Consider the following 183354-nt stretch of genomic DNA (forward strand, 5'->3'; position numbering starts at 1 on the left):
TACCCCTGGGGTAGGGGTGAAATCCTATAATCCCAGGGGGACCGCCAGTGGCGAAGGCGCCCGGCTGGAACGGGTCCGACGGTGAGGGACGAAGGCCAGGGGAGCGAACCGGATTAGATACCCGGGTAGTCCTGGCTGTAAAGGATGCGGGCTAGGTGTCGGGCGAGCTTCGAGCTCGCCCGGTGCCGGAGGGAAGCCGTTAAGCCCGCCGCCTGGGGAGTACGGCCGCAAGGCTGAAACTTAAAGGAATTGGCGGGGGAGCACTACAAGGGGTGGAGCGTGCGGTTTAATTGGATTCAACGCCGGGAACCTCACCGGGGGCGACGGCAGGATGAAGGCCAGGCTGAAGGTCTTGCCGGACGCGCCGAGAGGAGGTGCATGGCCGCCGTCAGCTCGTACCGTGAGGCGTCCACTTAAGTGTGGTAACGAGCGAGACCCGCGCCCCCAGTTGCCAGTCCTCCCCGCTGGGGAGGAGGCACTCTGGGGGGACCGCCGGCGATAAGCCGGAGGAAGGAGCGGGCGACGGTAGGTCAGTATGCCCCGAAACCCCCGGGCTACACGCGCGCTACAATGGGCGGGACAATGGGAACCGACCCCGAAAGGGGAAGGGAATCCCCTAAACCCGCCCTCAGTTCGGATCGCGGGCTGCAACTCGCCCGCGTGAAGCTGGAATCCCTAGTACCCGCGTGTCATCATCGCGCGGCGAATACGTCCCTGCTCCTTGCACACACCGCCCGTCACTCCACCCGAGCGGGGTCCGGGTGAGGCCTGGTCTCCCTTCGGGGAGGCCGGGTCGAGCCTGGGCTCCGTGAGGGGGGAGAAGTCGTAACAAGGTAGCCGTAGGGGAACCTACGGCTCGATCACCTCCTATCGCCGGAAACCCGTCCGGGGGGGTTTAAGGGGTGCCGGGCCTGCCAACGTGGGCCGGTAGCTCAGCCTGGGAGAGCGCCGGCTTTGCAAGCCGGAGGCCCCGGGTTCGAATCCCGGCCGGTCCACCACGAAGAGGTGCACATCCCGAGCTCGGCTCGGGGTGGAAGGGCCTGAGACCCCGAACAGGGGTCACGATGAGGGCCGTGCATAGGCGAGCTGGTCCAGAAAACGCCCCGCCCGGTGGCAACTAAGCCGCCTGGTGGATGGCTCGGCTCGGGGCGCCGACGAAGGGCGTGGCAAGCTGCGATAAGCCCCGGCGAGGCGCAGGCAGCCGTCGAACCGGGGATGCCCGAATGGGACCTCCCGCGGCTTTGCCGCACTCCCAGTCGGGAGGGGGAACGCGGGGAATTGAAACATCTTAGTACCCGCAGGAAAAGAAAGCAAAAGCGATGCCGTGAGTAGGGGCGACCGAAAGCGGCACAGGGCAAACTGAACCCCGGGCCGAAAGGTTCGGGGGATGTGGTGTTGTAGGGCCCCCGAAGGAGCCCTGGGGGCGAAGCCGAAGTCCGCTGGAACGCGGCGCCGTAGAGGGTGAAAGCCCCGTAGGCGTAAGCCCCCGAGCTCCTGGGGTGTCCCTGAGTACCGTCGGTCGGATATCCGGCGGGAAGCTGGGAGGCATCGGCTCCCAACCCTAAATACGTCCCGAGACCGATAGCGAACTAGTACCGTGAGGGAAAGCTGAAAAGCACCCCTGGCGGGGGGTGAAAAGAGCCTGAAACCAGGCGGCGATAGGAGGGTGCGGCCCGAAAGGGTTGACCCTCCCCGAAGGAAACACGGGCGACCGTGGAGTACGAGGGGAGGTGACCGGGGTTGCACCGTCCGTCTTGGATCACGGGGCAGGGAGTTCACCCGAGCGGCGAGGTTAAGGGGGTCAGCCCCGAAGCCGCAGGGAAACCGACAGGTCCGCAGCCCGTAAGGGCGAGGGACGGGGTGTGAAAGCGCCCGGAGTCGCTCGGGTGAGACCCGAAGCCGGTCGATCTAGCCCGGGGCAGGGTGAAGTCCCTCAACAGAGGGATGGAGGCCCGATAGGGGTGCTGACGTGCAATTCGCTCCCGTGACCCCGGGCTAGGGGTGAAAGGCCAATCGAGGCCGGCGATAGCTGGTTCCCGCCGAATTATCCCCCAGGATAGCCCGGCCGGAGGTAGGCGGTGGGGTAGAGCACTGATTGGGGGTTTAGGGGGAGAAATCCCCCGGCCCCCTGTCAAACTCCGAACCCACCGCCGCCGTAGATGGCCGGAGTAGGGGGGCGGTGTAAGCCGTCACCCGAGAGGGGAACAACCCAGACCGGGGTTAAGGCCCCAAAGTGCCGGCTAAGTGTTACTCCAAAGGGTGTCCCTGGCCTTAGACAGCGGGGAGGTAGGCTTAGAAGCAGCCATCCTTTAAAGAGTGCGTAACAGCTCACCCGTCGAGGTCAGGGGCCCCGAAAATGGACGGGGCTTAAGCCGGCCGCCGAGACCCCGGCGCACGGACCGATTGGTCCGTGATCGGGTAGGCGGGCGTGCCGATGGGGTGGAAGCCGGGCCGTAAGGTCCGGTGGACCCGTCGGTATTGCGGATCCTGCCGGGAGTAGCAGCATAGCCGGGTGAGAATCCCGGCCGCCGTAGGGGCCAGGGTTCCACGGCAATGTTCGTCAGCCGTGGGTTAGTCGGTCCTAACCCGACCCGTAACTCGGCGTCGGGGAAAGGGAAACGGGTTTATATTCCCGTACCGCGGTGGTAGGCGCGGCAACGCAAGCCCGAGGGGTGACGCCTCGGGGTAGGCGGACCGGCCCACAAGGCCGGCTAAGCGTATAAGTCCGGGGAGTGCCGTAATGGCGAGAACCGGATGAAAGCGCGAATGGCCTCCCGTAAGGGGGGTTCCGCCGATCCCTGGGGCCCGTGAAAAGCCCCTCGGGAACGATCCACCGCGACCGTACCGAGAACCGACACTGGTGCCCCTGGGTGAGAAGCCTAAGGCGTGTCGGGGGAAACCCAGCCGAGGGAACTCGGCAAATTGGCCCCGTAACTTCGGGAGAAGGGGTGCCTGCGGGTGCGTAACCCGCAGGTCGCAGTGACTAGGGGGGCCCGACTGTTTAGTAAAAACACAGGTCCCAGCTAGCCCGAAAGGGTTTGTACTGGGGCCGACGCCTGCCCAGTGCCGGTATGTGAAGCCCGGGTACAACCGGGTGAAGCACCGGTAAACGGCGGGGGTAACTATAACCCTCTTAAGGTAGCGAAATTCCTTGTCGGTTAAATGCCGACCTGCATGAATGGCGTAACGAGGTCCCCACTGTCCCCGGCTGGGGCCCGGCGAAACCTCTGCCAGGCGCATATGCCTGGGACCCCCGGTGGGAAGCGAAGACCCCATGGAGCTTTACTGCAGCCTGCCGTTGCCGTACGGCGGGGGGTGCGCAGCGTAGGCGGGAGGCGTCGAAGCCCGCCCTCCGGGGCGGGTGGAGCCGTTCATGAGACACCGCCCACCCTCTGCCGTACGGCTAACCCCCGGAAGGGGGGACAGCGGTAGGTGGGCAGTTTGGCTGGGGCGGCACACCCTCGAAAAGGTATCGAGGGTGCCCTAAGGTCGGCTCAGGCGGGTCAGGAATCCGCCGTAGAGTGCAAGGGCAAAAGCCGGCCTGACTGGACCCGTAACAGAGGCGGGTCCAGCCGCGAAAGCGTGGCCTAGCGAACCCCTGTGCCTCCCCGGTGGGGGCCAGGGATGACAGAAAAGCTACCCTGGGGATAACAGAGTCGTCTCGGGCGAGAGCCCATATCGACCCCGAGGCTTGCTACCTCGCTGTCGGCTCTTCCCATCCTGGCCCTGCAGCAGGGGCCAAGGGTGGGGGTGTTCACCCATTAAAGGGGAACGTGAGCTGGGTTTAGACCGTCGTGAGACAGGTCGGATGCTATCTACCGGGGGTGCTGGCCGCCTGAGGGGAAGGCTCCCCCAGTACGAGAGGAACAGGGAGCCGCGGCCTCTGGTCTACCGGTTGTCCTACAGGGCATAGCCGGGCAGCTACGCCGCGTCCGATAAGGCCTGAAAGCATCTAAGGCCGAAGCGGTCCCCGAAAATAGGCGGCCATTCCTGGGCGTTTGGGCCTGGGCGACCGGTCCGTTGCCCAGGACGAGGGCTCGGGAAGAAGACCCGTTTGATGGGGCGGGGGTGTAAGCGGGAAGGGAAACCGACCCGTTCAGCCTGCCGCTCCCAACAGCCCGAGTGCCCCGGGCGGGGCGTCTGAGAGACCAGCTCGCCTATGCACGGCCCTCATCATGACTTAACTTAACTCGACTCTTCTGCAAGAATCAATCCGCAAAAATTAAAATTCTCTGTGATACCTTCTCCCGGTGATTCCGATGAGACTGCTCGTTCTCGATTTGGACGGCACCCTCTGGGACCACGAGGACGCTTCTGCTTTGGTTCCTCCTTACGAGTTTAGCGGTGAGTGTTTAACCGATTCCCTCGGCCAGAAACTCTGTCTTTTTCCCGGCGTCCGCGAGTTCCTCGAATGGGCGAGCGAAAGGTTCATTCTAAGCATCGCGAGCTGGAACATCGAGGAGAGGGTAAGGCCGATTCTTGAGGGCTTTGGTCTATGGGACTACTTTATCTTCCCAAAAATCGAGGGCCATCCTGACAAGGGTGACATGATTCGAAGAACTATCGAGGAGCTTCGCTCCATCGGCTATGATATCGACGACGTCATTTACATTGACGACCGGGTGATTCACATCGATGGCGTCAAAATGGCCGTTCCCGGCGTTGATTTCATTCACATGTGGGTGGATGTAAAGAGTTTTGAGGAGCTTAAACAACTACTCCAAAAGCTGGGGTGATATCATGGAGTTGCTAGTCGTTAAAGACAAACGCATAGACTACGACGGCTCCGCGATAGGAAGCCACTGGGCCTACAGGAACTTCGGAATCCTCGGAAACTCGCTCGTCGTCTTCCGTGGAAAGTGCGACGTCAAAGTCGAGGAGATGATTGACATAGAGGACCTCCGCGCGAGCAAGGAAATCAAGAGCGACGACATGGTGCACTACATCATCGAGGTCTTTGATTTGGTCAACACGCTCTTCGCCTCGACTCTCCAGAAGCTCTTCATAGCCAAGCTCTGCGAGGTTCTCAACGACTACGGGGTGAAGACCGAGAGAAAGGGCGACGATATCTACGTTAACGGAAAGAAACTAAGCATCTCGATAGCAACCGTTTCCCCAGTGAGCGTCAAAATCCATATCGGAATAAACGTCGAGGCGAAAGGGATTCCTGAGGGAGTGGAGGCAATAGGCCTCAAGGAAGTTGGCATCACCGACGTTGAGGGGTTCATGGAGAGAACCGGAAGGGCACTCGTTGAGGAGTTCAAAAAGGTGAAGAAGGACAGCCTGAAGGTCAGGTGGGCTCAGTAGAGAAGGAACAGCAGGCTTCCCACTAGCGGAACGGCCAAGTTGTCGTCGAGCCAGGGCTGGTACTCCGCTAAGGCCAGTATCACTGCCCACATCACTTTTCTTATTGTATCCGCGTCGAGGTAAATGAGTGCTATTACAACGGCCGTTGCCAAGTATGCCAGGCTTCCCGTCCAGTGCTTCTTGAGCTTCACGTTGAAGCCGTGCCTTCTAAAGTAGTAGTGTCTCACGACTCCTGTAACGCCATCACTGATTGCCATCGCGAGCAAAAGGGCAGTCGCGTACTCCCTCGGCAAAACAAGGGGTATTATCGATGCCGAAAACGCGAAGAAGACCTCCCCGTAGTTGTGCTCTATCTGGTACCAGGAGAACTCCCGCTTTTTGATGTGGGGCCACAGCTGGAACAGGGCAAAGGCGAAAGCTGCCGCGCTGAAAACCTCCGCGGGAATTTTTCTGTAGTAGAACATCAGAACCGCCGGAACGATGTTGAAGTGAATTATCTTCCTGTTTATCCACGCCCATTCCTCGCCCAGCTTCCTCGTGAAGCCGATTGCAAGCAGTATGAGCAGGGCTGCTAAACCCGCGTAGGGCAACCACTCGAACATTGATTCCACCAAAAATGAAAGGGGGTTGGGGCTAATAACTTTATCCGAACGTCCTTCCAACGGTTTCAAGGGCGGTGATGAAGTCGGAAGCGTGAACCACGATGTACCAGTCGTCCGTTCTCGTCAGTTCTCCCCTCGACTTCCCAACCAGCTCGCCGTAGAGGCCCTGAATTCTGACCCTCGGCTCCGTTGTCGAGAGCTTTAGGGTAACTTCAACGGGAGTTCCGTTCTCCCAGACTATTCCGACCCTGAGGCCGGCCTTGGTTTCCTTCCTCTTCCTCAGGCCGAGCTTGAGGTAGCGGAGCCTCTCCTCGGGGACGCCGTGTTCTTCCGCCTTTTCCCTCAGGTACTCCTCCGCCAGGGTTAGGCCGTGGAGCCCAAAGGAGTAGCCGAAAACAGGAATTCCGAGGTCCTTCCTAGTCCTCCCCTTGTAGGCGTAGACCTCAATCCTTCCCCTTGAGCCTTTTGAAGCTGTGTAGAAGCCCCGGTTCTCCCCTTTAAACTCTTCCAGCTCTGAGAGGAGCGCATCGTAAGCTGAGAAGGGCAGTGAGAAGCTCGCCCACGTCCCCCAGAGCCTCGGCGGAACCGAGAGAAAGCCGAGCTCCTCGAGGTGGTACTCCAGTGGCTTAGGCCTTATCACTAGGAAGCCCTTCTCAGTGACTTCGAACTCGATGAGAGCCCTCTCCTCGGGAATCACCGCGAACTTATCTTTCATTTCAACATCTTTGGCCTTCAGCAGTCTTCCCCGTCTCAGCTTTCGTCCTTCCATTGAGCTCGAGACCACTGGAACGGGAGTTTTTCTCCCGGTTTCCTTGTCGTACGGCACTTTAAAGCCGGCCTTGAGCAGCTCCTCCTGAAGCTCCAGCGACGCTGGGAAGAAGACGTTCATTCTCATTAGTTCGAACTCCATGGCGTTCACCTTTTACATTGTTCGGTAGTTTTTACTTTTTGCACTTATAAATGTTTCTCTTTGAAAGTTGTTCAAATGGAAGCTAACCTTAAAAGCCCTTTCGAGGAGCTAAGCGCGGTGGTGAGAATGGTTCACTGGGCTGACTACATGGCAGAAAAGATAATCCGCGAAAGGGGCGACAAGGAGGAGTACGTGGTCGAGAGCGGAATCACGCCGAGCGGTTACGTTCACATAGGCAATTTTAGAGAGTTCTTCACGGCCTACATAGTGGGCCACGCCCTGAGGGACAGGGGAAAGAAGGTCAGGCACATCCACATGTGGGACGACTACGACAGGTTTAGGAAGGTCCCCAAGAACGTCCCGCAGGAGTGGAAGGAGCACCTCACGAAGCCAGTCAGGGAAGTTCCCGACCCCTGGGGCTGTCACGACAGCTACGCGGAGCACTTCATGGAGAAGTTTGAGGAAGAGATAAAGAAGCTCGGCATCGAGGCCGACTTCCTCTACGCGAGCGAGCTGTACAAGTCCGGCGAGTACGCCCATGAGATAAGGCTCGCCCTCGAAAAGCGCGACGAAATCAAAGCGATTCTCGACAAGTACCGTGAGAGGGCTAAACAGCCGCCCCTCGAGGATGACTGGCAACCTGTTATGGTCTACTGCCCGAAGTGCAGGCGCGAGGCGAAGTTCGTCTCGTGGGACGGCGGGTGGAAGGTTAAATATCGCTGTGAGCACTGCGGAAGCGAGGGGGAGACCGACATAAGGGAGGGCAACGTTAAGCTCCGCTGGCGCGTCGACTGGCCGATGCGCTGGGCGCACTTCAGGGTGGACTTCGAGCCAGCTGGAAAAGACCACCTCGCCGCCGGAAGCTCCTACGACACAGGAAGGGAGATTTCCGAGAAGGTCTTCGGCTGGAAGGCACCGATAGACCTCATGTACGAGTTCGTTGGAATCAAGGGGCAGAAGGGCAAGATGAGTGGCTCTAAGGGCAACGTTATCCTCCTCAGCGACCTCTACGAGGTGCTCGAGCCGGGAATAATCCGCTTCATCTACGCCAAGGCGAGGCCCAATAAGGAGCTCAAGATAGACCTAGGCCTCGGCCTGCTCAACCTCTACGACGAGTTCGACAAGGTCGAGAGGATTTACTTCGGCCTTGAGCACGCAAAGAACCCGGAGGAGGAAGAGGAACTCAAGAGAACCTACGAGCTCTCGATGCCGAAGGTTCCGGAGAGGCTTATCGCTCAGGCCCCCTTCCGCTTCCTCGTCACTCTCGTCCAGATGCCCCACCTTGACGAGGAGGGAATAATCAGGGTTCTCCAGGAGCAGGGTCACGTTCCCGAGAACCTGAGCGACGAGGACATTGAGAGAATAAGGCTCCGCATCAGGCTCGCCAAGAACTGGGTCGAGAAGTACGCTCCTGAGAACGTCAAGTTCAGCCTTCTCGAAGAACTTCCCCAGCTCGAATTCAAGCCCGAAATCAGGGAGGCGATGAGAGAGCTCGCCGACTGGATTGAGGCCAATACCTTCACCGTTGACGAGCTCAACAACGCAATCTTCGACGTTGCCAAGAAGCGCGGAATCCCGAGCAAGGAGTGGTTCAAAGCACTCTACAACCTCTTCATAGGAAAGGACCGCGGGCCGAGGCTGGCCCCGTTCTTGGCTTCCCTCGATAAGGAGTTCGTGGTCAAAAGGCTTCGCTTCGAGGCCTGATTCATTTTTTCGGTGTGTAAACCTGGAGGTAGGTGTGCTCGTTTATCTTTTCTTCCCCGACCTTCCGGAAGTAGAGCTTCGCTAAGAGTTCTACTGCCGTCTTTCCCCAGACGTTGAAGCGAACCCTGAAGGACTTCTCCTCGCTCTGGAACTCTATCAGGACGGTTTTTTCGTCCTTATCCGGCAAAACCTTGCTAATCCAGTATTCAGCGCCGATTACCTGTCCGTTCATGAGAACCGGAAGGAGTGCCCTAAGGTCAGTGAACTGGAGGATTAGCTTTCCTCCCGGCTTCAGAACCCTCGCCATCTCGCGGAACGCCTTTCCGAGGTCGAGGGGTTCGAAGTGGACGAGGTTGTCGATGAAGAGGACGTAGTCAAAGGTGTTATCTTCGAAGGGTAACTCCCTCGCATCTGCCTTGATGAACTCCACCCTCGAGCCCTTCTCTCTGGCAAAACCCTTCGCGAGGGAGAGCATGTAGTCGCTGTTGTCAACGCCAACGACAGTGAAGCCCAAATCCTCAAGCAGGAACGAGAAGCCCCCCGCCCCACAGCCGAGGTCGAGAACTTTCCCCTTTTCCTTCATGAACTTCATCAGGAGCGGTTCAAGGTTCTCAATCCTCTTCCTGTACTCGTCGGAATAGATGTCGCTGTAGGCTTTGAAGGCCGAATAGTACTCCTCGAACGTCATGTTTTTGAGTCCTCACGAGTCCTTAAATAGGTATCCGAAGTTCCCGGTGATGGACATGGTGGTGAGGATTAGCGCGCCAGCTCATCTGCACACTGGAAACCCCGACCTGAGCGGGGACATGGGACGGCTCTACGGAACGGTTGGCTTCGCCATAGAAAAGCCACGCCTCGAAATAGAGGTCAGAGAAGCTGAAAAGGACCGCTCCAACGACGAAGACGCGTTGAAGTTTCTTGCAAGGCTCCGCGAGCGCTACGACTTCCCGCCCGTCGAGGTTACGGTGAGGAGCTACATCCCGAAGTGGGTTGGAATAGGCTTTCATACCACCCTCGCCCTGAGCATAGGAAGGGCCGTGAGCGAGCTCTACAACCTGAACCTCTCGCTTGAGGAGGTGGCGTTGGCTGTAAGGCGCGGTCTCATAACTGCCCTCGGCTTCTACGCCCTTAAAGTCGGCGGTTTCATCTACGAGGGTGGCTTCCCGATGGACAAGCGCGAGAAGGTCGTTCCACCGCTGATTTTCAGGGGCGACTTTCCGGGCGACTGGCTCTTCGTCGTGGCAATCCCCGAGACTCCAAGAAAGGCCCTCGCCGAAATCAGGAAGCGCGAGGACGAGATACTCGGAAATCTCAAGAAGATGCCACCGGAGCTGGCTGACAGGCTGTCGAGGATAGTGCTTATGAAAATCCTGCCCGCGTTCGTCGAGCGGGACATAAAGACCTTCGGAGAGGGCCTCTACCAGTTCAACCACCTTCTCGGCGAGTTCTGGAGCGACTACCAGGAGAACGTTTACTGTTGCGAAATCGTGAACGAGGGGATAAGGCTGATGCTGAACGAAGCCTACTGCGCCTGCCAGACGAGCTGGGGGCCGACCTTCTACGGCCTCGTCAAAGGTCAGGCTCAGGCGGAAAGGCTAAAATCCATCGTTGAGGATTTCCTCCGCGAGAACGGCGACGGCGGAGAGGTCTTCGTTACGGGCGTTGACAACAGGGGGATGGTGGTGGAGCGTGGTTAAGGCAGTTGGTATAGACTCCGGGACGAAGAGCATGGATTTGTTCGGCTTCGACGACGAGACCGGGGAGGTGATAGTCGACGTCTCCGTGGACAGGAACAGGGTAACCGAGAACCCAGCTATAATCGTTGAACTCCTCCGCGAGGTTCAGGAGGAGCACGGGAAGATTGATGCCATCGTCGGTCCCTGTGGCTACGGGATACCGCTCAAACCCGCGAGGGAAGCCACCGATGCCGAGATAGCTTTAGCTACGTTCATAACCGAGGCCGATGTGAGGAGAAGGCTCAAGATAGTCGGTTTGAGGGAGCTCATGCTCCTCCTCAGGGAAGCCGAGGATTTGAACGTTTACTTCACCCCCGGCGTCATACACCTCCCGACCGTCCCGGAGTGGCGGAAGGCCAACAGGATAGACCTCGGAACGGCCGACAAGGTCTTCACCGTTGCCCTCGCGATGGTGAGGGAAGCCGAGAGGAAGGGAATCCCCTACTCCGAGACGAACCTCATAGCGGTCGAAGTCGGCTTCGCCTACACCTCCGCGATGGCCGTCAAGAACGGCCAAATCGTTGATGCCATGGCCGGAACGGCAGGCTTCCCCGGCTACCTCGGAATGGGCTTCATGGACGGTGAATTAGCCTACGCGTTGGCCAACGCCCTCGATGACTTCGGAAAGCTTGTCCTCTTCCAGGGTGGCGCGTCCTACGTTGCCGGAATAGACCCGTTCTCGGTTTCGCCTGAGGACTTCGTAAAGCTTGCGAAGGAGGACGATAGGGTCGCGAAGGGCTACAGCGCCATGATAGAGGCCATCGTCAAGGACGTCTTCTCACTGCTTCCCTCTGTTAAACCCGAGAGCATCTACATCAGCGGTCGCTTCTCGCGGATTCCCGAGTTCTTCAGCGACGTCAAGGATGCCCTCGAAGATGCCTTCGGGCGCTACGGCTTCTCGGTCGAGGTTCTCAAGCTCCAGAGCAGGGCGAAGGCCAAAGAAGCGGCCGAGGGAAGCGCGATAATAGCCAACGGCATAGCCGGTGGAATCTACAAAGAACTCGTTGAGAGCCTAAGGCTGAGGGAGAGCAGTGGCTCAATCTTTGACTGGGTAAACCTGAAGGGCCGTGAAAAGCTCAGAATTTTCGAGGAGCTAATCCTCTGAGCGAATTTTTTTGAGCTTAGCTTTTTATTCTCCCTCTCCAACTCCCCAAGGTGGTGCTCATGGAGTTCAACCTCATCATTACCGGAGTCGGCGGTCAGGGAGGCCTTACCCTTTCGAGAATCGTTGGAAACTCTGCCATGGTCGAGGGCTACAACGTCCGCATCGGCGAGACCCTCGGAATGAGCCAGCGCTACGGTAGCGTTCTCAGCTACCTCCGCTTTGGAGAGGAAGTTTATTCGCCCCTCATCGAGGAGGGCAAAGCCAACCTCATGCTCGCCCTTGAGCCTGCTGAGGCGTTAAGGAACGCGCGCTTTCTCGGAAAGGACAGCGTTGCCATAGTGAACGCCTACCCCATCCACACGGCCACGACCCTCGTCGGGAAGGAGCGCTACCCGGAGCTCGATGAAATCGAAAAAGCCCTCGGAAGAATCTGCCCCGTCCACATGATGAACTTCCAGCGCGAGGCAGACAGGATAAACCCGAGAACTTTGGGCGTTCTGATGCTCGGCTACGCCTACGGAAAGGGCCTGATACCCCTCAAGCGTGAGAGCCTTCTTGAGGGAATAAGGCTGACCCTCCGCGAGAAGCTCTGGGAAATGAACTTTAAAGCTTTTGAGCGCGGTGAGGAGCTGGCCAAAGCTTGATTTCTGGTTTTTTCCGCCCGGTTTTCTCATTCTTCGTTGTGCTTTATGAAGAAGGCGTAGAACAGTCCGGTCGCGAGGGCGTAGAGGAGTGCGGTGGCGTAGAAAGGATAGGCCAATGAAACCGCGAAGAGTGTTCCACCGATGGAGTTACCCACCCCGCGCATGAAGGTCGAGAAGGCCTGCCTTATGCCATTGGCTGTTGCTTTTTCCTCAGTCCTGAAAAAGCCCATCATGAAGGAGTCGTTTATTGGCCAGATGATGTTCATGAGTATGGCCCTGAGGACGTAGACCGCCCCCGCGAGTGCAAACGTCTCTATCGAGGGAAACACCGCGAAGAGGAAGGTGGCGAGTCCTTGAAATGACGTTATGACCTTTACTGGGCCCCACCTCCTTACGAGTTCCGGTAATCCAAAGGAGCCGAGGCCCATCGCCAGTTGCTGGAAGAAGAAAATCCAGCTTATCGCCTGAAGCGTTTCCCCAAAGCGGAGCTTGAAGTAGATGCTCATGAAGGGTATCGTTATTCCCGCGCCGAGGCCTATGAGCGCGCTCGGGAGCGAGAACTTGAGGATTTTGAGGACTAAGCTTCTCTCCCACTTTATCCGCTTCTCCCTGACCTTAACGTCCCTCACGAGGAGCAGAGCCGGAACGACGAAGACGAACTGGAGTATCGAGAGTGAGAAGGTTATCCTGTAGGCTGTCTCCTCCGCCAGCGACAGCCCCATGAGGTAGCCCGGCAGAAAGCCCGCCAAGAGAACGCCGAGGGAGTTGAAGAGCGTCCCCAGTCCAAAGCTCTTGGAAAACGCCTCGTGCCTCCTCTCATCCGGAACCAGCTCGCTTAGGTAGGCGTTGTAGTTCGGCTGTCTCAGCCCCATGTTGACTCCCACCAGGACGAAGCCGAGGAAGAGGACCGTTGCGTTCAAAGCGAGCACCTGGAGGAGCCTTCCGATGAGTCCGATGAGTGCGCTCAGGAGCAGGGTCTTTCGGTAGCCGAGGCGGAGCGAAAGGTAGCCCGCCAGGAGAAAGAAGAGGCCACCGACTATCGTCTGGGCCGAGAAGAAGGCTCCCATCGCCTTCATGTCGTAACCGAGGGCCTTGAGGTAGAAGGGCATTATGAAGAACGAGAACCAGAGGAAAGTTTGACCTAAGGCGTTGGCCGTAATGAGTATCTTCGCGTCCCTGCCGTACTCTGAGAGCATGATGAAACGTCCCTCATAGCGTTTATAAGTCTATCGAAGTGAAGCCTTTAACGCCTACCACTATATAGCGTTCGGTGCTGGCTATGGAGTTCAGGAAGATACAGTTTACAGGGCGGAGCTCATACATAATTTCCCTCCCAAAGAAATGGGTCAAGGAGCACAACCTCAAGCAGGGCGACACAATACCGCTGACTATAAACCCCGACGGCAGTATAACCATCTTCCCCAGCGAGCCCAGAGATGTGAGCGAGAAGAAGATACTGCGCCTCTCCAGGGAGTTCTCGCCGGACATGGCCATAAGGCTCGTTATTTCCGCCTACATTCAGGGCTACGACGTCCTTGAGATTCACTTCACGGAGGAGATGCCCATCTACAAGGTCAAGATAAGGAAGGTCCTCCAGAGCCTCCCTGGCGTTGAGATAATCCTCGACGAGCCCAGCAGGATAGTGGCGAAGAGCCTCCTCGACGAGGACGAGGTGAACCTTGTTGAGCTTCTCAGGCGGATTCACTCCCTTGTGGTCTCGATGCTCGGCGACCTCGAACTGCTCATTCAGGGCGAGGACGGCGAGATAAGGCGCGACATCAACGACCTCGAAAACGAGCTCGACAGGTTTTACTTCCTCATCGTCAGGACCGTTAACAGGCTTCTCAGCAAGCACACGGTTACCGAGGAGAGCGGAATCGTCAAGAGGACCTTTGACCTCATGGGAATCCTCTTCATAGCGAGGGAAATCGAGAGGATAGGCGACCACATCATCAGGATAGCCGAGAACCCCGGCGAGGTTGACGTGCCCTACCTGAGGGAGAAGTTTGAAGCGATGGTGGCCCAGATAGAGAAGCGCGACCTCAAGGCGATAGACAAGCTCATGCTCGAACTCCGCGCCACGATTAAGGCAACCGACTACAGGCAGTCAATAGCCAAGGAGAGCTTCCGGAGAATCCTCGAGTACATCGAGAACATCGGTGAGACGATAATCAACATGGCCCTCAGCTGATTTCTTCTCGTTTCCACAACCCTTTTAACCCTTCGAGGGAACTTTTTTCGGTGGTTTTCATGGCCGCGATAATAGTTCACGGGGGAGCGGGCACGATAAGGAAGGAGGAGAGGATTCCAAAGGTCATCGAGGGCGTTAGAGAGGCTGTTTTAGCGGGCTGGCGCGAGCTGAAGAGGGGCTCCGCTCTCGATGCAGTTGAAGAGGCCGTTAAAGCCCTTGAGGACAACCCGATTTTTAACGCCGGAACCGGGAGCGTTTTAACCCTCGACGGCAGGGTCGAGATGGATGCCGCCATAATGCGCGGGAAGACCCTTGAAGCGGGAGCCGTTGCCGGAATCTGGGGAGTCAAGAACCCGATAAGCGTCGCGAGGAAGGTCATGGAGAAGACTGACCACGTTCTTTTAATCGGGGAGGGTGCCGTGAAGTTTGCTCGCCTTCTCGGCTTCGAGGAGTACGACCCGGTAACGGAGGAGAGGCTCAAGCAGTGGGAAGAGCTGAGGAAGAAGCTCATCGAGAAGGGCGAAACGAGGCACTGGAAGAAGCTCAACGAGCTCATCAAGGAGTACCCCGAGGTTTTAAGGAGCACCGTTGGAGCGGTTGCCTTCGACGGTGAGGAGGTCGTTGCCGGAACGTCAACCGGTGGGGTCTTCCTCAAGATGTTCGGTCGCGTTGGTGACACGCCTATAATCGGTGGCGGAACCTACGCCAACGAAGTGGCTGGAGCTTCCTGCACCGGCCTCGGAGAGGTTGCCATAAAGCTCGCCCTCGCTAAAAGCGCCACCGACCTCGTCAGGCTCGGCCTCGATGCCCAGTCGGCGAGCGAAGCCGCGATAAGTCTCGCCACGAAGTACTTTGGCAGAGACACCATGGGCATAATCATGGTTGACGCAAGGGGCAACGTGGGCTTCGCCAAGAACACCAAGCACATGAGCTACGCCTTCATGAAGGACGGCATGGACGAGCCGGAGGCTGGTGTTTAGTGGCCTCGATGAGGAACGTCTGGCTCCTCAACATCTCGACCTTCTTTTTCTTCCTCGGGATAAGCGTCGTTACCCCTGTCGTTTCCCCGTTCCTCGTCAGCCTTCACGCCGAGCCCTTTCTCGTCGGCCTCGTCGCCGGCGTTACCTCTTTCCTCGCCCTCGTCTCCAAGCCCATAGGAGGTGCAGTCGGCGACAGAGGTTATCGCTTCCACGCCCTCGTCGGCGGGAACCTGCTCGGCTTAATCGCTGGAGTTCTCTACGTGGTCTCGGCAATAAGTGCCAACGTTTACCTCTTCGCCTTCGCAAGGGCCATTCACGGCTTCTCGATGGGCCTCTTCTTCCCTTCAAGCCTCTCAACGGCCGTTGATTTGGCCCCAGCAGGTAGGGTTGGCGAGACCCTCGGCTGGCGTGGCATGATGTTCTCCCTCGGCAACATAATCGGGCCGGCCATAGGTGGCTACGCCTCCGACGTAATAGGCTTCGCCGGAGCTTTCGCTCTCACCGCTCTCTTCTCCGGAGTTGGAGCACTCTTCGCGCTCACAGCTTGGCGCGAGGCAGGTGAAGTCGTCAAGCCGAGGGAGCACGAGAAGGCCAGTTACCGCGAGCTGTTAAGGGTAACCTTCGTTTCCGCTTCCCTGACGCTCTTCCTCTTCTCTATGAGCTACGCGGGGGTTACCACCTACCTCCCCGCCCTCTACAAGTCCCTCTCCCTTCCCCAGAGCCTCTTCGGCTACTACATGATGGTCATCGGCCTCTTCTCCTTCATGACGCGCGTTGTTGGCGGTAAGAGCGCCGACAGGCGCGGGCCTCTTCCAGTGATATCCCTCGGCCTCTCCCTGCTCCTCCTCGGCTACGTCCTGCTCAACCTTTACACCCTCCCGCCCCGCTCCTACGTCAGCGCCGCCCTAATCGGGGCCGGCTTTGGCTTGGCGGTTCCGGCGATGCAGCTGATGGCCCTCGGCAACCTTCCGCGGAGAATCAGGACAATGGGTTCGGGAATCTACACGATGTTCTTTGACCTTGGAACGCTCGCCGGCCAGGTAAGCCTTGGCTACGTCGCCCAGCTCTACGGTTATGCCGGCGTCTTCCCGCTCCTTCCTCTCATCCTGGGGGTCGGGTTTATAACCCTCTACGCGCCCGTCATCTGGGGGAAGGTCAATGCTCGTTAGGGTCTCCTACGGAACGGCGATAGCGATGGGCTTAATCAGGGCAAAGCTCCTGGCCAGGCCGACGACCGCGTATCTGATGACCTACTGGCCCGGCAAGTGCGCCAACGACTGCGCCTTCTGCGCCCAGGCGCGCTCCAGCAGGGCAAACCTCGACAGGCTCTCCCGCGTCATCTGGCCGGCCTTCGAGCTCGAAAAAGTCGTTCAAGCCCTTCCCAACGGCCGTTTCGGGAGGATATGCCTCCAGACGATAGACTACCCTGGAATGCTCGACGACGTTCTGGCACTTCTGAGGGTGTTCAAGCCCCTCGGCTTGCCGGTCTCGGTCTCGATAACGCCCGTTTCGAGGGAAACGCTTGAGGAGTTCAAAGGGCTCGGCGTCGATTACGTTGGAGTTGGCCTTGACGTTGCGAGCGAGAGACTCTTTGGCAAAATAAAGCCCGACTTTGAGTGGGGCGAGATGTGGGACTTTGCGGAGAGGGTGGTTGACGTCCTTGGTCCGGGAAAAGCTCTGATTCACGTTATAGTCGGCCTCGGCGAAACCGACAGGGAGCTGGTAGATGTCTTCAAAAGGGCTTACTCGATTGGGGCTGATGTTTCGCTCTTCGCCTTCACCCCCCTGAAGGGAACGGGGCTTGAGAACCTCGAACCGCCGAGCATCGAGCGCTACCGTAAAGTCCAGCTGGCGAGGTGGCTCGTTGAGAAGGGCTTGGGCAACAGGATAATCTTCGACGGGGACTCGATAGAGGGCTTCGATTTAGCTGGCATCGAGGTTCCGCCGGCGGTTTTCGCAACGCACGGCTGTCCTGCCTGCAACAGGCCTTACTACAACGAGAGACCAAAGAAAGAGCCCTACAACTTCCCCTTTCCGCCGGAAAAAGAGTACGTAAGGGAGTTCCTCACTCGATTAGGCTCTCGAAGACCTCGTTGAACTCGGGCAGGATGAACTTCTCCCTCACCCTTTCTCCCCTCGCGAGCTTCACGAGGGCGAGCGTAAAGCGGTGTAGCTCCTCGTCCTCCTCGATGAGCCTGAGCGTCGCGTCCATGTTCTCGGCCAGCTCCCCCAGGCGGTTCTCCTTCTTGATTATCGCGAGTATGTCTCCTAACCTCTTCACGCCGAGCCTGTAGTGGTCCTCGCTCGGTGCCCTTAGAATGGCCCTCAGGGCGCACTTGACGGCTCCCCGGTAGTTGTCCTCCTGGAGGAAGATGTCTGCCAGGCGGAAGCAGGCCTCGAAGTAGAACTCCGGCTCAACGTCGAGGCTCTCGTGAAGTATCTCGTCGAGCTTTCTCTTCGCGGTTTCGAGGTCCTTCCTGTTCTCGGCCTCGATTGCCTCGCGGAAGAGCTTAACAATCCTCTCGCGCCTGTTAAGGGGCTCGTACTTAATCGTCATACCCCTCCCCCCTGCTCTCGTGCCAGGCCCTCTCGAAGGCCGGCCAGATTTCATCAAAGCTCCTCTCAACCCGCCACCTCCGCTTGAAGGCGTTGATTATGACCGTTAAATCCCTCTTCAACAGCTCGTAGCTCTCCGGATGGGCGGTGGTCAGGTGCTGGGCCCAGTCTATTATCAAGATGTCGTCGCCCGTTAAAACGACGTTGAACTCACTTAAATCCGAGTGGACTATACCAAAGCGCACTATCTTGAGGTACTCCTCGAGGATTCTGTCAAGGACGTTCTCTGCCTCTTCCCTCGTCAGCTCGTCGTCCCTCAGCTCCGCCAGCTCGGTTCCCTCAACGAACTCCATGACGAGGACGTGCCTGTTCCAGGCTATCGGCTTAGGAACCCTCGCAATCGGACTGAGCAGAACCAGAGCGTCGTATTCCTTCTTCGCGATGAGCCTTGAGACGTAGAGCCAGCTCGTGTGGTGCTTATCGGCGAAGACGTGGGAGTGGTAGGTAGCCCTCCGCGAAGCCGTTCTGCCACCTATCCTGTTGAACTTAACGGCAACTTTCTCGCCGGCTGGCGTTATTCCGACGTAAACGTCCGCGTCCTTTCCAACGCCAATCTGCGTCGTGCTTATCGCCTCTACGACGCCTTTCCTCGCGAGGGCCCTTATGGCTAAAACGTCGTAGCCGTGTATCGTGAGCTGGTAGCCGATGTAGCCTATGTCGCTCCTCCGCCTGACGAGGGACATGTCATCGAGCTTGCCGAGCCTGAACGATGCGGTCTCAACGTCCACCCTGGCGAAGCGCGCTACCTCCTCTAACGGCACCCACTTGTGGTGCCTCATGTTGAGCTCTACTCCCCTGAGGATTCTGAAGTCCAGGTCGCGGAGGCTCGGATAAGCCTCGAGCGCCAACAGCTTGCTGACCATTCGCTCTCTCCTCCCCCGTTACTACCGCTCGGATTCTTATAAACTTTCGTCGGCCACCTTTGTCCAACAAACTTTTAAGCGCTCAATTCCTCATCGAAACATGCTCGTTCCGCTTATCCTGATAACCCTCGGCTGGATATTCAACTACGCCCACAGGATGGCCGTTTCCCCGCTTCTTCCAATGATAAAGGCCGAGTTCCATCTGAGCAACGCCCAGGCGGGACTTCTCATGACTGCCCTTCTCCTCCCCTACGCGCTCATTCAGGTTCCGGCCGGCTACCTCGGCGACCGCTTCGGGAGGAAGAGGCTCCTCGCGTTGAGCATATTCGGCTACTCAATCTCCTCCGCGATGCTCTTCTTCGCTTCCCAGTACTGGGAAGTTCTGGCCTTCAGAGCACTCTACGGCTTCTTCTCCGGCCTCTACTATGCCCCTGCGACAGCACTGATAGCGGAAACCTACGGAGCGAGGAAGGGTTCCGCCCTCGGCGTCTTCATGCTCGGCCCGCCCGTCGGTTCCGGGATAGTTCCCCTCCTCGTCGTGCCTGTTGCTTTGAACCTCGGCTGGCGCTATGCCTTCCCGATTCTGGCCGTTATGAGCTCGGTCGTTGGAGTCCTGCTCGTTATCTCCCTCAGAACTCTTGAGGAAAGAAGGGGTAAGGCGAGGCTCTCAATCGAGGTCGGCTCGGTGAACTTAGCGATTGCGAACTTCCTCGCCCTGATGGCCTTCTTCGGCGTTCTGACATTCCTCGTCGCCTTCCTGACCTCGACGGGAATGGGTGTTGAAAAGGCTTCTTACCTCTTCTCCCTCCTCTCGCTGGTTGGCATCGCGGGTTCCCTCACCGGCGGGGTTCTCTACGACAGACTCGGAAGAAAGGCCCTTGAGCTCGCCTTCCTTTCAAACGCGCTCCTAATCGTTCTCCTCGTCTTGAAGCCCGGCTTCTTCTCTGCCCTCGTCCTCGGCCTGACCTTCTACTCGGTTGGCCCGATGGTTACGGCTTTCACCGCCGAAACTGCAAGAAAGGACACCCTTGGACCGGTTATGGGCTTCGTTAACATGGTGGGCTTCTTCGGGGCAACTGTCGGGCCCTACTTCACTGGCTGGCTTATAGACAGGCTTGGCTACAGGGAAGCCTTCTTCGCCATAGCGGTTCTCTACGCCCTGGCGTGGGCGGTAATAAAGGGGACGAAGAGGGCAGAAAAGGTCAGCCGTACATGACCTCGTGCATCGCTATTGCCTGGGCGAGCCTCTTCTCAGCTCCAAGAACCTTCTCCACGGCCCTGAGGAAGTCGTCCTGTGTAACGTATTCACGCCTGTCCCTGATGGCGAACATTCCAGCCTCGGTCGCTATGGCCTTCAAGTCAGCTCCGCTCGCGCCCTCGGTGAGTTCCGCTATGATGCGCAGGTCAACGTCCCTCAGGTTCATCTTCCTCGTGTGGACCTTGAGTATCTCGAGCCTTCCACGGAAGTCCGGGAGCGGGACTTCAATCAGCCTGTCGAACCTTCCCGGCCTCAGCAGGGCCGGGTCGAGTATGTCGGGCCTGTTCGTTGCAGCTATGACCTTGACGTTTCCGCGCGGGTCGAAGCCGTCCATCTCCGCTAGGAGCTGCATCAGGGTCCTGTTGACTTCCCTCTCGCCACCGGTCGTCTCGTCCATCCTCTTTGCTCCAATCGCGTCAATCTCGTCGATGAAGATTATCGTTGGGGCCTTCTCCTTGGCGAGCTCGAAGAGCTCGTGGACCAAGCGGGCGCCCTCGCCGATGAACTTCCTGACCAGTTCGCTTCCAACGACGCGAATGAAGGTTGCGTTGACCTCTCTCGCTAGGGCCTTCGCCATGAGGGTCTTTCCACAGCCAGGTGGCCCGTAGAGGAGGACTCCCTTCGGAGGCTCGATTCCAACCTTCTCGAAGAGCTCGGGGTGCTTGAGGGGGAGCTCTATGGCCTCGCGGAGCTCCTGCAACTGCTTGTCGAGACCGCCGATGTCCTTGTAGGTAACGTTGGGCCTCTCTATGACCTCGAAGCCGAGGACGCTCGGGTCCTTCTCCGTTGGAAGGAGCTCGACTATCGCCATCGTCCTCTGGTCCAGGGCGACCCTTGAGCCGGGCTTCAGCTTGTCCCTCTCTATCCACGGGGCGATTCTGACGACGAAGCGCGGTCCGTTGTAGTTCTGAACTATGGCTCTCTCGTCGTCGAGAACTTCTATAACGTTGCCCGCGAAGGCCGGGGGCTGGCGAAGCCTCGACATCTCCATTCTGAGCCTCGAGAGTTCCCTCTCAAGCCTCTCCTTATCGGCCTCGAGCGTCCTCACCTGGAGCTCGAGTTGCCTTATGCGCCTCTTCAAGAAGGTGATGTAATCATCGTAACCTTCGTGAATGTTTGCATCCTCAATGCTCATGCTCTCTCACCTCTCCACTGTGTCATTATCACCGGAGTCCTTTTTAACCTTGTTGGGTCGTCTGTTGTCTCTGCTGGTGTTACTTGATATTCAACATCCATTGCTGACTCTTTAGAGTTGTAACTGAATCGACGTTTGACATGCGAAATTCTTATTAACCTTGAGTTCCAATTCTTCCTGGTTGAAACCGGGGTGGGGTGGAATGAGAATCGAAATCAAGCTGAGACCCGCTGAGGAAGGAACGATACTGCCCTTCAACTACAACTACGAGGTCTACACACAGATTTTAGAGAAGATATACCTCGTTTCTCCAGAGCTGGCCCACGAAGTAGAAACAAGTCACGCGGACCACTTCACGTTCTCCCGTATTATGGTTCGTAAGAGAGAGCTTCTTCCAGAGGCCGGCATTAAGGTTCTCTCGGACGACGTTTCCCTCTACGTCTCGTCCCACTCCGGGGAGCTCATCAAGGCCATCGCCGAGGGCTTCCTCGACGACCCTCTCCTCAAGATTGGGGACGCGACGTTCATAGCGGACAACGTTAAGGTCCTCAAAGAGCCCGAGCTCAAGGACGAGGTTCTGTTCTCCACACTCAGTCCGATAATGGTCAGGACTGTCAAGTTCGTCAACGGAAGAATGAAGATATGGGACCTGTATCCCGGCGACGAGATGTTCTTTGACAAGCTCCGCAAGGTAATGCTGATGCGCTACTCGGCCATTTACGGCCACATGCCGGAGGACAAGGAGTTCAAGCTTGAGGTTCTCAAGTTCAAGCCGGTGAGGATTCTTGTTAGGGACACCTACTTCAGGAGTTCCCTTATGGTGTTTCGCTACACCGGCTCGCGGGAGCTCGCGAAGTTCGGCTACGAGACCGGCTTTGGAGAAAAAACGAGGTATGGCTTTGGAATGGTCAAAGTAATTGACTCAGAGCCCAGGCGAGAAGACCGAGTGTGAACTCTATTCCCCACACGATTGCCACGAGCTTCGGCTCCGTTACCCTGACCCTTCTCATTATTGTTCCCAGGAAGCTTGGATAGGGTGGGGCCTTCAGAGTCCCGTCCGGCATTACCTCCGTTCTCCCGTGCCTTCTCACACCAAAGCGGACGCTCAGGGCCTTTATCGTGAAGTCGAGGAAGTGCGGAATCAGCAGGATGGCGGTATAGACCTCAACCTTGCCGAGGATTCCGACGAGGCCTATCAAAGCTCCGAGGCTGAGCGTCCCAGTGTCGCCGGGGAAGACCCTGGCTGGATACCTGTTCCACCAGAGGAAGCCGAGGGAAGCTCCGAGCCCTATCAACGCGAGCTCTCTTGCCGTTCCGTCCGTCATCAGCGCGAGGAAGCCGAGTGCGATGGCGCTCGTGCCCACCTCAAGTCCGTTGAACCCGGCCAGCATGTTCACGAGGTTCGCCGAGCCTGTGACGAACAGAACCGCGAAAACCGGATATAGGATTCCGAGGTTGAGGTTGTAGCCGAAGATGTCAACGCTCCTCCCCACGTCCAGGAACGCCACCGGAATCGAGACAAGGAGTGAGAGGACTACCTTGTGGGACTGCCTGAGGGCAGTTAGGTCGTCTATGACGCCGACGAGGCCAAAGAGCAGGAAAACTGGGAGGACGTCGGGCTTCACCAGCGCTCCGAGGACTCCAACGGTCAGGACTATAGCAATTCCCCCCATCTCGGGAACTTCCGGCCTTTCCGGCTTGTGGATGTCCCTGCCAACGATTCCCGCTTTCCTCATGAGCTCCCTGACGTATCCAGTGAGGACGAGCGAAAGGATTAAAGCTATAAGCGCGAGGAACGTTATCATCTCTGACACCGGCTTCCCTACGCGGGAGCGAAAATAAACCCTTCGGTGGTAGCATGGACATCAGGGCGGTCCTTTTCGACCTCGATGGAACCCTCGTGGGTGCGGAAAAACCCTTCAGCGAGATAAAGTCAGAGCTCAGGGAGAGGCTAATCTCCCTCGGAATCCCTGAGGAGCTCATAGGCGACCTAACGCCGATGTACGAGGGCCTTATAGAGCTGTCTAAAAAGACGGGTAGGCCCTTCGAGGAGCTCTACTCGATTCTCGTCGAGCTTGAAACCGAGAGAATGAACGAGAGCTTCGTCTTTGAGGGTGCGAGGGAGCTCCTTGACTTTCTCAGGAATCGGGGGATAAAGCTCGCCCTGATGACGAGGAGTTCAAGGAAGGCCACTATGAAGGCCCTCGAGCTTCACGGCCTCAAAGACTACTTCGACATAATCTCGACGCGGGACGACGTTCCTCCGGAGGAGCTGAAGCCAAACTCCGGCCAGCTCGGGAGAATCCTCGACGAACTCAACGTCCCGCCTGAGAAAGCGGTTGTCGTTGGAGACCACGGCTACGACATCATACCCGCCAGGGAGCTCGGCGCGCTCAGCGTTCTCGTCACCGGCCATGACGCGGGCAGGATGAGCTTTCAGGTGGAGGCCAAGCCCAACTTCGAGGTTGAGAACCTCCTTCACCTTAAGGAGCTCTTTGAAAGGCTGTTCTCGAGCTACGTCGTCGTTCCGGCGTACAACGAGGAGAAGACAATCGGCGCGGTCATTGAGGACCTCCTCCGCTACTTCAGGCGGGACGAGATAATCGTCGTGAACGACGGCTCCCGCGACAGGACGGAGGAGATAGCACGTTCCTACGGCGTTCACGTTTTAACGCACCTCGTCAACAGGGGACTCGGCGGTGCCCTCGGAACGGGTTTCGCCTACGCCGTCAGGAGGAACGCAAAGCTAGTCCTGACCTTCGATGCCGACGGTCAGCATCTCCTAAGTGACGCGCTCCGCGTCATGAAGCCGGTCGCTGAAGGAAAGGTGGACTTCGCCGTCGGTTCGAGGCTTAAGGGGGACACGAGCGAGATGCCCTTCGTGAAGAAGTTCGGCAACTTCGTTCTCGACGCGGTGACCGCTGTTTTTGCCCGGAAGTACGTCAGCGACAGCCAGAGCGGGCTGAGGTGCCTCAGCGGGGACTGCGTGAGGAAGATAAGGATAACCTGCGACCGCTACGCCGTGTCGAGCGAGATTATAATTGAGGCCTCCAAGAACGGATGTAGAATCGTCGAGGTTCCGATTAAGGCCGTTTACACTGAGTACTCGATGAGGAAAGGAACCAACGTTTTGGAGGGTGTTAAGATAGCGCTCAACCTTCTCTTCGACAAGCTGAGGTGATGGGAATGTACGTCGTTCAGATGATTACACTTGTAATCGTGCTTGCCCTTATGGTCTATGTCCTCGGTAAGTACAGGAGGGGCGATTTTGAGTGGGGGGACTTTCTGTTTTGGGAAGTTCTTCTTCTGGGTTTGCTCCTAGTTGCCCTGTTTCCCCTTAGAATCGCCCTTGAAATTAAGGATATCCTAGGTCTCGGCAGGGGACTCGATGCCCTCTTCGTCGTGGCGATTGGAGCGGCATACCTGATAATCTTCAAGGTCTACCTCGCGGTGGACAAGACCGAGCGCGAGATAACCGAGCTGACGAGGAAAGTTGCCATAGAACTCGAGGAAATAAACAGAAGGCTGGAGGAGATTGAGAAAAAGCTCAAATGAACTCCCCGAAGAGCTCCTCGAGGAACGCCCTAACGCGTTCCTTCGGCAGTTTGAACTGCCTTATCTTCACTATCCCCTTCTCCTGGGCTTCCTTAAGCAGTATCTCGGTGGCCTCGTTGGGGTACATTTCTTCGTAGACTATCTCCTTGATTCCCGCGTTGATGACGAGCTTGAAGCAGGTGTCGCAGGGGAAGTGCGTGACGTAGAGGGTAGCGCCTTCGAGGCTTATCCCCTTCCGAGCGGCCATCGCTATGACGTTCTGCTCCGCGTGAACCGCCCTGTGGCAGTGGCCGTCAACTATGAGACAGCCCACGTCAATGCAGTGGTCCATTCCCCTCGGTGCGCCGTTGTAGCCGGTGGCGAGTATGTAGCCGTCCTTCACAGCCACTGCTCCGACCCTGAGCCTCGGACAGGTTGCCCTGAGCGAGACGAGCTTCGCTATGAGCATGAAGTACTCGTCCTTTGTTGGCCTGATTCGCCTTATCCTCTCGGCTTTCTCTGGGTCGAGGAAAATCTCAACCGTCATATCACTGCACCTGCTTCATCCTCATCAGGTTGTTCATCTCAAACGTTATCCTAAGGATTCTTTCCTCGTAGCTTGGGTGGGTTTCGGTGAAGAACGCGAAACGCTTTTCCCTCTCTATGCCCGGCTCTATGCTCGGAACCGCGTTGACCTTGACGTTCATCCTGAGGTCTTCGTAGTACTTGAGCTCCTCAAGGGCCCTCTTGAGACTCATGGGTATGGTGAGCAATCTGAGGGCCGTTTCATCTGCCAGGAATTCCCTCTTCTTCATAAAGTCGCTCCTTGCAAGCTCGTACGCTATGTAGAGGACAGTTGCAGCCCCCTTGACCGGGATGCTTCCTGCTATGAGGAGTGCCAGCGTTGTTATCATCATGAGGCACCTTCCGTAGGTTACCATCGGGAACCACTTGGTGTCGCGGTTCTTTATGTGACCCAGCTCGTGTGCGGCGACGGCGATTATCTCATCCTCGTCGAGCACTTCAAAGAGACCCAGGGAGAGGACTATCGTGTTGCCGAAGGAATACGCGTTGGGTATGTAATCATCGAGCAGGTAGACCTTGGGCATTGGGACTTTGGCTTTCTCGGCGAGCTCAGCTATGCCGTCGTAGAGCCAGGGCATTTCCTCCCTCTCGAGGGGAATTAGGTTCTCTCCGAACTTGTGTCTCGTTGCCCAGATGTAGAGTGCACCAAGGAACGCCATTGCGCCGCCGGCCATCGCAACCCCGAGGTCTCCGAGGGCTTCAACGACTAGGAGAACCTCAAGGGCGAGTATCACGTAGAGCATCGCCCATCACTTCTTTATCCTTGACAGGTAGGCGTAGGTTGCCTCCCTGAAGTTCGTCATCAGAGCGTCGAGGATGCTCTGGACGACCTTCTGTTCGAACTCCTCTCTCGTCGTCGTTATTGAGTAGACATACCTCATACCGCCCCTGCCTTTCTCAACACTTCTCTGGAGGAGCCCTTTCTCGCAGAGGCGGTTCATCAGGATGCTTATCGTAGAGCGCCTTATCTCGGGGTGCTTCTCCTTCATGTACTCGTAAACCTGGCCTGCCGTTGCCACTTTTACCTTCCACATGTGCTCCATTATCTCGGCTTCGAGGGGCGGGAGAACGGCTTTGATGCCCTCTTCGGTGAGCTTGAATTCGTGGGGCTCCATGACGTTCACCTAGTTTATTCTTCTCGCGAACTCTAAAAAGCTTTATCCCGGGTTAAGATTTTTAAGTCCCGGCCTGTATTTATCCCGGGGTGGGCCGGTGGCTTAGCCTGGATAGAGCGTCGGCCTCCGGAGCCGAAGGTCGCGGGTTCAAATCCCGCCCGGCCCGCCATAGAAACTTTGCTGGGCAAAGTTTCATCAAAGTTGGTAGCTCCTTCTGGAAAGCTATTTTGAGTGATTTTCTTATTGAATGGCCACTTTGAGAGTGAGAACTTTTCAAATTGCCTCTTGCTTATGGGTTTACATTTAAAATCGACGCCCGAAGGGCGTCAAGAAGAGAGCAAACCCTCTTTTGTAGGTGTTCTTTGGATGTGTTCTCTATTGAGGATGCGCGATTTTGTGAGCAAAATCTGCTCTACTTGAGCCCTCGATCAGGAGCTACTAACTTTTGGTGAAGCTTTTTTCAAAAGCTTCCTGCGCAAGCGCTGGCGGAAGATGAGGTGCCTTTTTAAGAGTGCAGGTTTTGAAGGGGTTTCTATTGGATTTGCTCCTTTTTGTGAGGATTTTCTCTCTTTGAAGGCGTCCGAAGGACGCCGATAGGAATTTGAAACAATCTCAAGGAGTTTTGGTGTTAAACCCTGTATGAACTTGCTCTTCGTTAGTGCACGACTGACTTTTTGCCCTTTGGTGAGAAGGGCGTTCCTTTCGCCAGCCTTTCTCAAAGGCTGTAGGCAAAGTTTCCTTGGTCACGCTTTCTCAAAGGCCGTTGTGAATCTTGCCCGGGGAAAAGCTTATAAATCGGCCGGGCAACGCTCACCAGAGATTTAAAAACCACCTTTCTTGGAGGTGTTCGCAGTGGAGATGAAGTTCGAGATACCCGTATGCACCTCATGCGGAAAGGAGATAACCCCAAGGGAGCACGCCACTCACTTCGTCTGCCCGAACTGTGGCGAGGCGATAATCTGGCGCTGCGAATCCTGCAGGGTCCTCAGCGTTCCCTACAAGTGCCCCAAGTGCGGATGGGAGGGGCCGTGAACTAGGAGGTGAAAAAGATGAGCGACTACAATATGGTTGCGGTTGTTAAGGTCATGCCGACCGACCCCGAGGTCAACCTCGACGAGCTCGAGGCCAAGCTCAAGGAGGCTCTCCCCGAGAAGTTCGGTCTTGCCAAGGTCGAGCGCGAGCCCATAGCGTTCGGTCTCGTCGCCCTCAAGTTCTACGTCCTGGCCAAGGACGAAGAAGGTTACGACCTCGACCAGGTTCTCGAGGCCTTTAGGAACGTCGAGAACGTCGAGAGCGCCGAGGTCGAGACCGTTTCGAGGATTTGAATTCCCTCTATTTCTTATTGAGTAACATTTTTGAGCTCTTTTTGTGATTTGCTCGTTATGAAGATTAGATACGACCCCAAGGCCGATATTCTCTACATTCTCCTCAAGGAGGGTCCGGTAGCGGATACCGATGAGGTAAATGAGGACATCTAGTTCGAGTACGATGAGCAGGGAAACGTAATTGGGATAGAGATTTGGAACGCCGGCGAGAACGTAATTCGGAGGAGTCTCCTTGAGATAGAGCGTTATGCAAAGGGATTGAAAGAAGAGGCAAAAACTTAAAGCCCCAAACTCAGGCTCAGCTTCGGCCTCTTCCACTCGTCGAGTATCGAACGAAGCTCCTCGTTTTCCACCTTCGCGTAAAGCTCGTCGAAGCGCTTCTTTGCTTCCTCGTCCCCAGCGCGCCAGCGCGCCAGCTCTGCTATTGCCCTGAAGAAATGCCTTGTGTCGTCCTCGAAGAGCTCGGCAAAGGTCTCCATGTTCCTCGCTATCGTGTCGTAGGCGTTCTCGTTGAACAGCCCCTCGATGAAGTCAACCAGCGTGTCGAAAACGACGCCGAATATATCGTCGCTCACGTTGATTGCCTTCAGCAGGGCCTCGCGAAGGGCCTTGAAAGCCCTGTCGTAGTCTTCCCTGCCCGCGTGAATCTCGGCCTCGACAAGCTTGGCGTTTATCTCAATCTCGTCGTCGCGCGGGTTCCTTAAGACTTCCTTAATCAGCGCCTCTGCTGTGTCGTAGTCCCCGAGCTCGTAGTGGAAGTGCGCCAGGTCGAGCAGGCTTATGAGCCTGTTCTTCTCGTCGTTTATGCGCTCGAATATTTCTCTCGCACGCTCCATCAGCTCTATGGCCTTCTCCGTTTCGCCGAGCTCGTCGTAGTTCACCGCGAGGTTCGCTAACGTCAGCGCTATCTCCTTGTCGTTCTTCAGGACGTTCTCCTCGTGCTCAAGGAGTTTCTGGTACGTCTCTATCGCCTTCTCCGGCATTCCGAAGTGCTCGTAGGCATCGGCAAGGTAGTAGAGCGCCGTCGCGTACTCCTCGGGGTCGTCCTTCTTCTCAACGACCCGCTTGTAGAGCTTTATCGCGCTCTCGACGTCGTCGAGGTGAGCGTAAACGTGCCCAATCTCGTGGAGCAGGTCGTAGGGGTCGTTGCACTGAACAGCAACTTCTCCAAGCCTCTTGAGCTCTTCCCTGAGCTCCTCCTCGGTCTCTATTGAGTCGATGTAATCGTCAAAGAGCTCGAGCAGTTTCTCGCAGTCCTTCTCGCTCAAAGCTTTCTCCCACTCTTTCTTGATGTCCATTTCACATCACCGCCCTTCGGTTGGCCGAACCCGTTAAAAAGCTATGGTATCCATAAAACCAAAAAAGTTCGGTAAAATTGTCGGGCTAATTTTGGATATTCGACAAGTTACCGTCGCATTCAATCCCTCAACCCGACCGGATTGTCATTTTGTTCGTCGTCTGTTCATTGATTTTTTACTCAGTTCATCGTTTCACCGCACTTCTTCCCGGGTAATGGATATTATGTCCAGGTATCCAAAGGGAAGGGTTATAGGCCGTGGCCACAATTCAAGAACCTGGACAATTTATCCAGGTGGTCGAGATGGAGGCAGTAAAGAAGGACATCATTCAGGAGTACGCGGGCTGGAGCAGTCTGGACGTTCTGGAGAACGCCAACCGATACCCTGGCCCGACGGGTTTCTTCGCCTACGTGATGGAGGAGGCCTTAAAGGAGAGCATCTTACTGGTCCCGAAGGAGGGCAGGGAGGCGCACTTCTCTGGCGATATATACATTCACAAGCTCCCCTACAGCCTCTACATCCCCTACTGCACTGGCCACAGCACCGCGAGGCTCCTCGAAAAGGGTCTCAAGACTCCGACCATAGTCTCAAGACCTGCCAGGCACTTCGACACCTACGTCGACCACATAGCGAACTACCTCATAACGATGCAGCACTACTTCAGCGGTGCCCAGGCTTTGAGCTCGGTCGAGTGGTACGCTGGGCCCTTCATCAGAAAAGAGGGCTTAGACAGGCGTAAAATCAGACAGCAGATTCAAAGGCTGGTTTACAACCTCAACTACCCGAGCAGGGTGGGGATGCAGACTCCATTCACTAACTTCACCGTAACGCTTGACGCTCCCAAAAAGATGCTCGAGGGCGACCACGCGGTTTACGCTGGAGAGAAGGCCGAACCCCTCGGCGAGTATGAGAGGGAAGCCAAAGAGTTCTTCATAGCCCTAACTGAGGTCCTCCGCGAGGGAGACGCGCTCGGCCAGCCCTTCACCTTCCCGATTCCGACGCTGATGGTCACTGCCAAGATGCTCTGGGACGACCCCGAAATATTTGAGGCGGTCTTTGGAACGGCGTCGAAGCGCGGGAGCTTCTACTGGCTGAACACGAACGTCGTTGACCCGGACGCGAGCTACGCGATGTGCTGCAGGATTGCCATCGACAAGACGGAGATGGCCTTTGCCTTCGGCGTCTCCGGGAAGAGCGCCGAGGAGGAAGCGCTGGAGAGGCTTGAGAGGGGGCGCTTTGGCGGACTCTGGGCGATGCCCGACGTCACCGGCTCGGTGAACGTTACGACCGTAAACCTCCCGAGGCTCGCCCTTAAGGCTAGAGGAGACGACGATAAGTTCTGGGAAGAGTATGAGAGGGTTCTCGAAGTCGTGAGGAGAACAACGGACTGGTTCAGGGAGCGCTACGTGAGGCTTATCACCTCCTACCGGCATATGTACAGCATGATTCACCTCTACCTTGAAGAGTTTCCGAGCAGTCACTTCAACACCGTCGGAATCCTCGGCCTTCCGGAGGCGGCCTCGATTTACCTCAACGAGCCGAAGCTCTGGGAAGAGGGAACGAGAAAGGACTGGCTGAAAGCTGCGGAGCTGATGAAGGAGATGGTGGAGTTCGCGACTGCCAAAGCGAGGGAGTGGATGAAGGAAACCGGAACGCCCTGGAACGTGGAAGAGGTTCCCGGTGAGAGCGCCGCGGCGAAGCTCGCCATAAAGGACCTCCGCGAGTTCTCGGAGCTGAAAGAGTACCTCAGCGACCCGGAGAACCCCATTTACTCGACCAGCGTGGCGCCCTACTACGGTTCCCTGGAGCTGGCCGACAGAATACGGATTGAGGAGAAGGTCCAGAGGAGCTTCACAGGTGGGGTGATGATGCACATCTTCCTCGGCGAAGAGCCGGACCCCGAAGCCCTTGCGAAGCTCACTAAGAGGCTCATGAGAACGGAGCTCGTCTACTGGAGCTACACTCCCGCAATAACCGTCTGCAACGCCTGCGGTTACTCAACTACCGGCCTGCACACCCACTGCCCGCGCTGCGGGAGCGAGAACGTCGAGATATGGAGCAGAATAATCGGCTACTACAGACCGCTCAAGAACTGGAACCCCTTCAGGAAGAAGGAGTTCTGGACGAGGAGGCACTACTCTCCCTGATTTCTTTTCTGGGGGTGTTTCTATGCTCACGAGCGGGTGGAAGAGCGTCAGCATGGTCGACGTTCACGGGAAGGTTACCTTCACGCTCTGGCTCTGCGGATGCAACCTCAGGTGCCCCTTCTGCCACAACTGGCGCATAGCGGAAGGCCTCGACTGCTTCCCCCTCGATAGAAAAGCCCTCCTCGACGAGCTCGAGGCGAGCGCGTTTCTCGTTGACTACTTCCACGTCACCGGGGGCGAACCGCTGATGCAGTGGAGGGAGCTAAGCTCGCTCTTCGCGGAGGTTAAGCTTCTGGACGTCCCAGTAAGCCTCAACACGAACCTAACCCTCGTTGGACCCCTTGAAAAGCTCCTGAAGGCTGACCTGGTGGAGCACATAGCAACCGACCTCAAGGCTCCTCCGGCACTATACGGTCTCCCCGAAAAGCCCGCGGAAAAGCTCTGGAGGCTCTTCCTGAGGGGTCTTGAGGTCGTTTCGGACTACGGAATCCCTCTCGAACTCAGAATTCCTGTGGCGAAGGGCTTTGACGCGTGGCCTTACATTGAAGAGGGTCTTAGGAGTGTGAAGACTGACTTCTACGTTGTCCTGAATCCACTCGTTGGAAGGCCTTTAACGAACCCCAGGGACGAGGACTGGTGCTCGGAACACTGCTGGCCGGGGAGAGAGGTTGAGGAACTGCGGGAGAGGCTTGAGGAACTTGGCATTGCCGTTCATGTTAACCAGTTTATGGAGGGTTCCCCTGGACAGGCCCTTAGCAGTTCCGTGTAGCGCTCCACAACGCGCGCTTTCAGCTTTTCGTAGTCTTTTTCTCCCCGATACACGATTTCTATCTCGACCCTGACGGTGCTTGTGCTGAAGTTGAAGTAGTCAGGGTACCTTGAGGTTATCACTGCCTTCTTCAGCCTCCCGTCCGAGACTGTTAAGTTGGCCCTAATCCAGTCGTTCACTGGGATTTGCAACGTCTGAGGGCCGTATTTGGTGTCATTTATTGTGACGTTCTCGTAAGGTGGAACTCCGGGTTTTCTGACGAGTGTGACCTCAATCGGGTTCCCCCAAGTGACGTTCCTGTCGTAGAGTGGACTTCCGTTGAGGACCGGAAGGAGGTAGTTCATAAAGACAACCGGCCCCAGAATCTCTTGGGTTCCGTTGTTCTGGCCGCCCCTGCCGCATATCGTCCACCTGACTGTCTTCCCGGTCCCGTTGAACAGGCTCCATATTCCCGATGCGTCGGGTTCTTCAACCACGAGATAGTGATTTCCCTCTTTGAGGACGAGGGTCGTGAAGTTGTATACTCTGACGACGGCTACGTAGTCGAGGTTTTGGTTGATGTCCTCAAGGTATTTTTCCAGCCCGCCAGCTTGAAATTGGCTATACGCTACCAATGCCACGGCGAGGGTGAGTACCACAATTGGGATTAGCTTCCTCATGCTCATGATTACTCTTTCTAGTAGGGATTTATAAGTCTTGTCTGACAGTTCACCGAAAAGCTTATAAATAGGCCAAAGGAATGATAACGCGGAGGCACTTAAGGTTACTAAAAAACCTCATCCCGTAAAAAAGAAAAAGGGAGGGGGTGAGGGGAGATGGCCCAGCTCGCTGGACAGCCGGTCGTTATTCTGCCCGAGGGAACCCAGAGGTACGTCGGAAGGGACGCCCAGAGGCTTAACATTCTCGCCGCTAGAATCGTTGCCGAGACTATAAGGACCACCCTTGGCCCGAAGGGTATGGACAAGATGCTGGTTGACAGCCTTGGCGACATCGTCATCACCAACGACGGTGCCACCATCCTTGACGAGATGGACATCCAGCACCCGGCCGCGAAGATGATGGTTGAGGTTGCCAAGACTCAGGACAAGGAGGCTGGTGATGGTACCACCACTGCCGTCGTCATTGCTGGCGAGCTCCTCAAGAAGGCTGAGGAGCTCCTTGACCAGAACATTCACCCGAGCATAATCATCAAGGGTTACGCCCTTGCCGCCGAGAAGGCCCAGGAGATTCTTGAGGGCATCGCCAAGGAGGTCAGCCCGGACGACGTTGAGACCCTCAAGAAGGCCGCTGTGACTTCAATCACCGGAAAGGCCGCCGAGGAGGAGCGCGAGTACCTCGCCGAGATTGCCGTTGAGGCCGTCAGGCAGGTCGCCGAGAAGGTCGGCGACAAGTACAAGGTTGACCTCGACAACATCAAGTTCGAGAAGAAGGAGGGTGCCTCCGTTAGGGAGACCCAGCTCATCCGCGGTGTCGTCATCGACAAGGAGGTCGTTCACCCCGGCATGCCCAAGAGGGTTGAGAACGCCAAGATTGCGCTCATCAACGACGCCCTCGAGGTCAAGGAGACCGAGACCGATGCGGAGATAAGGATTACCAGCCCAGAGCAGCTCCAGGCCTTCCTCGAGCAGGAGGAGCGCATGCTCAAGGAGATGGTTGACAAGATTAAGGAGGTCGGAGCGAACGTCGTCTTCGTCCAGAAGGGCATTGACGACCTGGCTCAGCACTACCTCGCCAAGTACGGCATAATGGCTGTCAGGCGCGTCAAGAAGAGCGACATGGAGAAGCTCGCCAAGGCCACCGGCGCCAAGATTGTGACCAACGTCCGCGACCTCACCCCGGAGGACCTCGGTGAGGCTGAGCTTGTCGAGCAGAGGAAGGTTGCCGGCGAGAACATGATATTCGTCGAGGGCTGCAAGAACCCGAAGGCCGTCACCATACTCATTCGCGGTGGAACCGAGCACGTCGTTGACGAGGTCGAGAGGGCCCTCGAGGACGCCGTCAAGGTCGTCAAGGACATCGTTGAGGACGGCAAGATACTCCCGGCCGGCGGTGCCCCGGAGATTGAGCTCGCCATCAAGCTCGACGAGTACGCCAAGGAGGTCGGCGGCAAGGAGCAGCTCGCCATCGAGGCCTTCGCTGAGGCCCTTAAGGTCATCCCGAGAACCCTCGCCGAGAACGCCGGACTCGACCCGGTCGAGACCCTCGTCAAGGTCATCGCCGCCCACAAGGAGAAGGGTCCGACCATCGGTGTCGACGTCTTCGAGGGCGAGCCGGCCGACATGATGGAGAAGGGCGTCATCGCTCCGCTCCGCGTTCCGAAGCAAGCCATCAAGAGCGCCAGCGAGGCGGCAATAATGATACTCAGAATCGACGACGTCATCGCCGCCAGCAAGCTCGAGAAGGACAAGGAGGACAAGGGCGGAAGCAACGACTTCGGTAGCGACCTCGACTGAAGGCTTTGATTCTTCTCCCCTTTAACTTCCAAAATCCTTTTTAGTTCCGCGAGAACTCTTCTCGTATGTTCGCCGTTGAGGTTCAAGGCCTTTCGAAGTTCTACGGCCCAAAGGTGGCCCTCGACCGCGTTTCCTTTTCCATCGAGGAAGGCGAGATAGTCGGCGTAATCGGGCCGAATGGTGCTGGAAAGACGACGCTGATACGAATTCTGACGTGCCTCCTGAAGCCCGACTCCGGAGAGGTTAGAGTTTTTGGAAGGAACCCCTGCGAGGCGAAAGAACTCTTCGTCCTCCTTCCGCAGGACGTCAAAGCCCACTTCTACACGCTCACGCCGAGGGATTACGTCTATTACTATCTCAGAATGCGCGGCGTTGGGAGAAAAGAGGCTCGAATAAGGGTTAAAAGGGCGCTCGAGGAGTTTGAAATAAGCTACGCGGACGAGGCCGTCTCAACGCTCTCCGGCGGTATAATGAGAAAGGTTCTCCTCGCGATGGTGCTATCTACCGATGCCGGGCTGTACTTCCTCGACGAGCCGACCGTTGGCCTTGACGTGGAGAGCAGGCTCAAGCTCTGGGAAGTTCTCCGCGAGAGAGCTAAGGGAGCGACTATAGTTCTCACCAGCCACTACCTCAACGAGATATCCAGCGTCTGCGACCGCGTTCTTCTCCTAAGGGAGGGAAGGGTTGAGGCCTTCGGAAGGCCGGAGAGGATTGCGGGTGAATACCTCAGGGGGCTTCATTCAAAGGTCGTCGTCTTCGGCGAGGTCCGTCTTGATGGCTTCCTGACGAGGAGGGCCGGGAGGAATACCTACGTCTACATCCGCTCGAAGGCTGAGGAGAGAGAAGCCGTTGAGGTCCTTGAAAGGGCCGGCGTGCCCTTTAAGGTCGAGGAACTCACCATAGAGGACGTTTTCATTGCGGGTGGTCTCGATGATGGCAATCATTGAGTACTACGCCAGGGCACTCACGAGGGGCAGGTTCTCGCTCCTCAGCTTCGCACTCCAGCCCCTTTCCTTCATCTTCATAGTCTACGTCGTCAGCGGGGGAAAGTTCCTGAACACCGCTTTAGCTGGTGCGCTGGTGAGCTTCGTCGTTGGAGTTGGTATAGCGGACCTTGCGATAGAGCTTGTCGGGATGAAGACCCGCTCGCGGTTCTACGACATAATCATGAGCCTACCTGGAAGCAACTGGAGAAAGGCCCTTGGTATTTCCCTCGGGATGAGTGTTCCGGCTTTGCCCTACGTCGTCCTGTTAACGGCGATACTCGTCTGGAGACTCGGAGTTGATGCCTTCTCGAGAATGCTCGCGGCGATAGCGGCGCTGTGGCTCTGGAGTGCCGGAATTGGCTTCCTCCTGGGTGTTAAGGGAAAGGAGCCGATTAGGGTGATGAGGCTCTCGAACCTTCTCGTTACCGGACTAACGGTCTTTCCACCGGTTTACTATCCGGCGAGCGTTCTTCCGGGGTGGCTTGCAAAAATCTTGGTATTCCTCCCGACCGTGAGTGCCTCCCAGGTTCTCTCTGGGACGGGAGGAAGGGCATCCCTCATAACAACGTTCCTCTGGGGAGTTCTTGGTCTGGCATTCCTACTCAGGTTCGCGGGGATTGAGGAGTGAAAACGGCTTTAAAACCGCTTTTCCAATTGAAGTTTGGAGGTGTGTGGATGTCCGTGCCGGATTTCAAGGATATATCCACGGGAGACCCCAAATGGTTTGGTCTTTCCAAAAGGTACTGGCGGATTATCCTGATTGAACTTGTTATTTCGCTCGTTCTCTCGGTGCTCTCCTCGGGTAAGCCGCACTTCCCGTTTATCAACCTGAACCTAGACACTCCCTACGGTCCTATTCTCGTCACAATCCTCGGAATTATAATCTTCTCCAAGCCCGCAATCAACCTCATTGAGACTCTGGAGCACTGGAAGAATGAAGATTCACGTTCTAGAGGGGCTAATCGAGACGTTAAGCTCTTGGGTATTCCTAACGAACGTTTAAAAACATGGGAGTACCATGATAAAATTGTCCTGGGTTCGGTACTCGTAATGATTGGGGTTATCCTTCTTGACATCCTTCGTTTAGGTCTCAGCGGCTGGGTAGACTTCCTTGGTTACCTTTCCCCGTACGTTAAGACCCACGCCCCTTGGGCATTTTATCTTCGTGTTATCCTAAGTCTAACCTACTACGCCCTTTTGGTGTGGATATACGCATACTGGGCCTCATTTATGGCGTATTTTGTTGGTTATCTCTCCGTTATACGGTCTCTGAACTCGACAAAGGTTTCACCCGTTGTGGAACTCGGTAAGCTTGCTGATTCAAAGAAAAGCCCCTGTTTGATGACTCCCACCAACTGTATCAAGCCTTTGACGAATATCGCCGAGAGTTTTGTTGAGCTTGGAAGGCAGATTAAAATGCTGTTTGGACCAGGACTTTCGGTGGCTTCCGCTCTGCTCGCCGTTTCAGTACTCTCGGCTGTTTACGTGGTGGTTACAAAGTATACGAGCATACCCCAAAACGATGCAGGACTAATCTCCGGTTGGGGCTTTTTATTGGGTTCTTTAGTGCTCTTTGGGGTGCTAATGCACATGGCGTCGAGTTTTGTCTCAGCGATAAAAGAAGAGACCATTACTTACCTTCACAAAATCAGGATTGGCTTAATAAACTCCGGTGGGAACGAGAAGGCCTACGAACTGCTCGACGAAATCGAGAGGGCTCTTGAAACGATAAGGGCAATTCCCCTGCGCTCCGATGAGCTGCTGGAACTCGTTTCGATAGCGATAAGCGTAATAATGGCCCTTCTTACTGGCTCTGGCTGAGCTTTCCAACCTCTTCCTCTAGCCTCCTCAGCTTTCCCTTAAACCTCCTCAGCTGGTCGTTCGCTATGCCCACAATTCTCCTGATGTAGTCCTCGCTCACCCACAGCTCGCCGTCCGCGCCGAGCGGGACGTCCATTCTCTCGGTCGAGCGAATCTCGACGAGGAGCTTCCTGTGGCTCACGCTCTTGATGTTGCTGTACTTGAAGCCCAGCCCTATCGCGAGGTTAAGCAACTTAACGGCGTCCTCCAGAGTTCTCGCCCCAACGTGGAGGATAGGACTCCGGACAAGAAACCAGAGCTGGCCGGACTTGTGCTTTCCAATCGCTTCAAAAACCTCTTCGATGGTAACTTCCCTGTGCCACTTGCCGAGCCAGACGGAATTGACCTTGTCGCCGAAGTGGGGCATCTCCATGACCGAAATCCTGCCCGAGCAGGAGGAGGTTGTGAAGTAGTTCTCAAGCGCGTTGATTTTCTCGAGCAGGGTTATTATGTCCTCGTCAACCTTGCCCTCTCTCAAGGCCTGCATGAGGCCCTCCATCGCCTTCGCCTTCTGCTCTTCGAAGTTCTTCGTGTAGAGGAACATGGTTTCGAGTTATGGAAGAAGTTTAAAGGCTTAACGTTTGAGGAGAATCAATTTCAGAGAAGAGACTTTCGCTATCTCTTCAAAGTCGGAATCGTATGTTATCAGCTCTTCGCCCCGATTAATACATATAGCCGCTATGAGCAAATCTGCAAAGCCTTGAGGACTGCCTCGCTTGAGGAGTTTTTCCTGAAGCTCATGAGCGAGAAGATAATCGTCAAGGTTTGGAAACAGAACGTCCCCTTTAAAGCGTGAGTACCTCACAATCCTCGGAAACTCAACGAATGTAACCCCGGTTATGTTCTCGTGGATTTTCTCTCCCCTTCTGAGACGCTCTATGGCAACGTTTGTGTCTATGACAGCCATTTAACCCGCTCCCGGTCCTTTTTTCTTAAATTCTCAACCCCTTCAGGAACTTCGATTTCGTCTTCGGTCTCTTTAATCCCGAGTAACTTTCTCAGCTCCTCCCCGTTCATTCTCTCGGGGGTACTCTCAAGTAACGCCCTCATAAAGGCCTCCCTGAACTTCTTCTCATCAACCCAGTCTGGAACGGAGAGAGTTATGATTTTCCCCATCTCAACACCCATAACAACTTTGCTCTATTTGATTTTAACTTTTCCTATTAACCTTTTGGCATCAACCACCGTCTCCCTCTCCCTCACGAACTCCACCAGCCTCCTGTAGGTCGGGTGCGAGCTCAGCGTCGAGGAGTCGCCTATCAGAATCAGCTTTCTCTTCGCCCTCGTCAGCGAGACGTTCAACCTCCTCAAATCCTTCAAAAAGCCCAGCTCACCCTTCCTGTTCGAGCGGACGAAGGAGAGAACTATGACTTCCTTCTCTCTGCCCTGATAGCCGTCCACCGTCTTGACCTCTATTTCTTCAGGCAAAAGCGAGCTTATCAAATCGCGCTGGTCGTCGTAAGGCGTTATGACGCCAATCCATTCAGCCTTAACACCGAGTCTCAGGAGACCCTCAACGGTTTCCTTCACGAGCCTCGCCTCGAGCGGGTTCTCACGGCTCTCGCTTCCATAGCGTTGTCTCTCGAAGCGGTCTTCTCTTCTGGCAGTATCTATGAAGACGAGCACGTTCTCTGGTTTAAGCACCTCAGCCCATGCATCTCCATCTTCCGGCGATTTCACTCCCAAATCGGCTAGCGTTATTCTCCTGATGCTCTCGTCCGCCTCGATTCTACCGTCGTAAAATTCCCTGCTGGGAAACTCCATTAGGCGTTCGTTCATTCTGTACTGGACGGTCAGCATCTCACTCTTTCCGGGATAACGCTCGATTAAGCCCTCGAAGAGAGTCTTGCTCAGCTCCTTTGCCTTCTCGCTGAGTATCGTGGGGGGCAATTGCCTGTGGTCGCCAGCTAAAACAAAGCGCCCCGCGCGGTTGATTGGGATGAGCACGCTCGGTATCGTCGCCTGCGTGGCCTCGTCTATTATCGCAACGTCATAGGAGCCGTAGTCAACCACTTCCAGCCCGGCCGAAGAGTTTGTCGTCAGAACGACGTCGGCTTCCCTTATTATCTCCCTCGCTATCCTCTCCTCCAGCTTCCTCGCATCGTCGAAGGTCTTCTGCACCTGCTCGTTGATTTTAAGCCACTGGGCCATCTCGCGGATTAAGCGAGCTGGAACGCCCCTCGTTCCTATGCCCTTCTCGGCCAGGCGGAGAATCTGCCTGTCGGTCAGCCCGCGCCTGTACTTCGGAGCGGGTTTCGTGAAGGTGTCGCGCTTTTCCTTCAGGTTCTTCCCGATTACGCGAAGCTCCCTCAGCTCGCCGTAGAGCTCGTGCCGGGTCATGAGGTAGGCCAAAGTCGTCTCGTGGAGCTTTTTGGAGACCCTGCTCGGGTGTCCGACGCGGACGACCTTCAGACCGGAATCAACCAGCCTCTCGACGAGGTTGTCAACGGCCACGTTGCTCTCGGCAGTTGCTAAAACCCTGTTCCCCCTCGCCACCTCTTGCCGTATCAGCTCGACGAGTGTCCTCGTCTTTCCAGTCCCGAACGGCCCGTGAATCAGGAAGAAGTCCGGGCTTCCAAGGGCCTTCGCTATTGCCCTCCTCTGGCTCGCGTTCAAACTCTTGTCAAAGGGCGTGGACTCGACTTCCTCACCCCCTTCAGGCTCCCTCAGGCCGAGGTAGAGCTCTAAAGCCCTTCTCCCGCTCTCCCGGAGGTTTTCAAGGTTCTCAAGCCAGCGCTTGAAGGTTATGTCGTTGGCGTAGAGGTCTATCCTAACGCTTTTCAGCGCCCACTCCGGGACGGTCTCTAAAGCCACTGTTATGAACCGCTTCCCCTTCTCGACGACGGTTCCAACCAAATCGCTCTTCAGCGGGTCTCGTTTGCTTATCACGACCAAGTCGCCGACGCTTATCTCCGTCTTGATTTCCCTCTCGCGCCCGTATCTGACGAGGAAGTAGCCGAGCTCCTCGCCGATTACCTTTCCGTTGAGGCCGAGAACAGCCCTTCCAACCTTCTCCCTCTCGCGACCGCTGAGCCGTCTCATCTCGGCTCTCATGGCCTCTATCTCAGCCTTCCGCTCCATCTCGATGAGAACCTTGAGCTTGGCGATGAACTTCGAAAGCTTCTCGTTTTCGTTCATTTTTCTTCCCGGCTACGACTAACAACTCTCCTTTTAAAAGGTTGGGAAAACCCTTATATTTTGTCCGACAAATGGGGACATAGGTGAACGAAGTGACGACGACTGTTAAAGTCTCGGCCCGAATCCCAAAGGGTCTCGCGGAGAGGATGGACAGGCTCGTTGAAGAGGGCCTGTACTCAAGCAGAAGCGAGGTAATTAAAGATGCCCTCCGCCGCTTTCTTCTCGACGAGCGTTTAGATGAAGAACTTGAGAGGAGGGCCTATCTGAAGGCCGTTGAGAAGATTCTCAGAGAGGACTGGGAGAGCGAGGCCGACGAGTACTGGGACGAGGTTGGAGGAATTCCATATGAGCCCGAGGAATGAGCTCCGCCAGTGGGAGGTAGTTCTCGTTGAGTTCCCTTTCATTGATTTAGTTGGGAGGAAGCTTCGGCCCGCGTTAATCGTTTCGAACGAAGAACTTAACGGGGTTTCAAACGCCGTCATAGCCCTCCAGATAACGTCGAACCTCGGGAGCGGTTTTGCCGAGTACAACGTTTTAATAACCGACCGGGACGTTGCCCGCTATCCCGGAACGAGACCGATAAAGCCGAGCATCGTGAAGCCTTACGTGGTCTTCACCCTCGATAAAAAGCTCGTGAGAAAGCGCCTCGGCGTCCTGAAGGAAGAAAAGATTGCTGAAGTTAAAGAAGGCCTCAGGAGAACCTTTGGCCTTTGAGGTCAGCCCATGCGAGTTTCCTCACCGCTCGGACGAAACTTCCCTCATCATCCCTGAGAGGGTAGAAGGAAGGGGTTAAAAAGCTAAGCCCCGTCCGTCTCTATCACCGAGACGATGTCCCTGTGGAAGGACTTGATTGCCCTGACGTGCCTTTCCTCAACCCTGCCACAGCAGGCGACGCGCTCGTAGAACCTCTCAAGCTCGTCGAGAAGCCACTCGAGCTGTCTCTTGGAGCTCTCACTGAATCCGTTGCCCAGCAACTTCCCCCTCAGAAACGGCATGACCTCCGACGGTTTCCCGAGGGCGGCCCAGAAGAGACCTTCCTTTAGAATCTCGAAAAGCAACTCCTCAGACCTTGCGCTAACGAATGGTTTGGCCCTCCCCCCTGAGCTTTTCTGAAGCCCTCCTTTGAATTTCGTAACCCCTCCTCATGGCAATCACCGTAGAGCGGACTACAATGTTCTATATTGGCTTTTCGGGAGCTTTTTTGTACACTAGACGGAATCTTCACCGAAAATCCTACCCCCTTTGTCATAATGTCACATTACTGCGGTTAGACGTGACGAATTTACAGGCCATCACTCGCTCGAAACCCTTAAAAATGCCCTCCAAGTTCATGTTAAAAAGGACGCGGAGGTCCGAGAGGAATGGGGAAGTTTGAACACAAACTTGTTAATGCTATTAAGGGCTACACCTTCGACGACGTTCTTCTCATACCCCAGCCGACCGAGGTCGAGCCGAAGGACGTTGACGTCTCGACGAGAATCACGCCGAGGATAAGGCTTAATATTCCAATTCTCAGCGCCGCGATGGACACTGTGACGGAGTGGGAGATGGCCGTCGCGATGGCGAGGGAAGGTGGACTAGGAGTAATCCACAGGAACATGAGCATAAGCGAACAGGTCGAGCAGGTCAGGAAGGTCAAGCGCGCCGAGCGCTTCATCGTCGAGGACGTCATCTCGATTTCACCCGACGAGACGATTGACTACGCCCTCTTCCTGATGGAGAAAAACGACATCGACGGCCTGCCGGTTGTCGAGGACGGAAAAGTTGTCGGCGTTATAAGCAAGAAGGACATTGCCGTCAAGCCGGGAAAGCTTGTGAGGGAAGTAATGACCGGCGAGCCGATAACGGTTCCAGAGAGCGTAACGGCAGAGGAAGCCCTCAACCTGATGTTCGAGCACAGGATTGACAGGCTTCCTGTTGTGAACTCTGAAGGGAAGCTCGTTGGCATAATCACGATGAGCGATTTGGCGAGGAGAAGAAAGTACAAGAACGCCGTCAGGGACGAGAACGGCGATTTGGTGGTTGCGGCGGCGGTTGGTCCATTTGACCTTGAAAGAGCGAAGGCCCTTGATAGGGCTGGGGTTGACGTCATCGTCATCGATACCGCTCACGCCCACAACCTCAAGGCTATCAAAGCCATGAAGGAGATAAGGAAAGCGGTCGATGCAGACCTTATCGTTGGAAACATCGCCAACCCGAAGGCCGTCGATGATTTAACCTTCGCCGACGCTGTCAAGGTTGGAATCGGGCCCGGAAGTATATGCACCACCCGCGTCGTGGCCGGTGTTGGCGTCCCGCAGGTTACAGCGATAGCGCTCGTAGCGGACAGAGCGAGCGAGTACGGGCTTCACGTTATAGCAGATGGTGGAATCCGCTACTCCGGCGACATAGTCAAGGCCATAGCGGCCGGGGCAGACGCGGTCATGCTGGGCTCCCTCTTAGCTGGAACCAAGGAGGCGCCGGGCAAGGAGGTCGTAATCAACGGACGGCGCTACAAGCAGTACCGCGGAATGGGCTCGCTCGGGGCCATGATGAAGGGCGGGGCCGAGAGGTACTACCAGAAGGGCCACATGAAGACCAGGAAGTTCGTCCCGGAGGGCGTTGAGGGCGTCGTTCCCTACAAGGGAAGCGTGAGCGACGTTCTCTACCAGCTCGTCGGCGGCCTGCGCTCGGGAATGGGCTACGTCGGGGCGAGAAACATCGAGGAGCTGAAGGAGAAGGGCGAGTTCGTCATCATAACGCAGGCGGGAGTTAAGGAGAGCCACCCGCACGACATACTCATCACAAACGAGGCCCCGAACTATCCGCTTGGGAAGTGATTCTCAATCCCTCTTTGTTCCACTTCTTTTCTCTGGAAGTCTTAAAAGATTAAAAGAAAAACAATTCAAGAATCATGGGCATGCTAAGAAATTCAAACGCCAGAGAGGAGGAATGAGAGTGCCCCGGGCCAAACACGTGCTCGTCCCCCTGTCTCTGCTTGCGCTCCTCTTCGCCTTTTACCTTGCCCAATCGCACGTTCCACCGAAGCCGGACTTTCAGCTCAACCTCTCCCCGGTTTCCGAGTGCTCCGGCAACGTCTGTGTCGAGGTGAACCCCTACACCGAGCTGACAAACGTTGTTTTCCACCTCGCTGGCTGGAACTCCAACAACGCTACTCCCTACTCCCGGGAGGCTGGGTCTTACTTTTCCCCCTACGGAAATCACAGGGCGGTGCTCCTCGCTAAAAAAGCCCTGAGGGAGGGTTTGGGGTACGACGCCATTCCCAAGTTTGCAATGGAGCTGAACTCCACGGAGTGGAGTGCATACCTAGTGAGAAGAGTTCACGGGGATAAAAAGCTCCTCAACGAACTCGCCACAGCCATAAAAGATTTCGCCCAGGACTCGAACTTTTCAGCCTTCTACGAGAGCCACAAAGAGTTTTACAGGGAGCAGATAGGGCTGTTCCTTAAGGAGAATCCGGACGTTTTCAGCCTCCCCCGCTTCGAGGAGAATTTCTTTAGGGAGAAAAAGAGCCGCTGGATTTTTGTCCTTCAGCCTCTGGAAGTGTACTACAGCTACGGCGGGTGGACGAACAATACCGTTTACGCGTTCCTCGGCGTCTGCTCGTTCTCCAACGGGACTTATTCCTACTGCAGTGCTTCCACCCACGAGCTTGCCCACAGCTTCGTCAATCCCGCGGTGGGGAGACACTACCGGGAGTTTAAGGAGTATGAGGAAATGTTCTCGCCGGTGAAAGACGTCATGACTTCTATGGGATACGCCAGCTGGAAGACCTACCTTGATGAGACCTTTGTCCGGGCGTTTGAAGCTTACTACATCCTCAAAACGGAGGGAAACCAGAGCGCTGAGAGGTTCATAAAGGGCCAGGAAGCCCTTGGGTTCTACCTCGTTGGGAGGGTTTATCGGGCGTACCTAACGGAATACATACCCAATAAAGAAAAATACCCCACCTTCGAGAGCTTCATGCCCGAGCTCGCGAGATTGATGGGCAACTGGTATAAGGAGGGCTTCTGGAAGAACGTTTCCCCGGAACCGACCATTAGAATGGCCTTCATGGCGTTTAAAACGGAGGGCGTTAAGCTGTACGTTGCCGGAAATCTCTCGAACAGCGAATACGTTAAAAGCTACGTTGAGACCCTCAAAAAGGCTGGTTTTAAGGTAACCTTCACGAAGGGGCTCGAAAGCGGCAACGTTATTGTCATCGCACCGCTGAACTCCCCCGCTGTCAGCAAGCTCAAGGGATACATGGAGATACGGGGTAATTCTGTCGTTCTCGATGGGGTTGAATATTCTAAAGGAGTTTTCCTCGTTGAGGCCCTGAGGAACCCGAGGGGAGGGAGTTATATCCTGCTGATAACCGGGACGCCTGATGTTTTCAACAGAAAGCCCTCGGGAAACAGCGGCGAGGACCTGATGAACTACCACTACTTCGTCTATCTAACAAGCCTAAAGAGGGCCGTCGCGTTCGGGTGAAAAAAGGGAAGCGAACACACAAGAAACGCAATTCTTATAAGTAATCCTATCCAACTCCCAGTCTGACATCTTTGGAACCCCCAGAGGTGGGCGGAGTGTCCAGCGAGCCTGCGGTCCTCGTGAAAAACCTCGAAAAGGCCTACGGGCGCGTGTGGGCCCTGAAGGGTGTGAGCTTCTCCATCGGCGAGGGCGAGATATTCGGCCTCATCGGGCCGAACGGAGCAGGGAAGAGCACCACACTGAAAATTCTCGCCACGCTTCTCCCGCCGGACAGGGGAAAAGCTGAAGTGATGGGGCACGACGTCGTTAAGGAGCCCGAGAAGGTCAGGAAGCTGATAAGCTACCTGCCGGAGGAGGCGGGAGCCTACAGGAGCATGACGGGGCTTGAATACCTCCGCTTCATGGCCGGGCTGTACTCCCAGGCGACAGGAAAAGACGCCGATGAGATGCTCGAGCTCGGAATCGAGATAGCGGGCCTCGGAGCGAGGCTCTACGACAGGGTCGCGACGTACTCGAAGGGAATGGTGAGGAAGCTCCTCCTCGCGCGGGCTTTAATGGTCAAACCGGAGCTGGCCATCCTCGACGAGCCGACGAGCGGCCTCGACGTGGCAAACGCCTATGAAATCAGGAAGCGTATAAAGGAGTTCTCCAATGAAGAAGGCGTTTCAGTCCTCGTTTCGAGCCACAACATGCTCGAGGTCGAGTTCCTATGCGACAGGGTGGCGATAATACACAGGGGGCTGATTGTGGAAGCCGGGACGCCGGAGGAGCTGAGGGAGAGGCACAACGCCGAAAACCTCGAAGAGGTCTTCATGAGGGTCTCCGGGGGTGTTGTCAGTGGGTGAGCTGTGGCTCATGTTCCGGAAGGAGCTCATGGACATCCTCCGGGACAGGCGTCTCGTCACGGCTGTAATCCTCCCCCTAATCCTCCTACCAGCTATGTTTGGGGTTTTCCAGTCTTCCTCGCATTCATCTCGGCTTGCAGTTAGCGTTATCAACGAGGACTCCGGGAAGTACTCAACGGCCCTCGTCGCGTTCCTCGAAAGGAACGGAATCGCTATCGATGAGAACTCGCCGGTTACGCTCGTAATCCCCGCGGGCTTCTCCGAGGCGATTGAAGAAGGTCGCTCCCCGCACCTGCTCATAAGGACGAGGCTCTCGTCCGTTTTTGATTTCAAGACTGTCAAGCTCGCCGGCACGCTGAAGGCGCTGGTTCTGCGCTTTGGGGAGGGCGTTCTGCCATCGATACGGCCCGAGTTCAGGCTCTACGTCGGAAACGACGTCCTCAGCATAGAGCCCTCGCGCTACGTCTCGGCCCTCCTCAGGGGCGCCCTCGCGGTCCCCTTCGTGCTCTTTGTCATTGGAATCTACGCCGCCCAGGCGATAGCGGCCTCGGTCGCGATGGAGAAGGAGGGCAAGACCCTCGAAACCCTTCTCACGCTCCCGGTCTTGCGCAGGTCAATAATCCTTGGAAAAATCCTCGCCTCTGTGGTTTTTAGCCTGCTCGTGCTCGCTTCCTTATCAGCTTCGTTCTGTCTGGCCTCGCTGTTTTCAAAGCATTCTTCAGGGCACTCCGCCGGCGTTTCGGTCGGGACAGTTCCTCTAATCTTCCTCTCCGCCGGGACCTTCCTGCTCTTCGTCCTGATGCTCCTGACGAGCCTCTTAGTTTCCCTCTTCACCCTCGACGTCAGGAGCGCCCTCAGCGTGGCCGGGCTCGTCGAGGTGCTCTATCTCATCCCCCTCTTTGTCATCTTCATGGGGCTCGACGTTTCTGGTGTGGCCGCTCTGCTCGTGAAGGCCGACCCCGGCTACGCCCCGATACTTGCGTTCCTGAGCGCAACGAGTGGCAACTACATAACGGCCCTCGGGGCGCTCATCTACCTCCTCCTGTGGAACGCGGTGGTGCTCAGGCTCGCGGTGTGGGTCTTCGAGAGCGGCGCGCTGATGACGAAGAGCATAGACGCGGGCAAGCTCAGGTGGCTGGTAAGGGTGAAGATTTGATGTTCCGGAGGAATTATGCATAAAAGAAGCTTCATATCATAAATCTTATCTGTGGTGATGACCGGTGAAGGGGTGGAGGTGTTTCCTTGTACTTTCACTCGTTCTGGTGCTCTCTCAATTTCAGTTTGTTTCCTTACCTGGAGTTTTGTCTTCGGAGGAGAGTTCCCAGAGTTCCAGCGGATGCTATGTGGCCCCCTCCATTGAAATCAACCCCAATCTTGAGCTCTTCGCCGTCCTTTACATTCTTGCCTTCAACGGAAGCGACTACTTCATAACGGCGCCAAAAGACTACATCAGCGATGTTTTGACATATTTCGCGCCTTACAGGGACGACCCGGCCGTTAAGTACATCCGCGAGGTCTTCAACAGCTCCCTGCCACTCTATGCTAGAGATAATGGAATCATGGAATTCAGTAGCAGGCTGGCCCTGCTGGGTTACCTGCCGAACGAGACCAACCTTGGTGAACTGGAACTGCTGGCGAATTTTGCCCGGAAAAGCGATTTCATGACCTTTTACAGCGCCCACAGGAGTGAGTATGAGGAAATAACCCGCCCTCTGGTGGGATACCTGGAATGTGTCCCCGAGGAATACGAAAGGCTCTTTGGCCACACCTACGAATCCTTCAGGGTTGAGGCCTCGTATTCGCTTCACATACATCCTCACGTCGTTTTTGAGAACGAGACGGTGTACTACGTTGGAGGGCTGTACTACACGAACAATGTCACGATGCTTTCGTATGTCGTGGCGACACTCCACGAGTTCACCCATCCGTTTGTTCGAGACTTTCTCGACCGGAACTTCAGGACCTTTGAGAACATGAGCTACTACCTCCAGGAAGTGCGGAACGAACTCCCGACTACCACGACCTACGACCCGGGTCACTACAGTTCCTTTCACACGTACCTCAACGAGCTCTTCACAGAGAGCATCGCGGAGTACATTGCCCTGAGGTGTGGAGTGCCAGGGGATTACGTTCTTTTTAGGGCTAAGGCAATGTCGGCCATGTTCCTGCCCTTCTGGAACCTGTTCGATGAGTACAGAAAGGCGGAAGAACTCAATGAGACCCTCTACCAGTACGCACCAACTCTGGCCCGGCACATGGGTGAGTGGGCAACTTCCGAGAACGTGAGCGCATTTTACAGGAAGGTTGCTCCCGTTGTGGAGCCCAGCGTACTGGACAGGGCAAGTTACCTTGGAAAGCTTGTCATCGTCTACGGGACGCAGAACCCCGATGAGAGCGGGAACGAGTACGACAGGGAGACGGCTTACTCCCTCGCCGACCGCCTCAGGGAAACCTACATGAAGCTCTACGGTGGGGCCCATTCAATCGTGGTCAAGGCGGACGGAAATTTGACCGATGAGGATTTGAGGGGCAACCTTATACTCATCGGCGGTCCCGTTGCCAACGCCATAACCGCCCGGCTCAACGAAAACCTGCCCGTGCGCTTCGCCTTCAACGGCTCCTGGCTCCTGAGGAGGAACCCGAACGCGGTGGAGAACTTCACGGCCTTTCGGGTAACCGAGAACAACATAAGCGTAATCCCACCCAACTCGTCAGTTCCTTTGGGGGTCTTTGGAGTTATTGAGACGATTCGGAACCCCTGGAACTCGAAAGAATACGTACTCATTATTGCGGGCCTCGACCGCTACGGAACCAGGGAGATGACCAAGTGGATACAATGGCAAAGCTATATGATTAGAGGGGAAACTTATTGGGAAGTTGGGTTCTACTCGATGGGCTGAGCTTGGCCGTTCCTCCGAGAATCAGAAAACCGTTTAAGCACCTCTCCTCTTCTTTCCCCGGGTGGTGAGATGAAAATTGGAATCGTCGGCGATGGAATAGCTGGCTTAACCTCCGCCATAGCGCTCGCCAAGAGGGGTTTTGAGGTCACTCTCATCGGCCCCGGAATCAGGAGGAGCAACTCATACCTCGCTCAGGCCGGGATAGCCTTTCCGGTTCTCGAAGGCGATTCGCTTGAAGCTCATGTTCTCGATACAATCAAAGCCGGAAAGTATATCAACGACCGCGAGGTCGTTTGGAACGTAATCTCGAAGGGGAGCGAGGCCTACGACTTCCTGCTCTCCCTCGGCCTGAAGTTCGAGGCGAGCGAGACCGAAGGTGGCCACTCGTTCGGCAGGGTCTTCACGATTAGGAACGAGACCGGCAAGCACATCACAAAGCTCCTCCACCTCCGCGCCAGGGAGCTCGGTGTTCACTTCGTCAGGGGAAAGGCTAATGAGCTCGTGATAAAGAGGGGAAAGGCCTACGGCGTCTTCGTCGAGGGTGAGTTCCTCCGCTTCGACGCGACTGTTATAGCTTCCGGCGGTTTCTCGGGGCTCTTCAAGTTTACAGCGGGCTCCCCGGAGAACACCGGCCTTCTCATCGGCGACGCGCTCATGAAAGGCGTCCCCGCTCGCGATTTGGAGTTCGTCCAGTTCCACCCAACCGGGTACATCGGAAAGAACGGCGTCTTCCTGATAAGCGAGGCCGTTAGGGGAGCCGGTGCCAAGCTCGTAACGGACGAGGGAGAGCGCTTCGTGAACGAATTGGCGACGAGGGACATCGTGGCGAGGGCAATCTACCGCCAGATGCAAGAGGGGAAGAAAGTCTTCCTCGACGCGACCGGGATAGAGAACTTCAAGAAGCGCTTCCCGCAGATATACGCTTTCCTGCGGAGGGACGGGATAGACCCCTCTAAGGACCCAATACCCGTCTCACCGATAGCCCACTACACGATGGGGGGAATAGCGGTTGACCTCTGGTATAGAACGCCCGTGAGGAACCTCTACGCGATAGGCGAGGCCATGAGCAACGGCTTCCACGGGGCAAACAGATTAGCGAGCAACTCCCTCCTCGAGTGCCTTGTTTCTGGCCTTGAAGTTGCAAGGACGATAGCGAGGGAAAGGCCGAGGTGCAGGGAGGTTAAGGAGCCGGCATATCACGGCTACGAGGCCGGGGACGTTGACTCACTTCGGGAGCTTCTCTGGGAAAAAGCCGGAATCGTCAGGAGCGCGAAAACCCTCAGGGATGGCCTCAGGGAACTTGAGGGAATCGAGGCCGACCCGAGGCTGAAACTGCTCGCGAGGGGCGTTCTCGAGTGTGCACTCGCGAGGGAAGAAAGCAGGGGAAGCCACTACCGCGAGGACTTTCCGGCTATGAGAAAGGCCTTCGAGAGGCCGAGCTTTTTCGATGGGAAGTGCAGGCTCTGACCATTCACCTTTTAAATTCTCAAGTCGAAGTTTCGATGGTGAGAAAATGCCTAAGGTGATTGAGGCCGTTTATGAGAACGGTGTTATAAAGCCCCTCAAACCCCTCTCGCTTCCATCAAAGCGAATAGTGATTTACATTGAAGAGAAAAGGTTCTCTGAGCTTATTGATGAGCTGGAGCTTGAGGCTAAGGAGAACGTTGATGAAACCATTGATTCTGTGAGGGGTAGAGATGAGGGTGATTCTTGACACCAGTGTCTTGGCAAAAGCTCTGTTACTCCCTCGGAAAGGTCTGCCTGAGGATATTTATCAAAGAGAGCTGGAAACACACAGAAAGGCAAAACTCGTTGTTAAACTGTGCGATAATCACGAGGTCTCTCTTCCAAGAGCCGGGCTTGTGGAAATTGCCAGCGTGCTCAGGAGAAACGGCCACAGAGACGTCATTCCTCAAGTTGTTGAATCCCTTTCGATTTCTTACTCAGTAATTGGAGAAGATGAGATTTTTGAGGAAGCCCTCGATGTTGCCTCCCTTACTGGAGCTTCTGGATTCGATACATACTTCATTGCACTTGCAAAGCTAATGGGTGGCCTTCTGATAACCGATGACGTTAAGATGGCAAGACACGCGGAAAGCATTGGGGTCACTCCACTGCTCCTGAGGGAGACCACAGAAGAACATCTCAGGGATGTCCTGAGTCCCCCATAACCAAAGGTGTCCAAAAACCCTTTTAATTCCCCTCTTCTACCCCCGCTGAGGGGTGTGAAATGGACAAGGAGAGGCTGATTGCCGAGATTGAGAGGCTTAAGGAGGAGCGCAACGCGATAATCATGGCCCACAACTACCAGCTTCCCGAGGTTCAGGACGTGGCGGATTTCCTTGGGGACAGCCTCGAACTCGCGAGGAAGGCCATAAACGTTGATGCCGATGTCATAGTCTTCGCGGGCGTTGACTTCATGGCCGAGACCGCTAAAATCCTCAACCCCGAAAAGACCGTTCTCCTGCCCGAGAGAAGGGCCACCTGCGCGATGGCCAACATGCTCAAGGTCGAGCACATACTTGAAGCTAAGAGGCAGTATCCTAACGCTCCCGTCGTCCTCTACGTGAACACAACCGCCGAGGCAAAGGCCTACGCCGACGTAACCGTTACCTCCGCCAACGCTGTCAAAATCGTCGAAAAGCTCGATTCCGACGTCGTCATCTTCGGTCCGGACAAGAACTTAGGAAGCTACGTCGCGAGGATGACCGGGAAGAAGGTAATCCCAGTCCCTTCCAACGGCCACTGCTACGTCCACAGGAAGTTCACGGTTGAAGACGTTGAGCGCGCGAGGAAGCTTCACCCGGAGGCAAAGCTCATGGTTCACCCCGAGTGCGAGCCGGAGGTTCAGGAAAGGGCCGACATAATAGTCTCCACCGGCGGAATGATACGGCACGCGCCGGAGTGGGGCGAGTGGGTCGTCTTCACCGAGAGGGAGATGGTTTACAGGCTGAGCAAGCTCTACCCGAATATAAAGTTCTATCCCGCGAGGGAGGACGCCGTCTGCGTTGGAATGAAGGCGATAACGCTCCAGAGCGTTTACGAGTCGCTCAGGGACATGAAATACCGCGTGGAAGTGCCAGATGAGATAGCCGAGAAGGCCAGGAAGGCCATCGAGAAAATGCTTGAGATGAGCTGAGGTGTTAAGTTGGGAGTGCAAGATTTCGGGATTTTTGTTAAGTTGGGAGGGAAACTTTTTAAGGATTTTTACCTTTTCACTTAACATGAGTCGTGAGGAAGTCATAGCACAAGTAGTAATGGACTATCTCAATCTCAGCGTCGATGGCATCGAACGTGAACTCAATGTCCCCGATGACCTGGCGGTGAACAAGGCAGTAACTATAATCGGGCCGAGGAGGGCCGGAAAGACATTCTACATCCTACAGAAGTTCTCCAGGCTGAGGAGTGAAGGTAAGGCGGCCATTTTCTTCCCCCTCGACGACGACAGGATATATCCGCCGAGCCTTGACGACCTCCAGACTCTCGTAAAGGTCTTCTATGAGCTCTTCCCCGATGCCGAGGAGAAGTACCTCTTCCTTGATGAGGTCCAGGAGGTTGAAAACTGGGAGCTCTTCGTCAAGAGAGCCCTTGAGAGGGACGGCTTCAGGGTCTATCTGACGGGTTCTTCTTCAAAGCTCCTGAGCAGGGAAGTCGCATCAGCACTGCGAGGAAGAACGCTCACCTTCGAGATGTTTCCCTTCTCTTTTCGTGAGTTCCTGAGGGCGAAGGGCTTTACCCCGAGCAGATACATCTCCACGAGAGACGAGGCAAGGATAAAGGCCTTCCTGAGGGAGTACCTTGAGTTTGGTGGCTTTCCCGAGGTCGTTCTGCTCGATGACTCCTTCCTAAAGAGGAAGACCCTATCTGAGTACATTGACGTGATGCTCTACCGCGACGTGGTCGAGAGGCACAACGTGAAGAACCTGAAGGCAATTCGACTGTTTTTAAAGCTCCTCATGGCATCCTTTGCCAAGGAGTTTTCGGTAAACAAAACGGCCAGATACATGAAGGGAATGGGGGTCGAGGTGAGCAGAAACACCCTCTACAGCTACTTCGAGTACTTTGAAGAGGCCTATCTCGTTTTCCCGCTCAGGAAGTTCTCCCACAACCTTAGGGAGATTGAGAAAAGCCTCCCAAAGGTTTACATCATTGACTCCGGTTTGATAAACGCCTACTCCCCCCGTTCGGGAGGGAGCATCGGCAGACTTATGGAGAACGCCGTTTTCCTTGAACTCAGGAGGCGGGAGAGGGAGCTTTACTACTTCAAGGACGAGCGGGGCAGGGAAGTTGATTTTGTCGTGGTTGAGGACGGCATTGTTTCCGGGCTGATACAGGTGAGCTATTCCATTGACGAACCCGAAACGTTTGAGCGGGAGGTTTCGGCGCTTATGAGCGCCTCTGAGAAGCTCGACTGTGACAGCCTAGCGATAATAAACTGGGAGCGAGACGATACCATCGAGGTGGAGGGGAAGAAGGTTCGGCTCTTGCCCCTCTGGAAGTTCCTGCTGGGAGGTGAATGGGAATGATGCCGGTTTCATACCTGCTCAGATTTCTTGAGGAAGATGCCCCCTTTGGAGACGTCACGAGCGAGGCTGTGATTCCTGAGGGAACCAGAGCCAAAGCGGTAATCATCGCAAAGCAGAACGGCGTTATAGCGGGCGTTGAAGAAGCTAAAGCCCTCTTCGAGCACTTTGGCGTCAAGGTTTCGGTCAGAAAACGCGACGGCGAGGACGTGAGGAGGGGAGACGTAATCCTCGAGCTTGAGGGAGACGCGAGGGCCATTCTGCTCGTCGAGAGGACGGCTCTCAACATCATGGGCAGGATGAGCGGTATCGCGACCGAGGTCAGGCGGCTCGTCGAGAAAGTTAAGGCGGTAAACCCGAAGGTTCGGATAGCCGGCACGAGGAAGAGCCTTCTCAGGCCGATAGACAAGAGGGCCATACTCATCGGCGGTGGAGAACCTCACCGCTTCTCGCTGAGCGACGCGATACTCATCAAGGACAACCATCTGGCTTTAGTCCCCCTGGAAGAAGCAATAAGGCGCGCTAAAGCCTTCAGCGTTTACAAGGTCGTGGAGGTCGAGGTCGAGAGCCTTGAAGATGCTCTCAAAGCGGCAAGGGCCGGGGCGGACGTGATAATGCTCGACAACATGAGTCCAGCCGAGATAGCCGAGACGATTGAGGCTCTAAAGCGCGAAGGCCTGCGCGATAGGGTGAAAATCGAGGTCTCTGGGGGCATAACGCCGGAGAACATTGAGGAGTATGCAGGGCTCGACATCGACGTCATAAGCCTTGGCTACCTCACCCACTCGGTTAAGAACTTCGACGTGAGCCTTGAGATTCTGTCAAAACTTGAGTGAACCTTTTCGGCTTTTCGTGCCATTTTTTGAACATTTTTAAAAGCCTCGCCCTTTAGGGTGAGGATGCTGTAAACCACCCGACAAGCCATAAAGCAGGAAAGCAACACTCTTTTAAAGCCCAAACTCCATACCATACTTTGAAATGAAGAGAACAGTAACAGTAAAACTTCAACCATCAAAAGAACAAGCAAAAATCCTCCACCAGTTAGCTGACCTTGGAGTAAAAGTCTGGAACAGGGTAAACTACCTGAGAAGGCAACAATTCTTCAAAGAGCAAATCGTGGACTTTAATTCAACCGAGAAGACTATTTACAGAGAATTCAAGCGGGAAATCGGTTCTGCAACCATCCAACAAATCTGTCGTAAAAATGCGGAAGCTTGGCGAAGCTTCTTTTCGCTCCTCCGGAAGAATAGGAACGGGGAACTCCCTAACTGGCTCAAACCAAAACCACCAAACTACCTGAGAGAAGACGGGAAGAGAAAACCCTTAATCATTCTCAGAAACGACCAGTACAAGATTGAAGGAAACAAGCTCATTCTAAAAGGCCTTGGGAAGTTCAGACGCCTCGAAATTCAATTCAAGGGCAGAATACACTTGAAGGGTAAGCAAGGGCGGTTGGAAATAACCTTTGACCCCATAAAGCGAAAATGGTATGCTCACGTGAGCCTCACCGTTGAGGAAAAACTTGAGGACGAGGAATGGGTTAGTGTTCCAAGGCAACCTAAAGGAAGCCTCTCAGCAGGAATTGACTTGGGCGTGAACAATCTCATGGCCGTTTATGTGGAGAACGGACAAAGCTTTCTGGTCAATGGAAGACCGCTTAAAAGCATTGACTTCTACTGGCGGAGAAAAATCGCTGAGTATCAGTCAAAACTCAACAAGTCTGGGGCTAAAACGAGTAGGAAACTCAAGAAAATGCATGAGAAGGCCAAACTTCAGGCTAAACACTACATCAACACGGCGGTGAGGCAAACGGTTAAGAAGCTCTATGATTTAGGCGTTTCTAAGATTGTCGTCGGCTATCCGAAAGGAATAGCGAGGAATTCTGATAGAGGCAAGAGGCAGAATTTTCTCCTTTCCCACGTTTGGCGGTTCAATACGGTTATCAAACGCCTTACAAAGGTTGCTGAGGAGTATGGTATTCGTGTTGTGATTGTTGGTGAGGCCTTCACTTCGAAAACCTGCCCTGTTTGCGGGAAGCCTCATGAGGGGGCGAGGTTTGTTAGGGGATTATTTAAGTGTCCCGCAATGGGGCTTGTTTTTAACGCGGATTTAGTTGGAGCGTTTAACATTTTGAAGAAGGTTGTGGAAACCATAACCCCGAATCTGAGCGGGCTTTACGCTCAGAGGAGGGGTAATTGGCCGAAGGCCCGGCCAGAGGGGTTCGAAGAACCCGTTCCAACGGGTTCCTTAATGAGAACCCCTCAAACCTCCCCGCCGTTGGCGAGGGGTTGAGCTGAACCTCGCCTTGGCAGGGGAGGAGGTCAGGAAAATCCGTCATTGCTGGTGGCAAGGCTTATAATCCACTAAAACGTTCATCTGAATGAGGTGGTGAGGATGGACAAGCTGAAGGTTATCGAGGCCAAGGGAACGGAGAGGCTCAAGAGGGGCTTCGCCAAGATGGTCAAGGGCGGAGTCATCATGGACGTTACCAACGCCGAGCAGGCGAGGATTGCGGAAGAGGCGGGAGCCGTTTCCGTTATGGCCCTCCACCGCGTCCCGGCCGACATTAGAAAGGCCGGCGGAGTCGCGAGGATGGCGCCTATTGAGAAGATTCAGGAGATAATGGACGCTGTTACGATTCCTGTCATGGCAAAGGTCAGAATCGGCCACGTCGCCGAGGCAAAGATACTCGAGGCTTTGGGAGTTGACATGATTGACGAGAGCGAGGTTCTCACTCCTTCCGACCCGTTCTTCCACATCGACAAGCGCGAGTTCACCGTTCCCTTCGTCTGCGGTGCCAGGAACCTCGGTGAGGCCGTGAGGAGGATATGGGAAGGGGCCGCAATGATTAGAACCAAGGGCGAGGCAGGAACCGGCAACATCGTCGAGGCCGTCAGGCACGTCCGCCTCGTCGCGGAGGGAATAAGGCAGATTCAGGCCATGACCGATGAGCAGGTCTACGGCGTTGCCGAAAAGTTCGCCGAGCCCTACCTCAGGCTCGCCCTCAACGTCAAGGAGATAGCCGGGCTTCCGGCAAGGGTTCTCGAGAACGAGCCGATTTACGGACACTACACCTACCGCGAAATCGTTGACGGCCTCTACAAGGTTCTCCTTGAGATAAAGAAGCTCGGTCGCCTTCCGGTCGTTAACTTCGCGGCCGGCGGAGTTGCAACTCCAGCTGACGCGGCTCTGATGATGCAGATGGGCATGGACGGCGTCTTCGTCGGCTCTGGTATCTTCAAGAGCTCCAACCCCGAGAAGATGGCCAGGGCCATAGTCGAGGCCGTCAACCACTGGGACGAGCCCGACGTTCTCGTTGAGATAAGCAAGGAAATCGGCGAGCCCATGAAGGGTCAGGACATCGAGGAGCTTGAAGTTCGCCTCGAGGAGAGGGGCGTCTGACTCTTCTCCTTTTTCCACACGGGAGGGATTGAAATGGTCAAGGTAGGCGTTATAGGCCTTCAGGGCGACGTCAGCGAGCACATCGAGGCGAGCAAAAGGGCCCTTGAGAACCTCGGCGTCACCGGTGAAGTAATCTGGCTCAGAAAGCCGGAACAGCTTGAAGGAATATCGGCAATCATAATTCCCGGTGGGGAGAGCACGACGATATCGAGGCTCATGGTCAAGACCGGGCTTCTTGAGCCCGTTAAGAAGCTTGGCGAAGAAGGTCTGCCTATAATGGGAACGTGCGCCGGCCTCATAATGCTCTCCAAAGACGTCATCGGGGCAACGCCGGAGCAGAGGTTCCTTGAGCTCCTCGACGTTAAAGTGAACAGAAACGCCTATGGAAGGCAGGTGGACAGCTTTGAGGCGCCGATAAAGCTTGCCTTCAGCGACGAGCCGTTTCCGGGAGTTTTTATACGCGCCCCGAGGATAGTAGAGCTCCTCAGCGATAAGGTGAAGCCCATCGCGTGGCTCGGCGACAGGGTTGTCGGCGTCGAGCAGGACAACTTAATTGGCCTCGAATTCCATCCGGAGCTGACGGATGACACGAGGGTTCACGAGTACTTTCTGAAAAAGGCGCTTTGATTTTTAACAAATTCTACTCAATTTTGGCCAGAAAACTTTTTAATTTTGACTTTTTCTTGCCAATACGGTGGTAGCGTGAAGACGGTTGTGTGTCCCTACTGCGGCTTTGGGTGCAGGCTCATCATAGACAGGGACGGGTGGAAGGTAAAGCCGTATCCTGGCGAACCCAACAGGGGAAAGCTCTGCCCGAAGGGGCTGTACGCGCTTGAATTCGTTCGTTCGAAGGACAGGTTGAAAAGGCCTCTGAAGCGCGAGGGAAGCTCCCTTCGCCCGCTCAGCTGGGGACAGGCGATTGGCGAGATAGCGAATGAACTTCTCGAGATAAGGGAGCTCTACGGCCCGGACGCGGTGGCGTTCATAGCGTCTTCGAAAATCAGCAACGAGGAGAACTACCTCCTCCAGAAGATTGCACGCCTCTTCGGCACGAACAACATAGACAACTGCGCAAGGCTGTGCCACGAGGCGAGCGTTCACGCGCTCAAGCTCGCCGTCGGAACCGGCGCGCAGACGAACCCCTACGAGGACATAGAGAACTTCAACGCCGTCCTGATATGGGGCTACAATCCGGCCGAGACGCATCCAGTCGTCATGGACTACATCCTGAAGGCCAAACGAAGGGGGGCTAAAATAATCGTCGTGGACGTCAGGGAAACGCGGACGATGGCCTTTGCGGATTACAAACTCATAATAAAGCCCGGGACGGACATAGTCCTGGCCAACGCAATTGCCCACGTTATAATCGGGGAAGAGCTCTACGACGAGGAGTTCGTGAAGGGCAGGACGAAGGGCTTCTCCGAGGTCAGGATGGCTGTTATGAAGTACACCCCCGAGTACGCGGAGAGCGTAACCGGAATTCCCGCGGAGACGATACGGGAGGTCGCGAGGGCCTTCGCGCTGGCCGGAAGCGGGGCCATAATGTGGGGAATGGGCCTAACCCAGCACGTCTCTGGCGTTGAAAACGTTCTGGCGGTGATAAACCTCGCACTGCTCCTCGGCTACATCGGGGAAAAGGGCGGCCTCTACCCTATGCGCGGGCAGAACAACGTTCAGGGAGCGGCATATATGGGTGCGCTGAGCGAGTTCCTGCCCGGCTACGTCCCTCTCACCGACGAACGCTTTAGAAAGCGCGTTGCCTCGCTCTGGGGCGTTGACGACCTGCCGACCGAGAGGGGGCTCTACCTGACGGAGCTGTGGGAGGCCATCGAAAGGGGTGACCTAAAGGCCCTCTACATCGTCGGTGAGAACCCCGCGGTGAGCGAGGCCGACTTTACGCGCGTGAGACGGGCGTTGAGAAAGCTCGACCTCCTCGTCGTCCAGGACATCTTCATGACGAGAACCGCCCGCTACGCCCACTACATCCTCCCTGCCTCGGCTTTCTGCGAAAAGGAGGGCTCATACATGAACAGCGAGCGGAGAATCCAGTGGAGCCACAAGGTCTGCGAGCCCTACGCCGACTCAAAGCCCGACTGGGAGATTTTAGCGATGCTCGGCCGGGCGCTCGGGCTTCCGGGCTTCACCTACGCGGGCGTTGAGGAGATAACGGCAGAATACTTCCGCCTTTTCCCGGAGCTTGAGGAGAGGAGCGTTGATGAGCTGAAGAACGGCGGGGGAATATTCCTGCCGAGGAAGAGGCTGCACACGTGGGAGTTCGCGACGCCCGACGGAAAGGCGAGGCTCGTCGCGGTCGAGAGGATTTCACCCTGGGAGGGGCCGAACGAGGAGTTTCCGCTGGTTCTAACGACCGTCAGATTGATGAGCCACTACAACACGGGGGAGATGACGCTGAGAAGTCCCTCGCTCGTGAAGCTCATGGGGGAGCCGAGGGCTTTAATCAATGAGCGCGACGCGGAAAGACTTGGAATCCGCGACGGCGACTGGGTGGAGATAGAGACGCGGCGCGGGAGAATAAGAATGCGCGCGAAGGTCGGCGGTGTCCCTGAGGGGGTCGTTGCAATCCCCTTCCACTTCAAGGCGAACAGGATTACCAGTCCGGCCCTGAACAAGGCCGGAACGCCCGAGTTCAAGTTCTCGGCGTGCAGGGTTAGAAAAATGAATACCCCATGATATGCTCAGCGCTTCTTTTGTTATCATGACAACATTCCAATGGTTTTCTTTCTTAATTGTTATCATGTAAACCTCAAAGCTTATATATGAGTCTTTCGTTATCATGATAACGAGGGATAGACATGGTAAACCTCGATGAACTCAAGGCCAACGCTCAGGAATACCTTGAGGATGCTGACTACCTCTACAACAAAGGCCACTACAACTCGGCCCTCAACCTCTACTTCAAAGCCCTCGTGGCAATCTGCGACTACATAATCCTTCGCGACACGGGTAAACTCCCGAGAAACCACAGTGAACGCTTCAGAATCCTCGAAGAGAAGTATCCGGACATCTACGACATCGTGGACTTCCACTTTAACAACTACCGCAAAGCCTACCTCATGAGGGCCACAAAAGAATGGGTGGAGGTGTTGAAAAATGACGTCCGCAACCTCTACTCTCAGCTTTGAATTCTCTCAATTTTTTACCCCACCAGAAGCACTTCATGAAACCGTCAAAAGGTTCGTGGAAAGCCATGAAGAAGTATTCGACGTCGTCCTCTATGGTTCGACAGTCCTCGGGAAAGAAAACCCCAAAGACTTCGACCTCATGATATTGACGAAGACAAAACTTTCAGCCTTGGAGCTTAGGAATCTCATCTTTGAACTCAAAAGAGAGCTCTCCAAAATACTCCCAAAGGCCAAACTCGACATCAGAGCCATGAGCCTTGAAGAGCTCTTCGACCCCAACAATCTTGCAAGCCTGGGAGTGATAATAGAAGGATTTTCCCTCACAAAGAACGAACCAATGGCTGAGCTCATGAACGGAAAAGCATATACTCTCTTCCGCTTCACCCTTGAGGGCCTTCCGCGAAAGGACAGGGTTCGCTTTCAGTACGCACTCAAGGGCAGGGACATGAAGAGTGGCCTCCTCAAGGAGCTGAACGGTGAACAGTGGGGGGCTTGGGTAGTTGTCGTTCCAATAGAGCACACTTACCGCTTCAGGGACTTCTTGGAGCTTTGGGGTGTAAAATATGAAGCCTTCACAATCCTGAAGGGAGCCGACTTGTTCTACAAGTTTTGACATCGATTAAAACCTGAACGCCCACTCGGGATACTCGCCGGTGAGGCAGGCCGTGCAGAGGTCTTCCCTGCCGACGGCCCTCTTCAGGCCCTCAACGCTGAGGTAAGCCAGGCTGTCGGCCCCTATCGCTTCCCTGACCTTTTCCACCCCCCTGAAGGCCGCTATGAGTTCGTGCCTCGTGGGGATGTCGATGCCCATGTAGCAGGGGTACCTTATCGGCGGTGAGGCTATTCTGACGTGGACTTCCCTCGCGCCGGCCTTCCTGAGCATCGCGACGATTCTCTTCATCGTCGTGCCCCTGACTATGGAATCGTCAACTAAGACGACCCTCTTCCCGGCCACAACTTCCTTAACAGGCGAGAGCTTGAGCTTGACCTTCAGCTCGCGGTTGAACTGGCCCGGCGTTATGAAGGTCCTCCCGATGTAGCGGTTCTTTATCAGGCCTTCGGCGTAGGGAATTCCGCTCTCCTGCGAGAAGCCCAGAGCGGCGGCCCTTCCAGAGTCGGGAACCGCTATGACGACGTCTCCCTCAGCCGGGCTCTCCCTCGCCAGCTCCTGTCCCATTCTGACCCTCGCGCTGTAAACGTTTGTCCCATCAAGGACGCTGTCCGGCCTCGCGAAGTAGATGTACTCGAAAACGCAGTGGTGGTGGCTTTCCCTGGCGAGAACCCTGCTCTCGACGCCGTTTTCCGAGAGGAGGAAGACCTCTCCCGGCCTCACGTCCCTCGTCTCCTCCACGAAGAGCCTCAATGCCGAATCCTCGCTCGCGAAGTAGTGGCCATCCCCTGTCCCGTAGCTCAGGGGCCTGAAGCCAACGGGGTCTCTCGCCACGAGGATTTTGCCGTCGAAGAGGAGTGCAACGGAGTAAGCGCCTTTAACCTCGTTAAAGACGGCCTTCATGGCCTCGAATTCGTCCCCGGTCTCGCGGAGATGCCAGAGGAAGGAAATCCCGAGCAGTTCGGAGTCAACCGAGTGGCGGAACCTGACGCCGAGCTTTTCATACCCCTCGCGGAGGGGCCTGAAGTTGGTGAGCGTCCCGTTGTGCGCCACCGCGATTCTCATTCCACAGCACTCCGTTTCCAAGGGTTGGGTCTCGTTGAGCGAGCCTGACGTCGAGTAGCGGACGTGGGCTATTGCGAGGTTCGAGCGGAGCTTTGCGAGCTCCTTTCCCCTGAAGACGTCGGTGACGAGACCGAGGCCTGAAACCGTTCTTATCTTGCCCCGCCAGACGCTTATTCCCGCGCTCTCCTGTCCGCGGTGCTGGAGGGCGAGCAGGGCGTAGTAGGCCTTCTTTGCGGAGTTCTCTGAGAGCGTTGCAAAGATTCCGCACTTCTCTCGCATCGCCACCACCGGTTGACGCGTGAAAGTTAATGGCGTTCCGTTAAGCCGGTCGAATTTAGTCATCCGTGTTTAAAAGCTTTGCCCATGTTTTGACATTAAAATGGCAAAAAAATCCTTAAAAGTGAGCTAGTTTTACATGGAACTGGTGATTCGAGTGGAGGTCTACGAGGGTAAGGCCAAGAAGGTAATCCCGCTCGACGATGGGAAGGCGATAATGGAGTTCAAAGACGATGCCACCGCCTTCGACGGCAAGAAGAAGGCCCAGTTCAAGGGTAAGGGCTGGCTCAACGCCCAGATTAGCGCGGTTCTCTTCAAGGTTCTTGAGGAGAACGGAATCAAGACCCACTTCATAGGCGTCGCCGGCGACAACAGGCTCATCGTTGAGAGGCTCAAGATGTACCCCCTCGAGGTTGTCGTCAGGAACGTCGTCGCCGGGAGCCTGAAGAAGCGCCTCCCCCTTGAGGAGGGCACGGAGCTTCCGGAGCCGATAGTTGAGCTCTACTACAAGGACGACAGCCTCGGCGACCCGATGATTAATCACTACCACGCCAAGGTCTTGGGGGTAAGTGAGGAGGAAGTCAGGGAGATGGAGAGAATAGCCCTCAAGGTTAACGAGGTTCTCAGGAAGTACTTCGCCGAGCGCGGAATAATTCTCGTGGACTTCAAGCTCGAGTTCGGGAAGAACGAGAGGGGAGAGATAGTCCTCGGGGATGAGATTAGCCCGGACACCTGCCGCTTCTGGGACGCAGAGACGAAGGAGAGCCTTGACAAGGACGTCTTCCGCTTTGACAAGGGTGACCTGATTTCGGCCTACGAGAAGCTCTACGAGAGGCTTATCGGTGAATCTCCGACTCATAGCTGATTAAAACCGTGTAGCAGCCCTTCTCGTCTTCCTCTATTTCTATCCTTCTCAGCCGGATTCCGTAAGTTTCAACGGCCTCTTCAACGACCGCAGGGAGTTCCTCCAGAAAGGCTTTCCTTCTTACTGTTAGCATCATTTGCCTTCACCCACGTTGAGAACCTGCCTGAGGGTTTTAAGCTGCCTCTCGTCGAAGCTCTTCTCATCGAGAACTAAGACCAGCATTCCACCGTAGAGGGCTATGTAGTCAGCGAGCGTCGCGAGGAACTTAAGGACGGAGCGGAAGTCGTTGTACATCATCAGATACTCCAGCCCTTCGATGACGACCACTCCCGTCACGTTCTCGCGGTGGGCCTCCGCCAGATAGGAGCGGGTTCTCTCGATTATTCTGTGGAGCTGGGTCGGCCCGATGTTGCCCGGCCCCTCAACGGTCGTCAGCAGGTGAACCTCCCACCTCTCCGGGAAGTCACTCCTCCTCGCGAAGGCCAGAACCGGGAAGTCGGAGAGCGCCTCGACGTACGCCCTGAACCTGTCCGGGGACACGATGAAGACACCTTTTTTCACGACCTCCGGTTTCTCGGCCTCAACGATGTTCCTGAACCTCTCGGAGAGGACGACGTGGATGAAGGCTACAACCTCAAGGGCGTTCAGCGTTGCCCCGAGGGTGAACCCGATGGGCGCGAACCACTCGACGGGCCTGAGGAATGGGTAGTCCATCTTGTGAATTCCGTGAAGGGTTATTATGGCACTCAGGAGCGTTCCAGAGCGGGGATAGAACCTCCTAACACCCCAGAGGACAACTCCTGCAAAGGCGTAGAAGATTCCTGCTACACCGTAGGACAGGTATATTGGCTTTGGGTCCGGCACCACTTTGGCGTATAGGACGATATAGACGGAAACCAGAAACGGCAACGTTAGCGCCGTGAGCCTGAGGGAGTGTATGGGGAACCCAACGGCCTCCTCATCGAGGAGGGAAACAACGCCTCCTGCCAGGAACGAAACGCCGATTGCCTGGAAAAGGGGAACCCCTAGATTGAAGCCAAGGAGCTCTGAGACTATTGAGAGAGATGAACTCAGGAAGAAGAGCGACCAGAGGAGGAGTGAGTTCCTCCGGTATCGCCTCCAGCCTGCAAGCAGGACTAACCCCGCCGTCACCTTGAGGGAAAAACTGAAGAGCTGGCCCGCGAGCAGGAGGTTCATTCCACCACCTGGTCTCTTTTGGTTTGCCTAAATTAAAGTCTTACGCCGAAGTTCTCGACCCTTATTCCAGGCCCCTCCGTAACCCTTCCGAGCTCAAAGCTCTCATAATGCTTGTTGAGAATCTCCAGGGCCTCTTCCTTCTCCTCCTGGGGAACAATCGCGACGAAGCCCACACCCATGTTGAAGACCCTGAACATCTCCTCCAGCGGAACGCCGTTCTCGTGGATGAGCTTGAATATCCCCTCAATCGGGGGCATCTCAAGGGAGAAGCCGTAGTTCGTGAGGCGCTTGAGGTTCGTAAGCCCGCCGCCGGTTATGTGGGCCAGACCGTGGACTTCCACCCTTTCGAGCAGTTCAAGAACCGCCCTCACGTAAATCCTCGTCGGCTCAAGGAGCCACTCCCAGAGCTTTCTTCCCTCGTATTCGTAGTCGAGGCCGTACTTCGGAATGAGGAGCTTCCTCGCGAGAGTTAATCCGTTTGAGTGGATTCCCGAGCTCGAAATTCCTATTACGGCATCTCTGGGCTTTATCTTTTCGCCGGTGATTACCTTCCCCTTCTCGACTGTTCCGATTGCCGTTCCGGCCAAATCGAAGCCGTTCATGAGGTCCGGCATCACAGCCGTTTCCCCGCCCACTATCGCTATCCCCGCCTGCTCCGCTCCAGCGTAGAGGCCCTTCGCTATCTCGGCAAAGATTTTCTCGTCCGGCTGCTTCACCGCGAGGTAGTCAACGAGGGCTATAGGCTCAGCCCCAACGCAGAGCAGGTCGTTCACGTTCATCGCTATCATGTCTATCCCTATCGTGTCGAACTTTCCAACCGCTTCCGCGACGAGAACCTTCGTTCCGACGCCGTCTGTCGTCATGGCGAGGTAAAAGTTTCCGAAGTCGAGCAGGGCCGAGTAGTGGCCTAGGTTTTCCGCGGGCTCCCCGGGCTTTCCCCTCCTGAACCTGAACGTCTCCCTCGCGAGACCTATGATGCTTCTCAAAGCTTTAGCAGTTTTCTCGTCATCAACTCCGGCCTGGGCGTAGGTCAGCATGAGCACCACCGGTGGGAGTTCCACCGGGGGCTTAAAAGGTTTGCCGTTTTTGTGGTAAAAAACCCTTAAATATACGAAGCTTTTAACATTAAAACGTCAAACACTGTGACGTTTGAGGTGGTGCGGATGATTAAGCCCCGCGATGAGCTCGGAACCGCTATGACCGACTCAGCTCAGAAGATACTCCTCCTCGGGAGCGGTGAGCTCGGGAAGGAGATAGCGATTGAGGCTCAGAGGCTCGGCGTGGAGGTTGTAGCCGTTGACCGCTACGCCAACGCTCCAGCTATGCAGGTCGCCCACCGCTCCTACGTGGGAGACATGAGGAACGCGGACTTTCTATTCTCGGTCGTCGAGAGGGAGAAGCCCGACGCGATAATCCCTGAGATTGAGGCGATTAACCTTGATGCCCTCTTCGAGCTTGAGAAGGACGGCTACTTCGTGGTCCCGAACGCGAAGGCGACCTGGATTGCCATGCACCGCGAGAGGACGAGGGAAACCCTTGCGAAGGAAGCTAAGGTTCCAACCTCACGCTACGCCTACGCGACTACTCTCGACGAACTCTACGAGGCCTGCGAAAAGATAGGCTACCCCTGCCACACAAAGGCGATAATGAGCTCCTCGGGCAAGGGTTCATACTTCGTTAAAGGCCCGGAAGATATCCCCAAGGCATGGGAGGAGGCGAAGAAGAAAGCCCGCGGTAGCGCCGACAAGATAATCGTTGAGGAGCACATAGAGTTCGACGTAGAGATTACCGAGCTGGCCGTGAGGCACTACGATGAGAACGGCGAGATAGTTACCACCTTCCCGAAGCCTGTCGGCCACTACCAGATTGACGGCGACTACCACTCCAGCTGGCAGCCGGCTGAAATCTCGGAGAAGGCGGAGCGCGAGGTTTACAGGATAGCGAAGCGCATAACAGACGTCCTCGGCGGTCTCGGACTGTTTGGCGTCGAGATGTTCGTGAAGGGCGATAAGGTCTGGGCCAACGAGGTCTCGCCGAGGCCCCACGATACCGGAATGGTGACGTTAGCTTCCCATCCGACCGGCTTCTCCGAGTTCGGGCTTCACCTCAGGGCCGTCCTTGGCCTCCCGATTCCGGGCGAGTGGGTAAACGGCTATCGTCTGTTCCCGCTCCTGACTCCAGCGGCAACCCACGTCATCAAGGCCAACGTCTCCGGCTACTCTCCGAGGTTCCGCGGATTGGCCAAGGCTTTAAGCGTCCCTAACGCCACGGTGAGGCTCTTCGGCAAGCCCGAGGCCTACCCGGGGAGGCGTTTGGGCGTCGCTATAGCCTGGGACAAGAACGTTGCGGAGGCTAAGAGGAAGGCTGAGATGGTTGCCCACATGATAGAGCTCAGAACGCGCTCCTCTGACTGGCATGGACAGGATTACGAGAAGAGGAAGCACCTCCTCTGACCTTTTGTTTTCATTTGTTCATTATGTTAAATTCCGTACATTGAACACATGTACGGATTTGGTCTAATCCATTGGAAGATATCCGAAAAATTTAAAAAATCTTATGGCCATCAATATGGCGTGAACCCTTGGGATGAAATCAGGCCTGAGGGTTGAGAATAAGGAAGTTGTAATCGAGGAGAGGGCTCGAATAAAGAAGGGGTGGAATTAAGAATCGGGGGGTCTTCCCTTCATCCCCCGTTTTGAATCAGTCCTTTTTGTCGGTTTAAAATAAGAGGGTATGAAAATTGAAATGGGTGTTATTGAGAATCAGCTTCTCATTTTCTCCCTGTACTCTTCGAGCTTCCGCCTGAGTTCGTCATCCTTCAGTGCGAGAATTTCTATTGCCAAGAGGGCCGCGTTTTTGCCGTTGTCTATTCCTACCGTCGCCACTGGAACTCCCGGTGGAAGCTGCGCGATGCTGAGAAGGGCATCCAGGCCACCGAGCTTGGCCGAAACCGGAACGCCGATAACGGGTTTAACCGTGTGGGCGGCAATGACGCCGGGCAGAGCGGCACTGAGGCCTGCTATGGCTATGAAGACGTCGTAGTCCTTCTTTGCCAGCTCTTCAACTTTTTTCGGGTTTCTGTGTGCTGATGCAACCTCGACGTCGTAGTCAACACCAAACTCGTCGAGGACTGTGGTTACCTTCTCTGCGATGTGGCTGTCGCTCTTGCTTCCCATAACGACCAGAACCTTCACGGCCATCACCGTTGACATAAAAAAGTTAAAACTTTAAAAATTTTCCGGGAAAATTTAGCAAATTTACGTCAAATCATTTCCAGGACGGGAACGCCGTTCTCAAAGTGGTACGTGAATCGTTCCATCTCCGTGCCCATTCCTGGGGCCTTGAGAACCTCAAGGTACCTCACAACTTTGCTCCCGCTGAGCTCGCTCCTCACGCGCAGAACGTAAGTGGCGCGTCTGTAAACGGACGCCAGCACCTGCGGGCTTCCCTTCCTTCCCCAAAGCCAGAAGTTCGTCCCCTTTGGGTACGCCCTGTAGGCCCTCGCGTTGGCCCTCAGCTCGGCCGAAATCTCGAGGTAGCGCAGGGTCTCGGACTCTCCACCGAGCATGTCTATGTAGTCCGATACGTCCATCGCGAACCCGTAGAGTTCCCTTCCTTCGAACATTCCGCGTTCTGCCCATGCCCTCTTGTGAGCCTCAACGACCTCCACGTACTTGGCGGGGAGGACGTCTGCCGAGAGGGAGCCTTTGAGGTACCAGACACCTTCGATATCGCTGACTATATCGTAGAAGCTCCCGAAGGTGTCTATTATCGCCAGGTTCCCTTCACTCAGGTGTTTCCTCACGTCTATTCCTGAGACCTCGAAGGCCTTCATGAGGACGTGTATGGGGTAGGATATGTTGAAGTATCCCACGAGGTCCCCCCGTCTGAGCTTTTCCCTGAGGATGTGAAAGAGAACCTCCTTGCCCCTGGCCCTCGGGTCTGCCTCGTGAATCAGGACGAAAGAGTGCTTTTTGAGCCCGCCCAGAGCCTCGTCAAGCTCGGGGATTTCCCATGACAGCATTCAATCACCCCCGAAGAGCTCAAGCACCTCGCCCTCGTTTGGCCCCTTAGTAACTACGCCAACCCGCCTTCCGTTGGCCACGTGGGTCTCGATGACCACGTCTGAAGTGACGTAGGCAAGGTCGCTTATATCCGGGCACTCCGGCTCTGACAGCGTTAGGACGGTTCCCCTGTTGCCGGCGCTGTTGAGCAGAAGCTCCCTCATGGCCCAAATCATCCTGTAAACGAGGTAGGGCCTCCTGAAGAGCTTGCACACGCCCGTTGAGTTGTATGTGAAAATCCACAGGTCACTCCACCCGCCGGATTCGAGGGTCTTAACGGCCCACTCCCTCAGCTTTATTATGAACACAGAGTCGTCGAGGTAGCCCGAGAGCTGGTGGATTCCCTCCTCCTCGCGGGGGATGTGGTAGACACTGCCGAACGCGTCGAATATGTGGAGGTTGTCACCGAGGTGCTCCCTAACGTCGAGCTCCACATTCCTCGCGTTGTTCTCGAAGACCCTGAATGGTTCGTACAGAAACACGAACACTGTTTCTTCGCGTTCGAGGAGCTTTTTGAGCATCAGAAGGGAGAAGAGTTCTCCTCCCGATTCAAGGGCCACCTGAATCAGCGATAGCACGCCGCCCCAGGGAAGCATTCGAAGAACCCTCTCGGTCCCGTCCATGACAATCCCCTCGTCGATATACACCTTTGGATTATAAATGCCTTTCCGGTCTTCTGATGTCCAACAATAAACATCACATTTATTGACATAAGAAGCTAAAAACAAATCTTAAAAAGCCAAGTTTTTGACATATAAGTGGTGAAGCTCATGAGGGTTCTGCTCGTTGGCGGAGGAGGAAGGGAGCACGCGATTGGAGAGGCCCTCGTAAGGGGAGGTGCCGAGCTCTACGTCGTCTCGAAGCACAAAAACCCCGGCCTCGCGAGGCTCGCGAAGGGCTACGGCCTGGCGAAGGAGACGGACATCGAAAAGGTTCTTGAGTACACCGAAAAATTCGGCGTCGAGCTGGCGTTCATCGGCCCCGAGGCGCCCTTGGAGAGGGGCATCGTTGATGTCCTTGAGGAAAACGGCATCCCCGCGGTTGGGCCGAGCAGGGAAGCCGCCAAGCTCGAAACCGACAAGGCCTTCGCGAGGGCCTTCATGGAGCGCAACGAAATCCCCGGAAGAAAGGTCTTCCGCGTTTTTACCGACGTTTCGGAGATGCGCTCGTGGGTTGATGAGTTTGGAAGGCCCGTCGTTGTTAAGCCCATCGGCCTGACCGGCGGGAAGGGCGTTAAGGTCGTCGGCTACCAGCTGAGAAACAACGAGGAAGCCAAGGCCTACGCCGAGGAGCTAATCAGGCGCGACGGAAGGGTTCTCATCGAAGAACGCACAGACGGCGTCGAGTTCACGTTGCAGGTCTTCAGCGACGGGAAGAGAATCCTCCCCATGCCCCTCGTCCAAGACTACCCCCACGCCTACGAGGGTGATGAAGGTCCGATAACCGGTGGGATGGGGAGCTACTCCTGTTCCAACGGCCTGCTTCCTTTTGTGACGCGGGAAGACTATGAGAAGGCCCTTGAGACGCTTAAAGCCACAGTCGAGGCCATGAGAAAGGAGGGGACGCCCTACAAGGGAATCCTCTACGGTCAGTTCATGCTCAGCAAGGACGGGCCTGTTCTCATAGAGTACAACGCCCGCTTCGGCGACCCCGAGGCGATAAACGTCCTCCCGCTCCTCAGGACGGGCCTCCTCGAAATAGCCGAGGGAATAGTTGACGGCAACCTTCGGAAGGCGGAGTTCGAGGGCAAAGCGACGGTCGTCAAGTACCTCGCGCCGAAGGGTTATCCAACGAACCCCGTCAAGGGTGTGAAGGTAGAGGTCAACGAGAAGGCCGTTGAAGAGGCCGGTGCGAGGCTCTACTACGCTTCAATTGATGAGAACCTCACTCTACTCGGTTCGAGGGCCATAGCGGTCGTTGGAATTGGGGAGAGCCTTGAGGAGGCCGAGAGGATAGCTCAAAGAGCGATTCCCCACGTAAAGGGTGAGCTGTTCTACAGGCGCGACGTTGGAACCAGGGAGAGTGTTGAGAAGAGGATTGAGCTGATGAAGGAGTTTGGAAAGGAGTTCGAGCCGAACCCGTGCTGAGGTGATGGGAATGATAAGCCGCGATGAAATTTTGGGAATACTCGAGAGGTACGACCCCGAGAAGATAACAGTCGGCGTCCTTGGAAGTCATTCAGCTCTTGACATAGCCGACGGTGCTAAGGAGGAAGGTTTGCCCGTCCTCGTCGTCGCCCAGAGGGGCAGACACAGAACTTACGCCGAATACTTCAGGCGGAGGAAGACGAAGGACGGCCTGACCAAGGGCTTCATCGACGAGGTCATCGTCCTTGAAAAGTTCGCCCAGATAATAGACGTCCAGGATGAGTTGGTAAAGAGGAACGTTATCTTCGTCCCAAACCGCTCCTTCGTGGTCTACACCGGCATAGACAGGGTGGAGAACGACTTTAAGGTTCCGCTCTTCGGGAGCAGGAACCTGCTCAGGAGCGAGGAGAGGAGCGAGGAGAAGAGCTACTACTGGCTCCTTGAGAAGGCTGGACTCCCCTATCCGGAGCCCGTCAAGCCGGAGGAGATTGATGAGGTCGGCCTCGTCATAGTCAAGCTTCCGCACGCCAAGAAGAGGCTTGAGAGGGGATTCTTCACGGCCGCGAGCTACAAGGAGTTCCGCGAGAAGGCTGAGAAGCTCATTAAACTCGGCGTAATCACGGAAGAGGACCTCGCTAAAGCCAGAATCGAGCGCTACATCATCGGCCCGGTGTTCAACTTCGACTTCTTCTACTCGCCGATTGACGGGGAGATTGAGCTTCTGGGAATAGATTGGCGCTTCGAAACGAGCTTGGACGGCCATGTAAGGCTTCCAGCGGCCCAGCAGTTGACCCTTCCTGAGTGGCAGTTCGAGCCGGAATACACCGTAACGGGCCACGCGTCCTCAACCCTCCGCGAGTCGCTTTTGGAGAAGGTCTTCGACATGGCCGAGAAGTACGTTAAGGCGACGCAGGAGTATTACGAGCCTGGAATAATCGGGCCGTTCACGCTCCAGACGGCGGTGGACAAAGACCTGAACTTCTACATCTACGACGTCGCCCCGAGAACCGGCGGCGGAACGAACATCCACATGGCGATGGGGCACCCCTACGGCAACGCCCTCTGGAGGAAGCCCATGAGCACCGGACGGAGGGTCGCCCTCGAGATAAAGCGCGCAATCGAGCTCGACGAGCTTGAGAAGGTGGTAACCTGATGGTTCAGATAGCAATAGCAGGTTCCGGCGACCCGGAACTCATCCCTGAGGCCGAGGGGAAGGCGAGGGCCTTTGCCAGGGCGCTTCCCCTCGATGTCATACTCTTAACCGGCGGGAAGGGCGGAATAATGGAGGTCGTCTCCGAGGAGTTCAGGAAGCGCGGTGGAACGGTCGTCGGAGTCCTTCCGGGGGACGAGGAGGGGAACCCGTACAGCTCCGTCAGGGTAAAGACCGGCCTCAGTCCCGTTGGGAGGAGCGTCGTCCTCGTAACATCGGCCGACGTCCTCGTCGTCCTCGGCGGCGGCTCTGGAACGATGGTCGAGGCTCTTATGGCCTACAACCTCGGGATTCCGGTAGTTGTCCTTACCGGAACCGGCTACAGGAGCGACGAGCTTAGGGCCCTCGCGAAGGACGGCTTCTTCGACCACAGGAAGCGCGCAAAGGTGGCCTTCACAGAGAGTCCCGAAGAGGCCGCTGAGCTGGCGCTGGGGCTCGCACGTTCTTGACATTTTTCTGTCAAAATAATCCTTAAAAACTCTCAATTTTTACACTTTTCTGGCAAGGGTGGTCGCTATGAAGTGGAAGGTTACCGTCACCGTTCGCCTCAAGGAGGGACTCAACGACCCCGAAGGGAGGGTCATAGGGAAGGCCCTTAGAAACCTCGGCTACGCGGTTGAAGGCCTGCGTGTCCCGAAGTGCTTCGAGTTCGAGCTTGAGAGCGAGAGACCTGAGGAAGAGGTAGAGGAGATGTGTAGAAAGCTCCTCGCCAACCCTCTCATCCACAGCTGGGAGTACAGGATAGAGCCGGTGAGCTGAGATGGTGCGCTTTGCCGTGGTGGTGTTCCCGGGAACAAACTGCGACTTCGAGACGGAGAGGGTCATAAGGAAGGCCGGAGCCGAGGCGGAGCGCGTCTGGTATAAAACGAGCCTCAAGGACTTCGACGGCGTGGTTTTGCCGGGTGGCTTCAGCTACGCCGATTACCTTCGCGCCGGTGCGATAGCCGCCCGTCAGGAGATAATGGAGGAAGTGAAGGAGTTCGCCGAGGAGGGACGGCCAGTCCTAGGGATATGCAACGGCTTTCAAATCCTCACCGAGGCGGGTCTTCTGCCCGGGGCTTTGAGGCCCAACAGGGTTCCGCGCTTCCTCTGCAGGTGGGTTCACCTCCGCGTGAACGACACGGAAACGCCGTTTACTTCCCTCTACGAGCTGGGGGAGGTCATAAGAATGCCGATTGCCCACGCGGAGGGCAACTACTACACAGACAACCCTTCAAAGGTCAGAATCGTTTTCCAGTACAGCGACGAAAAGGGAAACGTGAGCGAAGAAGCCAACCACAACGGCTCGGTTCTGAACATAGCGGCGATAGCCAACGAGAAGGGAAACGTTCTCGGGACGATGCCGCATCCGGAGCGCGCGAGCGACCGCTTTCTGGGGAGTGAAGACGGCCTGAGGCTGTTCAGGAGCATGGTTGAGTGGGCGAGGAGGTGAGGAAATGTTCCCGCACGAGGAGAAGCTCATCCGCGAGCGCCTGAGGAGAGAGCCGAACGAGCTCGAGTGGGCGATGCTTGAGGTCATGTGGAGCGAACACGCCTCATACAAATCGAGCAGACCCTGGCTCAAGCTCCTCCCGACGGAGAACGAGCACGTGATTTTAGGCCCCGGCGAGGACGCCGGAATAGTGAAGTTCGACGACGAGACGTGGATAGTCGTTGGAATCGAGAGCCACAATCATCCGAGCGCGGTCGAACCCTACGGAGGCGCCGCTACCGGAGTCGGCGGAATTGTGAGGGACATACTCTGCATGGGCGCGAGGCCAATTGCTTTGCTCGACCCCATACGCTTCGGCCCGCTGGAGAAAGAGAGAAACCGCTACCTCTTCGAGGGGGTCGTTAAGGGCATAGCCGACTACGGCAACAGAATAGGCGTTCCCACCGTTGGGGGCGAGACCGAGTTCGACGAGAGCCTCGATAACTACACTCTCGTCAACGTCGCCTGCGTTGGCGTCATGAGGCCCGAGCACCTCGTCCACAGCTACGTAACCGAACCTGGCCTCAAGCTCATCCTCGTCGGCAACCGGACCGGCAGGGACGGGATTCACGGCGTAACCTTTGCGAGCGAAGAGCTGAGCGAGAACGCGGAGGAGGAAGACCGCTCGGCCGTTCAGATTCCCGACCCCTTCACGGAGAAGCTCCTCATCGAGGCCACCCTCGAGGCCGTTTACACCGGCAAAGTTAAGGCGCTCAAGGATTTGGGGGGCGGGGGACTGACCTGCGCCGCCTCCGAAATGGCTGGCAAGAAGGGCTTCGGGGCAGTAATATACGCCGACAGGGTTCCTCTCCGCGAGCCGGGCATGACTCCGACCGAGGTCATGATTTCAGAGAGCCAGGAGAGGATGCTCTTCGCGGTTAGGCCAGAGGACGTCGAGGAAATAGGCAGAATTTTCGACAAGTACGAGCTCGAGTGGACCGTCGTCGGCGAGACGATTGAGGAGCCACGCTTCGTCGTCTACTGGAGGGGCGAGAAAGTTGCGGATTTGCCAATAGAGCTCTTAACTGACGTTCCAACGATAGAGTGGGAGCTGAAACCTTACAGCGCCGAGAGACCGGTCGAGACGCCGGACGTTTCTTTTGGAGAAGCCTTCGACCTCGTCTGGGGCAGTCCGAACATCCTGAGCAAGCGCTGGGTCTGGGAGCAGTACGACCACGAGGTTCAGGGGAGAACCGTTCTTAAACCGGGCAGGGACGCGGCGGTTCTTAAGATAAACGACGAGTACGGTTTGGCTTTCGTCGCCGACGGGAATCCGAACCACAGCTACCTGAACCCCTACCATGGCGCGATGGGGGCCGTTGCAGAGGTGGTGAGGAACCTCGTCAGCGTTGGGGCCGAGCCTCTGGCCCTGGTTGACAACCTCAACTTCGCCTCGCCCGAGAGGCCCGAGGTCTACTGGAGCTTCGCTGAGACCGTCAGGGGCCTGGCGGATGCGGCGAGGGCCTTTGGCCTGGCGTACGTCAGCGGGAACGTGAGCTTCTACAACGAGGTCGTTGACAGGCCGATAAAGCCGACTCCCGTTGTAGCTGGCCTCGGGAAGGTGAAGCTTGAGGATATTCCGTCCGGGGCTTTCGAGGAGGGCCTCCTTATCGGTGTAGTTGGCCTCACGAAGCCCGAACTCGGCGGTTCTGAGCTCTTCGCGAGGCTGGGCGTTGAAGGTGGCCTCGCGCCTCGCGTGGACCTTGAGGAGGAGCGCCTGAACGCGGGCGGAGTCCTTGAGGCGATAAGGAGGGGCCTCGTCAAAGCGGTTCACGACGTGGGCAGAGGTGGCCTCGCGGTCGCTTTGACGGAGATGGCCGTTGCCGGGAACACTGGCTTCACCGTAGACCTCTCGAAGGTTCCCTCCGAAACCACTAACCCAATCGAGGTCGCCTTCAGCGAGAGCCACTCAAGATACATCGTGGCCTTCCCGGAGGAAAACCTTGAGGAGCTTAAGGGTCTCTTCAAGCACTTTGCCATCATCGGGAGAACAGAGGGGAGCGACGCGGTCTTCCTCTGGAACGGGCGGGAACTCCTCAGAAAACCCGTTTCGGAGCTCAGAGCCGTTCACGAGTCCCTACCAAGGCTTTTGGGTGAGGAGGAATGAGGGTAGCAACGTATGCCTCCCACTCGGCCCTTCAGATTTTGAAGGGGGCGAAGCAGGAAGGCTTTGAGACGGTAGCCTTTGGAAAGGCCCGGGTTAGACCGCTCTACACGAAGTACTTTCCGGTTGCCGATTACTTCATCGAGGGGAGCTATCCCGAGGAAGAACTGCTCAGGCTTGACGCTGTGGTCATTCCCACCGGTTCCTTTGTGGCGCACCTCGGCGTTGAGCTCGTCGAGAAGATGCGCGTTCCCTACTACGGCAACAAAGGAGTGCTGAGGTGGGAGAGCGACCGCTCGCTTGAGAGGAAGTGGCTCGAAGAGGCGAAGCTACGCCTTCCGAGGGTCTACGACGACCCCGATGACATAGACCGGCCGGTAATCGTCAAACCCTTCGGAGCCAAGGGGGGAAGGGGATACTTTTTGGCCAAGAATCCAGAGGACTTCTGGAGGAAGGCCGAGAGGCTTGGCATAAGAGATAAGGAAGACCTGGGCGGAATCCAGATTCAGGAGTACGTAATCGGAGTTCCGGTTTATCCGCACTACTTCTACTCAAAGCTGAACCGCGAGCTCGAGCTGATGAGCATCGACCGTCGTTATGAGTCGAACGCCGACGCGATAGGCAGGATTCCAGCGAAAGAGCAACTGGACATCGAGGTAAACACGAACTACACCGTCATCGGCAACATTCCAATCGTCCTGCGCGAGAGCCTGCTCATGGACGTCATTGAGGCCGGTGAAAGGGTAGTAAAGACCGCCGAAAAGCTCATGGGCGGTCTCTGGGGCCCGTTCTGCCTTGAGGGCGTATTCACCGAGGAGCTGGAGTTCGTCGTCTTCGAGATTTCGGCGAGGATAGTTGCCGGAACGAACCCCTTCGTCCACGGCTCCCCCTACAGCTGGCTCCGCTATGATTTCCCGGTGAGCACCGGCAGGAGGATAGCGATGGAGCTGAGGCAGGGGCTTGAGGAGGACAGGCTTGACGAGATTTTGACGTGAAAGTGTTTAAGCGGGTTAGGTTTATAAAGCGGATTCCAAAGCGGGTGTAAAAGGTGGTGCTCATGTGGGAGAACTTCATCAGGGAGAAGGTTGAGGAGATTAGGAAGACCGTCGGCGACGGGAAGGCGATAATAGCGCTCAGCGGTGGCGTTGACAGCTCAACTGCCGCGATACTCGCTCACAAGGCAATAGAGGACAGGCTTCACGCCGTCTTTGTCAACACGGGCTTCATGAGGAAAGGCGAGCCGGAGTTCGTGGTGAAGACCTTCCGCGACGAGTTCGGCCTTAATCTCCACTACGTTGACGCGAGCGAGCGCTTTTTCAGGGAGCTTAAGGGCGTTACCGACCCGGAGGAGAAGAGGAAGATAATCGGTCGAGTTTTCATCGAGGTCTTTGAGGAAATAGCCAAGGAAATCAACGCCGACTTCCTGATTCAGGGGACCATCGCCCCGGACTGGATTGAGAGCCAGGGGAAAATCAAGAGCCACCACAACGTTGGAGGCCTGCCGGAGAGGCTCAACCTCAAGCTCATAGAACCCCTTAGAGACCTCTACAAGGACGAGGTTCGGGAGCTGGCGAAGGAGCTCGGCCTTCCGGAGAAGATTTACAACAGAATGCCCTTCCCGGGACCGGGGCTGGCAGTCAGGGTTCTCGGGGAGGTCACGCCGGAGAAGATAGCGATAGTCAGGGAAGCCAATGCGATAGTCGAGGAGGAAATCGAGAAGGCTGGGCTTAGGCCCTGGCAGGCCTTCGCGGTTCTGCTCGGCGTTAAAACCGTCGGCGTTCAGGGCGACATAAGGGCCTACAAGGAAACGATAGCGGTTAGGGTCGTCGAGAGCCTCGACGGAATGACGGCAAACGCCATGAACGTTCCCTTCGACGTCCTTCAGAGGATAGCATTCCGCATAACCAGCGAGATTCCCGAGGTCGGAAGGGTTCTCTACGACATCACCAACAAGCCCCCGGCAACGATTGAGTTCGAGTGAAGGCTTATTTACCTTCGTTTCCAACTTTAAGCGGTGGGAGCATGGGCGAGATTATCGAGGTGATTTACGAGAACGGCGTGCTGAAGCCCCTCAAACCTCTCAAGCTGAAGGAGGGGCAGAGGCTCAGGGTGAGGATTTACCACGAGGACTTCCTTGAGCTGGCGAGGGAGATGAGGAAGCAGGTAACGCCCGAAAAGTTCAGGGAAGACCCGACGGACTATCTCCTTCGCTTAAGGGAGGAGGAAACATGAGGGTCGTAGTTGATACCTCCGTTGTTTTCCACCTGTTTTCCAGCTTCTATCCTGAAAGGGCAGAAGTCGCCGAAAGAATCATAGAGTATGCACAGTTGGGCTCGCTTGAGCTTTACGCTCCCCGCTTGGGGGAAGTTGAGTTCGTTGCTGTTCTCTCAAGGTATTTTGAGCGAGAGCAGGTTGAAAAGGCGCTAACCTACTACAGCGAAATAGTTGCGTGGGTTCCTGAGGAACTGCTCATCGAGGAGCTTCGGGAAGTGGCCTTTCAGACGCATCACAAGGCTTCTGATATCTATTTCATCGCGACCGCCCGTTACCTTGACGCGGTTCTTGTTACTAACGACAGGAAGATGGCCGGGCTGGCCAAGTCCCTCGGTTTGGGGGCATTTTATCTCGTTGAGGAATCAGATGCCTTCTTCAAACTCCTGGAGGTGGGCTCATGATAGTTATAATGGACAACGGGGGCCAATACGTCCACAGGATTTGGAGAACGCTCCGCTATTTGGGTGTTGAGGCGAAGATAATCCCCAACACCACCCCGCTTGAGGAAATCAAGGCGATGGAGCCGAAAGGAATAATCTTCTCAGGTGGTCCAGACATAAACAAGACGGGCAACTGCGAGGCCATTCTGGAGCACTACGACGAGTTCAACGTCCCAATCCTCGGAATATGCCTCGGCCACCAGCTCATAGCGAGGCACTTCGGCGGAAAGGTCGGCAGGGGCGAGAAGGCCGAGTACAGCCTTGTCGAGATTGAAATAATCGAGGAAAACGACCTCTTCGCCGGCTTTCCGAGGAAACTGAAGGTGTGGGAGAGCCACATGGATGAGGTGAAGGAGCTCCCGCCGGGCTTCAAACTGCTCGCGAGGAGCGAGACCTGCCCGGTTGAAGCTATGAAGCACGAAAGCTTGCCAATCTACGGCGTCCAGTTCCATCCGGAGGTGGCGCACACCGAGCGCGGGGCCGAGGTCTACAGGAACTTCGCGAGGCTCTGCGGGGAGCTCTAGCTCAGCTAGTCGGTCCTCTCTTCACCTTTCCGCAACGGATTTACTCATCATCGCCTCATCATCGCCCCGCACTATCTCGAGGGAGTACGTCAGCTCGGCACCGCTCAGCTTGACCTGGGCCGAGGCGGAGCAGTACTTGTCCTGACTCAGCTCTATGGCTCTTCTCGCCTTTTCCTCCTTAACGTTTCCGTAAATCCTGTAGTGAACATGAACCTTGGTGTAGACCTTCGGGTATTCCTCCCTTCTCTCGCCGGAAATCTCAACTTCGAGGCCTTCAATCGGCTCGCGCATCTTCTTGAGAATCATAACCACATCGTAGGCGGTGCAACCGGCGACGCTGAGGAGAAGGAGCCTCATTGGGCTTATTCCACCGTCCCCCAGGATTATCGAGCACCCACCGTCCTCCATCGAGCCGACGAACTGCATTCCATCAACCCACTTGACACGACCCTTCACGCTCATGCTATCACCGTAGTCCCTACCGCGTGAGTTTTAAAGCCCTTTCCTCAACCTCTGGTTATGTACATTCGACCCTTCGACCCCTGGAAGGCGAAGCTCTGCACGTGCCCATTCAAGTACACGCTGAACGTTTACACCGGTTGCGACCACGCCTGCGTTTACTGCTACATAACGAGCTATATCCCAAACGCCTTCCGCGTGAGGACGAAGGAGGGTCTCTTACCAAAGCTGGAGAGGGAGCTCAGAAAGTTCGACAGGCGCTACATCATAGCCCTCTCCTACTCCTCCGACCCCTATCCGACGGTAGAACGCGAGCTCGGGATAACGCGGAAGGTTCTTGAGCTATTCAGACGCTACGACGTCCGCTGTCTTCTCCTCACCAAGTCAGACATCTTCGAGCGCGACATAGACCTTCTGAGCGAGCTCCGCTGTGCCGTCGGGATAACCGTAACTACGGTTGACGAGCGGAAAGCCAAACTTCTCGAGCCCAACGCCCCATCGCCGAAGGCGAGGATACGGGCTCTTAAAAAGGCCAAGAAAGCAGGGATTCCTGTTTACGCGAGGATAGACCCGATAATTCCGTTCTACACCTGGGAGGATTTTGACGAGACTCTCGACGCTCTAAGCTTTGTGAGCCACATCACAGTTTCAACCCTCAAGCTGAGGTCGGACTCCAAGAGGAGGATGTTCGCGAAGTTTCCGGAGCTTATGGAAAAGCTGTGGCCACTCTACGAGAGGGGCGAGAGGATTGGTGGTTACTATTACCTCCCAATGGAGATACGCTTCCAGATTCTGCGCGAAGCTGAGAAAAAGATAACCGGGAGGGGCATCACGTTTGGTTCGTGTCGGGAGGGTTATCGCTCGTTTCCGAGCTGTGACGGCTCTCATCTTGTTCCTTAGCGAGCTCCTCGCGGATTTCAGCCTCGATTGCCCTTCTCTTCATTTCGTCACTTTCCTCATGCCTCTTTAATGAGGCCTCAACCAGGGCCCTGTACAGGGGAAGCATCTCGGGCAGGTGCTCCGGCTGCCACTGGACGCCGAGGATGAAGCCTTCCTTGCCCTCAATTGCCTCTATCAGACCGTCAACGGCGAAGGCAACCTGCCTAATTCCCTCTCCGACCCTCTTCACGGCCTGGTGGTGGAAGCTGTTTACCCACGCCCATCCCTCGTTGGTTCCCTCGATGTTCAGGCTCTCGCGCAGGATGGAGTAGAGGGTCGAGTCCGCCTTTATTCTGATGGTGTGAAGCCTCTGCTCCGGCCTCGTGCTTCCAAAGCTCCAGTCGTGCTTTATCGCCTTGGGGATGTCGTAGATGTCCTGGTAGAGCGTTCCGCCGAGGGCGACGTTGATTACGTGCATTCCCCTTCCTACCCCGAGGATTGGAATTCCTGCCTCGACGGCGAGCTTTACCAGCTCAATTTCGAACTCGTCTCGAAGAACGTCAACTTCCCTGAGGCTCGGCGAGGGGTCCTCCCCGTAGAAGCGCGGGTGGACGTCGGGTCCTTCAATGAGCAGTATCCCGTCGGCAACTTCTATGATGTCCTCGGGCTCGATTTCGGGACTGAAAACTGCTGGAAGTCCGCCGGCCTCTATAACGCGCTTTATGTGTGCCCTGCCGGCTGAAAGGGACTCGCTCCAGGGAGAACCTATGATTGCTATCAGGGGTTTCATGCCACCACCGATGGAAATCTGGGAAAGAAAAGGGTAAAAAGCTTTTCCTCACTTCTTGAGGGCCTTGATTTCTTCCTCAATGACCTCCGCCAGGCGCTTAACGCCCTCTCTGATGGTGTCCTCGGGAACGTAGGTGAAGTTCAGCCTGAGGGTGTTCTTGACGTCGCGGTGGGCGAAGAAGGCCTCACCGGGGACGTAGGCGACGCCCTTGGCGACGGCCTTCTCCATCATGAGCTTGGTGTCTATTCCCTCCGGCAGGGTGACCCAGACGAACATTCCTCCGTCGGGCTTGGTCCACTCAACGCCTTCGGGCATGAACTCTTCAAGCGCCTCAAGCATTGCATCGCGCCTCGGCTTGTAGAACTCGATTATCTTCGGGATGTGCTCGTCGAGGTAGCCGGCCTCAACGTACTTCCACGCTATAACCTGGGCGAGGGTGTTGGCGCAGAGGTCAACGGCCTGCTTTGCTATCTCCATCTTCCTTATGAAGTGCGGGTGTGCCGAAACCCATCCCAAGCGGAATCCTGGGGCGAGTATCTTCGAGAACGTTCCGAGGTAGATGACCCTGCCCTCATCGTCGAAGTGCTTTATCGGCGGAATCGGTTCACCAGAGTAGCGGAGCTCGCTGTAGGGGCTGTCCTCCACGATGAGGAAGTCGTACTCCTTGGCGAGCTCTATGAGCCTCTTCCTCCTGTCGAGGCTCATGGTGACGCCCATCGGGTTCTGGAAGGTCGAGACGGTGTAGACGAACTTAACGCGCTTTCCTTCCCTCTTCAGCTCCTCAAGCTTCTCCTCGAGGAGGTCAATCCTCATTCCGTCGTGGTCCATTGGAATGCTCACGAACTCGGGCTCGTAGTACTTGAAGGCGTTTAGAGCTGCGAGGTAGGTGGGTGCCTCAACGACGACGACGTCGCCGGGGTTTATGAAGACCCTTCCGATGAGGTCGAGGGCCTGCTGTGAGCCGGCAACCATCATTATCTCGACCTTGCTCATCGGGATGCCGTAGCGCTTTTCCATCCACTTCGCGAGGGCGAGGCGGAGCGGGGTGAATCCCTTGGTCGTTCCGTACTGCAGGGCCTTGTCGGCGTGCTCCGTGAGAACCTCCTGGGCAATCTTCTTGATAATCTCGACCGGGAAGGTCTCTGGGGCGGGCAAACCGCCGGCCAAGCTGATAACATCGCTTGTCTCGACGAGCTTAAGGAGCTCCCTAATCTCCGAGGCCTTCATCTGAAGGGCCTTCTCAGAGAAGAATGACTCGAAGTTGAGGGGCTCGGATGCGAGTTTTCCCATCAGTTTTTCTTCCATAGCCACCACCTCAATGAACATGCCTGAGCACGTCACCAAATCTATACACTAAGAACTTCGGGTCTTTCGTTATAAACCTTTCCCAACGCCCAGATTTGGCCTTTACAAAGGTAAACACGGCTTCCTTCGGCAATTTAAGGACACCGAAGGACTTTTGGTGACATTGATGCACTAAAAACACCCCAAAGCCCCTTCGGGTTCTTGCGCCTTTTCAGAAAAAATATAAACCCTGTCTCCTAAACCTGAGTTTACCGGGAGGTGATAGCGATGCCAGTGGTGAAGGAAGTCCTTGAAATAGCGGAGAAGATAAGGAACATGGAGATACGCGGTGCAGGGAAGATAGCCCGTTCAGCTGCCTACGCGCTCCAGGTACAGGCCGAGAAGAGCCAGGCCAAGACCGTCGATGAGTTCTGGAATGAGATGAAGCAGGCCGCGAAGATACTCTACGAGACGAGGCCAACCGCGGTTTCCCTGCCCAACGCCCTCCGTTACGTCATGCACAGGGGCAAAATTGCCTACTCAAGCGGCGCCGACCTTGAACAGCTCCGCTTCATCGTCATCAACGCCGCCAAGGAGTTCATACACAACTCCGAGAACGCGGTCAAGAGGATAGGAGAGATAGGGGCGAAGCGCATCGAGGACGGCGACGTCATAATGACCCACTGCCACAGCAAGGCCGCGATAAGTGTCATGAAGACCGCCTGGGAGCAGGGCAAGGAGATTAAGGTCATCGTGACCGAGACGAGGCCCAAGTGGCAGGGCAAGATTACCGCCAAGGAGCTGGCTTCCTACGGAATTCCGGTTATATACGTCGTCGATTCAGCGGCGAGGCACTACATGAAGATGACTGATAAGGTCGTCATGGGGGCCGACAGCATAACTGTCAACGGCGCGGTGATAAACAAGATTGGAACGGCCCTGATAGCGCTTACCGCCAAGGAGCACAGGGTCTGGACGATGATTGCCGCTGAAACCTACAAGTTCCACCCCGAGACGATGCTCGGCCAGCTCGTCGAGATTGAGATGCGCGACCCAACGGAGGTCATTCCCGAGGAAGAACTCAAGACCTGGCCGAAGAACATCGAGGTCTGGAATCCGGCGTTCGACGTTACGCCTCCAGAGTACGTTGATGTCATTATCACCGAGCGCGGGGTCATTCCGCCGAGCGCCGCCATAGACATCCTCAAGGAGGAGTTTGGCTGGGCGCTCAAGTACCGCGAGCCCTGGGAGGACTGACTTTTCCCTCTTTTTCCACCGATACCGTTTAAAACTCCTCGCCCTTCTATACCTGAGGAAAGAAAGGAAGGTGATGCTCATGAAGGTTTACATTGCCGAGAACGTCAGGGGCATTTACGCCTTCGACGAGAGCGGGAAGCTCATCGCGAGCAAACCCTTCAGCGGGAAGCCGGAGGTAAGCCTCGACAGGCTTTTGAAGGGCGAACCGAGCGACGAGCTTTTAGTTCTCCTCGACGAGCTGGGCGGAGAGGGCTACGAAGAGTTCATCGTTGAGGATACCGAGCTGAGCAGGAAGCTCAAGGAGCTCGGCTACAACGCCACTGCCGAGTTCCCGAACCTTGCCGGAGAAAAGCTCCGCTCAAGCCCGGAGGAGTTCCTCGGCGAGAACTGGTTCGACGAGTACTATACCGTCGGCGTCGCTCTGACGAGGCTCCGCATACAGGAGCAGAGCGGTGCGCGCGACAAGATGATTATACAGGCGATAGAGGCGCTCGATGACATTGACAAGGTCATTAACCTGCTCGTTTCGAGGCTGAGGGAGTGGTACGGCCTCCACTTCCCCGAGCTGGACGAAATCCTGCCCAAGCACCCGCAGTATGTAGCATTTGTCAAGGAAATCGGCCCGAGGGAGAACGTGAGCAGGGAGAAGCTTGAAAAGCTCGGCTTCTCCGAGGGCAAGGTTGAGAAGATTCTCAAGGCGGCCGAGAAGTCAATGGGAGCACCGCTCGGCAAGTTCGACAGCGAAATCATAAGGAAGCTCGCCAGCGAGATTTCCGACCTCTACAAGCTGAGGGAGCAGATTGAGGACTACCTTGAGACCGCGGTTGGTGAAGTTGCTCCGAACCTGAAGGCTCTCGTCGGTGCGAAGCTCGCCGCAAGGCTCATGAGCCTCGCGGGAGGCCTTAAGGAGCTCGCCATGATGCCGGCATCGACGATACAGGTTCTTGGCGCTGAAAAGGCCCTCTTCAGGCACTTAAGAACTGGTGCCAAGCCACCCAAGCACGGCGTCATCTTCCAGTATCCTGCAATAAACCGCTCGCCCTGGTGGCAGAGGGGTAAGATTGCGAGGGCATTAGCTGGAAAGCTGGCCATAGCTGCGAGGGTTGACTACTTCTCGGGCGAATACATCGGCGAGGAGCTCAAGAAGGAGCTTGAGCAGAGAATCAAGGAAATCAAGGAGAAGTATCCGAACCCGCCCAAGAGGAAGGCCAAGCCCGAGAAGAAGAAAAAGAAGAAGTTCAAGGGCAAGGACAAGAAGGGCAAGAAGCACGAGAAGGGCAGGAAGGAGAAGAAGGGTAAGGGCAAGCCCGATAAGAAGGGTAAGAAGAAAAAGAAGGGCAAGAGGTGAGGTAGATGAAGGTTAAGAAGCACAGGTTCCCGGGCGTTTACATCGTCATCGATGACGACGGGAGCGAGAAGATTGCAACCAAGAACCTCGTTCCCGGCCAGAGGGTTTACGGGGAGAGGGTCATCAAGTTCGAGGGCGAGGAGTACAGGATTTGGAACCCGAGCCGTTCAAAGCTTGGCGCGGCCATACTCAACGGCCTCAAGAACTTCCCGATTAAGCCCGGCTCAACCGTTCTTTACCTCGGAATAGCGAGCGGAACCACCGCTTCCCACGTCAGCGACATCGTCGGCTGGGAGGGCAAGATATTCGGCGTCGAGTTCTCGCCGAGAGTTCTCAGGGAGCTCGTTCCGATAGTCGAGGAGAGGAGGAACATCGTTCCGATACTCGGCGACGCAACGAAGCCCGAAGGCTACCGCGCCCTCGTCCCGAAGGTTGACGTCATCTTCGAGGACGTCGCCCAGCCGACGCAGGCGAAAATCCTCATCGACAACGCAAAGGTCTTCCTCAAGAGCGGCGGCTACGGCATGATTTCGGTCAAGAGCAGGAGCATCGACGTCACCAAGGAGCCGGAGGAGGTCTTCAAGGAGGTCGAGAGGGAGCTTTCCGAGTACTTCGAGGTCGTCGAGCGCCTTAGTTTGGAGCCCTACGAGAAGGACCACGCGCTCTTCGTTGTGAGGAAGCCCTGAGCTTTCCTCGTCAATCGTCTAAACTCTTTTTCACTTTTACCGAAAGGCTTTTATAAGGCCCGTTCCAACCCCCGGCAGTCAGTTCTCAAGGTGATGCCCATGAGGAAGCTACTGAAGCCGAAGAGGGAAGTGGGCATCGTCGGCTACGGTGCCTACGTTCCGATGTATAGAATCAAGGCCGAGGAGATAGGAAGGGTCTGGGGCGTTTCGAGCTTTCCAATAGAGGAGAAGGCCGTTCCCGGTCTCGACGAGGACGCGCTCACCATAGGGCTTGAAGCTGCCAGAAACGCGCTCAAGAGGGCCGGAATTGACCCCAAGCTCATAAGGGCGGTCTGGTTCGGCTCGGAGAGCAAGCCCTACGCGGTTAAACCCACAGGCACGGTCATAGCCGAGGCAATCGGCGCAACTCCCGACGTCAGCACGGCCGACTTCGAGTTCGCCTGTAAGGCCGGAACCGAGGCTCTGCAAACAGCTATCGGCTTCGTTGGCTCGGAGATGGCCGACTACGCGATGGCCATCGGAGCCGATACCGCCCAGGGAAGGCCCGGCGACCACCTCGAGTTCACTGCAGGAGCAGGAGGAGCGGCCTTCATAGTTGGCCCCAAGAGCTCCGAGACCGTTGCCTACTTCGAGGGAAGCTACTCCTACGTTACCGATACTCCGGACTTCTGGAGGCGCCAGCACGAGCACTACCCGAGGCACGGAAACCGCTTTACCGGTGAGCCGGCCTACTTCCATCACATAATCAACGCGGCAAAAACGCTGATGGAGGAGCTGGGTCTTACCGTCAACGACTTCGACTACGCGGTCTTCCACCAGCCCAACGTCAAGTTCCCGCTCACCGCTGCCAAAATCCTCGGAATCCCGAAGGAGAAGGTCCTCCCGGGACTTCTCACCGGCAAGATTGGAAACACCTACAGCGGTGCAACGATGGTCGGCGTTTCAGCGGTTCTCGACATAGCCAAGCCCGGCGACAGGATTCTGTGGGTTTCCTTCGGTTCCGGAGCCGGAAGCGACGCCTTCAGCATCGTTGTTCAGGACGCCATAGAAGAGAAGAGAGACCTCGCGCCGAAGGTTAAGGACTACGTTGAGAGGAAGAAATACATAGACTACGCCCTCTACGCGAAGGCGAGGAGGAAGTACATCCTGTGAGGTGGTGGGGATGAGGAAGGCGGTCATAATCGGAGCGGGCATGACGCCCGTTGGCGAGCACTGGAAGCTCTCACTTAGGGATTTGGCCGTTGAGGCCCTTCTCAAGGCGATGGAAGACGCTGGCGTCGATAAGGTTGACTCCCTCTACGTCGGCAACATGGTTTCGGGCCCCTTCGTCGAGCAGGAGAACCTCGGCGCGCTCATAGCGGACTGGGCAGGTCTCGGGAACATTCCCGCGGTTAAAATTGAGGCGGCGTGTGCCTCCGGAGGTGCCGCCGTTCAGGAGGGCGTCAAGGCCGTTCTCAGCGGGCTTGAGGACGTTGTTGCCGTCGTCGGCGTCGAGAAGATGACCGACGCCTGGCCGAGCGACGCGACCCGCTACCTGGCCTACGCGGCAGACGCCGAGTGGGAGCTCTTCCACGGGGCCAGCTTCGTGGCTTTGAACGCGCTCATAATGAGGCACTACATGAAGACCTACGGCTACACCGAGGAGGATTTGGCCCTCTTCGCTGTCAACGCCCACGCCAACGGCGCCAAGAACCCCTACGCGATGTTCAAGAGGCCCATCAAGGTTGAGACCGTCCTGAAGAGCCCCTACATAGCCGACCCGCTCAAGCTCTTCGATGCTTCCCCGGTCTGCGACGGTGCCGCCGCCGTGATAATAACCACCCCCGAGAAGGCCAAGGAGCTCGGCGTTCCGAAGGAGAAGTGGGTTGAGGTCGCTGGAATGGCGCGCGCCATAGACACCATAAACCTCGCCAACAGGGAAGATTTGCTCACCCTCAAGGCGGCGAAGATAGCCGCCGAGAAAGCCTACAAGATGGCGGGAGTTGAGCCTAAGGACATCGACTTCTTCGAGGTTCACGACGCCTTCACGGTCATGGCCGCGCTGAGCTTGGAAGCCCTCGGCGTCGCAAAGAAAGGAGAAGGAGCGAAGCTCGCCAGGGAGGGCCAGATAGCGATTGACGCAGATTATCCGATACAGACTATGGGCGGACTCAAAGCGAGAGGCCACCCCGTTGGAGCTACCGGCGTTTACCAGACGGTCGAGGCGGTTCTCCAGCTCCGCGGTGAGGCGCCGAACCAGGTTCCCGACGCCGAGGTCGGCCTGACCCAGAACATCGGTGGAACCGGTTCGAACATAACCGTTAGCATCTTCAGGAGGGTGTGAAGATGGCCCGTCCGATGCAGGTTTCCCGCTACTGGAGGCACTTCCGCGAGAAGTACAGGCTCATAGGCGGAAAGTGCGAGAACGGCCACGTCTTCTTCCCATACAGGCAGGTTTGCCCCGTCTGCGGTTCAAAGAACGTCGAGGAGTACGAGTTCAGCGGAAAGGGCAAGGTGCTCACCTGGACGATAGTGAGGAACCCGCCGAGCGGGTTTGAGTACTACAAGCCCTATCCCTTGGCCCTGGTTCAGCTTGAGGAAGGGCCCGTCGTTCTGGCCCAGCTGACGGACGTTGACCCGGAGGAAATCCACGAGGGCATGGAAGTTGAAGCCGTGACCAGAAAAGTCAGGGAGTTCGAGGAGGACGGTATAATCCTCTACGGCTACAAGTTCAGGCCCGTTTTGAAGTGATGGAAATTTTTATCCCTCTTTCTTCCCAATTCTCGTTTGGGTGAGGACATGGCCATAGAGGTTAAAGTCCCGATTAACGGGGAGGAACTGAGGAGACTCCTTGAAGGAAGGGAGAAGAAAAAGAACTGGGACAAACTCTTTGGGATAGCCAAAGGGCTTCCTGAGTTCAGGGAAGAAGACCGGGTGGACGTGAGGATATGATAGTTATCCTCGACATTTCGCCCTCGTGGAACTTATTAGGGGCACCGAGAAGGGAAAAGCTGTTCTTGAGATTCTCAACTAATCTGAGCTGGTGATTATTCCGACGCTTGTCCTGGCAGAGCTTAGTAGTTTCTTGGAGAGAAACGGGGTTGATTTGAGCATAGTGGAGACGATAGCCGACATGGGTTTGGTCGTTCCCTTGGATAAAGAAGTGGCAATCAACGCGGGGAAACTGCACGCGGAAATACGCAGGAAGAACAAAAACAAGCACGTTTCACTCGCAGATTGCATTATCTCCAAAACTGCCAAGAGGTATGGAGCGCTCGTAGTTACGACCGACCATCACTTTCAGCTTCTGGGAGATGCTTTAATCATTGAAGGGTAGGTTGCCTTTTCTATCCCCCTCGAAGCGTTAGGCTTATAACCTGAGTGTACCTTTCCTATACCATGAACGTAACACTTGGAGTGATACTGGCGCTTTCGGCGGCCTTCGTCTGGGCCCTAGCATCGGTGCTCTCAAAGGTCTCGATGAGAGAAGTCAACCCCCTCTCGCTTAACGTTATCAGACTGCTCCTCAGCGCACTCTTCTACGTTCCCCTCGTTCTTTATATCGGCGTCCCGGGCTTCTCGGCCCTTCAATGGGGCATCCTCGCGGTTTCTGGAGTTCTCGGTTTCACGCTCGCCGACTGGTTCTTCCTCGAGGGTATGAACCTCCTCGGTGTGTCGCGGGCGGCAATCCTCGTGACGGCCCATCCGATAATAACGATGTTCGTGGCCCACTACACCCTCGGCAGACCCCTCACGCTGGGCCTCCTCCTCGGCGCGTTCTTCATAGTGATGGCGGTTCTCGTAATCGCTTCCGAGGGCTCACGTGGCGGTGGGATAAACTGGAAGGGCCTCGCCTACGTCTTCTCGGCCCAGCTCCTCTGGACCTTCGCCGTAATCGTGACGGACTGGCTCGTGGTGGGTGAGAGCGCCTTCGCGGTCATCGGCCTGAGAATAGGCTTCGGCGCTTTGGCGTCGCTTGCCTTCCTTCCAAGAATAGGAGACGACGTTAGAAAGCTAAACGCGCGTGGCTGGGGGCTGGTGTTTATCATAACGCTCCTGGGCACGATACTCGGCCAGTACTTCTTCGCCTTGGCCCTGAAGTTTGCTGGCTCAAGCATCGCGACCCCGGTAACTGAGTCGAGCCCCATAATGGCGTCAATAATGGCGGTGCTCTTCCTAAAAGAGAGGTTCACGGGGCGGCTTGCCCTTGCCCTCGTCCTGGCGACCCTGGGTGTTCTTCTGATAGGCCTCTACGCCTAAGCCCTCTCAATTCTCATCCTGTCCCCGCTCTCGAACTCAAGCTCGAGCTTCCCCTTCTCCATCCTGACCTTCACTCCGTCAACCACTGCCTCTATCTTCCCGTCCTTCGCTTCGACGCCGAGCATCTCGGCAACTTCCTCGACGCTCTTCAGCCTTCCGCTCATCGTAGTTTCGAGGGTCTCGCTCCCCTCTATCGTGACCTTGAGCTTTCCCTTTCCTTCCCTTATGAAGCTCTCCTCTTTCATGTTCCTCACCTTGTCCGGGCTTGGAGGCTGAATGCAGGGCATTGCAACCACCAATGAAGCTACTTCTCGTCCGCGCTTATCACCTTTTCGGCAGGCTTAACCATCCTCACCCAGATACCATGCTTTCCAGCCTCTCTGAAACCGTACTCCTCGTAAAACCTCTTTGCCCGCTCGTTCTTTTCGCCGACCCAGAGCTCTATCCTTTTTCCCTTCAGGTACTCGAGGCACTTCTCCATGAGCTTCCGCCCTATTCCATGCCCCTGATACCTCCTGTCCACGGCGAATTCGTGGATTGCCCCCACGGTTTCCCCTTCGTACTTGCTGTACCAGTTGTCGTCGCAGACGATGAAGCCGACTATCTCGTCGCCGATTTTTGCAACGAAGAAGCCGTCCTTGGCCTTGCTCCAGCACCACCGCAGGTAGCGCTTCGCGTAGCTCTCGCCCTCCCCGCCGTACTCTCGCATTCCCTCGTAGGCGTTCATGTAAATCTCTATCAGCCTCTCAAGCGTTTCCTGGTCGAGCTTTTGGAGTTTCTCTATCTTCACTTCCGTCATCATTGATACCCTCATCGTCGGGTTTAAAAAGCCTGACTCCGAGCTTTGAGCGGTAGAGAAGGTGGTAGCTATGAGCAAGGCCAAGCCACGCTACTGCGAGATTTGTGGTGCGCCCATTAGGGGCCCGGGCCACAGGATAAGGCTCGAAGGTGCCGAGGTTCTCGTCTGCGACCGCTGTTACGAGAAGTACGGCCGAAAGAAGTCCGGCTTCAGCATAATGCCCACTGGAAGGGAGCCGAGGAGAAGGCCCGTCTCAGCTCCGAGGCCGAAGAGGGAACCGAAGCCCTACCGCGAGAGACCGCTCTACACCGAGGAAATCGTTGAGGACTTCGCCGAGAGGGTTTACAAAGCTATACAGAGGAGCGGTAAAAGCTACGAGGAGCTGTCCCACGAGATTGGGCTTTCGGTGAACGATTTGAGGGCCATAGCGCACGGCTACCGCGAGCCAACCATCAAGGAAGCCAAAAAGCTCGAACGCTACTTCAAGATTACGCTCATCGAGCGCGTCGAGGAGGAGGTAAAGGAGAAGAAGACTATTCCAAAGGACTACGAGCCAACCCTCGGCGACATCGCCAACATCAGGATACGGAAGAGGAAGAAGTGAAGTTTAAATTCCTTTAGTTCTATTTACTTTGGTGGTTTCAGTGGGCGAGATAGTTGTGAAGGTGCCCTCTGGAATGGAGCGCCTCATTGAACGGAAGATAAAAATTATACTTGAGCGGGAGATGGGGAAAGGGCTGAGCAGAGCTGTTCTTTCCAAGTACCTTGGCAAGTTCAAGGGGGATGTCAATGAAGAAGACTGGTACCTCCAGTGATTTGGGGAGAAAGAAGGACTAACGTCCTTCCCTAAACCTCCTCGAACTCCCACTCTTCCTTCTCTCTCCTCTTCTCGGCCTTCCGCCGGGCTTCTTCGGCCTTCGTCCTCTTCGGGGGGTGGAAGCCGCGGAGCTTCTCAAAGCTTCCCCAGAGGCGCATTAACTCCTCCCAGACCTCTGAATCCGGCGGGATTACAAGGATATGGGCCGGGGGGTGAATGTCCATCAGCCTTCCTATGGCCTTCCTCGGCGGAAGGTCAATCTGGGCAACGACGTGGGCCTTAAAGCGCTTTCTCGGCTTCTCGCCACTTATCTTTTCGAAAGCCCAGTCCGAAAGTGCCGGCGGGATTATCCTCGGGTCACCGCGAATCCTCATGCCCCCGTATCTCACGAGGTCGGCCAACGCGACGCTCGCCTTCTGAAAGTTGTCGGTTCTAACTAAGACAATCGTGTTTCTCATGTTCTCACCACCCCTCACTCAACCGGTTGTCTTTTAAACCTTCGCCGATTTTAGTTACCGAAAGTTTTAAAAACTTTGCGTTTCTAAAAATGTCGGAGGCTTTTTAAGCATCAAAACGGAAGTGGGGGGGTGATAACATGTATCTGAAGAAGAGGCACCTTGAGATACTCAGGGAAATGAAGAAGACCGAGAGCCAGGCCGAGATTGAGGCCAAACTGCCGGAGGAGTTCCAGATAAGGGCAATCGAGCTCTACATTATCGGGTTTGCCGAGCTTGATGGTGGAAAGATTAAGCTTACCGATGCCGGAAGGAAGCTCCTCGAGATAAGCGACTCCCTGAACCTCGACGAGCTTCCCGACCTCATAGCCGATACCGAAATAATGAAGATGCTTGAGCTCCTCGAGGAGACCGGAAAGGTCCCCGAGAGCTGGCTCGAGAAGCTGAAGGAGAGGAAGCTCGCCGATGAGAACGGCCTCACCGAGTTCGGAAAGGCGCTTCTTGCGCTTTACCGCGAGACCCACCCCGTCGTTTACCTGACCCCGGAGATAGTCTCGTTCCTCAGGGGAATGCCGAAAATCGGAACCCTCGATGAACTTGTAACCTACAAGAACTCCAAGCTCTACGGCGACAACATCGTGAACGCCCTTCAGGCCATGCGTTTGCTCCTGATTTCACCGCCGACCGAGAATGGAAGGGCCTTCGCAACCACTCCCGCGGCGAAGCTCGCCCTCAAAGCCGTCAGCATGATTCCGGTATTTGCGAGGGCGATAGTCCTCAGGAAGGAGGACTTTGAGGCCCTGAAGGCCGGAAGGAGCAACGCCGAGCTTGAGAGCATGGGGCTCACCGACGAGAAGGGAACCACAGAGTTCGGAAAGGCCGTGATGGAGACCTACGAGGCGATGGGCAGGGTTGAGGAGAAGGTTCTCCCGATTTACCTGCTCGACGATGAGCTTGCAGTCCTCAGGGCCATCAAGGAGATTGAGGAGAAGTACGAGACCAACCCAGATATACTGCCCACCGAGAAGGAAATAGCCAAACGCGTTGAGGTCGAGGACCTTGGAGCCATACTGCACCTCCTCGAGAGCAAGGAGCTGGTTGAGAGGAGGCTCGTCAAGAACAGAGACACCTACTGGCTCACCGAGTGGGGTAAAGAGGCCATAAACTTCGGAACCGTCAGTCCCGATGCCATGAAGGCGGTAACCTACGCCGAGAGCGGTGACGTGCCAATAGCCGAGTGGGTCATCAGGGCCCAGGAGGAGGGCGTTGTCAAGGCCGGCGTCACCGACAAGGGCAGGTTCTACCTCAAGCTCAGCAGGAGCATAAAGAGGAAGCCGTTCCTCACAAGATACGACGCCGCTATACTCGCCAAGACCCCGAGGAAGAAGTACATCCACAGGGATGAGCTGGTTGAGCTGGTCAAGGACTACGTTGGCGGAGACGAGAAGGAAATCATCAGGGCAATCGGCGAGGCGGAAGCGAAGGGCTTCGTCGTTGAGCTCCAGAACGGCATGGTCAAACTGACCGAACTCGGAGATAAGGTTAAGACCGCCCTCGAGAACGCCAAGCTCCAGGAGATAGTCAAGGTCAAGTTCAGCGTCACGCCGACCCTCTACAACGTGCTTAAGGTAATCTACGACAACATCGAGACCTTCAACAGAATCTGGAAGGAGAAGGGCGAGGTCAAGGGCTACAAGATGGAGGAAGTGGACGTCATCAGGAAGCACCTCAGCCTCAGCGACGACGAGATAAAGAAAGCTTTAACGATGCTCCGCCAGCTCGGCTTCCTCGGAAGCAAGAGCCTGACCGAAGCTGGAAAGGTCCTCGTTGAGGCCTACCTTTGAACTTTTTCTTCTTCGATGTTCCCTTTTGAGCATAAAGCTTTAAAAAGCGACGGCCCTCATTTATAAAGGGGTTTTTAAACCCACCATCCGGAGGTGTAAACCTTGGTGGACATGAGCAATGTAAAGCTCAGGATTGAGAACATCGTCGCTTCTGTTGACCTCTTTACGGAGCTGAACCTTGAGAAGGTTATTGAAATATGCCCCAACTCGAAGTACAACCCGGAGGAGTTCCCCGGAATCATCTGTCGCTTCGATGAGCCAAAGGTTGCCCTGCTTATATTCAGTTCCGGGAAGCTCGTTGTTACAGGTGCTAAAAGCGTCGAGGACATCGAGAGGGCCGTCAACAAGCTCATCCAGATGCTCAAGAAAATCGGCGCCAAGTTCCACCGCGCTCCCCAGATTGACATACAGAACATGGTCTTCAGCGGTGACATCGGCATGGAGTTCAACCTCGACGCAGTCGCTTTGAGCCTGCCCAACTGTGAGTATGAACCGGAGCAGTTCCCAGGCGTCATCTACCGTGTGAAGGAGCCGAGGGCTGTCATACTGCTCTTCTCCTCCGGTAAAATCGTCTGCTCTGGAGCCAAAAGCGAGCACGACGCCTGGGAGGCCGTTAGGAAGCTCCTCCGCGAGCTTGAGAAGTACGGTCTAATCGAGGAAGAGGAGGAGTGGTGAGGGGGCTTGGCCTTCTCCGTTATCTATTCTCCCGTTTTTCTTGAGCACAGACCCGAGAACTATCACCCTGAAAACCCAGACCGGTTGTTGAGGGCAGTAAAGGCCCTCCAGCGGTTGAACCTGTGGAAGCCCATCGAGCCGGTTCCCGTTCCGGAGGAAGAACTCCTGAAGGTCCACTCAAGGGACTACGTTGAGCTCGTCCGCGAGAGCAGCAGAACCTTCTCGTACCTCGACCCGGACACCTACGTCTCCCCCGGCACGTGGGAGGCCTCGCTCCTCGCCTTCGGAGCTTCAAGGCTCGCCGTCGAGCTGGCCCTGAAGTTCGGAGGCCTCCACCTTGCCCTCGTCAGGCCACCTGGCCACCACGCCGGAAAGGCCGGAAGGGCCTTCAACGCCTCAACGCTCGGCTTCTGCATCTTCAACAACGCGGCCTATGCGACAAAATCGGCCGAGGAGCTCGCTGGAAAGGTTCTGGTCATAGACTTTGACGCCCATCACGGCAACGGGACGCAGGAGATACTCTGGAACGACCCCAACGCGGTGCATATAGACCTTCACGAGAGGGACATCTACCCCTGGAGCGGCTACGAGCACGACGTCGGCGGGAAGAATGCAGAGGGGACGAAAATCAACCTGCCGATGCCCCACTACTCTGGAGATGACGACTTCATCTACGCTTGGAACGAGATTGTTCTCCCGGTCTTGGCCCAGTTCAGGCCGAAGCTCGTGGTCGTCTCTGCTGGATTTGACGGATTCCTCGGCGAGAACCTGACGACGCTTCGCCTTAGTGAACTCTTCTTCGCCTACGCGGGCTCAACGCTCTCGCGCTATCCGCTCGCGGTGATTTTTGAGGGTGGCTACTCGGTCGGCCTTGACAAAGGTTTGCCTGCCTTTATCAGGGGCTATCTCAGCGGGGAAATCCGCGAGGTTCCGGTCAGTCCATCGTATGAGGCCCTGAGAACGGTGGCGAGGGTGAAGGAGATACAGTCGGAGTGGTGGGAGTTCTGACTCAGGGGAGGGTAAGTGGCTTACCCGGGGGTAAGTTGATTTACGCCGCTGGGAAGAAAAGAAAAAGGAATCAGCTGAAGCTCGCGAAGCCTATCTCGTACAGCTGGCGGAGCATGCGGAGAACTTTCCTGGCCGTGTGTTTGAAGCGGAAGTTTTCTTTCTCCTTTTCCCAGTTTTTGAGCATGCTTAGAACAGCTTCCCTTCCAAGGTCTTGAACTCTAGTTTTCGCGTTCTCTGAGAGGCACAGCTTTAAGATGGCTTTCAAAGGCTCTTCGAGCTTCTTCCTGTTCCCGTGGAACTTGGGGAGGACTTTCATCAGGAGTGCGAGGTCGAAGATTTCGTCATCGTCCCTGAATTCCACGATGCCTTTGTCCTGGCTCTCCTTGGCGCTCTGGAAAAACAGCGCAATCTCGTCAACGACGCGATAGCCGAAGTGCATATCGTAGGGTTCAAGGGCGTTGTTCAGTTCAATGAGAACTTTCCAGTAATCTTTATTCTCTTCTTTATTGTTCTTTAGCGTTCTAACGGCGTTATTCATCTCCTCCTTTGAACGAGCGAGGAATTTGTTCTCTTCGCCGCGAAGGTCGGTTAGGATGGAGTCTCTAAGGGCTTTGATTGTTTCGGGTGATGGCTCTGACTCCGAGTCCTGTGGCGGGTAGTTTTCGAGGTCAACGTCGTGGAACTCCACAACAAAAGCTCTGTCAAGAACCTTTGGACTGAAGGAGTAAGTGGTCTCGTCCATGTTCACGGTTCCAATGATGTAAAGGTTTGGCGGGAGTTTGAGTTCCCTTGGAATCTCCCCTTCTTTTTCAACCTTCTCAACCTCGTGGAGCGGTATGGGTTCCCTTGTGAATCCATTCTCGTCTCTCCCGCTCTCAAGGACGCTGAGGAAGTCGGCGAAGTAGTACTCGACGTGGGCAAGGTTCATCTCGTCGAGAATAACGAAGTAGGGCATGGCGTTCTCACGGTTTTTATCGTAGTCCTCGATGGCTTTTAAAATGAAATCAAGCAGTTGTGTTCTCTGATATTCTCCGGTTAGGGGATTGTAATAACCGAGCAGTGCCTTTGAGTCCCTCCAGTCCGGGCGGACGGGGAGGAACAGGAGGTTCTCTTTGGTGGGGTCAATGAGTTGTGCAAGTTCTTGGGCTATCTTGGTCTTTCCGGTTCCTGTCAGGCCAGAAAGAATTACAAAGCCCTTGGTTTTGAGCGCTGTATAGAACTGGGAAACGAGATAGGGTGGGTAGAGGTAGCCTCTTTTGAAAAGATATCCCGTGAAGTTCGCATCTTTTTTGTGCTCCTCCTTGAGGCGATATTGTGAAGTACTTGTAATCATACTATTTCCCACTTCCCCCAGCAGCTCAAGAAGTTTCTCCGTTGTTCTAAGTTCCAGCAGGTTACTAAACATGGATACTGAATACCATTCGCTGTTCTCTTTAATGAGAGCATCTAACCCAGTGATGCCTTCAGCTGGGATAGGTTTCAGAAGAAAGACCTTTCTATATCTTCCAGTTTTGCCCCAATACTCGGAGTCAAATTTGTCACAGATAACCGCCCATGAAGAAGCGTGCAGACTCAATAACTTTTTCTCTTTTCTAATTCCAAAGAGAACGATGTCACCAATGCTGGGGACTTTTTCATTAGCTTTTCTCCCCCATGCTCTCGTGAATCCTGCATTGTAGAGCTCCTGCTCTCTATCACTAAAACACTCTTTGATGACTTTTATGTCTACTTCTTGGTTCACTGTTTGCCTATAATTCTTTGAGGGCTGGGATTTAAACGTCTGTATGAATATCCTTCTGTCTCTGAGCCACCAGCCAAAATGGTCAGCTTCTAGAAGAGTTACTTTTTTCCCACAAATTTGAAACATAATGTCCCTGAGCAATTCCAATCTCTTCAATACCTCTGAGTATTTCTTTGGTCGTCCCCAGCCAAATAACTCGAAGTACCACTTTGTTGTGTTGTTCCAAGGAGCAAAGTATTCTGGGTAATAAAAAGCTAATGCTTCTGTCAGTGACCCTTTCCCTAGTCCATCAATTTCTTCTTGCCATGCTTCTAAAATTTTGTCAATGTTCTTTCTAATGTCCTCAGGTGATGTTGAAATGAGAACTGATACAAACTTCTCCATGATTACATCTAGTCGTTCTTTATCTCGAAGGTGAAATCTCTGAAGGTTTCTGCCAGAATACAGAAGACTGAATGCCTTCTTAAGCAGGTTGTGGTCTTTATTCCTCCCTGCCTGTTCTATCAATTCTTTAAATTCCCTTGGACTGCTATTCAGCCAGTCTAAATTCTTTTTTTCAATGTCGAGATGCAGGCAGTATAATCTTATCAAACCCCTAAGAGTTTTTTCGTTAATCATTTTGCCACCTCCGGAATAAAACTCAAGTATCCGATTCCGGTGGGGATTTCAATTGAGATTGATTTTATTTCAAAATCTCTGGTTTTTCTATGGTGAACATCAAAAAACACACTCCTCCTTCCCGGGTATAGCACCACCGCGAACATGCATCCTAACGCGTCCCTGTATGTGTGCATCTTGTAAATGTCCTCCAGCTTTGCCCAGGTCTCGTAGTTTCCGGTTCTCTCCGCGGCCTCGTCCAGCTCGTCCAAGTTCTCAACTTCTTCGGTTCTATCAACAACGTCGAGCTTGAACTTGGCGTCGAAAACGCCTATAATTTCCGTGCCCTTCTTTGAGGGGTCGCCATTAAATAGTGAAAAGTCCGGCCTCAGCGTTACGGAGTAGCTCCACTTTCTCGGGGTTAGCCTTTTGTTGTAGTAGAGCCTCCAGCCGTTGTGGAATTGTGCGTAAACGTCTCCGCTTTCTGATAACTCTCCTGCAGGCGTGACAACGATGTGGATGCCCTTCTCCCCAAGGACTCCGCTAAGTTCCTCCACGAGCCTGAAGAAAGCCCAGTACTCGTAGAGCTTCGCCATGTCCCTGTTATCTATTGCCTTTTGAAGCCCCTCAAAGAAAGGCGAGTATGCCGTGAACTCCCGGTAAAGCTCAAGCAGGTCGCGGTAGCCGTCGCCCTTCAGTAGAGTTTGTGAGGTATATGGGAATAGCGTCATGTCCCCTATCTCTTCCCAGACGCCTTCGCTTCGAATGAACTCAAGCTCTTCAAGGAGCTCCCTAATGGGCTTTAGGTCGGTCTTTTTCCCGTCCTCGAAGGCGTTTATTACCCTCTCACCCCACTCGAGGAGAATGTCGAGAAAATGCTTTGCAAACCTGTTCTCCGGGGTGTCAAAGCTCTCGTACTTTCTACTTCCGAGAACTTTGGTGGGCACGTAGCCGTTCAGGTATCTTGCCACAAGAACGCCCTCTCCAGCCGGTGCCAGGTATCCCGGGTGTTCGGTGATTGAAATCAGCGTTTCTGGGGTTACGTCGTCGACCTCGTCGGGCCTTAGCCACTCTTTCTCCACTCTGAGTTCTCGCTTCATTCTGTGCACAACCGTTTCAAAGGCCTCGATGATTCGAGTTTTGTTTAAGCGGAGGTAATGGTAAGCAAAGAGCTCGTTTACGGGCTCATCGCTTTCTTCCACTGCGAAGCCCGTTGGCGATTCCAGCTGGAAGGGCATTGAGAGGGAGTATTCTACCACATCTTCAACGAGCCTCTCTACAAACAAATCTTGGACTTTCGAGATAAGCGCTATCCCACGTTCTTTTATGGAAGCAGAGACGTTAGGATATATTTTCAAAAATTTGAGCGAAAGAACCTTCACGGGACGGTTAAAGACGATTTCCCCGTTTTTAACACCCGTTATCTCGGTTTTCCCGATGAAGTTCTTGAACGAAATCAAGAACTGTCCGTTTTTCAATTTCCTCGCCGGTATTCTGCCAACGAGAATTTCATCGGCATCAATTTCAGGTTTGAGCAGGTAATCAACCCACTCAAAGAGATGCCATCGCTCGCCGTCTGAAAACGCCCAGCATCCGCTTTTGGTTGATGTTATCTCCTTCCCCTCTATGCACTCCACCGAGGGACACCAGAGTTACTAACAGAATGAGAATTAATAAAAATTGTGGGGCCTCAAAGCCCCAGCATCTCCTTCGCGGCCTTGACGCCCAAGTCGAAGGCCTTCATGTTGACGTCAACGGCCTTCTTCGGCACGCTGACTTTTATGACCTCCCTGACGTGCTCCGCCGAGAGCGGGAAGCCCGGTGTCTCAGTCAGCGCTCCGATGAGGACGACGTTGGTTGTTATGATGTTGCCGGCCTCCATGGCGAGCTTCTCGGCGTCGAAGGCAATGAACTTGGCCTCAAAGTCCTCCTCGACGACCTTTCTAATCTCTTCGAGGCTTGGATAGGTGGCGAGGCCCATCGAGACCTGAACCGGCGGAATCGGCCTCGCGTTGGTGAAGACCAGACCGCCTTTCTTGAGGTAGTTGATGTAACGGAGGGCTTCGACCGGCTCGAAGCTCAGTATGACGTCGGCCTTGCCCTCTGGAACCATCGCGCCGTAGACGTCCTCTCCAAACCTGACGTAGGCGATAACGCTTCCAAAGCGCTGGCTCATGCCGTGAACCTCGCCAACGCGCACCTTGTAGCCGGCCCTCAAAGCAGCCCAGCCGAGCAGGTTCGCCGCGGTAAGGATTCCCTGACCGCCAACTCCGGTGATAACGATGTTGTACTCCCTCATCTCGCTCATAGCTCTCCCTCCCTCACCTTCTCGAAGGCGTCGAACGGACAGACCTGGGCGCAACCGCCGCAGCCCCAGCACATCGTCGGGTCAATCTTGGCCTTCTTCTTCTCGGCGTCCCAGTAGATTGCCGGACAGCCGTAGGCGTTGATACAAATCTTACAGCCGGTACACTTGTCCTCGTTGACCTGGTAGAGCGGCCACTGCTTGCCCTCGCGCCTGAGCTGGCCTATTCTGTAGAGCGCACAGACGCGCCTAGCGACGACGACGCTGACGCCCTCAACGGCCAGGGCCTCCTTTATGGTCCTCTCGACGGCCTTTATGTCGTAGGGGTCAACGACGGCGACGTAATCGGCACCGAGGGCCTTCGCGACCTCTTCAATCTTAATCTGCTTGCCCGGACCGTGTGGGGTCTCGCCGGTTCCCGGGTTGGGTTGGTCACCGGTCATTGCCGTAACGAGGTTGTCGAGGACGACTATGACGACGTTGGAGCGGTTGTAGATGGCATTGGCTAAAGCCGGAAGTCCGGTGTGGAAGAACGTTGAGTCGCCTATTGTGGCAACGATTACCTTCTTCTCCTTGCCCGTCTTGTGCTCTTCCTCGGCAACGGAACCGTTCAGGGCGATGCTGAGGCCGTGGGCAACTCCAATCGAACCGCCCATCGCGACGGTTGTGTCAACGGTCTTGAGCGGTGGCAGGACGCCAAGGGTGTAACAGCCTATGTCGCTCGGGAAGATTGCCCTCGGAGTTGCGGCGCGCCTAATCGCGTAGAAGGTGTTCCTGTGCGGACAGGCCGGACAGAGGCTCGGCGGCCTCGGCGGGACCATGCCCTTTACCTTCTCGTACTTCTGGTCGAGCTCCTCGAAGTTCACCGGGGTTTCGAGGCCGAGGAACTTCGCTATGGCCGTTACCGCCCTCCTCGTGGTCATCTCGTAAACCCTCGGCACGAGGTCCTTGCCGTGAATCGGAATCGTTAACCCCTTGTCGTAGGCCCAGGTCTTGACCTGCTCCTCGACGACCGGCTCAAGCTCCTCAACGATGAGAACCTTCTCAAGCCCGTCGAGGAACTTCTCAAGCAGGCCGTAGGGAACCGGGAAGGGCGTTCCGAGCTTGAGTATCTTGACGTTCTCGACACCGAGCCAGGCCAGGGCCTCCTTGACGTAGGCGTAGCTCAGGCCCGGAGCGATTATACCGACCTTCGCGTTCTCGTCGCCCTCAATCCAGTTGAAGGGGCAGTTGTTGAGCTCCTCGCGAATCTTCTCAATCTTCTCGAGAATCTGCGGGTGGAACTTCCTCGCGTGGGCCGGGATGTCAACGAACCTCTCGGGGTTCTTCTTGAAGTTTCCGAACTTCCTCTTGCCGGTCTTTATCTCCTCCGGGAGCTCCCCGAGAACGACGTCGCCCCTCGCGTGGGAGCTCCTCGTGGTCGTCCTCAGAATGACGAAGTGCTTGAACTTCTCGCTGAGCTCAAAGGCGTACTTCGTCATCTCCTTGGCCTCGTGGGGTGAAATCGGCTCGAGAACGGGCACGTTGGCGAACTTGGCGTAAACCCTCGTGTCCTGCTCGTTCTGACTGCTCCACATGCTCGGGTCGTCGGCGACCATTATGACGAAACCGCCCTCAACGCCCATGCCGACGGCGCTGAGGAACGTATCCGCTGCAACGTTCAGTCCGACGTGCTTCATGGCCGTCATGGCCCTGAGACCGCTCCAGGCAGCGGAAAGCGCGGTTTCAAAGGCGACCTTCTCGTTGGTGGAGTACTCCATGTAAACTCCTGCCTTCTTGGCCACCATCGCCATCGTATCGGTCAGTTCCGAACTCGGGGTTCCGGGATAAGCCGCGAAAACCGCTATGTTGGCCTCCAAAGCTCCGCGCGCTATTGCCTGGTTTCCGAGGAGGAGAACCCTCTCCCCGGGCTTATCCCACAGCACTATGTCCGTCACCTTCGCCATCAAACAACACCTCCGAGGGTTTCCAATAACTGAGTTCTGTCCGAATCGTCCAAAACATAAAAGGCAGGGATGTTTAGCTTCCTCGCGCGGGATATCATGTCCTTATCCGAGGACACAAGGAGGGCGTTGAACTTCTTCGCAGTTGCGATAAAGTAAGAATCCGCCGCGCGAGGGTGAATTTTCTTGGCTATTTCCTTCGCGTCCTCGAATATCCAATCCTCTGAAACTTGGAGAACCCTTGAGTCCAGGTACTCAATCACTAACTCAAGCGCCTCTTCTTTTCCTGAGAGCCTCATCACTAGGCTTATAGTTTCCACAATTCCCAGCCGGGGCATTAACAGGGGTATTCCCTTCTCTTCTGCCACAGAGATTACGCTCTGGGCGGCTTCCGCCCTGTCCTCTCGCCCTTTGACTGGAATCATGGCATCTATGAGGACGGAGGTATCAACCACGAGCATTTCTCATCTCCTTTATGAGCCTGTGAGGGTCTTCCTCAACTTCCCCTATTATCTCCTTGAGCTTGGCGTACACGTCCTTTATCTTTGGAGGAGACGTTTTGACCTCGCTCTTTTGAACTTTCTCAATGGCCTCCATCTCACTCATCCTCCAAAACCCCGGCGTTCCTGGCCTGCTGGACGAGCGCGTAGGCACCGGCGGCAACGTCCTCCGGCCTCTCGTAGCTCGGGATTCCGTTCTCTTCAAGGAGCTCCTTCGCCTTCTCGCTGACGTAACCGGCCATGAAGAGACCGAGAACTGGCTTGCCGTTGTTGACCTCCTTGACGGCCCTGATGACGCCCTCAGCGTGCTCCGTTGGGGTCATTCCCGCGAAGGTCGGGACGACGCATATCGCTATGAGCATGTCGACGTTCGGGTCCTGGAGGAGAGCCTTGGCGGTTCTGTAGTAGTCCTCGCCCCTCGCGGAAGCTATCATGTCAACGGGGTTCTTTACGGCGGCCATCGGCGGGAGGAACGAGCGGAGCTCCTCTATCGTCTCCTCCTCGAGGTCGGCCAGTTTAAGGCCCCTCTTGTCAATCTGGTCGGCCGTCAAAACGCCCGGTCCGCCGGCGTTGGTCATTATCGCGACGCGCTTGCCTTTCGGCAACGGCTGGGTGAAAGCGCGAGCCATGCTGAGCATGTCGTCGATTGTTTCGGCGATGAGAACTCCGCTCTGCTTGAAAGCAGCTTCGTAAATCTTCCAGCTTCCCGCCAATGAACCGGTGTGGCTTGATGCTGCCCTCGCTCCGCTCTCGCTCTTTCCTGCCTTGAGGGCTATGACGGGCTTCTTTTTGGTGACCCTCTTGGCGACCTCGATGAACTTCCTTCCGTCCTTGATTCCCTCGATGTAGAGGGCTATGGCCCTGTCCTCCTCGGTGTCTGCCAGGTACTCCATGAGCTCCGCGAAGTCGAGGTCAGCCATGTTGCCGACGCTGATGAACTTGGAGAAACCAATTCCCTCCTTGACGGTCTTGTAGACGATTCCAGCTCCCAAAGCTCCACTCTGGCTCACGAAGGCTATGCTCCCCTTCTTGGCGTCCATTATGAAGGTCGCGTTCATGTCGTTGTGGGTGTTCATGACGCCGACGCAGTTCGGGCCTATCAGGCGCATTCCGTACTTATGGGCAATCTCGACGAGCTCGCGCTCCTCCTTCTTGCCCTCTTCACCAGTCTCACCGAAGCCGGCCGTTATGATGACCGCTCCCTTAACTCCCTTCTCACCGCAGTCTATTATCGCCTGCTTCACGAAGCGCTTGGGGACGACGATTATCGCGAGGTCAACCTCGTCGGGGATGTCCTTGACGTTCTTGTAGGCCTTAACGCCCTGAACGACCTCGTCCTTGACGTTGACGGGGTAAACCTTTCCTTCCTTGTACTTCTTGAGGTTCTTGAAAACTTCGTAGCCGAGCTTCATCGGGTCGTTCGATGCACCGATGACGGCTATACCCTTCGGTTTGAAGAAGTAGTCCAGGTTCATGAACCTCACCGTTAAAATCTCCGTGGAATCGTATATAAGCTTTCCCAAAAGCTACATCGTGGTAGATACGAGCATTGTGGGCCATAGGATGGTCACAATGCTCGAAAAAAGACGTCAATGAAAGGAAAAAGGTTTCAGGAGGTTGGTCGCTCTTTCGGTTTGAGGAGGTAGGTTGCAATCACTGCCACTACCGCAGTTACTATGAAGGTCATGAGCCTTGCGGATACCTTCTCGTCCAGCCCGGAGCTAATCCAGAACACCGTGAAGAGCAGGCCCGTGATGATTGTCGGCGGCACGGCCCTTCCGTGGAACCTCTTCCAGAACAGGGTCAGTATGACTATCACCGAGAACGTATCCCCAATGCCGGCCCAGGTGTAGCCGACTATCGTGTAGATGAGCTTCGTTGGTACGAGGTAGGCGGTGACGAGGGCCAAGAGGGCGAGGGCAACCGTTGACAGCCTTGATATTCTGAGGCTTCTTCTCTCGTCGGTTTCGCCGAGGAATGGCTTGAGAATGTTTTCGGAAAGCTCCGTTGCGGACAGGATTAGGAGAGAGTCAGCCGTTGAGAGCATCGCCGCTATGGCACCGGTTATAAACACCGCCGCTATCGCCGGCGGGAAGAGCTTGAGCATGACAGAGGGCATAACGTTCTCCCTGTCAGCGAGTCCCTGGGGGCCGAAGATTGCTATTCCAATCCAGCCTATCATGAGCGCTCCGATATAGGCGAGAATCGTCCAGCCGATTCCAACGTTCCTTGCGAGCTTGGCGTTCTCCTCGTCCTTGATTGCCATGAACCTTATGCTGAGCTGGGGCATTCCTCCGAGGTAGCCGAAGAACCACGAGAACTCCGCGATTATGAATATCAGCGCCGACGTCCCCGCGAGTCCGCCGAGTATTGTTGAGTACTTTGGGCCAGCCAGCTTAAGGGCCTCCGTGACGGAGCTCGCGAAGAGGCCGGGGTGGTTGGCGATGTAGATTATTCCAACAATAGGTGCTATAGTGAGGGTAAGTATCATGACGATGGCCTGAACGGTGTCGGTGTAGGCGACGCTCTGAAGGCCGCCGAGGACGGTGTAGGGCAGGATTATCATCGCGGTAATCAGCATGCCGACCTTGGGGTCCACCCCGAAGAGCACGTTGAGCGTCTTTCCGCCGCCGATGAACTGCGCACCCACGTAGAAGAAAAAGAAGAACACTATCGTGACGCTACCGAGGAGACGTATCCACTTCTCGGCCTCCGAGTGGCGTTTGGCGATGTAATCAACGAAGGTTCTGGCGTCGTAGGTTTCGGCTTCCTTCCTGAGCCTTCCAGCGAAGACGGCCCATGCGGTCACTATTCCTGCCACACAGCCCACAGCGACCCATATTGCAGATAAACCGGCAGCGTATGCCAGTCCTGGCAGGCCGAGGAGGGCCCACGCGGATTCACCCGTCGCCCTTTCTGAAAGGGCCGCCACCCATCCGGGAAGACGTCTTCCGGCTATGGCGAAGTCCTTTCCGCTCTTGGCTTTTCTGCCCTGGTAAACTCCAAATCCAACGAGAAACGAAAGGTACAGAACGAGAACGGTCAGTATTTGAGTCTGGGACTCCATAGTTGAACCACCTCTCATATTCATTGAAGTTCATCCTTATAAATTTTGCCATTTATGTTCATTAACGGACATGAACGTTCAGTAATGGTGACATTTTGTAATGCAGGGCTAGCTTTTACTCCGAAGTAAACGCTTTTGCTTACCCATAACAACGGGAACTGTGGGGTTTTAATGTAACCCAGAGTCACGGCGAAAGATTTAAGTAAGCTCTGGTTATTTTATCCTCGGAGGTGATGGCGATGGTGAAGGTGAAGTTCCTCGGCCACGCGGCTTTTCTGATTGAGGGGAGCAAGAGAATTCTGATAGACCCGTTCCTCACCGGCAACCCGCAGGCGGCGGTGAAGCCTGAGGAGGTTGAGGCCGACCTGATACTCGTTACCCACGCTCACGGCGACCACATTGGCGACGCGGTCGAGATAGCCAAGAGAACCGGCGCGAAGATAGTGGCGATGTACGACATAGCCAACTACATCAGCGAGCAGGGCAACGTTGAGGTCATCGGCATGAACTACGGCCCGACCGAGGTTGACGGCGTCGGAATCGTCCAGGTTCCGGCCTGGCACTCCAGCAGCGACGGCAAGTACAGTATCGGCAACCCGTGCGGCTACATCGTCAAGCTCGATGGAAAGACGATTTACCACGCCGGCGACACCTTCGTCTTCCTCGACATGGGTCTTTTCAGCGAGCTCTACGGCCCGATTGACGTTGCCCTGCTCCCGATAGGCGGGCACTTCACGATGGGCCCGAAGGAAGCGGCAAAGGCAGTTGAACTGCTCAAGCCCAAGAAGGTCGTTCCAATGCACTACAACACCTGGCCCCCGATTTCGGCCGACCCAGAGGAGTTCAAGAAGCTCGTTGGGGACAAGGCCGAGGTCGTTATCCTCAAGCCCGGCGAGGAGCTTGAGCTTTGAAAAACCTTTTAAGAGCCTCCCTTTATCTCCTTTTCAGGTGGTGAAATGGGCAGAAGGGCTGGGTTTCTTATCTTTGCACTGGTTTTGATGTTCATCACTCCGCTCGTTCATCCCGTTGGGGCCCAGGTTCCGGGGGAAAGCCCCCCTTACGACCTGATAATCGTGAGAAACGACAACCTGATTGATTATATAGTCGCTCTCCCCTATTCACGGCTTCTTGGAATACCAATTCTCCCAGTTAATCCAGATGAGCTTGACACAACCACCCTCGCCCAGCTCCAGAGCTATGAACAGTTCGGCTGGTACAAGGTGCTCGTTATAGGTGACTACAAGGCAATCAGCCAGAAGGTGCAGGAACAGCTCATCGGCCTCGGGTTTCAGGTCACGAGGATAGGCGGCGCCACGAGGGTTGACACTTCGGTCAAGCTCGCCGAGGAGTTCTATCCAAACGGCGCCAAGACTGTAATCCTCGCTAGTGCAAGTGACTATGGCTCTGCCCTTGCCGCCGCGAGGTGGGCGATGACCTACGAGAACCCGCTCCTCCTGACGAATCCAAACAACCTTTCCCAGTCCGTTATCAGCGCCCTCAAGAGGCTCCACCCGAACCTCGTGGTTCTCATCGGGGCGGGTATGTCCAAGGACATCCAGACCCAGCTTCAGGAACTCGGGTATCAGACGTACTGGGTGAAGGAAAGCATAACGATAACGGTCTCGTCCCCAACACCCCCGGCCAAGACCGACTGGACCCTCGTCATCGGCGCGGTGATACTTACCCTCGCGGTTGCGATTCCGGCTTCACTCTACTACGCCAAGAAGAAGTGGTCCGCCAACAAGGTTCCAATCGAGGTTTTGACTGAGAAGGAGCGCATAGTCGTCAAGGCCATCCTCGACAAGGGCGGAACGGTAAAGCAGGAGGAACTGCCGGAGCTCACAGGCTACTCAAGGCCGACGATAAGCAGAATCATTCAGGAGCTCGAGAAAAAACAGCTCGTCGAGAGGGAGAAGGTTGGGAAAACTTTCATAGTCCGCCTCACGAAGGAAATCATAATGCGCGAGTAGCGGTCGGTTAAGCCCTCCGCTCATCACTTTTCAGGGTCCTGGCTGTTTCTTCATCCCGCAAGAAAAGAAGGAAATCACTTGCGGAAGAGATGGCCGTGAGCCCTGTTCACGTGCCTCGTGAAGGCCTTGGCGTCGCGGAAGACCATTCCGCATCTCGGACAGCGGAAGAGTATCTCCCCGTCCCTGTCCTTAATCTTGATGGCCTTCAACACCGCCATCTCCTCCACCCCCGAGCGGAGTTTTGATTCGGGCTTTTAAACTTTGCTAAATCCATATCCTGTTGCCCTTGACCTTGAGGTAGCCGAGCGTTTGAAGAACCTTCAGGAAGTCCTCTATCGCGTCCTCGTCGTAGTAGATGTTTATCCTCTCGTTCCTGCCCTCGACGGTTATCGGTTCAAGCTCCATAATCGCCTCGATGAGCTCGTTCTTCCTCCTGTACCTCTCGGCCAGCTCAAGGATTCTCTCCGCTAAAACGGAGCGGGCTATTCCATCGAACATCGCCTCGACGTAGCTCTCCTCGGTCGCGTAGTCCTCCGCAACCTCAAGGGCCGTCTCTATGAGCTCCCTTTCGACCTCCAAAACCTCAACGTAGTAGCGCTTCTCAAGGGTGTACTCGGTTACGAGCGTCGCCTTTAACCTTTCCTCAAGCTCCTCGAGCTCGTCGCCGATTTCCTCAATCGGGAAGCGTAGCTCAAGGCTCAGCGCGTCGAGAGGAACTCGCTCCTTCAGCAGGAAGCCCCCGTCGGTTTCCTCTATCGCCCCGGATTCAATAAGCGCGCTCACAACCGATAGCTTTGGCAGGTCGGGCTCTTCGAAGAGGGTTCCGAGCTCCTTAACCTCGCCGGGCTCCCAGTTTTCGAGAAGTTCGTCGTAGGCCAGCTTGACGGCCTCAAGCTCCTCACCTATGGCCGGAACCTCTGAGGCCACCTCGACGAGCTCGGCGTAGGTGCCCCGGATTACAACGTAGTGCTCAATCTCGGCCCTGGTTTCTTCCTTCGTCCTGTTCATTATTCCCGCCCTGCTGAGCTCGCGCGAGAGGGCGTTCATATCGTCCTTGGTGAGAACTTCAAACCTCATGGTCTTCCCCCTCTATCGAGCTCCCTTCACCGTTATAACCTTTCGGCTTGAGCAGGGACTGAAGGAGGGCCTTTACGGGCTTGTTGTGAACCCGTTCCGCGGTTTCCGCAACCTCGTTCTCAAGGCCGTCCCTGAAGTTCGCGTAGAGGAGCAGGGCGTAGGCGATGACCTTCGGGTCGCCCTCACCGAGCCTCTCGATTGCGCTCGCGAGCGGGGGATTCCTCAGGAGCTCATCCGCGAGGGTTTCGAGGGCCTTCCTGTCGTCCCTTTCTACGGCCCTTCTCAGGGGCTCGTAGAAGGCTTTGAGAACAAGCCTTGCCATTCTTTCCCTCTCAAGCAGGTCCTTTCCCGGTTCTTCCTTCCTCTCCCGGGTCAGGAGGTAGTAGGCAAGGGGCACGCTGAAGGCGATAATCATCAGCGCGTAGAGCCCGGTGGGGATTTTAACGCCGGAGGGAGCCCTCCTTGAGATGACCACGAGGAGGACGAGGCCTATTGCGAACCAGAGGAGCATTCCCGCGAGGTAATAGGGGGAGTAGTCCTTCACCTCCGGCCCCTTTGCCCTGGCCCCGAGCTCCTCAATTCTCCTTAATCCTGTCTCGGCTATCTCTATCTCTGCCTGGAGGCGCTTTATCCGCCTGTCAATCTCCTCAAGAACCCCTTCCTTTTCCATGTTGTTCACCAGATGCCTGTGATTATTAACCATTAATGTGAGGTGCTTAATTAGCTTTAACCTCACCCGCCACGAGGCGGTAAAATGCGACTGCCCCAACGATTGCGTAGGCGTACTGGGTTATGAACTTGTACAGGAACGCCACAACGATTGCAGTTGGACTGTCGCCGATGGCGAGCGTTACTCCAAGCTCGTTCGCTCCAATCCCACCGGGAGTTCCAAGAAGCCCACCGAGAAAGTTTGAGTACAGCACCGCTTCAAGGAACTTGATGTAGTTTTCTCCCACTCCAAAAGTTCTTGCCGTCAGGTACAGCGCCGTTGAGTTCGCAACTGCTAGGAGCATTCCAACGGCTATCGCTAGAAGAACAGTTTTGAGCTCTCCCCTGGCCCTGTGCCAGCCAGAATACATCTTTTCGAGAGTTTGGAGCTTTTTAATTGCCCAGAACAACGGGTATAAGAAGTAGTAGGCCACTCTGTCAAAAATAATCGCCACGAGAAGGGCTCCGGCGATGGTTAATGCTATCGGATTTTTCCCGATGAACGCGATTAACAGCAGGCCCGCGAGGAACTCGGTTGCTATCGCAAGAAGACCGACACCCATCGTGTACCAGTAGTCCGTTCCGAGGAGTCTGACTTTAACGAGAACTCCAACGGCGCTGTTGAGGGAGAACCCCAAGTACGTTCCCGAGAGCGTCGCCAGCAGGGTTCTTCTGAACGAAACTCCCGAGGCGTGATGAACGTAAACGTACCAGAGGGCGGTGTAGAGGAGGTACGCCACGAAACCCGTCAGAACTGCTGTCAGGAAATAGGGAGATAACAGCGAGGAAGCGCTCAGGTTTACCCTCGATGCCTCTGAGTAGACCTTGTGGAGCAGGTATGCGGTTATGGCAACGGTTAGGAGTAGCGTTGCCGGTTTTCTCCAGTTCACGCCCTTCACTCCTTCTCAAGGAGTTCCCTGACGTATTTCGGCATCTGGAAGAGCGTCTCGTGCCTCTCGGGGTCGTAGTAGTAGAGCTTCTCGGGGGCCCTGCTCACGTCCACCTTCCTGAAGTCCAAGTCGCCCTTAACTCCCACGAGGAAGCTCCAGGGCGAGGCGTAGCCAATCACTGGGAAGCTGAAGTAGTAGACCCTGTCGAAGACCTTCTTCATGGCTTTGTAGGCGTTGAGGAGTTCGTTGGTGAAGAGGTAGACGCTCCCCGCCTGGGTGATGTAGAGGCCCTTCTCGTTGAGCTTCTCGTAGGCCGAGCGGTAGAACTCCTCGCTGAACAGGAGCTTCGCTGGACCAACAGGGTCGGTTGAGTCCACGATTATGACGTCGAAGCGCTCCCCAGTTTCCTTTAGGTACTTGACGCCGTCGCCGATTATCAGCTCGGCCCTCGGGTCGTCGAAGGCGCCCCTGTCTATGCCGAGGTAAATCCTCGAAACCTCGACGACCATCTCGTCAATCTCGACCATCGTGGCCTTCTCCACGCTCTCGTGCCTGAGCACTTCCCTCAGCGTCCCGCCGTCGCCACCGCCTATGATGAGCACCCTCCTCGGGTTCGGGTGCGCGAGCATGACCGGGTGAACGAGAACCTCGTGGTAGCTCTCCTCGCCTATCTCGACGAGCTGAACAGTCCCGTCGAGGACGAGCAGTTTGCCGAACCCCTCGGTTTCGTAAAGCTCCAGCCGCTGGTATTTCGTCTGCGTCTCGAAGAGCCTCTCCTTAACCTTGAAACCGACGCCGTAGCCCCTGGGATACCACTCGATAAAGGCCCTCTCCTCCTCGCTGTAGGGCATGAACCTCACCTGAGCTTAGCTCGCCCTTTGGGTTTTAAACCTATGGGTTTTCACAGGGCAAAGTTATTAAGGCCCTTCCGAGAGTTAGTAGCGATGGCCGAGGCAGAGCTCAGAAGAAAACTCGCCCAGGAAATAGCGGATTTGTGGGCTGAAATCTCTGGCGGATTTGGAGAGGGGATTCCCCATCTAGTCGGTGAAATTAGCGCGAGTCCTGGGCTTACAGTTGAGCTTGACGTTGCCTTTTTTGATGACTACCGCCTTGAGCGCTTCCTCGACGATGGTGTTCTCTTCTTCGTCTTTCCCGCTGACGAAGGCAGTCCAAGGGCCCTCTTCGTGTCACTCTGGCGATTCCTCCAGGGCAAGGGAGTCCCAAAGCTTCTGATTCCCGGGGTAAAGCTTGAGGGCCCGCTGAGCGAGGCCCTTGGAAAGCTCGGGTTTGAGGTTCTGTGGATGACCGGCGATTCGGTGGTTGAAGTGTGGGCGGTTAAGGGAAGGGCCCGCTACGAAATGGTCTTTCAGAGAACAGGTGACAACGAGTTCACCCTGGTTGAAAAGAAAAAGGTTCAGTAGGGGAACATGACGACGACCGCTATTGCCGCGGCAGGCTTGTCCTTGACTGTTATCTCGGCGCTTGCAACCTTGAACTCTGCCAGCTCCCAGCCCCTGTTGGCAAAGCCCTCCTCGACCATCTTCTTCACGATTCTCTCGGCTTCTTCCTTCGTGCAGTAGCCGGCGTACTCGTAGATTAAGCCGCCTTCGTTGTTCTTGCTTATCCCAACTCCAAGGGCCGCGCTGATGGTCATTCCCGGCTCGTCGCTCTCGATGTGCGCGTAAACGGTCGGCAGAAGCATTCCTATCGGGACGTCGTGGACTTTGTCCATCCACTCGATGTGTGCCGGGATAACGCTGCTGAGCTTGACGAGGTTGACGTTCCCTATGCCGAGCTTGAGGAGTGCGTTGTCGAAGGCGTTTAACTTAGTTCCGCCCTCTGCGGCGGCCGCTCCTATGAAAGCCCTCTTAGGTGTCGTCCAGCTCATTATCACCACCCTCAAAACCCTTCAATCACTCCACCGCTTTGCGTGGTGCTTATAAACCTTGCCCAAAAATTTTTAGGACTTTTGTACGGCCGTCAGAACTCGTCCAATCGTTGCTGAGAGAAATATTCCCGCAACCGATGTAAAAGCCGCCACGGAGTAGAGTTCTCCGGTTAAAACGCCGTAGCTGTTGCCGAGGTCTGCAACGAGCAGGCCAAGAATTCCAAAGCTAACCAGGCCTGTTGCCTTGGCCAGCGAGCTAATGGGCTTTCCGTCCCATTCGAGGATTACAGTCAGCAGGAAGCGGACTGAGTACACCACGAGGAAGCCATAGAGTACCATGGGGGTTATTTCGGCCCTGAAGTTCATCCCACGCCAGGCGAAGAATATCGGCGCGAAGATTCCGCTCGTCACACCGCTCAGGATTGTTTCCAGTCTTTCATACTGCTTCGTGCCGACTAAATCGCTGTGGAGGAGCAGTCCGGCCAGGAAACCGCCTATGGTGAAGTGCATTCCAACTTCCTCGCTTATGAACCCAAGCGTCGCCGCGAAGACCATGAAGAGGCCAAAGACAGCTTCGTCACTCTTAAGTTTCCTGAGCTGGGTTATGAGCCAGACCTTGTGCTGGATTCCTATTTTGTAGTTGATGTAGAGAACTCCGCCTATGAACAGGGCCTGCTTGGCTATAGTGGTTATCAGATTTAAGGTGCTCTCCGCGCCTTTGAAGTTCGCGAGGACGTACACGAGTATGAGTATCGCGACTTCACTGATTATCGCGTATGAAAGGGCAACGTGGAGATAGTCGTCGCCGAAGAAGCGCTTCAGCTTAACGACGATTGGGGCGCTGGCCACAGCAAGTATCGCCGCGGCGAGGATGTTACCGGTACCTACATGATACCCTGTGAACGGCAGCGTCACAAGTAGCATTACCCCCAGAGTCGCCAGGTACACCGGCAACGCCTTCTTACCGCCGATGTGGAGCTCCTCCGGCGTTATCTCAAGACCTGCAGAAATCATCAGGAAGAATATCCCGAACTCCGCGAGGAGGTTCATCTCGTCCGCCGGAACTCCGGTCAGGACGTAGCCAAGTATCAAACCGGCGGTTATCTCGCCGACTATTCCAGGGTAGCCGAGCCTCTCAAAGAGCTCCGCGAGGAACCTGCCAAGGGCTATGATGATAAGGACATAGCCTATTATCTGCATCTCCCCACCCCGCTTTAGAGTCCCCTAAAATCTGGGTCAGGCACGATATAAGCGTTTCCATTTCGAGAAAGGTTTAAATGCTCAAACCTGCTACCGTGAACGGTGATGTTCATGATTGAAGTCGGGGAGTACAAGGTTAAGGAAGGCCTCTACTACACCAAGGACCACGAGTGGGTTCAGGTCCTTGACGACGGAACCGTTCTCGTCGGCATAAGCGACTACGCCCAGAAGGAGCTGGGCGATTTGGCCTACGTCGAGCTTCCCGAGGTCGGCAAGGAAGTCAGCAAGGGCGACGTCCTCTGTGAACTCGAGAGCGTCAAAGCCGTAAGCGAGGTTTACGCCCCGGTCAGCGGCGAAGTCATTGAAGTCAACGAAGAACTTGAGGACAGCCCCGAGGTTCTCAACGAGGACCCCTACGAGCACTGGATTGCCAAGCTCAAGCCCAGCAACCTCGACGAGGAGCTCAAGGAGCTCATGGACGCCGAGGCCTACGCGAAGTATCTGGAGAGCCTCTGACCTTCTCCTTTCCGCAACCGTTAAGTATTTTCTTGCCTATTCTTCCCGGTGGTTCCTATGAAGGTTCTGAAGGAATGGGACGTTAAGGTGAAGCTTGTCAGGACAAGGAGGGGAGCGATTCTCCACATGATTGAGCTCGAACCCGGGCACTTCTACCTCGAACAGAACCCGCTCAAGGATTCAAAGTACGGCGTCGCCTACAGGAAGATAAAGGAGAACTTCCCCGAGTTCTACATGTTCTGGGAGATTAAGAACAACCGCTACACCGGAAAGCTCTTAGCTGGAGCGTTCCTGGAGAAGAAGGAGATAGACGACTTCATAACTCTCCTCGCCCAAACCGAGGACTTCAAGAAGTTCGAGGAAATCCTTGAGGAGATTGAAGAGCTTGAGGAGGAGTGAGCTCGGCCCTTGGCTCTCATCATTTTTGCCGTGTAAAACACGGACTCAGATACCCTAGAGGTCGTCATCGCTCGGTTTCTTTCAAGAAGGGAAGGATAAAAGCCTAACGGCTCCGTCAGTATACCCCTCATCACGTTTCAGCTACCGTGAGGCTCGTCATCGCCACCAAGACTGGGAACTTTGACTGAAAAACATAGCGCCAACTTCTGGGGCAGAAGTTAACTACTGAGGCAGAAGTTTGGGACTGAGAACGTAAAAAGGTGGGGGAAGAAAACCCTCACGCGTTCTGGCCTTCCCTCTTCTTCGTAAGGTATTCGTGGATTGCCTTCGCGGCCCTTCTTCCGTCACCCATTGCAAGGATAACCGTTGCCTCTCCCCTTATCGCGTCTCCACCTGCGAAGACTCCCGGAATGCTCGTCATGAGGTTCTCGTCAACGACGATTCTTCCGCGCTCGACCTTAAGGCCGGGCGTGTTGATGATGAGCCTGTTGGGGTGCTTGCCGATTGCTATTATGACGGTGTCCGCCTCAATCGTCACGTACTCGCCGGTTCCGACTATCTTCCTCTTGCCCCTGCTGTCGCGCTCGTCGAGGGCTTTCATCTTCTCGAACTTGACTGCCTTAACGTTGCCCTTCTCGTCGCCTATGAACTCGACCGGGTTGACGAAGTACTCGAACTTTATTCCCTCTTCCTTGGCGTGCTCGACTTCCTCAATTCTCGCGGAGACGTCCTCCGGGCCGCGCCTGTATGCGATGATGACCTCGGCACCGAAGCGCCTCGCGCTCCTCGCGGCGTCCATGGCGGTGTTTCCAGCTCCGATGACCACGACGCGCTTTCCAACCTTCACGGGAGTGTCGTACTCGGGGAACAGGTAGGCCTTCATGAGGTTAACGCGCGTGAGGAACTCGTTGGCCGTGTAGATTCCGTTGAGGTTTATGCCGGGGGCGTTGATGAGCCTTGGCGTACCGGCGCCCGAGCCTATGAAGACGGCGTCGTACTCTTCAAGGAGTTCCTCGATGGTAACGGTCTTTCCGACGATGTGGTCGGTGAGTATTTTGACGCCGAGCTTCCTGAGCTTGTCAATCTCGCTCTCGACGATGCTCTTTGGCAGTCTGAACTCGGGGATGCCGTACATCAGGACTCCTCCGGGCTCGTGCAGGGCCTCGTAGATTGTAACGTCGTAGCCGAGCTTCGCCAGCTCTCCAGCTGCCGTAAGTCCGGCCGGACCGGCTCCGATGATTGCAACCTTCTGGCCCTTCTTCTCTATCTTCGGCACCATCTCGAAGAGGAGCTCCTCGTCTATGCCCTTCTCGCGGGCGTAGTCGGCAACGAACCTCTCGAGCTTGCCGATGTTGACCTTGTCCCCCACCTTACCCATGACACAGTTCATCTCACACTGGTCCTCCTGCGGGCAGACGCGACCGGTCGTGGCCGGAAGGGAGTTGCATGCCCAGATGACCTTGAGGGCCTCCTTTACAGCCTTATCCGGGTCGTCGCGGTACTGGACGAGCTTGCCGATGAAGCCCGGAATGTCTATGTGGACCGGACAGCCCTTTATACAGGGGGCGTAGTTTGCCGGACACTGGAGGCAACGCTCAGCTTCCTTAACGGCAAGCTCGAAGGTGTAGCCGAGGTTGACCTCCTTGAAGTCCCTAATCCTCTCCTCCGCCGGCCTCTCCGGCGTCGGAACGCGCTCCTTGATGAGCTTCCTCTTAACGGCCATCACTGCTCACCTCCCTGGACGGCCTTCAGGTACTCTTCAAAGGCCCTCTTCTCCATGTCAGTGTAATAACCTGTCCTCGCTATGAGGACGTCCCAGTCGACCTGGTAGGCGTCGAACTCGGGGCCGTCTATGCAGGCGAACTTGACCTCGCCGCCGACGGTGACGCGGCAGGCGCCGCACATGCCGGTTCCGTCCACCATAATCGGGTGCAGGTCGGCCTTCATCGGGATTCCAAACTCCTTAACGACCTCGAAGACGGCCTTCTGGTCGCCAGCTGGGCCGACCATGAAGACGAGGTCGTAGTCCTCTTTCTCAAGCATCTCGCGAACCTTCTCGACGAGCCTCTTGGTGACGTTCTTCATGTTGGTCGGGAAGTCAAGGTTCGGGTCAATGGGAACTGTCTCGAGGACGTGCCTTCCAACGGCCTTCTCAAGCTCGTCCTTCAGAACGACCATCGGCTCAAAGGTGACGTGGAGCGTCGTGACGTCGTTTCCGAGCTCCTGCCAGGCCTTGGCTATCGGGTAGACCTCGACTATTCCTGTATAAGCCCCAATGGCGAGGATTTTGCCGAACTTCTCCATCTCGGCAGGGTTTCCGAGGGGGCCGGCTATGTTGAGAATTGAATCGCCGGGCTTGAGCTCGTTGGCCATCCTCATGGTCGTCTTTCCGCGGATGAAGGTTATCAGGACAATCCAGCCCTCTTCCCTGTCCCACATCACCGGCGTGAGGGGAATCCTTTCGCCGTTCGGGAAGGCCCTCACGATGACGAACTGGCCGGGCTGGACCTTCTTGGCCACGTGGGGGGCCTCAATCTTATACCAGATGTTCCTCATTGCGAGCTCTTTCTTTTCAAGTATCCGGTACACGATGAACACCTCCGTGCATGAGCCCAAAGTTGGACATCTAAAGGTTCAGAACCCTTAGTGTTTATAAAGATGTGCTCAACCTTTGGTTGAGAACTCCGAAGGGATTTCGATGGACAACTTTGAAACCTGAAGGAAACGCTTTTTAACCGGGACGCTGAGGTGAGAACGGTGCCGAAAATGGAGTGGAAGCGGGTTGTGTACCACGTCGCGGTAGTCGTGGCGGCCCTGGGGATGTTTCTGCCCCTCCTCTACGGGGCGGTGCCCCTCGTCAGGGAACTCCTTGGGAGCAATCCCCTACTTAAATCCCTCGCGGTAATAGCACTTGGCTGGCTAACGGCCTACTTCACGTTCGAGGAAGAGAAAAGAGGAGAGCTCACAGCTTCCTGAGGAAGGTTATATAGCCTGTATGAGCCAGCATCGTCGTTTTCGGCCTCATGCAGTCCCTCTTTACTTCCTGTTCTCTGACGAGGACCTCGACGACCCTCGGCCTCATGAAGTGCTCCCTGTACTCCTCCAGCGCCCTGAAGAAGCGGTGAACCTGGTTCATGCAGGGCGTGTAGGCCACGAAGTATCCGCCCGGCCTTAAAACGTCAACCGCGTGCGGAAGGACGTTCTCCGGTTGCGGTAAATCTAAGACGATATGGTCGGCGGTCTCCTCCTCTATTCCGTCGTAGATGCTCCTGTTCTTCAGAACAACTCTGTCCGAGAAGCCAGCGAGCTCGATGTTCCTCTTCGCTATCTCGTAGAAGTCCCTCCTGACCTCGTAGCTTATAACCCTGCCCTCCGGCCCGACGGCGTTGGCGAGGAAGATTGTCAAAGCCCCGCTCCCGGCTCCGGCCTCTATGACGGTGTCGCCGGGTGAAATGCCTGCGTAGGCTATTATTATGCCCGCGTCCTTGGGGTGGACTATCTGTGGCCCCCGTTTCATCTTCGCTATTATGTCGTTGATGTCTGGCTTGAGCGCCACGAAGGTTTCACCCTTGTGGCTCTCTATCCTGCTCCCGTAGGGCTTTCCTATGAGCTCTCCCAACCTGAGGATTCCGAGGTCGGTGTGGAACTCCCTGTCCTCAACCTTCACGAGGTAGCGCTTTCCCCTCTTATCGACGAGAAGAACCCTGCTTCCCTCCTCAATCACCAATCCCACCGTCCTTGTAGACTTTGAACTCCCCTCCGGAGACCTCCACTATCGCCGTGCTGAGTTCCTCGAGTATCGCGAGGTGGGCGCGCTTTATGACGTCGGCGTTCACGAAGTTGATTATGACGAGGTCCTCCGCTGGAATCGTGCTCACCGCCGTGAGGATTGACTTGATGGCGTTCTCGGGGTTGAAGTGGATGTAGTGGCCGAGTCCGAATGTCACCATGTACTTCGGCTTCTGGGGAAGCCGTGATATCTTGCTCATGATGGAGTGGTAGCTCCTCAGGAACGTGTGCGGGTCATAGCTTGGCACGACGTCCTCAAGGATTTCGCCGTAGGTTACCGTTCCCGGCCCGACCCTCACGACCCTTAGGTCTTTGAGGAGCTCCAGAACGCCAGAGTAATCAACATCTCCCCTCCTCATGAACTTCCTGAGAAGAATCTCGCCCATTCCAAAGAAGTCAACCACAACCACTCCGCCTGCGTTTATGGCGGGTAACAGCTCACCCCACGCAAGGTTCTCTATGGGTTCTCGCGACTGGTACTCGATTAAAACAACGTCTCCGGGGGTCATGAAGCTGAGCACGTCTTTCTCAAGGTTTTTGATGGCCATGACCTTCACCAAAAGGGTTTTTAACGGCCGGTCTTTTAAATCTTGCCGGGTGGGAAGATGAAGTTCGCGGTGTGGCCGAGCGAGCTCGACGCGAGACTCAGCAGGAAGTACGGGAGAACCGTTCCCAAGAACGTCGCGGTTGACGCTCCAAAGCTCTCCGAGATAGAGGACGCCGTTCTAATCCTCGGGATGAAGGTCATTGAAAAGGACCACAGCAAGCTCAACCCCCGTCTCTCGGGTCTCGACGAGGAGCTCAGAACCTACGGTTTTCTAAGGGTTGAGAGCCCCTACGGAAAGGGGAAGAGCCTCAAAATGATTGCAGAGAAGATTAGAGAACTCCGTTCGAGGGCAAAGTTCAAGAAGGGCAAGGCTAAGAGGAAGAGAAGGTAATCACTCCTCCTCCATCTCGACGACGATGGCGGTAGTGGTGTCTATAACGCCGTCGATGTTGTGGATGTCGTGGAGGATTCTCCTCGTCAGCTCACCGAGGTCCTTGGCCTCGATGTGGACGATGGCATCGTAGGGGCCGGTGACGGCGTCGGCCTTGGTAACGCCCGGTATCTGCTTGAGGGCCTCGATAACGCTCTCAACTTTTCCAATTTCCACAGTCAACAAAACATACGACCTAACCATTGGCATCACCGCCGAAATTTTCTTCGCTCTTTAGTTGGAGCCCCGCTCATTTAAGCTTTTCGTAGCCCAAACCTATTTAACCGCTCCGTCAATAGGGGTTGCGGTCGAAATGAGGGTTGATGAACTTCCCGTTGACGAGAGGCTTAAGGCAGTCCTCAAGGAGAGGGGCATAGAGGAGCTCTACCCACCGCAGGCGGAAGCTTTGAAGAGCGGTGCCTTAGAGGGCAGAAACCTCGTTCTGGCCATTCCAACGGCGAGCGGAAAGACGCTGGTGAGCGAGATAGCCATGGTGGACAGGCTCCTCCGCGAGGGGGGCAAAGCCGTCTACCTCGTCCCCCTCAAGGCCCTCGCCGAGGAGAAGTACCGCGAGTTCAAGGAGTGGGAGAAGCTGGGCCTGAAGGTCGCGGCGACCACAGGAGACTACGACTCGACCGACGACTGGCTTGGTAGGTACGACATAATAGTCGCCACAGCTGAGAAGTTCGACTCCCTTCTCAGGCACGGCGCGAGGTGGATTGACGACGTTAAGCTCGTGGTTGCCGACGAAGTTCACCTAATCGGCTCCTACGACAGGGGCGCTACGCTCGAGATGATTCTAACCCATATGCTCGGCAGGGCGCAGATATTGGCCTTGAGCGCCACAGTCGGCAACGCGGAGGAGCTGGCTGAGTGGCTCGACGCTTCCCTCGTCGTCAGCGACTGGAGACCGGTTCAGCTGAGGCGGGGAGTTTTCCACCTCGGAACGCTGGTCTGGGAGGACGGGAAGGTTCAAAGCTATCCCGAGAACTGGTACTCCCTCGTCACCGATGCCGTAAAGAGGGGCAAGGGCGCGCTCGTCTTCGTTAACACGAGGCGCTCGGCCGAGAAGGAAGCCCTAGCACTCTCGAAGCTCGTATCGTCTCACCTGACCAAGCCCGAGAAGCGAGCCTTAGAAAGCCTCTCCAGCCAGCTTGAGGACAACCCCACGAGCGAGAAGCTAAAGCGGGCTATCAAAGGTGGCGTCGCCTTCCACCACGCCGGACTGAGCAGGGTTGAGAGAACCCTCATCGAGGACGCCTTCCGGGAAGGTTTAATTAAGGTAATCACCGCGACGCCGACCCTCTCGGCTGGTGTGAATTTACCATCATTCAGAGTAATAATCCGCGACACCAAGCGCTACGCCGGCTTCGGCTGGACCGACATTCCCGTTCTGGAAATCCAGCAGATGATGGGAAGGGCCGGAAGGCCGAGGTACGACAAGTACGGCGAGGCGATAATAGTTGCCAGAACCGACGAGCCGGGCAAGCTTATGGAGCGCTACATTCGCGGGAAGCCCGAGAAGCTCTTCTCGATGCTCGCCAACGAGCAGGCCTTTAGGAGTCAGGTTTTAGCTTTAATCACTAACTTTGGCATTAAGAGCTTTTCTGAGCTCGTTCGCTTCCTTGAGAAAACCTTCTACGCCCACCAGAGGAAGGATTTGAGCTCGCTCGAGTATAAAGCCAAAAACGTTGTTTACTTCCTAATAGAGAACGAGTTCATAGACCTTGACCTTGACGACAGTTTTATGCCGCTGCCCTTCGGCAAGAGAACTTCTCAGCTCTACATAGACCCGCTCACGGCCAAGAAGTTCAAGGACGCCTTTCCGGCAATCGAGCGGAATCCGAACCCCTTTGGAATCTTCCAGCTCATAGCCTCAACGCCGGACATGGTGACTTTAACGACCAGGAGGCGCGAGATGGAGGACTACCTTGACCTGGCTTACGAGCTCGAGGACAAGCTCTACGCGAGCATACCCTACTACGAGGATTCGCGCTTCCAGGGCTTCCTCGGGCAGGTGAAGACGGCAAAGGTTCTCCTCGACTGGATTAACGAGGTTCCCGAGGCGAGGATTTACGAGACCTATCTCATAGACCCCGGCGACCTCTACCGGCTCCTCGAGTTGGCTGATTGGCTCATGTACTCGCTCATTGAGCTCTACAAGCTCTTCGAGCCGAAGGAGGAAATCCTAAACTACCTCCGCGACCTGCACCTTCGCCTGAAGCACGGCGTTAGGGAAGAGCTCCTCGAACTCGTCAGGTTGCCGAACATCGGAAGGAAGAGGGCAAGGGCTCTCTACAACGCCGGTTTTACGAGCGTTGAGGCGATAGCGAACGCGAAGCCCGCGGAGCTTTTGGCGGTTGAGGGAATAGGTGCCAAAATCCTCGACGGAATCTACCGCTACCTCGGAATCGAGAAAAGAGTGGCTGAAGAAAAGCCGAAGAGAAAGGGGACGCTGGAAGACTTCCTCAGATAGCCTCCCCTTCTCCCCCTCCACTCCAGAGGACGAAAACGTTTCTGCCCGGATTCAGACCGCTCTCATGGGCCCTCTGGTAAAGCTTTCCACCCGTTCTCTGGCCGAGGAAGTAAGCCAGGACGAAGACGAGTATCAAGGGTGCCCCTTCAAGGTTCCAGCTGAGGCCCGCCAGATAGCGCATCAGCACGACCAGCGGGACCGGGAGGTGAACCGCCAGGGCCCATTCGAGCTTGTTGCCGGTCCTCTTGGCGTGGGCTCTCCAGAAGCCGAACGGTATGTTTACCAGAAACGTCACCATGAGGCCGATAATGAACCAGCTCACGTTCATCTTTCTCACCATAACGGTTTTCAGGTTGAACCTTAAAAAGTTTTGCGACCCTAACAAAACTCAAGGTTTTTAAGTCCTCTCCGAGCTACTCGGGGTGGGCTCAATGATAGTAATAGTCACTGGAATGCCCGGTTCTGGAAAGAGCAGGATTGTAAAGGAGTTCGAGAAGAGGGGCTTTCCCAGCGTTTCTCTCGGAGACATCGTGCGTGAGGAGACCCTAAAGCGTGGCCTCGAGCTCACCAAGGAAAACGTTGCCAAGGTCAGCATTCGCCTGAGACAGGAGCTCGGTCAGAACGCCGTTGCCAAGCTCGCGGTCGAGAAGGTGAGGGCCCTTCTGGAGGAGAGCCCGTTAGTGGTCATAGACGGCGTTCGCTCCCTCGACGAGGTGGGAACTTTCAGGGGGGCCTTTCCTGAGGAAGAAATCATCATCGTCGCTGTCCACACACCGCCGAAGCTCCGCTTCGAGAGGCTGAAGGCCAGGGGAAGGCACGATGACCCCCAGAACTGGGAGGACTTTGAGGAGAGGGACTGGAAGGAGCTCCGCTTTGGAATCGGCGGCGTTATAGCGATGGCCGACCACATGCTGATAAACGACGGGAGCAAGGAGGAGTACGAGGAGAAAGTAGCTACCCTCGTCGGGGAAATCATCCGAGGGCTGAATCGAGGAGGAGCATGACGTAGAAGCCCGCGAAGAAGCCCAGCGTGACAAGGGTCTCGCTCTTCTCCCCTTTGTATATCTCCGGAATCATTTCCTTCACAGTAACGTAGAGCATTGCCCCTCCTGCGAGGCCGAGGCCGTAAGGTAGCGTCCAAGCGAAGGAAGTGAAGAAGACCGCGCCGAGGATTACCATGACCATCTCGGCCAAACCGCTCAGGACGCCGATGAGAACGGGGCCGAGGCTCTTCTTCTGTATGACCGCGAGCGGGAGCGAGACGACGGTTCCTTCGGGGAAGTCCTGAATGCCTATCGCTATGGCCGTAACGAGGCCGACCTCGAGGTTGTAGACGAGGGACGTCCCAACCGCCAGCCCCTCGGGCAGGTTGTGGATTATGAGCGCGAAAACGAGGAGCCAGACCTTTCTGAGGCGTTCCTTCATTCCCCTCGGCCCCTCGTAGCCCTTAACGAGGTGCTCGTGGGGCAGAAGCCTGTCAACGGCGTAAATCAGCAGGACGCCGAGGGCTATTCCAAGGGCCACGGGCGGAAACCCGGCGCTCTCTATTCCCGGCAGAATGAGCGAGGTGAAAGATGCCACAATCATAACCCCTGCCGCGAAGCTGAGCGAGAAGTCAACGCCTTCAGCAGGAAGCTTTTTCGCGAAGAGCGCTACCATAGCTCCGAGCGACGTCATGAGCGCGACGAAGAGGCCCGCGTAGAAGGACACCCAGATTAGGCTTCCCCCGCTGAGTTGGAGGAGGTACCTCGCGAGCCCCTCGATGAAACCTTCTAACATCTTTCGGCCACCCTAATTATCTGGGCGGTTGGGTTTATAAGCCTTCTTTCGACCTTAGCCCGGTGAGAGCATGGAGGAGCTGTTTGAGGAAGTCGAGCTTGAGGCGTACGTTTACCCGACCGAGGACATCGAGAAGGTAAAGAGGGCGATGCTGAACCTCGTGCCGGATTTGGAGTTCGAGGCCTTTGACCGGGGCGATTACGTAATCCTCACCGGGAAGACGAGGAGCAGAAAAGCGCTGAGCAGGCTCTATGAGCTTTTCAGGGGGCAGGCGATACTCGACACCGCGCGCTCCTTCCTCGAGGAGGGCTACTTCGGCGAGGAGATAATAGTCAAGGTGAACAAGCAGGCCGCTTACGCGGGAGTGGTGAACTTCAACGAGGAGAGCCCGCTCGGCCCGATAACGATAATAATCCGCACGAAGAACCCGAGGAAGCTCATGAAGTGGCTCGCTCCAAGGACGAAGGACGGCGTGCCGATTGAGTGACACCTCGACGAGTGCTGTTTTCCGCAATTTTTCGGCTCGCGTTGGCCTTCCCTTTGAGAATGCTCTTACAGGCCCGCTCCGGAAATCGATTTTTGTGGTTATGTAGACGTAACTTATTGGAATGATTTTGTTGGTCTGTGTAACGAGATATTTTCGGACAGTTTTAATGATGCCTTCCCAACGCCTAAACGACCGTAAAACCTATTTAAATCAAATTGTTTTTGGGAGAAACGCAGGATAGCCGTTGGACGACCCAACAGAGGTCAGTAACACCTCGGGAAATCGCGGTAAGCTATTCCCTCGACTGGGGGAAGCGCTAATCAGGTTGCTTGCACTTGTGGGAGTGCCCATCAAGCGGTTTGGACAAGCCACAAAGGGCCCGGGTTAAAGTCCGATTTCCAGAAAGGCTTAAATATCGGAAGGTCCGTCTTTCTCTGTTAGGCGAAAGGGCGAGTTTCGCGCCCTGTTGCAATAAGACTCGAGGAGAATTGAAACATTTCAGAAGTATCTCGTCTAAGAGTTTCTCTTCAACGTTGCAATAAGACTCGAGGAGAATTGAAACGGAATTGGTAAAGCTCAAGGAGGAAAATCGGAGGCTCGTTGCAATAAGACTCGAGGAGAATTGAAACGCGGTCTTTGGGCTCTTGACAGAGAAGGCGATGGAGGTTGCAATAAGACTCGAGGAGAATTGAAACTGATAGCGAATTCACGAAAATAGTTCTGCTGATGGTCGGTTGCAATAAGACTCGAGGAGAATTGAAACAAGATTACCGGGTTCACGTTAAAGCCGTCTTCGCGGGTTGCAATAAGACTCGAGGAGAATTGAAACACACTTAAATTTTATCATTAAAACTCACAACAATTAAGTTGCAATAAGACTCGAGGAGAATTGAAACGGGCCTCAGCCACCTCGGCGGGAATGTTGAGGCGGGGGTTGCAATAAGACTCGAGGAGAATTGAAACTTTCTCTGACGAAGTCCACCGCTTGAGCTTCTACGTGGTTGCAATAAGACTCGAGGAGAATTGAAACAAAAAGAAGGTCGACGAATCGCTCGAAAAGGTCAGGCTGGAAGGTTGCAATAAGACTCGAGGAGAATTGAAACAAGAATCCGCCAATCGCGTTGATAATTCTGTCAATGAGGCCCGCAGTTGCAATAAGACTCGAGGAGAATTGAAACTCTCAACGACCCGGTGAACCCAGCCGGCGCAAACGTCGTGTTGCAATAAGACTCGAGGAGAATTGAAACCAGCAGGAGGAGCAGAAACGACGCTTTAAGATTGGTGTTGCAATAAGACTCGAGGAGAATTGAAACAGTGCTACGGCGTCAAAAAAGCGTTGGAAACAAGTCCGCGTTGCAATAAGACTCGAGGAGAATTGAAACAAAACCACCTTACCGCCCCTGACGGGGCAACCTCGTTGCAATAAGACTCGAGGAGAATTGAAACAAACGGGAATGAGACGATAATAAACGCATGCGCTGGGGTTGCAATAAGACTCGAGGAGAATTGAAACTAATCAGCATGTAAAGGGTAACGTGGTTGCCGACCAGTTGCAATAAGACTCGAGGAGAATTGAAAATCTAACTTCTTGATTTTTCCCCACCTATTGTCCGTTACATTCTACGGTAGAAGAATTTATAAAGGGGTCTCTTTACTGGATGCTGGTGGGACCGATGCTCAAGGTGCAGGTTCGCAAGCAAATCAAGAGGCAGAGGAAGAGTGGCAAAGTCTATAACGTCGAGCAGAGGCTTATTTACGTTCCCTCAAAGGCCGAGCTTCCCGATGAGGTTTACATTTTGACTCCAGAAGAACTCAGAGAGCTCGTCGAGCTGATTCCCGAGGAGAAGAGGCCGAGCTGGCTGGTGGCGGAATGAAGACGCTTGTAATCTCTGTAGACAGAAGCAGGCAGAAAAGAACCATCTACGCGTTAGTTGAGGTAGATTACAACAATCTCAGACATATACGAGAGAAAGGCAGCTGGCTTAAGCACTTGGCGGAGCTTCCGAAGCAGGAGCGAAGGAACTACATTGCAAAATTCCCAGGCAGATTCGAAAAACTAAAACCCTATCTGGAGAAAATCATCATAACTCCCTTTTTGAGCGAGATTAAGGATGAGGTGGCTAACAAATCGGAGAATATTCGCATTCTAATTCTCGACGATGCCGTGCTTAAAAAGTTCAGCGAGTATTCAGGCCAAAAGAACGTTTTCAAGGAAAGTTTGGCTAAGAGAAGATACGAGTTCCGGCACGTTGTTCTTCTCACAGATAACCTCGCATACATCGGCCGCGAGATTTACGAGAAGAATCCTAATCCAAACGCTCTCAAGAAAGAACTGCGGAAAAGAGGAATACTATGAAGCCCCTCTCACGGTGCGTCCCCGGCTTCATAAGGGTCTGCCGGGGCCACCACTCGAAGGGCCCGCCAACTCCGTCCCTCAACGGGACTTCATGCTCATGCGGCTCATCGCCCGATATTCTAGCGGGCTCAACTTCATGTTATGCACTCGTACTTTTAAAGGTTTCTTAGCTCAACTCCAACATACCAAATTCTCGTTGCAAACGCCGGGAACGTTCCACGGAAAAAGGAAAAGAAAACCCGCTCACTCTCGCCCCTTTCTCCTTCCCCATCCGAGCCTTGCGGTCAGGATTTTCTCGCTGGCGAAGACCCTCGCGGTTACATAGAGCGTTGCACCGGCGACGATGGCGAGGTAAGCTATGCTCGCGCCGAGGGCCGTGTAGTCCTTCGCTATGAGGTAGCGGTAGTCCACGACAGGGTGAGTGAAGGGGCTGGCGAGGAGCAGGTACTTCCAGAGTGCCGGGAGCTGGCTGATATCAACGAACATCAGGACGAACGACGGGAAGGCGAGGGGCAGTATGACCGAGCTGACCACCGTGTTGGCGCTCTGAACGTCCTCGGCGAAGACAGCCAATAGCATCGCGAGGCTCAGCGAAAATGCTATCGTCAGGAAGACGACGACGCCGAAGAGTGCCATGCCGGTTGGTGTTATCGAGAGGCCGAGTTCACTCAGCGAGACGCCCGTCTCTCCAAAGCCCGCCATGTACTGCTTGAGGCCAATCATGTAAGCTAAGGCCGCTATAACGCCCATCACGGCCGTTCCAGTTATCTTCGATGCCACAATCGTCGTCCTTCTCACAGGGAGCGTCAGGAGCGTCTCAAGGGTTTTGTTCTCCTTTTCGCTTGCCACAGCTCCCGCCGACATCTGGGACGTTATCATGACCATCAGGAAGACTATAAGGGGCAGTCCGTAGGATTGGGAAGCCAGGACCTGCGAGACAACCGTTGGGGGAACGTCAACGATTCTGCCAAGGAGGTATGACTTGCTCTCCGCCCTTATCGGGTGCAGAACCGCGTCCGGGTTCTTCGCGCCGAGTTCCCGAACCTTGAGCTTCGCTATCTCCTCCGAGAGAACGTTTATCACGGCGTTAATCCTGCCCTCGCTCACGCTCTCCCTCATCCCCGAGCCAATCTCCTTGAAGACCCCGTATATCTGGACCGTCGCGGCTTCATCGGACTCAATGCTCTCGCTGAAGTTGTGGGGAATCACGACCAGGACGTTTTGATTTTCCTGGAGTGCCTTTCTCAGGGCGTCGTCAACCGAACCCGCGCTTATGACGGTTACAGTGACGTTGGGGGTGACGTTTAGGGCCCTTATCAGCAACTCACCGTACTTTCCATCGTCGAAGTTGACTATTGCCACGTGCGTTTCCTTCGTCGCGCTTTCAAACCCGAACTGCATCATCTTTCCAAGGGCGGGATAGACGATAAGGGGCACGATTATGAGGCCGAAAATCAGCTTTCTGTCCCGCATCAGGTTCTTTATCTCCTTCTTGGCCAGGACGAGAAAATCGCTCATGAGCCCTCACCCCCGACCGGCTCTGGGATGCTCACGCCGATGGCCCTCATGAAGACCTCCTCGAGGTTCTCGGCGCCGTATTTGGTTTTCAGCTCCTCCGGCGTTCCAATTTCCACGATTCTTCCGCCGGCAATCATGGCAACGCGGTCGCAGAGGAACTCGACTTCGAGCATGTTGTGGCTTGAAATCAGGAACGTCGTTCCTTCGCTCCTCGCGAAGCGCCTTATCGTCTTTCTAATCTCGTAGGCGTTCACTATGTCGAGCCCGCTCGCCGGTTCGTCGAGGATTGCCAGCTTCGGCCTCACCATGAGGGCCCTCGCTATCAACAGCTTGCGCGTCATTCCCTTGGAGTAGGTTGAGACCTTGTCGTCAAGCCTCTCCCCAAGGCTGGCGAGCTCAGCGCCGAGCTGGAGCATCTCCTGGGCTTTCCGCTCGTCTTTGGCGTAGAGCCTTGCCATGAACTCCAGGTACTCCCTCCCGGTGAGGTTCTTGTACGCTCCGGCCTCCTCTGGCAGGTAGCTGATTAGTGCCCTGACCCTGTCGGCTTCCTTGACGACGTCATAGCCCGCTATTCTCGCCGTCCCGCCGGTTGGCTTTAGCAGGGTAGCGAGGATTTTGAGGGTCGTGCTCTTTCCGGCCCCGTTCGGCCCGATGAGGCCAAAGATTTCGCCCTCCCTGATGGAGAAGCTTACCCCCTTCAGGGCCTTGACCTTTCCGTAATCCTTCTCAAGGTTCTCAACCTCAACGAGCATTTTCATCACCCTCGTAGATGAAGATGTCCTCGATTTTAACGCCGAAGAACCGCGCTATCTTGAAGGCCAGCCTTAGGGAGGGGTCGTATCTCCCTTTCTCAATCGCAATAATCGTCTGCCTCGTAACCCCTAAGGCCCTTGCGAGCTCTTCTTGAGTTAGCCCTTTCGCCTCCCTAAGGTCGCGCAACCTGTTGCGCATCACATCACCCTCTCGTAGTAGGCTTTCAGAATTGCCGCGGCCAAAACGCCTGCAAGCAGGGGCAAAATGAGCCACTTGGAAAGCAGAACTGCCGTTTCGCTGTCGTGGCCAATAAGCCATATCAGCTCGTAGCCGAAGACCACGAGACCAATCCCCATTCCGTTGTAGAGGCTCTTCATGGTTATCAGCTCTGTCCTCTCGTCGGTTATTGGTTCCCTTTTGTTGTACACCCTCAGGAGGAGCCACGCCCCGAGCCATGTGATTGTGAAGAAGAGCCAGCTCAGGTAGGTGTTTATCCCGGAATAGTAGCTCATCAGCAACATAGTCGCGAAGAGAAACAGGAAGTGGATTGTTTTGAATCCCATTCACATCACCTTTGCGTAGTGATACCTCAGTATGCTGTGTCCAAGAACGGCCACGGTGAATATAAGGGCCAGCAATAGGCTGGGGTTTATGCTTTCAAAAAGCTCCACTGTCACTAGAGAAGCTAGGAGTAGGGTCTGGACGATGATTAAGGTCACCTCAGAGGCCGCCTGGTTTATACGCCTCCCACGTTCGTCTTTCATTCCTTCGGTCTCCTTCATGAAGCGATAGAATGTGGTGCAGTAAATCATGAGGGCCGCGATAAGGAGAACAATCACCGCCCAGTTCATTTACATCACCCTCGAGTAGTACACCTTCAAAAGAAGCCTCCCAACTGTGGCGGTGAGGAACGCAACCAATAGGAACGAGAACGCCGCTGTGCTGGTATCTCCGGCTATGAAAGCCGAGTACGCTACTCCCGCTCCACTCGTAATCTGAACAAAGTTGAGGGCCCAAAGGGAGGCTTTCTCTTCAATTCGCTCCGCCCTCTCATCACGCTGAAACCCTACGTTTCTTCTGTAAATGGTTGGAAGGTATAATCCCACCGCGAGGCCCACCAGGAGACCGAGCAATGAACGAACCGGGTTCCATGCTCCCACCATGTAAAGTTTCCTTTACGTAAAGCTTCCTTTACATCCTTATAAGGCTTTCCCCTCAAAGCTTTTAAAGGTGGAGCGAAAACTCACTTCCGCGCGGGGGTAGCCGAGCCTGGCCAAAGGCGCGGGATTTAGGGTCCCGTCCCGCAGGGGTTCCCGGGTTCAAATCCCGGCCCCCGCACCACACAAACTTCGCCTGCGCGAAGTTTGACCAAGGTTCGTGATTCTTTCTTGAGAATGCGATTCTAAGAGGTTTGCACTCTCAAATGGCAGTACTCTCAGAGAATTCTTTTCAAAAGGAGCCATTAGGGAGGGGTTTCTCTAGGAGGCGCTCCTTCGGAGCGCAAGAAAAAAAGCAAACCCGCGTGAGAAAGCTTCCAAAATCTTAAGAATCGCATTTTACGCGAGTCCATTAAAAGCGCAAACACTCTCAAAGTGACCCTGCTAAAAGAATCACCAACTTTGATGAAACTTTGCCCGGCAAAGTTTCTTTGGTGAAGCTTTTTCCAAAAGCTTCTTCGCCAGCCATTCTTAAAGGCTGAGCGCCAAGTCCCCCGCTGGGGAGCTTATGGCACCGGGAAGCATTTAGAAATGTTTAAAAACAAAGGGGAAGCCTCATTTTCCGATAAGCCGTTCGTGCTCTTGTTTAATACAGCGGTGGGCGACAGCCGTAAGGCCCGCTTCCCTTGCTCTTCTGAAGGCTTCCCTGTCATAGGTCCCGAACTGGAACCAGACAACTTTCGCGCCTTTCTTTATCGCCTGCTCAACGTAGTCCCTCGCGAACTCCGGGCGAACGAAGAGGTCAACTATCTCGACCTCGTCGGGAATGTCGAGAACGCTCGGGTAGCACTTCCGCCCGAGGACTTCAGAGTAGCGGGGGTTGACGGGATAGACCTCGTAACCCTTCTCAAGGAGGTAGCGCATGACGTCGTTCGCGTCGCGTTCGGGCTTCGGAGAGGCTCCAACGAGGGCTATCTTCCGGTACTTCGTCAGAATTTCCCTCACGTCATCGTCAGTCAGCCCGTCAACCGGCATTACCCTAACCATCGTATCACCACCATAGGTTTGGGAAGGGGTTTAAAGCGTTGGCGGGAACCTCTACCGATGGGCCATGCTCTACGAGGAAACGCTTTATTCCAAGTGGATAATCGCCCTGCTCGTCCCTCCGATAATAGGTATGTCAATCGGCCTCTACGAGAGCTTCGCCACCGGTCAGGGCGTCCTCATAATGACCGTTGCAACGGCCCTCACGATAGCGGTAATCCTTGAGGCAATGGCCTTCCGTGTGAGGGTTTACGAGGACAGAATCTTTCTCAGCGGTTTCCTCGGCCTTTTCATCAGAAAAACCATCAGGATTGACGAAATCGAGTGGTTCGCGGTCAGGGAAGGCTGGACGGGCTGTCCGGCGAAGATGCACTTTACCCTGCCGGCGAGGGCCTGCGTCTACCTCAAGAGGCGGAAGGGCTGGGACGTTTCGTTCTCGACCAACCGCCCGGAGGAAATCACCGAGGTTCTTCGCTCGTTGGGGGTTCAACGAGGAGCTTAGCTACACAAACTTGCACCTAAACTTTTAAAAGAGAGTGCACGTAATGTACGTATGGGGATGAGGGTAAGTCCCGGTGTCCGCCGCGTACCTTGAGGTACGCGCAAATGGCGGCCCGGGGTCCGATTCCTGCTTCTCGTTTGGTTTCAGTAAATTTGCTTGAATTTAAGAACTCTTCCTGAGCTCTCGAACTTTGTGAGGAGGTTTCCCTTTCCGTTGAGCTTTCTGTAAAACGCGTTGACAACGAAGTCCGCAACCTGAATCAGCGGTTCTCCCTGGGAGTCCTTCTGATGCACGAGCACGTTAACTTCGTAGGGGAATGCGTCCCTTATCATCTTTCTGATATACTCTTCCAGATTCTTCTTCCGGAATTTTGTTGTGTGGTACCTGTCAAGGAATATCTCAACGGTTAGGGCCTTGTCAGAGGTGTAACCGATGCTCTCGAGGTAGCTCTTTAGCGACTCGACTATCAGAACCCTCGCAAGATAGTTGTAGTGAACTGCCTTCTGGAAACTGTTTTCCCTGATGTAGCCGTAAGTGTTCGCCTTGTTTATGTAAACCGCCGAGACGTGAGCGCTCTTGCACTTGTAAAGCTCATCGAGAACAAATTTCCTTATTTTATCATTGCTCTTTGAGGCTTTGAGTTCAGGTATGTCCTTTTTCTTCTTGCCGAGTTTCTCTCTGGCCTTCTTGGGAATCCTGCGGATTTTCTTAACGTCTTCCGCTTTAGCTACGATGGCACCCATAACGAAGTACCTGCTACTGCCTTTTGAAAATCCCATGTCGCCCGCTTCGTCGAGGATGATGTAAAGGTGAACCATGAGCCTTCCCTCGCAGTACAAACGCCGTTTTCTGCGGAATAAATATACCTTGCCGTTGCCGCTGTTACCCCTTTGTTAAAGTTTGGATTCATGATTTGTCATTCTGTTAGTGACCTGAGCTTTCCGTAGAGGACGAACAAGGTTATGCCAAAGTACAGCAACAGTTCAGGGCTCAACAATAAGTTTAGTTCCCTCAACCCCCACGACCCTGACCTTCTCTCCCTTTCCCGCTGTTCCGTGAAGGCATTTCGCGCGCCAGAGTTCACCGTCGAGCTTCACGAGGCCCTCGGGCGAGAGGTCCTCAACAACCATAGCGGTTCTGCCGACGAGCGTTTCTGGCCCCGTCTGGGGCCGTTTTTCGAGCCCGCCTCCGAGCACGTACGGAGCTATCAGAACGTCCTTGACGAGGAGGATTCCCAGAATCAGCCCCGTGACGGGGACCGGCACTTCTATTCCCAGGGCTGGAAGAACCGCGAGCAGAACTATGGCAACGATTATCTCATCCGCCATCAGCGCGATGAATTTAAGGATTCTTCCAATCATTCCCTCCCTTCTAGCCATCTCCACCCCTCGTTGACCTCGATTATCCCCCACCAGCGCCTCAGTTCCCGTCTGGCCGTTCTGTAGTCGGGATAAAATCTCCCCACGAGCCTCCAGAAAGCCTTGGAGTGGTCGAGGTAGCGCAGGTGGGCGAGCTCGTGGATTACGACGTACTCAATCAGCCTCTCGGGTAAGGCCACGAGGCGGAGGTTGAAGCTCAGGTTTCCCCTGCTCGAACAGCTCGCCCACTTCGTCCGCTGGTTTCTGATGTAGATTTTGCCGGGGGAAACGCCCATCAGGACGGAGTAGAGGGCGACGAGCGCTGTTACCCTGCCCCGCAGGAGCTCCTTCAGGGCCTTTCGCGCCCACTCGCGCTCGGTCGGGAGGATTAGCTTATCCTCACCGCGCTCAATTTCTCGAACGTTCCCCAGCTCGAGCCGGTAGAACTCGCCGAAGAACGGGAAGCCTCTCGCCGATTCCCTTCTAACTTCTTCAAGCTCCCTCAGCCTGTTGCTAAGCCACCTCTCGTGCTTTTTGATGAAGGCATTTACGTCGAAGCCCTTCGGCGCCGTCACGACGATTCTCCCGTCGGGCTTGATTTCGAGCCTCGCATAGCGGACGGGCCTGTGGCGAACCTCGACTTCCATGCGACCACCTTTTAAGGTGTAGTTCCTACCCGTGCTTATGAAAGTTGAGGTCATAAGGCGAAGGGCCAAATCCCTCTACACGCGCTCGCGGATTCCCGGCGTTTCTTGGAGCGTCAACCAGTACGTCGGCTGTTCCTTCGCCTGCCCCTACTGCTACGCCAAGAGCGTCGTTCGGGAGTTCAGAGAGAGGGGATGGGGGAGCTGGGTGATAGCCAAAATCAACGCGCCTGAACTTGCGAGGAAGCACGTGAAGGGAAAGGTCGTGATGTCAACCGTCAGCGACCCCTACCAGCCGGTCGAGGCCGGGCTGAAGCTCACCCGCTCGACGCTCCGGTTCATGGACAAAAGGAACGAGCTCTCAGTACTCACCAAATCACCGCTGGTAACGCGCGACGTCGAGATTTTCAAGCTCTTCCGTTCGATTGAGGTCGGCTTAACTCTCAACTCCTTTGAGGGCCGTGAAAAGGCCCTCCTCGAGCCCCGGACACCGGTTATGAAAGTCCGCTTCAACGCCCTCCAGCGGCTCCACGAGGAAGGAATAAGAACGTATGCCTTCGTCAGCCCGATAATTCCAGGCGTCACCGACGTTTCACGGATTGTTGAGAAAACGAAAGGTTTTGCTGATTACTACTTCTTCGAGGTTCTAAACCTCCGAAAGGCCGGAAACGAATTTCGGGAAACGCTCTGCTCCGAGTTTCCCGAAAGCTACAGCGTCCTAACCAGAGAGGAGCTCTTCAGGGCCTTCATCTCGGAGCTCCGCGACGAGGTTCGCTCGCTGCGGGTAAAAACGGAGGGCATAGAGACGCACTTCAGGGGCTGGGGTTTTGTGCGGGTTTAATCACCACACCGACGACAGGAGGGGCCCGCCGTAGGCGAGCCACAGGAGGAAAGCTGTCGCGAAGGGAACCGTGAACTCGTCGTAGGCCGAGCGGAGGGGAAGGCTCTCAAGGACACTCGCGACGAGGGCGACGCCGGCGATGAGGCTCCAGTTCGGGTCGAGCGAGAGGACCCTGTGGGCAGCCCAGAGGGCCAGAACTGAAACAATGAACATCGTTGCGCTTCCGATTAGGGTCTTCCGCGGGTTCCAGGGAATCCTCGGTCCGCCGAGGGCCTGTCCGGCAATGGCGTTGAAGCAGTCGCCGAAGGTCGAGACCCACAGGGCCGAGAGCGCCATGAGCTTTGGAAAGACCGTGCAGATAATCCCCATCGTCACCCAGAAGAGGAAGCTTCCGAGGAAGTTGTCACGCTCGTCTTCCCGCGCCATCGTTCGGTAACTGAGGTCCGCTACTGGAACGGTGAACTTCCATCCCCGGAGGAGCTTGAGGTGCTGGAGCGTGTAGAGGAAAGCCAGCGACCAGACAACGAGTAAAGTGCCCCATCTTGGCGTGAAGAGTATTATCGGCGCCCCGAGGATTCCTGGCGAAACGTGCCAGAGCTTCCTTACAAGCTCCCTTCTGCTCAAGCCCATTGATTGCACCCTAAAATCATCGGGATTGGAGTATTTATCGGTTTTTTCCCGCCGAGCGTTAACTATAAAAGGGAATAATCAAACCGACACACATGCGAGTAACGTTTGAGCGCGTAGTAGTCGTTGAAGGAAGTCCCGAAAAGCTCGAAAAGTTTCTTGGGGAGAACACATTCGTGTACTGGGTTAAAGGTACTAACAGGGAGATATGGGGCCTTGCGCCGGACTTTATCCGGGAGCGCTACGAGGGGCACTTTTATCTGGTGGACTTCGAGGGGGAGAGCTTCCTTCTCGCCTCCACAGTCCCTCTGAAGCTTCCCGTTCTCGGCAACCTCGTCGCCAGGTTTGAAGGAAAGAGAAAGGCCGTGGCGAGAAGGGTCGGGCTTCACCTTCTCGACCCGTTGAGGAAGTTCCTTTCACTTCAGCGGAGCAGTGACATAAACCTTGCGCGGGTGCTTTACCTGGTCTTTTTGTACCTCCTTCTCTTGTGGTTTCTTCCCTACCTTTTGCTGGCGGTTGTTCCGATAACCCTGCTGGAGTTCGTGCCCGGTGACGATCGGATTGTCCTGAGGGAAGGTTCCGGGATAAGGGTTCTCTCAAGGGGACGGCGCGCATTCCTAATGAGGGAGATTCTCATAGGGATGTGGTTCCTCGTGGTCGGTGTTGGGCTGACCCTCTACAGGGCATATGCGGGACAGGAAAACCCTGGAAAGGCCGTGTTTATGAGCGTTCTGCTCATAGGGGCCCTTGTGGAGGAATACCTCCGTCTCAAAGGGCGTCGCCCCGGTCTCCAACAACCGCTATGACCATCGAGTTCACGTTCGTCCCGGTTGGGCCGGTCTTGAGAAGCGCGCCGGCCCTTTCGAGGGCGTGATAACTGTCGTGATTCCTGAGGGCCTCCTCCACGTCAACACCAGCTTCCTCTAACTTCTTCAATGTCTCTCCGTCCACGATTCCCCCCGCCGTGTCTGTTGGCCCGTCCGTCCCGTCGGTGTCGAAGGCCGCAACGGTAACGTTGAGTCCAGCTATTTTCCGGGCGATGCTCAACGCGAACTCCTGATTGGGCCCGCCGAGGCCCTTCGCGTCCCTAACGGTCACCGTCCACTCGCCCCCGAAGACGAGGACGGCGGGCTTTTTAACGGGCCTGTCCCGCTTTGCTACTTCCTCTATTATCGAGCCGACCGCCAAAGCGACCTCCTTAGCTTCACCTTCGAGCGTAGTCGTCATCACCGCCGAGTTGAAGCCGAGCTCTTCAGCTTTCCTCGCCACGGCCTCACACGCCTTTGAGTTGCCCGCGATTATGAAGTTGTGGACGTTGTCGAGTTCCTTCGGCGTTTCCTCGATTTCCCCGCGCATGCCCCGCTCAATGACTCTTCTCACGCTCTCCGGGACTCTGTCCCAGATTCCGCGCCTCACGAGGACTTCGTAGGCGTCGCGGTAAGTTGTCGGGTCTGAGGAGGTTATTCCGGATGCTATTGAGCTGAGGTCGTCGCCAACGACGTCCGAGACGATTAGGCTTACCACGGTTCCCTTCACGGCCTTCGCAAGCCTTCCGCCCTTGACCCTTGACAGATGCTTTCTGACGGTGTTGATTTCCCTTATCGTCGCCCCGCTCCTGAGTAGGAGCTCGTTCGTCCTGATGAGGTCTTCGAGGCTTATCCCCTCAGCGGGATAAACGAAGAGCGCGCTCCCTCCTCCTGAGATGAGGGTTAGAAGGATGTCGTCTCTGCCAACCCTCTCCCCGAGCTCAAGGCCCAGCTTTCCGGCCAATAGGGAGTTCTCGTCCGGAATCGGGTGACCCGCCTCGATTATCCTCGCTTCAATTCCATCGCAGTCCATAGCGTAGCCGTGCTTCGTAACTATCAGCGCGTCTCCAACCAGCTCACGAGGTAGGGTCTCAAAGACCGCCCTCGCCATCCGGCAGGAGGCCTTTCCGATGGCGAGGACGTAAACCCTGCCCCTCACCCTGAACTCTTGATCTAAAACTGCGAGCCTTCCCCCTCTGTAGTGTAACGCCCCTTTGAGGGCTCCGTAGGGGTCACCGGCCCTTATGGCTTCCTGAATTAGTTCCTCAATCATCGGAGCTTCACCTTCACGGGTCTCTTCCTCTCGGAGGACTCGTATGCCGCGAGTATTACCGCAAGGTTGAGCTTTCCGGTTTCGCCGTCTATCGGGACGGGCTCATCGTTGAGGACGGCCCTCGCGAAGGACTCGACGATTCCCCTCACGTCCGGCCTGTCCCAGTAGATTTTCTCGGCCCTGTCCTGGTAGACGGTGAAGTCCGGGTAGGCGGTTCTCACGTCGAGGAAGCCCTCCCTGCCGACGAGGTAGTACTTCATCTCGATTCCGTAGGAGTAGCCCTTTGGATTGCCCCAGCCAGCGGTGAGGACGGCCAAGACGTCATCGAATTCGAGTATTGCCGTCCCTATGTCGTCGACTGGGAAGCCGTAGACCTTGCTCCCAATGTCCGCGTAGACCCTCTTCGGAGCCCTGCCGGTCAGCCAGATGAGGGAATCAACGCCGTGGGGGGCCGTGTCCATGAAGCCACCGCCGCCGGCCCTGCTCTTGTCAAGGAACCAGCTCATGTCCAGCCCCTGGATGAATATCGGGGGCTTCACGTTCTCGGAAATCGCGTGAACGTACTCGAGGGGTCCGATTTCTCCAGCATCAAGGAGCTCCTTGGCCTTCCGAAGGGGCTCAGTGAAGCGCGGGTTGAAGGGCAGCATGAGCTTTACCCCCGCCCTTCTCGCGGCCCTGATTACCTCGTCTGCCTCTCTGAGGCTCAGGGCTATCGGCTTTTCGAGGAGGACGTGCTTCCCCTCTTCCATGGCCCTTATCGCCATCTCCGCGTGCCTGAAGGATTCTGAGGCTATGTAGACGGCCTCGACCTCATCGTCCCTCAGCAGCTCCTCGTAGCTCCTGTAAAAGCGCGCTCCGTACTTTTTCGCCTCGGCCCGGGCGACGTCCGAGTTCGGGCCGTCCCCGGAGACGGCAACGAGCTCCGTGAACCTCCCGCCCGCTATGGCCGGGGCGTAGCGGAGGGCATGGGGATGGGCGTAGCTTATCACCCCAAACTTCAGTCTCATACCTCCACCACCTCCCCGGTTCTCGCGCTCTCCCTTGCTTTCTCTGCAATCCTGAGGGCAATCAGGGCGTCTTCTGCCGTTACAACTGCCTCTTCCTCACCGGCTATCACCCTGAAGAAGTGCTCCAGCTCGCGCTCGAACGCGTCGGGAAACGTCGAGAGGAGCGGGGAGAAGCGGGGCATCTCGAAGCTGGCCTTCGCGACCCCGACGACGGGGGTGTCGAGGGGTGTGTACCTTATCCTCCCGTTCCTTCCAATCACGTCCACGTGGTGGTAGAAGACGCCGTAGCGCGAGGGATACGGGTAGGCCCAGCTGACCTCGCCTATGCCCGTCTTCCCTCCCTCAAATTCAATCATCATGACGAAGTGGTCAAAGGTGCCGTTCCTCCTCGCCTCCTCCTTTATCGCCTTCCCGACCGCGTAAACCCTCACCGGTTCCGCATCAAGGAACCAGCGCAGGAAGTCCGTCACGTGGACGCCGAGGTCGAGCGCGACCCCTCCGCTCTTCCGCTCGTCCCAGTACCAGTAGTCCGCTGGAAACGGGAGGTTCTGAACCTCCACCTTCCTGACGTGGGTCGGCAGGATGTTGCGCTTCCTTATGACATCCTTCATGCTCATCCAGCGCTTGTCAAAGCGCCTGACGTGGCCCACGAGCAGATGAAGGCCCCTTTTCATGGCCTCCCCAATCATTCGCTCGCCTTCCTCAACCGTGAGCGCTATCGGCTTCTCGACAATCACGTGCCTGCCGGCCTTCAGGGCCTTAACTGCCAGTTCGGCGTGCGTGTGGGTCGGCGTGAGAATCTCGACGACATCTACCTCGCCTATCAGCTCGTCGAGGCCCTCAAAGGCTCTGGCGTTGAGGGCCCTCGCTCCTTCCTCAGCCCTCCCCCTCACGAGGTCGAAACAGCCAACGACGTCAATGAGCCCCTCGCGTTGGAGAACCTTCAGCGCGTCCCTGTGGGCGAGGTTGAATATGTTGCCGCACCCCACCACGCCGACCCTCAGCAAGGTCATCACCTTTATTAACTCGGCGCGAAAGCTATTTAACCCTTGCCCGAATAATTTTCAAGGGGGTCGCGATGAGGGTCGTCGTCGGAATCCCGAGCTACAACAACGCCGGGACGATAGGTTTTGTGGTGAGACAGGCCGCGGAGGGCCTTGCGAGGTACTTCGGCGGGGGCATCATCGTAAACGCGGACGGCGGGAGCACCGACGGGACCCGGGAGGTGGTCATGGGCACGGAGGTTCCGGAGGGTGTGGAGGTTCACAGCTTCACCTACCGCTGGCCGATTTCGGGCAAGGGGAGCGCTGTGAAGGAGCTGATGGAGTTTGCCCTGGGAAGGGACGCTGACGTTTTGGTCCTTGTTGACAGCGACCTGAGGAGCATAACGCCGGAGTGGATTCGCCTCCTGGCTGAACCCGTTGGGAGGGGCTACGACTTCGTCGCGCCGCTCTACCTGAGGCACAAGTGGGACGGGACTATAACCAACGGCATAGCCTACCCGATGACCGTTTCCCTCTACGGCAGGGACGTCAGGCAGCCCATCGGCGGCGACTTCGGGCTCGGGAGGAAGCTGATGGAGCTCTGCCTCTCCGAAGACGTCTGGAACACCCACGTTGCGCGCTTTGGGATAGACATATTCCTGACAACTACGGCGATAGCGAACGGGCTGAGAATCGTTCAGGCCCCCCTCGGAGTCAAGGTTCACGACCCCAAGGACCCCGCACAGTCGCTCGGCCCGATGTTCAACCAGGTCGTCGGGACTCTCTTCATGCTGATGGGGAGGTACGAGGACGTTTGGATGAACGTCAGGAAAATCGAGCCCGTTCCGGTTTTTGGCGACTTCAGAGGTGGCGAGCCTGAGCCTGTCAACGTCACCCTTGAGCTCCTTGAGAGAAAGGCGAGAGAGCTCTTCTCACAATACGAGAGGGTTCTCAAAAGGGTCCTGAGGCCGGGAACATTTGAGGCCGTGAAAGGGGCTTTGAGGGACTTCGACGACAGGCTCTGGAGCCACGTTCTCTACGAGGGCGCCGCTGCCTACAGGAAGGGGATTATGGGCGAAGCCGAGCCGCTGATACCGCTTTACTTCGCCAAGACTGCGGACTTCGTGAGGAGGACGCTGGACGCGAGCACGGAAGAAGCCGAGAAGCTCGTAAGGGAGCGCGCAAAGGTCTTCATGGAGGAGAAGGACTACCTCCTTGAGCTGTGGAAAAATGGAGAGGCCTAATCACGCCTCAATCCAGCATCGCCAGAATCTTGTCGACCTCGTTCGAGACCTCGACGTCGAAGAGGTGTATCGTGGGCAGGAGCCACCAGAGGCGGTAGTTGTGGGTCTCCTCTTCCTCGCCGTAGTACTGGAAGACGAACCTTCCGAAGCCGGTCAGGTCGCGGTGGACGTCCCTGACCTCCCTCAGAACCCTCCTCACCTTCGGCGGGTACTCCTCGAAGGGCAATGGGAGGCTCTTCACAAAAACCCTGTCCTTGAAGAAGTCCGTGGTCAGGCCGACGCTCCCGACGTGCTTCTCGAGCTGGTTGAACTTCTTGGCCGTCCAGAAGCGGTGCAGGATTAGCCTTGGGTCCTCCTTGGCGAGCGGGTAGTTGGCTTCCTCCGTATCGAGCCAGAACTCCAGGTAGGGCTGACCTCGCTCTATGACGATTCTCGCAAGCAACCTCGCGTTCTTCGGTATCTCCCTCTGGGTTTCGCTGATGTGGTACTCCCTGCCGTCCTGCGTGTAGGTCTCGCCCTCCTCGTGGGTTCCAGTCCTTGAGACGAAGTAGGCCTCCTTTCCGTCTATGGTTCCGAGGTGCAGGTCGTAGCCCCACGCCTTCAGGTCCTTGAACTTGAACCTCCTCTCGGCCGGAACGACTCCGGTGTTCTCGACTATGTAGTAGCCCTCGAGCATTTTCTTCACCTCAAGTAAATAAAAGAGTTGGGGCTTTTAAGCTTTTTCCTCGATTATGAGCTCGACCGTGACAATGGTTTCGGGGTTCCTGAGGAGCTCGACGAGCTCCCGCTTTATGTCCTTCGCGGACTTATCCGCCCTTATCGCGAGGGTTCTGGCGTCTATGTAATCGCTCTTCCTTATCACCATCGAAACCGGGCTTTCGAGCTTCAGCTCCGGACTCCCGTATGCGGTGAGTTCATCGGAAAGGTTTCCGGCGCGTATGACCACGCGGAGCCTCGCGCCCCTCCTCAGGGCACTCTTGAACTCCTCGCTCAGGTCGCTCAAAGCCTTGTCGGCAGAAACGCAGATTATGCAGTCTCCCCGGGGCGTTAGAAAGTCCTCGGTCGTTATCTCGAGCGTCGAGCGGTGAGTTGCTCTTACGTTCTCGTGTCCCCTGCAGTGGATTACCTCCCTCAGCATGGGTTGAGCTTTTCGTGGCACTATAAAACCCTTGGGTTTCCGGCGGTGTGGGAAAACTTTTAAAAGATGCCCTTGATTTGAGATACGGCCACAGGGTCAGGTTAGAGGTGATGGAAATGGGGAACATAAAGCAGACCTTCATCAAGAGGACCGCTCGCGAGCTCTTTGACAGGTATCCGGACAAGTTCACCAGGGACTTCGAGCACAACAAGAAGATGGTTCAGGAGCTCACCAACGTCACGAGCAAGACCATCAGAAACAGGATTGCCGGTTACATAACCAGGCTCGTCAGGATGAAGGAAGAGGGCAAGATACTTTAACGGCCCTCTTTATTCTCTATCCGCTTCCTAAAAGTCGTTCAGGTCTTCCACTATCTTCCTCGGAAGCCTCGGACCGAACTCGCGCATGAGCCTCTCGAATTCCCTCTCGTTCTCCTGGGCAATCCTCCTGAGAAGGTTCTCTATGTAGGTCTCTATGAGCAGTCTGACCTCTTCGAGCTCCTGCTTGGTTCTCATGACCTCGTCAACGCGCCTCTCTATCTCGCCGAGGAACTGGAGGAGCTCCCCTATTTTCGTCTCAACGGGCTCGGTTGATTTTATAAGCTGTCTCGCCTGGGCGTATTCAGCGGTTTGCCTCGGCTTCTTCGGTTCGTACATCTCGGTGCCGAACGTGTAGGGGGTAAGCAGTACCTCAAGCCTGAATCCGCGCTTTATGGTGTAGTACTTCCTCGGCCTTCCGCGGGGTATCTTCTCGGTTCGGCCCTCTATGAGTCCGGCCTTTTCGAGGATTCTCAGGTGCTCAAGGACGGCTTTCTGTCCGACTCCGAGTTCCTGACTCAGCTCGCTGACGAAGTACGGTCTCTTGGTGAGAAGGATGAGAATCCTTCGCCTGGTTTCGTTTCCGAGTATGTCGAGCAGTTTTCCCATCTCGCCCGATTCCATGTTCTCACCCCCTTTCCCTAACCTGAAGTTAGAAAATGGCCTTTAAACCTTTTTCGGTTTAAAAGCTGAATTTAAAAACCCACCTTCACCTATGTAAACCCAGGTGGTTGAGATGTTCGAGGCCAAGCTAGTTTGTACCCACTGCGGTGCCGAATACCCGCTCGCTTCCGGGCTCTACAAATGCCCAAAGTGCGGCGCCCCGCTGGACGTTACCTACCACTACGACATAGCGAACCTAATCGAGGACGACGACCCCTGGTTCAGAGAAAGTCCGCACGTGTGGAAGTACTGGATGTTCCTTCCGGTTTCGAACCTCAAGAGAATCGTCACGCTCAACGAGGGCGGAACGAGGCTTTACAGGCTCAAACGCCTTGAGGAGAAGCTAGGTTTTGGAAAGCTCTACGTGAAGTACGAGGGCGAGAACCCAACGGGAGCCTTCAAGGACAGGGGTTCGAGCGTCGAGATAACCAAGGCCCTGGAATTCCACGCGAGGAAGGTTATAGTGGCCTCAACCGGCAACATGGCGGCGAGCGTTTCAGCCTACGGCGCCAAAGCCGGGCTTGAGGTTACCATCGTCGTCCCGGAGGGAACTCCTGGGGAGAAGCTCACTCAGGCGAGGATGTACGGGGCAAAGGTCGAGGTCTTCGGAAAGACCTACGACGAAGCTTTGGCGGAGGCCGAGAGGAAGGCGATGGAGGAGGATTACTACCTGACGGGCAACTACCACTACCGCGTCGAGGGACAGAAGACGACGGGCTTCGAAATCCTTGACCAGCTTCGCTACAACGTCCCTGACTGGATTATCGTTCCCATTGGAGCGGGAACCCACCTCCGCGCCATCTGGAAGGGAGTTAAGGAGTTCTACAAAGTCGGCCTCGTTGAGGACCTGCCGAGGATTGCCGGGGCCCAGATAGAGGGCTACGACGCGATAGTGAGGGCCTGGAAGACGGGCAAGCCGATTGAGAAGGTCCAGAAGAAGGTTCCGACGATAGCGAGTGCCATAGCGGTCAAGAAGCCGGTCGACGGCGAGAACGTGATAAGGGCCGTGAGGGAAAGCGACGGCCACCTCGACACGGTTACCAACAGGGAGACGGCGGAGGCGGGCATGCTCCTCGGAAGGGAGGGAATCTTCGTCGAGCCGTCCTCTGCAACGGCCCTCGCACTCGCCAAGAAAATGCGCGAGGAGGGAGTAATAGACAAAGACGAGACCGTGGTTGTAGTTGCGACCGGACACGGCCTCAAGGACGTGAAGACGTGGGAGAAAGTCCTCTCAGGGGACTTCGTGGTGTAGCCTGCACCTCGCCTCGTAGCTTTCCTTTCCTCCCACCATTATTACCGGTGAGTCCCGTGGGGCCGGCTTTCCGTCTATCAGCCTCTGACTTCTCGTCGCCGGCCTTCCGCAGACCGTGCAAACGGCGGTAAGGTAAACTATGTTGTCTGCTCTGACGAGGAGTTCTTTCATGACTGGAAACGGTTCCGCCTTGAAGTCGAGATTCAGACCGCTAGCTATGACGTAAACGCCATCGTCGGCGAGTTCGTTGAGCGCATCGACTATACCCATCGGGAAGAACTGAACCTCATCAATCCCGATTACATCAAAGCCCTCCTTTCTCGTCAGCTCGACTATTCTCTCAACTCCCTCCTCGCTAGTGGGGACGACGTAGGCCCTATACCTGAGACCGTTGTGGGCAACCACGTCGCTTCGCGAATAGCGGTCGTCTATGCTCGGCTTGAAGAGGGCGACCTTCCGCTTGGCGTAGGCCTGCCTCTCGATTCTCTTTATCAGCTCGCTCGTCTTTCCGGCGAACATCGGGCCGGTTATGACCTCAAGGAATCCCTCCGGATGCATGGAACCACCGGGGCAACTAAGGGGAGGTGCGTTAAATCACCTTTGGAGAAAAGTTTGAACGGAAGACGAAAAGAAAAGCTGAAGCCGGACAGGTCATCAGACCGGCGTGACGTGTCCCCACTTTTCGAGGGCTCTGGCGAGCTCCTTGTGGGTCTTGGCGTACTCGTCGAGCGGGATTCCCTGCATTATGGCGTCGATGGCCTGTCTCACCGCCCTCGCTCCGGCTCCCGGTCCGTCTGGGTGGCCTAGGGTTCCACCGCCGAGCTGTAGGACTATGTCCTTTCCGAGGGCATCTATGACCGGCTCGATGTTGCCCGGGTGGAGACCACCTGAGCTGGTCGGGAAGGCTGCCTTCATGCCGTAGAACTTCTGCTCGAGGTGGAAGACGTCGTTCTCGTCGGGGGTGTAGGTTTCCTCCCTGAGAATCCTCGCGTTCTGGATGACGTCCCATTTTCCGCCCTCGAGCTTTCCGGCGCCGGCGGTTCCAACGTGGAGCTGGTCAATTCCTATGAGCCTGTAGAGCTTGGCCAGGACGAACATCGAGATGCCGTGGTACTTGTCCCTCGTGAAGGCCGCGTGCATCGCCCTGTGGCCGTGAATGGCCAATCCGTAGTCGGCCGCCAAGTCGCGGATGTACTCAAGTGCTCCCCAGCCGGTTATGACGACGTCAACCATCGCGTGCTTGAGCCCGAGGTCTGCCAGAATCTCAAGGCGCCTCTCCATTTCGCGGATGTCTGCGGTAATGTTGGCGAACCAGGTCTTCTTCTCGCCGGTCTCGTTCTCGACTTTGTCAATAATCCTAGCCATTATCTCGGCCCTCTCGTCGAAGCGGTTGTACCAGGGGCTCGTGAGGTTCTCGTCGTCCTTCATGTAGTCTGCACCGTTGGAGAGGAGCTCGTAGGCAAGCTTTTCAAACTCCTCCGGCGAGTAGCCTACCTTGGGCTTGGGGACGACGCCGTAGAGCGGTCTGTCGTATATCTCGAGCATTTTTCTGACGCCCTCGATACCGAAGGCCGGTCCGTTGAAGTTCCTGAGGACTATCTCTGGAATGTAGAGGTCCTCGAGGCGAAGGCCCTTAACGCGCTTCATTCCGAAGACGTTGCCCGCTATGCTCGCGAGAAGGCCCGGTAAATTCCACTCCTCGAAGGCGTGGAACGGGTAGGCAATCCTAACAATCCAGCTTCCGTCTCCCATGTCTATGAAGTCGTAGGCTTTAGCTGAAAGGTCGGCCCAGCGCTCCTGCTCGTACCAGGGGTAAAGGGTCGTCCAGGTTCCGGTCGAGCTCTCAGCGGCGACTGCACCTGCGGCCGCCTCAATGGTGTACCCCTCGGCGGGGGTAACGCGGAACACGGCTATGATGTCCCTCTTCTTGTTCGGCTCGTAGTCCTTGTCCACGTAGTAGTCGTATATCTTGTCGAACTTCTCAACCATCTGCAACACCTCCTCGGTAAACACTCTATTGCATTCCTGACTATAAAAACCCTACTGGCAAATTTTGAGGACTGATGGACGCCTTTTTACATAAGTGAAGACTTTTTTGAAGGATTTTCGGGCGGCTTTCGGGTTTGCGGGGCAATCTCCTACCTTCTCTCAATCTTCCCGGCTGGGTTGCCATTCTCGTGTAAAATAGTGATGGGCCCGACGGACTCGGAATTCTCGACGATTAACTGAAATCGCGCCGATAGGCCCACCCAGAGGGCTCCTTTTCCGAAAGGTTTATATATGCCTTCACTCCTAGAATAGAACGCAGAAACCTGCAAATAAAAGATAGGAGGTGTTGTGAATGGCCGAGCTTCCAATTGCCCCGGTTGACAGGCTTATAAGGAAGGCCGGTGCCGCCCGCGTCAGCGAGGAGGCCGCCAAGGTCCTCGCCGAGCACCTTGAGGAGAAGGCCCTCGAGATTGCCAAGAAGGCCGTCGCCCTCGCCCAGCACGCCGGCAGGAAGACCGTCAAGGCCGAGGACATCAAGCTTGCCATCAAGAGCTGATGTCCTTTTCCCGTTCTCTTTTCCGTTTACCAAAGCTTAACCCTTCTAACGGTTGGCTCTTCTCCAGGCTTCAGAACCGCGAAGCCGGCCTCATCCCACCGTGGAAACGTCGGCGAACCCGGGTTCAGGAGGTAGACCCTTCTTCCGTAGACGCTGAAGGAGTCAAAGTAGAAGCGGTGGGTGTGGCCGAAGACGAGCAGGTCAACCTCCATGTCGAGGGCCTTCAGGCTTAAAAACTGCGCGTTTAGACTTAGAAGCTGATGCCCGTGAATCACGCCTATTCTCATTCCTTCGACTTCAACGGTTTCCTCCTCTGGAAGACTGAGGTGGTCAACGTTTCCCCGGACCGCTATCACGGGCGCTATCTCCTCAAGGGTCTCAAGAACCTCCGATGACGTTACATCGCCGGCGTGGAGAATGAGCTCTGGATTAATCTCCTCAAGCTTCTCCAAAAGGGGAATTGGGAGGGCCTTTGCCTTGTCCCCCACGTGGGTATCGCTTAAAACCGCTATCATCGTCACATCGGCACGTTTATACCGAGCTTTTCTACGAGCTCCTTGTACCTGTTCCTGACGGTCACCTCGGTGACGTGAGCGACCTCGGCGACCTCGCGCTGGGTCTTCTTCTCGCCCTCAAGGAGCGAGGCAACGTAGAGCGCTGCCGCGGCTAATCCCGTTGGGCCCTTTCCGCTGGTTATGCCACGCTTTATGGCCTCGCGGAGGATTTCCTTCGCCCTCTCCTTGGTCCTTGAGCTGACGCCGAGGGCGTCTCCAAAGCGGTCAACGTACTCTATCGGGCTCGTCGGGCGGAGGTTCAGGTTGAGACCCCTTGCAAGGAAGCGGTAGCTCCTCCCGATTTCCTTCTTTGTAACCTTGGAAACCGCCGCAATCTCGTCAAGGGTCCTTGGAATGCCCTCCATTCTGCATGCAGCATAGAGCGCGGCGGAAACCATGCCCTCTATCGACCTTCCCCGGATTAGCTTCTTCATGACGGCTTTCCTGTATAGAGAAGCCGCTACCTCCTTAACGCGCCTCGGGAGGCGCATCTGCGCCGCCATCCTGTCGAGCTCGCTCAGCGCGAAGGCGAGGTTTCTTTCCGCGGCGTCGTTTATGCGCATTCTGCGCTGCCACATGCGGAGCCTTCTCATCTTGCTCCTGTACATTCCCGTTATCTGGTTGCCGTGTATGTCCTTGTCGCGCCAGTCTATATCGGTCGAGAGGCCCTTGTCGTGTATCATCAGCGTCATCGGCGCGCCGGTTCTCGCGCGCTTGGCCCTCTGGTCCGGGTCGAAGGCCCTCCATTCCGGCCCCTCATCGACAACGTTCTCCTCGATGACGTAGCCGCAGACCTTGCAGACTATCTCGCCCCTCCTGGGGTCGTATATAAACTCGGTTGACCCGCACACGGGACAAACCCTTTTCGGAGTAATCGCTCTCACCCCCTTCTCCTGGGGGCGGGGCGAGAACGCTTGGGCTTCTTAGAACCCTTAGAGCCTCTGACTTTAGCCTTCTTACCCGGCTTTTTATCCTTCCTCCTCTTGTCCACGTACAGAAGAGCACCGACGTATCTCTCGGGGTCCTTAACACGGGGTTTAACGGCAACATAGGGGTAATCAACGGGACCAAAAACATCCTTAACAATGCCTACCGGCCTCAAATCCTTGTCAACGACGGGCTCGTTGAGCGATGGAACCCAGTTAGTTCTGACTATGAGGAAGCCCTGCTTTGCGTAGTGAGAAACCTTTCCTAAGCGCTTCATAGCCCCACCCCAAAACGACATCTCCTTTTAAACTTTTCGCTTTTTCCCCTTAAAAGCCTTTCGGTAATTTAGGAAAGGTTTTTAATGTCCACTCACAAAGAGTATGAGATTGGGACTGGTGAAAATGAAGTGCCTCGTCGTCGGCCACGTCGTCAGGGATGTAATAAGGCGCGGTTCGAAAATCGAAGAGAGACTCGGCGGCGGAGCCTACTACTCTGCCCTGGCACTTTCGCGCTTCTGCGATGTTGAGATTCTCACGAGCTTTTCTCAGCTCCCGGAGGAGTGGATTGACGAGCTCCGCTCCCTGGGCAAACTGACAGTCCTGCCCTCCGATGAAACAACGTCCTACGAGCTGACTTACCTTGACTCCAACAGGCGGGAGCTAAGGCTGATTTCGCGCGCCTCCCCCATTACTGAATTCCCGGCCCAGAAGTACGACGCGATAATCCTCAACCCCGTTGCCAACGAGATTCCAGAGGACATCGTGAGGGAAGCATTAAACCGGGCAGGGCTCGTCTCGGCCGACCTTCAGGGGTTCATACGCTCCCCTGAGAAGGGCCCAGTGAGGCTCATCGAGCGCGACGGGTCGTTCCTTCGCGGAGTCGGCATCCTGCACGCCGACGTCGCGGAGTTTCCCCACGTAAACATTGACCCAGGCTCTGTTGGGGTTCTCCTCCTCTCGGACGGTCCTAACCCTGGAAAGGCTTACCTCCACGGAAGGCCATACCGCTTCGTTCCGCTGAAAGTTGACGTCGGCGAATCAACGGGCGCGGGAGACGTCTTTCTCGGAGCTTTCACCGGTTTTTACCTGGAGTGTCCCTTCATCCAGTCCCTAAAGCGGGCTGTCGCCTTCACGGCGCTGTTCCTCCGGTATCGCTCCGTGGATTTCAGCCTCAACGAGGTGAGCGAGCTCGCAAGGGGTGTAACCGTTGAGGCTTTAAGTGATTAAACATAACTCCAACAGACCGATGATGAAACGTCAGCACGCTGAACGCTGATGAGAAGGGACTTCCCTGAGGTGAAAAAGATGGACCGTTACGTTCTGCTCGTTAAAGCCCCGAAGGGGGCTGATATAAGCGAATTCCGGGAGGAAGTTAAAGCCCTCGCAGAAAAACACGGTTTCAAGGCCGAGCTCCACCGGTGCATTGGTTTGACAGTTGATGGCGTCATACTCTATCGGGGCGGTGTCGTTCTCATAAAGCGGAAGCACGAACCCTTCAAGGACTTCTACGCCCTTCCCGGCGGTTTCGTCGAGTACGGCGAGACCGTTGAAGAGGCCCTGAAGAGGGAGATGAAGGAAGAGACCGGCCTGGACGTCAGAATACTCAGACTGGTGGGCGTTTACTCTGACCCGGGCAGAGACCCGAGGGGACACACCGTTTCGGTTGCCTTTCTCTGCATCGGCGAAGGGGAACTTAAAGCCGGCGACGATGCGAAGGAAGTCGAGGTTGTTCCGATTGATGAGGTTGAGAAGCTTCCGCTGGCCTTTGACCACGCGAAGATTTTGAGGGACGCACTGCACCCAAAGGACTGCTGGTGAGTGCCATGAAGCTCGAATACCCCTCCTTCGGGAGGATAGTGGTTGACGGAAGAACCTACGAGCACGACATCGTGGTTTACCCGAGCGGAAGGGTTGAAAAGAGAAAGAAGTGGCTGAGCAAAAACAAACACGGAACGAGCCACAAACTTGACCCCGACGAGCTCAGGGAGTACCTTACTGAGGACTTCGAGGTTCTAATCGTCGGCACCGGCTACTACGGTTACCTCTCGCTACTCCCCGAGAGCAAGGAGCTGGTGAAGGACAAGGAAGTCTATGAGCTCCCCACCGGGAAAGCGGTGGAGCTATTCAACGAGCTCAACGAAAAGAAAAGAGTCCTTGGAATCTTCCACGTCACCTGCTGAGGTACCAGAGCAACAGCGCATCGACGAGGAGCACGAAGGGGAGCGAGAGGAACCACTCAACGTACCACAGCCCCGCTGTAGCTCCAATTATCAGCCCGTTTGCGAACAGGGCGAGGAGCATCTTTTTCCACGTTGTCTGGGGTAGTGCCACCTCCCTGATTCCCCAGTAAAAGATTGTCAGCGTCGTTCCCGCCGTTGAAACCGGCAGGAGGAGCGCGAGGGGAAGGACCTTCAGTGAGCCTGGGTTCCTGAGCGAGAGCCCCAGAACCGCCAGCAGGCCCGCAGTTACCGGAACGGCGGTCATCGTCACGAGCTTGCCCCTCAGAAACGTCCTGAGGCTCAGCGGGAGCGAGTGAAGGACTTCAAATGCCCTGCCGTCTATCTTCAAAACGGCGTCTATCGCTATCGCTGAAGTCCAACCAATCGCCAAAACGAAGCCAAGCACCGCGTTCTCGCTTCCCGACTTCAACGCACCGGCGAGGGATGGGATGATGACCACGACGGGCATCAGCAGGCCCGTTAGGAGGGACGTGTTCCTCGTTGCTATCTTGAAGTCCTTGAGCGCCAGCGCCAAGGCCGGGCTGTGGAGCGAGAGCCTCGCCTTACCGCCTCTCCTCTCGGTTGCCGTTCCCTCGCTTATCCTCCGCCAGAGCCTTCTAACCGTTGAAACGTAGACCGCTCCAATCACGAGGCCGTAAACGGCCAGAAGGCCGAGCGAGAGGAGGGGTTTCTCGACGGTCGCTACCGAGAAGGGATATGCCATGGAATACTTCTCGAAAACGCCCTTAAGCGTTTCGTAGTGGCTTGCAACGTAGCGCTGGAGGTAGTTCAGGCCGTAGAAAAGCGACATCACGAGGAGTATTCCAAATGCCTTGAAGGCCGTTTTGAGGCCGGAGAACTTCCCGCCGGAGGCCTTTCCAAAGCGGTCGTAGATGAGCAGACCGAGGGTGTGGCCGAGCATGGCGCCCATTAACGCCCAAGCGAAGCCGAGGACTCCAGCAACGGGCCCGAGCTTGAGGGATAAGGCCACCGCTGGGGGGAGGAGGAAGAGAACCGACGGGAGCTGTGTAATCAAAAGCATTACGCTGAGGTACTTCCCGCCGACGCGAACCGGGAGCGAGAGTAGAGGCTCAAAGAGGCCGAGCGAAATCGCGTACTGGGCCGTAACGGCCGTTCCGTAGAGGGCCATTATCAGCGGGAGCAGGCAGTAGCTCGCGTAGATTACCGCCGAGCCTGAGGGGTCTTTGACGTAGTAGACGCCCGGAAAGAGCATGAGGCCGAAGATTCCGAAGAGGATTGACTGGCTCAGCAACGCCTTTTTAAGGCTCCCGCTCCGCTTGAAGGCCTTGATGAACTTGTTCCAGTCCGTCGAGAGCTGGGGATTTGCCTTCAGCCGTTTATAGGTCATCTCCCGGTAGAGGACGTTTACTATCTCCCACTCCATCAGAAGGCCTCCCTTAGGGCCCTGACGAGGGAGCTTACCTCCTCCTGGCTCTCGGTCAGCTTGAGGAAGACGTCCTCAAGGCTCTCCTCGTGGGCGAAGCGCTTGAGTTCCTCGGGAGTTCCCTCGGCTATCAGCTCGCCGTTGTAGATTATGCCAATCCTGTCGCACAACGCCTCAGCAACGGCGAGTATGTGTGTCGAAAAGACGATGCTCTTTCCCTCCTCCTTGAAGCCGTTGAGGAGCTCCTTCATTATGCGCGCGCTCTTGGGGTCGAGGCCGTTGATGGCCTCGTCGAGGATTAGGGCCTTTGGGTCGTGGAGCAAACCGGCTATTATCGAAACCTTCTGCTGGGTTCCGAAGCTGAGCGTTCCTATCAGCTCGCCGAGGTATTCCTCGATTCCGAAGGCCTTGACAAGCCTTTCAACGCGCTCCTCAAGCTCCCCCTTTGGAATTCCCCTTATGCTCCCCACGAAGGAGAAGAACTCCATCGGGGTCAGGCTCTCGTAGAGAACCGGCGTCTCTGGTATGTAGCCGGTTATTTTCTTCACCTCAATCGGGTTCTCGGCGACGTTTATCCCCTCGACCAGGACTTTTCCTTCGCTCGGGGGAATAATCCCGGCCAGAATCCTCATCGTGGTGCTCTTACCGCTCCCGTTTGGGCCCAAGAGGCCGTAGATTTCGCCGTCGCGGACGGTGAAGGAGATTCCCTTGAGCGCAACCTTCCCGCCGAAGCGCTTGACGAGGTTCTCAACCTCTATCACACCACCACCCGGGGTAAATTCTGCACTTCCTTTAATAACTTTTCTGTGTGAAGAGACATTCATGAAAAGCCCTAAATAGAATGAGTGCCTACTACCTACAGTCCAAACCTGTGTGGCTTTCTTTTCTTGCCGAGGTTTGGGTTGGAGGTGTGTATATGAGAAAATTCTCACGGGTTTTGCTCCTCCTTCTTCTGACAGGGTTAGTGCTGGTTGGCGGTTGTCTCGGCGGGAACGGCATCGGTGTTCCGACCGGAACAGGTGGAAGCGATACCGGAAGCTCATCTTCTGAAGATGTCGGAGCGCACTCTGAGACCGATTCTCCGACAGGCACTACAACGGAAACCCAGACTTCAACCGCGACGGAAACGCAAACCGGAACCCAAACCGAGACGCCCTCATCGAACGCGAGCCTTCAGTACGACGAGGACGGGGAGGTTCTCTGCGATGAAAGCTCGGACCCCGATTCCGGTTGCGAGGCCGGTGAGACCAACGGGAACGGAACCGGGCCGGGCTTTTCGATAGGACTTCTCAACGTCACGCTCGAACCGGTTGTAATCCCGGTTTACAGGCTCACCGCCAACTTCACATACGCCGGGCCAATCTGGAGCGACGCTTTCGAGCCGAACGGGAAGGTTATAGAGCGGGTCTCGCTCCTAACGTCCTCGACCGACCCCGGAAGGAGCGTTAAGTTCACGATAACCTTCGAGAACGAGAGCCTGGCCAACGCCTACGTTCACATCCCGGTTTTCATAGACCTCTCGGGCAGGAAGTACACCTACCAGCCGACGGTTCTCCGCTTTGATGAAGGCGACGAGTTCGGGAGAATCTGGGAGCTCCACCTATATTCAACGGGCTTCAGGCTCTACGAGCTGACAGGCGAGGGGCCGGTTGAAGTGCAGACTGGAAACGTCCAGCTCGACGGGAGGCGCGTTAGCTTCACCGTTGAGAACTTCTCGGAAATTTTCCCCGACAGGGTTTACCTCAGAATCTACGGGAGCACGATGGCCGACAAGAGCCCGAGCCTCGTCTATCCCTACACCGGGAGCTTCGTAATCGAGGCAGGGAAGGGCTGGATTGACTACTACTCGCCGGCCAGCTTCTTTACGGAGGAAGGGAAGCTCTACATGGAGGCGAGGGGCTACGACCTGATGATAAGGCTCTATCTTGACGACCGCAAGTACCGCGACATGATGCCGATGAAGGTCTTCTTCGACAGCACCGACAACGGCGAGGCCGACTGGATTGCCTACGTAGACGAGGACTCCTTTAAGTTAAGGGACGCGCACGGAAGCGTCTACCGCGAGGGGGAGGTTAAAACCTACATCGAAAACGACCGGCACGTCGTCGAGTTCACCATCGAGAACTTCTTCTCCCTCGTCCCCTGGCGCTACTTCCGCCTCTGGTTCGCGGGTCAGGTCTATGCTCCCTCGATGAAGCCCCGCTTCCCGTCCCATAGCAACCTGTGGGTGAACGCCACCAACGGGCTCAGCATAGATAAAGACGTCGACCGCTACCTCGTCATCGTCGTCGAGGACGTCTACATAAAGGGCAACAAGGACAGCGCGGAGGGCGAGATTCAGCTCGTCTCGTGGGCCTTCCCTGTTTACTGGGAGCACGAGAACGACCTGAACTGGAAGTACGGGCCGATTTACGCCGTCGGCTATCCAGCAAAGCGTTGGGTCGAGGCGGACGACCACAGCCGGCTTTTATACCATGATGAAAGGGCTATAAGCGTGGGTTACCCCTTCATCAACGGCTACCCGATTTTCGCGATGCCCCTTGACGAGGTTAGGGAATACCGGAAAATCTACGTCCACACAGCTGGCTGGGACATCGACAGCCCCGGAAAGTACGTCACGATGGGCGTCGGCTTCCTCGTTGATACTGCTTTAGGCCTCGCCACCGGCGAAATTGGAACCGCGATGAAGTACGGCTACAACGGGGTCATGTTCATCAACCAGCTCGTTACCGGAGAAAGCGCGAGCGAGTTCTACGGCTCAAGGATTCTGGCCGCTTTCGGAACCGAACCTGACATGGTTGGCTACTCCGGCTACACAATAGACGCGAGGGCCGATTACAGCGACGGGGTTCTCATTGAGGTCTGGTCAACGGACGGCAACATGAGGGTTACCTACCTCGTCCAAACCGTGGAAGTCCCGAGGACGCTCCGCTACAACACCCTTCAGGCTTACCTCGACACCGTTCAGTTCACGAAGGACACGGAGCTCGGCGACGACGAGTACTACCTCTACGCGAGCGGGTTCATCTCCTTCAAGCAGGAGGAAGTGGACGTTCCCGATATAACGGCCGAGAGGACTACGGGAATGGCGCCGGTTCAGCCCGTCAACAGGTATCCAAAGTCCGGAGTGCTCTCGGGCAACAGGTTCACCACGAGACCCCAGATTCTGATTATCGGCCACACGAGGGCGGACGTGCCGTTCCTCTACCTCGAATACGACGGCTGGGAAGAGGATGCCGGAAACTGGGGCAACGACGACGACCCGATGGGGCAGGTTTCCATAACGCTCCTCTTCGACGACGACTACTTCGACTGGGAGCCGGACTCGGCGATTCCGACCAAGGAGTGGAGCCTCGAGTTCCCGAGCTGCGGCGTTTCGGGCGGTTGCTCAAAGGCGTGGTTCTGGGTCAGGGTGAAGCCCTGACTTTACTTTTTCTCAAGGTGCGCCCTCTTGACCTCAAGCACTCCCGAATAGTTGCACTCGTTCCACTTCTTCTCGACTTCATCAAACACTATGCGAGCCTTGAAGAACGGCGCGTCGCGGACGAAGGTTTCGAACTCACCGCCCTCTCCGGCCACGTGGATTTTGTACCTCTCGTGGAGCTTCACAAGCTCCTCCAAAGCTTTCTCGTCAATCCTCCGCCCGAGCCAGCGCTCGTCCAGTCCGTAGGCCGAAACTCCGACCATTACGATGTCGAAGATTCCAATCAGCTCGCGCATGTAGTCAACGGGGTCCCTGTGCCAGGCCGGCGCGAAGCTCTCAAGGCCGAGCTCCTTCGCGACCCTGTCAACCCTCTGCTTCTGGTACTCGCTGGCCAGAGCGCCGGCAACGACGCCGTCAATTCTAAGCCCCTCGAGGACGGCCTTCATGTCCTCAACTTCCTTCTCCTTCTCGCCACTCGTGAAGCCCTTGACGAGCGGAATCCCTATCGCCCTCGCCTGCAGTTCCGTGAGGTGAATGTTCGGCACGTGGTACATGTAGCTGTCTTCCCTCTCGCTCACCATCGAGACGAGGTACTTGACTTCAAACCCCTGCTCCAGCGCCCAGTAGAGGGCGTAGTTCGAGTCCTTGCCCCCTGAGTAAAGGACCGCCACGCGCATTTCCACCACCGAAAGCTTTAAATTACCTGCGGTTAATTTAATCTCGGTTCTCTTGATGGGGCCTCTTCGAGGGCCTTAAAAAGGTGATGCCGATGACTCCAAAAACTGCAGTGATTCTCGCGGCCGGCCTTGGGACGAGGATGGGCGGAAGACCAAAGGGCCTCGTCAGGGTTGCCGGAAGGGAGATTCTGTACCGAACGATGCACCTCCTCCAGAGGAACGGCGTTGAGCGCTTCCTAATCGTCACCAACGAGCGGTACGCCCCCCTTTACCGCGAGTTCGTTGAGAGGAACGGCTTCAACGCCGAGCTCGTGATAAACCCCGAGCCCGAGAAGGGCAACGGTCACTCGCTCCACCTCGCCAAGGGCCACCTCTCCGGGCGTTTCGTCCTTGTCATGAGCGACCACGTCTACAGCGAGGCCTTCGTTGCGGAGGCCATAAAGGGAAACGGCCTCATAGCGGACCGAAGGCCGGGGTGGATTGACGTTGACGAGGCGACGAAGGTTAAGGTGAAGGACGGCAGGGTCGAGCGAATCGGAAAGGGCCTTAAAGACTGGGATGCCGTGGATACGGGCTTCTTCGTCCTCGACGACGAGATTTTCAGGGTAACGGAGGGGCTTGAAAACGAGAAGAACGGTGACTACTCCCTCAGCGAGGTTGTCGAGCGCGCTGGGCTTCCGGTTACCTTCGTTGACGGCTTCGGCTGGACCGACGTGGACACGCCGGAGGAGCTCAAGAGGGCCCGAAAGATGCTCGTCTTCACGGCAGTTAAGGGAACCGGCGACGGGTTCATCAGCCGACACCTCAACAGAAAAATCTCGACGAGAATCAGCTATCTCCTCGTTGAGAGGGTCACTCCAAACCAGATGACGGTCGTCACCTTCGTCCTCGGCGTGCTCTCGGCCTTCCTAACGCTCGTCAGCCTGCCCTTGGCCGGAATCCTCTACCAGCTGAGCTCAATTCTCGACGGCGTTGACGGCGAGCTCGCGAGGGCCCAGCTGAGGACGAGCAGGCTCGGTGGCTACGTGGATTCCATCCTCGACCGCTACGTTGACGGCTCTTTCCTCGCGCTCCTTGCTTACTCGGCTCTGAAAGAACCCCTCTGGTATCTGGTCGCGCTCCTGGCTCTGCTCGGCTCGGTCATGGTGAGCTACTCGACCGAGCGCTTTAAGGGGGCCTTCTGCAGGGACGCCTACCGGGAAGTCCCGGCACTCAGAAAGCTCCCCGGGAAGAGGGACGAGAGGGTCTTCCTGACGATGTCCTTCCTGCTCGTTCCTTCAGGTCTCGCCGTCAGGGCGCTCTTCGCGCTCCTCGCAGTCCTGACGAACCTCCGCGTCGGGGCGACGGTTTACCTCATATCCAGAAAGGTTTCGCGACCAAAAACTATTTAACCACTGTAAAATATTTGAGAACAACGAAAAGGAGGTGGGTGAAATGGTCAGGGTTGTTATACTCGGCCAGGGTTACGTTGCAAGCATATTCGCGAGCGGTCTTGAGAAGATAAAGGCAGGAAAGCTCGAGCCCTACGGCGTTCCGCTGGCGGACGAGCTCCCGATTAAGATTAAGGACATCGAAATCGTCGGTTCATACGACGTTGACAAGGCCAAGGTTGGCAAGGACCTCCACGAGGTAGTCAAGGCCTACGACCCGGAGGCCCCGGAGAGCCTCAAGGGAATCACCGTCAGGAAGGGTGTCCACCTCGGAAGCCTCAGGAACCTCCCGCTCGAGGCTACCGGTCTCGACGACGAGATGACCCTCAGCGAAGCCGTTGAGCACCTCGTCAACGAGTGGAAGGAGCTCAAGGCAGAGGTTTTCGTCAACGTCTGCACCACCGAGGCCTTCGTTCCCTTCGAGAACAAGGAGGAGCTTGAGAAGGCCATCGCCGAGGACAGGAAGGACAGGCTCACAGCTACCCAGGTCTACGCCTACGCGGCCGCCAAGTACGCAAAGGAAGTCGGCGGTGCGGCCTTCGTTAACGCGATTCCAACCCTCATCGCCAACGACCCGGCCTTCGTCGAGCTCGCGAAGGAGAGCAACCTCGTCATCTTCGGCGACGACGGAGCCACCGGCGCCACCCCGCTGACGGCCGACGTCCTCGCGCACCTCGCCCAGAGGAACCGCTACGTCCTCGACATCGCTCAGTTCAACATCGGCGGAAACCAGGACTTCCTGGCTCTCACCGACAAGGAGCGCAACAAGAGCAAGGAGTTCACCAAGAGCTCCATCGTCAAAGACCTCCTCGGCTACGACGCCCCGCACTACATCAAGCCGACCGGCTTCCTTGAGCCCCTCGGCGACAAGAAGTTCATAGCGATGCACATCGAATACGTCTCATTCAACGGCGCCCACGACGAGCTCGTCATAACTGGAAGGATAAACGACAGCCCGGCCCTCGCTGGTCTGCTCGTCGACCTCGTCAGGCTCGGAAAGATAGCGGTCGAGAAGAAGGCCTTCGGAACGGTTTACGAGGTCAACGCCTTCTACATGAAGAACCCGGGACCGAAGGAGATGCACAACATCCCGCGCATCATTGCCCACGAGAAGATGCGCATGTGGGCCGGACTCCAGCCCAAGTGGCTCTGACGGCAAGCTTTTAACTCCCTTTTCCTACTTTTCTCGGTGGGTGAGAATGAGCTGGAAGAGGGGAGCGTATCCTGAGTTCACGATTGAAGACGCGGTTGCGGTTCTGTTCCTGATGAAGAATCCCGTCGGGAGGAAGACGATTTCAGAGCTCCTTGACCTCGGCGAGGGGAGCGTTAGGACGCTTTTGAGAAAACTCTCGAGGATGGAACTCATAGAGTCCTCCCAGAGGGGCCACGTCCTCAGTGGGAAAGGCAGGGAGCTCGTTGAGAGGCTTTCGCGGGCCTTTTCGGAGGTTCACGCGGTTGGAAGGGTTGAGGGCTTTCCGGCCTACGCCCTAATCGTCAGGAACCCTCCTGAGTTCAAGAGCATCGAGCTTCGCGATGAGGCAATAAGGTTCTTCGCCAAGGGTGCGATGATTCTCGTCGTTAAAAACGGGGAGGTAGTTTTTCCGGAGGACGGCAGGCCCCTGCGGGAGACCATGCCTGAGCTGGCGGAGAAGCTCTCCGTTCTTGGGCCTGATGATGGAGACATGGTCGTCGTTACCTGGGCCGAGAACCCGGCCGACGCCATGAAGAGCGCCTATCACGTGGCGGTTTTCCTCAAGGACGTTCCCGATGAGATAAAGTCCCTCGTGAGGTGAGTCGATGGCCGAGAGCAGGCTTATCCTTGCCCTTGACGTCTACGAGCGCGAGAGGGCCCTTGAGATAGCCCGCGAAACGGCGGACTACCTCTGGGCGATTAAGGTGAACTGGCCCCTCATCATCGGTTCCGGGCTGGACATAATCCCCGAACTCAAGGAGGAGACCGGTCTTCCGGTCATAGCCGACCTCAAGCTCGCGGACATTCCCAACACCAACCGGCTGATAGCGGGGAAGGTTTTCGAAGCGGGGGCGGATTACATCATAGCGCACGGCTTCGTCGGGAGCGACAGCGTTGAGGCGGTTATGGAGCTCGGGAAGACGATAATCGTCGTCGAGATGAGCCATCCGGGGGCGAGGGAGTTCATACAGCCCGTGACGGATAGGTTAATAGAGCTCGCCAACCGGCTCGAGCCCTTCGGTGTCATAGCGCCGGCCACGAGGCCCGAGCGTGTCAATTACATCCGCTCGAGGCTCAAGCTTGGAATCAAAATCCTAACCCCCGGAGTCGGGGCGCAGGGTGGAAAGGCGGGCGAGGTTTTAAAGGCCGGTGCCGACTACATCATCGTGGGCCGTTCGATTTACGCGAGCTATAACCCGAGGGAGAGCGCGAGACAGATTTACGAGGAGGTGAAAGCGTGGAGCTGAAGGTCAAGCACCCCCTCAGCAAGAAGGAGGTAAAGGCCATAATCCGCGAGATGGCCGAGATTTTCGGCGTGGAGATAGCCGAGAAGATGCTGAGCAAGAAGGACCGCGTTGAAGTAGCTGAGTTCGACAAGACCACAGAAATCCTTCTCGTCAACGGAAAGCCCTTCTTCATACGGAGAAAGGGCCTGATTTTCCCGCTCGTCATAGCGCTCTACGAGCTGTCCAACGAGGAGGACTTGAGGAAGTGGCCGAGGCGCGTTGTCGTTGACGAGGGGGCGGTTCCATACATCATCAACGGCGCTGATGTCATGGCCGCGGGCATAGTTGACGCCGATGAGAACATCAGGGAAGGCGACTTCGTCTTCGTGGTTGAAGAGCAGTACGGAAGGCCACTCGCGATAGGCATAGCCCTCATGAGCGGTAAGGCGATGAAGGAGAAGCCCAAGGGAAAGGCAGTGAAGAACATCCATCACGCCAAGGATAAAATCTGGAACGTCACGGTGGGATGAGATGGGGGAATCTAAAGGCCGGAGAATCCGCGTTTTAGCCGGTGGAGTCTTTGACATCCTCCACGTCGGGCATATACACTTTTTAAAGCAGGCGAAAGAGCTGGGCGATGAGCTTATAGTCATAGTAGCCCACGATGAGACCGTTAGGAGGAACAAGCGGAGGAACCCGATAAACCCGGCCGAGGACAGGGCTGAACTGCTGAGGGCGATAAAATACGTGGACGAGGTTTACATCGGCTCGCCCGGCGGGATAGACTTCGAGCTCGTGAAGCGCATAAACCCGGACGTGATAGCAATCGGTCCCGACCAGAACTTCAACTGCGAGAAGCTCAAGGAGGAGCTGAGGAAGCACGGCATAAACGCTGAGGTAATACGAGTTCCCTACCTCTACAAGAGCGACCGGGCGAAGACGAGCAAGATAATAAGGAGAATAGTCGAGGAGTTCTGCGAATGATTTGACGGCTTATTTTATTCGCCCTGATTTGACCTCACCCGGGGTGGGGCCCTGAGTTCAGGGTCTCAGTTTTGAGATGTAATCGCGAAGGAACTCGGGGTCCTCCCTCTTCACGGCGCTTAAAAGCTCCTCGAACTTCTTCTCCCCGAGGGCAAGGCGGAGGTAGTAGTAGAGGTTGACAGCATCTTCAACGATGGCGCTCTGCCTTCTCCCTTCCTCGGCGTAGAGCTGGATGAGCTTCATGTTCATGTCCCTGCTGACGTAGAGGGTCTTCTGCATCTTCTCCTTCTTCAGGTCGGGCTTTTTCTTGGGCTTCGGCTTCGTCGGCTTCGTGAGCTCGTCTATCGAGCCGTCAAAGAGCTTTGGAATTTTATCCCTCGGCAATCTCAACCACCTCTTTCGCGAGCTTTAGGAAGGCCTTCGCGGCGCGACTCTTGCCGTCGAACTCGAATATGCTCTTACCCTCACTCTGGGCCTTCTCAAGGGCTATCGCCTTTGGAATCGTCGTGAGTATCGGCGCGTCCGGGTAGGTCTCCTTGAGCTCCTTGAGGCGGAGCTTCGGAACCTTGGTCTGCTTGGTGAACTTGTTGGGAACCAGTCCCAGCAGTTTGAGATTCTCGTTGGTCTCCTCGCGAATCATCCTCATGAGATTGAACATGAGCTGCATTCCTATGACACCGAAGTAGCTGAGCTCGAGCGGGATGAGCACGTAGTCGGAAGCAGTGAGCGAGTTGACGAGGAAGATTCCCATGCTCGGCGGGTTGTCTATTAGAACGTAGTCGTAGTCCGGCAGAACCGGCAGTAGGGCCTTTTCAAGCCTCCTCTCGCGGTTGTAGGCGTTGATTATCTCGATTTCCTTGGCCGAGAGGTTTAGGTGGCTCGGAATGAGGTCGAGGTTCTCCCGGACGCTTATCAGGCTCTCATCAATTTCGCTCTCCCTCGTCATCAGCGTTCCGACGTGCCTTTCGGCATAGTCGAGAACCCTCATTCCGATTAAACCAAAGGTCAGGTTGAACTGCGGGTCAACATCAACGAGCAGGACGCGTTTTCCCATATCGGCCAGTGCGTAGCCGAGGTTCATCGTCAGGGTTGTCTTCCCGACTCCCCCCTTCTGATTGGCAACGCTGATTACCACTGCCATGGTTTTCACCCGAATGAGTTAAAAGAGTCAGGAAAGGTCCTCGAAGTCGTCAAGGACCCTGCTCACGTAGGGTGGAAGCCCGCCCTTCGGTTCCTCCCTCCTGGCTATGGTCTTGTAGAGCTTGTCCTCAAAGGACTCAAAGGTCTTCTTGGGCTTTGCGGGCAGGAGGGACTCCTTTGGTGCGAGCTGGAGTGCCGTTTCGCCTCCAAGAATGTGTGGGCTCTTGACGCCGGTCATTATCACCATGGCCCTGACCATCTTGCCCATATCCTCGTCAATCCTTGCTCCCCACTTGATTTCGCTCTTCTCGCCGAGCTTCTCGTAGACGATGTTCATTGCCTCGTTAATCTCGCCAAGGCTGACGTCCGGGCCGACAGTGAAGTGGACGAGGGCCTTCTCACCGCTTCCGTACTCGACGTCGAGGAGCTTGTTCTGGAGGGCGTTCTTGACGGCATCAACGGCCCTGTTGCTTGAATCGCTCTCGCCTATTCCAATCAAAGCCGCTCCACCATTCTTCATGACGCTGTAAACGTCCGCGAAGTCGATGTTTACCATCGACGGGAGCTTAATCGTCTCGGTTATGCCCTTGACCATCCTGGCTATTATCTCGTCGGCGAAGCGGAAGGCCGCGTTTATTGGGAGCTTCGGAACGAGCTGGAGGAGCTTGTCGTTCTCGATTATCACAACGGTGTCCGAGTAGTAGAGGAGCGCCTTTATTCCCGCCTTGGCCTTCTCAATCCTCAGCTTGCCCTCGTTCTTGAACGGGAACGTTACAACGCTCACGACAAGGGGCTCCCTAAACCTACCGTTGTGCCTGGCGCGCTCCTTGATGACCCTCGCCACAACAGGTGCCGCACCGGTTCCGGTTCCGTTGCCCATTCCGGCGGTTATGAAGACGAGGTCGGCGTCGCCGATGGTCTCGGCAATCTCGTGGGCGCTCGCCTCGGCCGCGCGGTAGCCTATCTCGGGGTCTCCACCAGAGCCCTTACCCTGCGTTATCTCCTTACCGAGGAGGAGTTTTTTATGGGCCTTCGCGTGCTTCAGCGCCTGCGCGTCGGTGTTCATCGCTATGAGCTCCGCCCCCTGGACGCCGAGCTCGTACAGGCGCGTTATGGTGTTGTTACCGGAGCCACCAACACCAACAATGACAATCTTTATCAGGTCGTCGTCATCCTCCATGAGGCTCTCTTCCATCCTTGGCTTCTTTGGCTCGTCGTCGAGGTCTATCTTTATTCCCGCCTGCTCAAGCAGTTTAAACACCATCGCCCCAACCCCCAGCGTTGAGTGTGAGCTGATTTTATTCCTTATTTTAGGCCTTATTCAAGCGGCTTATTTTATAATGTAGTCAGGCGTTGAGCGGTTTTCGGTCTCCAGGCGGTACAGTTCCTTTTTTAGAAGCTCGCGAATGGCCTCTCGGATGATTTCACTTCTGTTGGGATAGACACCCTTCTTAACAAGCTGGTCCATAGCGTTTATGAGGCCCTGCGGAAGTTGGACACTTATGATTCTCATCCTGCTCATTCCTGCACCACCACGTCCATTGAGCCGCTGGGATAGGTAGTGATTAATTAGTTAAATACTTTGTGCTTCTGTGTTAATATTTCCATATTATCTTTTTCAAAAGTTTTTTGAAAAACCCTTTTAAGGTAGTGGTCTAAACGAAAAGACGGTGGTTCAGAAGTGATTCGCGTAACGGATGGGGTCTTCATTGCGAGGGTCTCGGTTCGAAACGTTGAGGAGGTCATCCCTTACCTTGGGGGAAACGTTCAGCTGGTCAATACTGACTGTTGGAAGGCCGTTGCCTTCGCATCGATACTCGCTCTGAGGGTATTTGAGCGGGGAACCAACCACGCGAAGACCCTTGGTGGAGAACTGCTCCTCCGCCTCGCCGGAACGCTCCAGATTAAGGACGCAATCAAACAGGTAGGTGCAAAGCCTGGTGAGAACTTCCTGGTGGTCTTTGGGAGTGAGGATGACGCGAGGAGGATTCTTGAGGAACTGGGGCTGGAGGAGCTCCCCCTCGATGACTGTCCCGATGAAATCGCGAAAACTTTTTTTGAAAAATCGGCTCTCGTCGAAGTTTTGTAGGTAAAACCGGCCTTTTTTCAACGTTCAGTTAAGGATAGATTTATATACCGCCCCTTTCACACCCCCGCAGTGCCCGGGGGGATGAGGAATGCGCTACAAGAAGAGAAAATACTTCCTCGCCGGAAGGATAAACATAATCCAGCGCTCGAAGATTAGGGAGCTCTTCGAGAAGGCCTCGAAGATGGAAAACGTTATCTCCCTCGGAATCGGCGAGCCCGATTTCGACACGCCCGAGGTGATTAAGGACGCCGCGAAGAGGGCCCTCGACGAGGGCTACACGCACTACACGCCCAACGCCGGTATTCCCGAGTTTAGGGAGGCCATAGCGGAGTACTACGAGGACTTCTACAAGGTTGATGTTGATATTGACAACATCCTCGTCACCGCTGGCGCTTACGAGGCTACCTACCTCGCCTTTCAGAGCATCCTTGAGCAGGGCGATGACGTTATCATCCCGGACCCGGCCTTCGTTTGCTACGTGGAGGACGCCAAGATAGCCGAGGCCGGAATCATCAGGATTCCCCTCCGCGAGGAGCACAAGTTCCGCCTCAACCCTGATGAACTCGTCGAGGCGATAACGAAGAGGACGAGGATGATTGTCATCAACTACCCCAACAACCCGACCGGAGCCGTTATGAAGAAGTCCGTCGTCAAGGCCATAGCCGACATAGCCCAGGATTACAACATCTACATCCTCAGCGACGAGCCCTATGAGCACTTCCTCTACGAGGGAGCGAAGCACTACCCGATGATTAAATACGCCCCTGACAACACGATTCTGGCTAACTCCTTCTCGAAGACCTTCGCCATGACCGGCTGGCGCCTCGGCTTCGCCATAGCCCCTAAGCAGGTCATCAGGGATATGATTAAGCTCCATGCCTACGTCGTCGGTAACGTTACGTCCTTCGTCCAGATTGCAGGCATAACTGCACTCCGCGACAAGAGGAGCTGGGAAGCCGTTGAGAGGATGAGGCAGGTCTACGACGAGAGGAGGAAGCTCGTCCTCAAGTACCTCAACGACATGCCCCACCTGCAGCCCTTCAAGCCCAAGGGAGCGTTCTACATATGGGTCAAGATTGACCCCGAGCTCGATATGACGAGCGAGGACTTCGCGGACTGGCTCCTCGACAACGCGCGCGTCGTGGTCATTCCGGGAACGGCGTTCGGAAAGCAGGGCGAGGGATGGGTCAGGATAAGCTACGCGACCGAGAAGGACAAGCTCATCGAAGCTATGGAGAGAATGAAGGAGGCCCTCTCCAAGCTGTGAGGTGGTTCGATGGAAAATCTCATCGCCGTCTTCGTTGTCATCTTTTTGGCCGAGCTCGGGGACAAGACACAGCTGACCACGATAGCCTTCGCCTCCAAGTACGGCTGGAAAACTGCTTTTCTCGGTGCAATCCTCGGGCTCGCGGCCGTTAATTTCATCGGTGCCCTGCTGGGGGATGCCATCGGGGACGTCCTCCCGATGGAACTGATACACAAAGGCGCCGGGGTGCTCTTCATAGTCTTCGGCGTCCTTATGCTGCTTGGAAAGCTCTAGGGGTGGTTGTCATGGACAAGAGGTGGTCAACGGTATTGATTAACACACTTCTCGTTGCTTCGGGCTTTGGAACGATGCACATGCTCGAGAAGTTCAAGAACGCGGTTTTGACGCACTACGGCATCACCGAGGCAATGATGGGCTACCAGCAGACCGCTTACGTCGTCGGTCTCTTCGTCGCGTTCCTCCTCGGCGGAACGAGCCTCTTCAAGGGCTCCTTCAAGAGGAGTGTGGCTTTAATCGTCAGCTTCGCCGCGATTCCGCAGTTCCTGATTCCCTTCATGCCCAGCTGGTGGGGTGTGGTAGCGCTCCGCTTCTTCCAGGGCTTTATCGTCGCTCTCATAGCGGTCTTCAGCAACCAGATTGGTAGGCTCTTCGTGGCCGAGAGGCCCTTCGCCAAGGGTGTAATCCTGTCCGGAATCTTCTGGGGTGGAATCTACGGCATAAACCTTGCCAAGTGGGCTGGTGGAAGCGACGCGAGCTGGTCATCGGTCACCCAGGCGTTCCTAATCTCGGCCGTACTCATGTACGTCATGCTCGCAATCTGGTGGCTCTTCGTAGAGGACTTCGAGATTCCCAAGGAGAAGCACTCCTCGGGAGTCAACGTCTGGAAGATGCCCTTCACCTGGGTCTTCGGTTTCACCTTCTTCCCGGCCCTGTGGATTATCTTCACCCTCGGCTCCTTCACGCTCCATAACGTGGAGTTCAGCGACTCCCAGGTGGCAAACCTCGTTATGACCCTTGAGGTCTCGATGGGTCTCTGGTCAATAATCATGGGCTACCTCGGCTACCGCCTCTCGGTTAAGAACACCAGCAACCGCGGTCTGTTCAGGGCCATCGTCAGCGTCATGACGCTCTCCTACGCGGTAACCTTCGTGGGACTCTTCCTCGTCTGGAAAGCCATAAGCGCAAACGACTACACGCTGGCACTCCTTGGAATAGCGATAACCGGAATCGTCCAGGGAACGGGTCCTGCCTTCTGGACGACGGCTCCAGCGGCCTACCCGAAGGAAATCTACCCCGAGGCCAGCTTCGCCCTGGGACTCATCTCGAACTCCGCCAACGCGGTAGCCCCGAACGTCATGTTCGTCCTCGTGCACAGCGTCACGACGGGCATGATAATCTACCTCGGCATGGCTCTGCTCGGAATACTCCTCCTGCTGGCTTCGAGCAGGATGAGGCTCCCCGTCGAGGAGCTCTCTTAACTCCTTTTTCTTATTACGTGGATGTCCCTAACTAAGCGGTGCCTTTCTTCGTAGTCGAGGTGCCTCGATAGAACCTCGAAGCCCAGTTTTCCGAGCCACTTCCGCTCCTTCCGGTAGATGCTCCCGTCCCTCAGTCTGTATGCAGGGAAGACGAAGACGACCCTCCCGTTCCTCTTCAGGACGTCTGAGAAGCTCTCGAAGACCGAAAAGTACAGCCTGTCCAGCTCGTTGGCAAGCTTTATAGCCTCGCCCCTGCCAGGGTTCCTCTTTAAGGGCTTCCCGAGGTAGGGTTCGGTAACTATCGCGTCAAAGCGCTCGCGGAAACAGCGCTTCAGCTTCCTCGCGTCGCATACCTCTATCCTCGCCGAGTTCCTGAGCCTGAACTCTTTTCTGAGCCACTCGATGTTCCGCCTCGCTTCCCTCACTCTCTCTGGGTCGCGGTCGCTCCCGTAAGCGGGCAACCCCTGGAGGACGAACTCCTGAAGGACCGTTCCGATACCGCAGAAGGGGTCGAGGAAGAGGCCCTTTCTTACCTCGGTGAGGTTCACCATTATCCTTGCCAGCCTCGGCGGAATCGAGAGGATTGGCCTCTGAACCGGTCTTTCCACGTCGAGTTTCTTCAGCTCGAAGGGGTCGGTAACCTTAACCGTCTCGCCCACGAGGAAGCTCCCGTCGTCGCGGAACAGGAAGACGATGTCCTTGACCTCTGGAAAACCCTTCAGAATCAGCTCGGCAGGCATGGAGTAGACCTTTGCCGGCTTGAAGAACTTTGCCGGGCCTTCCCTCTTGAACTCCCTCTTTACGGCGCTCCCCAGCTTCCGCCAGAGCCTCCAGTCGTCCCTTCCGTAGAGGCTGACCGTGAAGAGCTTGGCGTATTCGAGGTCCTTTATCGCTTCATCGCCTTCTCCGACGATTCTCACGAGCTTGAGCGACCCGCCGAGCCAGCGGAAGTGCCTCTCTATTGAAGGTTTTGACTCGAAAACAATCCAGTTTTTTCCGTCCTCAATAGGTTTGACCTTTAGACCAAAACGTCTCGCGAACGAGAAGAACTCAGCCCTTCCCAGCTCGGGATTCTTGCCTAATATTACTCCATACATGGATTGCGCTTTGGGTAAGTTTTTAAAAAGCTTCCGAGTAAGTCAAGCAAGCCTGAGTCGGTGGTTGCAATGCTCGTCGTTGAGGTGCTTGAATCAGCGGGGGATATCCCAGACCCCTACGTCAGAACCGTTACCTACGCGAGGATAGGCGAGGAGCTCGCGAGGAAGGGCCATCCCCTCTACAAGCGCGCGTTTCTCAGCGCCTTCGAGTCCCTGACGTCGATAGATGACCCGTTCAAAATGCTCAAGGCCCTGCTCTCAATCGGCGTCTCCCTGGGCAGGGCGAGGATTAGAGCATATCGGAAGGTGTTCGCGCGGGTCTTCTCGGAGTCCCGGGATTTGAGCCCTCCCCAGCGGGACGAACTCCTCAAAACGGCCTCCCTGGCACTTCTAAGCCTTGGGGACGTTGGGGAAGCGATAACCTTTGCCGTCGAGATATCCGACGCTAAGCTCAGGCAGTCAACGCTCGTTTCCCTCGTCCGGGGAATCTCGCGCTCCCTTGAGGTGAACCCGATTAAGACTGCCTACAGACTCAGGAAGATACGGCTGGCCCTTGAGTACATCACGGACGAGCCCTACCGCTCGAAGGCGCTCCTTGAGCTCTCAAAGGCGCTCGTTGCCCTCGGCAGTTACGAGGGGGCCTTTTCAGCCGTCCGCGAAATGGGCTCCCGCGAGTGGGCCAGGCAGGCCTTCAAGGAGCTGGCATTCAGGCTGAGTGAACTCGGTGTCATAGAGCGGTACGTTGACTCCTTTACCGCCCTCACGGAGGAGCTGTCCGAGAAGTTCGGTGAGAACTTCATATCGGAGCTTTCAACGGCCCTTGCCCTCGCCGGCAGGGGAAAGCTTGCCGTCCACCTGCTCCGTAAGCTCGGCGATGAAAGCCTCTTTGAGCGCGTTGCCCTCGACCTCCTCGACAAGAACCCCTCTGCCATCGGGGATTTCATGAGCGCCCTGAACGAGGGTGAATCCTCGAGGGTTGGCAAGGTCTTGATGAACCGCATCCTTGAGGAGCCGACGCCCGAGAAGAGGGAGATAGTGAACACGATAGCTCGCTTCGCCCGCTCCGAGGAGGTCTGGGCGAAGGTGGCCCGCTTTTACATCCTCACGGGCGACGTTGAGTCGGCGAGGAGGATAGGCCTCGCCCTTCAGAGTCCGAGGCTCCGCTCCGTTGTGATGGCCGACGTTGCCCACCACTACCTCAAGCGCGGTGACGTTGAGAAGGCGATAGACACGGCCCTCGAGGTCAGGGATAGGCGTTTTGCCTCACTCCTCATGTCAGAAATCCTCATAAAGGCCCTTCACGAAGAGTTAAAGGGGTTGGAGAATGGAAAGGCTCAGGTCGCTGGTGGGAAGGCGAGAAAACAGGCTTGACTTCCTCAGGGATTTGGTCTCACTCCTTCTGTCAAGGGAGGAACTCTACTCCAACGATGCCCTCTTCAGGGACGCCGTTGAGGAGGTTTACTCCATTCTGAAATCAGAGGTTCGCGCCGGCAAATTCGAGCTCCTCAACGCCTACGAGACGGCGGTGATTTTAAGGGCCGTTGCCTTCAATGAGAACCTTGATGTTCAAACCCTGCTGAGGAAACTCCTCGCCGAGCTGGGGTGATTGTTATGCTGTACGAGATAAGTATCGAGACGAAGGAGCGCTGTCAGGTTGTTGACATAACTGACGAGGTTCAGAGACTCGTTTACCGCTCCAAGGTAAAGCACGGCATAGCCGTCGTCTTCACCCACCACACGACGACGGGCCTCTTCATAAACGAGTACGAGCCGGGCTTAATCGAGGACATCAAGGGCAAAATGGCCGAGCTCGTGCCGAGGGAAGGTTCTTACGCCCACGACAGGATTGACAGGAACGCGCACGCGCACATAAAGGCGAGCATCTTCCTCAACCCCGAGGTGGTCGTCCCCATAGACCAGGCGGAGCTCCACCTTGGAACCTGGCAGAGGATTCTCTTCGTCGAGCTCGACGGCCCGAGGCACAGGAAGGTCTACGTCATGATATGTCCCTGTCCAGAGATGCCGGAGGAGTGATTAGACGTACATCGCCATGTGGGCAATCCTTTCAAGGAGCTCGTTGAAGCCCTCGTAGGTAACCAGCGATAACGCCAGTGGCTCCTGCTCCAGCCTCTTCTTTATGATTTCTCTCAACTCCTCCACGCGCTCCCTTGGAACGAGGTCAATCTTGTTGATGACGACGATTATCGGCTTGTCGTAGCGCATCTTGAGCATGTGGTGGAGCTTCTCCATGCCCCTGTGAAGGCCGACGGTCGCGTCGACCATGTGGATTATTATGTCCGCTGAGACTATCTCGTCTATGAGCTCTTTGAACTTCTCCTCGCTGAGGACCTTCCCGCGGAGCTCGAGCCTCGGGTCGAAGAGGCCGGCCGTGTCTATGAGCACGAACTCGTCTGCCCCTCCGAAGGGGTTCTTCATGCCCTTGGGTATCTTCAGCTTTCCAAAGCGCCTCCTCACGAGCCCCTTCGTCGTCCCGGGCAAATCCTCTACCTCGCTCACCTTCCCGCCCACGAGTGCGTTCATGAGGGTTGATTTGCCGACGTTTTCGGCACCGATTATCGCAACCTTTATCATCTCTTCACCCCCTAATTCAACTCAGCGGTTGAATTTAAAGGTGATTGGCATGAGGCGCGTCAAGCTCGGTCATCACTATTACTACGTCGTCACTCCCGATGACCTGAACGGGAAGCTGAGGGGCAAAAACGTCGTCCTCGAAGGCGAAATCGAGGACAAGCCCGTTATCGAGTTCCTGCCGATGGAACTGCCGAGCTGGAGGACGACCTTCAAAATCCACGGGGTAAGGGTTGACTTCGCGGGGAGTCCCTGCATAGGGAAGGGCGACACCGTTAAGGTCTACGGTCGCTTCCTCGGCGATGCAATCATCGCAACCGCCATCGAGACCGAGAGGGCCCTCTTCACGACGGAGGAGTGAGCATGCTCGACCTTCTAATCGAGCTGGGCAACCTCAAGAGGCTCCCGAGGACGGGCTGGCTCCTCAGGGGCGTTCCAAACCCTGAGAGCGTGGCCGAGCACAGCTACCGCGTCGCTTTAATAACTCTCTTCCTCGCGGACGAACTGAAGGCGAAGGGGGTCGAAATCGACGTCGAGAAGGCCCTGAAGATAGCGCTCCTCCACGACGTCGGCGAGTCGAGGATAACCGATATCCCGAAGACGGCCCAGTACTACCTTGATAAGGGCAAGGCCGAGAAGAAAGCGGTTATGGAGCTTTTGCTATCCTCCCCAAAGCCGAAGGAGTACTTTAAACTCTGGCGCGAGTACGAGGAGGAGACGAGTCCCGAAGGAAAGCTCGTGAAGTTCGCCGATAGGCTGGAGATGCTGATTCAGGCCTACGAGTACGAGAAGGCCGGCTTCAGGAACCTCGACGAGTTCTGGGGAACTGTGAAGAAGCTCCGCGAGAGCGAGTTCTACTCCTATTTCCGGGAGCTCGTTGAGGGGCTCGTTGAGATGCGGGAGAATTTGCATCGTGGTTAGTCTAACCGCGGTGCAACAATTGAACCTTTCGAATCTTCTTATAATCCAGGGTCGAAACCTGATAAAAGGTTTCGTTGGGGCGTTAATTCACGAAAACACTTCCGTTTACGTTAACAGTCCTGTTTGCGCATAACGTTTAAATACACGGTTTTGCCCATTCATTTGGTGGTTTCAATGCGGAGGACGGGTCTGGCTTTAATCGCCCTGCTGGTTCTGTCCCTGGTTGCCTCCGGGTGCATCGGTGGTTCTAATGACTCCGGAAGCTCTGGGAGCTCCCTCAAGGAAGAGACGCTGATAATCTTCCACGCGGGCTCGCTGAGCGTCCCTTTCAAGCAGCTGGAAGACGAGTTTGCGAAGTACGCCGAAGAGAACCTTGGAGTTAAGGTAACCTTCCAGGACGAGGCCAGCGGTAGTGTCGCGGCTGTGAGGAAGGTCACAGACCTCGGGAAGAAGGCGGACATAGTCGCCGTCGCAGACTACACCCTCATCCCCCAGCTCATGGTGCCGAACTACACGGACTTCTACGTCCTCTTCGCGACCAACGAGATAGTCATAGCCTTCACCGAGAAGAGCAAGTACGCCGACGAGATTAACTCCGACAACTGGTACGAAATCCTCGCGAGGCCCGGCGTCACCTTCGGATTCTCCGACCCCAACCAGGACCCCTGCGGCTACCGTTCGGTAATGGTCATGAAGCTCGCGGATTACTACTACGGCAAGCCCATATTTGAGACCCTCGTCGAGAAGAACACCAACATCTACTACAACGGCTCCCTAATCGTTGCCCCGAAGGAAATCCAGGTGAAGAACGACAAGGTCGTCATAAGGCCGAAGGAAACCGATTTGACGGGCCTCGTCGAGAGCGGAAGCCTCGACTACTTCTTCATCTACAAGAGCGTCGCCGAGCAGCACCACCTGAAGTACATCGAGCTTCCCAAGGAGATAAACCTCAAGGACTTCAAGATGGCCGATTACTACGGAAAGGTGAGCATCTACATCGGCTCTACTGGAAAGGTCATTAAGGCCAAGCCCATCGTCTACGGCGTTACCGTTCCAAAGGACGCCCCCCACAGGGAGCTTGCGATGGAGTTCCTCAAGTACCTCCTGAGCGAGAAGGGCAGGGACGTCTTCAAGGCCAACTACCAGGACTTCATCTGGCCGCCGATAGCGTTCGGCAACGTCCCCGAGGAGATAAATGACGAGGTGAAGGTTGAGGGGTGAGCTTTTTATTCTCCCTTCCAATTTGGGGATGGCCATGAGGCGCGACTACACCCTCTACTTTTTCGCGTCGCTGGGAAGCTTTCTAATCGTCTACATCGCCCTTCCGTTAGTGGTTATCTTCGCCAAGCAGCTCTCGGACTTGGGGATGCTTGTCAAGACGCTCCACGACCCCTACGTAACCGAGGCCCTCAGAAATTCCCTCCTGACTGCGACCGCGACGGCATTAATCGCTCTCCTATTCGGCGTCCCCCTCGGCTACGTTCTGGCCAGAAGGGATTTCCCGGGAAAGAGCCTCGTTCAGGCCCTTGTTGATGTCCCAATCGTAATCCCCCACTCCGTCGTCGGCATAATGCTCCTCGTCACCTTTTCGAACGCCATACTCGACAGCTACACCGGCATAATCGCGGCGATGCTCTTCGTTTCGGCGCCATTCACGATAAACGCCGCGCGCGACGGCTTTTTGGCGGTGGATGAGAAGGTCGAGGCCGTCGCGAGAACCCTCGGCGCTTCCCGCTTAAGGGTCTTCTTCTCGGTTTCCCTGCCGATAGCCTTTCCCAGCGTGGCGAGCGGGGCCATAATGACGTGGGCTCGAGCCATAAGCGAGGTTGGAGCCATACTCATCGTCGCTTACTATCCAAAGACCGCCCAGGTTCTCGTCATGGAGTACTTCAACAACTACGGTTTAAGGGCTTCGAGGCCGATTTCGGTTATACTCATCGCGATAAGCCTCACGATATTCGTCCTGCTCCGCTGGATTGTCGGGAGGAGTGCCAATGCTCAGGGCTGAGGGAATCTCCAAGGACTGGAAGGAGTTCCACCTCAGGGATATAACCCTCGAGGTTAAAGAGGGCGAGCACTTCATAATACTCGGCCCGAGCGGTGCGGGGAAGACGGTTCTCCTTGAGATAATCGCGGGGATAATAGAGCCGGACTCGGGGAGGGTTTACCTCAAAGGCAGAGACGTTACGGACCTTCCGCCCGAGAAGCGCGGTTTAGCCTACGTCCCCCAGAACTACGCTCTCTTTCCCAACATGAGCGTCTACGACAACATAGCCTTCGGCCTGAAGGTCAGGAAGGTGCCAAAGCCCGAAATAGAGCGCAAAGTGCGAGAAATCTCCGAGGTCCTCAGGATAGAACACCTCCTCCACAGAAAGCCGAGGACGCTGAGCGGTGGGGAGCAACAGAGGGTAGCTTTAGCGAGGGCGCTCGTCGTCGAGCCGCCGTTAATCCTCCTCGACGAGCCCTTTGCCAACCTCGACGTCCAGACGAGGGCGAAGCTGTTAACCGAGATGAAGCGCTGGAAGCGAGAGCTGGGCTTCACGGCTCTGCACGTAACCCATTCTTTTGAAGAGGCCATAAGCCTCGGCGACCGCGTTGGGGTGATGCTCGACGGCAGGCTCGTTCAGGTTGGTAAGGTCAGGGACGTCTTCTCAAGACCGGTGAGTGAGGAAGTCGCTCGCTTCCTCGGCTTCGAGAACATAATCGAGGGAATCGCCGAAGGGAGAAAGCTCAGGGTCAACGGCATTGAGATTGAGCTTCCGGTCGAAGCTAAAGGAAGGGTTCGGGTCGGCTTAAGACCGGAGGACATAATAATCTCGACCGAGCCGATAAGGAGCTCCGCCAGAAACGAGTTTAAAGCAACCGTTGAGTCAATCGAGGAGCTCGGCCCGCTCGTGAGGGTTCACCTTTCCCTCGGCGATATAACCCTTACGGCCTTCATAACCCGCTCATCGATGCTCGAACTCGGGATAGAGAAGGGAAAGGAGGTCTACGTCAGCTTCAAGGCGAGCGCGCTCCACGTGTTCTGAGCTTGTCCCTTATCTCCACCGGCAGGCTCTCGTAGACCTCATTGAGGGCATCGATGAGCTCGACGAGTTCTTTAGCCGTCAACGTCGTCGTCTTAGGGCCTATTTCGAGTATCAGCGCGTCGTATTCCTCCGGCGAGACCTCTTCAAGCTCGTCTAAATGCTCGGCTTTCCTCGGGATTATGTTCACCTCGCCAATCATTCTGCCCTTGGGTATCTCGGCTTCCCGCTCCTCTATCGGCACCTCCTTGGGGCAGTCGTAGCGCTCGACGAAAATCTTGATGTCAACCACCGGCGTTCCGTCGAGGGCGTCAATCTCGTCTATGTAGAGCCTGCCCTCCTCGATGCGGTGAATTCTGACGGTGTAAAGAGCTATTGGATTCGGCCTGTAGGGCGAGCGCGTGGCAAAAACGCCGGTGAGCGGGTTCTTTGGGTTCCCGTAGGGGTGCACCTTGAGGATCCTTCTCCTTGCGGGCGTGTCGCTCCCGTGGAACCAGAGGACGAGCTTGACCCAGTCGCCCTCCCTGAGGCCTTCCGTTGCCTCCCAGAACTCGGGTAGGATTTCGATGTGCGTTTCCGGCTCCTTCCTCACGAAGCCGACGGGGGTTATTTTGAAGGGTTCGAAGTTCATGGGCATCACCAAGAATGAAAGTGAAAAAGGGAATCAGGTTCCGTGCTCCCAGCTCTCAAGGTATTCCCTCTGCTCCTCGGTGAGCTCCTCAATCTTTATTCCCATTGCGCTTAGCTTAATCCTCGCGACCATCTCGTCAATCTCCCTCGGCAGGATGTAGACCTTTGGCTCAAGCCTCTCGTGGTTCTCCTTGATGTACTGCGCCGCCTTCGCCTGCAGGGCAAAGCTCATGTCCATAATCTCCGCCGGGTGGCCGTCTGCCGCCGCTAAATTGACCAGCCTTCCGTCGGCTAAGAGGTAGAGCCTCCTTCCGTCCTTAAGCTTGTACTCCCTGATGTTGGGCCTCGGCTCGCTTATTTCAACGGCGAGCTCCTCAAGGTCGGGCTTCCATATCTCAACGTCGAAGTGGCCGGCGTTGGCGAGGATTACTCCGTCCTTCATGAGCTCGAAGTGCTCTTTGCGAATGCACTTGATGTTGCCCGTCGAGGTGACGAAGATGTCGCCTACCTTTGCCGCCTCCTTCATGTCCATGACGAGGAAGCCGTCCATCCTCGCCTCCAAGGCCCTAATCGGGTCGACCTCAACAACGATTACGGTAGCGCCGAGGCCCCTCGCCCTCATCGCTATTCCCCTTCCGCACCAGCCGTAGCCGACAACGACGACGTTCTTTCCGGCGACGAGCAGATTCGTAGTCCGTATTATGCCGTCCCACGTGGACTGGCCGGTTCCGTAGCGGTTGTCGAAGAGGTATTTGGTATAGCTGTCGTTCACCGCTATGATTGGGAACCTAAGAACCCCGTCCTTCTCCATCGCGCGGAGCCTTATTACCCCGGTGGTCGTTTCCTCGCTCGCGCCCCAGATTTCGTCTATTAACTCCTGCCTTTCGCGGTGAACGGTGCTTATCATGTCCGCGCCGTCGTCTATGATGATGTTGGGCCTTATATCCAGAGCCTTGTGCATGTTCTCGTAGTACTCCTCCCTGCTCTCCCCCCTGATGGCATAGACCTTGACGCCGGCTTTAGCTAATGTAGCGACGACATCATCTTGAGTGCTCAGCGGGTTGCTGGCGGCGGCAGAAACCTCCGCTCCCCCGGCCTTGAGGGTCAGGAGCAGGAAGGCCGTCTTCATCTCAAGGTGGAGCGTCGTGGCGATTCTGACGCCCTTGAAGGGCTTCTCCTTTTCGAACTCCCTCCTTATCGTCTGGAGAACGGGCATGAAGCGCGAGACCCAGTCAATCTTCTTCTCCCCGCTCGGAGCGAGCGAGATGTCCTTGACGCAGTAATCCTTCGTGCAGTCCATACCAACCACCGGTGGGTTTTTAATTTCCTGGGTTAAAAAGGGTTGGTGTTGTTATGATAGTCGACCTCTCGCTCCCCCTGGGAGAGGACACGCCGGTTTACCCCGGCGACCCGGAGGTAAAGGTCAAGCCCTGGGCCTTCATCGAGCGCGACGGCTACTACATGAACGCCCTCAAGCTCGGCGAGCACTCGGGGACGCACGTTGACGCTCCGGCTCACTTCATTCCCGGCGGAAAGACGATAGACGAGATGCCCCTTGAGAAGTTCATCGGTGAGGCCTTTGTCGTTGACGTTCGCGACGGCGAGGGAACCGTCAAGCTCGATGAGATTCCCGACTCCGGTTATCACGGCAGGATTGTCCTCTTCCTTACGGGCGGGAGGGAGCTCTCGCCGGAGGTCGCGCTCTTCCTCGTGGCCGAGGGAGTTAAAGCCGTCGGCACCGACGCGATGAGCATCGGCGACGAGACTGTTCACACTATTCTCCTCAGCGAAGAAGTTCCGATATTCGAGAACCTCGTCAACCTTGAGGCCCTGGTTGGGAGAACCTTCACGTTCATAGGCCTCCCCTTGAGAATCGAGGGTGGCTCTGGAAGCCCTGTTAGGGCGGTAGCAATAATCGAAGATTAACGTCCCTTTTGGTTTCTGGAGAATTGTCATGCCCCCTTTTGGATTAGTGGGTGCTAACTTGGCGTTTGGAACGATTTGGAACGATGAGAACCTCTGTGGTTCGGTGTGGGAAGCAAAAGAACAAACGAAATCCCCCGAATTTTTAAGAAACCGTCTATCTGCCCTTAATTTCGTGAAAAAAGCTTAAATAGGGCTTTTTCGTAGTTGGTAATGGTGATGAGCCATGATGGGTAAGAAGTTGGTGGCAGTCCTGTTCGGACTGCTTATGATTGGAATGGCATTCAGTGTTGGCGGTGCCTCGGCGGAAGAGACCGTCACAGTGATACTCGTCAGCGACAACGCCGCGGACAACGCGATAGCTCAGTACCTCGCCAACCTGACCGGTGCGGTCGTCGTGACGACCACCTGGGGCACCTACGACCCGAACGTTACGGCGGAGATACTGAGCTACGCCCCGGACCAGGTTATAATAATAGGCGGTCCCGACGCGGTTGTGAGCGAGTACGTTACCGACCTTGAGGAGTACAACATAACCGTTTACCGCTGGTGGGGAGCCAACAGGTACGAGACTGACCTCGCGGTTATGGGCAACGCCAGCAAGGTCTTTGGAATCAAGTTCAACGCCAGCGTCGTCGTTGCCGGCAACGACAGCCTTGCAGTCCAGACCGCCCTCAGGCTCGCCGTCCAGAACCGTGCGATGATAATATACGTCAACCAGTCGACCAACGCCACCAGGCTCATGGAGAGGTTCCAGGTCAGGGAGATGGTAATGGTCCAGAGCAGGGCCTCTGAGAAGGTCATGGAAAAGGTCTCCAGGGAGCTCAAGGCCTGCAACTGCACCGCCAAGCAGGTCCAGGCCAATGTTACGGCCGAGCAGGTTAAGATGATTATGGAGCAGGTCCGCGAGAGGCTCATGGCCATCGAGGGGATAGCGAACACCACGAACTCCACTCAGCTTATGGAGCAGGTCAGGGAGATGCTCCAGCTCATGGAGCAGGCTAACGCAAGCCTTCAGGCCGGAAACGTCACCGGAGCCTACGCTTTGGCCCTTAAGCTCCAGGTGAAGACCGAGTTCGCCCTCAAGGAGGCTAACAAGGAGCTCCACAGGGCCATGGAAAAGAACGGAAAGCTCGCCCTTGAGATGGAGCTTGAGAAGATTGAGGCCCAGCTTGAGGTCCTTGAGAAGGCAGGAGTTAACGTTAGCTCCGTTCAGACAATCCTTGACAAGGTCAAGGAGGCAATTGATGCGGGGAACTACAGCGTTGCCAGGGTGCTCCTCAAGGATGCCAAGAAGGCCCTCCACGAGCTCTACATGACGAACAGGGAAACCGTTAAGATGAACCCGGGAATGGCTTCAAAGCCCGAGAAGAGCGGAAGGCACTGATTAGGTTTCCTCCCCTTTTCTCCTCGCTTTTTTCTCCCGCAGGTACGGGTAGCGCATTATGTGCCCGCAGTTGAGACACTTTATGACGACGTGGGGGTAGGGTTTGCTCCTCAGCCTCACGCGCGCGTTCTTTCCCGGGACGAGGAATGAGTGACAGCGCTTGCAGTAGCGACGCTTCCACTTCCTCGGGAGTCTTATCTTGGCCTTCTGCTGGACGGCAAGGGCTATCTCAACGTATCTGTCCGCCAGCTCCGGGCTGTATGGAAAAACCCTCTCCGCGAGGGTGAAGAGCGTCTCAACACGCTCCCTCGCTATCCTTTTCTTCTCCCTCTGCTCCTTCTTTCTCAGGAACTTCTTTCCCACGTTACCACCTCACCAGCTTCAGCTTTCCGGGGAACGGTTCGTAGAGGTAACCCTCGCGGAGCAACTTCTCAAGGGTCTCCCCCGCGTGCTCCCTCCTGAAACCGGCCTCGATTAGGGCCTTTAAGAACTCCTCCCTCCTGACCGTGCCGTCAATGGAAGTCGCCTCGAGGTCTTCAAAGATTCTGACGCCAATCTCCGCCACCCTGGAGTTTCCTATGTAGCGCGCGTACTCCCTCAGGAGCCTCAGCTTTTCCCTGTCGGGAAGTTCGTTTATCCACGTGTCGGTTATCTCCTGGTACAGTCCGAGCAGGTCGCTTATGAGGCCCCTTCCGAGTTTTCCCTCGAAGCGCCCCATCGCGCCGAGAAGCCTCGCCCCAAGCCTGTACCTAAGCCCGACGTTAAATACCTTGCCCGAGAGCGTCAGGGCATCGAAGAGCTCCCCGTATTCGTTCCGGTTTCTCATCAGGAAGGCCTCAAAGCGGTAGCGGTAGTCCTCTATCTCACCGAGGTTTAAAACTCCGACGCGCCTTCTGGCGGCCATGATTGTGGCGACGACGTTAGGAATAAGCTCCTCAAGCTCGCGGTTTCGCTCGTAGGCAACGTCCTCGGTTATTACGAGCGGGGCCTCCCCGAGAGTTGCGGTTTCGTCCTCGGGCTTCATAACGAGCCTCGGGCTGAGAAAGCCTGCGCTCTTTTCCCGGAAGTGCTCCTCAGCCCACTTGGGCACCGGCCTGGGCCTCTTCAGCATGGCCCTCGTGTGGGGGACGTAGTAGGCCAACTTCGCCCTCGGCCTCGCGAACCTGAAGTCGAGGCCCAAGAAATCGTCGTCGAACTCCGCCCACCTGTCCCTCCTGAGCTTCAACTCCTCCGGAAGGAGCGAGTGGAGGTATTTTAACGCCTCCCAGAGTGAGAGAACCGAGCGCTCGCGCTCTCCCTTGAAGGCCGAGAACGTCACTCCCTCCCCCCAGTTCCCCGCTCCTATGACGGTCGGGGCGCTCAGGAGGGAGTATATTATCGCCCTCTCCGTCTCGTAGTTCGCGTAGACCGTGCTCGAAATGAGGCTCTCAAGCTCGCCCCGGCTCAGCGTGTAGTCCCGGTAGTTGAGCCAGCGGTTCTCGTAAGGGGTTTCCTTCAGCTCGATGACGCGAAGAAGCCTGAGGTTTCCGTAGGGGTAGGCGTCGAGTATTCCCCTAACCCTCACGTAGGCGCCGGAATAAACGCTATCCTCAATCGTGCTCGCCTCGTCTATCCTCAGAACGAGGTACGCCCTGAGCCTGCTCTTCTTCAGTTCTTCCGGGGAGAGAGGGGTTAGAAGGTAGTAAACCGCGTCCCTCGGCGCGTTTGGTGGTTGTCTGAGTAGCAGGAAGCCTTCAACCTCAACCTCCTCCCCGTTTCTCCCCTGGATTTCGCGAAGGAAATCCCTAACCCGGGTCTCTGGTGTCAGGGGCTCCCTGTGCTCCTCCCTGAGTAGCGCGAGTAGCTCTTCCATCGAAGCCTGAAGAACCGCAAAGTTTATAAAGTCATCTCTGAAGGTGTTATCGGCACGGCGGCCATAGCGGCGGGGTTACACCCGGTCTCGTTTCGACCCCGGAAGTTAAGCCCGCCTGCGTTCCCGGGTGTACTGCCCTCCGAGAGGGGGCGGGAAACCGGGAACGCCGCCGGCCACTAACCTTCTCTCGTAACCACCTACACAAAAGCTATTTAAGAGGCCGGGACTATTTTTTTACGGTCGGTAGTTATGCTCAAGAAGTCATCGAAGGGCAGGTTGACTTGGGACTACATTCGAGACCGGCATTCCGAGGTTATCGAGGAATTCAAGACCCTGCGTAACTGGGACGAGGTTAAATCCGCTATCCCCGAGTCCGAAACTCTTGGCGACTACTCCCTTCTTGCCCTTGAAGCAATAGCGGCCGTTATCCGGGAACTCCGCATCGAACGCTCCTTTCTGAGCGAGAGAATAGAGAACCTCAACCGCAAGCTTGAGGAGCTCGGTACTTCTCACAGGGAACTCAGCTACTCCGTTGACAAACGGCTCAAGGAGCTTGAGGCCAGGATTTCAGAGCTGGAGCAGAGGACGCTTTTCCTTGAGGGCGTCGAGGCTATAGTCCCGAGGATGAACGAGCTTGAGGAGAAGCTTGACCGCCTCCCGGCTGAGCTCTTTAAGCGTGTTGAGGAGACCTATGGGAAGAAGGCCGATGAGCACCTCAGGAAGCTCGTCGAGGAGAGGGTTGAGGAGCTGAGGGAAGAGCTCAAGCGCGAGGTTCTCGGTGTAAGCGTTGACCTCGCTAAGGCCCTTAGGGAGCTTCAGGAGCACTACGAGAAGCTCGTTGAGGAGAACGTCCGGCTCAGGGGCCTGGCGAAGGAGAACGATAAGTTAAGAAAGAAGCTCGTCGAGCGGGAGCGCGAGCTGGAGGAGCTGAAGAAGAGGCTCGCGATGTTCCAGGAGATGGCCAAGCGCGTTGATGCCCTGAGCGAGAAGATTGGTAAGTACGAGGAGAAGCTTAAGGAGATTCGGGCAATCGAGAAGGAGCTGGTGGCCCTGACCGGTGCAAAGGACGCCCTCTCGGCGATTGAGGTCATCAAGAGCGATTTCATTCCCAAGTCCAAGTTCGAAAAGACATTAAACGAGATAAGGTCGCTCCTGGCGGAGGCCGAGTCGCTGAAGGAAGAGAACGAGCGCCTAAGACGGGAGAACGAGAAGCTTAAGGAGGCCCTTAAGACGCTCCTCCAGGAGAGGCTTGGTGAGGCGAGTGGTTCAGACACCTCTGTCGAGAATGATGAGTCTTGAGAGCCCCTCTTTCAGCTTCTTCTGAACGAGTTCGCTCCGGTCGTCCTTTACCTCCTCAAGCTTTGACATCACTATCTTTCTGAGCTTTTCGTTGGTTTCGCCGAGTGCAACTAACGTCTCGACGGCGCTCGCGCGCACGAGCTCGTTCTTGTCGTGGAGGAGAGCGAAGAGCTTGGGCAGGAAGGGGGTTACGTACTTCATTCCGTTCTCGCTGAGCGCGAGAATGAAGTTGAGCGCCGCGAGCTTGTCGGAGGTTTCCTTTGAGGTCAGCATGAAGCCTATGTCGCGGAAGACGTTGCCGAGCAGGCTGGGCCTGACGCGCATTATTTCCTCAAGGACGTAGGTCGCGTTCACCTTTATCTTCGGGTCTCCAACGCGGTAGTTGGCGAAGATTACCGGCACTATCTTTGCCACCTTGCCCGGGGCAATCTCGGCCAGAACGCCGAAGGCCCTGGCTATCTCCTGGGTGAGGGGAACCGCCTCGCTCTTCCTGAGCATGACCATGAGCTTGGTTATAAGCGAGTCGTGCAGCTCGGGCATGTCCCTCAGAACCTCGACGACGACGCGGAGGGCGTTCTTCTGAACTGTCCACAGGTCGTCATCGAGGAGTTCTATGACCTCCTTGAGGAACTCCTTGTTGACCGTTGCCCTCGCTATGACCTCCTGAAGGCCCTCCCCCGTTGCCAGTGCCTCCCTAAGGTCGAACTCCTCGTCCATCGCTTCCACCATAGGGGATACTGCAAAGGTTTATATAAGCTTTTCACCACTTCTTTTGGGGGATTGGCCATGAAGCGAAGCGTTCCAGTGATTTTGGTGGCTTTGCTGGCGTTTCTTCTGCTCGGAAGCGTTTCAGCGTCCCAGAGTCCAGTGCTGTGGAAGGGGACGGTCTGCGATAACGTGAAGTACCAGAAGAGCATAGAGGCCGTTGCCCTGACGGAGGATGCAGTCTACGCCGCCTGCTCCTACCGGCAGGTCATGAACTCGAGCGGTCTCGTTGAGGTCTACTACCTAGGTGTCCTATCGGCCTTTTCCACCAACGGTTCTAGGCTGTGGCAGAACTCCTCTGGATACACCGTCAAGCTCGTCCCCACCGGAGATGACGTTCTCGCTGGCAGTTTCGGCGCCCTCCTCAAGTTCGATAAGAAGGGCCGCATAGTGTCGCTCTACGACGTCGTGAACAAGCTCTATGACTTCGTGGTTTCAGATGGGGTTGCCTACGTAGCCGACGGGGACTTCTTCCTATACAACGGCTCCCGCTCCTACAAGGGGCACGTTTACGCGGTGAAGCTCGGTGAAAACCTGACGGGCATCTGGAACCTTACCTTCGACGATATGATTACCCGCGTTAGGGCTGGCGACGGCATCATCTACGCGAGCTCCGGTTTTCCATCGGGCTACGTTGGAAGCTTCCAGTTCGGTTCCCTCTACGGGATATCCCCCGAGGGAAAGCTCCTCTGGAACGTCAGCCTCGGCCACTGGGTTCGCGACATGGAGGTCTGGAAGGGCAACGCGGTTCTTGGAACCGGCTGGGACAACTCTAAGGGCCGTCTCTACGTGGTCTCCCCTGGTGGAAAGATACTCCTCAACGAGAGTCTCTTTTACACCGAGGATATACTGGTTCTGAACGATACCGCTTACATCGGAGGCTACGACGGCAAGAACGGAACTCTGGTAGCCGTTGAGTTGCCCTCAGGAAAGACCCTCTGGGAGAGGAAGTTCCCCTACCGCGTTAAGACCCTGGCCTACACCGACGGCGTTCTCCTGGCCGGAACCGGCAAGTTCCAGAGCAAGACCGAGAACGGAACGACCTACATCTACAGCGTTGGCAACCTATACGCCATCAACCCAAAGGACGGAAAGACCCTCGGTGAGCTTCCAAACACGGGCTACGTCAGGAGCATAGCGGTGAAGGGCAGCGAGGCGGTAATCGGAACGGCGAGCTCAACGTTCTACGTGATTGATGTCAGCGCCATGAAAGGAAGCCAGAAGAGCTCCATATGCGGGCCTGGGTTCATAGTTCTCCTCGCAGCCCTTGTCCTGCTCTTGAGGAGGCTCACATAGAGACGAGGCCGTATTCGATTAGTTTGTTCACTATTTTTCTTCCTTCCCTCGTGAGGTCAACGACCTTCCTTATCATGACTATCTTGAGGAGCCCCTTGTCTATCATCCTGTCGTAGATTTCCTCGATTTCCCTCTCGCTGAGGCCGAGGAACTGGTGTATCTCAAGCGGGTTGAGACCGGAGTAGAGCGCCATGAGTATCTGCTTCTCCGTCTCGTCGAGGCTTTCGAGTTCTTTAAGTTCTTTCTCCATTACCTCCTTGAACTCCGCCTGGAGCGTTGGGAACTCCTTCGAGACCTTCATGATGAACTCAAAGTAGCCTGGTATGTACTTGAGCAGGTAGCGCAGGATGAAGAGCCTCGTCTTCTTCTCTGGGATGTAGAGGTAGGACGTTACGGTCTCGCTCACGTAGAAGTGCTTTATCTTCCAAGCCTGAACCTTCTTGCCGTCCATGTCAACTTCCTCGACGTCCATGTCCTCAACGTCCGAGAATATCGGGATGGGCCTCATGTCGGGGTCGAGAACCACTATGTTCCTCTCGGTTCTTCCCTTCTTGGCGGACTTGACGGAGACTATCCTCAGCGAACCGTCCTGCCACTTGGAGTCCATGTTTATCGCTCCACCCTTAATCCTCGCGAGCTGTATCCTGACGGCCTTTCCGTTTATCAGGGTTTCAAAAATCGTGTGGACGAACTCCTTGAACTTCTTCTCATCGTATATAAGGAGGTTGTCACCAATCGTCAGGATGAGCGTGAGGTCGCCCCTTCCGGGAACGTAGAACTTCAATCCAAAGTGCTCCTTCTCGGGGTTGAGCTTGTAGTTGTCGGGAACGTTGACGGCCAAATCGCTGAGCGTTGAGAATGGGAAGTTGTCCTCGCCGACGACCTCACCCATGCGAAGATACTTCAGAATAAGCCTATCGTGTTGAATAACCCCGAGGGCGTCGCGCCAGTTGACGCGGCCCGAGCCCTTCCAAGACGAGATAATGGCTACCTTGACCCTTGTTTCTGTTACCGCCATAGGTCATCCCTTCCGCCCTCAGGTGAGGGCCTGGCACTCCTCCAGCTGCCTTTCGAGCTTCTCAACCTTCGCGCGGAGCTTCTCGCACTCCTGGGAGAGCTTTATCTCCAGGGGCGTTACGGCCGGGTTTCCGCCGCGCGAGGATATCATCTCGTCGAGTATGCTCACGGCACTGTTGATGCTACTCGTCATCCTTATAAGTGCTTCCTCGGGCGGGAGCTTGATGGTTGTCTTTCCGTCCTTGCTCTTGACGGTAATTGGGAGCTTCGTCCTTGCGACGTAGGCTATCACCTGGTTGAGCTTCTCCTTGTCCTTCTGGCTCGGGAAGCGCGCCAGCCAGAGCTTCTTGAACTCGTCGAGCTCGGCGAGAACCTTCATGAGGAACGCGTTGTACTCGTCCTCGCTTATGTACCCGAGGGTGTAGCCCCTCGCAACGTCGAGGAGCATGAGGAGCCTCTCCTTCTTGTGTCTGGCCTCATCGAGGACGCGCTGAACCTTCTCGTCAATGACCTGGCGGAGCTTTTTGATGAGCTCGTCCTCGTTAACCCCCGAGACGCTCATCTGCTTCTTCTCTTCCCTGGGGGCAGCCTTGGGCTCCTCCCTTTTCGGGGCGGGGCTCTCGCTCTTCAGCTCCCGCTCAAGCAGGGCCGCGTAGAGCTCTCCCATCTGGTTGCTTATCGCGTTGGTTATGAGGTATGCTGTAACCACCATGCCGAGCAACACCACGACCGCGATGACTGCAATCATTACCCAGTCCACGTTCTCACCCCCTCAAAGTGGAAAGGGAAACAACGAAAGTCACAGCTTGAACCTGCTGATAATATCGCGCAACTGGGCCACGATGTTTTTGAGGTCGTTTGCTGCTCTTTCGAGTTCTTCTGTTGCTGCAGTCTGCTCTTCAACAGCAGAACTAACCTCCTCAGCACTGG

General features: G+C 55.8%; 205 protein-coding genes, 3 tRNA genes, 3 rRNA genes, 1 pseudogene and 1 CRISPR repeat array. Of the genes and pseudogenes, 121 read left to right on the forward strand and 91 right to left on the reverse strand.

Going from position 1 to position 183354, the window contains the following annotated elements:
* The 5 genes from E3E30_RS09615 to E3E30_RS09635 all read left to right on the forward strand — a co-directional run.
* A 16S ribosomal RNA gene (locus tag E3E30_RS09615) occupies positions 1–869 on the forward strand; the annotation flags it as partial.
* 52 nt (positions 870–921) lie between these two features.
* A tRNA-Ala gene (locus E3E30_RS09620) sits at positions 922–998 on the forward strand.
* A 107-nt stretch (positions 999–1105) separates the two neighbouring features.
* Positions 1106–4134, forward strand: a 23S ribosomal RNA gene (locus tag E3E30_RS09625).
* A gap of 125 nt (positions 4135–4259) precedes the next feature.
* Positions 4260–4736 (forward strand): magnesium-dependent phosphatase-1, encoded by a 477-nt coding sequence (locus E3E30_RS09630; RefSeq protein WP_167729535.1) that lies wholly within the window; start codon positions 4260–4262, stop codon positions 4734–4736.
* A gap of 4 nt (positions 4737–4740) precedes the next feature.
* Positions 4741–5307 (forward strand): DUF366 family protein, encoded by a 567-nt coding sequence (locus E3E30_RS09635; RefSeq protein ID WP_167729424.1) that lies wholly within the window; start codon positions 4741–4743, stop codon positions 5305–5307.
* Here the strand turns inward: E3E30_RS09635 and E3E30_RS09640 are convergent.
* Both E3E30_RS09640 and E3E30_RS09645 read right to left on the reverse strand, forming a co-directional pair.
* A complete protein-coding gene (locus tag E3E30_RS09640; protein ID WP_167729536.1) occupies positions 5301–5909 on the reverse strand; it encodes a hypothetical protein in 609 nt (202 codons plus the stop codon). The two genes, E3E30_RS09635 and E3E30_RS09640, sit on opposite strands and share 7 nt — an antisense overlap.
* A 40-nt stretch (positions 5910–5949) precedes the next feature.
* Entirely contained in the window at positions 5950–6819 is an 870-nt protein-coding gene (locus tag E3E30_RS09645; protein ID WP_167729425.1) for a PhoI, read from the reverse strand.
* A 126-nt stretch (positions 6820–6945) separates the two neighbouring features.
* Between E3E30_RS09645 and lysS the strand changes: the two genes are divergently transcribed.
* A complete protein-coding gene (gene lysS / locus E3E30_RS09650) occupies positions 6946–8523 on the forward strand; it encodes a lysine--tRNA ligase (protein WP_167729537.1) in 1578 nt (525 codons plus the stop codon).
* Between the two features lies 1 nt (position 8524).
* On the opposite strand, the gene E3E30_RS09655 is transcribed toward lysS, so the two are convergent.
* Positions 8525–9211 (reverse strand): class I SAM-dependent methyltransferase, encoded by a 687-nt coding sequence (locus E3E30_RS09655; RefSeq protein WP_167729426.1) that lies wholly within the window; start codon positions 9209–9211, stop codon positions 8525–8527.
* A gap of 49 nt (positions 9212–9260) precedes the next feature.
* Between E3E30_RS09655 and E3E30_RS09660 the strand changes: the two genes are divergently transcribed.
* Genes E3E30_RS09660 through E3E30_RS09670 form a run of 3 tightly spaced genes read left to right on the forward strand, consistent with a single transcriptional unit; the run spans position 9261 to position 12008 of the window.
* Positions 9261–10220 (forward strand): beta-ribofuranosylaminobenzene 5'-phosphate synthase family protein, encoded by a 960-nt coding sequence (locus E3E30_RS09660; protein WP_167729427.1) that lies wholly within the window; start codon positions 9261–9263, stop codon positions 10218–10220.
* Positions 10213–11364 (forward strand): DUF1464 family protein, encoded by a 1152-nt coding sequence (locus E3E30_RS09665; protein WP_167729428.1) that lies wholly within the window; start codon positions 10213–10215, stop codon positions 11362–11364. The genes E3E30_RS09660 and E3E30_RS09665 overlap by 8 nt, the downstream gene beginning before the upstream one ends.
* 59 nt (positions 11365–11423) lie before the next feature.
* Complete coding sequence (locus E3E30_RS09670) at positions 11424–12008, forward strand: indolepyruvate oxidoreductase subunit beta (protein ID WP_014122604.1); 585 nt, start codon at positions 11424–11426, stop codon at positions 12006–12008.
* Positions 12009–12034: 26 nt separating this feature from the next.
* Here E3E30_RS09670 and E3E30_RS09675 read toward each other — a convergent pair whose 3' ends face one another.
* A complete protein-coding gene (locus E3E30_RS09675) occupies positions 12035–13204 on the reverse strand; it encodes an MFS transporter (RefSeq protein WP_167729429.1) in 1170 nt (389 codons plus the stop codon).
* Positions 13205–13287: 83 nt separating this feature from the next.
* Here E3E30_RS09675 and E3E30_RS09680 point away from each other — a divergent pair, with 83 nt between their 5' ends.
* The 4 genes from E3E30_RS09680 to E3E30_RS09695 are packed head-to-tail and all read left to right on the forward strand — an operon-like array spanning position 13288 to position 17276.
* Positions 13288–14199: a phosphate uptake regulator PhoU gene (locus E3E30_RS09680; RefSeq protein ID WP_167729538.1), complete on the forward strand. Its 912-nt coding sequence runs from the start codon at positions 13288–13290 to the stop codon at positions 14197–14199.
* Positions 14200–14258: 59 nt separating this feature from the next.
* On the forward strand, positions 14259–15179 hold the full coding sequence (locus tag E3E30_RS09685) for an isoaspartyl peptidase/L-asparaginase family protein (RefSeq protein ID WP_042691004.1): 921 nt from the start codon (positions 14259–14261) through the stop codon (positions 15177–15179).
* Positions 15180–15187: 8 nt separating this feature from the next.
* Positions 15188–16348 (forward strand): MFS transporter, encoded by a 1161-nt coding sequence (locus E3E30_RS09690; protein WP_167729539.1) that lies wholly within the window; start codon positions 15188–15190, stop codon positions 16346–16348.
* The gene (locus tag E3E30_RS09695) at positions 16338–17276 is read left to right on the forward strand and encodes a radical SAM protein (protein ID WP_167729430.1); all 939 of its coding nucleotides are present in this window, start codon (positions 16338–16340) and stop codon (positions 17274–17276) included. The genes E3E30_RS09690 and E3E30_RS09695 overlap by 11 nt, the downstream gene beginning before the upstream one ends.
* On the opposite strand, the gene E3E30_RS09700 is transcribed toward E3E30_RS09695, so the two are convergent.
* Both E3E30_RS09700 and E3E30_RS09705 read right to left on the reverse strand, forming a co-directional pair.
* Positions 17245–17736 carry a hypothetical protein gene (locus E3E30_RS09700; RefSeq protein ID WP_167729431.1) on the reverse strand — a complete coding sequence of 164 codons (492 nt, stop codon included), beginning with the start codon at positions 17734–17736 and terminating at the stop codon, positions 17245–17247. The two genes, E3E30_RS09695 and E3E30_RS09700, sit on opposite strands and share 32 nt — an antisense overlap.
* Positions 17726–18658: a serine/threonine-protein kinase RIO2 gene (locus tag E3E30_RS09705; protein WP_167729432.1), complete on the reverse strand. Its 933-nt coding sequence runs from the start codon at positions 18656–18658 to the stop codon at positions 17726–17728. Before E3E30_RS09705 ends, E3E30_RS09700 begins: the two co-directional genes overlap by 11 nt.
* Before the next feature lie 100 nt (positions 18659–18758).
* On the opposite strand from E3E30_RS09705, the gene E3E30_RS09710 reads away from it, so the two are divergent.
* Positions 18759–19874 (forward strand): MFS transporter, encoded by a 1116-nt coding sequence (locus tag E3E30_RS09710; RefSeq protein WP_167729433.1) that lies wholly within the window; start codon positions 18759–18761, stop codon positions 19872–19874.
* Here E3E30_RS09710 and E3E30_RS09715 read toward each other — a convergent pair.
* Positions 19861–21051: a proteasome-activating nucleotidase gene (locus E3E30_RS09715; RefSeq protein WP_042691010.1), complete on the reverse strand. Its 1191-nt coding sequence runs from the start codon at positions 21049–21051 to the stop codon at positions 19861–19863. The genes E3E30_RS09710 and E3E30_RS09715 overlap by 14 nt on opposite strands.
* A 202-nt stretch (positions 21052–21253) precedes the next feature.
* Between E3E30_RS09715 and cas6 the strand changes: the two genes are divergently transcribed.
* On the forward strand, positions 21254–22003 hold the full coding sequence (gene cas6, locus E3E30_RS09720) for a CRISPR-associated endoribonuclease Cas6 (RefSeq protein ID WP_042691012.1): 750 nt from the start codon (positions 21254–21256) through the stop codon (positions 22001–22003).
* Here the strand turns inward: cas6 and E3E30_RS09725 are convergent.
* Complete coding sequence (locus E3E30_RS09725; protein WP_042691013.1) at positions 21960–22856, reverse strand: glycosyltransferase 4 family protein; 897 nt, start codon at positions 22854–22856, stop codon at positions 21960–21962. The two genes, cas6 and E3E30_RS09725, sit on opposite strands and share 44 nt — an antisense overlap.
* A 53-nt stretch (positions 22857–22909) precedes the next feature.
* On the opposite strand from E3E30_RS09725, the gene E3E30_RS09730 reads away from it, so the two are divergent.
* Entirely contained in the window at positions 22910–24232 is a 1323-nt protein-coding gene (locus E3E30_RS09730) for an HAD-IA family hydrolase (RefSeq protein WP_167729434.1), read from the forward strand.
* 5 nt (positions 24233–24237) lie between these two features.
* Positions 24238–24606, forward strand: a complete 369-nt coding sequence (locus tag E3E30_RS09735; protein WP_042691017.1) for a DUF2304 family protein — start codon at positions 24238–24240, stop codon at positions 24604–24606.
* Here the strand turns inward: E3E30_RS09735 and E3E30_RS09740 are convergent.
* Genes E3E30_RS09740 through E3E30_RS09750 form a run of 3 tightly spaced genes read right to left on the reverse strand, consistent with a single transcriptional unit; the run spans position 24599 to position 26285 of the window.
* Positions 24599–25132 carry a cytidine/deoxycytidylate deaminase family protein gene (locus E3E30_RS09740; protein ID WP_042691018.1) on the reverse strand — a complete coding sequence of 178 codons (534 nt, stop codon included), beginning with the start codon at positions 25130–25132 and terminating at the stop codon, positions 24599–24601. The two genes, E3E30_RS09735 and E3E30_RS09740, sit on opposite strands and share 8 nt — an antisense overlap.
* A 1-nt stretch (position 25133) precedes the next feature.
* Positions 25134–25913, reverse strand: a complete 780-nt coding sequence (locus E3E30_RS09745) for a M48 family metalloprotease (RefSeq protein ID WP_042691020.1) — start codon at positions 25911–25913, stop codon at positions 25134–25136.
* A 6-nt stretch (positions 25914–25919) separates the two neighbouring features.
* Positions 25920–26285, reverse strand: coding sequence for a BlaI/MecI/CopY family transcriptional regulator (locus E3E30_RS09750; RefSeq protein ID WP_042691021.1), 366 nt, complete (start codon positions 26283–26285; stop codon positions 25920–25922).
* A 91-nt stretch (positions 26286–26376) separates the two neighbouring features.
* Here E3E30_RS09750 and E3E30_RS09755 point away from each other — a divergent pair.
* The 4 genes and pseudogenes from E3E30_RS09755 (at position 26377) to E3E30_RS11425 (ending at position 27892) form a co-directional block, all read left to right on the forward strand.
* Positions 26377–26454, forward strand: a tRNA-Arg gene (locus E3E30_RS09755).
* Positions 26455–27143: 689 nt separating this feature from the next.
* Positions 27144–27317, forward strand: a complete 174-nt coding sequence (locus tag E3E30_RS09760) for a zinc finger domain-containing protein (RefSeq protein WP_050003902.1) — start codon at positions 27144–27146, stop codon at positions 27315–27317.
* Positions 27318–27334: 17 nt separating this feature from the next.
* On the forward strand, positions 27335–27610 hold the full coding sequence (locus tag E3E30_RS09765) for an elongation factor 1-beta (RefSeq protein ID WP_042691023.1): 276 nt from the start codon (positions 27335–27337) through the stop codon (positions 27608–27610).
* Between the two features lie 57 nt (positions 27611–27667).
* Positions 27668–27892 (forward strand): annotated as a pseudogene (locus tag E3E30_RS11425) (DUF2283 domain-containing protein).
* Here E3E30_RS11425 and E3E30_RS09775 read toward each other — a convergent pair.
* Positions 27889–28908 carry a tetratricopeptide repeat protein gene (locus tag E3E30_RS09775; protein WP_167729435.1) on the reverse strand — a complete coding sequence of 340 codons (1020 nt, stop codon included), beginning with the start codon at positions 28906–28908 and terminating at the stop codon, positions 27889–27891. The pseudogene E3E30_RS11425 and the gene E3E30_RS09775 overlap by 4 nt on opposite strands.
* Positions 28909–29210: 302 nt before the next feature.
* Here E3E30_RS09775 and E3E30_RS09780 point away from each other — a divergent pair, with 302 nt between their 5' ends.
* Both E3E30_RS09780 and E3E30_RS09785 read left to right on the forward strand, forming a co-directional pair.
* Positions 29211–31055 carry an anaerobic ribonucleoside triphosphate reductase gene (locus E3E30_RS09780; protein WP_167729436.1) on the forward strand — a complete coding sequence of 615 codons (1845 nt, stop codon included), beginning with the start codon at positions 29211–29213 and terminating at the stop codon, positions 31053–31055.
* A gap of 22 nt (positions 31056–31077) precedes the next feature.
* Positions 31078–31824 (forward strand): anaerobic ribonucleoside-triphosphate reductase activating protein, encoded by a 747-nt coding sequence (locus E3E30_RS09785; RefSeq protein WP_167729437.1) that lies wholly within the window; start codon positions 31078–31080, stop codon positions 31822–31824.
* Here the strand turns inward: E3E30_RS09785 and E3E30_RS09790 are convergent.
* The gene (locus tag E3E30_RS09790) at positions 31767–32489 is read right to left on the reverse strand and encodes a hypothetical protein (protein WP_167729438.1); all 723 of its coding nucleotides are present in this window, start codon (positions 32487–32489) and stop codon (positions 31767–31769) included. The genes E3E30_RS09785 and E3E30_RS09790 overlap by 58 nt on opposite strands.
* A 150-nt stretch (positions 32490–32639) precedes the next feature.
* On the opposite strand from E3E30_RS09790, the gene thsB reads away from it, so the two are divergent.
* The 4 genes from thsB (at position 32640) to E3E30_RS09810 (ending at position 37084) form a co-directional block, all read left to right on the forward strand.
* Complete coding sequence (thsB, locus tag E3E30_RS09795) at positions 32640–34277, forward strand: thermosome subunit beta (protein ID WP_167729439.1); 1638 nt, start codon at positions 32640–32642, stop codon at positions 34275–34277.
* A gap of 65 nt (positions 34278–34342) precedes the next feature.
* A complete protein-coding gene (locus E3E30_RS09800) occupies positions 34343–35224 on the forward strand; it encodes an ABC transporter ATP-binding protein (RefSeq protein WP_167729440.1) in 882 nt (293 codons plus the stop codon).
* On the forward strand, positions 35208–35891 hold the full coding sequence (locus E3E30_RS09805) for a multidrug transporter (RefSeq protein WP_167729441.1): 684 nt from the start codon (positions 35208–35210) through the stop codon (positions 35889–35891). The genes E3E30_RS09800 and E3E30_RS09805 overlap by 17 nt, the downstream gene beginning before the upstream one ends.
* A gap of 47 nt (positions 35892–35938) precedes the next feature.
* A complete protein-coding gene (locus E3E30_RS09810) occupies positions 35939–37084 on the forward strand; it encodes a hypothetical protein (protein ID WP_167729442.1) in 1146 nt (381 codons plus the stop codon).
* On the opposite strand, the gene E3E30_RS09815 is transcribed toward E3E30_RS09810, so the two are convergent.
* From E3E30_RS09815 to E3E30_RS09830, 4 genes are read right to left on the reverse strand one after another with little or no spacing between them, the layout of a single operon-like run.
* Positions 37068–37667 (reverse strand): hypothetical protein, encoded by a 600-nt coding sequence (locus E3E30_RS09815; protein ID WP_167729443.1) that lies wholly within the window; start codon positions 37665–37667, stop codon positions 37068–37070. The genes E3E30_RS09810 and E3E30_RS09815 overlap by 17 nt on opposite strands.
* Before the next feature lie 30 nt (positions 37668–37697).
* Positions 37698–38030: a PIN domain-containing protein gene (locus E3E30_RS09820; protein ID WP_042691043.1), complete on the reverse strand. Its 333-nt coding sequence runs from the start codon at positions 38028–38030 to the stop codon at positions 37698–37700.
* Positions 38018–38239, reverse strand: coding sequence for a hypothetical protein (locus E3E30_RS09825; protein ID WP_042691044.1), 222 nt, complete (start codon positions 38237–38239; stop codon positions 38018–38020). The genes E3E30_RS09820 and E3E30_RS09825 overlap by 13 nt, the downstream gene beginning before the upstream one ends.
* A gap of 24 nt (positions 38240–38263) precedes the next feature.
* Positions 38264–40261: an IGHMBP2 family helicase gene (locus E3E30_RS09830; protein ID WP_167729444.1), complete on the reverse strand. Its 1998-nt coding sequence runs from the start codon at positions 40259–40261 to the stop codon at positions 38264–38266.
* A gap of 83 nt (positions 40262–40344) precedes the next feature.
* Here E3E30_RS09830 and E3E30_RS09835 point away from each other — a divergent pair, with 83 nt between their 5' ends.
* Together E3E30_RS09835 and E3E30_RS09840 are read left to right on the forward strand one after the other, a co-directional pair.
* Positions 40345–40623, forward strand: coding sequence for a ribbon-helix-helix domain-containing protein (locus tag E3E30_RS09835; RefSeq protein ID WP_346765917.1), 279 nt, complete (start codon positions 40345–40347; stop codon positions 40621–40623).
* Positions 40607–40975, forward strand: a complete 369-nt coding sequence (locus E3E30_RS09840; protein WP_167729445.1) for a type II toxin-antitoxin system PemK/MazF family toxin — start codon at positions 40607–40609, stop codon at positions 40973–40975. The genes E3E30_RS09835 and E3E30_RS09840 overlap by 17 nt, the downstream gene beginning before the upstream one ends.
* Before the next feature lie 83 nt (positions 40976–41058).
* Here the strand turns inward: E3E30_RS09840 and E3E30_RS09845 are convergent, their stop codons facing one another.
* Positions 41059–41256 (reverse strand): hypothetical protein, encoded by a 198-nt coding sequence (locus E3E30_RS09845; protein ID WP_240922688.1) that lies wholly within the window; start codon positions 41254–41256, stop codon positions 41059–41061.
* Between the two features lie 366 nt (positions 41257–41622).
* Here E3E30_RS09845 and guaB point away from each other — a divergent pair, with 366 nt between their 5' ends.
* The 17 genes from guaB to E3E30_RS09930 all read left to right on the forward strand — a co-directional run bounded on the left by guaB (position 41623) and on the right by E3E30_RS09930 (position 60160).
* Positions 41623–43080: an IMP dehydrogenase gene (guaB, locus tag E3E30_RS09850; RefSeq protein WP_042691049.1), complete on the forward strand. Its 1458-nt coding sequence runs from the start codon at positions 41623–41625 to the stop codon at positions 43078–43080.
* 112 nt (positions 43081–43192) lie between these two features.
* Positions 43193–44734, forward strand: a complete 1542-nt coding sequence (locus tag E3E30_RS09855; protein ID WP_167729446.1) for a DUF4932 domain-containing protein — start codon at positions 43193–43195, stop codon at positions 44732–44734.
* A gap of 95 nt (positions 44735–44829) precedes the next feature.
* Positions 44830–45579, forward strand: coding sequence for an ABC transporter ATP-binding protein (locus E3E30_RS09860; RefSeq protein ID WP_167729447.1), 750 nt, complete (start codon positions 44830–44832; stop codon positions 45577–45579).
* Positions 45572–46735, forward strand: a complete 1164-nt coding sequence (locus tag E3E30_RS09865) for an ABC transporter permease subunit (RefSeq protein WP_167729448.1) — start codon at positions 45572–45574, stop codon at positions 46733–46735. Before E3E30_RS09860 ends, E3E30_RS09865 begins: the two co-directional genes overlap by 8 nt.
* Positions 46736–46922: 187 nt before the next feature.
* Positions 46923–48479: a DUF4932 domain-containing protein gene (locus tag E3E30_RS09870; protein WP_167729449.1), complete on the forward strand. Its 1557-nt coding sequence runs from the start codon at positions 46923–46925 to the stop codon at positions 48477–48479.
* Positions 48480–48548: 69 nt separating this feature from the next.
* Positions 48549–49946: an L-aspartate oxidase gene (locus E3E30_RS09875; RefSeq protein ID WP_167729450.1), complete on the forward strand. Its 1398-nt coding sequence runs from the start codon at positions 48549–48551 to the stop codon at positions 49944–49946.
* Positions 49947–49992: 46 nt separating this feature from the next.
* Positions 49993–50193 carry an antitoxin family protein gene (locus tag E3E30_RS09880; RefSeq protein ID WP_042691058.1) on the forward strand — a complete coding sequence of 67 codons (201 nt, stop codon included), beginning with the start codon at positions 49993–49995 and terminating at the stop codon, positions 50191–50193.
* Complete coding sequence (locus tag E3E30_RS09885; protein WP_167729451.1) at positions 50177–50650, forward strand: type II toxin-antitoxin system VapC family toxin; 474 nt, start codon at positions 50177–50179, stop codon at positions 50648–50650. Before E3E30_RS09880 ends, E3E30_RS09885 begins: the two co-directional genes overlap by 17 nt.
* 59 nt (positions 50651–50709) lie before the next feature.
* Positions 50710–51618: a quinolinate synthase NadA gene (nadA, locus tag E3E30_RS09890; protein WP_167729452.1), complete on the forward strand. Its 909-nt coding sequence runs from the start codon at positions 50710–50712 to the stop codon at positions 51616–51618.
* A gap of 85 nt (positions 51619–51703) precedes the next feature.
* A complete protein-coding gene (locus E3E30_RS09895; protein WP_167729453.1) occupies positions 51704–53005 on the forward strand; it encodes an ATP-binding protein in 1302 nt (433 codons plus the stop codon).
* On the forward strand, positions 53002–53838 hold the full coding sequence (gene nadC / locus E3E30_RS09900) for a carboxylating nicotinate-nucleotide diphosphorylase (protein ID WP_167729542.1): 837 nt from the start codon (positions 53002–53004) through the stop codon (positions 53836–53838). The genes E3E30_RS09895 and nadC overlap by 4 nt, the downstream gene beginning before the upstream one ends.
* Before the next feature lie 142 nt (positions 53839–53980).
* Positions 53981–55294 carry an RNA-guided endonuclease TnpB family protein gene (locus E3E30_RS09905; protein WP_042691063.1) on the forward strand — a complete coding sequence of 438 codons (1314 nt, stop codon included), beginning with the start codon at positions 53981–53983 and terminating at the stop codon, positions 55292–55294.
* A gap of 102 nt (positions 55295–55396) precedes the next feature.
* The gene (gene pdxS, locus E3E30_RS09910; RefSeq protein ID WP_042691974.1) at positions 55397–56404 is read left to right on the forward strand and encodes a pyridoxal 5'-phosphate synthase lyase subunit PdxS; all 1008 of its coding nucleotides are present in this window, start codon (positions 55397–55399) and stop codon (positions 56402–56404) included.
* Positions 56405–56437: 33 nt separating this feature from the next.
* On the forward strand, positions 56438–57031 hold the full coding sequence (gene pdxT, locus E3E30_RS09915; protein ID WP_167729454.1) for a pyridoxal 5'-phosphate synthase glutaminase subunit PdxT: 594 nt from the start codon (positions 56438–56440) through the stop codon (positions 57029–57031).
* A gap of 75 nt (positions 57032–57106) precedes the next feature.
* On the forward strand, positions 57107–59095 hold the full coding sequence (fdhF, locus tag E3E30_RS09920; RefSeq protein WP_167729455.1) for a formate dehydrogenase subunit alpha: 1989 nt from the start codon (positions 57107–57109) through the stop codon (positions 59093–59095).
* 122 nt (positions 59096–59217) lie between these two features.
* A complete protein-coding gene (locus tag E3E30_RS09925; RefSeq protein WP_167729456.1) occupies positions 59218–59547 on the forward strand; it encodes a hypothetical protein in 330 nt (109 codons plus the stop codon).
* A complete protein-coding gene (locus tag E3E30_RS09930) occupies positions 59516–60160 on the forward strand; it encodes a nucleotidyltransferase domain-containing protein (RefSeq protein WP_042691967.1) in 645 nt (214 codons plus the stop codon). Before E3E30_RS09925 ends, E3E30_RS09930 begins: the two co-directional genes overlap by 32 nt.
* Positions 60161–60166: 6 nt before the next feature.
* Here E3E30_RS09930 and purF read toward each other — a convergent pair whose 3' ends face one another.
* Positions 60167–61501: an amidophosphoribosyltransferase gene (purF, locus tag E3E30_RS09935; protein WP_167729543.1), complete on the reverse strand. Its 1335-nt coding sequence runs from the start codon at positions 61499–61501 to the stop codon at positions 60167–60169.
* A gap of 154 nt (positions 61502–61655) precedes the next feature.
* Here purF and purC point away from each other — a divergent pair, with 154 nt between their 5' ends.
* Entirely contained in the window at positions 61656–62363 is a 708-nt protein-coding gene (purC, locus tag E3E30_RS09940; RefSeq protein WP_084606332.1) for a phosphoribosylaminoimidazolesuccinocarboxamide synthase, read from the forward strand.
* On the opposite strand, the gene E3E30_RS09945 is transcribed toward purC, so the two are convergent.
* From E3E30_RS09945 to purM, 3 genes are read right to left on the reverse strand one after another with little or no spacing between them, the layout of a single operon-like run.
* Positions 62335–62499 carry a hypothetical protein gene (locus E3E30_RS09945; RefSeq protein ID WP_167729458.1) on the reverse strand — a complete coding sequence of 55 codons (165 nt, stop codon included), beginning with the start codon at positions 62497–62499 and terminating at the stop codon, positions 62335–62337. The two genes, purC and E3E30_RS09945, sit on opposite strands and share 29 nt — an antisense overlap.
* Entirely contained in the window at positions 62496–63560 is a 1065-nt protein-coding gene (locus E3E30_RS09950; RefSeq protein WP_167729459.1) for a DUF835 domain-containing protein, read from the reverse strand. The genes E3E30_RS09945 and E3E30_RS09950 overlap by 4 nt, the downstream gene beginning before the upstream one ends.
* Before the next feature lie 32 nt (positions 63561–63592).
* Complete coding sequence (purM, locus tag E3E30_RS09955; RefSeq protein ID WP_167729544.1) at positions 63593–64597, reverse strand: phosphoribosylformylglycinamidine cyclo-ligase; 1005 nt, start codon at positions 64595–64597, stop codon at positions 63593–63595.
* A gap of 126 nt (positions 64598–64723) precedes the next feature.
* Here purM and purT point away from each other — a divergent pair, with 126 nt between their 5' ends.
* Positions 64724–66013 (forward strand): phosphoribosylglycinamide formyltransferase 2, encoded by a 1290-nt coding sequence (purT, locus tag E3E30_RS09960; protein ID WP_167729545.1) that lies wholly within the window; start codon positions 64724–64726, stop codon positions 66011–66013.
* Positions 66014–66322: 309 nt separating this feature from the next.
* On the opposite strand, the gene purE is transcribed toward purT, so the two are convergent.
* From purE to E3E30_RS09975, 3 genes are all read right to left on the reverse strand, one after another.
* A complete protein-coding gene (purE, locus tag E3E30_RS09965) occupies positions 66323–66754 on the reverse strand; it encodes a 5-(carboxyamino)imidazole ribonucleotide mutase (RefSeq protein ID WP_042691956.1) in 432 nt (143 codons plus the stop codon).
* A 68-nt stretch (positions 66755–66822) separates the two neighbouring features.
* Positions 66823–67584 carry a hypothetical protein gene (locus E3E30_RS09970; protein ID WP_167729460.1) on the reverse strand — a complete coding sequence of 254 codons (762 nt, stop codon included), beginning with the start codon at positions 67582–67584 and terminating at the stop codon, positions 66823–66825.
* On the reverse strand, positions 67585–68271 hold the full coding sequence (locus E3E30_RS09975) for a hypothetical protein (RefSeq protein WP_346765918.1): 687 nt from the start codon (positions 68269–68271) through the stop codon (positions 67585–67587).
* Positions 68272–68394: 123 nt separating this feature from the next.
* Here E3E30_RS09975 and purD point away from each other — a divergent pair, with 123 nt between their 5' ends.
* From purD to E3E30_RS10030, 11 genes are all read left to right on the forward strand, one after another.
* Positions 68395–69711: a phosphoribosylamine--glycine ligase gene (gene purD, locus E3E30_RS09980; protein ID WP_167729547.1), complete on the forward strand. Its 1317-nt coding sequence runs from the start codon at positions 68395–68397 to the stop codon at positions 69709–69711.
* 10 nt (positions 69712–69721) lie between these two features.
* The gene (locus tag E3E30_RS09985; RefSeq protein WP_167729548.1) at positions 69722–70864 is read left to right on the forward strand and encodes a formate--phosphoribosylaminoimidazolecarboxamide ligase family protein; all 1143 of its coding nucleotides are present in this window, start codon (positions 69722–69724) and stop codon (positions 70862–70864) included.
* Positions 70864–71370, forward strand: a complete 507-nt coding sequence (locus tag E3E30_RS09990) for a TIGR00725 family protein (RefSeq protein ID WP_167729461.1) — start codon at positions 70864–70866, stop codon at positions 71368–71370. The genes E3E30_RS09985 and E3E30_RS09990 overlap by 1 nt, the downstream gene beginning before the upstream one ends.
* A gap of 67 nt (positions 71371–71437) precedes the next feature.
* The gene (purS, locus tag E3E30_RS09995) at positions 71438–71680 is read left to right on the forward strand and encodes a phosphoribosylformylglycinamidine synthase subunit PurS (protein WP_167729462.1); all 243 of its coding nucleotides are present in this window, start codon (positions 71438–71440) and stop codon (positions 71678–71680) included.
* 1 nt (position 71681) lies between these two features.
* Positions 71682–72353: a phosphoribosylformylglycinamidine synthase I gene (gene purQ, locus E3E30_RS10000; RefSeq protein ID WP_167729463.1), complete on the forward strand. Its 672-nt coding sequence runs from the start codon at positions 71682–71684 to the stop codon at positions 72351–72353.
* A 4-nt stretch (positions 72354–72357) separates the two neighbouring features.
* Complete coding sequence (purL, locus tag E3E30_RS10005; protein ID WP_167729464.1) at positions 72358–74499, forward strand: phosphoribosylformylglycinamidine synthase subunit PurL; 2142 nt, start codon at positions 72358–72360, stop codon at positions 74497–74499.
* The gene (locus tag E3E30_RS10010) at positions 74496–75491 is read left to right on the forward strand and encodes a formate--phosphoribosylaminoimidazolecarboxamide ligase (RefSeq protein ID WP_167729465.1); all 996 of its coding nucleotides are present in this window, start codon (positions 74496–74498) and stop codon (positions 75489–75491) included. The genes purL and E3E30_RS10010 overlap by 4 nt, the downstream gene beginning before the upstream one ends.
* Positions 75492–75553: 62 nt before the next feature.
* Positions 75554–76477 (forward strand): glutamine-hydrolyzing GMP synthase, encoded by a 924-nt coding sequence (gene guaA / locus E3E30_RS10015; protein WP_167729549.1) that lies wholly within the window; start codon positions 75554–75556, stop codon positions 76475–76477.
* A gap of 41 nt (positions 76478–76518) precedes the next feature.
* On the forward strand, positions 76519–76728 hold the full coding sequence (locus tag E3E30_RS10020) for an antitoxin AF2212-like protein (RefSeq protein ID WP_167729466.1): 210 nt from the start codon (positions 76519–76521) through the stop codon (positions 76726–76728).
* Positions 76725–77171 (forward strand): type II toxin-antitoxin system VapC family toxin, encoded by a 447-nt coding sequence (locus E3E30_RS10025; protein WP_167729467.1) that lies wholly within the window; start codon positions 76725–76727, stop codon positions 77169–77171. Before E3E30_RS10020 ends, E3E30_RS10025 begins: the two co-directional genes overlap by 4 nt.
* Positions 77168–77734, forward strand: a complete 567-nt coding sequence (locus E3E30_RS10030) for a GMP synthase subunit A (RefSeq protein WP_167729468.1) — start codon at positions 77168–77170, stop codon at positions 77732–77734. Before E3E30_RS10025 ends, E3E30_RS10030 begins: the two co-directional genes overlap by 4 nt.
* A 21-nt stretch (positions 77735–77755) precedes the next feature.
* On the opposite strand, the gene E3E30_RS10035 is transcribed toward E3E30_RS10030, so the two are convergent.
* Positions 77756–78196 carry an OsmC family protein gene (locus tag E3E30_RS10035; RefSeq protein WP_167729469.1) on the reverse strand — a complete coding sequence of 147 codons (441 nt, stop codon included), beginning with the start codon at positions 78194–78196 and terminating at the stop codon, positions 77756–77758.
* A gap of 57 nt (positions 78197–78253) precedes the next feature.
* On the opposite strand from E3E30_RS10035, the gene E3E30_RS10040 reads away from it, so the two are divergent.
* Entirely contained in the window at positions 78254–79093 is an 840-nt protein-coding gene (locus tag E3E30_RS10040) for a radical SAM protein (protein ID WP_167729470.1), read from the forward strand.
* On the opposite strand, the gene E3E30_RS10045 is transcribed toward E3E30_RS10040, so the two are convergent.
* Both E3E30_RS10045 and E3E30_RS10050 read right to left on the reverse strand, forming a co-directional pair.
* Positions 79023–79862, reverse strand: a complete 840-nt coding sequence (locus E3E30_RS10045; RefSeq protein ID WP_167729471.1) for a gamma-glutamyl-gamma-aminobutyrate hydrolase family protein — start codon at positions 79860–79862, stop codon at positions 79023–79025. The two genes, E3E30_RS10040 and E3E30_RS10045, sit on opposite strands and share 71 nt — an antisense overlap.
* Before the next feature lie 48 nt (positions 79863–79910).
* Positions 79911–81167, reverse strand: coding sequence for a PLP-dependent aminotransferase family protein (locus E3E30_RS10050; RefSeq protein ID WP_167729550.1), 1257 nt, complete (start codon positions 81165–81167; stop codon positions 79911–79913).
* Positions 81168–81434: 267 nt separating this feature from the next.
* Between E3E30_RS10050 and E3E30_RS10055 the strand changes: the two genes are divergently transcribed.
* The 9 genes from E3E30_RS10055 (at position 81435) to E3E30_RS10095 (ending at position 88676) form a co-directional block, all read left to right on the forward strand.
* Positions 81435–82403 (forward strand): ribose 1,5-bisphosphate isomerase, encoded by a 969-nt coding sequence (locus E3E30_RS10055; protein ID WP_167729472.1) that lies wholly within the window; start codon positions 81435–81437, stop codon positions 82401–82403.
* A gap of 79 nt (positions 82404–82482) precedes the next feature.
* Entirely contained in the window at positions 82483–83751 is a 1269-nt protein-coding gene (locus E3E30_RS10060) for a C/D box methylation guide ribonucleoprotein complex aNOP56 subunit (protein ID WP_167729551.1), read from the forward strand.
* Positions 83752–83756: 5 nt separating this feature from the next.
* Positions 83757–84437: a fibrillarin-like rRNA/tRNA 2'-O-methyltransferase gene (locus E3E30_RS10065; protein WP_014123188.1), complete on the forward strand. Its 681-nt coding sequence runs from the start codon at positions 83757–83759 to the stop codon at positions 84435–84437.
* Positions 84438–84536: 99 nt separating this feature from the next.
* Positions 84537–85589 carry a hydroxymethylglutaryl-CoA synthase gene (locus E3E30_RS10070; protein ID WP_167729552.1) on the forward strand — a complete coding sequence of 351 codons (1053 nt, stop codon included), beginning with the start codon at positions 84537–84539 and terminating at the stop codon, positions 85587–85589.
* A gap of 10 nt (positions 85590–85599) precedes the next feature.
* Positions 85600–86760 carry a thiolase domain-containing protein gene (locus E3E30_RS10075; RefSeq protein ID WP_167729553.1) on the forward strand — a complete coding sequence of 387 codons (1161 nt, stop codon included), beginning with the start codon at positions 85600–85602 and terminating at the stop codon, positions 86758–86760.
* 2 nt (positions 86761–86762) lie between these two features.
* Complete coding sequence (locus tag E3E30_RS10080) at positions 86763–87167, forward strand: Zn-ribbon domain-containing OB-fold protein (protein ID WP_167729473.1); 405 nt, start codon at positions 86763–86765, stop codon at positions 87165–87167.
* Positions 87168–87203: 36 nt separating this feature from the next.
* A complete protein-coding gene (locus tag E3E30_RS10085; RefSeq protein ID WP_167729422.1) occupies positions 87204–87368 on the forward strand; it encodes a hypothetical protein in 165 nt (54 codons plus the stop codon).
* 91 nt (positions 87369–87459) lie between these two features.
* A complete protein-coding gene (locus E3E30_RS10090) occupies positions 87460–87753 on the forward strand; it encodes a PIN domain-containing protein (protein ID WP_245599220.1) in 294 nt (97 codons plus the stop codon).
* A 62-nt stretch (positions 87754–87815) separates the two neighbouring features.
* Positions 87816–88676, forward strand: coding sequence for a DMT family transporter (locus E3E30_RS10095; RefSeq protein ID WP_167729474.1), 861 nt, complete (start codon positions 87816–87818; stop codon positions 88674–88676).
* Here E3E30_RS10095 and E3E30_RS10100 read toward each other — a convergent pair.
* Together E3E30_RS10100 and E3E30_RS10105 are read right to left on the reverse strand one after the other, a co-directional pair.
* Positions 88673–88963 (reverse strand): hypothetical protein, encoded by a 291-nt coding sequence (locus tag E3E30_RS10100; RefSeq protein ID WP_167729554.1) that lies wholly within the window; start codon positions 88961–88963, stop codon positions 88673–88675. The genes E3E30_RS10095 and E3E30_RS10100 overlap by 4 nt on opposite strands.
* A gap of 17 nt (positions 88964–88980) precedes the next feature.
* Positions 88981–89478, reverse strand: coding sequence for a GNAT family N-acetyltransferase (locus E3E30_RS10105; protein WP_167729555.1), 498 nt, complete (start codon positions 89476–89478; stop codon positions 88981–88983).
* Positions 89479–89545: 67 nt separating this feature from the next.
* Here E3E30_RS10105 and E3E30_RS10110 point away from each other — a divergent pair, with 67 nt between their 5' ends.
* Positions 89546–90079: a multiprotein bridging factor aMBF1 gene (locus tag E3E30_RS10110; RefSeq protein WP_042691882.1), complete on the forward strand. Its 534-nt coding sequence runs from the start codon at positions 89546–89548 to the stop codon at positions 90077–90079.
* Positions 90080–90110: 31 nt separating this feature from the next.
* Positions 90111–90290, forward strand: a complete 180-nt coding sequence (locus E3E30_RS10115) for a hypothetical protein (RefSeq protein ID WP_167729423.1) — start codon at positions 90111–90113, stop codon at positions 90288–90290.
* A 31-nt stretch (positions 90291–90321) separates the two neighbouring features.
* Here E3E30_RS10115 and E3E30_RS10120 read toward each other — a convergent pair whose 3' ends face one another.
* Positions 90322–90750 carry a DUF356 domain-containing protein gene (locus tag E3E30_RS10120; protein WP_167729556.1) on the reverse strand — a complete coding sequence of 143 codons (429 nt, stop codon included), beginning with the start codon at positions 90748–90750 and terminating at the stop codon, positions 90322–90324.
* 137 nt (positions 90751–90887) lie between these two features.
* Here E3E30_RS10120 and E3E30_RS10125 point away from each other — a divergent pair, with 137 nt between their 5' ends.
* From E3E30_RS10125 to E3E30_RS10135, 3 genes are all read left to right on the forward strand, one after another.
* Positions 90888–92591 carry a DUF505 family protein gene (locus tag E3E30_RS10125; protein ID WP_167729475.1) on the forward strand — a complete coding sequence of 568 codons (1704 nt, stop codon included), beginning with the start codon at positions 90888–90890 and terminating at the stop codon, positions 92589–92591.
* Positions 92592–92693: 102 nt separating this feature from the next.
* Complete coding sequence (locus E3E30_RS10130) at positions 92694–93266, forward strand: TATA-box-binding protein (RefSeq protein WP_042691874.1); 573 nt, start codon at positions 92694–92696, stop codon at positions 93264–93266.
* Positions 93267–93272: 6 nt separating this feature from the next.
* Entirely contained in the window at positions 93273–94274 is a 1002-nt protein-coding gene (locus E3E30_RS10135; RefSeq protein ID WP_167729476.1) for a histone deacetylase family protein, read from the forward strand.
* A 70-nt stretch (positions 94275–94344) separates the two neighbouring features.
* On the opposite strand, the gene E3E30_RS11385 is transcribed toward E3E30_RS10135, so the two are convergent.
* From E3E30_RS11385 to E3E30_RS10175, 8 genes are all read right to left on the reverse strand, one after another.
* Entirely contained in the window at positions 94345–96633 is a 2289-nt protein-coding gene (locus tag E3E30_RS11385) for an AAA family ATPase (protein WP_240922690.1), read from the reverse strand.
* Entirely contained in the window at positions 96630–98249 is a 1620-nt protein-coding gene (locus E3E30_RS10145; RefSeq protein WP_167729477.1) for a DUF2357 domain-containing protein, read from the reverse strand. Before E3E30_RS10145 ends, E3E30_RS11385 begins: the two co-directional genes overlap by 4 nt.
* Positions 98250–98302: 53 nt before the next feature.
* Positions 98303–98911 carry an indolepyruvate oxidoreductase subunit beta gene (locus E3E30_RS10150; protein WP_167729558.1) on the reverse strand — a complete coding sequence of 203 codons (609 nt, stop codon included), beginning with the start codon at positions 98909–98911 and terminating at the stop codon, positions 98303–98305.
* A 5-nt stretch (positions 98912–98916) separates the two neighbouring features.
* Positions 98917–100863: an indolepyruvate ferredoxin oxidoreductase subunit alpha gene (gene iorA / locus E3E30_RS10155; RefSeq protein ID WP_167729478.1), complete on the reverse strand. Its 1947-nt coding sequence runs from the start codon at positions 100861–100863 to the stop codon at positions 98917–98919.
* Positions 100863–101321, reverse strand: coding sequence for a type II toxin-antitoxin system VapC family toxin (locus tag E3E30_RS10160; RefSeq protein ID WP_167729479.1), 459 nt, complete (start codon positions 101319–101321; stop codon positions 100863–100865). Before E3E30_RS10160 ends, iorA begins: the two co-directional genes overlap by 1 nt.
* Positions 101308–101466 carry a hypothetical protein gene (locus E3E30_RS10165; RefSeq protein WP_167729480.1) on the reverse strand — a complete coding sequence of 53 codons (159 nt, stop codon included), beginning with the start codon at positions 101464–101466 and terminating at the stop codon, positions 101308–101310. The genes E3E30_RS10160 and E3E30_RS10165 overlap by 14 nt, the downstream gene beginning before the upstream one ends.
* A complete protein-coding gene (locus tag E3E30_RS10170) occupies positions 101459–102835 on the reverse strand; it encodes a CoA-binding protein (protein WP_167729559.1) in 1377 nt (458 codons plus the stop codon). Before E3E30_RS10170 ends, E3E30_RS10165 begins: the two co-directional genes overlap by 8 nt.
* Positions 102836–102969: 134 nt before the next feature.
* Positions 102970–104445 (reverse strand): sodium/proline symporter, encoded by a 1476-nt coding sequence (locus E3E30_RS10175; protein WP_240922691.1) that lies wholly within the window; start codon positions 104443–104445, stop codon positions 102970–102972.
* A gap of 221 nt (positions 104446–104666) precedes the next feature.
* Between E3E30_RS10175 and E3E30_RS10180 the strand changes: the two genes are divergently transcribed.
* Positions 104667–105338: a metal-dependent hydrolase gene (locus E3E30_RS10180; protein ID WP_167729561.1), complete on the forward strand. Its 672-nt coding sequence runs from the start codon at positions 104667–104669 to the stop codon at positions 105336–105338.
* A gap of 45 nt (positions 105339–105383) precedes the next feature.
* Positions 105384–106397, forward strand: coding sequence for a cell wall-binding repeat-containing protein (locus tag E3E30_RS10185; RefSeq protein ID WP_042691854.1), 1014 nt, complete (start codon positions 105384–105386; stop codon positions 106395–106397).
* Positions 106398–106471: 74 nt separating this feature from the next.
* On the opposite strand, the gene E3E30_RS10190 is transcribed toward E3E30_RS10185, so the two are convergent.
* From E3E30_RS10190 to speE, 5 genes are read right to left on the reverse strand one after another with little or no spacing between them, the layout of a single operon-like run.
* Complete coding sequence (locus E3E30_RS10190; RefSeq protein ID WP_042691851.1) at positions 106472–106615, reverse strand: C2H2-type zinc finger protein; 144 nt, start codon at positions 106613–106615, stop codon at positions 106472–106474.
* Positions 106616–106661: 46 nt separating this feature from the next.
* Positions 106662–107474 (reverse strand): hypothetical protein, encoded by an 813-nt coding sequence (locus E3E30_RS10195; protein WP_167729481.1) that lies wholly within the window; start codon positions 107472–107474, stop codon positions 106662–106664.
* Complete coding sequence (locus tag E3E30_RS10200; RefSeq protein ID WP_167729482.1) at positions 107464–108144, reverse strand: hypothetical protein; 681 nt, start codon at positions 108142–108144, stop codon at positions 107464–107466. The genes E3E30_RS10195 and E3E30_RS10200 overlap by 11 nt, the downstream gene beginning before the upstream one ends.
* A gap of 46 nt (positions 108145–108190) precedes the next feature.
* Positions 108191–109072, reverse strand: coding sequence for a lysylphosphatidylglycerol synthase domain-containing protein (locus tag E3E30_RS10205; protein ID WP_167729483.1), 882 nt, complete (start codon positions 109070–109072; stop codon positions 108191–108193).
* 5 nt (positions 109073–109077) lie between these two features.
* Entirely contained in the window at positions 109078–109923 is an 846-nt protein-coding gene (gene speE, locus E3E30_RS10210; protein ID WP_167729562.1) for a polyamine aminopropyltransferase, read from the reverse strand.
* Between the two features lie 93 nt (positions 109924–110016).
* On the opposite strand from speE, the gene E3E30_RS10215 reads away from it, so the two are divergent.
* Complete coding sequence (locus E3E30_RS10215; RefSeq protein WP_042691843.1) at positions 110017–110493, forward strand: hypothetical protein; 477 nt, start codon at positions 110017–110019, stop codon at positions 110491–110493.
* Here E3E30_RS10215 and E3E30_RS10220 read toward each other — a convergent pair.
* Positions 110487–110960: an arginine decarboxylase, pyruvoyl-dependent gene (locus tag E3E30_RS10220; protein ID WP_042691841.1), complete on the reverse strand. Its 474-nt coding sequence runs from the start codon at positions 110958–110960 to the stop codon at positions 110487–110489. The two genes, E3E30_RS10215 and E3E30_RS10220, sit on opposite strands and share 7 nt — an antisense overlap.
* Before the next feature lie 72 nt (positions 110961–111032).
* On the reverse strand, positions 111033–112160 hold the full coding sequence (locus E3E30_RS10225; RefSeq protein WP_167729484.1) for a cation:proton antiporter: 1128 nt from the start codon (positions 112158–112160) through the stop codon (positions 111033–111035).
* Between the two features lie 111 nt (positions 112161–112271).
* On the opposite strand from E3E30_RS10225, the gene gcvH reads away from it, so the two are divergent.
* The gene (gcvH, locus tag E3E30_RS10230; RefSeq protein WP_167729563.1) at positions 112272–112676 is read left to right on the forward strand and encodes a glycine cleavage system protein GcvH; all 405 of its coding nucleotides are present in this window, start codon (positions 112272–112274) and stop codon (positions 112674–112676) included.
* Between the two features lie 57 nt (positions 112677–112733).
* Positions 112734–113075, forward strand: a complete 342-nt coding sequence (locus tag E3E30_RS10235; RefSeq protein ID WP_167729564.1) for a hypothetical protein — start codon at positions 112734–112736, stop codon at positions 113073–113075.
* A gap of 277 nt (positions 113076–113352) precedes the next feature.
* Here E3E30_RS10235 and gltA read toward each other — a convergent pair whose 3' ends face one another.
* Positions 113353–114798 carry an NADPH-dependent glutamate synthase gene (gene gltA, locus E3E30_RS10240; RefSeq protein WP_167729485.1) on the reverse strand — a complete coding sequence of 482 codons (1446 nt, stop codon included), beginning with the start codon at positions 114796–114798 and terminating at the stop codon, positions 113353–113355.
* Positions 114798–115664, reverse strand: coding sequence for a sulfide/dihydroorotate dehydrogenase-like FAD/NAD-binding protein (locus tag E3E30_RS10245; protein ID WP_042691809.1), 867 nt, complete (start codon positions 115662–115664; stop codon positions 114798–114800). The genes gltA and E3E30_RS10245 overlap by 1 nt, the downstream gene beginning before the upstream one ends.
* Positions 115665–115832: 168 nt before the next feature.
* On the opposite strand from E3E30_RS10245, the gene E3E30_RS10250 reads away from it, so the two are divergent.
* Entirely contained in the window at positions 115833–116051 is a 219-nt protein-coding gene (locus E3E30_RS10250) for a hypothetical protein (protein ID WP_167729486.1), read from the forward strand.
* Here E3E30_RS10250 and E3E30_RS10255 read toward each other — a convergent pair.
* Together E3E30_RS10255 and E3E30_RS10260 are read right to left on the reverse strand one after the other, a co-directional pair.
* The gene (locus E3E30_RS10255) at positions 116038–116799 is read right to left on the reverse strand and encodes a tRNA (adenine-N1)-methyltransferase (protein ID WP_167729487.1); all 762 of its coding nucleotides are present in this window, start codon (positions 116797–116799) and stop codon (positions 116038–116040) included. The genes E3E30_RS10250 and E3E30_RS10255 overlap by 14 nt on opposite strands.
* Positions 116792–117412, reverse strand: coding sequence for a DUF257 family protein (locus tag E3E30_RS10260; protein WP_042691802.1), 621 nt, complete (start codon positions 117410–117412; stop codon positions 116792–116794). Before E3E30_RS10260 ends, E3E30_RS10255 begins: the two co-directional genes overlap by 8 nt.
* A gap of 57 nt (positions 117413–117469) precedes the next feature.
* Here E3E30_RS10260 and E3E30_RS10265 point away from each other — a divergent pair, with 57 nt between their 5' ends.
* Entirely contained in the window at positions 117470–117802 is a 333-nt protein-coding gene (locus tag E3E30_RS10265; protein WP_167729488.1) for a signal recognition particle protein Srp19, read from the forward strand.
* Here E3E30_RS10265 and E3E30_RS10270 read toward each other — a convergent pair whose 3' ends face one another.
* Positions 117803–118045 (reverse strand): Lrp/AsnC ligand binding domain-containing protein, encoded by a 243-nt coding sequence (locus tag E3E30_RS10270; RefSeq protein WP_042691796.1) that lies wholly within the window; start codon positions 118043–118045, stop codon positions 117803–117805.
* Between the two features lie 109 nt (positions 118046–118154).
* On the opposite strand from E3E30_RS10270, the gene E3E30_RS10275 reads away from it, so the two are divergent.
* On the forward strand, positions 118155–120317 hold the full coding sequence (locus tag E3E30_RS10275) for an ATP-dependent DNA helicase (RefSeq protein ID WP_167729489.1): 2163 nt from the start codon (positions 118155–118157) through the stop codon (positions 120315–120317).
* On the opposite strand, the gene E3E30_RS10280 is transcribed toward E3E30_RS10275, so the two are convergent.
* On the reverse strand, positions 120310–120657 hold the full coding sequence (locus E3E30_RS10280; protein ID WP_240922692.1) for a hypothetical protein: 348 nt from the start codon (positions 120655–120657) through the stop codon (positions 120310–120312). The two genes, E3E30_RS10275 and E3E30_RS10280, sit on opposite strands and share 8 nt — an antisense overlap.
* A 91-nt stretch (positions 120658–120748) precedes the next feature.
* Between E3E30_RS10280 and E3E30_RS10285 the strand changes: the two genes are divergently transcribed.
* On the forward strand, positions 120749–121321 hold the full coding sequence (locus E3E30_RS10285; RefSeq protein WP_042691793.1) for a dephospho-CoA kinase: 573 nt from the start codon (positions 120749–120751) through the stop codon (positions 121319–121321).
* On the opposite strand, the gene E3E30_RS10290 is transcribed toward E3E30_RS10285, so the two are convergent.
* Positions 121290–122096 (reverse strand): ZIP family metal transporter, encoded by an 807-nt coding sequence (locus tag E3E30_RS10290; protein ID WP_167729490.1) that lies wholly within the window; start codon positions 122094–122096, stop codon positions 121290–121292. The genes E3E30_RS10285 and E3E30_RS10290 overlap by 32 nt on opposite strands.
* Before the next feature lie 70 nt (positions 122097–122166).
* On the opposite strand from E3E30_RS10290, the gene E3E30_RS10295 reads away from it, so the two are divergent.
* From E3E30_RS10295 to E3E30_RS10305, 3 genes are all read left to right on the forward strand, one after another.
* Positions 122167–122583 carry an RNA-binding domain-containing protein gene (locus tag E3E30_RS10295; protein WP_015858483.1) on the forward strand — a complete coding sequence of 139 codons (417 nt, stop codon included), beginning with the start codon at positions 122167–122169 and terminating at the stop codon, positions 122581–122583.
* A gap of 465 nt (positions 122584–123048) precedes the next feature.
* A CRISPR array of direct repeats spans positions 123049–124162; the repeat unit is 30 nt; unit sequence GTTGCAATAAGACTCGAGGAGAATTGAAAC.
* A gap of 94 nt (positions 124163–124256) precedes the next feature.
* A complete protein-coding gene (locus tag E3E30_RS10300; RefSeq protein ID WP_167729566.1) occupies positions 124257–124457 on the forward strand; it encodes a t26-17p in 201 nt (66 codons plus the stop codon).
* The gene (locus E3E30_RS10305) at positions 124454–124939 is read left to right on the forward strand and encodes a hypothetical protein (protein ID WP_167729491.1); all 486 of its coding nucleotides are present in this window, start codon (positions 124454–124456) and stop codon (positions 124937–124939) included. Before E3E30_RS10300 ends, E3E30_RS10305 begins: the two co-directional genes overlap by 4 nt.
* Before the next feature lie 243 nt (positions 124940–125182).
* Here the strand turns inward: E3E30_RS10305 and E3E30_RS10310 are convergent, their stop codons facing one another.
* Genes E3E30_RS10310 through E3E30_RS10335 form a run of 6 tightly spaced genes read right to left on the reverse strand, consistent with a single transcriptional unit; the run spans position 125183 to position 128370 of the window.
* Entirely contained in the window at positions 125183–126457 is a 1275-nt protein-coding gene (locus E3E30_RS10310; RefSeq protein ID WP_167729492.1) for an ABC transporter permease, read from the reverse strand.
* Positions 126454–127209, reverse strand: coding sequence for an ABC transporter ATP-binding protein (locus tag E3E30_RS10315; RefSeq protein WP_167729567.1), 756 nt, complete (start codon positions 127207–127209; stop codon positions 126454–126456). The genes E3E30_RS10310 and E3E30_RS10315 overlap by 4 nt, the downstream gene beginning before the upstream one ends.
* Positions 127199–127408 (reverse strand): helix-turn-helix transcriptional regulator, encoded by a 210-nt coding sequence (locus E3E30_RS10320; protein WP_167729493.1) that lies wholly within the window; start codon positions 127406–127408, stop codon positions 127199–127201. Before E3E30_RS10320 ends, E3E30_RS10315 begins: the two co-directional genes overlap by 11 nt.
* The gene (locus E3E30_RS10325) at positions 127408–127773 is read right to left on the reverse strand and encodes a hypothetical protein (RefSeq protein ID WP_167729494.1); all 366 of its coding nucleotides are present in this window, start codon (positions 127771–127773) and stop codon (positions 127408–127410) included. The genes E3E30_RS10320 and E3E30_RS10325 overlap by 1 nt, the downstream gene beginning before the upstream one ends.
* Positions 127774–128061 (reverse strand): DUF2178 domain-containing protein, encoded by a 288-nt coding sequence (locus E3E30_RS10330; RefSeq protein ID WP_167729495.1) that lies wholly within the window; start codon positions 128059–128061, stop codon positions 127774–127776.
* Positions 128062–128370 carry a DUF2178 domain-containing protein gene (locus E3E30_RS10335; protein ID WP_167729496.1) on the reverse strand — a complete coding sequence of 103 codons (309 nt, stop codon included), beginning with the start codon at positions 128368–128370 and terminating at the stop codon, positions 128062–128064.
* Positions 128371–128463: 93 nt separating this feature from the next.
* Between E3E30_RS10335 and E3E30_RS10340 the strand changes: the two genes are divergently transcribed.
* Positions 128464–128551: transfer RNA gene (locus E3E30_RS10340), tRNA-Leu, on the forward strand.
* A gap of 431 nt (positions 128552–128982) precedes the next feature.
* On the opposite strand, the gene E3E30_RS10345 is transcribed toward E3E30_RS10340, so the two are convergent.
* Positions 128983–129414: a CoA-binding protein gene (locus E3E30_RS10345; protein ID WP_167729497.1), complete on the reverse strand. Its 432-nt coding sequence runs from the start codon at positions 129412–129414 to the stop codon at positions 128983–128985.
* A 64-nt stretch (positions 129415–129478) separates the two neighbouring features.
* Between E3E30_RS10345 and E3E30_RS10350 the strand changes: the two genes are divergently transcribed.
* The gene (locus E3E30_RS10350; protein WP_167729498.1) at positions 129479–129913 is read left to right on the forward strand and encodes a hypothetical protein; all 435 of its coding nucleotides are present in this window, start codon (positions 129479–129481) and stop codon (positions 129911–129913) included.
* 143 nt (positions 129914–130056) lie between these two features.
* Here the strand turns inward: E3E30_RS10350 and E3E30_RS10355 are convergent, their stop codons facing one another.
* From E3E30_RS10355 to E3E30_RS10365, 3 genes are all read right to left on the reverse strand, one after another.
* Complete coding sequence (locus tag E3E30_RS10355; RefSeq protein ID WP_167729499.1) at positions 130057–130752, reverse strand: DUF3800 domain-containing protein; 696 nt, start codon at positions 130750–130752, stop codon at positions 130057–130059.
* Positions 130753–130896: 144 nt separating this feature from the next.
* Positions 130897–131292, reverse strand: coding sequence for an NfeD family protein (locus E3E30_RS10360; RefSeq protein ID WP_167729500.1), 396 nt, complete (start codon positions 131290–131292; stop codon positions 130897–130899).
* Positions 131271–131918 (reverse strand): SprT family zinc-dependent metalloprotease, encoded by a 648-nt coding sequence (locus tag E3E30_RS10365; RefSeq protein WP_167729501.1) that lies wholly within the window; start codon positions 131916–131918, stop codon positions 131271–131273. Before E3E30_RS10365 ends, E3E30_RS10360 begins: the two co-directional genes overlap by 22 nt.
* Positions 131919–131955: 37 nt before the next feature.
* On the opposite strand from E3E30_RS10365, the gene E3E30_RS10370 reads away from it, so the two are divergent.
* Positions 131956–132756, forward strand: coding sequence for a radical SAM protein (locus E3E30_RS10370; protein WP_206205158.1), 801 nt, complete (start codon positions 131956–131958; stop codon positions 132754–132756).
* On the opposite strand, the gene E3E30_RS10375 is transcribed toward E3E30_RS10370, so the two are convergent.
* The gene (locus tag E3E30_RS10375) at positions 132757–133386 is read right to left on the reverse strand and encodes a phosphatidate cytidylyltransferase (protein ID WP_167729503.1); all 630 of its coding nucleotides are present in this window, start codon (positions 133384–133386) and stop codon (positions 132757–132759) included.
* A 92-nt stretch (positions 133387–133478) separates the two neighbouring features.
* On the opposite strand from E3E30_RS10375, the gene E3E30_RS10380 reads away from it, so the two are divergent.
* Positions 133479–134189, forward strand: a complete 711-nt coding sequence (locus tag E3E30_RS10380) for a hypothetical protein (protein WP_167729504.1) — start codon at positions 133479–133481, stop codon at positions 134187–134189.
* On the opposite strand, the gene E3E30_RS10385 is transcribed toward E3E30_RS10380, so the two are convergent.
* The 3 genes from E3E30_RS10385 to E3E30_RS10395 are packed head-to-tail and all read right to left on the reverse strand — an operon-like array spanning position 134152 to position 137482.
* A complete protein-coding gene (locus E3E30_RS10385) occupies positions 134152–135462 on the reverse strand; it encodes a glycerate kinase (protein WP_167729505.1) in 1311 nt (436 codons plus the stop codon). The genes E3E30_RS10380 and E3E30_RS10385 overlap by 38 nt on opposite strands.
* Entirely contained in the window at positions 135459–136469 is a 1011-nt protein-coding gene (locus tag E3E30_RS10390; protein WP_167729506.1) for a Gfo/Idh/MocA family oxidoreductase, read from the reverse strand. Before E3E30_RS10390 ends, E3E30_RS10385 begins: the two co-directional genes overlap by 4 nt.
* On the reverse strand, positions 136466–137482 hold the full coding sequence (locus tag E3E30_RS10395; RefSeq protein WP_167729507.1) for a Gfo/Idh/MocA family oxidoreductase: 1017 nt from the start codon (positions 137480–137482) through the stop codon (positions 136466–136468). Before E3E30_RS10395 ends, E3E30_RS10390 begins: the two co-directional genes overlap by 4 nt.
* 65 nt (positions 137483–137547) lie before the next feature.
* Between E3E30_RS10395 and E3E30_RS10400 the strand changes: the two genes are divergently transcribed.
* The gene (locus E3E30_RS10400; RefSeq protein WP_167729508.1) at positions 137548–138696 is read left to right on the forward strand and encodes a glycosyltransferase; all 1149 of its coding nucleotides are present in this window, start codon (positions 137548–137550) and stop codon (positions 138694–138696) included.
* A 7-nt stretch (positions 138697–138703) separates the two neighbouring features.
* Here the strand turns inward: E3E30_RS10400 and E3E30_RS10405 are convergent, their stop codons facing one another.
* Together E3E30_RS10405 and E3E30_RS10410 are read right to left on the reverse strand one after the other, a co-directional pair.
* Positions 138704–139372, reverse strand: coding sequence for a TIGR00703 family protein (locus E3E30_RS10405; protein ID WP_167729568.1), 669 nt, complete (start codon positions 139370–139372; stop codon positions 138704–138706).
* Positions 139373–139408: 36 nt separating this feature from the next.
* On the reverse strand, positions 139409–139834 hold the full coding sequence (locus tag E3E30_RS10410) for a DUF371 domain-containing protein (RefSeq protein WP_167729509.1): 426 nt from the start codon (positions 139832–139834) through the stop codon (positions 139409–139411).
* A gap of 116 nt (positions 139835–139950) precedes the next feature.
* On the opposite strand from E3E30_RS10410, the gene E3E30_RS10415 reads away from it, so the two are divergent.
* Positions 139951–140154, forward strand: a complete 204-nt coding sequence (locus E3E30_RS10415) for a 30S ribosomal protein S17e (RefSeq protein WP_042691737.1) — start codon at positions 139951–139953, stop codon at positions 140152–140154.
* Between the two features lie 27 nt (positions 140155–140181).
* Here E3E30_RS10415 and E3E30_RS10420 read toward each other — a convergent pair whose 3' ends face one another.
* Positions 140182–140775, reverse strand: coding sequence for an ArsR family transcriptional regulator (locus E3E30_RS10420; RefSeq protein WP_167729510.1), 594 nt, complete (start codon positions 140773–140775; stop codon positions 140182–140184).
* A gap of 112 nt (positions 140776–140887) precedes the next feature.
* Between E3E30_RS10420 and thrC the strand changes: the two genes are divergently transcribed.
* Positions 140888–142066: a threonine synthase gene (gene thrC, locus E3E30_RS10425; RefSeq protein WP_167729569.1), complete on the forward strand. Its 1179-nt coding sequence runs from the start codon at positions 140888–140890 to the stop codon at positions 142064–142066.
* Here the strand turns inward: thrC and E3E30_RS10430 are convergent.
* Positions 142046–142624 carry a thymidine kinase gene (locus E3E30_RS10430; protein ID WP_167729511.1) on the reverse strand — a complete coding sequence of 193 codons (579 nt, stop codon included), beginning with the start codon at positions 142622–142624 and terminating at the stop codon, positions 142046–142048. The two genes, thrC and E3E30_RS10430, sit on opposite strands and share 21 nt — an antisense overlap.
* A gap of 96 nt (positions 142625–142720) precedes the next feature.
* Positions 142721–144055, reverse strand: a complete 1335-nt coding sequence (gene rbcL, locus E3E30_RS10435; RefSeq protein ID WP_167729512.1) for a type III ribulose-bisphosphate carboxylase — start codon at positions 144053–144055, stop codon at positions 142721–142723.
* A gap of 352 nt (positions 144056–144407) precedes the next feature.
* Here rbcL and hpkB point away from each other — a divergent pair, with 352 nt between their 5' ends.
* Positions 144408–144611, forward strand: a complete 204-nt coding sequence (gene hpkB / locus E3E30_RS10440; RefSeq protein ID WP_011251239.1) for an archaeal histone HpkB — start codon at positions 144408–144410, stop codon at positions 144609–144611.
* Positions 144612–144637: 26 nt separating this feature from the next.
* Here the strand turns inward: hpkB and E3E30_RS10445 are convergent, their stop codons facing one another.
* The 3 genes from E3E30_RS10445 to E3E30_RS10455 are packed head-to-tail and all read right to left on the reverse strand — an operon-like array spanning position 144638 to position 146369.
* The gene (locus E3E30_RS10445) at positions 144638–145126 is read right to left on the reverse strand and encodes a metallophosphoesterase (RefSeq protein WP_167729570.1); all 489 of its coding nucleotides are present in this window, start codon (positions 145124–145126) and stop codon (positions 144638–144640) included.
* Positions 145127–145128: 2 nt separating this feature from the next.
* Positions 145129–146040 carry a transcription initiation factor IIB gene (locus E3E30_RS10450; RefSeq protein WP_042693272.1) on the reverse strand — a complete coding sequence of 304 codons (912 nt, stop codon included), beginning with the start codon at positions 146038–146040 and terminating at the stop codon, positions 145129–145131.
* Positions 146041–146045: 5 nt separating this feature from the next.
* On the reverse strand, positions 146046–146369 hold the full coding sequence (locus E3E30_RS10455; protein ID WP_042691722.1) for a Gar1/Naf1 family protein: 324 nt from the start codon (positions 146367–146369) through the stop codon (positions 146046–146048).
* Positions 146370–146487: 118 nt separating this feature from the next.
* Between E3E30_RS10455 and E3E30_RS10460 the strand changes: the two genes are divergently transcribed.
* The 3 genes from E3E30_RS10460 (at position 146488) to E3E30_RS10470 (ending at position 148271) form a co-directional block, all read left to right on the forward strand.
* Positions 146488–147318 carry a carbohydrate kinase gene (locus tag E3E30_RS10460; RefSeq protein WP_346765919.1) on the forward strand — a complete coding sequence of 277 codons (831 nt, stop codon included), beginning with the start codon at positions 146488–146490 and terminating at the stop codon, positions 147316–147318.
* 78 nt (positions 147319–147396) lie between these two features.
* A complete protein-coding gene (locus tag E3E30_RS10465) occupies positions 147397–147909 on the forward strand; it encodes an NUDIX hydrolase (protein WP_167729513.1) in 513 nt (170 codons plus the stop codon).
* A gap of 5 nt (positions 147910–147914) precedes the next feature.
* Positions 147915–148271 carry an Mth938-like domain-containing protein gene (locus E3E30_RS10470; RefSeq protein WP_167729572.1) on the forward strand — a complete coding sequence of 119 codons (357 nt, stop codon included), beginning with the start codon at positions 147915–147917 and terminating at the stop codon, positions 148269–148271.
* On the opposite strand, the gene E3E30_RS10475 is transcribed toward E3E30_RS10470, so the two are convergent.
* Both E3E30_RS10475 and E3E30_RS10480 read right to left on the reverse strand, forming a co-directional pair.
* Positions 148261–149715, reverse strand: a complete 1455-nt coding sequence (locus E3E30_RS10475; RefSeq protein WP_167729514.1) for a hypothetical protein — start codon at positions 149713–149715, stop codon at positions 148261–148263. The two genes, E3E30_RS10470 and E3E30_RS10475, sit on opposite strands and share 11 nt — an antisense overlap.
* Positions 149715–150476, reverse strand: coding sequence for an ABC transporter ATP-binding protein (locus E3E30_RS10480; RefSeq protein WP_099212168.1), 762 nt, complete (start codon positions 150474–150476; stop codon positions 149715–149717). Before E3E30_RS10480 ends, E3E30_RS10475 begins: the two co-directional genes overlap by 1 nt.
* A 155-nt stretch (positions 150477–150631) precedes the next feature.
* Here E3E30_RS10480 and E3E30_RS10485 point away from each other — a divergent pair, with 155 nt between their 5' ends.
* A complete protein-coding gene (locus tag E3E30_RS10485) occupies positions 150632–153139 on the forward strand; it encodes a hypothetical protein (protein ID WP_167729515.1) in 2508 nt (835 codons plus the stop codon).
* Positions 153140–153141: 2 nt separating this feature from the next.
* On the opposite strand, the gene E3E30_RS10490 is transcribed toward E3E30_RS10485, so the two are convergent.
* Complete coding sequence (locus E3E30_RS10490; protein WP_167729573.1) at positions 153142–153816, reverse strand: TIGR00289 family protein; 675 nt, start codon at positions 153814–153816, stop codon at positions 153142–153144.
* 92 nt (positions 153817–153908) lie between these two features.
* On the opposite strand from E3E30_RS10490, the gene E3E30_RS10495 reads away from it, so the two are divergent.
* Genes E3E30_RS10495 through E3E30_RS10520 form a run of 6 tightly spaced genes read left to right on the forward strand, consistent with a single transcriptional unit; the run spans position 153909 to position 158648 of the window.
* Positions 153909–155207: a bifunctional L-myo-inositol-1-phosphate cytidylyltransferase/CDP-L-myo-inositol myo-inositolphosphotransferase gene (locus E3E30_RS10495; RefSeq protein ID WP_167729574.1), complete on the forward strand. Its 1299-nt coding sequence runs from the start codon at positions 153909–153911 to the stop codon at positions 155205–155207.
* Between the two features lie 43 nt (positions 155208–155250).
* Positions 155251–156399 carry an inositol-3-phosphate synthase gene (locus E3E30_RS10500; protein ID WP_167729516.1) on the forward strand — a complete coding sequence of 383 codons (1149 nt, stop codon included), beginning with the start codon at positions 155251–155253 and terminating at the stop codon, positions 156397–156399.
* A gap of 46 nt (positions 156400–156445) precedes the next feature.
* Positions 156446–157039 carry a DUF4443 domain-containing protein gene (locus E3E30_RS10505; protein ID WP_167729575.1) on the forward strand — a complete coding sequence of 198 codons (594 nt, stop codon included), beginning with the start codon at positions 156446–156448 and terminating at the stop codon, positions 157037–157039.
* Between the two features lie 4 nt (positions 157040–157043).
* A complete protein-coding gene (pyrF, locus tag E3E30_RS10510; protein ID WP_167729517.1) occupies positions 157044–157685 on the forward strand; it encodes an orotidine-5'-phosphate decarboxylase in 642 nt (213 codons plus the stop codon).
* Positions 157676–158194, forward strand: coding sequence for an RNA-binding protein (locus E3E30_RS10515; RefSeq protein ID WP_167729518.1), 519 nt, complete (start codon positions 157676–157678; stop codon positions 158192–158194). The genes pyrF and E3E30_RS10515 overlap by 10 nt, the downstream gene beginning before the upstream one ends.
* Position 158195: 1 nt before the next feature.
* Entirely contained in the window at positions 158196–158648 is a 453-nt protein-coding gene (locus E3E30_RS10520; protein ID WP_099212148.1) for an adenylyltransferase/cytidyltransferase family protein, read from the forward strand.
* A 57-nt stretch (positions 158649–158705) separates the two neighbouring features.
* Here E3E30_RS10520 and E3E30_RS10525 read toward each other — a convergent pair whose 3' ends face one another.
* The 4 genes from E3E30_RS10525 to E3E30_RS10540 form a co-directional block, all read right to left on the reverse strand.
* Complete coding sequence (locus tag E3E30_RS10525; protein WP_167729519.1) at positions 158706–159032, reverse strand: CopG family transcriptional regulator; 327 nt, start codon at positions 159030–159032, stop codon at positions 158706–158708.
* Positions 159019–159789: a ParA family protein gene (locus E3E30_RS10530; protein ID WP_042691678.1), complete on the reverse strand. Its 771-nt coding sequence runs from the start codon at positions 159787–159789 to the stop codon at positions 159019–159021. Before E3E30_RS10530 ends, E3E30_RS10525 begins: the two co-directional genes overlap by 14 nt.
* A gap of 27 nt (positions 159790–159816) precedes the next feature.
* Positions 159817–161052 carry a cell division protein FtsZ gene (ftsZ, locus tag E3E30_RS10535; RefSeq protein WP_042691675.1) on the reverse strand — a complete coding sequence of 412 codons (1236 nt, stop codon included), beginning with the start codon at positions 161050–161052 and terminating at the stop codon, positions 159817–159819.
* A gap of 66 nt (positions 161053–161118) precedes the next feature.
* Positions 161119–161310 (reverse strand): ribbon-helix-helix domain-containing protein, encoded by a 192-nt coding sequence (locus tag E3E30_RS10540; protein ID WP_042691673.1) that lies wholly within the window; start codon positions 161308–161310, stop codon positions 161119–161121.
* 159 nt (positions 161311–161469) lie between these two features.
* On the opposite strand from E3E30_RS10540, the gene cgi121 reads away from it, so the two are divergent.
* The 4 genes from cgi121 to E3E30_RS10560 all read left to right on the forward strand — a co-directional run bounded on the left by cgi121 (position 161470) and on the right by E3E30_RS10560 (position 164622).
* Positions 161470–161877: a KEOPS complex subunit Cgi121 gene (gene cgi121 / locus E3E30_RS10545; RefSeq protein WP_167729520.1), complete on the forward strand. Its 408-nt coding sequence runs from the start codon at positions 161470–161472 to the stop codon at positions 161875–161877.
* 88 nt (positions 161878–161965) lie between these two features.
* Positions 161966–163144, forward strand: coding sequence for a pyridoxal phosphate-dependent aminotransferase (locus tag E3E30_RS10550; protein ID WP_167729521.1), 1179 nt, complete (start codon positions 161966–161968; stop codon positions 163142–163144).
* 9 nt (positions 163145–163153) lie between these two features.
* Complete coding sequence (locus tag E3E30_RS10555; RefSeq protein WP_167729522.1) at positions 163154–163417, forward strand: TMEM165/GDT1 family protein; 264 nt, start codon at positions 163154–163156, stop codon at positions 163415–163417.
* Positions 163418–163428: 11 nt separating this feature from the next.
* Positions 163429–164622 (forward strand): MFS transporter, encoded by a 1194-nt coding sequence (locus E3E30_RS10560; protein WP_167729523.1) that lies wholly within the window; start codon positions 163429–163431, stop codon positions 164620–164622.
* On the opposite strand, the gene E3E30_RS10565 is transcribed toward E3E30_RS10560, so the two are convergent.
* On the reverse strand, positions 164619–165719 hold the full coding sequence (locus E3E30_RS10565; protein WP_167729524.1) for a TRM11 family methyltransferase: 1101 nt from the start codon (positions 165717–165719) through the stop codon (positions 164619–164621). The genes E3E30_RS10560 and E3E30_RS10565 overlap by 4 nt on opposite strands.
* A gap of 69 nt (positions 165720–165788) precedes the next feature.
* On the opposite strand from E3E30_RS10565, the gene E3E30_RS10570 reads away from it, so the two are divergent.
* From E3E30_RS10570 to E3E30_RS10580, 3 genes are read left to right on the forward strand one after another with little or no spacing between them, the layout of a single operon-like run.
* Positions 165789–167090, forward strand: coding sequence for a prenyltransferase (locus E3E30_RS10570; RefSeq protein WP_167729525.1), 1302 nt, complete (start codon positions 165789–165791; stop codon positions 167088–167090).
* A complete protein-coding gene (locus E3E30_RS10575; protein WP_167729526.1) occupies positions 167044–167325 on the forward strand; it encodes a hypothetical protein in 282 nt (93 codons plus the stop codon). The genes E3E30_RS10570 and E3E30_RS10575 overlap by 47 nt, the downstream gene beginning before the upstream one ends.
* A gap of 5 nt (positions 167326–167330) precedes the next feature.
* Positions 167331–167753, forward strand: coding sequence for a secondary thiamine-phosphate synthase enzyme YjbQ (locus E3E30_RS10580; RefSeq protein WP_167729527.1), 423 nt, complete (start codon positions 167331–167333; stop codon positions 167751–167753).
* Here the strand turns inward: E3E30_RS10580 and E3E30_RS10585 are convergent, their stop codons facing one another.
* Positions 167754–168311 (reverse strand): Era-like GTP-binding protein, encoded by a 558-nt coding sequence (locus E3E30_RS10585; protein WP_099212122.1) that lies wholly within the window; start codon positions 168309–168311, stop codon positions 167754–167756. It lies immediately after the preceding gene.
* 49 nt (positions 168312–168360) lie between these two features.
* Here E3E30_RS10585 and E3E30_RS10590 point away from each other — a divergent pair, with 49 nt between their 5' ends.
* The 5 genes from E3E30_RS10590 (at position 168361) to wtpC (ending at position 172258) form a co-directional block, all read left to right on the forward strand.
* Entirely contained in the window at positions 168361–168669 is a 309-nt protein-coding gene (locus E3E30_RS10590; RefSeq protein WP_042691654.1) for a hypothetical protein, read from the forward strand.
* A gap of 2 nt (positions 168670–168671) precedes the next feature.
* Positions 168672–169229: an HD family hydrolase gene (locus tag E3E30_RS10595; protein WP_167729528.1), complete on the forward strand. Its 558-nt coding sequence runs from the start codon at positions 168672–168674 to the stop codon at positions 169227–169229.
* A gap of 174 nt (positions 169230–169403) precedes the next feature.
* On the forward strand, positions 169404–170450 hold the full coding sequence (gene wtpA, locus E3E30_RS10600) for a tungstate ABC transporter substrate-binding protein WtpA (RefSeq protein WP_167729576.1): 1047 nt from the start codon (positions 169404–169406) through the stop codon (positions 170448–170450).
* 34 nt (positions 170451–170484) lie between these two features.
* Positions 170485–171237 carry a tungstate ABC transporter permease WtpB gene (gene wtpB, locus E3E30_RS10605; RefSeq protein ID WP_042691645.1) on the forward strand — a complete coding sequence of 251 codons (753 nt, stop codon included), beginning with the start codon at positions 170485–170487 and terminating at the stop codon, positions 171235–171237.
* Positions 171224–172258 (forward strand): tungstate ABC transporter ATP-binding protein WtpC, encoded by a 1035-nt coding sequence (wtpC, locus tag E3E30_RS10610; RefSeq protein WP_167729529.1) that lies wholly within the window; start codon positions 171224–171226, stop codon positions 172256–172258. Before wtpB ends, wtpC begins: the two co-directional genes overlap by 14 nt.
* On the opposite strand, the gene tsaA is transcribed toward wtpC, so the two are convergent.
* Both tsaA and E3E30_RS10620 read right to left on the reverse strand, forming a co-directional pair.
* Positions 172230–172886, reverse strand: a complete 657-nt coding sequence (gene tsaA, locus E3E30_RS10615; protein WP_167729577.1) for a tRNA (N6-threonylcarbamoyladenosine(37)-N6)-methyltransferase TrmO — start codon at positions 172884–172886, stop codon at positions 172230–172232. The genes wtpC and tsaA overlap by 29 nt on opposite strands.
* A gap of 33 nt (positions 172887–172919) precedes the next feature.
* The gene (locus E3E30_RS10620) at positions 172920–174185 is read right to left on the reverse strand and encodes an adenosylhomocysteinase (RefSeq protein ID WP_167729578.1); all 1266 of its coding nucleotides are present in this window, start codon (positions 174183–174185) and stop codon (positions 172920–172922) included.
* Between the two features lie 53 nt (positions 174186–174238).
* Here E3E30_RS10620 and E3E30_RS10625 point away from each other — a divergent pair, with 53 nt between their 5' ends.
* Positions 174239–174811 carry a cyclase family protein gene (locus E3E30_RS10625; protein ID WP_167729530.1) on the forward strand — a complete coding sequence of 191 codons (573 nt, stop codon included), beginning with the start codon at positions 174239–174241 and terminating at the stop codon, positions 174809–174811.
* 223 nt (positions 174812–175034) lie between these two features.
* The gene (locus tag E3E30_RS10630) at positions 175035–176195 is read left to right on the forward strand and encodes a cell wall-binding repeat 2 family protein (protein WP_167729531.1); all 1161 of its coding nucleotides are present in this window, start codon (positions 175035–175037) and stop codon (positions 176193–176195) included.
* On the opposite strand, the gene E3E30_RS10635 is transcribed toward E3E30_RS10630, so the two are convergent.
* Both E3E30_RS10635 and E3E30_RS10640 read right to left on the reverse strand, forming a co-directional pair.
* Positions 176196–176558 carry a ribonuclease P protein component 4 gene (locus E3E30_RS10635; RefSeq protein ID WP_042691620.1) on the reverse strand — a complete coding sequence of 121 codons (363 nt, stop codon included), beginning with the start codon at positions 176556–176558 and terminating at the stop codon, positions 176196–176198.
* Position 176559: 1 nt separating this feature from the next.
* Positions 176560–178047 carry a hypothetical protein gene (locus E3E30_RS10640; RefSeq protein ID WP_167729532.1) on the reverse strand — a complete coding sequence of 496 codons (1488 nt, stop codon included), beginning with the start codon at positions 178045–178047 and terminating at the stop codon, positions 176560–176562.
* A gap of 53 nt (positions 178048–178100) precedes the next feature.
* Between E3E30_RS10640 and rrf the strand changes: the two genes are divergently transcribed.
* Both rrf and E3E30_RS10650 read left to right on the forward strand, forming a co-directional pair.
* Positions 178101–178222, forward strand: a 5S ribosomal RNA gene (gene rrf / locus E3E30_RS10645).
* 74 nt (positions 178223–178296) lie between these two features.
* Entirely contained in the window at positions 178297–179346 is a 1050-nt protein-coding gene (locus tag E3E30_RS10650; RefSeq protein ID WP_167729533.1) for a hypothetical protein, read from the forward strand.
* On the opposite strand, the gene E3E30_RS10655 is transcribed toward E3E30_RS10650, so the two are convergent.
* Positions 179314–180063, reverse strand: a complete 750-nt coding sequence (locus E3E30_RS10655; RefSeq protein WP_042691615.1) for a PH0542 domain-containing protein — start codon at positions 180061–180063, stop codon at positions 179314–179316. The genes E3E30_RS10650 and E3E30_RS10655 overlap by 33 nt on opposite strands.
* Before the next feature lie 69 nt (positions 180064–180132).
* On the opposite strand from E3E30_RS10655, the gene E3E30_RS10660 reads away from it, so the two are divergent.
* On the forward strand, positions 180133–181407 hold the full coding sequence (locus E3E30_RS10660) for a CGP-CTERM sorting domain-containing protein (protein WP_167729579.1): 1275 nt from the start codon (positions 180133–180135) through the stop codon (positions 181405–181407).
* On the opposite strand, the gene E3E30_RS10665 is transcribed toward E3E30_RS10660, so the two are convergent.
* Both E3E30_RS10665 and E3E30_RS10670 read right to left on the reverse strand, forming a co-directional pair.
* Positions 181400–182425: a CheF family chemotaxis protein gene (locus tag E3E30_RS10665; RefSeq protein ID WP_167729534.1), complete on the reverse strand. Its 1026-nt coding sequence runs from the start codon at positions 182423–182425 to the stop codon at positions 181400–181402. The genes E3E30_RS10660 and E3E30_RS10665 overlap by 8 nt on opposite strands.
* 18 nt (positions 182426–182443) lie before the next feature.
* Entirely contained in the window at positions 182444–183184 is a 741-nt protein-coding gene (locus E3E30_RS10670; RefSeq protein ID WP_042691607.1) for a hypothetical protein, read from the reverse strand.
* Positions 183185–183354: the final 170 nt, after the last annotated feature.

The organism is Thermococcus sp. 9N3, from assembly GCF_012027685.1.
GTDB classification, from domain to species: domain Archaea; phylum Methanobacteriota_B; class Thermococci; order Thermococcales; family Thermococcaceae; genus Thermococcus; species Thermococcus nautili.

Coding starts and splice junctions, on each gene's coding strand:
- E3E30_RS09630 (WP_167729535.1), top strand. CDS start 4,260: ATGAGACTGCTCGTTCTCGATTTGGACGGCACCCTCTGGGACCACGAG.
- E3E30_RS09635 (WP_167729424.1), top strand. CDS start 4,741: ATGGAGTTGCTAGTCGTTAAAGACAAACGCATAGACTACGACGGCTCC.
- E3E30_RS09640 (WP_167729536.1), bottom strand. CDS start 5,909: ATGTTCGAGTGGTTGCCCTACGCGGGTTTAGCAGCCCTGCTCATACTG.
- E3E30_RS09645 (WP_167729425.1), bottom strand. CDS start 6,819: ATGGAGTTCGAACTAATGAGAATGAACGTCTTCTTCCCAGCGTCGCTG.
- lysS (WP_167729537.1), top strand. CDS start 6,946: ATGGTTCACTGGGCTGACTACATGGCAGAAAAGATAATCCGCGAAAGG.
- E3E30_RS09655 (WP_167729426.1), bottom strand. CDS start 9,211: ATGACGTTCGAGGAGTACTATTCGGCCTTCAAAGCCTACAGCGACATC.
- E3E30_RS09660 (WP_167729427.1), top strand. CDS start 9,261: ATGGACATGGTGGTGAGGATTAGCGCGCCAGCTCATCTGCACACTGGA.
- E3E30_RS09670 (WP_014122604.1), top strand. CDS start 11,424: ATGGAGTTCAACCTCATCATTACCGGAGTCGGCGGTCAGGGAGGCCTT.
- E3E30_RS09675 (WP_167729429.1), bottom strand. CDS start 13,204: ATGCTCTCAGAGTACGGCAGGGACGCGAAGATACTCATTACGGCCAAC.
- E3E30_RS09680 (WP_167729538.1), top strand. CDS start 13,288: ATGGAGTTCAGGAAGATACAGTTTACAGGGCGGAGCTCATACATAATT.
- E3E30_RS09685 (WP_042691004.1), top strand. CDS start 14,259: ATGGCCGCGATAATAGTTCACGGGGGAGCGGGCACGATAAGGAAGGAG.
- E3E30_RS09690 (WP_167729539.1), top strand. CDS start 15,188: ATGAGGAACGTCTGGCTCCTCAACATCTCGACCTTCTTTTTCTTCCTC.
- E3E30_RS09695 (WP_167729430.1), top strand. CDS start 16,338: ATGCTCGTTAGGGTCTCCTACGGAACGGCGATAGCGATGGGCTTAATC.
- E3E30_RS09700 (WP_167729431.1), bottom strand. CDS start 17,736: ATGACGATTAAGTACGAGCCCCTTAACAGGCGCGAGAGGATTGTTAAG.
- E3E30_RS09705 (WP_167729432.1), bottom strand. CDS start 18,658: ATGGTCAGCAAGCTGTTGGCGCTCGAGGCTTATCCGAGCCTCCGCGAC.
- E3E30_RS09710 (WP_167729433.1), top strand. CDS start 18,759: ATGCTCGTTCCGCTTATCCTGATAACCCTCGGCTGGATATTCAACTAC.
- E3E30_RS09715 (WP_042691010.1), bottom strand. CDS start 21,051: ATGAGCATTGAGGATGCAAACATTCACGAAGGTTACGATGATTACATC.
- cas6 (WP_042691012.1), top strand. CDS start 21,254: ATGAGAATCGAAATCAAGCTGAGACCCGCTGAGGAAGGAACGATACTG.
- E3E30_RS09725 (WP_042691013.1), bottom strand. CDS start 22,856: ATGATAACGTTCCTCGCGCTTATAGCTTTAATCCTTTCGCTCGTCCTC.
- E3E30_RS09730 (WP_167729434.1), top strand. CDS start 22,910: ATGGACATCAGGGCGGTCCTTTTCGACCTCGATGGAACCCTCGTGGGT.
- E3E30_RS09735 (WP_042691017.1), top strand. CDS start 24,238: ATGTACGTCGTTCAGATGATTACACTTGTAATCGTGCTTGCCCTTATG.
- E3E30_RS09740 (WP_042691018.1), bottom strand. CDS start 25,132: ATGACGGTTGAGATTTTCCTCGACCCAGAGAAAGCCGAGAGGATAAGG.
- E3E30_RS09745 (WP_042691020.1), bottom strand. CDS start 25,913: ATGCTCTACGTGATACTCGCCCTTGAGGTTCTCCTAGTCGTTGAAGCC.
- E3E30_RS09750 (WP_042691021.1), bottom strand. CDS start 26,285: ATGGAGCCCCACGAATTCAAGCTCACCGAAGAGGGCATCAAAGCCGTT.
- E3E30_RS09760 (WP_050003902.1), top strand. CDS start 27,144: ATGAAGTTCGAGATACCCGTATGCACCTCATGCGGAAAGGAGATAACC.
- E3E30_RS09765 (WP_042691023.1), top strand. CDS start 27,335: ATGAGCGACTACAATATGGTTGCGGTTGTTAAGGTCATGCCGACCGAC.
- E3E30_RS09775 (WP_167729435.1), bottom strand. CDS start 28,908: ATGGACATCAAGAAAGAGTGGGAGAAAGCTTTGAGCGAGAAGGACTGC.
- E3E30_RS09780 (WP_167729436.1), top strand. CDS start 29,211: ATGGAGGCAGTAAAGAAGGACATCATTCAGGAGTACGCGGGCTGGAGC.
- E3E30_RS09785 (WP_167729437.1), top strand. CDS start 31,078: ATGCTCACGAGCGGGTGGAAGAGCGTCAGCATGGTCGACGTTCACGGG.
- E3E30_RS09790 (WP_167729438.1), bottom strand. CDS start 32,489: ATGAGCATGAGGAAGCTAATCCCAATTGTGGTACTCACCCTCGCCGTG.
- thsB (WP_167729439.1), top strand. CDS start 32,640: ATGGCCCAGCTCGCTGGACAGCCGGTCGTTATTCTGCCCGAGGGAACC.
- E3E30_RS09800 (WP_167729440.1), top strand. CDS start 34,343: ATGTTCGCCGTTGAGGTTCAAGGCCTTTCGAAGTTCTACGGCCCAAAG.
- E3E30_RS09805 (WP_167729441.1), top strand. CDS start 35,208: ATGATGGCAATCATTGAGTACTACGCCAGGGCACTCACGAGGGGCAGG.
- E3E30_RS09810 (WP_167729442.1), top strand. CDS start 35,939: ATGTCCGTGCCGGATTTCAAGGATATATCCACGGGAGACCCCAAATGG.
- E3E30_RS09815 (WP_167729443.1), bottom strand. CDS start 37,667: ATGTTCCTCTACACGAAGAACTTCGAAGAGCAGAAGGCGAAGGCGATG.
- E3E30_RS09820 (WP_042691043.1), bottom strand. CDS start 38,030: ATGGCTGTCATAGACACAAACGTTGCCATAGAGCGTCTCAGAAGGGGA.
- E3E30_RS09825 (WP_042691044.1), bottom strand. CDS start 38,239: ATGGGGAAAATCATAACTCTCTCCGTTCCAGACTGGGTTGATGAGAAG.
- E3E30_RS09830 (WP_167729444.1), bottom strand. CDS start 40,261: ATGAACGAAAACGAGAAGCTTTCGAAGTTCATCGCCAAGCTCAAGGTT.
- E3E30_RS09840 (WP_167729445.1), top strand. CDS start 40,607: ATGAGCCCGAGGAATGAGCTCCGCCAGTGGGAGGTAGTTCTCGTTGAG.
- E3E30_RS09845 (WP_240922688.1), bottom strand. CDS start 41,256: ATGCCGTTTCTGAGGGGGAAGTTGCTGGGCAACGGATTCAGTGAGAGC.
- guaB (WP_042691049.1), top strand. CDS start 41,623: ATGGGGAAGTTTGAACACAAACTTGTTAATGCTATTAAGGGCTACACC.
- E3E30_RS09855 (WP_167729446.1), top strand. CDS start 43,193: ATGAGAGTGCCCCGGGCCAAACACGTGCTCGTCCCCCTGTCTCTGCTT.
- E3E30_RS09875 (WP_167729450.1), top strand. CDS start 48,549: ATGAAAATTGGAATCGTCGGCGATGGAATAGCTGGCTTAACCTCCGCC.
- E3E30_RS09880 (WP_042691058.1), top strand. CDS start 49,993: ATGCCTAAGGTGATTGAGGCCGTTTATGAGAACGGTGTTATAAAGCCC.
- E3E30_RS09885 (WP_167729451.1), top strand. CDS start 50,177: ATGAGGGTGATTCTTGACACCAGTGTCTTGGCAAAAGCTCTGTTACTC.
- nadA (WP_167729452.1), top strand. CDS start 50,710: ATGGACAAGGAGAGGCTGATTGCCGAGATTGAGAGGCTTAAGGAGGAG.
- E3E30_RS09895 (WP_167729453.1), top strand. CDS start 51,704: ATGAGTCGTGAGGAAGTCATAGCACAAGTAGTAATGGACTATCTCAAT.
- nadC (WP_167729542.1), top strand. CDS start 53,002: ATGATGCCGGTTTCATACCTGCTCAGATTTCTTGAGGAAGATGCCCCC.
- E3E30_RS09905 (WP_042691063.1), top strand. CDS start 53,981: ATGAAGAGAACAGTAACAGTAAAACTTCAACCATCAAAAGAACAAGCA.
- pdxS (WP_042691974.1), top strand. CDS start 55,397: ATGGACAAGCTGAAGGTTATCGAGGCCAAGGGAACGGAGAGGCTCAAG.
- pdxT (WP_167729454.1), top strand. CDS start 56,438: ATGGTCAAGGTAGGCGTTATAGGCCTTCAGGGCGACGTCAGCGAGCAC.
- E3E30_RS09925 (WP_167729456.1), top strand. CDS start 59,218: ATGGTAAACCTCGATGAACTCAAGGCCAACGCTCAGGAATACCTTGAG.
- E3E30_RS09930 (WP_042691967.1), top strand. CDS start 59,516: ATGACGTCCGCAACCTCTACTCTCAGCTTTGAATTCTCTCAATTTTTT.
- purF (WP_167729543.1), bottom strand. CDS start 61,501: ATGCGAGAGAAGTGCGGAATCTTTGCAACGCTCTCAGAGAACTCCGCA.
- E3E30_RS09945 (WP_167729458.1), bottom strand. CDS start 62,499: ATGATGCTAACAGTAAGAAGGAAAGCCTTTCTGGAGGAACTCCCTGCG.
- E3E30_RS09950 (WP_167729459.1), bottom strand. CDS start 63,560: ATGAACCTCCTGCTCGCGGGCCAGCTCTTCAGTTTTTCCCTCAAGGTG.
- purM (WP_167729544.1), bottom strand. CDS start 64,597: ATGCTGACCTACGCCCAGGCCGGAGTTGATGACGAGAAAACTGCTAAA.
- purT (WP_167729545.1), top strand. CDS start 64,724: ATGATTAAGCCCCGCGATGAGCTCGGAACCGCTATGACCGACTCAGCT.
- E3E30_RS09970 (WP_167729460.1), bottom strand. CDS start 67,584: ATGCTGTCATGGGAAATCCCCGAGCTTGACGAGGCTCTGGGCGGGCTC.
- purD (WP_167729547.1), top strand. CDS start 68,395: ATGAGGGTTCTGCTCGTTGGCGGAGGAGGAAGGGAGCACGCGATTGGA.
- E3E30_RS09985 (WP_167729548.1), top strand. CDS start 69,722: ATGATAAGCCGCGATGAAATTTTGGGAATACTCGAGAGGTACGACCCC.
- E3E30_RS09990 (WP_167729461.1), top strand. CDS start 70,864: ATGGTTCAGATAGCAATAGCAGGTTCCGGCGACCCGGAACTCATCCCT.
- purS (WP_167729462.1), top strand. CDS start 71,438: ATGAAGTGGAAGGTTACCGTCACCGTTCGCCTCAAGGAGGGACTCAAC.
- purQ (WP_167729463.1), top strand. CDS start 71,682: ATGGTGCGCTTTGCCGTGGTGGTGTTCCCGGGAACAAACTGCGACTTC.
- purL (WP_167729464.1), top strand. CDS start 72,358: ATGTTCCCGCACGAGGAGAAGCTCATCCGCGAGCGCCTGAGGAGAGAG.
- E3E30_RS10010 (WP_167729465.1), top strand. CDS start 74,496: ATGAGGGTAGCAACGTATGCCTCCCACTCGGCCCTTCAGATTTTGAAG.
- guaA (WP_167729549.1), top strand. CDS start 75,554: ATGTGGGAGAACTTCATCAGGGAGAAGGTTGAGGAGATTAGGAAGACC.
- E3E30_RS10020 (WP_167729466.1), top strand. CDS start 76,519: ATGGGCGAGATTATCGAGGTGATTTACGAGAACGGCGTGCTGAAGCCC.
- E3E30_RS10025 (WP_167729467.1), top strand. CDS start 76,725: ATGAGGGTCGTAGTTGATACCTCCGTTGTTTTCCACCTGTTTTCCAGC.
- E3E30_RS10030 (WP_167729468.1), top strand. CDS start 77,168: ATGATAGTTATAATGGACAACGGGGGCCAATACGTCCACAGGATTTGG.
- E3E30_RS10035 (WP_167729469.1), bottom strand. CDS start 78,196: ATGAGCGTGAAGGGTCGTGTCAAGTGGGTTGATGGAATGCAGTTCGTC.
- E3E30_RS10040 (WP_167729470.1), top strand. CDS start 78,254: ATGTACATTCGACCCTTCGACCCCTGGAAGGCGAAGCTCTGCACGTGC.
- E3E30_RS10045 (WP_167729471.1), bottom strand. CDS start 79,862: ATGAAACCCCTGATAGCAATCATAGGTTCTCCCTGGAGCGAGTCCCTT.
- E3E30_RS10050 (WP_167729550.1), bottom strand. CDS start 81,167: ATGGAAGAAAAACTGATGGGAAAACTCGCATCCGAGCCCCTCAACTTC.
- E3E30_RS10055 (WP_167729472.1), top strand. CDS start 81,435: ATGCCAGTGGTGAAGGAAGTCCTTGAAATAGCGGAGAAGATAAGGAAC.
- E3E30_RS10060 (WP_167729551.1), top strand. CDS start 82,483: ATGAAGGTTTACATTGCCGAGAACGTCAGGGGCATTTACGCCTTCGAC.
- E3E30_RS10065 (WP_014123188.1), top strand. CDS start 83,757: ATGAAGGTTAAGAAGCACAGGTTCCCGGGCGTTTACATCGTCATCGAT.
- E3E30_RS10070 (WP_167729552.1), top strand. CDS start 84,537: ATGAGGAAGCTACTGAAGCCGAAGAGGGAAGTGGGCATCGTCGGCTAC.
- E3E30_RS10075 (WP_167729553.1), top strand. CDS start 85,600: ATGAGGAAGGCGGTCATAATCGGAGCGGGCATGACGCCCGTTGGCGAG.
- E3E30_RS10080 (WP_167729473.1), top strand. CDS start 86,763: ATGGCCCGTCCGATGCAGGTTTCCCGCTACTGGAGGCACTTCCGCGAG.
- E3E30_RS10095 (WP_167729474.1), top strand. CDS start 87,816: ATGAACGTAACACTTGGAGTGATACTGGCGCTTTCGGCGGCCTTCGTC.
- E3E30_RS10100 (WP_167729554.1), bottom strand. CDS start 88,963: ATGCCCTGCATTCAGCCTCCAAGCCCGGACAAGGTGAGGAACATGAAA.
- E3E30_RS10105 (WP_167729555.1), bottom strand. CDS start 89,478: ATGATGACGGAAGTGAAGATAGAGAAACTCCAAAAGCTCGACCAGGAA.
- E3E30_RS10110 (WP_042691882.1), top strand. CDS start 89,546: ATGAGCAAGGCCAAGCCACGCTACTGCGAGATTTGTGGTGCGCCCATT.
- E3E30_RS10120 (WP_167729556.1), bottom strand. CDS start 90,750: ATGAGAAACACGATTGTCTTAGTTAGAACCGACAACTTTCAGAAGGCG.
- E3E30_RS10125 (WP_167729475.1), top strand. CDS start 90,888: ATGTATCTGAAGAAGAGGCACCTTGAGATACTCAGGGAAATGAAGAAG.
- E3E30_RS11385 (WP_240922690.1), bottom strand. CDS start 96,633: ATGATTAACGAAAAAACTCTTAGGGGTTTGATAAGATTATACTGCCTG.
- E3E30_RS10150 (WP_167729558.1), bottom strand. CDS start 98,911: ATGAGGGAGTACAACATCGTTATCACCGGAGTTGGCGGTCAGGGAATC.
- iorA (WP_167729478.1), bottom strand. CDS start 100,863: ATGGCGAAGGTGACGGACATAGTGCTGTGGGATAAGCCCGGGGAGAGG.
- E3E30_RS10160 (WP_167729479.1), bottom strand. CDS start 101,321: ATGCTCGTGGTTGATACCTCCGTCCTCATAGATGCCATGATTCCAGTC.
- E3E30_RS10165 (WP_167729480.1), bottom strand. CDS start 101,466: ATGAGTGAGATGGAGGCCATTGAGAAAGTTCAAAAGAGCGAGGTCAAA.
- E3E30_RS10170 (WP_167729559.1), bottom strand. CDS start 102,835: ATGAACCTGGACTACTTCTTCAAACCGAAGGGTATAGCCGTCATCGGT.
- E3E30_RS10175 (WP_240922691.1), bottom strand. CDS start 104,445: ATGAGAGGTGGTTCAACTATGGAGTCCCAGACTCAAATACTGACCGTT.
- E3E30_RS10180 (WP_167729561.1), top strand. CDS start 104,667: ATGGTGAAGGTGAAGTTCCTCGGCCACGCGGCTTTTCTGATTGAGGGG.
- E3E30_RS10185 (WP_042691854.1), top strand. CDS start 105,384: ATGGGCAGAAGGGCTGGGTTTCTTATCTTTGCACTGGTTTTGATGTTC.
- E3E30_RS10190 (WP_042691851.1), bottom strand. CDS start 106,615: ATGGCGGTGTTGAAGGCCATCAAGATTAAGGACAGGGACGGGGAGATA.
- E3E30_RS10195 (WP_167729481.1), bottom strand. CDS start 107,474: ATGAGGTTTGAAGTTCTCACCAAGGACGATATGAACGCCCTCTCGCGC.
- E3E30_RS10200 (WP_167729482.1), bottom strand. CDS start 108,144: ATGGAAAAGGAAGGGGTTCTTGAGGAGATTGACAGGCGGATAAAGCGC.
- speE (WP_167729562.1), bottom strand. CDS start 109,923: ATGCCCTACAGCGAGGAGGAGAGGGCCTTTATCGAGTGGTATCCCAGG.
- E3E30_RS10215 (WP_042691843.1), top strand. CDS start 110,017: ATGGCCGAGGCAGAGCTCAGAAGAAAACTCGCCCAGGAAATAGCGGAT.
- E3E30_RS10220 (WP_042691841.1), bottom strand. CDS start 110,960: ATGAGCTGGACGACACCTAAGAGGGCTTTCATAGGAGCGGCCGCCGCA.
- E3E30_RS10225 (WP_167729484.1), bottom strand. CDS start 112,160: ATGCAGATAATAGGCTATGTCCTTATCATCATAGCCCTTGGCAGGTTC.
- gcvH (WP_167729563.1), top strand. CDS start 112,272: ATGATTGAAGTCGGGGAGTACAAGGTTAAGGAAGGCCTCTACTACACC.
- E3E30_RS10235 (WP_167729564.1), top strand. CDS start 112,734: ATGAAGGTTCTGAAGGAATGGGACGTTAAGGTGAAGCTTGTCAGGACA.
- gltA (WP_167729485.1), bottom strand. CDS start 114,798: ATGGCCGTTAAGAGGAAGCTCATCAAGGAGCGCGTTCCGACGCCGGAG.
- E3E30_RS10260 (WP_042691802.1), bottom strand. CDS start 117,412: ATGGCCATCAAAAACCTTGAGAAAGACGTGCTCAGCTTCATGACCCCC.
- E3E30_RS10265 (WP_167729488.1), top strand. CDS start 117,470: ATGAAGTTCGCGGTGTGGCCGAGCGAGCTCGACGCGAGACTCAGCAGG.
- E3E30_RS10270 (WP_042691796.1), bottom strand. CDS start 118,045: ATGGTTAGGTCGTATGTTTTGTTGACTGTGGAAATTGGAAAAGTTGAG.
- E3E30_RS10275 (WP_167729489.1), top strand. CDS start 118,155: ATGAGGGTTGATGAACTTCCCGTTGACGAGAGGCTTAAGGCAGTCCTC.
- E3E30_RS10280 (WP_240922692.1), bottom strand. CDS start 120,657: ATGGTGAGAAAGATGAACGTGAGCTGGTTCATTATCGGCCTCATGGTG.
- E3E30_RS10285 (WP_042691793.1), top strand. CDS start 120,749: ATGATAGTAATAGTCACTGGAATGCCCGGTTCTGGAAAGAGCAGGATT.
- E3E30_RS10290 (WP_167729490.1), bottom strand. CDS start 122,096: ATGTTAGAAGGTTTCATCGAGGGGCTCGCGAGGTACCTCCTCCAACTC.
- E3E30_RS10295 (WP_015858483.1), top strand. CDS start 122,167: ATGGAGGAGCTGTTTGAGGAAGTCGAGCTTGAGGCGTACGTTTACCCG.
- E3E30_RS10300 (WP_167729566.1), top strand. CDS start 124,257: ATGCTCAAGGTGCAGGTTCGCAAGCAAATCAAGAGGCAGAGGAAGAGT.
- E3E30_RS10305 (WP_167729491.1), top strand. CDS start 124,454: ATGAAGACGCTTGTAATCTCTGTAGACAGAAGCAGGCAGAAAAGAACC.
- E3E30_RS10310 (WP_167729492.1), bottom strand. CDS start 126,457: ATGAGCGATTTTCTCGTCCTGGCCAAGAAGGAGATAAAGAACCTGATG.
- E3E30_RS10315 (WP_167729567.1), bottom strand. CDS start 127,209: ATGCTCGTTGAGGTTGAGAACCTTGAGAAGGATTACGGAAAGGTCAAG.
- E3E30_RS10320 (WP_167729493.1), bottom strand. CDS start 127,408: ATGCGCAACAGGTTGCGCGACCTTAGGGAGGCGAAAGGGCTAACTCAA.
- E3E30_RS10325 (WP_167729494.1), bottom strand. CDS start 127,773: ATGGGATTCAAAACAATCCACTTCCTGTTTCTCTTCGCGACTATGTTG.
- E3E30_RS10330 (WP_167729495.1), bottom strand. CDS start 128,061: ATGAACTGGGCGGTGATTGTTCTCCTTATCGCGGCCCTCATGATTTAC.
- E3E30_RS10345 (WP_167729497.1), bottom strand. CDS start 129,414: ATGGTTAGGGTAATGCCGGTTGACGGGCTGACTGACGATGACGTGAGG.
- E3E30_RS10350 (WP_167729498.1), top strand. CDS start 129,479: ATGCTCTACGAGGAAACGCTTTATTCCAAGTGGATAATCGCCCTGCTC.
- E3E30_RS10360 (WP_167729500.1), bottom strand. CDS start 131,292: ATGGCTAGAAGGGAGGGAATGATTGGAAGAATCCTTAAATTCATCGCG.
- E3E30_RS10365 (WP_167729501.1), bottom strand. CDS start 131,918: ATGGAAGTCGAGGTTCGCCACAGGCCCGTCCGCTATGCGAGGCTCGAA.
- E3E30_RS10370 (WP_206205158.1), top strand. CDS start 131,956: ATGAAAGTTGAGGTCATAAGGCGAAGGGCCAAATCCCTCTACACGCGC.
- E3E30_RS10375 (WP_167729503.1), bottom strand. CDS start 133,386: ATGGGCTTGAGCAGAAGGGAGCTTGTAAGGAAGCTCTGGCACGTTTCG.
- E3E30_RS10380 (WP_167729504.1), top strand. CDS start 133,479: ATGCGAGTAACGTTTGAGCGCGTAGTAGTCGTTGAAGGAAGTCCCGAA.
- E3E30_RS10385 (WP_167729505.1), bottom strand. CDS start 135,462: ATGATTGAGGAACTAATTCAGGAAGCCATAAGGGCCGGTGACCCCTAC.
- E3E30_RS10390 (WP_167729506.1), bottom strand. CDS start 136,469: ATGAGACTGAAGTTTGGGGTGATAAGCTACGCCCATCCCCATGCCCTC.
- E3E30_RS10395 (WP_167729507.1), bottom strand. CDS start 137,482: ATGACCTTGCTGAGGGTCGGCGTGGTGGGGTGCGGCAACATATTCAAC.
- E3E30_RS10400 (WP_167729508.1), top strand. CDS start 137,548: ATGAGGGTCGTCGTCGGAATCCCGAGCTACAACAACGCCGGGACGATA.
- E3E30_RS10405 (WP_167729568.1), bottom strand. CDS start 139,372: ATGCTCGAGGGCTACTACATAGTCGAGAACACCGGAGTCGTTCCGGCC.
- E3E30_RS10410 (WP_167729509.1), bottom strand. CDS start 139,834: ATGCTGAGGGAGGTAATCCACTGCAGGGGACACGAGAACGTAAGAGCA.
- E3E30_RS10415 (WP_042691737.1), top strand. CDS start 139,951: ATGGGGAACATAAAGCAGACCTTCATCAAGAGGACCGCTCGCGAGCTC.
- E3E30_RS10420 (WP_167729510.1), bottom strand. CDS start 140,775: ATGGAATCGGGCGAGATGGGAAAACTGCTCGACATACTCGGAAACGAA.
- thrC (WP_167729569.1), top strand. CDS start 140,888: ATGTTCGAGGCCAAGCTAGTTTGTACCCACTGCGGTGCCGAATACCCG.
- E3E30_RS10430 (WP_167729511.1), bottom strand. CDS start 142,624: ATGCATCCGGAGGGATTCCTTGAGGTCATAACCGGCCCGATGTTCGCC.
- rbcL (WP_167729512.1), bottom strand. CDS start 144,055: ATGGTTGAGAAGTTCGACAAGATATACGACTACTACGTGGACAAGGAC.
- hpkB (WP_011251239.1), top strand. CDS start 144,408: ATGGCCGAGCTTCCAATTGCCCCGGTTGACAGGCTTATAAGGAAGGCC.
- E3E30_RS10445 (WP_167729570.1), bottom strand. CDS start 145,126: ATGATAGCGGTTTTAAGCGATACCCACGTGGGGGACAAGGCAAAGGCC.
- E3E30_RS10455 (WP_042691722.1), bottom strand. CDS start 146,369: ATGAAGCGCTTAGGAAAGGTTTCTCACTACGCAAAGCAGGGCTTCCTC.
- E3E30_RS10465 (WP_167729513.1), top strand. CDS start 147,397: ATGGACCGTTACGTTCTGCTCGTTAAAGCCCCGAAGGGGGCTGATATA.
- E3E30_RS10470 (WP_167729572.1), top strand. CDS start 147,915: ATGAAGCTCGAATACCCCTCCTTCGGGAGGATAGTGGTTGACGGAAGA.
- E3E30_RS10475 (WP_167729514.1), bottom strand. CDS start 149,715: ATGGAGTGGGAGATAGTAAACGTCCTCTACCGGGAGATGACCTATAAA.
- E3E30_RS10485 (WP_167729515.1), top strand. CDS start 150,632: ATGAGAAAATTCTCACGGGTTTTGCTCCTCCTTCTTCTGACAGGGTTA.
- E3E30_RS10490 (WP_167729573.1), bottom strand. CDS start 153,816: ATGCGCGTGGCGGTCCTTTACTCAGGGGGCAAGGACTCGAACTACGCC.
- E3E30_RS10495 (WP_167729574.1), top strand. CDS start 153,909: ATGACTCCAAAAACTGCAGTGATTCTCGCGGCCGGCCTTGGGACGAGG.
- E3E30_RS10500 (WP_167729516.1), top strand. CDS start 155,251: ATGGTCAGGGTTGTTATACTCGGCCAGGGTTACGTTGCAAGCATATTC.
- E3E30_RS10505 (WP_167729575.1), top strand. CDS start 156,446: ATGAGCTGGAAGAGGGGAGCGTATCCTGAGTTCACGATTGAAGACGCG.
- pyrF (WP_167729517.1), top strand. CDS start 157,044: ATGGCCGAGAGCAGGCTTATCCTTGCCCTTGACGTCTACGAGCGCGAG.
- E3E30_RS10520 (WP_099212148.1), top strand. CDS start 158,196: ATGGGGGAATCTAAAGGCCGGAGAATCCGCGTTTTAGCCGGTGGAGTC.
- E3E30_RS10530 (WP_042691678.1), bottom strand. CDS start 159,789: ATGGCAGTGGTAATCAGCGTTGCCAATCAGAAGGGGGGAGTCGGGAAG.
- ftsZ (WP_042691675.1), bottom strand. CDS start 161,052: ATGGTGTTTAAACTGCTTGAGCAGGCGGGAATAAAGATAGACCTCGAC.
- E3E30_RS10540 (WP_042691673.1), bottom strand. CDS start 161,310: ATGAGCAGGATGAGAATCATAAGTGTCCAACTTCCGCAGGGCCTCATA.
- E3E30_RS10550 (WP_167729521.1), top strand. CDS start 161,966: ATGCGCTACAAGAAGAGAAAATACTTCCTCGCCGGAAGGATAAACATA.
- E3E30_RS10555 (WP_167729522.1), top strand. CDS start 163,154: ATGGAAAATCTCATCGCCGTCTTCGTTGTCATCTTTTTGGCCGAGCTC.
- E3E30_RS10560 (WP_167729523.1), top strand. CDS start 163,429: ATGGACAAGAGGTGGTCAACGGTATTGATTAACACACTTCTCGTTGCT.
- E3E30_RS10565 (WP_167729524.1), bottom strand. CDS start 165,719: ATGTATGGAGTAATATTAGGCAAGAATCCCGAGCTGGGAAGGGCTGAG.
- E3E30_RS10570 (WP_167729525.1), top strand. CDS start 165,789: ATGCTCGTCGTTGAGGTGCTTGAATCAGCGGGGGATATCCCAGACCCC.
- E3E30_RS10575 (WP_167729526.1), top strand. CDS start 167,044: ATGGAAAGGCTCAGGTCGCTGGTGGGAAGGCGAGAAAACAGGCTTGAC.
- E3E30_RS10580 (WP_167729527.1), top strand. CDS start 167,331: ATGCTGTACGAGATAAGTATCGAGACGAAGGAGCGCTGTCAGGTTGTT.
- E3E30_RS10585 (WP_099212122.1), bottom strand. CDS start 168,311: ATGATAAAGGTTGCGATAATCGGTGCCGAAAACGTCGGCAAATCAACC.
- E3E30_RS10590 (WP_042691654.1), top strand. CDS start 168,361: ATGAGGCGCGTCAAGCTCGGTCATCACTATTACTACGTCGTCACTCCC.
- E3E30_RS10595 (WP_167729528.1), top strand. CDS start 168,672: ATGCTCGACCTTCTAATCGAGCTGGGCAACCTCAAGAGGCTCCCGAGG.
- wtpA (WP_167729576.1), top strand. CDS start 169,404: ATGCGGAGGACGGGTCTGGCTTTAATCGCCCTGCTGGTTCTGTCCCTG.
- wtpB (WP_042691645.1), top strand. CDS start 170,485: ATGAGGCGCGACTACACCCTCTACTTTTTCGCGTCGCTGGGAAGCTTT.
- wtpC (WP_167729529.1), top strand. CDS start 171,224: ATGCTCAGGGCTGAGGGAATCTCCAAGGACTGGAAGGAGTTCCACCTC.
- tsaA (WP_167729577.1), bottom strand. CDS start 172,886: ATGAACTTCGAACCCTTCAAAATAACCCCCGTCGGCTTCGTGAGGAAG.
- E3E30_RS10620 (WP_167729578.1), bottom strand. CDS start 174,185: ATGGACTGCACGAAGGATTACTGCGTCAAGGACATCTCGCTCGCTCCG.
- E3E30_RS10625 (WP_167729530.1), top strand. CDS start 174,239: ATGATAGTCGACCTCTCGCTCCCCCTGGGAGAGGACACGCCGGTTTAC.
- E3E30_RS10630 (WP_167729531.1), top strand. CDS start 175,035: ATGATGGGTAAGAAGTTGGTGGCAGTCCTGTTCGGACTGCTTATGATT.
- E3E30_RS10640 (WP_167729532.1), bottom strand. CDS start 178,047: ATGGAAGAGCTACTCGCGCTACTCAGGGAGGAGCACAGGGAGCCCCTG.
- E3E30_RS10650 (WP_167729533.1), top strand. CDS start 178,297: ATGCTCAAGAAGTCATCGAAGGGCAGGTTGACTTGGGACTACATTCGA.
- E3E30_RS10655 (WP_042691615.1), bottom strand. CDS start 180,063: ATGGACGAGGAGTTCGACCTTAGGGAGGCACTGGCAACGGGGGAGGGC.
- E3E30_RS10660 (WP_167729579.1), top strand. CDS start 180,133: ATGAAGCGAAGCGTTCCAGTGATTTTGGTGGCTTTGCTGGCGTTTCTT.
- E3E30_RS10665 (WP_167729534.1), bottom strand. CDS start 182,425: ATGGCGGTAACAGAAACAAGGGTCAAGGTAGCCATTATCTCGTCTTGG.